The sequence below is a fragment of the Pedobacter sp. genome (assembly GCF_037719805.1).
GTDB lineage: Bacteria > Bacteroidota > Bacteroidia > Sphingobacteriales > Sphingobacteriaceae > Pedobacter.
Genome location: NZ_JBBJLZ010000005.1, coordinates 288,357 through 519,042, shown reverse-complemented (window position 1 = coordinate 519,042; position 230,686 = coordinate 288,357). Strand labels below are relative to the sequence as shown.

At 41.2% G+C, this 230,686-nt stretch carries 196 protein-coding genes, 4 tRNA genes and 2 pseudogenes (2 of these 202 only partly in view); 109 read left to right on the top strand and 93 right to left on the bottom strand.

Annotation, left to right across the window (positions count from 1 at the left end; translation table 11 throughout):
* On the bottom strand, positions 1 to 265 hold the 5' end (the start) of the coding sequence (gene der / locus WKF66_RS18705; RefSeq protein WP_489676011.1) for a ribosome biogenesis GTPase Der. 1,037 nt of this gene lie to the left of the window's left edge; 265 of the gene's 1,302 nt are visible here — the first part of the coding sequence; its start codon is at positions 263 to 265; its stop codon lies off the left edge, out of view.
* Between the two features lie 47 nt (positions 266 to 312).
* Positions 313 to 1,191, bottom strand: a complete 879-nt coding sequence (gene era, locus WKF66_RS18700; RefSeq protein ID WP_489676010.1) for a GTPase Era — start codon at positions 1,189 to 1,191, stop codon at positions 313 to 315.
* Between the two features lie 109 nt (positions 1,192 to 1,300).
* On the opposite strand from era, the gene WKF66_RS18695 reads away from it, so the two are divergent.
* The 3 genes from WKF66_RS18695 (at position 1,301) to WKF66_RS18685 (ending at position 2,119) form a co-directional block, all read left to right on the top strand.
* Positions 1,301 to 1,373 (top strand) — tRNA-Met (locus WKF66_RS18695).
* A gap of 46 nt (positions 1,374 to 1,419) precedes the next feature.
* Positions 1,420 to 1,491 (top strand) — tRNA-Glu (locus WKF66_RS18690).
* A 457-nt stretch (positions 1,492 to 1,948) separates the two neighbouring features.
* Complete coding sequence (locus tag WKF66_RS18685; RefSeq protein ID WP_489676009.1) at positions 1,949 to 2,119, top strand: quinol oxidase subunit 4; 171 nt, start codon at positions 1,949 to 1,951, stop codon at positions 2,117 to 2,119.
* Between the two features lie 85 nt (positions 2,120 to 2,204).
* On the opposite strand, the gene WKF66_RS18680 is transcribed toward WKF66_RS18685, so the two are convergent.
* Together WKF66_RS18680 and WKF66_RS18675 are read right to left on the bottom strand one after the other, a co-directional pair.
* Positions 2,205 to 2,717: a hypothetical protein gene (locus WKF66_RS18680; protein ID WP_489676008.1), complete on the bottom strand. Its 513-nt coding sequence runs from the start codon at positions 2,715 to 2,717 to the stop codon at positions 2,205 to 2,207.
* Between the two features lie 40 nt (positions 2,718 to 2,757).
* Complete coding sequence (locus WKF66_RS18675; RefSeq protein WP_489676007.1) at positions 2,758 to 3,555, bottom strand: DUF4382 domain-containing protein; 798 nt, start codon at positions 3,553 to 3,555, stop codon at positions 2,758 to 2,760.
* A gap of 145 nt (positions 3,556 to 3,700) precedes the next feature.
* On the opposite strand from WKF66_RS18675, the gene WKF66_RS18670 reads away from it, so the two are divergent.
* The 20 genes from WKF66_RS18670 (at position 3,701) to WKF66_RS18575 (ending at position 32,681) form a co-directional block, all read left to right on the top strand.
* Positions 3,701 to 4,075 carry a hypothetical protein gene (locus WKF66_RS18670; RefSeq protein WP_489676006.1) on the top strand — a complete coding sequence of 125 codons (375 nt, stop codon included), beginning with the start codon at positions 3,701 to 3,703 and terminating at the stop codon, positions 4,073 to 4,075.
* Positions 4,076 to 4,118: 43 nt separating this feature from the next.
* Positions 4,119 to 4,964: a hypothetical protein gene (locus WKF66_RS18665; RefSeq protein WP_489676005.1), complete on the top strand. Its 846-nt coding sequence runs from the start codon at positions 4,119 to 4,121 to the stop codon at positions 4,962 to 4,964.
* 5 nt (positions 4,965 to 4,969) lie between these two features.
* Positions 4,970 to 5,644 carry a response regulator transcription factor gene (locus WKF66_RS18660; RefSeq protein ID WP_489676004.1) on the top strand — a complete coding sequence of 225 codons (675 nt, stop codon included), beginning with the start codon at positions 4,970 to 4,972 and terminating at the stop codon, positions 5,642 to 5,644.
* Position 5,645: 1 nt separating this feature from the next.
* Positions 5,646 to 6,962 (top strand): sensor histidine kinase, encoded by a 1,317-nt coding sequence (locus WKF66_RS18655; protein ID WP_489676003.1) that lies wholly within the window; start codon positions 5,646 to 5,648, stop codon positions 6,960 to 6,962.
* 241 nt (positions 6,963 to 7,203) lie between these two features.
* Positions 7,204 to 7,761: a hypothetical protein gene (locus tag WKF66_RS18650; RefSeq protein ID WP_489676002.1), complete on the top strand. Its 558-nt coding sequence runs from the start codon at positions 7,204 to 7,206 to the stop codon at positions 7,759 to 7,761.
* A gap of 95 nt (positions 7,762 to 7,856) precedes the next feature.
* On the top strand, positions 7,857 to 8,171 hold the full coding sequence (locus WKF66_RS18645) for a DUF6660 family protein (protein WP_489676001.1): 315 nt from the start codon (positions 7,857 to 7,859) through the stop codon (positions 8,169 to 8,171).
* A 73-nt stretch (positions 8,172 to 8,244) separates the two neighbouring features.
* Positions 8,245 to 10,422, top strand: coding sequence for a TonB-dependent receptor (locus WKF66_RS18640; RefSeq protein ID WP_489676000.1), 2,178 nt, complete (start codon positions 8,245 to 8,247; stop codon positions 10,420 to 10,422).
* 120 nt (positions 10,423 to 10,542) lie between these two features.
* Positions 10,543 to 12,489: an alpha-1,4-glucan--maltose-1-phosphate maltosyltransferase gene (locus WKF66_RS18635; protein ID WP_489675999.1), complete on the top strand. Its 1,947-nt coding sequence runs from the start codon at positions 10,543 to 10,545 to the stop codon at positions 12,487 to 12,489.
* A 15-nt stretch (positions 12,490 to 12,504) separates the two neighbouring features.
* The gene (treS, locus tag WKF66_RS18630; RefSeq protein ID WP_489675998.1) at positions 12,505 to 15,846 is read left to right on the top strand and encodes a maltose alpha-D-glucosyltransferase; all 3,342 of its coding nucleotides are present in this window, start codon (positions 12,505 to 12,507) and stop codon (positions 15,844 to 15,846) included.
* A gap of 5 nt (positions 15,847 to 15,851) precedes the next feature.
* Positions 15,852 to 17,822 (top strand): 1,4-alpha-glucan branching protein GlgB, encoded by a 1,971-nt coding sequence (gene glgB, locus WKF66_RS18625; RefSeq protein WP_489675997.1) that lies wholly within the window; start codon positions 15,852 to 15,854, stop codon positions 17,820 to 17,822.
* 1 nt (position 17,823) lies between these two features.
* The gene (locus tag WKF66_RS18620; protein ID WP_489675996.1) at positions 17,824 to 19,206 is read left to right on the top strand and encodes a mercuric reductase; all 1,383 of its coding nucleotides are present in this window, start codon (positions 17,824 to 17,826) and stop codon (positions 19,204 to 19,206) included.
* Positions 19,207 to 20,175 (top strand): ABC transporter ATP-binding protein, encoded by a 969-nt coding sequence (locus WKF66_RS18615; RefSeq protein WP_489675995.1) that lies wholly within the window; start codon positions 19,207 to 19,209, stop codon positions 20,173 to 20,175.
* Positions 20,168 to 21,739, top strand: coding sequence for an ABC transporter permease/substrate-binding protein (locus WKF66_RS18610; RefSeq protein WP_489675994.1), 1,572 nt, complete (start codon positions 20,168 to 20,170; stop codon positions 21,737 to 21,739). Before WKF66_RS18615 ends, WKF66_RS18610 begins: the two co-directional genes overlap by 8 nt.
* Positions 21,739 to 22,890, top strand: coding sequence for an ergothioneine biosynthesis protein EgtB (egtB, locus tag WKF66_RS18605; protein ID WP_489675993.1), 1,152 nt, complete (start codon positions 21,739 to 21,741; stop codon positions 22,888 to 22,890). The genes WKF66_RS18610 and egtB overlap by 1 nt, the downstream gene beginning before the upstream one ends.
* A 7-nt stretch (positions 22,891 to 22,897) precedes the next feature.
* Entirely contained in the window at positions 22,898 to 23,878 is a 981-nt protein-coding gene (egtD, locus tag WKF66_RS18600; RefSeq protein ID WP_489675992.1) for an L-histidine N(alpha)-methyltransferase, read from the top strand.
* A 245-nt stretch (positions 23,879 to 24,123) separates the two neighbouring features.
* A complete protein-coding gene (locus WKF66_RS18595) occupies positions 24,124 to 27,249 on the top strand; it encodes a SusC/RagA family TonB-linked outer membrane protein (protein ID WP_489675991.1) in 3,126 nt (1,041 codons plus the stop codon).
* Positions 27,250 to 27,260: 11 nt separating this feature from the next.
* Positions 27,261 to 28,697, top strand: a complete 1,437-nt coding sequence (locus WKF66_RS18590) for a SusD/RagB family nutrient-binding outer membrane lipoprotein (protein ID WP_489675990.1) — start codon at positions 27,261 to 27,263, stop codon at positions 28,695 to 28,697.
* A gap of 9 nt (positions 28,698 to 28,706) precedes the next feature.
* Complete coding sequence (locus WKF66_RS18585) at positions 28,707 to 30,809, top strand: S9 family peptidase (protein ID WP_489675989.1); 2,103 nt, start codon at positions 28,707 to 28,709, stop codon at positions 30,807 to 30,809.
* A 99-nt stretch (positions 30,810 to 30,908) separates the two neighbouring features.
* Positions 30,909 to 31,628, top strand: a complete 720-nt coding sequence (locus tag WKF66_RS18580) for a 3-keto-disaccharide hydrolase (protein ID WP_489675988.1) — start codon at positions 30,909 to 30,911, stop codon at positions 31,626 to 31,628.
* Positions 31,629 to 31,880: 252 nt separating this feature from the next.
* On the top strand, positions 31,881 to 32,681 hold the full coding sequence (locus WKF66_RS18575) for a murein L,D-transpeptidase catalytic domain family protein (protein ID WP_489675987.1): 801 nt from the start codon (positions 31,881 to 31,883) through the stop codon (positions 32,679 to 32,681).
* 1 nt (position 32,682) lies between these two features.
* On the opposite strand, the gene WKF66_RS18570 is transcribed toward WKF66_RS18575, so the two are convergent.
* From WKF66_RS18570 to WKF66_RS18560, 3 genes are all read right to left on the bottom strand, one after another.
* Positions 32,683 to 34,233: a L,D-transpeptidase scaffold domain-containing protein gene (locus WKF66_RS18570; protein ID WP_489675986.1), complete on the bottom strand. Its 1,551-nt coding sequence runs from the start codon at positions 34,231 to 34,233 to the stop codon at positions 32,683 to 32,685.
* A gap of 28 nt (positions 34,234 to 34,261) precedes the next feature.
* Positions 34,262 to 35,578 carry a PQQ-dependent sugar dehydrogenase gene (locus tag WKF66_RS18565; protein WP_489675985.1) on the bottom strand — a complete coding sequence of 439 codons (1,317 nt, stop codon included), beginning with the start codon at positions 35,576 to 35,578 and terminating at the stop codon, positions 34,262 to 34,264.
* A 71-nt stretch (positions 35,579 to 35,649) separates the two neighbouring features.
* On the bottom strand, positions 35,650 to 36,333 hold the full coding sequence (locus tag WKF66_RS18560) for an arylesterase (protein ID WP_489675984.1): 684 nt from the start codon (positions 36,331 to 36,333) through the stop codon (positions 35,650 to 35,652).
* A gap of 89 nt (positions 36,334 to 36,422) precedes the next feature.
* Between WKF66_RS18560 and WKF66_RS18555 the strand changes: the two genes are divergently transcribed.
* Entirely contained in the window at positions 36,423 to 37,121 is a 699-nt protein-coding gene (locus tag WKF66_RS18555) for an ABC transporter ATP-binding protein (protein ID WP_489675983.1), read from the top strand.
* Positions 37,118 to 39,679 (top strand): ABC transporter permease, encoded by a 2,562-nt coding sequence (locus WKF66_RS18550; protein ID WP_489675982.1) that lies wholly within the window; start codon positions 37,118 to 37,120, stop codon positions 39,677 to 39,679. The genes WKF66_RS18555 and WKF66_RS18550 overlap by 4 nt, the downstream gene beginning before the upstream one ends.
* Positions 39,680 to 39,709: 30 nt before the next feature.
* On the opposite strand, the gene WKF66_RS18545 is transcribed toward WKF66_RS18550, so the two are convergent.
* Positions 39,710 to 39,901, bottom strand: coding sequence for a hypothetical protein (locus WKF66_RS18545; RefSeq protein ID WP_489675981.1), 192 nt, complete (start codon positions 39,899 to 39,901; stop codon positions 39,710 to 39,712).
* 255 nt (positions 39,902 to 40,156) lie between these two features.
* On the opposite strand from WKF66_RS18545, the gene WKF66_RS18540 reads away from it, so the two are divergent.
* Complete coding sequence (locus WKF66_RS18540; RefSeq protein ID WP_489675980.1) at positions 40,157 to 42,616, top strand: hybrid sensor histidine kinase/response regulator; 2,460 nt, start codon at positions 40,157 to 40,159, stop codon at positions 42,614 to 42,616.
* Here the strand turns inward: WKF66_RS18540 and WKF66_RS18535 are convergent.
* Positions 42,601 to 43,926 (bottom strand): sigma-54-dependent transcriptional regulator, encoded by a 1,326-nt coding sequence (locus WKF66_RS18535; RefSeq protein ID WP_489675979.1) that lies wholly within the window; start codon positions 43,924 to 43,926, stop codon positions 42,601 to 42,603. The two genes, WKF66_RS18540 and WKF66_RS18535, sit on opposite strands and share 16 nt — an antisense overlap.
* Positions 43,927 to 43,986: 60 nt before the next feature.
* Between WKF66_RS18535 and WKF66_RS18530 the strand changes: the two genes are divergently transcribed.
* A complete protein-coding gene (locus tag WKF66_RS18530) occupies positions 43,987 to 44,424 on the top strand; it encodes an RrF2 family transcriptional regulator (RefSeq protein WP_489675978.1) in 438 nt (145 codons plus the stop codon).
* A 78-nt stretch (positions 44,425 to 44,502) separates the two neighbouring features.
* Positions 44,503 to 45,294, top strand: a complete 792-nt coding sequence (cobA, locus tag WKF66_RS18525) for a uroporphyrinogen-III C-methyltransferase (protein ID WP_489675977.1) — start codon at positions 44,503 to 44,505, stop codon at positions 45,292 to 45,294.
* 28 nt (positions 45,295 to 45,322) lie between these two features.
* Here cobA and WKF66_RS18520 read toward each other — a convergent pair whose 3' ends face one another.
* Complete coding sequence (locus tag WKF66_RS18520) at positions 45,323 to 48,367, bottom strand: DUF8693 domain-containing protein (protein ID WP_489675976.1); 3,045 nt, start codon at positions 48,365 to 48,367, stop codon at positions 45,323 to 45,325.
* Positions 48,368 to 48,582: 215 nt separating this feature from the next.
* On the opposite strand from WKF66_RS18520, the gene WKF66_RS18515 reads away from it, so the two are divergent.
* Entirely contained in the window at positions 48,583 to 48,774 is a 192-nt protein-coding gene (locus WKF66_RS18515; RefSeq protein WP_489675975.1) for a PID-CTERM protein-sorting domain-containing protein, read from the top strand.
* Here WKF66_RS18515 and WKF66_RS18510 read toward each other — a convergent pair whose 3' ends face one another.
* Genes WKF66_RS18510 through WKF66_RS18495 form a run of 4 tightly spaced genes read right to left on the bottom strand, consistent with a single transcriptional unit; the run spans position 48,775 to position 55,187 of the window.
* Positions 48,775 to 49,632: an N-acetylglucosamine kinase gene (locus tag WKF66_RS18510; RefSeq protein WP_489675974.1), complete on the bottom strand. Its 858-nt coding sequence runs from the start codon at positions 49,630 to 49,632 to the stop codon at positions 48,775 to 48,777.
* A gap of 18 nt (positions 49,633 to 49,650) precedes the next feature.
* Positions 49,651 to 50,976, bottom strand: coding sequence for a TolC family protein (locus tag WKF66_RS18505; protein WP_489675973.1), 1,326 nt, complete (start codon positions 50,974 to 50,976; stop codon positions 49,651 to 49,653).
* A complete protein-coding gene (locus WKF66_RS18500; RefSeq protein ID WP_489675972.1) occupies positions 50,966 to 54,100 on the bottom strand; it encodes an efflux RND transporter permease subunit in 3,135 nt (1,044 codons plus the stop codon). The genes WKF66_RS18505 and WKF66_RS18500 overlap by 11 nt, the downstream gene beginning before the upstream one ends.
* Positions 54,101 to 54,104: 4 nt before the next feature.
* On the bottom strand, positions 54,105 to 55,187 hold the full coding sequence (locus tag WKF66_RS18495) for an efflux RND transporter periplasmic adaptor subunit (protein ID WP_489675971.1): 1,083 nt from the start codon (positions 55,185 to 55,187) through the stop codon (positions 54,105 to 54,107).
* A gap of 157 nt (positions 55,188 to 55,344) precedes the next feature.
* Here WKF66_RS18495 and WKF66_RS18490 point away from each other — a divergent pair, with 157 nt between their 5' ends.
* Positions 55,345 to 57,132 (top strand): M61 family metallopeptidase, encoded by a 1,788-nt coding sequence (locus WKF66_RS18490; RefSeq protein WP_489675970.1) that lies wholly within the window; start codon positions 55,345 to 55,347, stop codon positions 57,130 to 57,132.
* A 97-nt stretch (positions 57,133 to 57,229) separates the two neighbouring features.
* Here WKF66_RS18490 and WKF66_RS18485 read toward each other — a convergent pair whose 3' ends face one another.
* From WKF66_RS18485 to WKF66_RS18465, 5 genes are all read right to left on the bottom strand, one after another.
* Positions 57,230 to 58,474, bottom strand: coding sequence for a hypothetical protein (locus tag WKF66_RS18485; protein WP_489675969.1), 1,245 nt, complete (start codon positions 58,472 to 58,474; stop codon positions 57,230 to 57,232).
* A 72-nt stretch (positions 58,475 to 58,546) separates the two neighbouring features.
* A complete protein-coding gene (locus tag WKF66_RS18480) occupies positions 58,547 to 58,678 on the bottom strand; it encodes a hypothetical protein (protein ID WP_489675968.1) in 132 nt (43 codons plus the stop codon).
* A 115-nt stretch (positions 58,679 to 58,793) separates the two neighbouring features.
* Positions 58,794 to 59,858 (bottom strand): sensor histidine kinase, encoded by a 1,065-nt coding sequence (locus WKF66_RS18475; RefSeq protein ID WP_489675967.1) that lies wholly within the window; start codon positions 59,856 to 59,858, stop codon positions 58,794 to 58,796.
* A 56-nt stretch (positions 59,859 to 59,914) separates the two neighbouring features.
* Entirely contained in the window at positions 59,915 to 60,598 is a 684-nt protein-coding gene (locus tag WKF66_RS18470) for an SIR2 family NAD-dependent protein deacylase (RefSeq protein WP_489675966.1), read from the bottom strand.
* A gap of 325 nt (positions 60,599 to 60,923) precedes the next feature.
* The gene (locus tag WKF66_RS18465; RefSeq protein ID WP_489676158.1) at positions 60,924 to 61,232 is read right to left on the bottom strand and encodes a response regulator; all 309 of its coding nucleotides are present in this window, start codon (positions 61,230 to 61,232) and stop codon (positions 60,924 to 60,926) included.
* Positions 61,233 to 61,440: 208 nt separating this feature from the next.
* Between WKF66_RS18465 and WKF66_RS18460 the strand changes: the two genes are divergently transcribed.
* The 9 genes from WKF66_RS18460 (at position 61,441) to WKF66_RS18420 (ending at position 73,457) form a co-directional block, all read left to right on the top strand.
* The gene (locus tag WKF66_RS18460) at positions 61,441 to 62,574 is read left to right on the top strand and encodes a PQQ-dependent sugar dehydrogenase (RefSeq protein WP_489675965.1); all 1,134 of its coding nucleotides are present in this window, start codon (positions 61,441 to 61,443) and stop codon (positions 62,572 to 62,574) included.
* A 149-nt stretch (positions 62,575 to 62,723) separates the two neighbouring features.
* On the top strand, positions 62,724 to 64,496 hold the full coding sequence (locus WKF66_RS18455) for an AMP-dependent synthetase/ligase (RefSeq protein ID WP_489675964.1): 1,773 nt from the start codon (positions 62,724 to 62,726) through the stop codon (positions 64,494 to 64,496).
* Positions 64,497 to 64,621: 125 nt separating this feature from the next.
* On the top strand, positions 64,622 to 65,959 hold the full coding sequence (locus WKF66_RS18450; RefSeq protein ID WP_489675963.1) for a DUF6089 family protein: 1,338 nt from the start codon (positions 64,622 to 64,624) through the stop codon (positions 65,957 to 65,959).
* 128 nt (positions 65,960 to 66,087) lie between these two features.
* On the top strand, positions 66,088 to 66,543 hold the full coding sequence (locus tag WKF66_RS18445) for a MarR family winged helix-turn-helix transcriptional regulator (RefSeq protein WP_489675962.1): 456 nt from the start codon (positions 66,088 to 66,090) through the stop codon (positions 66,541 to 66,543).
* Entirely contained in the window at positions 66,524 to 68,884 is a 2,361-nt protein-coding gene (locus WKF66_RS18440) for a 3-hydroxyacyl-CoA dehydrogenase/enoyl-CoA hydratase family protein (RefSeq protein WP_489676157.1), read from the top strand. The genes WKF66_RS18445 and WKF66_RS18440 overlap by 20 nt, the downstream gene beginning before the upstream one ends.
* Position 68,885: 1 nt before the next feature.
* Complete coding sequence (locus WKF66_RS18435) at positions 68,886 to 70,064, top strand: acetyl-CoA C-acyltransferase (protein ID WP_489675961.1); 1,179 nt, start codon at positions 68,886 to 68,888, stop codon at positions 70,062 to 70,064.
* A gap of 18 nt (positions 70,065 to 70,082) precedes the next feature.
* Positions 70,083 to 71,873 carry an acyl-CoA dehydrogenase FadE gene (locus WKF66_RS18430; protein ID WP_489675960.1) on the top strand — a complete coding sequence of 597 codons (1,791 nt, stop codon included), beginning with the start codon at positions 70,083 to 70,085 and terminating at the stop codon, positions 71,871 to 71,873.
* Between the two features lie 130 nt (positions 71,874 to 72,003).
* On the top strand, positions 72,004 to 72,495 hold the full coding sequence (locus tag WKF66_RS18425; RefSeq protein WP_489675959.1) for an FKBP-type peptidyl-prolyl cis-trans isomerase: 492 nt from the start codon (positions 72,004 to 72,006) through the stop codon (positions 72,493 to 72,495).
* A 5-nt stretch (positions 72,496 to 72,500) separates the two neighbouring features.
* On the top strand, positions 72,501 to 73,457 hold the full coding sequence (locus WKF66_RS18420; protein WP_489675958.1) for an FKBP-type peptidyl-prolyl cis-trans isomerase: 957 nt from the start codon (positions 72,501 to 72,503) through the stop codon (positions 73,455 to 73,457).
* Here the strand turns inward: WKF66_RS18420 and WKF66_RS18415 are convergent, their stop codons facing one another.
* Together WKF66_RS18415 and WKF66_RS18410 are read right to left on the bottom strand one after the other, a co-directional pair.
* Positions 73,458 to 74,762, bottom strand: coding sequence for a cryptochrome/photolyase family protein (locus WKF66_RS18415; protein ID WP_489675957.1), 1,305 nt, complete (start codon positions 74,760 to 74,762; stop codon positions 73,458 to 73,460).
* Complete coding sequence (locus tag WKF66_RS18410) at positions 74,762 to 75,667, bottom strand: TIGR01777 family oxidoreductase (protein WP_489675956.1); 906 nt, start codon at positions 75,665 to 75,667, stop codon at positions 74,762 to 74,764. Before WKF66_RS18410 ends, WKF66_RS18415 begins: the two co-directional genes overlap by 1 nt.
* A gap of 154 nt (positions 75,668 to 75,821) precedes the next feature.
* Here WKF66_RS18410 and WKF66_RS18405 point away from each other — a divergent pair, with 154 nt between their 5' ends.
* The 4 genes from WKF66_RS18405 to odhB all read left to right on the top strand — a co-directional run bounded on the left by WKF66_RS18405 (position 75,822) and on the right by odhB (position 82,315).
* Entirely contained in the window at positions 75,822 to 77,102 is a 1,281-nt protein-coding gene (locus tag WKF66_RS18405; RefSeq protein ID WP_489675955.1) for a DASH family cryptochrome, read from the top strand.
* A 203-nt stretch (positions 77,103 to 77,305) separates the two neighbouring features.
* Positions 77,306 to 78,184 carry a MerR family transcriptional regulator gene (locus tag WKF66_RS18400; protein WP_489675954.1) on the top strand — a complete coding sequence of 293 codons (879 nt, stop codon included), beginning with the start codon at positions 77,306 to 77,308 and terminating at the stop codon, positions 78,182 to 78,184.
* 65 nt (positions 78,185 to 78,249) lie between these two features.
* The gene (locus WKF66_RS18395; RefSeq protein ID WP_489675953.1) at positions 78,250 to 81,045 is read left to right on the top strand and encodes a 2-oxoglutarate dehydrogenase E1 component; all 2,796 of its coding nucleotides are present in this window, start codon (positions 78,250 to 78,252) and stop codon (positions 81,043 to 81,045) included.
* Positions 81,046 to 81,061: 16 nt separating this feature from the next.
* Positions 81,062 to 82,315, top strand: coding sequence for a 2-oxoglutarate dehydrogenase complex dihydrolipoyllysine-residue succinyltransferase (gene odhB / locus WKF66_RS18390; protein WP_489675952.1), 1,254 nt, complete (start codon positions 81,062 to 81,064; stop codon positions 82,313 to 82,315).
* 56 nt (positions 82,316 to 82,371) lie between these two features.
* Here odhB and WKF66_RS18385 read toward each other — a convergent pair whose 3' ends face one another.
* The gene (locus WKF66_RS18385) at positions 82,372 to 84,039 is read right to left on the bottom strand and encodes a M1 family metallopeptidase (RefSeq protein ID WP_489675951.1); all 1,668 of its coding nucleotides are present in this window, start codon (positions 84,037 to 84,039) and stop codon (positions 82,372 to 82,374) included.
* Positions 84,040 to 85,911: pseudogene (locus WKF66_RS18380) on the bottom strand (CocE/NonD family hydrolase).
* A 135-nt stretch (positions 85,912 to 86,046) separates the two neighbouring features.
* Between WKF66_RS18380 and WKF66_RS18375 the strand changes: the two are divergent.
* Both WKF66_RS18375 and lpdA read left to right on the top strand, forming a co-directional pair.
* The gene (locus WKF66_RS18375) at positions 86,047 to 87,717 is read left to right on the top strand and encodes an ArnT family glycosyltransferase (RefSeq protein ID WP_489675950.1); all 1,671 of its coding nucleotides are present in this window, start codon (positions 86,047 to 86,049) and stop codon (positions 87,715 to 87,717) included.
* A 75-nt stretch (positions 87,718 to 87,792) separates the two neighbouring features.
* Positions 87,793 to 89,199, top strand: a complete 1,407-nt coding sequence (lpdA, locus tag WKF66_RS18370) for a dihydrolipoyl dehydrogenase (protein ID WP_489675949.1) — start codon at positions 87,793 to 87,795, stop codon at positions 89,197 to 89,199.
* 38 nt (positions 89,200 to 89,237) lie between these two features.
* Here the strand turns inward: lpdA and WKF66_RS18365 are convergent, their stop codons facing one another.
* From WKF66_RS18365 to WKF66_RS18340, 6 genes are all read right to left on the bottom strand, one after another.
* The gene (locus WKF66_RS18365) at positions 89,238 to 90,080 is read right to left on the bottom strand and encodes a hypothetical protein (RefSeq protein ID WP_489675948.1); all 843 of its coding nucleotides are present in this window, start codon (positions 90,078 to 90,080) and stop codon (positions 89,238 to 89,240) included.
* Positions 90,081 to 90,167: 87 nt separating this feature from the next.
* Positions 90,168 to 93,359 (bottom strand): efflux RND transporter permease subunit, encoded by a 3,192-nt coding sequence (locus WKF66_RS18360; protein ID WP_489675947.1) that lies wholly within the window; start codon positions 93,357 to 93,359, stop codon positions 90,168 to 90,170.
* 54 nt (positions 93,360 to 93,413) lie between these two features.
* A complete protein-coding gene (locus tag WKF66_RS18355) occupies positions 93,414 to 94,481 on the bottom strand; it encodes an efflux RND transporter periplasmic adaptor subunit (RefSeq protein WP_489675946.1) in 1,068 nt (355 codons plus the stop codon).
* Positions 94,478 to 95,821 carry a TolC family protein gene (locus WKF66_RS18350; protein ID WP_489675945.1) on the bottom strand — a complete coding sequence of 448 codons (1,344 nt, stop codon included), beginning with the start codon at positions 95,819 to 95,821 and terminating at the stop codon, positions 94,478 to 94,480. The genes WKF66_RS18355 and WKF66_RS18350 overlap by 4 nt, the downstream gene beginning before the upstream one ends.
* Positions 95,822 to 95,842: 21 nt before the next feature.
* Positions 95,843 to 96,439 (bottom strand): TetR/AcrR family transcriptional regulator, encoded by a 597-nt coding sequence (locus WKF66_RS18345; protein WP_489675944.1) that lies wholly within the window; start codon positions 96,437 to 96,439, stop codon positions 95,843 to 95,845.
* Between the two features lie 125 nt (positions 96,440 to 96,564).
* Positions 96,565 to 97,170 (bottom strand): TetR/AcrR family transcriptional regulator, encoded by a 606-nt coding sequence (locus tag WKF66_RS18340; RefSeq protein WP_489675943.1) that lies wholly within the window; start codon positions 97,168 to 97,170, stop codon positions 96,565 to 96,567.
* Between the two features lie 80 nt (positions 97,171 to 97,250).
* Here WKF66_RS18340 and murB point away from each other — a divergent pair, with 80 nt between their 5' ends.
* The 3 genes from murB to WKF66_RS18325 all read left to right on the top strand — a co-directional run bounded on the left by murB (position 97,251) and on the right by WKF66_RS18325 (position 99,322).
* Positions 97,251 to 98,264: a UDP-N-acetylmuramate dehydrogenase gene (murB, locus tag WKF66_RS18335; protein WP_489675942.1), complete on the top strand. Its 1,014-nt coding sequence runs from the start codon at positions 97,251 to 97,253 to the stop codon at positions 98,262 to 98,264.
* 167 nt (positions 98,265 to 98,431) lie between these two features.
* Positions 98,432 to 98,962 (top strand): RNA polymerase sigma factor, encoded by a 531-nt coding sequence (locus tag WKF66_RS18330; protein ID WP_489675941.1) that lies wholly within the window; start codon positions 98,432 to 98,434, stop codon positions 98,960 to 98,962.
* Between the two features lie 126 nt (positions 98,963 to 99,088).
* Positions 99,089 to 99,322 carry a cytochrome b5 domain-containing protein gene (locus WKF66_RS18325; RefSeq protein ID WP_489675940.1) on the top strand — a complete coding sequence of 78 codons (234 nt, stop codon included), beginning with the start codon at positions 99,089 to 99,091 and terminating at the stop codon, positions 99,320 to 99,322.
* Positions 99,323 to 99,370: 48 nt separating this feature from the next.
* Here WKF66_RS18325 and WKF66_RS18320 read toward each other — a convergent pair whose 3' ends face one another.
* Entirely contained in the window at positions 99,371 to 100,291 is a 921-nt protein-coding gene (locus WKF66_RS18320) for a PfkB family carbohydrate kinase (protein WP_489675939.1), read from the bottom strand.
* Positions 100,292 to 100,420: 129 nt separating this feature from the next.
* Between WKF66_RS18320 and WKF66_RS18315 the strand changes: the two genes are divergently transcribed.
* Positions 100,421 to 100,497, top strand: a tRNA-Asn gene (locus WKF66_RS18315).
* A gap of 227 nt (positions 100,498 to 100,724) precedes the next feature.
* Complete coding sequence (locus WKF66_RS18310; protein ID WP_489675938.1) at positions 100,725 to 102,326, top strand: glycoside hydrolase family 43 protein; 1,602 nt, start codon at positions 100,725 to 100,727, stop codon at positions 102,324 to 102,326.
* Between the two features lie 56 nt (positions 102,327 to 102,382).
* On the opposite strand, the gene WKF66_RS18305 is transcribed toward WKF66_RS18310, so the two are convergent.
* Positions 102,383 to 102,751, bottom strand: coding sequence for a hypothetical protein (locus tag WKF66_RS18305; RefSeq protein WP_489675937.1), 369 nt, complete (start codon positions 102,749 to 102,751; stop codon positions 102,383 to 102,385).
* Positions 102,752 to 103,139: 388 nt separating this feature from the next.
* Between WKF66_RS18305 and WKF66_RS18300 the strand changes: the two genes are divergently transcribed.
* The gene (locus WKF66_RS18300; RefSeq protein ID WP_489675936.1) at positions 103,140 to 103,676 is read left to right on the top strand and encodes a hypothetical protein; all 537 of its coding nucleotides are present in this window, start codon (positions 103,140 to 103,142) and stop codon (positions 103,674 to 103,676) included.
* A complete protein-coding gene (locus tag WKF66_RS18295) occupies positions 103,643 to 103,957 on the top strand; it encodes a hypothetical protein (protein WP_489675935.1) in 315 nt (104 codons plus the stop codon). The genes WKF66_RS18300 and WKF66_RS18295 overlap by 34 nt, the downstream gene beginning before the upstream one ends.
* 31 nt (positions 103,958 to 103,988) lie before the next feature.
* Here the strand turns inward: WKF66_RS18295 and WKF66_RS18290 are convergent, their stop codons facing one another.
* From WKF66_RS18290 to recJ, 5 genes are all read right to left on the bottom strand, one after another.
* Positions 103,989 to 104,843, bottom strand: coding sequence for an alpha/beta hydrolase (locus WKF66_RS18290; protein WP_489675934.1), 855 nt, complete (start codon positions 104,841 to 104,843; stop codon positions 103,989 to 103,991).
* 79 nt (positions 104,844 to 104,922) lie between these two features.
* Complete coding sequence (locus WKF66_RS18285) at positions 104,923 to 105,351, bottom strand: CBS domain-containing protein (RefSeq protein ID WP_489675933.1); 429 nt, start codon at positions 105,349 to 105,351, stop codon at positions 104,923 to 104,925.
* A 40-nt stretch (positions 105,352 to 105,391) separates the two neighbouring features.
* Positions 105,392 to 106,903, bottom strand: a complete 1,512-nt coding sequence (locus WKF66_RS18280; protein WP_489675932.1) for a GH3 auxin-responsive promoter family protein — start codon at positions 106,901 to 106,903, stop codon at positions 105,392 to 105,394.
* A 14-nt stretch (positions 106,904 to 106,917) separates the two neighbouring features.
* The gene (gene lptB / locus WKF66_RS18275; RefSeq protein WP_489675931.1) at positions 106,918 to 107,652 is read right to left on the bottom strand and encodes an LPS export ABC transporter ATP-binding protein; all 735 of its coding nucleotides are present in this window, start codon (positions 107,650 to 107,652) and stop codon (positions 106,918 to 106,920) included.
* 8 nt (positions 107,653 to 107,660) lie between these two features.
* Positions 107,661 to 109,364: a single-stranded-DNA-specific exonuclease RecJ gene (recJ, locus tag WKF66_RS18270; protein WP_489675930.1), complete on the bottom strand. Its 1,704-nt coding sequence runs from the start codon at positions 109,362 to 109,364 to the stop codon at positions 107,661 to 107,663.
* A 95-nt stretch (positions 109,365 to 109,459) separates the two neighbouring features.
* Here recJ and WKF66_RS18265 point away from each other — a divergent pair, with 95 nt between their 5' ends.
* The gene (locus tag WKF66_RS18265) at positions 109,460 to 110,224 is read left to right on the top strand and encodes an MBL fold metallo-hydrolase (RefSeq protein ID WP_489675929.1); all 765 of its coding nucleotides are present in this window, start codon (positions 109,460 to 109,462) and stop codon (positions 110,222 to 110,224) included.
* 1 nt (position 110,225) lies between these two features.
* Here the strand turns inward: WKF66_RS18265 and WKF66_RS18260 are convergent, their stop codons facing one another.
* The 6 genes from WKF66_RS18260 to WKF66_RS18235 form a co-directional block, all read right to left on the bottom strand.
* The gene (locus tag WKF66_RS18260; RefSeq protein WP_489675928.1) at positions 110,226 to 110,627 is read right to left on the bottom strand and encodes a response regulator; all 402 of its coding nucleotides are present in this window, start codon (positions 110,625 to 110,627) and stop codon (positions 110,226 to 110,228) included.
* 131 nt (positions 110,628 to 110,758) lie between these two features.
* Entirely contained in the window at positions 110,759 to 111,349 is a 591-nt protein-coding gene (locus tag WKF66_RS18255; RefSeq protein ID WP_489675927.1) for a YceI family protein, read from the bottom strand.
* Between the two features lie 31 nt (positions 111,350 to 111,380).
* A complete protein-coding gene (gene gcvP / locus WKF66_RS18250) occupies positions 111,381 to 114,263 on the bottom strand; it encodes an aminomethyl-transferring glycine dehydrogenase (RefSeq protein WP_489675926.1) in 2,883 nt (960 codons plus the stop codon).
* A gap of 94 nt (positions 114,264 to 114,357) precedes the next feature.
* Positions 114,358 to 115,077, bottom strand: coding sequence for a pyridoxine 5'-phosphate synthase (locus WKF66_RS18245; RefSeq protein ID WP_489675925.1), 720 nt, complete (start codon positions 115,075 to 115,077; stop codon positions 114,358 to 114,360).
* Between the two features lie 395 nt (positions 115,078 to 115,472).
* Positions 115,473 to 116,789, bottom strand: a complete 1,317-nt coding sequence (ahcY, locus tag WKF66_RS18240; RefSeq protein WP_489675924.1) for an adenosylhomocysteinase — start codon at positions 116,787 to 116,789, stop codon at positions 115,473 to 115,475.
* Between the two features lie 220 nt (positions 116,790 to 117,009).
* Complete coding sequence (locus WKF66_RS18235) at positions 117,010 to 118,131, bottom strand: Fic family protein (protein WP_489675923.1); 1,122 nt, start codon at positions 118,129 to 118,131, stop codon at positions 117,010 to 117,012.
* 327 nt (positions 118,132 to 118,458) lie between these two features.
* On the opposite strand from WKF66_RS18235, the gene WKF66_RS18230 reads away from it, so the two are divergent.
* From WKF66_RS18230 to WKF66_RS18220, 3 genes are all read left to right on the top strand, one after another.
* Positions 118,459 to 118,785 (top strand): DUF2752 domain-containing protein, encoded by a 327-nt coding sequence (locus WKF66_RS18230; RefSeq protein WP_489675922.1) that lies wholly within the window; start codon positions 118,459 to 118,461, stop codon positions 118,783 to 118,785.
* 3 nt (positions 118,786 to 118,788) lie between these two features.
* Positions 118,789 to 119,229 (top strand): CCC motif membrane protein, encoded by a 441-nt coding sequence (locus WKF66_RS18225; RefSeq protein ID WP_489675921.1) that lies wholly within the window; start codon positions 118,789 to 118,791, stop codon positions 119,227 to 119,229.
* Positions 119,230 to 119,355: 126 nt separating this feature from the next.
* Positions 119,356 to 119,766 (top strand): BrxA/BrxB family bacilliredoxin, encoded by a 411-nt coding sequence (locus tag WKF66_RS18220; protein ID WP_489675920.1) that lies wholly within the window; start codon positions 119,356 to 119,358, stop codon positions 119,764 to 119,766.
* 55 nt (positions 119,767 to 119,821) lie between these two features.
* On the opposite strand, the gene WKF66_RS18215 is transcribed toward WKF66_RS18220, so the two are convergent.
* Complete coding sequence (locus WKF66_RS18215; RefSeq protein WP_489675919.1) at positions 119,822 to 122,194, bottom strand: ATP-binding protein; 2,373 nt, start codon at positions 122,192 to 122,194, stop codon at positions 119,822 to 119,824.
* 205 nt (positions 122,195 to 122,399) lie between these two features.
* Between WKF66_RS18215 and WKF66_RS18210 the strand changes: the two genes are divergently transcribed.
* The 3 genes from WKF66_RS18210 (at position 122,400) to WKF66_RS18200 (ending at position 124,941) form a co-directional block, all read left to right on the top strand.
* Entirely contained in the window at positions 122,400 to 123,035 is a 636-nt protein-coding gene (locus WKF66_RS18210) for a DUF3575 domain-containing protein (RefSeq protein ID WP_489675918.1), read from the top strand.
* 326 nt (positions 123,036 to 123,361) lie between these two features.
* Entirely contained in the window at positions 123,362 to 124,105 is a 744-nt protein-coding gene (locus WKF66_RS18205; RefSeq protein WP_489675917.1) for a proteasome-type protease, read from the top strand.
* Complete coding sequence (locus tag WKF66_RS18200) at positions 124,102 to 124,941, top strand: transglutaminase-like domain-containing protein (protein WP_489675916.1); 840 nt, start codon at positions 124,102 to 124,104, stop codon at positions 124,939 to 124,941. The genes WKF66_RS18205 and WKF66_RS18200 overlap by 4 nt, the downstream gene beginning before the upstream one ends.
* Here WKF66_RS18200 and cdaA read toward each other — a convergent pair.
* Together cdaA and folP are read right to left on the bottom strand one after the other, a co-directional pair.
* Positions 124,938 to 125,729 carry a diadenylate cyclase CdaA gene (gene cdaA / locus WKF66_RS18195; RefSeq protein WP_489675915.1) on the bottom strand — a complete coding sequence of 264 codons (792 nt, stop codon included), beginning with the start codon at positions 125,727 to 125,729 and terminating at the stop codon, positions 124,938 to 124,940. The two genes, WKF66_RS18200 and cdaA, sit on opposite strands and share 4 nt — an antisense overlap.
* A gap of 16 nt (positions 125,730 to 125,745) precedes the next feature.
* Positions 125,746 to 126,615 (bottom strand): dihydropteroate synthase, encoded by an 870-nt coding sequence (gene folP / locus WKF66_RS18190; protein WP_489675914.1) that lies wholly within the window; start codon positions 126,613 to 126,615, stop codon positions 125,746 to 125,748.
* Between the two features lie 27 nt (positions 126,616 to 126,642).
* Between folP and WKF66_RS18185 the strand changes: the two genes are divergently transcribed.
* From WKF66_RS18185 to WKF66_RS18170, 4 genes are read left to right on the top strand one after another with little or no spacing between them, the layout of a single operon-like run.
* Positions 126,643 to 127,185: a DUF1599 domain-containing protein gene (locus WKF66_RS18185; protein WP_489675913.1), complete on the top strand. Its 543-nt coding sequence runs from the start codon at positions 126,643 to 126,645 to the stop codon at positions 127,183 to 127,185.
* Positions 127,186 to 127,189: 4 nt separating this feature from the next.
* Positions 127,190 to 128,341: a BT_3928 family protein gene (locus tag WKF66_RS18180; RefSeq protein WP_489675912.1), complete on the top strand. Its 1,152-nt coding sequence runs from the start codon at positions 127,190 to 127,192 to the stop codon at positions 128,339 to 128,341.
* Positions 128,342 to 128,343: 2 nt separating this feature from the next.
* Positions 128,344 to 129,399, top strand: a complete 1,056-nt coding sequence (locus WKF66_RS18175) for an ABC transporter permease (RefSeq protein WP_489675911.1) — start codon at positions 128,344 to 128,346, stop codon at positions 129,397 to 129,399.
* Between the two features lie 2 nt (positions 129,400 to 129,401).
* On the top strand, positions 129,402 to 129,908 hold the full coding sequence (locus WKF66_RS18170) for a shikimate kinase (RefSeq protein WP_489675910.1): 507 nt from the start codon (positions 129,402 to 129,404) through the stop codon (positions 129,906 to 129,908).
* Here WKF66_RS18170 and WKF66_RS18165 read toward each other — a convergent pair.
* From WKF66_RS18165 to WKF66_RS18105, 13 genes are all read right to left on the bottom strand, one after another.
* Positions 129,891 to 131,597 carry a M28 family peptidase gene (locus WKF66_RS18165; protein ID WP_489675909.1) on the bottom strand — a complete coding sequence of 569 codons (1,707 nt, stop codon included), beginning with the start codon at positions 131,595 to 131,597 and terminating at the stop codon, positions 129,891 to 129,893. The two genes, WKF66_RS18170 and WKF66_RS18165, sit on opposite strands and share 18 nt — an antisense overlap.
* Before the next feature lie 2 nt (positions 131,598 to 131,599).
* Positions 131,600 to 132,409: a tRNA pseudouridine synthase A gene (locus WKF66_RS18160; RefSeq protein WP_489675908.1), complete on the bottom strand. Its 810-nt coding sequence runs from the start codon at positions 132,407 to 132,409 to the stop codon at positions 131,600 to 131,602.
* 1 nt (position 132,410) lies between these two features.
* Complete coding sequence (locus WKF66_RS18155) at positions 132,411 to 134,372, bottom strand: beta-N-acetylhexosaminidase (RefSeq protein WP_489675907.1); 1,962 nt, start codon at positions 134,370 to 134,372, stop codon at positions 132,411 to 132,413.
* Between the two features lie 21 nt (positions 134,373 to 134,393).
* Complete coding sequence (dacB, locus tag WKF66_RS18150; protein WP_489675906.1) at positions 134,394 to 135,800, bottom strand: D-alanyl-D-alanine carboxypeptidase/D-alanyl-D-alanine endopeptidase; 1,407 nt, start codon at positions 135,798 to 135,800, stop codon at positions 134,394 to 134,396.
* 77 nt (positions 135,801 to 135,877) lie between these two features.
* On the bottom strand, positions 135,878 to 136,870 hold the full coding sequence (locus WKF66_RS18145) for an aspartate-semialdehyde dehydrogenase (protein ID WP_489675905.1): 993 nt from the start codon (positions 136,868 to 136,870) through the stop codon (positions 135,878 to 135,880).
* Between the two features lie 148 nt (positions 136,871 to 137,018).
* A complete protein-coding gene (locus WKF66_RS18140; RefSeq protein ID WP_489675904.1) occupies positions 137,019 to 137,894 on the bottom strand; it encodes a sugar phosphate isomerase/epimerase family protein in 876 nt (291 codons plus the stop codon).
* 4 nt (positions 137,895 to 137,898) lie between these two features.
* Positions 137,899 to 138,780: a hydroxypyruvate isomerase family protein gene (locus WKF66_RS18135; RefSeq protein WP_489675903.1), complete on the bottom strand. Its 882-nt coding sequence runs from the start codon at positions 138,778 to 138,780 to the stop codon at positions 137,899 to 137,901.
* 26 nt (positions 138,781 to 138,806) lie between these two features.
* Positions 138,807 to 140,048, bottom strand: a complete 1,242-nt coding sequence (locus WKF66_RS18130) for a nucleoside permease (RefSeq protein ID WP_489675902.1) — start codon at positions 140,046 to 140,048, stop codon at positions 138,807 to 138,809.
* 22 nt (positions 140,049 to 140,070) lie between these two features.
* Complete coding sequence (locus WKF66_RS18125; protein ID WP_489675901.1) at positions 140,071 to 140,769, bottom strand: 3-keto-disaccharide hydrolase; 699 nt, start codon at positions 140,767 to 140,769, stop codon at positions 140,071 to 140,073.
* Positions 140,770 to 140,797: 28 nt separating this feature from the next.
* Positions 140,798 to 142,219, bottom strand: a complete 1,422-nt coding sequence (locus WKF66_RS18120) for a Gfo/Idh/MocA family protein (protein ID WP_489675900.1) — start codon at positions 142,217 to 142,219, stop codon at positions 140,798 to 140,800.
* A gap of 25 nt (positions 142,220 to 142,244) precedes the next feature.
* Positions 142,245 to 142,844, bottom strand: coding sequence for a c-type cytochrome (locus WKF66_RS18115; RefSeq protein ID WP_489675899.1), 600 nt, complete (start codon positions 142,842 to 142,844; stop codon positions 142,245 to 142,247).
* A 16-nt stretch (positions 142,845 to 142,860) separates the two neighbouring features.
* Positions 142,861 to 143,916 carry a sugar phosphate isomerase/epimerase family protein gene (locus WKF66_RS18110; protein ID WP_489675898.1) on the bottom strand — a complete coding sequence of 352 codons (1,056 nt, stop codon included), beginning with the start codon at positions 143,914 to 143,916 and terminating at the stop codon, positions 142,861 to 142,863.
* Positions 143,917 to 143,923: 7 nt separating this feature from the next.
* Positions 143,924 to 145,084, bottom strand: coding sequence for a Gfo/Idh/MocA family protein (locus WKF66_RS18105; RefSeq protein ID WP_489675897.1), 1,161 nt, complete (start codon positions 145,082 to 145,084; stop codon positions 143,924 to 143,926).
* A gap of 684 nt (positions 145,085 to 145,768) precedes the next feature.
* Here WKF66_RS18105 and WKF66_RS18100 point away from each other — a divergent pair.
* On the top strand, positions 145,769 to 146,713 hold the full coding sequence (locus WKF66_RS18100; RefSeq protein ID WP_489675896.1) for an NAD-dependent epimerase/dehydratase family protein: 945 nt from the start codon (positions 145,769 to 145,771) through the stop codon (positions 146,711 to 146,713).
* A 118-nt stretch (positions 146,714 to 146,831) separates the two neighbouring features.
* Positions 146,832 to 147,557 (top strand): YebC/PmpR family DNA-binding transcriptional regulator, encoded by a 726-nt coding sequence (locus WKF66_RS18095; RefSeq protein ID WP_489675895.1) that lies wholly within the window; start codon positions 146,832 to 146,834, stop codon positions 147,555 to 147,557.
* 39 nt (positions 147,558 to 147,596) lie between these two features.
* Here WKF66_RS18095 and WKF66_RS18090 read toward each other — a convergent pair whose 3' ends face one another.
* The gene (locus WKF66_RS18090) at positions 147,597 to 148,223 is read right to left on the bottom strand and encodes a GDSL-type esterase/lipase family protein (protein WP_489675894.1); all 627 of its coding nucleotides are present in this window, start codon (positions 148,221 to 148,223) and stop codon (positions 147,597 to 147,599) included.
* A gap of 99 nt (positions 148,224 to 148,322) precedes the next feature.
* Positions 148,323 to 149,261, bottom strand: a complete 939-nt coding sequence (gene trhO, locus WKF66_RS18085) for an oxygen-dependent tRNA uridine(34) hydroxylase TrhO (RefSeq protein WP_489675893.1) — start codon at positions 149,259 to 149,261, stop codon at positions 148,323 to 148,325.
* A 98-nt stretch (positions 149,262 to 149,359) separates the two neighbouring features.
* Between trhO and WKF66_RS18080 the strand changes: the two genes are divergently transcribed.
* Complete coding sequence (locus WKF66_RS18080; RefSeq protein WP_489675892.1) at positions 149,360 to 150,421, top strand: glycoside hydrolase 5 family protein; 1,062 nt, start codon at positions 149,360 to 149,362, stop codon at positions 150,419 to 150,421.
* Positions 150,422 to 150,450: 29 nt separating this feature from the next.
* Here WKF66_RS18080 and WKF66_RS18075 read toward each other — a convergent pair whose 3' ends face one another.
* The 4 genes from WKF66_RS18075 to rlmH all read right to left on the bottom strand — a co-directional run bounded on the left by WKF66_RS18075 (position 150,451) and on the right by rlmH (position 153,355).
* Positions 150,451 to 151,572: a polysaccharide deacetylase family protein gene (locus WKF66_RS18075; RefSeq protein ID WP_489675891.1), complete on the bottom strand. Its 1,122-nt coding sequence runs from the start codon at positions 151,570 to 151,572 to the stop codon at positions 150,451 to 150,453.
* Between the two features lie 5 nt (positions 151,573 to 151,577).
* Positions 151,578 to 152,558, bottom strand: coding sequence for a glycosyltransferase family 4 protein (locus WKF66_RS18070; protein ID WP_489675890.1), 981 nt, complete (start codon positions 152,556 to 152,558; stop codon positions 151,578 to 151,580).
* Positions 152,559 to 152,710: 152 nt separating this feature from the next.
* Positions 152,711 to 152,839 carry a hypothetical protein gene (locus tag WKF66_RS18065; protein WP_489675889.1) on the bottom strand — a complete coding sequence of 43 codons (129 nt, stop codon included), beginning with the start codon at positions 152,837 to 152,839 and terminating at the stop codon, positions 152,711 to 152,713.
* 42 nt (positions 152,840 to 152,881) lie between these two features.
* Positions 152,882 to 153,355: a 23S rRNA (pseudouridine(1915)-N(3))-methyltransferase RlmH gene (gene rlmH / locus WKF66_RS18060; RefSeq protein WP_489675888.1), complete on the bottom strand. Its 474-nt coding sequence runs from the start codon at positions 153,353 to 153,355 to the stop codon at positions 152,882 to 152,884.
* Positions 153,356 to 153,450: 95 nt separating this feature from the next.
* Between rlmH and WKF66_RS18055 the strand changes: the two genes are divergently transcribed.
* From WKF66_RS18055 to WKF66_RS18045, 3 genes are all read left to right on the top strand, one after another.
* The gene (locus WKF66_RS18055; protein WP_489675887.1) at positions 153,451 to 155,265 is read left to right on the top strand and encodes a MutS-related protein; all 1,815 of its coding nucleotides are present in this window, start codon (positions 153,451 to 153,453) and stop codon (positions 155,263 to 155,265) included.
* Between the two features lie 80 nt (positions 155,266 to 155,345).
* Positions 155,346 to 156,659, top strand: a complete 1,314-nt coding sequence (locus WKF66_RS18050) for a glycoside hydrolase family 1 protein (protein WP_489675886.1) — start codon at positions 155,346 to 155,348, stop codon at positions 156,657 to 156,659.
* Positions 156,660 to 156,709: 50 nt separating this feature from the next.
* Positions 156,710 to 157,159: a putative signal transducing protein gene (locus WKF66_RS18045; protein ID WP_489675885.1), complete on the top strand. Its 450-nt coding sequence runs from the start codon at positions 156,710 to 156,712 to the stop codon at positions 157,157 to 157,159.
* A gap of 55 nt (positions 157,160 to 157,214) precedes the next feature.
* On the opposite strand, the gene WKF66_RS18040 is transcribed toward WKF66_RS18045, so the two are convergent.
* Positions 157,215 to 159,500: an aconitate hydratase gene (locus WKF66_RS18040; protein ID WP_489675884.1), complete on the bottom strand. Its 2,286-nt coding sequence runs from the start codon at positions 159,498 to 159,500 to the stop codon at positions 157,215 to 157,217.
* A 267-nt stretch (positions 159,501 to 159,767) separates the two neighbouring features.
* The gene (locus WKF66_RS18035) at positions 159,768 to 160,400 is read right to left on the bottom strand and encodes a polysaccharide deacetylase family protein (RefSeq protein ID WP_489675883.1); all 633 of its coding nucleotides are present in this window, start codon (positions 160,398 to 160,400) and stop codon (positions 159,768 to 159,770) included.
* 83 nt (positions 160,401 to 160,483) lie between these two features.
* On the opposite strand from WKF66_RS18035, the gene WKF66_RS18030 reads away from it, so the two are divergent.
* The 4 genes from WKF66_RS18030 (at position 160,484) to WKF66_RS18015 (ending at position 164,750) form a co-directional block, all read left to right on the top strand.
* Positions 160,484 to 161,902 carry a TolC family protein gene (locus WKF66_RS18030; protein WP_489675882.1) on the top strand — a complete coding sequence of 473 codons (1,419 nt, stop codon included), beginning with the start codon at positions 160,484 to 160,486 and terminating at the stop codon, positions 161,900 to 161,902.
* Between the two features lie 60 nt (positions 161,903 to 161,962).
* Positions 161,963 to 163,312 (top strand): efflux RND transporter periplasmic adaptor subunit, encoded by a 1,350-nt coding sequence (locus WKF66_RS18025; RefSeq protein WP_489675881.1) that lies wholly within the window; start codon positions 161,963 to 161,965, stop codon positions 163,310 to 163,312.
* Between the two features lie 78 nt (positions 163,313 to 163,390).
* Entirely contained in the window at positions 163,391 to 164,389 is a 999-nt protein-coding gene (locus WKF66_RS18020) for an NAD(P)H-dependent glycerol-3-phosphate dehydrogenase (RefSeq protein ID WP_489675880.1), read from the top strand.
* A 46-nt stretch (positions 164,390 to 164,435) separates the two neighbouring features.
* On the top strand, positions 164,436 to 164,750 hold the full coding sequence (locus WKF66_RS18015; protein WP_489675879.1) for a hypothetical protein: 315 nt from the start codon (positions 164,436 to 164,438) through the stop codon (positions 164,748 to 164,750).
* Between the two features lie 52 nt (positions 164,751 to 164,802).
* On the opposite strand, the gene WKF66_RS18010 is transcribed toward WKF66_RS18015, so the two are convergent.
* Both WKF66_RS18010 and WKF66_RS18005 read right to left on the bottom strand, forming a co-directional pair.
* Positions 164,803 to 166,728, bottom strand: a complete 1,926-nt coding sequence (locus WKF66_RS18010; protein ID WP_489675878.1) for a DEAD/DEAH box helicase — start codon at positions 166,726 to 166,728, stop codon at positions 164,803 to 164,805.
* Positions 166,729 to 166,812: 84 nt separating this feature from the next.
* Positions 166,813 to 167,271, bottom strand: a complete 459-nt coding sequence (locus tag WKF66_RS18005) for a DUF4293 domain-containing protein (RefSeq protein ID WP_489675877.1) — start codon at positions 167,269 to 167,271, stop codon at positions 166,813 to 166,815.
* Between the two features lie 85 nt (positions 167,272 to 167,356).
* On the opposite strand from WKF66_RS18005, the gene truA reads away from it, so the two are divergent.
* The 3 genes from truA (at position 167,357) to WKF66_RS17990 (ending at position 170,247) form a co-directional block, all read left to right on the top strand.
* The gene (truA, locus tag WKF66_RS18000; RefSeq protein WP_489675876.1) at positions 167,357 to 168,127 is read left to right on the top strand and encodes a tRNA pseudouridine(38-40) synthase TruA; all 771 of its coding nucleotides are present in this window, start codon (positions 167,357 to 167,359) and stop codon (positions 168,125 to 168,127) included.
* 3 nt (positions 168,128 to 168,130) lie between these two features.
* The gene (locus tag WKF66_RS17995) at positions 168,131 to 169,909 is read left to right on the top strand and encodes an ABC transporter ATP-binding protein (RefSeq protein WP_489675875.1); all 1,779 of its coding nucleotides are present in this window, start codon (positions 168,131 to 168,133) and stop codon (positions 169,907 to 169,909) included.
* A gap of 149 nt (positions 169,910 to 170,058) precedes the next feature.
* Positions 170,059 to 170,247 carry a hypothetical protein gene (locus tag WKF66_RS17990; RefSeq protein WP_489675874.1) on the top strand — a complete coding sequence of 63 codons (189 nt, stop codon included), beginning with the start codon at positions 170,059 to 170,061 and terminating at the stop codon, positions 170,245 to 170,247.
* A 37-nt stretch (positions 170,248 to 170,284) separates the two neighbouring features.
* Here WKF66_RS17990 and WKF66_RS17985 read toward each other — a convergent pair whose 3' ends face one another.
* The gene (locus WKF66_RS17985; RefSeq protein WP_489675873.1) at positions 170,285 to 173,431 is read right to left on the bottom strand and encodes a VCBS repeat-containing protein; all 3,147 of its coding nucleotides are present in this window, start codon (positions 173,429 to 173,431) and stop codon (positions 170,285 to 170,287) included.
* 483 nt (positions 173,432 to 173,914) lie between these two features.
* Between WKF66_RS17985 and dctA the strand changes: the two genes are divergently transcribed.
* Complete coding sequence (gene dctA / locus WKF66_RS17980) at positions 173,915 to 175,186, top strand: C4-dicarboxylate transporter DctA (RefSeq protein ID WP_489675872.1); 1,272 nt, start codon at positions 173,915 to 173,917, stop codon at positions 175,184 to 175,186.
* Entirely contained in the window at positions 175,183 to 175,992 is an 810-nt protein-coding gene (locus WKF66_RS17975; RefSeq protein WP_489675871.1) for a 3-keto-disaccharide hydrolase, read from the top strand. The genes dctA and WKF66_RS17975 overlap by 4 nt, the downstream gene beginning before the upstream one ends.
* 7 nt (positions 175,993 to 175,999) lie before the next feature.
* Here the strand turns inward: WKF66_RS17975 and WKF66_RS17970 are convergent, their stop codons facing one another.
* Entirely contained in the window at positions 176,000 to 176,230 is a 231-nt protein-coding gene (locus tag WKF66_RS17970) for a hypothetical protein (RefSeq protein WP_489675870.1), read from the bottom strand.
* 248 nt (positions 176,231 to 176,478) lie between these two features.
* Between WKF66_RS17970 and WKF66_RS17965 the strand changes: the two genes are divergently transcribed.
* From WKF66_RS17965 to WKF66_RS17915, 11 genes are all read left to right on the top strand, one after another.
* Positions 176,479 to 176,877 (top strand): response regulator, encoded by a 399-nt coding sequence (locus tag WKF66_RS17965; RefSeq protein WP_489675869.1) that lies wholly within the window; start codon positions 176,479 to 176,481, stop codon positions 176,875 to 176,877.
* 174 nt (positions 176,878 to 177,051) lie between these two features.
* On the top strand, positions 177,052 to 177,924 hold the full coding sequence (sucD, locus tag WKF66_RS17960) for a succinate--CoA ligase subunit alpha (RefSeq protein WP_489675868.1): 873 nt from the start codon (positions 177,052 to 177,054) through the stop codon (positions 177,922 to 177,924).
* Positions 177,925 to 178,060: 136 nt separating this feature from the next.
* Complete coding sequence (locus WKF66_RS17955) at positions 178,061 to 178,540, top strand: methionine-R-sulfoxide reductase (RefSeq protein WP_489675867.1); 480 nt, start codon at positions 178,061 to 178,063, stop codon at positions 178,538 to 178,540.
* A 107-nt stretch (positions 178,541 to 178,647) separates the two neighbouring features.
* Positions 178,648 to 179,097, top strand: a complete 450-nt coding sequence (locus tag WKF66_RS17950) for a septal ring lytic transglycosylase RlpA family protein (RefSeq protein ID WP_489675866.1) — start codon at positions 178,648 to 178,650, stop codon at positions 179,095 to 179,097.
* 366 nt (positions 179,098 to 179,463) lie between these two features.
* Positions 179,464 to 180,438, top strand: a complete 975-nt coding sequence (locus tag WKF66_RS17945; protein ID WP_489675865.1) for a ribonucleoside-diphosphate reductase small subunit — start codon at positions 179,464 to 179,466, stop codon at positions 180,436 to 180,438.
* 50 nt (positions 180,439 to 180,488) lie between these two features.
* Positions 180,489 to 182,867 carry a ribonucleoside-diphosphate reductase subunit alpha gene (locus tag WKF66_RS17940; protein ID WP_489675864.1) on the top strand — a complete coding sequence of 793 codons (2,379 nt, stop codon included), beginning with the start codon at positions 180,489 to 180,491 and terminating at the stop codon, positions 182,865 to 182,867.
* A gap of 127 nt (positions 182,868 to 182,994) precedes the next feature.
* Positions 182,995 to 183,204 (top strand): cysteine-rich CWC family protein, encoded by a 210-nt coding sequence (locus WKF66_RS17935; RefSeq protein ID WP_489675863.1) that lies wholly within the window; start codon positions 182,995 to 182,997, stop codon positions 183,202 to 183,204.
* Positions 183,205 to 183,285: 81 nt separating this feature from the next.
* Positions 183,286 to 184,161: a carbon-nitrogen hydrolase gene (locus WKF66_RS17930; RefSeq protein WP_489675862.1), complete on the top strand. Its 876-nt coding sequence runs from the start codon at positions 183,286 to 183,288 to the stop codon at positions 184,159 to 184,161.
* The gene (locus WKF66_RS17925; RefSeq protein ID WP_489675861.1) at positions 184,145 to 185,200 is read left to right on the top strand and encodes an agmatine deiminase family protein; all 1,056 of its coding nucleotides are present in this window, start codon (positions 184,145 to 184,147) and stop codon (positions 185,198 to 185,200) included. The genes WKF66_RS17930 and WKF66_RS17925 overlap by 17 nt, the downstream gene beginning before the upstream one ends.
* 29 nt (positions 185,201 to 185,229) lie before the next feature.
* Positions 185,230 to 185,973, top strand: a complete 744-nt coding sequence (gene fabG, locus WKF66_RS17920) for a 3-oxoacyl-[acyl-carrier-protein] reductase (RefSeq protein ID WP_489675860.1) — start codon at positions 185,230 to 185,232, stop codon at positions 185,971 to 185,973.
* Positions 185,974 to 186,051: 78 nt separating this feature from the next.
* Complete coding sequence (locus tag WKF66_RS17915) at positions 186,052 to 188,136, top strand: hypothetical protein (RefSeq protein ID WP_489675859.1); 2,085 nt, start codon at positions 186,052 to 186,054, stop codon at positions 188,134 to 188,136.
* Here WKF66_RS17915 and WKF66_RS17910 read toward each other — a convergent pair.
* The 7 genes from WKF66_RS17910 to carA form a co-directional block, all read right to left on the bottom strand.
* Entirely contained in the window at positions 188,133 to 188,432 is a 300-nt protein-coding gene (locus tag WKF66_RS17910) for an FtsB family cell division protein (RefSeq protein ID WP_489675858.1), read from the bottom strand. The two genes, WKF66_RS17915 and WKF66_RS17910, sit on opposite strands and share 4 nt — an antisense overlap.
* 46 nt (positions 188,433 to 188,478) lie before the next feature.
* Positions 188,479 to 190,455 carry a TlpA family protein disulfide reductase gene (locus tag WKF66_RS17905; protein WP_489675857.1) on the bottom strand — a complete coding sequence of 659 codons (1,977 nt, stop codon included), beginning with the start codon at positions 190,453 to 190,455 and terminating at the stop codon, positions 188,479 to 188,481.
* Positions 190,456 to 190,488: 33 nt separating this feature from the next.
* Positions 190,489 to 190,770 (bottom strand): hypothetical protein, encoded by a 282-nt coding sequence (locus tag WKF66_RS17900; protein ID WP_489675856.1) that lies wholly within the window; start codon positions 190,768 to 190,770, stop codon positions 190,489 to 190,491.
* A gap of 95 nt (positions 190,771 to 190,865) precedes the next feature.
* Positions 190,866 to 192,161 carry a phosphopyruvate hydratase gene (gene eno, locus WKF66_RS17895; protein ID WP_489675855.1) on the bottom strand — a complete coding sequence of 432 codons (1,296 nt, stop codon included), beginning with the start codon at positions 192,159 to 192,161 and terminating at the stop codon, positions 190,866 to 190,868.
* Between the two features lie 92 nt (positions 192,162 to 192,253).
* On the bottom strand, positions 192,254 to 193,345 hold the full coding sequence (locus WKF66_RS17890; RefSeq protein WP_489675854.1) for an ABC transporter permease: 1,092 nt from the start codon (positions 193,343 to 193,345) through the stop codon (positions 192,254 to 192,256).
* Between the two features lie 9 nt (positions 193,346 to 193,354).
* Complete coding sequence (locus tag WKF66_RS17885; RefSeq protein ID WP_489675853.1) at positions 193,355 to 194,125, bottom strand: ABC transporter ATP-binding protein; 771 nt, start codon at positions 194,123 to 194,125, stop codon at positions 193,355 to 193,357.
* Between the two features lie 57 nt (positions 194,126 to 194,182).
* Complete coding sequence (carA, locus tag WKF66_RS17880) at positions 194,183 to 195,295, bottom strand: glutamine-hydrolyzing carbamoyl-phosphate synthase small subunit (protein WP_489675852.1); 1,113 nt, start codon at positions 195,293 to 195,295, stop codon at positions 194,183 to 194,185.
* Between the two features lie 293 nt (positions 195,296 to 195,588).
* Between carA and panB the strand changes: the two genes are divergently transcribed.
* Both panB and WKF66_RS17870 read left to right on the top strand, forming a co-directional pair.
* Positions 195,589 to 196,404: a 3-methyl-2-oxobutanoate hydroxymethyltransferase gene (gene panB / locus WKF66_RS17875; protein ID WP_489675851.1), complete on the top strand. Its 816-nt coding sequence runs from the start codon at positions 195,589 to 195,591 to the stop codon at positions 196,402 to 196,404.
* Positions 196,404 to 197,090: an RluA family pseudouridine synthase gene (locus WKF66_RS17870; protein WP_489675850.1), complete on the top strand. Its 687-nt coding sequence runs from the start codon at positions 196,404 to 196,406 to the stop codon at positions 197,088 to 197,090. Before panB ends, WKF66_RS17870 begins: the two co-directional genes overlap by 1 nt.
* Before the next feature lies 1 nt (position 197,091).
* Here the strand turns inward: WKF66_RS17870 and WKF66_RS17865 are convergent, their stop codons facing one another.
* The 3 genes from WKF66_RS17865 to WKF66_RS17855 all read right to left on the bottom strand — a co-directional run bounded on the left by WKF66_RS17865 (position 197,092) and on the right by WKF66_RS17855 (position 200,680).
* Positions 197,092 to 197,577, bottom strand: coding sequence for a hypothetical protein (locus WKF66_RS17865; protein ID WP_489675849.1), 486 nt, complete (start codon positions 197,575 to 197,577; stop codon positions 197,092 to 197,094).
* A gap of 264 nt (positions 197,578 to 197,841) precedes the next feature.
* Positions 197,842 to 198,576: a ThuA domain-containing protein gene (locus WKF66_RS17860; RefSeq protein WP_489675848.1), complete on the bottom strand. Its 735-nt coding sequence runs from the start codon at positions 198,574 to 198,576 to the stop codon at positions 197,842 to 197,844.
* Positions 198,577 to 198,625: 49 nt separating this feature from the next.
* Positions 198,626 to 200,680 (bottom strand): TonB-dependent receptor, encoded by a 2,055-nt coding sequence (locus tag WKF66_RS17855; RefSeq protein WP_489675847.1) that lies wholly within the window; start codon positions 200,678 to 200,680, stop codon positions 198,626 to 198,628.
* Positions 200,681 to 200,876: 196 nt separating this feature from the next.
* On the opposite strand from WKF66_RS17855, the gene WKF66_RS17850 reads away from it, so the two are divergent.
* Together WKF66_RS17850 and WKF66_RS17845 are read left to right on the top strand one after the other, a co-directional pair.
* Entirely contained in the window at positions 200,877 to 203,096 is a 2,220-nt protein-coding gene (locus WKF66_RS17850) for an NADP-dependent isocitrate dehydrogenase (protein ID WP_489675846.1), read from the top strand.
* Positions 203,097 to 203,235: 139 nt separating this feature from the next.
* Positions 203,236 to 203,661 (top strand): hypothetical protein, encoded by a 426-nt coding sequence (locus WKF66_RS17845; RefSeq protein ID WP_489675845.1) that lies wholly within the window; start codon positions 203,236 to 203,238, stop codon positions 203,659 to 203,661.
* Positions 203,662 to 203,674: 13 nt separating this feature from the next.
* Here WKF66_RS17845 and WKF66_RS17840 read toward each other — a convergent pair whose 3' ends face one another.
* The gene (locus tag WKF66_RS17840) at positions 203,675 to 205,486 is read right to left on the bottom strand and encodes a DNA polymerase III subunit gamma/tau (protein ID WP_489675844.1); all 1,812 of its coding nucleotides are present in this window, start codon (positions 205,484 to 205,486) and stop codon (positions 203,675 to 203,677) included.
* 89 nt (positions 205,487 to 205,575) lie between these two features.
* On the opposite strand from WKF66_RS17840, the gene WKF66_RS17835 reads away from it, so the two are divergent.
* From WKF66_RS17835 to mtgA, 5 genes are all read left to right on the top strand, one after another.
* Positions 205,576 to 206,799 carry a hypothetical protein gene (locus WKF66_RS17835; RefSeq protein WP_489675843.1) on the top strand — a complete coding sequence of 408 codons (1,224 nt, stop codon included), beginning with the start codon at positions 205,576 to 205,578 and terminating at the stop codon, positions 206,797 to 206,799.
* A gap of 90 nt (positions 206,800 to 206,889) precedes the next feature.
* On the top strand, positions 206,890 to 207,249 hold the full coding sequence (gene rpsF, locus WKF66_RS17830; RefSeq protein WP_489675842.1) for a 30S ribosomal protein S6: 360 nt from the start codon (positions 206,890 to 206,892) through the stop codon (positions 207,247 to 207,249).
* Complete coding sequence (rpsR, locus tag WKF66_RS17825; RefSeq protein WP_489675841.1) at positions 207,249 to 207,512, top strand: 30S ribosomal protein S18; 264 nt, start codon at positions 207,249 to 207,251, stop codon at positions 207,510 to 207,512. Before rpsF ends, rpsR begins: the two co-directional genes overlap by 1 nt.
* A 10-nt stretch (positions 207,513 to 207,522) precedes the next feature.
* On the top strand, positions 207,523 to 207,966 hold the full coding sequence (rplI, locus tag WKF66_RS17820; protein ID WP_489675840.1) for a 50S ribosomal protein L9: 444 nt from the start codon (positions 207,523 to 207,525) through the stop codon (positions 207,964 to 207,966).
* A 229-nt stretch (positions 207,967 to 208,195) separates the two neighbouring features.
* Positions 208,196 to 208,918, top strand: a complete 723-nt coding sequence (mtgA, locus tag WKF66_RS17815) for a monofunctional biosynthetic peptidoglycan transglycosylase (protein WP_489675839.1) — start codon at positions 208,196 to 208,198, stop codon at positions 208,916 to 208,918.
* A gap of 5 nt (positions 208,919 to 208,923) precedes the next feature.
* Here the strand turns inward: mtgA and WKF66_RS17810 are convergent, their stop codons facing one another.
* Positions 208,924 to 209,403 (bottom strand): ABC transporter ATPase, encoded by a 480-nt coding sequence (locus tag WKF66_RS17810; RefSeq protein WP_489675838.1) that lies wholly within the window; start codon positions 209,401 to 209,403, stop codon positions 208,924 to 208,926.
* 50 nt (positions 209,404 to 209,453) lie between these two features.
* Between WKF66_RS17810 and WKF66_RS17805 the strand changes: the two genes are divergently transcribed.
* The gene (locus WKF66_RS17805; protein WP_489675837.1) at positions 209,454 to 209,933 is read left to right on the top strand and encodes a hypothetical protein; all 480 of its coding nucleotides are present in this window, start codon (positions 209,454 to 209,456) and stop codon (positions 209,931 to 209,933) included.
* Here the strand turns inward: WKF66_RS17805 and WKF66_RS17800 are convergent.
* The 3 genes from WKF66_RS17800 to WKF66_RS17790 are packed head-to-tail and all read right to left on the bottom strand — an operon-like array spanning position 209,899 to position 212,815.
* Positions 209,899 to 210,696: an MBL fold metallo-hydrolase gene (locus WKF66_RS17800; RefSeq protein ID WP_489675836.1), complete on the bottom strand. Its 798-nt coding sequence runs from the start codon at positions 210,694 to 210,696 to the stop codon at positions 209,899 to 209,901. The two genes, WKF66_RS17805 and WKF66_RS17800, sit on opposite strands and share 35 nt — an antisense overlap.
* Positions 210,686 to 211,486 carry a (Fe-S)-binding protein gene (locus WKF66_RS17795; RefSeq protein WP_489675835.1) on the bottom strand — a complete coding sequence of 267 codons (801 nt, stop codon included), beginning with the start codon at positions 211,484 to 211,486 and terminating at the stop codon, positions 210,686 to 210,688. The genes WKF66_RS17800 and WKF66_RS17795 overlap by 11 nt, the downstream gene beginning before the upstream one ends.
* A gap of 33 nt (positions 211,487 to 211,519) precedes the next feature.
* Positions 211,520 to 212,815: a 4Fe-4S dicluster domain-containing protein gene (locus WKF66_RS17790; protein WP_489675834.1), complete on the bottom strand. Its 1,296-nt coding sequence runs from the start codon at positions 212,813 to 212,815 to the stop codon at positions 211,520 to 211,522.
* A gap of 182 nt (positions 212,816 to 212,997) precedes the next feature.
* Between WKF66_RS17790 and WKF66_RS17785 the strand changes: the two genes are divergently transcribed.
* The 3 genes from WKF66_RS17785 to WKF66_RS17775 all read left to right on the top strand — a co-directional run bounded on the left by WKF66_RS17785 (position 212,998) and on the right by WKF66_RS17775 (position 213,784).
* Positions 212,998 to 213,070, top strand: a tRNA-Phe gene (locus tag WKF66_RS17785).
* A gap of 343 nt (positions 213,071 to 213,413) precedes the next feature.
* Positions 213,414 to 213,623, top strand: a complete 210-nt coding sequence (locus WKF66_RS17780; RefSeq protein WP_489675833.1) for a helix-turn-helix domain-containing protein — start codon at positions 213,414 to 213,416, stop codon at positions 213,621 to 213,623.
* Positions 213,623 to 213,784 carry a HipA N-terminal domain-containing protein gene (locus WKF66_RS17775; RefSeq protein WP_489675832.1) on the top strand — a complete coding sequence of 54 codons (162 nt, stop codon included), beginning with the start codon at positions 213,623 to 213,625 and terminating at the stop codon, positions 213,782 to 213,784. Before WKF66_RS17780 ends, WKF66_RS17775 begins: the two co-directional genes overlap by 1 nt.
* A 773-nt stretch (positions 213,785 to 214,557) precedes the next feature.
* Here WKF66_RS17775 and WKF66_RS17770 read toward each other — a convergent pair.
* The gene (locus WKF66_RS17770; RefSeq protein WP_489675831.1) at positions 214,558 to 217,761 is read right to left on the bottom strand and encodes a TonB-dependent receptor; all 3,204 of its coding nucleotides are present in this window, start codon (positions 217,759 to 217,761) and stop codon (positions 214,558 to 214,560) included.
* A 265-nt stretch (positions 217,762 to 218,026) separates the two neighbouring features.
* On the opposite strand from WKF66_RS17770, the gene WKF66_RS17765 reads away from it, so the two are divergent.
* Entirely contained in the window at positions 218,027 to 219,016 is a 990-nt protein-coding gene (locus WKF66_RS17765) for a glycerophosphodiester phosphodiesterase family protein (protein WP_489675830.1), read from the top strand.
* A 21-nt stretch (positions 219,017 to 219,037) separates the two neighbouring features.
* On the opposite strand, the gene WKF66_RS17760 is transcribed toward WKF66_RS17765, so the two are convergent.
* Together WKF66_RS17760 and WKF66_RS17755 are read right to left on the bottom strand one after the other, a co-directional pair.
* Positions 219,038 to 220,357, bottom strand: coding sequence for a paraquat-inducible protein A (locus tag WKF66_RS17760; protein ID WP_489675829.1), 1,320 nt, complete (start codon positions 220,355 to 220,357; stop codon positions 219,038 to 219,040).
* Positions 220,344 to 221,645: a paraquat-inducible protein A gene (locus WKF66_RS17755; RefSeq protein WP_489675828.1), complete on the bottom strand. Its 1,302-nt coding sequence runs from the start codon at positions 221,643 to 221,645 to the stop codon at positions 220,344 to 220,346. Before WKF66_RS17755 ends, WKF66_RS17760 begins: the two co-directional genes overlap by 14 nt.
* 299 nt (positions 221,646 to 221,944) lie before the next feature.
* Between WKF66_RS17755 and WKF66_RS17750 the strand changes: the two genes are divergently transcribed.
* Positions 221,945 to 223,297, top strand: coding sequence for a vanadium-dependent haloperoxidase (locus WKF66_RS17750; RefSeq protein WP_489675827.1), 1,353 nt, complete (start codon positions 221,945 to 221,947; stop codon positions 223,295 to 223,297).
* 15 nt (positions 223,298 to 223,312) lie between these two features.
* Here the strand turns inward: WKF66_RS17750 and WKF66_RS17745 are convergent, their stop codons facing one another.
* Genes WKF66_RS17745 through WKF66_RS17735 form a run of 3 tightly spaced genes read right to left on the bottom strand, consistent with a single transcriptional unit; the run spans position 223,313 to position 225,301 of the window.
* The gene (locus WKF66_RS17745; protein ID WP_489675826.1) at positions 223,313 to 224,008 is read right to left on the bottom strand and encodes a hypothetical protein; all 696 of its coding nucleotides are present in this window, start codon (positions 224,006 to 224,008) and stop codon (positions 223,313 to 223,315) included.
* Positions 224,005 to 224,754: an LVIVD repeat-containing protein gene (locus WKF66_RS17740; RefSeq protein ID WP_489675825.1), complete on the bottom strand. Its 750-nt coding sequence runs from the start codon at positions 224,752 to 224,754 to the stop codon at positions 224,005 to 224,007. The genes WKF66_RS17745 and WKF66_RS17740 overlap by 4 nt, the downstream gene beginning before the upstream one ends.
* 19 nt (positions 224,755 to 224,773) lie before the next feature.
* Positions 224,774 to 225,301 carry a hypothetical protein gene (locus WKF66_RS17735; RefSeq protein ID WP_489675824.1) on the bottom strand — a complete coding sequence of 176 codons (528 nt, stop codon included), beginning with the start codon at positions 225,299 to 225,301 and terminating at the stop codon, positions 224,774 to 224,776.
* An 86-nt stretch (positions 225,302 to 225,387) separates the two neighbouring features.
* Here WKF66_RS17735 and WKF66_RS17730 point away from each other — a divergent pair, with 86 nt between their 5' ends.
* The 3 genes and pseudogenes from WKF66_RS17730 (at position 225,388) to WKF66_RS17720 (ending at position 227,881) form a co-directional block, all read left to right on the top strand.
* On the top strand, positions 225,388 to 226,200 hold the full coding sequence (locus WKF66_RS17730; protein WP_489675823.1) for an endonuclease/exonuclease/phosphatase family protein: 813 nt from the start codon (positions 225,388 to 225,390) through the stop codon (positions 226,198 to 226,200).
* Positions 226,201 to 226,264: 64 nt separating this feature from the next.
* A pseudogene (locus tag WKF66_RS17725) lies at positions 226,265 to 226,687 on the top strand (hypothetical protein); the annotation flags it as partial.
* A 123-nt stretch (positions 226,688 to 226,810) separates the two neighbouring features.
* Complete coding sequence (locus tag WKF66_RS17720; RefSeq protein ID WP_489676156.1) at positions 226,811 to 227,881, top strand: CotH kinase family protein; 1,071 nt, start codon at positions 226,811 to 226,813, stop codon at positions 227,879 to 227,881.
* A gap of 3 nt (positions 227,882 to 227,884) precedes the next feature.
* Here WKF66_RS17720 and WKF66_RS17715 read toward each other — a convergent pair whose 3' ends face one another.
* On the bottom strand, positions 227,885 to 229,003 hold the full coding sequence (locus WKF66_RS17715) for a Gfo/Idh/MocA family protein (protein WP_489675822.1): 1,119 nt from the start codon (positions 229,001 to 229,003) through the stop codon (positions 227,885 to 227,887).
* A 143-nt stretch (positions 229,004 to 229,146) separates the two neighbouring features.
* Between WKF66_RS17715 and WKF66_RS17710 the strand changes: the two genes are divergently transcribed.
* Positions 229,147 to 229,521, top strand: a complete 375-nt coding sequence (locus WKF66_RS17710; RefSeq protein WP_489675821.1) for a hypothetical protein — start codon at positions 229,147 to 229,149, stop codon at positions 229,519 to 229,521.
* A gap of 132 nt (positions 229,522 to 229,653) precedes the next feature.
* The gene (locus tag WKF66_RS17705) at positions 229,654 to 230,181 is read left to right on the top strand and encodes a ferritin (RefSeq protein ID WP_489675820.1); all 528 of its coding nucleotides are present in this window, start codon (positions 229,654 to 229,656) and stop codon (positions 230,179 to 230,181) included.
* Between the two features lie 168 nt (positions 230,182 to 230,349).
* On the opposite strand, the gene WKF66_RS17700 is transcribed toward WKF66_RS17705, so the two are convergent.
* On the bottom strand, positions 230,350 to 230,686 hold the 3' portion of the coding sequence (locus tag WKF66_RS17700) for a thymidine kinase (RefSeq protein ID WP_489675819.1). The gene runs 236 nt beyond the window's last position; 337 of the gene's 573 nt are visible here — the last part of the coding sequence; its start codon lies off the right edge, out of view — the gene reads right to left on this strand; it ends in the stop codon at positions 230,350 to 230,352.

Genomic DNA, 230,686 nt, shown 5'->3' with positions numbered 1-230,686 from the left:
TAAACAGAAGCACGGTGGCTTCTTCAATAGCAATGATCACTTGTTCACGAATGGCTGCTTCAAAAACGTCTTCTGAATTTGCTACGTAACCACCGGTATCAATAACGGTAAATTGTTTATCAGTCCACTCGGCAGAGCCGTAGTGACGATCACGTGTAACGCCGCTGAAATCATCAACAATAGCTTTGCGACTTTCTGTTAAGCGGTTAAAAAGGGTAGATTTGCCTACGTTTGGTCTTCCGACAATTGCGATAATGTTACTCATGTATGTTGTTGAATTGTATTAGTTCTTAAGGGGTTGCAAAGGTAAGCTTAATTTTCGTACCCGAAACCTTTTAAATAGTTCTTTTTACTACGCCAATCTGGAATCACTTTTACGAATGTTTCGAGAAACACTTTTTGGTCTAAGAACTTCTCAATATCCTTGCGAGCTTCAGTACCTACTTTCTTAAGCATTGCGCCTCCTTTACCGATAAGAATGTTTTTCTGTGAATCACGCTCTACGATTATTTCGGCACTGATCCTTGTTATGTTTTCCTCTTCTTTAAACTCCTTAATCACGACTTCTGTGCTGTATGGAATTTCCTTTTGGTAGTTATTGAAGATTTTTTCTCTTATGATCTCAGAAACAAAGAAGCGTTGTGTACGATCGGTAAGATCTTCTTTGTCATAAAAAGGGGCATGCTCAGGAATATGATCCAATATCATTGTTAGGATGCCATCAAGATTATACTTGTGCAAGGCGGAGATGGCGAAGATATGTTTAGGATTAAGTTTCTCTTGCCAGAATGCCATTTTCTCTTCCACTTGTTCTTGAGTAGCATTATCAATCTTATTGATCAGCACGACCATTGGTATTGTGGTATTGATAATCTTCTCAAGTACATCATTTTCATCGTATTGCTCATTGATGTCCGTAACAAAAAGCAATAAGTCTGCATCGGTTAATGCGCCTTTCACAGAACTCATCATTGAATCTTGCAGTCCGTATCGTGGTTTTATGATGCCTGGAGTGTCCGAAAAAACAATTTGATAGTCTTCTTCATTAACAATTCCAAGAATACGATGACGGGTTGTTTGAGCTTTCGGAGTGATGATAGAAAGCTTTTCGCCCACCAGGGCATTCATGAGGGTTGATTTGCCAACATTAGGCTTACCGATGATACTTATAAATCCTGCTTTATGCGCCATGAAAATATTTTTTAAAATAAATTTGCACCGCAAAGAAACGAATTATATCTTTGCATTCCAATTCGGAACAAGCGTTACTAATAACAACCGGTTTTCAAATTGTATAAAGTGCGGGGTGGAGCAGTTGGTAGCTCGTCGGGCTCATAACCCGAAGGTCATCAGTTCGAGTCTGGTCCCCGCTACCTAACAAGGTTCGTAGTTTCAATTGAAACTAAGGCAATCTTAAATGGCCCGTTCGTCTAGGGGTGAGGACGCCAGATTTTCATTCTGGAAACAGGGGTTCGATTCCCCTACGGGCTACTTTTAGTAGTGTCAAAACTTAAAAAACCCTGCAACCTAATGTTTGCAGGGTTTTTTATTTTACAACAACATCAAAATCAGCAAAAATACCCAAAGAAAAGTGCGTAATTCGATGCGTCACTGACCACAGAAAAATGATGCGCTGGAGGTAGTTTAACTAATTGAAATATAGCTAGTTAGATATAAAGCCTTGAACTTATACCTAGAAGCCATTGAACGAAGATTTGATCTATTCACAATGAATTCGTACATCCTGGTGACCAATTAACCGCCGAAGCGATGGTTAACAAATATTTAGGTATTGCTTTCCAGTCCGATACTCGCCATTGGATGAAATCCCCTTAACGTCGAATAGAATGTTATTTATTGGACCAAACAAGCAGATTGAGGTCAAGGGAAGGTTAAGTAGCTAAGTTTATTATGGCATAGATTTAGTAGCTTATTTCAAAAAAAGATTATGAAGAATTTACAAATCATTGTTCTATTTTCAGTAATAATGATAGCCAGCTCGTGTTACACTGTCAGAACTGCTGGAAACAGCGGAAAAGTGTCCCCTGGACAAGCTAAGAAAGCAAGCGGTTCAAAATCTGCGAAACCGTACGCTCCTGGTCAACAGAAAAAGAATTAGAAAGCTGCTATATGAATTGTTAAAATGCGATAAGGCCTCCGAAAGAGGCCTTATCGCATTGAACCCTTAATGCTTCTCCCGACTTCTATCTTCCTTTACCTTTAGATTTTCCGTTGCCATTTCCTTTTGCTTTCATGTGTACTTTCGATTTGGCAGAAGAGTTCTTGATCACATTTTTCTTAACAGTAGCTTTGGGATGACCCTTTATCACAAAGTATTTAGGGTCATTACTCCTTGAAATCACCAATTGTGAACGGTTAGACTTATACTTTGCATATTTAACCTTCTGCTCATCGAACCGTAAATAAGGCTTAGGCGAATTGATAACTACTTTATACCCATTGTACAAGTTATAGTTGCTATACGCGGCAGGTTTTGCAGAGCTGAAAACCCACTTTCCGTTATTTGAATAGATAAATTCCCTAGTGGGAACGTAGTAATAACTTTCTATGTCCGGTATATAGTAATAATCAACGTGCTCGTAGCCAGTTGGTCCCCACAGTGGCTGTGAACCGATATTTATGTTAATCTGAGCAGATGAGCTCATCGGTATAACGCCCCCCAGGAACAGGATTAGAGAAACAATGATCTTTTTCATAATATTTATTTTAAGTGTATTGATTTAAATGGATAGTTTATTATTTGAGGACGATAGTGCCCAATGCTTTATTTTGACCAAGAGTAACTGAAACATTCGTTATCGTACTATCTCTGTAGCCGGCAATAGGAACAAATTTCACAGAATAAGAACCTCCCGCAAGTCCACCCACTGTGAATTTACCTGTTAAAGGATCAGCAAGTGTACCAACTGTGTCTGTTCCTGCAATAACCAGTACTTCGGGGTGACTCAATAACGGCAGCACAGTCCCTGAGATTAGGCCAGATGTAGCCGCTGTAATTCCCCTAACTACAGGTTTAAGTAAGTATCTCCCATTTCCAGCACTTACTATGGATTTCGCAGCATCAAAATCGAGCAACAACGAGTAGGTTACTCCTGCTTCCAACGAAGGATTTGCAGTTAATTTGACTTTAAAGCCAGATGACTGTCCACTTGGAGTAGTAAGGGCAGATTCTACACCGCCTACCACAATGGTATTACCAGAGTCATTCAATACTAGCCTGATTTCCGTAATGTCACCACTTGGCATTTCACCAGAGGCAACTAAAATATCTGGATTGCTACTGCCAATTCTAAAGTCCAAAATATTGAACTTGGCTGTAGTCGATGCAAACACATAAGGCTTTCCCGCCGAAACCAAGACTATTTCTTTTACACTCAGGTTAATCTTTTCAAAGTTCCCAGGCGCATCGGTCATTCTAATCTGAACTTTAGTGGTTCCAGAAGCACTGCTGTCATTCTCTTTCTTACATCCAGTAAAGGTGCCGATTCCACCAAGTACGGCGGCGATAGCCAGGTAAACAAATTTCTTTTTCATAGTTTTAGATTTAAGTATTGGTTTTATTTATTATTCAAAATTGCAGGGCGAACATGAAGCGTACATGAAATTGTAGATTTATTTAGGCCCGGAATTTCATCTGAATTTCATGTTGAGGGCTGAGATTTGTTTATATATTTATCCCATGCGCAGATCATTCATTTTTAGAACATGTTTATTTTTCCTGTTGTTCTCAGCGGTTTGCTTACCTCTATCGGCGAATTTGCTTCGCTTCGCTCCTAGTAACGTTCCAGTGTACCAACAAGACGATCAAAAGCAAGAGGATAAAAAGCAGGACCGCAAAAAGAAAGAGCAGAAAAAGCCTGAAAGCAAGAAATCAGACTTAAAAGACGTCGCCGAAAAACCGAATACTGATAAGTCAAACGTAGAAAATCTGGATAAACCAGACATTAAAGAAGTACCTAAATCAAGGAAACAATCCAGGCCAGCGGTAGTCTCCAAGCCAAATGTGAAAATAAAACCAATCAAAATCATGCGGCCTAAGATAAAAAAGCCTTAAATTATAACCATTAGCAGTTTGCTAATACACCTAACCATTATAAATGAGATCTAAATTGCTTTTCCTTTGTATGTGCCTCAGTACAACCAGGATCATGGCACAGGAAGAAGTTACTGAAAAAAAGACTACTATAACCGCTGCCGTACTATACAGCAGCAACATCAACTACTATGGCCAGTCAACAAATGAAAAGTTGCCTTATCTCCTTGCAAACGCGACATTGCGAATTCCCATAGGGATCTCTTTTTCTGCCGGCTCCTATAAACTGCTCAATTATGGTTCAGGATTGTCGGAAACCGACCTCGGACTGGGCTACGATTACGATCTCAATGAACACCTTTCCCTGGGGGCATCATACACGCATTCCTTTTTTCCAAGCAATTCGCCGCTTCTGCAGGCGTCAAATACCAATAATGTAAATTTGTACGCCAGCTATTCAATGCCAATCTTCAAAAGCGTATTCAATGCCGATTATGCATTCGGACAGCAGAACGACGTTTTTCTCAGCCTGACTAATTCAAAGGAAATCACTTTAGGCAATTTTTTTAGCGATAAGAATATTTTTTACATCGAGCCAGCAATAGAACTGGTAGCAGGTACAAGGCGTTTTTATGAAAGCTACGCAGTCAGCAAAGGAAAGCGTGATAAAACAAATGGTAAAGCGCCTCAGTTACCCGGTAATTCAGGGTCCGCCGCCACCAGCACAACTATCGTCGAGTCCAGCGGCTTCAATATATTATCCTATAATTTCAAGTTTCCCTTAAGCTTCAGCAGGGCAAATTATGTTGCTGAGCTGAACTATCAATTTTCTATATTGGGACCTAAGGCCGAAGAGGAGCTTGAAAAACAGCAGTCCTATTTTGGTATAGCATTTTACTACCAGTTCTAAATCCTATGAAAGTATTAATTGTTGAAGATGAGAAAACTTTGGCTTACGAGTTGGAAGCTTTTCTGAAAAAAAGCTTTTATGTGTGCGACCTAGCTCATTCTTTCAAATCAGGACTGGAGCAGCTGGAAATGAACAAATACGATTTCATCCTTATTGATTTAGGCCTGCCGGATGGCGATGGTTTAGATATTCTAAAGCATGCAAAAAAGACCAATCCAGATGCCGCCTATCTAATTCTCACTGCGAGGACAAACCTGAAAGACCGAATAAGCGGACTGGACCTGGGCGCTGATGATTACCTCGCAAAGCCTTTTTATTTAATGGAACTACAGTCGCGTATGCAAGCTATAGCCCGCCGGAAGTTCCACATCACCGAAGAATTGATTGCCGTTGGCGAATTTCATATTGACCTGCAAAAACGTCAGGTCATTTGTGCCGGGCAGTCCATTGAATTTTCGCGAAAGGAATTCGATCTCTTAAGCTATCTGCTCCTGCACAAGAACAGGGTGCTAACACGTGTACAGCTTAGTGAGCATATATGGGGTACGTTTGTAAATGACGATTACGATTCCAATTATATCGATGCCCACATCAAGAACATCCGTAAAAAACTCAATGCCTGTGCCAGTACCGAGTGGCTGGAGACTGTTAGAGGGGTAGGTTACAGGATTAAAAAATAACATGAAGCTTTCTACTAAACTCACTCTTTTCCTCACCGGCTCAAAGTTGGTCATAGTGCTGCTTTTTGTAGCAGCCTTACCAATCCTTGTAAAAGAAATCGCTTCCAGCTATACCAACTACACTCTGAAGCAGCAGCGCCAAAAGGTCTTATCCATTGTGAAGAAAAACGGACTCGACCATTATTTGCAGGGCGATGAAAATTATGGTAGCTATACCCTACTTAAAGAAGAGTTCATTGCATTTTCGCCTGTGGACCTGGGTATCAAATTAGATACCATTAAAAATGAACAGCGGGTTATAGAAGGTGACACCCTTAACTACCGTGAGCTGCTGTATACCTTTAAAGATAAGAACAAGAACTATCTGCTCGAAATCGCGAAAACGACTACGAGTATCAATCAATACAACAGACTTCTGCAGCGATTTGCCTTATATGTTCTGGTGTCACTTGTTGTTTTAACCGTGCTAATCGACCTTACCTTCATACGGGTTATCGTCAGACCCCTGGCCAGTATCATCAAGACCAGACTGATCAATAGGCAGTTTCCCTTCCGGGTTGAGGGCAAGCCCGTTCGGACCAGTACTACCGACTTTAAATATCTGGATGAATCGCTGGTACTTTTAATGGGCCAAATCAATGAAGCCTTTTACAAAGAGCGGGAATTTACGTCTAATGCGTCACATGAGCTGATGACACCGATCAGCATTTTACAAAACAAGATGGAGAACTTTCTGGCAGAAGAAGGGCTCAAAGAAGAACATGCCGTCGCGGTTGTAGAAATGATGAAAACCGTAGACAGACTAAAAAAGATCACCGGTTCTTTATTGCTGATATCCAGGATCGAAAATGAGCAGTATATAAGGAAAGAACAGGTGAAGGTACTTGACCTTCTTGAAGAAATCGCCGATGAGATCAGGCATCGGCTGGAAGAGAAAAATATCACTATATCCTTAAAAATCCGTGAAGGTTTCGTACTTGAAAATGTCAATAGGGACCTCATGTTTCAGCTATTCTTTAACCTGATTCATAACGCAATCAAATTTAACCGACAGGACGGAACTATTTCAGTAGTAGCGGACAGGGCTGAGAACGGCCACTACCAAATGCAAGTAAGCGATACAGGAATCGGTATCCCCGAAGCTGACCTCCCATTTATCTTTAACCGTTTCATGAAAACAAATTTGAATTCACAGGTGGGTTATGGACTAGGCTTGTCCATAGTCAAAAGCATAGCAGTTTACCACCGGGTTCAAATTTCAGTAACATCGGTACCAGGAGAGGGAACAACTTTTAAGTTGGTCTTTCCGAACTCTTAGCCCTCTCTGGTTACTTCCGTCTAAGTAGTAAGTATAGCTAAGCGGATGGTTAATCGATTAATTAGCTAAATAGACCCTCAGCGGTATGGTAATGCTGGACAGTATAGGTATTCCAAGATCATTGGGAAATCAAGTGACTAGCTTTTACGATTTATTTACAACATTTACATTTTTATTTACAATCTAAATCCCTCCATCCGGAAAGTATCAACCTAGATTCGCTGAACTAATTTGAAAGGATATGAAACAAATGAAAAAAGCCATCTATGTGCTGATTTTACCAATGATCGCGGTGAGCGGGCTAGTATTTGCTTATGGTGCAATTAAAAACGAAACTAAGGTTTCACTACGGCCATTGTCTATGGCTGATAAAAAAGCTCGTTTGGAAGGAAGGAAAAAATGGGAGGCCTCACCGGACGGTATAGCGTTCAAAAAATGGGAGGTTTCTCCTAAAGGTAAAACGGTGCATGCCAGTCATAATAAAATAAAGAGCTACATAAAGGCTTTCAAGAATATGGAAGCCACGGTTACCTCTGTCTCTTTTCAGCGCTCAAATGCGAAAATTTCAGGACCAAAATGGCTTATAGTTAGAATTAATGGCGAAGAATACATGATGCAATTCAATCTTGAAGAATTTCAACAGTTAAGTAGCCTGAAAGTTAATGACAAAATAATTGTAAGAAGCCACAGCGCAGGGTACTCGCCTAATCATCCATATTTGATTGTATCGGGCGACTATATTGAGCGAAACAATGAAGTGCTGTTTAAACGTGACTTTAGCAAAAATAACGGTTGCTGAGGGTAAGTGGATGGAGATTTGTGCATGCTTATTCATCTTGACTCAATCTATGCGAAGTCACTATGATATAAGTTGGGATTGCTATCTTTGCAAAGATGAAAGTAATCGCCATTTTCATGACTATACTATTATTCCTTTCAGGATTTGATCTCTGCAAGGATGATTTTGTTATGAATGTTGATTCCAAAGAAAAGACAGGACTTGGACAGACAGATGCAGATGGCAAGGGTAAACATGAGGTTTGCAGCCCTTTTTGCCAATGTGCCCATTGTCCTTTTTCGATTCTGGCTCCTCAAAAGCAGTTTGTTACTTTAGCTTATAGGGCGTTAAAGTTAAGCTTTCCGCACAGCATTTCAGGCAATCCAACCGGAATTAGTCATTCGGTGTGGCAACCACCAAAGGTTGCCTAGCATTTTTACTGACATTACTATCCGATTTCTTTGTCCATGCTTTTAAAGCAGGAATAACCTTAATTTATTTTCAATGAAAAGATACCTTTTTCTTTTTGTTGCAATGGCATTGTCGATGACTGCCATTGCGCAAAATAACATCACAATAATTCTAAAAGATGCTAAATCCAAGGACGCCCTTATAGGTGCAACTGTAACGATGATCGATATAAAAAAGGCATCATCAACAGATGCCAATGGTAAGGTGACATTTTCCGATATCCCTGACGGTCTTCATTTCATTGAATATCGATTTGTAGGCTATACTTCGAAAGTAGATAGCCTTAAATTCCCTTTAGCCAACAATAATCCTATTGTGATCTTATTACAAGCAGCAGATGGTGAAGACCTTGACGAGGTTGTCGTTTCCTCTACACGGAGCAGCCGCACAATTGCTAATATTCCTACCCGTGTTGAGGTAATAGCAGGTGAAGAGCTCGACGAAAAGGCAAACATGAAACCAGGCGACATCCGCATGGTGCTCAGTGAAAGTACAGGTATCCAAACCCAGCAAACTTCTGCAACAAGTGCCAATGCTTCTATACGCATTCAAGGACTTGATGGGCGTTATACTCAAATCCTTAAAGATGGCTTTCCCTTATTCTCGGGCGCAGCAAGCGGACTCGGGTTACTGCAAACTCCTCCTCTTGACTTAAAACAGGTAGAGGTAATTAAAGGATCATCGTCTACACTATATGGGGGCGGTGCTATTGCAGGTTTAGTGAACCTCATTAGTAAAACGCCGGGTGAAGAGAGGGAACTAAACATACACCTTAATGGTACTTCGGCAGGAGGGTTAGATCTTAACGGTTTTTACGGGCAAAGATTTGGAAAAGCAGGTCTAACCGTATTTGCTTCAAGAAATAGCAACGAAGCCTATGCCCCGGGGAAAGTAGACTTCACAGCGATTCCTGAGTTTACACGCTACACTTTCAATCCCAAGCTCTTTCTGTATTTCAATGATAAGACCACACTAAATTTCGGCATCAATAGCAGTTTTGAAAATCGAACCGGTGGTGCTCGGCTTTACTTTGAAGACGACGGGGATGCGGACAATAGTTTTTTTGAACAGAATAAGTCAGACAGGGTGTCAAGCCAGTTCTCTCTAAATCATAAAATAGGGGAAAACTCAGAGATAAACATTCGCAACAGCCTGAGTTATTTCAATCGGGAAATAGTCATTCCTGGTTATCTCTTTGATGGAAGTCAGTATGGAACCTTCTCCGAAGTCAACTTTTTGACCGGTAATGATAAGACAGAATGGGTTGCAGGATTAAACTTGTGGACTGACCAGTTCAAGGAAAATGAGCAGACAGCAGTACCATTAAGGAATTATAATCAAACTACTTTTGGTGCTTTTATTCAAAATAATCTTCATGTTGCCAAGTGGCTTGAACTGGAAGCAGGATTAAGAGGGGATTATATTGTGGATTATGGCTTTGCCGTGCTTCCCAGGGTTTCGGCTTTGTTTAAAATAAGCGAAAAAGTAAATTCACGGATTGGTGGAGGACTGGGATATAAAACGCCTACCATATTTACTGAAGAGAGTGAGCGAATCCAGTATCAACTTGTCCTTCCCATTTCCAGCACGGGAAACAAGTTAGAAAGAAGCTATGGGACGAATTGGGACATCACTTATCGGACAACCTTATTTGATGATCAGATTGGCTTTAGCATCAATCACCTGTTTTTCTATACTTTCCTTAATAACCCTTTAACGATGATGCAGGAGCCTTCAAATGAATATCGGTTTGTAAATTCACCCGGTCACATGGATAGTAAGGGCATGGAGACGAATGTCAAGTTAACGTACGAGGATTTTAAGCTTTTTATCGGATATAGCCTTACAGATGCAAAGTTCCATGTAGGAGATATCCTTTGGCAAAATCCCTTAACAGCTAAACACCGCTTGAATAACGTACTTATGTATGAAGTTGAGGATAAGTGGAAACTTGGCGCCGAAGCCTATTATTACAGCAAGCAAACGCTTAATGATAGTGCAACAGGTAAACCCTACTGGATTTTTGGATTTATGGCTGAAAAACTATGGGAGCGATTTTCTGTATATATCAACTTTGAAAACTTTACTGATACCAGGCAGACCCGTTTTGATAACATCTACACAGGAAGTATTTCAAATCCAGTATTCCGGGATATTTATGCACCCCTGGATGGTTTCGTTATTAATGGAGGCTTAAAAATAAGGCTTTAAAAATTATTAAAGGGCAACTTGTGTAAAGGATAAAACAACTATTGATTTCTTATTGATAAAACAACATGGTAGCACGACTGTTAATTAACTGTCAGTACATACCTAGTATATTATCACTATATGATCAATTTTAAGGGCAAACAAAGAGTTGTAATCAGTCATGTATCTCCCGAAATTGACAACGGTCAGTTTCCCGGGAAAACGGCAGTAAATGAGACCATCATTATTTCAGCCGATATTTATAGCGATGGCCACGATGAACTGTCGGCCAGCGTTTATATCAGAAAAGTAAGTCAGAAAAAGTGGACGGAGATCCCTCTGAAATTCATCAGCAATGACCATTGGACCATCAATCTAATACCTGATCAGGTTGGCATTTATGAATTTAGGATAGAAGCCTGGATTGATCATTATAAGACCTGGAAGCACGGATTAGTTAAGAAAAAGGGAGCAGGGCAGGATATTACGGTTGAATTGCAGATTGGAGCGCAGTTGATAAAAGATGCCGAGGTCAATTTGAAGCTACCGAAACTAGCACAATGGCATGCCAGCTTATTAGACTCAACTAAACAGGAGCAGGCTTATGACCTCGCGATCAGTGATGAAGTTGCAGAAATCATGTACAAGTACCGCATTTCTGAGCAAATCACCGTTTATCCGCGGACATTAAAGATAGAAGTAGAAAGAAAAAGAGCCGCATATAGTACTTGGTACGAATTGTTTCCACGCTCAACTGCACTTGAAGGCCGGGATCATGGTACGTTTAATGATGTTATACCAATATTGCCAAGGATAGCCAAACTGGGCTTTGATGTGTTGTATTTTCCACCTATACATCCTATTGGTGAAAAAAACCGCAAGGGAAAGAACAACAGTTTAACTGCTTTAGAGACCGATCCCGGTTCACCCTGGGCTATAGGAAACCGACTGGGCGGCCACAAAGCAATTCATCCCGCCTTGGGGACTTTAAAGGACTTTAAAAAGCTATTACAAGAAGCAAACAGGCATGGCATCGAAATAGCGATGGATATAGCCTATCAATGTGCCCCAGATCATCCATATGTGAAGGAGCATCCACAATGGTTTAAATGGCGTCCGGACGGTACAGTGCAGTACGCTGAAAATCCGCCTAAAAGATATGAAGATATATTGCCGTTTAACTTCGAGACGGATGACTGGGAAAACCTGTGGAAAGAACTTAAAAGTGTTATTGACTATTGGGTCGATGCCGGCGTTACCATCTTCAGGATAGATAACCCGCATACCAAAGCCTTCCGTTTCTGGGAATGGATGATCGCTGAAGTGAGAAAAGCCCACCCTGAAGTGTTGTTTTTGGCGGAAGCGTTTACTCGTCCGCGCATTATGGAAAGATTAGGGAAAGCCGGCTTTAACCAATCTTACACCTACTTTACCTGGCGCAACACCAAGAAGGAGTTGGAGGAATACATGACTCAGCTTACCAAAACTGATCAGCGCTACTATTTCCGACCTAACTTCTGGCCAAACACACCTGATATATTACCACCGGAACTTACTTTAGGTGGCGAAAATGCGCACATTATGCGCGTAATACTGGCGGCAACCCTTTCTTCTAATTATGGCATCTATGGTCCGGTTTATGAATTTGGTATCAATCAGCCTCATGGAGCTAAAGAAGAATATGTTGACAACGAGAAATACGAAATAAAACACTGGGACTGGGAAGCTACCACCCGGATCGGCGAAATCATCACACGCGTTAACCGCATACGTAAAGAGAATGCAGCGCTGCAAAGCACCTGGAACATCGAACTTGCCGAAAGCGATAACGACCAGATCATCTGCTACGCCAAGAAAGATCAGCAAACCAGTAATCTGCTGGTCATCGTTGTAAACCTGGATGTTTTCAATTCCCAAAGCGGACATGTCAGAATTCCTTTGGAACGCTTAAACCTGCCTTCGTTAACCAATTTCAAAGTGACTGATTTGCTCAGTGGCGAAACCTACGAATGGAATAGTGACTGGAACTATGTGCAATTAGATCCTCATCGCATGCCCGCTCACATTTTTAAAGTTGAACACTTATAAACTACTCCTAAACATATGCCCGAAAAAAAAGTAATTCTAGACGATAAGTTACACTGGTATAAAGATGCCATCATATACGAAGTTCACATTAAAGCTTTTAACGACAGCAATAGCGATGGTATTGGTGATTTTGAAGGCTTAATGCAAAAGCTGGACTATTTGCAGGACCTCGGCATCACGGCCATCTGGTTGCTGCCATTCTACCCTTCGCCACTCCGAGATGATGGTTATGATATCGCTGACTATTACAATATTAACCCGTCCTACGGGACAATTGCCCAGTTTCGTAAATTTTTAAAAGAGGCCCACCTACGTGGCTTGAAAGTAATTACAGAATTAGTAATCAACCATACTTCTGATCAGCATCCTTGGTTTCAACGTGCACGTAAAGCGCCTAAGGGCTCAGACATGCGGAACTATTATGTCTGGACTGATGATCCAGATGATTTTAAGGACGCCCGTATCATCTTTCAAGATTATGAAACCTCTAACTGGACTTGGGATCCAATAGCACAACAATATTACTGGCACCGCTTTTTTCATCACCAGCCAGATCTGAATTATGACAGTCCTTTAGTACAAGAGGAAGTATTTAAAATCATGGATTACTGGTGTAAAATGGGTGTTGATGGTTTCAGACTGGATGCTGTGCCTTATCTGTTTGAACGGAATGGTACCAACTGCGAGAACTTACCAGAAACGCACGACTATTTAAAAAAACTGCGGAAATATATTGATGACCGTTATCCTGGTACTTTGTTATTAGCTGAGGCCAATATGTGGCCAGAGGATTCGGCAGCATATTTTGGTGATGGCGATGAGTGCCAGATGAACTATCACTTCCCTGTAATGCCACGTATGTTTATGGCGTTGCAGATGGAGGACCGGTATCCTTTAACCGATATTTTCGACCAGACGCCTGAAATTCCAGAAACTTGTCAATGGGCCATTTTCTTACGTAACCATGATGAGTTGACGCTTGAAATGGTAACTGACGAAGAGCGCGATTATATGTATAAGGCATATGTGAAAGATCCTAAGGCACGTATCAACCTTGGTATCAGACACAGGCTAGCTCCGTTGTTGGAGAACAACCGTAAGAAAATAGAGTTACTAAACACGCTATTGTTTAGCCTTCCTGGTACTCCTGTATTATATTACGGGGACGAAATCGGCATGGGTGATAATTTTTATTTAGGTGATAGGGATGGTGTGCGTACGCCGATGCAATGGAGCTCTGACCGTAACGGTGGCTTCTCGCAGGCTAATCCGCAGCAGTTGTATCTGCCACTTATACTAGATCCACAATTCCATTTTGAATCTGTTAACGTAGAGCTGCAGTCGCGTAATACTTCATCCTTACTCTGGTGGATGAAACGAATGATTAGCACCCGCAAGAAGTATAAAGCTTTTGGTCGTGGCGATATGAAATTTATCCAGTCAGAAAATTCTAAAGTATTGTCGTTTACCCGTACCTACGAAGATGAGGTGATGTTGATCGTAGCTAATCTCTCCCGGTACACACAGGCTGCAGAGATCGATCTGGAAGCTTTTAAAGGGTATGTTCCGGTAGAATTAATAAGCCGCAACCGTTTCCCTGCTGTCAAAGAAGAAGTCCCTTATTTTTTCACGCTTGATGCTTATTCTTGTCAAACGTTTCTGTTAGAAAAAGTGGTTGCCGAAGTAGAGAGTGATCAGGTATTACAGACCGTCAACCTTAAAAAATGGGACGATATTGTGGCTCGGCCAAAATTAGAAATACTTGAAAATAAAGTACTTGCTAATTACATCATGCGTCTGCGTTGGTTTGGTGGCAAGGGTCGTGGTATGGAGAATATTCGTGTCGTAAGTCATGCAGTTATTCCTCTGGAAGAAAATAGCATTATCATTTTATTACTGGAGGTGTCTTACCGTGATGGCTTGCCTGATATGTATCAACTTCCTGTTGCTTATGCCAAAGGTGAAGTTGGAGCTAAGTTGAAGGAAAGCTGTGCACAATCGGTAATATCTTTGTTAGATGTTGATGGCGAAGAGGGTATATTATATGATGCCATCTATGGATTAGATTATCAACAGGCGATTATTGAGCATATGGCCAACAATCATCATGTAGAATTGCCGCATGGCGAACTGGTATTTACTGGGAACGAGGATCTAAAACAACATGTTGCCGAGCAGGAAAAGATCCGTCCAAAAGTACTAGCTGCAGAACAAAGCAATACTTCTATTACTTATGATAATGCTTTTTTCCTTAAAATTTATCGGAAGGTTGATCAAGCTATCAATCCGGACGTCGAGATTAACCAGTTTTTAACGCAGGATGGAAGATTTAAAAATATCCCTGCTTATATTGGTAATATTGAATGGCGCTTGCCTAACCGCGAACCAATGGTGTTGGGTATGATGCAAGAGATGGCAAAAAGCACCAGTGACGGATGGACTTATGTATTGGATCGTCTGGATAATTACAACGAGAAAGCTTTGTCGCACATACACTCTAGTTCGCTTGATACGGCCACAACCGGTGATTTAACCACGCCAATGGCTTATGAGGAGGTGCCAGATGAGATAAAAGGTCTGCTTGAAGGGACTGATGCGGAGTTAATACGCTTACTGGGTGTTCGCACGGGTGAACTGCACATAGCGCTTTCATCAGATAAGGATTCGGCCGCATTTAAGTCGGAAGATTATACCTTGCATTACCAGCGATCTCTATTTTCTTCATTGCAATCATTAGTGCGTGTAGCGTTTCAGAGCCTGACACGTAATATGAAGAACCTACCTGATAAGGTTAAAGCTGAAGCTCAGGAAGTGTTAGATATGAAAGATGAGATATTGCAAGTATTGAAGCAGATTTATGATCACAAAATTGAGGTGACGAAGATTCGGATCCATGGTGATTACCATTTGGGTCAGGTATTGTTTACAGGTAAAGACTTTTTAATCCTTGATTTTGAAGGAGAACCTGCACGCAGCTATAGTGAACGGAGATTGAAATATTCTGCATTGCGCGATGTTGCAGGAATGATCCGGTCATTTCATTATGCCGCTTATGGCAGCTTGTTTCTCGATAACCAGATTCGCGAAGAAGATGTTGATAAGCTGATCCCATATGTAGAACAGTGGTATCATTATATGAGTGGATTCTTTATGAAAGCATATTTAGATACCGTTGATGGTTTACCTTTTGTTCCTAAGGAAAGCGCAGATTTACAATTGATGATGCAGACCTTTCTTCTACAAAAAGCAGTTTATGAATTAAATTATGAATTGAACAACCGACCAGCTTGGGTAACTGTGCCATTGAGAGGGATTAAGTCAATTATAGAAGCAAGCAGACAAAACAAGGTACAATAACACTTATGGCAAAGAAAGAACAAACTTTAGCGGTTGTTACTGAAGAAGTTTCTCCCTGGTTCACTTTATTCACTGAGTTTGATATCGCGTTATTTAAAGCTGGTAAACACTATCAGTTATACAACAAATTAGGGTCCCACGTAGTTGAGCATTTGGGTACTCGCGGTGTGTACTTTGCCGTTTGGGCTCCTAACGCACAGAACGTTTCTGTGGTAGGAAATTTTAACGGTTGGAATGAACAGGCGAGCCCCATGCATGTGCGCTGGGACGAATCTGGTATTTGGGAACTATTTATTCCTGACATTGGGGCAGGGGAGTGTTACAAATATGCCATCGAATCGCAGTCTGGCTACCGGGTACAGAAAGGCGATCCCTATGCGTATCGATGGGAGACTCCGCCCAACACAGCAAGCATTACCTGGGAACTGGATCATACCTGGACAGACACCGATTGGCTGACCCAACGCAGCGCAAACAAACCGCTTAGTCGGCCGATCTCTATCTACGAGATGCATATTGGTTCATGGAAAAGAGTAGAAGAAGAGACGGAAAGCCGCTTTGTGACTTACCGGGAACTGGCTGCCGAACTACCTGCCTATTGTTCTGAGATGGGGTTTACCCATGTAGAAATGATGCCTGTGATGGAACATCCTTTTTATGGCTCCTGGGGCTACCAAATAACAGGATATTTTGCACCATCAGGAAGATTTGGTACGCCACAGGATTTTATGCACCTGGTGAACGAGCTGCATCTGGCAGGTATTGGTGTGATATTGGATTGGGTACCTTCGCACTTCCCTACTGATGAACATGGACTTGGCTATTTCGACGGGACCAATCTATACGAATACGCGGATCCAAGAAAAGGATTTCATCCGGATTGGAAAAGTTTTATATTCAACATGGACCGCAATGAAGTGAGGGCATTTCTTATCTCAAACGCCTTATACTGGCTTGATCTGTATCATATTGACGCTTTGCGAGTGGACGGCGTAGCCTCCATACTTTACCTGGACTACTCGCGTAACGCAGGGGAATGGATTCCAAATGAGTTTGGCGGACGTGAGAATTTAGAGGCAGTTTCTTTCTTAAAGGAATTTAATGACGCTGTACATAGCCACCATCCGGAAGTATTTACAGTGGCTGAAGAATCTACTTCCTGGCCCGGTGTAACGCATCCCACCAGCGAGAACGGCTTAGGGTTTGACCTGAAGTGGATGATGGGCTGGATGCATGATACATTAGATTACTTTCAACAGGATTCAGTATACCGGAAGCATCACCAGGGACTGCTAACCTTTGGATTGGTATATGCTTTCAGTGAAAAGTTTGTATTGCCATTATCGCATGATGAAGTCGTCTATGGTAAATATTCTCTCATCAACAAGATGCCGGGAGATGAATGGCAAAAATTTGCTAATCTACGATTGCTATATGCTTATATGTATGGGCACCCCGGTGCCAAGCTGGTATTTATGGGTGGCGAATTTGGCCAGCAACATGAATGGCAGCATGATTTCAGTTTAGATTGGCATGAAAACAATCATTTTAATACTGGTATTCAAAAAGTATTAGCTGATTTGAACAGAATTTATTTAATAGAACCTGCATTTAAAGGTTATGATTTTGATCCGAATGGATTTCAGTGGGTTTCCCTTGACGATGCTGAGAATTCAGTGATTAGTTGGTTACGTAAGGGTGCAGAGCCCGGCGATTCTTTGTTGTTTGTGGCCAACTTTACACCCTTGGTGCGTCAGAACTACCGGGTTGGTGTTCCGCAAGCAGGTTTTTATACAGAGATATTCAACAGCGACAATTTAAAATATAATGGTAGCAATGTGTTAAATCAAGAATTGCTTGACGCCTATCCAATCCCAATGCATGGCGGATCGCATTCGTTATGCTTAACGTTACCTCCTCTAGGGCTTTCCATATTGAAATTCGCAAAAGAGAGTCCACATAAAATCGGTAATTGATATGGAACACTATGATGTCATCATCATTGGCGCTGGGCAGGCTGGGATACCACTTGCTAAGAAACTTGCGTTAGCAGGAAAAAGAACAGCAGTAATTGAAAAAAGAATTGTTGGCGGTACGTGTATTAACGACGGTTGTACACCGACAAAGGCAATGATCGCTTCTGCTCAAGCTCTATACAGGGCCAAGAATGCAGGTGATCTTGGTGTTAACATTGGAAACATCGAAGTCGATTTCAAAAGGATCAAAGCCCGTAAAGATGAGATTGTTAAGTCATTCCAGCAATCCGCTCAAAAAGGTCTTGAGTCAACAGACGGCGTAGATCTTATTATGGGAGAAGCGACATTCTCTGGGGAAAAACAACTGACTGTCACAAACTTCCATGGAGAAGAACAAATAGTTACTGCAGATTTGATTTTTATTAATACTGGTACAAAGGCCAAGATTCCAGATATTAAAGGCCTGGAGACTATAGAATACCTGACCTCAACAACCATTCTTGATTTACAAGAAGTACCTGAACATCTTGTAATTGTTGGAGGAAATTACATCGGACTGGAGTTTGGGCAAATGTTTCAGCGCTTTGGTAGTCAGGTGACGATTTTGGAGAAGTCAGCCTCAATCATGGGAAGGGAAGACGATGATGTCTCTGAGGAGATCAATAAGATTCTAGAAGAAGAAGGACTAACTATCTTAACCGACACAAATGTTGAAAGTGTTGAAAAAAAGGATGGTTTGATTAGTCTTAATTTGTTGGTGGATGGTAATACCAGGACACTAACGGCAACTCATGTTTTAGTAGCAATTGGCAGAGCACCTCAGACAGCGGCACTCAACTTACAAGTTTCCGGCGTCAATACTGATGACAAAGGGAATATTATTGTAGATGATAAACTGCAAACGAATGTCAAAGATATTTATGCTTTAGGTGACGTAAAAGGTGGGCCTGCGTTTACCCACATCGCTTACAATGATTACACCATTGTATATAGGAATCTAATTGAACAAACTCAATTGTCAACCAACGGACGACCAGTTCCATACTGCATGTTTACTGATCCTCAACTAGGACGGATTGGGATTTCCGAAAAGGAGGCAAAGGAAAAAGGCTTGGATTATTTAGTTGCAAAAATTCCGATGGAGCAAGTTGCACGTGGAATCGAGACCGGTGAAACCCGTGGTTTCATGAAAGCGATAGTAGATAGAAAATCAAAAGAGATATTAGGCGCCTGTATCCTTGCGGCTGAAGGCGGAGAGATTGTGTCTGTTTTGCAAATGGCTATGCAGGGTGGGATCACTTATGAACAGATCCGATATGGCATTTTTGCTCATCCAACGTATTCAGAATCTTTAAATAATCTTTTCATGAAGTTGGAAGATTAGATGATTACTGTATCCGGAGTAAGTAAGAGTTATGGGAATACCAAAGCGGTGAGTGATATAACATTCACCGTCCTTGAAGGAGAGAATCTCGTGCTGCTTGGAACGAGTGGGTGCGGAAAAACCACTACATTGAAAATGATCAATCGCCTGATCGAGCCTGACTCTGGAAGCATAATACTTGATGGAGTTGATATTAGCAAGGGAAAACCTGAAGAATTGCGCCGGAAAATTGGTTATGTAATGCAGAATGTTGGATTATTTCCGCATTTTACTATTGCGGAGAATATTGCGGTAGTTCCAAGGTTATTACATTGGGCAGCCAAAAAGACCACACAACGAACAGTGGAATTAATAGCGAAGTTCCAATTGCCGGAAAGCTCTCTTCACCAGTTTCCGCATGAACTTAGTGGAGGCCAGCAGCAGCGGGTAGGACTGATTAGAGCGCTAATCACAGACCCGGCAATCTTATTAATGGACGAGCCGTTTGGAGCTTTAGATAATGTGACCAGATCTGGCATTCAGTCAGAATTTAAAGCGTTAGAAGAATTTAAAAGAAAGACCATCGTAATGGTCACTCATGATGTCCAGGAAGCCTTTGAATTGGCGGATCGTATTTGTTTGATGGATCAGGGGAAAATCGTTCAAATCGGTAGACCCAAGGAATTGTTATTTAGGCCGGCAAATGATTTTGTCACTAAGTTCTTGGAAAATCAGCGATTGGTGCTTGAATTTAAAACAATAACCGTTAAAGATCTCTGGGCCTTACTACCCGACTCCTCCATACAATCAAGTCCGGGCCATTTTAGTAATGCCTTTAGTATCTGGTCGGCAATGGAGCTGTTTAGTTCCGATAAGACGGTTGAAGCGCATACGTTCATCGATTTGAATACCCAGGTTTCAAAAAGGATTGCCTTATCTGAGCTGACTTCCGCATTCGGTAGCTATCAAAACCTGGAAATACATGACTGATCAACCGCAAACCGTATGGAGTTTCATGTATGAGCAGTCAGATAAGCTGCTCTCCCAAACGGCTCAGCACTTAGGTCTAACATTTATCTCATTGTTGCTAGCTATTGGTATCGGCCTTCCAATTGGTATTTTAATTGCCCGTAAAAGAGGTTTTGCTGGGACTGTACTCGGCCTAGCAGGTGTGCTTCAAACTATACCAAGTATTGCACTTTTAGGGTTTATGATCCCTTTATTAGGGATAGGACCAAAACCTGCAATAGTTGCGCTATTGATTTATGCTCTGCTTCCAATTATTCGAAATACTTACACAGGGATTATAGGCATCGATAAGCATGTTATAGAGGCAGCAAAAGCGCTGGGAATGAATACGCAACAAATCTTATTGCGTGTAGAACTTCCACTGGCTATGCCTGTATTATTAGCGGGCATCCGAACAGCTACCGTAATTAATGTGGGCGTTGCTACGCTTGCGTCCTATATTGCAGCGGGCGGTTTAGGTGAATTTATCTTCGGAGGTATTTCTTTGAACAACACCAATATGATCCTTGCGGGAGCTATTCCCGCGGCACTGCTTGCAGTCCTTTTAGACTTTCTATTGTCAAGACTTCAAAAATTTGATGTAAAGAGAATGGTGAAGGTTCTATACCTCATTCCGATTGTAATTCTGCTTTTAGGCGGTTTTTACGTCTTGCCTAAAAGTTATGGAACAAAGCTTAGTGCCGGTTTTACCCCTGAGTTCATGGGTAGGCAAGACGGTGACTTGGGACTTAAGTCAATTTATGGATTAAAAATTTATACCACTGTTATCAGTGATGCTGTGATGTATAAGGCAGCTTATGAAGGGGAGATAGACGTAATTAGCGGCTATTCAACAGATGGCAGGTTAAAAGCATTTAATCTCACCATTTTGAGAGATGACAAAGGCATCTTCCCGCCCTATTATGCAGCTCCCATTGTGCGCGAGTCGTCCTTGCAGAAATTCCCTGGTCTGGAGGAAGCTCTAAACCTGCTTGCAGGGAAGATCACCGATTCGGTGATGACTGACCTTAACTATCGGACTGATCAATTAAAACAAACTCCCGAGCGTGTGGCAAAAGACTTCTTAACTAGCAGTAATCTATTTAAAGAGCCAAGAGGTGGCAAAGCAGGTTCCGTTAGAATAGGCTCCAAAATCTTCGGTGAGCAGTATCTCCTGGCCGAAATGTATCGCATGCTAATTCAAGGAAACACTGAATACAGCGTAGATACCAAAACCGGCCTTGGAGGCACAAAGATCTGTTTCGATGCGCTGATGAACGATCAGATAGATTTTTACCCGGAATATACAGGCACCGGGCTATTAGTGTTGTTGCAGCCTGACTCTAAGATTGTAGACTTAGTTTCGCGCGACAAGCAGAAGACTTATGATTATGTTAAAGCAGCTTTTCACAAAGAGTATCAAATTAAATGGCTTAAGCCGATTGGCTTCAATAATTCGTATGCTTTAATGATGCGTAAAAAACAATCGCAATCGCTAAATGTTACTAGCATTACAGAACTTAAGAACTATATAGATCGAAATTGATGACGCTGTCACAACAATATACGCAGATTAGGAGCCATACTGAACTCATCTGCAAACCACTTCAAACGGAAGATTATGTTGTACAACCTGTCATCGATGTTAGTCCGCCCAAATGGCATCTAGGCCACAGCACCTGGTTCTTCGAAACCTTCATTTTACAGCCATTTTTTACTAATTATCAGGTTTTTAATGACACTTTCAATTACGTGTTCAACAGTTATTATGAAACAGTTGGCGCACGCGTGATCAGAACCGATAGAGGTAATCTTAGTCGTCCCAGCGTAAAGGAAGTGTATCAATATCGTACCTATGTTGATGAGGCCATGCTTACTTTTTTACACAATCCCTTGACTCCTGAAGTTGAAGAATTACTCATCCTTGGTTTTAATCATGAGCAACAGCATCAGGAGCTCCTGTTGACTGATATCAAATATATCCTTGGAAATAACCCACTTTTTCCAGCGTACAACAATGGTCCTACAAAATCGACGAATGAACCAAGTAGTCCAAAGCATATGATGGGCTTCAAAGAAGGTGTTTATGAGATCGGGCATATTGGGTCGTCGTTTTGTTTTGATAATGAGCTTAGCAGGCACAAGGTGTATGTACAAGATTTTTCTATCAGTTCTCTTTTAGTGAGCAATAGAGAATATCTAGCGTTTATTAATGATGGCGGGTATCGAGATTTCCGCCATTGGCATGCCGAGGGTTGGGATTGGGTAAACACTCATAAAATCACGGCTCCGTTGTATTGGCATCTGATAGAAGGAGCGTGGCATACGTACACTCTTGAGGGTTTACAACCATTAGATTTGAATGCCCCTCTAAGTCATGTCAGCTATTACGAAGCCTACGCATTTGCTGGGTGGTCAGGCTTGCGCCTCCCAACAGAGTTTGAGTGGGAAGTTGCGGCCACATTGTTCAACTGGGGGGAGCGATGGGAGTGGACTGAAAGTGCCTACCTTCCTTACCCTGGATTTAATAAGGCGCCTGGTGCAATAGGTGAATACAATGGAAAGTTTATGGTCAATCAGAAGGTGCTCCGTGGTGCATCTGAAGCAACCCCAAACGGACATAGCCGAATCACCTATAGGAATTTTTTCCATCCGCATTTACGCTGGCAGTTCACTGGTATCAGACTAGCTCAATAACCTTCCAATGAATACTCTTGAAACTATCCAAAAGCAGCCGGTAGTAGCTGTGCAATTTTTAACAGATACCCTGAAAGGGTTGAAGTCAACACCCAAATATTTGCATTCCAAGTATTTCTACGATGAACAGGGAGATCATATCTTCCAGCAGATAATGGAAATGGACGAGTATTACCTGACTAATTCGGAGATGGATATTCTCAGCAATCAGTCTGGAGAGTTGGCTCAGATTATTTCTGCAAAGCAAACTCCATTTGACCTGGTTGAGCTAGGTGCAGGTGATGCCACTAAATCAGTACATCTCTTAAAAAGTTTGTTAGACCTACAGTTAGATTTCAGTTATCTCCCTATTGATATTTCAGCACATGTAATTCACGATTTGGAGTTGAAACTTCCTGTGCAGTTTCCTTCGCTCCATGTTGAGGGACTAAATGGTGACTATCTCGATATGCTTAGAGAAGCAAACATGATGTCGGATCGTAGAAAGGTTGTATTGTTTATGGGCGCGAACATTGGAAACATGGATGCGGAAGAAGCGGCACAGTTTTGTGTTGATTTGAGAACGCTGCTTTCTAAAGATGATATTTTAATTATCGGATTTGACTTGAAAAAAAATCCTCGAAAGATACTAGCTGCGTATAATGACCCGGCGGGAGTAACAAGTGCTTTTAACCTTAATTTATTGACGCGCATCAACAGAGAGTTGGCAGCAAATTTTGATTTGGACAGTTTTGAGCATTATGCTAATTATAATCCGGAATCCGGGATGTGTAAGAGCTATCTGATAAGTTTGACAGATCAGCAGGTTCGTATCGGGGATGGGGAAACAATTAATTTTTCGAAAGATGAATACATCTTTATGGAGATCTCAAAGAAATATGCATTGCAGGAAATTGAGTCTCTAGCAGCCGAATCTGGATTTAAATTCAAAGAACATTTCTTTGATCAGCAAAAATACTTTGTAGACTCTGTTTGGCTCGTAGAATAATAAAGAAGGCCGGTTATTAAACCGGCCTTCTTTATTATAAGCGCTTTTCAGGCTAAGAATGACACCCCATCTCGCTTTATTCCATAAACTTCTTGTCAACTGTACTAAAAATTGTCCTTTACGCGGACTGTTTCAGCGCTTTCTTTGGATAGAAATTATTTACCGGCTTCTGTGAAGACTTTTTTTGCTAAATGACTATATTGGCATTAACAAAACCGAAATCAACTCAACTAAACCCGGAAATTATGAGAATAATCTTTACTCTACTTTTTCTTCCATTTCTTTTACTGACTAATTTTTCGTTACAAGCTCAAGTAAAAACGATCACTGGAAAAGTAACTGCCGCAGAGGATGGAATTCCTTTGCCTGGTGTTACGATCAAACTTAAGGGCTCCAGTGTCGGAACCTCGACCAACTCTAACGGTACTTTTACGGTAGGTATCTCTGGCTCAGATCCAGTTTTAGTATTCAGCTATATGGGATATGTTTCTAAAGAAGTTACCGTTGGAACTCAATCCAGTCTTTCTGTTACTTTAGAGACCGATGCGACACAATTACAAGAGGTTCAAGTTTCTACGGGATTAGGTATTACAAGGCAAAGGAGGTCGCTCGGGTATGCGGCTCAGGGAGTAACTTCAGAAGACCTGAATTTCAATCACCAGCCAAACATGCTCAATGCTTTACAAGGCAAGGTTGCCGGAGCGACTATTTCAAGTATGGGCGGTGGTCCAGGCCAGGGAGCTAACATCCGCATCAGAGGTGTAAATTCTGTGAATCCAAACATCTCCGGAGATCCGCTTTATGTGATCGATGGTGTACAAATTGATAATTCCACCTCAACATTAGGAGCCAATGCTGAAGGGAATGCCTATAGTGCAAGAGGAGTAAGTAATAGAGCCTCGGATATAAATCCCGATGATATCGAGACCATCAACATTTTAAAAGGTGGTGCTGCTACTGCGCTTTACGGATTGCGTGGTGCTAACGGTGTAGTTGTGATCACTACTAAAAGAGGGAAGCAAAATGGATTCAATGTGAGCTTCAACAGCACTTACGGATTCGATGAAGTTTTAAAAAGCCCTGATGTTCAAAAACAATACACCATGGGCGTGTTGGGTGTTTACACTAATCCACCCGGTGGGATTGGACCCGCATGGGGGCCAACTATTGAGGAGGCAAAGCTTATTGACCCGACCCACCCCGATGAACTGTTTGACAATTACGACCGTGCATTTAGAACTGGTCAGCAGGTTCGTAATTCTGTATCTGTAAATGGGGGAACAGAAGCCATAAAGTTCTTCTCATCCATCTCTCAGTTTTATCAGAAAGGGATGATGCCTAATACGGATTACAAAAATTATTCTGCACGACTAAATACAGACTTTACGATCAGCCCAAAGTTTAAGGCTGGTGTGAATATGAATTTTAGTAATGCTGGAGGTTACACATATAGTGCTGACAGATTTGGCGAAGCTTTAGCTTATTGGTCGCCACGCTTTGATGTTCGGGATGTATTTAATCCGAATGGTACTCAAAAATATCTAGGAACGAACAATCCAATATATGGTACTGAAACAAACAGATTAAAAGGAGATGTTAACCGTTTTATTGCAGGTGCAAACCTTGGGTATGATGTGACTTCGTGGTTAAATTTGTCTTACCGTTTTGGAGTAGACCAATACACTGATAACAGGTTTAGAACTGCCCCCGGACTTCTAGGCTTGACGGGAGAGCAAGTTTATGACAACGCAGAAGGTTTTGTCGGAGAGTATAATACACGTTTTAGAACACTCAATAGTACATTCATCGCTACATTAAGCCATAAATTAACAGAAGACATCACTGGGACATTAAGATTGGGGCAAGAACTTTATAACAGGAGTTCGAAGGATGTTGGTGTTTTAGGAAGTCAGTTGAGCATCTATAATTTCTTTACCCTTGGTAATGCTAAAGTTCTTACCCCTACACAGGACATTAGAAAAAAACGTTTAGTAGGATATTTCGGTGAGGCGACTTTTGATTACAAGAACTATTTGTTTTTAACTGTAACAGGTAGAAATGATATTACCTCCACCCTTGCGGCAGAAAACAGGTCATTCTTTTATCCGTCAGCAAGTTTAAGTTATGTCATTTCAGATCAATTTAAGTTGCCAGAATTCATCAGCCAGACTAGACTAAGATTGTCTTACGCTAAAATTGGTAAGGACGCTTTCGAATACGCCACCTCTTCTGGCTTTAGTCCCTACACTGGCCTGCCAACTGGTATCACTGGTTTAACCCTAGCAGGTAATCTTGGCAACAAAGATCTTCGTCCTGAATTTACGAATACTTACGAGGCTGGACTTGAAATGTCTTTCCTTAACAACAGACTTGGATTCGATGCAACTTATTATTATTCATTAAGTAAAGACCAGATCGTTGCTGCGCAGATCCCTTCTGCAACAGGCTATGTTTCTACATCCATTAATGCGGGTGATATCCGTAATAGAGGTATAGAGTTGGTTTTAAATGGTAAGCCGATTTTAACGGAGTCATTCAAATGGGATATAAATCTGAATTTTTCGGCAAATAGAAATAAGATCGTGCGCCTTCCTACAACTGTGATTTACGGATCAGCAAGAGGATATGGTAATGCTGGAGTCACTATGAAACTAGTGGAAGGAGAGTCTTTCGGTAATATTTACGGAAGTTATTTCAACAGATATTATGGAGGGCAAACAGAAACGGACTTCCTTGATCCGTCAACACCATTATTAATTAGTGCAGATGGTTTTCCTAGTATATCTGGCGGAAAACAAAAAATTCTTGGTAATTCACAGCCAGACTGGATTGCAGGTATTACTAACACTTTTACGTATAAAGGCTTTAGTTTAACCACGCTCTTTGACGCCAGAGTAGGTTTTGAAAAGTACAATTGGCTTGAGGATTTCTACTCAGCTTTCGGACTTCCTGACTACTCTGTTGACAGACGGTCATTTAGAACCTTTGAGGGCGTATTAGCAGACGGAAGTCCGAATACTAAACCCGTTTGGTTAGGACAACGTTTAGGTCCAGATGGTGTTGATTATGGAGAAGGCTATTACCGTCGTTTTTATAGAAATGTTTCAGAGCCATTTGTTACGGACGCTTCATGGGTCAGGTTAAGGTCTGCTAGTTTAGCGTATTCTATTCCTACAAAATGGCTTCCTAAGAAAGCCATCAGAAATGCTTCGGTGTCAGTTACCGGTAACAATCTCTGGCTTTGGACGAAATATTACGGTGTGGATCCTGAGTCCAGTTCTTATGATAGTGCTAGTAATAATGATGGTTCTGCAGGATTTACATACCCTACGGCACGTACGATTCTGTTTACTCTTAATTTAAGTTTTTAAAAGAAATTACGATGAAAAAATTAGGTAAATACATTATAATGTTTGCTTTAGCTACCTCAGTTGGGTTGCAAGGTTGCAGTGACAAATATTTTGACGATCTTGCTAACAATCCAAACCAGGTGAGTACGCCAACTTTGGCATCGCTGTTAGCAACCTCCACTTATAAAGCCGGGTTAAACAGCTACAATGCTGGAAGCGTTATTGTACCTTATGTACAATATACGGCTAATCCAGCTGCGGCTGGTGCGGCAGATACTTACCAGTCCATAGACTTTACTTCAACCTGGGATGCCCTTTATTTTGCGATGGCAGATGCCAACGAGATGAAAAAGTTGGCTGTAGCTACCGGATCAAGTGAGTATGTTGGGGTAGCTGATTTGTTGATTGCACATCACCTGATCATGGTTAATGACCTTTGGGGCAATGCGCCTTTCTCTGAGGCATTTAACCCCCAAAACGTTACGCCAAAATATGATAGTGCCGAAGACATTTACAAAGCGAGTATGGCATTAGTTGATGAAGCTATAACAGAATTGTCTAAAACCACTGCAACCATAAAATTAGCGCCAGCGAGTGATTTGATTTATGGTTCAACAGGGGCCGCGAATCAACGCATAAACTGGCTTAAATTCGCTTACGCATTAAAGGCAAGGTTATTAGTAAAGGTTAGCAAGACAACAGTTTATGATCCTAGGGCGGTTTTAGCCGCAATAGACAATTCTTTTACGGCAAATGCGCAAGATGCTGGAATGGCAACCTTTACTCTTCGTAATTTTTGGGCAGGAGTAGCTCTAAGCAATTCAACCCAATCGTTGGGAGGTTGGCTATCAGAACAATTTATTGACCATTTGAACGGTACAACGTATGGACTTGTTGATCCAAGGATCGCTAAGATCACGGATAAGACCGTCAATGGAACCTACATTGGAACTGTGAATGGTGCTGGAAACAGGTTGCCAGGAGCAAATACCACTAAAGATGAGAATTACATTTCTAGCAGTTCTCCATGGACAAGTAATACCTCTCCAATATTGATCGTTACCTATGCCGAGCTTAAGTTCATTGAGGCCGAGGCTGCGTTTACAACGGATAAGACCAGATCATATAACGCATACTTAGCCGGTATATCTGCAAACATGGATAAGCTCCAGGTGCCTGCTGCTGAAAAGGCGACATATCTTGCCAGTCCGATAGTTGCTGTCGGCGCCGCTGGGTTAACAAAGGCACTTATTTTCAAAGAAAAATATGTAGCTACTTACTTAAATCCTGAGGCTTGGAATGATGCACGTCGTTTTGACTACCAGTACAAAGATTTCACATTACCCGTAAATGCCACGTTAGACAAATATATTCGTCGGAACGATTATCCTCAGGGAGAGCGGAATAAGAATGGTGGCAGTGTGCCAGCCGAAGTGCCTCGTACGACCAGGTTATGGTGGGATTTGTAACCGATGTTAATGTTTAGAAGGACAACTTTTTTATTTCTATTGCTTTTAGCTGGCTTTGATGGTTTGGGCCAAAGTTTTTCATTGAAGGGTGTATTGAGTTACCCCTTTCCATCAGAGCTTACTGCCGCGGCAGCGGAAGATAAAATCGTGTGGGCAGTTAACGAACAAGGCCGGCGGAATATCTATGCTGCCACCGGGCCATTGTATAAGGCCAATAAGGTCACCAGTTATGATGCTGATGATGCGCAGGAACTCACCAGCTTGTCAATCTCGAAAGATGGGCAGTGGATAGTTTTCGTTCGTGGAGGAGACCATGGATCACGGGACGGAACAATTCCTGTCAACGCAGCTTCCTTGCCGGTAATACAGAAAGTTCAGGTCTGTAGTGTGCCTTTTGCCGGTGGAAAAGTAAATGAGCTCTCAGAGGGTGATAATCCTGTTATCAACCCTAACAGTGCTTCAGTGGTATTTATAAAGGCTGGTCAGGTAATGACCGCAAGTATAAACGGAGGTTCTGCTGCGAGCCAGATGTTTTATGCCAAAGGTGTCAGTAGCGGACTAATATGGTCGCCCGATGGTTCGAAACTAGCCTTTGTTTCTAGTAGAGGCGATCATTCTTTTATAGGAGTTTATACTACTCAAACGCTCCCGATTCAATGGATACTGCCCGGGTTCTCAAAGGATAGCTCCCCAAGATGGTCTCCAAATGGAGAAGAGCTTGTATTCATAAGAACTCCTGGAACAGGGTTGGGTGTAGATTCGATACTTTCGAGAAAGCAATTGCCCTGGGAGATTTGGAAAGCTAAGGCCAATGGCATAGGAGGCGCAAAACTGTGGACTGCGCCCAAAACCTTGAGGGGATCATTTCCTTCCATGGATGGAGCTGCGAATCTATTATGGGCAGATGGCAAGATAGTCTTCAGTTCATACGAAAGTGGTTGGCCGTTACTTTATGCCATGAATCCGGATGGCTCCCAGCGAATTATGCTCACGCCAGGAAATTTTGCAGTGGAGCATGTGAAGCTTAGCAGTAATAAGAAATGGCTCGTATTTGCTGCAAACACAGGAGGTACAAAGGAAGACATGGACAGACGGCACATCTATAAGGTTTCTATAGACAAAGCAGATATGGTTCCTCTAAGCTCAGGTGCCGGTCTAGAGACCTATCCTGTTATCACTAGTCTTTCATCTGAAATTATTGCGTTAACAGCCACTTCGAAGCGACCAATGTTGCCTGCATTGATCAAAAAAGATAAGAGTCTTAAGGTCTTAGCTAGCGAGTTGGTTCCCGGCGATTTTCCTGAAAGGTACCTGGTAACTCCTCAGCAGGTTACGTTTAAAGCTGCGGATGGCAATCTTGTATATGGTCAGCTTTTTAAGCCTGACGCATCCAATAAGAAGTCAGACGGGGTAACGAACAAGCCAGCAATCGTATATGTTCATGGCGGTCCACAAAGGCAGATGCTTTTAGGGTGGCATTATATGGATTACTATTCCATCGACTATGCGCTTAACCAGTATCTGGTTAGTTTGGGATTTACTGTGCTTTCGGTTAACTATAGACTGGGCACCGGTTATGGATATGAATTTCATAAACCCGCCGGCGCCGGATCTCAGGGTGCCTCAGAGTACCAGGATATCAAAGCGGCCGGTTTATGGCTTGCAAAGCAGGAAGGGGTTGACCCTAAAAGAATCGGTATCTATGGAGGCTCATATGGTGGATATCTTGTTGCCCTTGCCCTAGGTAAAGACTCAGAAATCTTTGCAGCGGGGGTTGATATTCACGGAGTAAACAACCGTTTCGGTAGTGCATCTACGGATGTAAAGGCTGAAGCCCCGGACGCCGCAGAGGCAGAGCGTTTGGCGGTTTTTTCATCGCCAATTACATATTTGGATTCCTGGAAATCACCTGTATTATTGATCCATGCAGATGACGATAGAAACGTAAACTTTAGTCAGACTGTCGATTTGGTAAAACGATTCCAGGAGAAAGGATTTTCATTTGAGTCACTTGCAATCCCAGACGATACTCATCATTGGATGAAGTTTGAGAACGCTTTAAAGGTAAGTGAGGCAACAGCGGAATTTTTAAAGAGGAAACTGATGCCATAGGCTCATTTAGTCGCTTGATTCGAGTTGACTGTAAAGATTTAGCGACTAAAATGATATATTATTATTTTGAACTACCTTAGTCTTCCTAAACACATGCACATGAAAAAGACCTTAACTACTGTTGTAGCGCTTGCCTTGATTTGTACTTCAGCTTTTGCTCAACAACCCAACACGCTATCTAAGAAAGAGAAAAAAGAAGGCTGGAAGCTTTTATTCGATGGTAAAACAACTAAAGGATGGCATACTTATTTGAAAGACACTGTAGGTTCGAAATGGCAAGTCGTAGATGGAGCGATCGTATTCGACGAAACCAAGCCTAGAAGCGGTGGCGGAGACATAGTTACAGATGAGGCGTACGAGAATTACGAGCTTAATCTGGAATGGAAAGTTAGAAAAGGAAGCAATAGTGGTATCATATTCGATATTCAGGAGGAGCCTAAATATACAGCCACTTATGCGACAGGTCCGGAAATGCAGGTGCTCGATAATATAGACGCGGAAGATAATAAAAAACCAAATCACTTGGCTGGTTGCCTGTATGACATGGCTGGAGACGCAACTGTTTCAAAACCAGTTCCCGTAGGAGAGTGGAACAAGGTTAGATTGATTCAGAACCAAGGGCACCTCACTTTCTATCTAAACGGAACAAAGACGTTTGAAGGCCAAATTGGTAGCGATGAATGGAATAAACTGATAGAAAATAGTAAGTTCAAAGATAAGTACTTCGCTAATTTTGCTAAAGTGGCAAAGGGAAAGATCGCATTACAGGAACATCCTGGATCTACTCAATGGAGAAACATTAAAATCAAGACGTTATAATAATCGTATCATATCTCTCCCTGTAAACTTTTCAATGCGGTTTACAGGGCTTTTTCGTTAATTTAAATGCCGGTGTCTTTAATCATTTTGGATAGTCATAACTACGTAAAACGGTGTAATTATACATCTCGTTCTGTAACATTTTCGTATCTTTGTTATAGTTAGAAACAACAAATCATAAACAAAACCCTTCTATTTGGCGCAAACTTACCTATTAAGTATAGATTACACAGAGTTACTAAATTAGATTCTATGAGAAAATACATTTTAGGCGGAGCAGGCTTTCTTTTAATTGCTTTTTCGCTTTTTACCTTAAGTTGGAAGTCTCCTGTTGAGTCTGGAGTAATTGTACGTACAGCTTCAGAAGATTCACTTTATCATAAATACGTTGACGATCTTTATGATACTACGCACCTTGCATTAGCAGGTATGAACAAAGCGGTCTTTGAAAAAGCTATCACTGGCTTCTATAATTTAAAAATGTCTGGCAAGCTATCTAATGTGAAATCCATCATTAGTATCGCTGATATGGAGCAGAACAGCACTGCGAAACGCTTATGGATCATTGATTTAGATAAGAAGGAATTGCTACTGAATACCTGGGTTGCTCACGGTAATGGAAGTGGTTCAGACAAGGCTACGAGGTTTTCAAACGTAAATGATTCGTTTCAAAGTAGCTTAGGCTTTTATGTCACAGGAGAGGTATATGCAGGAAAACATGGTAAATCATTAAGGCTTGATGGAATGGATGCTGGCTATAATGATAATGCCCGCAAACGTTCAATTGTCGTTCACGGGGCATCGTATGTTAGTCAGGGGACAATTAACGCTTTAGGTCGCCTTGGAAGGAGTCAGGGATGTCCTGCTGTTGCTCCCGAGCTTGCTAACTTGGTTATTGATACTATCGAAGGGCGTACGGTCTTGTTTATTAATGGCAACGACCAAAAATACACTTCAAAGTTTCTAAATCAGCATATGGCAGCCGATCTGGCCGTTCTTAAAAATGAGCCGGCTGGTTCAATGGACACCTCTGCAATTATGGTGAATAACTAAATTATTTTCCTGCACTTAATCTTTGCAGGTAACTATCAAGCACGATATCCAAGCCATAAACATCCTTTCTAAACTGCATTTTTCCAGCAGCATCAGACCAAACAGTATAGTAAGCTAAGTAAACAGGAACCTGCGGTTTAAGAACAATGTCTTTAGCTTCAGGTTCTTCGCTTTTCATCTGTGTGTCAATTGTATTAAATTTATCACCTTCTCCAAACAGCGCTTTTGCTAACTCAGCAGGCTTTTCAACGCGAACACAACCGTGACTTACCGCACGCATGGGAAGATTAAAAGCTGCTTTAGCAGGGGTATCATGTAGGTATACAGCCACATCATTCTTGAAAAGAAACTTGATCTTTCCCAAAGAGTTGTCATCTCCCGGACGTTGTTTAAATGCGTACTTTGAGCCAGCATCTGGAGCAGAGAAGTCAATCGTTTCCGGATCTTCTACCAGTTTGCCGTTTTGATAAACATCAATGTTTTTATTCGACAAGTAATACCTATCCTTCGCTGCATATTTAGAAATTTCGTTCGTGGCAATGCTTTCTGGAATGTTCCAAACAGGGTTAACCTGAACGCTATGAATCATACTATTCAATTGAGGCGTTTCTCTAGAAAACGGCCTGTCTTTACTTAAGCCTGCTTCATCGTATTCCTTCAACTCTGCTGTAAAGTCTTTATTACGTCCTTCGCCAACGCAAACCTTCATGTTAAGAATGGATTTACCATTCTCTATCACATCCAATTTAAAATCTGCAATGTTGACCAGAACATATTTATCCTGTGTGGGCTTATTTTTCCATCTTAAACGTTCCAGGTTGACATTAAGGATACGTTTAAATTCAGATTCGTTCATACCTGTACCAACTGTTCCTGATCGAAGTGCGGCTTGGAGGGCTTTGTATTGAGCATCTTTAGGCTGGATGCTATCTAAAAAAGATTTTATGTCCTTTACAGCAAAGACCCGAAGCATGGTGGAGCTATCAGGTCTTTTAGTTGTTGTATAGTAATTAGCATAAATCTTTCTAGGACTTAGTATGCCAAATTGCATTGCATTGTTGTAATTAATCAAAGAATTAGCCAATGCCATTTCTAGCTTTGCCAATTCAGAATAAGCTTCTTTCTGGTTAGCAATACCCTTCCGGTCATAGAATTTAGCGACCAACTCCTTTAACAGGTCCGCGTTGAATATCTTAGGATCTAGTCCATGCTCTGCTGAACGGCTTAGATACTCCGGTACTGCTTTAAGCTCACCTTTTGGTAAATGTTGTAACACAAGTACCGGCTCATAGTCTTTCGACTCATAGTAAGAGCTGATCAGCTTTGGGTTTGTCAATCCACCTTTCTGTTCAGTAAGCAACTGCTGAAAGACGAGCGCAAAAGTATCGGCATCCAGGTTCTTAAAAGCTTTGTTTTTAGTTTCGCTATATAAAACTTTTGAGATGTCAGAGCGCACTTTCTTTTTACAGGAAGGTAGTAATACGGAGAAACCTGCAAGGACAATCAATAAACAAAATATAATATTTCGCTTAGCTGAGGTGTTGTTTATCATGCAAAGCGATTACGAAAAATTATGCCAATTATTTCGCGGCCACTCTCCAGACTGTACTACTAACATCATCTGCGACTAACAGTGCTCCGTCTGGGGTAAATGCAACGCCAACTGGTCGGCCATATACCTCTCCTTTCTCTGAATCAGCGATAAACCCTGTAAGGAAATTCTGAAGCTTACCAGATGCTTTGCCGTTGCTTACAGGAACAAAGGCGACCTTATAACCCGAAAGCTCAGATCTGTTCCACGATCCATGTTGTCCGATAAATGCTCCACTATTGTAGGGCGCTGGGAACTTTTTACCTGTAGAAAATGCTAATCCAAGAGAGGCAGTATGTGCTCCGGTTGATACGTCTGGTACTATTGCCTTGGCAACAAGCTCAGGCTTCAATCCTTTTAACCGGGGATCTTCATTTTGTCCGTAGTAAGAGTAAGGCCATCCATAAAAGCCACCTGGTTTAACGCTTGTTATATAATCGGGTACTAAGTTGTCGCCCAAGCCATCACGTTCGTTCACTGCAACCCAAAGCGTTGATGTTCCCGGAGCCCATGCCATTCCTACTGGATTCCTTAAACCGCTGGCATATATTCTTTCGCCAGTACCATCGGGATTTATTTCCAGAATATTTGCTCTGCGAACTTCATTCTCCATTCCGTTCTCCCCGGCATTACTTCCAGATCCAACAGATATAAATACTTTGGAGTTATCTGCATTAGAAATTAGGTTACGGGTCCAATGGTTATTGTAACCACCTGCAGGTAACGACATAATTTGTTTCCCTGCAGCAGTAATTTTGGTATCTCCTGTTTTGTATGGATATCTGATTAAACCGTCGGTATTGGCTACATATACTGAGTTACCGATAATTAGAACACCATAAGGTTGGTCTAAGCCGGTAATAAAGTTAGACTTAAGTTCTGGAACTCCATCTTTATTTGCGTCGCGCAAGAGCACTACAGTATTCGCACTTTCACCTGCTACTTCTGATTTGGATTTGCCAGTTATTGCACCTACGACCTTATCCTTCGTTGAACGCTCTGAATTCGACAGCACTACCAGGATATCGCCGTTCGGCGCAACATAAATGTTTCTTGGACTTTTAAGTCCTGCTGCGAATTTAGAAACAGTAAATCCTGCAGGGGCTACAGGGGTTTTGCCTTCTGGCCATCCAATCACTTTGCTAAACTTTGTTTTCGCTGCATTGGTGTCAGGAGCGGGTAGGTCTAACTTCTGTGTGCTGTCAACGGTAGCCAAGCTATCTGCAGGCGAATTAGCGGTATTGCTATTAGAATTACAGGCTACTGCAAGCGGGGCGAGGACTACTAAATAAAAAAGCTTTTTCATAGGTAATAAAGGTTTTATTCGAGCTTATAACAAAACCTTTTACCAGATGTTTGATTAAAGAGGAAGGCAGGTCAAAGCAGTGGCTGCAATTTCTGCCAGACGTTTTTAGCCAGGATTTTCTGTCCTTGTGCTGTTGGATGGATGCCATCCTGTTGATTCAGTTTTGGAATGCCTGCAACGCCCTCTAAAAGGAAAGGGAGGAAGGTCATTTTGTTATTACTGGCAAGTGACTTAAACATATTTCTAAAATCAGATGCATATTTATCACCCATGTTTGGCGGAACTTCCATACCAGTGAGCATTAGCTTCGCTTCCGGATACTTTGCTCTTACTTTTTCAATGATCGCCTGAAGATTAGCCGTAGTCTCTTTTACAGGAATTCCCCTTAAACCATCATTAGCACCTAGTTCCAACACAAAAACAGACAACGGTTGCTTAAGTAACCAATCAATACGTGCCTTACCTGCAGCTGAGGTCTCTCCGCTCAGTCCGCCATTTATTGCCTTGTATGGAAGTTTTAAGGAGTCCAGCTGCTGCTGAATCAGTTCTGGGTATGCTTCCCCAGGATCGAGTCCATATCCAGCAGTCAAAGATGTGCCGAAAAATAAAATGTTCTTTGCAGGCCCGGTGTTTTGAATGCTGCTGGCTGAAGTATCGATGCCCGCATTGTCTTCGGTCTTCTTCTCTTTATTGTTACATGAAAACAAACCAATGCTAAGGGCTATTAATAAAATGTAGTGAAATCTGAACGACATAGGAGTGTAATATATTTCTAAAATTAGACTTTAAATTCAGTGTCTGCTATATTTAACAAACCATTGTGTATTAAGTTTATTAAGAATCCATGTCTCAAGAATCAATTTTAAGCGTTCAAAGCGTTAGTAAAACATACAAAAGTGGCGGTAAACCCCTTACCGTGCTTGAGGACATCACTTTTAATGTAGAGAAGGGATCGACGGTTTCCATTACCGGACCTTCCGGAAGCGGAAAGACCACCTTACTTGGACTTTGTGCTGGTCTGGATAATGCTACAGCTGGCTCTGTGGTTTTAAATGGAATCCAGTTGGATCATCTATCTGAAGATCAACGGGCCGCTGTCAGGAACCAAAACATCGGATTTATTTTCCAGAACTTTCAACTGATGCCTACACTTACTGCCTTGGAAAACGTAATGGTACCTATGGAATTGAGGGGCGACAAAAATGTTAAGGATATAGCGCTTGATCTACTGGAGAAAGTCGGTCTTGCCGATAGGTCACATCATTATCCCGTTCAGCTTTCGGGTGGCGAACAGCAAAGGGTTTCACTGGCCAGGGCCTTTTCAAGTAGGCCTGCAATTCTTTTTGCGGATGAGCCAACTGGAAATCTGGATGCGGAGACCAGCGAGAAAATAGAGAATTTAATGTTTGACTTGAATAGAGACGCTGGTACCACTTTAATTATTGTTACACACGATATGGACCTAGCATTGCGGACAGGAAGAACTATAAAGATTAAAGGAGGTAAAATTGTCTCCGATAGTACTAATGCGGTAGTGGTATGATGATGAATAAGAAAGGACCAGGTTTCTACTGGCTACTGACTATGGCCTGGCGCGACGCCCGTAACAACAAATCAAGGCTTTTCTTATTTGTATCTTCTATTATTCTTGGAATTGCGGCTTTAGTTGCAGTTTATTCCTTCAGAGATAACCTGCAAAAAGATATTGATGAGCAGGCTAAGCTGCTGACTGGTGCAGACTTAATCATTGAATCTAGAAGGCCGGTTAAGGCAAAAGCACAGCAAATGCTGGATACGCTTGGTGCAGAAAGAGCGTCCGAGAGGAGCTTCGCGTCTATGCTGTATTTCTTAAAGAATTCTGAGAGCAGGTTGGTTCAAGTTAAAGCACTGTCTGGAAATTACCCCTTTTATGGGGCTCTTGAAACCAGTCCAAAGACGGCAGCTGGCGTTTTCCAAAAAGATAGGGGAGCCCTGGTAGACAGAACCGTAATGCTTCAATACAATGCTAAGCCAGGAGACTCCATTAAAATCGGCGCCCTTACTTTCAAAATTGAAGGATCACTTGATAAAGCTCCGGGTCAATCTGGACTTTCTTCAACTGTTGCACCGATTGTTTACATCCCTTTACAATATCTGGAAGAGACTGGACTTACCAAGATAGGAAGCAGGATCCAGTACAAATATTTCTATAAGTTTGCTCCCACCGCTGATGTGAATTTAACGGTGAAGCAGTTACAGCCGGTTCTTGATAGGGAAGATCTGGATACTGAGACCGTTGAATCCAGAAAGGAGAGTACAGGAAGGTCATTTAAAGATGTCAATAGGTTTCTTGCCTTATCCGGCTTCATCTCTTTATTACTTGGCTGTATAGGGGTTGGAAGCTCTGTTCAGGTGTATATCAAAGAAAAGCTTGGCGCAATCGCAACCTTGAGATGTCTAGGAATGAAAGCAAGAGACACCTTTCTGATCTACCTTATTCAAATCGTGGTTATGGGATTGGTGGGTGCAGTAATTGGTGCTTTTCTTGGAACCTTACTTCAATTTGCACTGCCTATGGTATTGAAAGACTTCCTGCCCGTAGAACTTTCAATGGGAATTTCCTGGTCGGCAGTTGCACAAGGAATCCTTTTGGGAATGATCATCTCTATACTATTTGCATTACCATCATTATTGTCGGTAAGAAAGATATCACCATTAAACGCAATCAGGCAGTCCGTCCAAAACGGGGATAGTAAACCGGATCCATTAATTCTCATTACCTATGCATTAATGGCGGCATTTGTGCTAGTCTTTACGCGTTTGCAAATGAACAACTGGTTAGAGGCAGGAGCTTTTACGCTGAGTATAGCCACGGCTTTTCTAGCATTATTTGCCTTGTCGAATCTACTGGTTTGGCTTGTTAAAAGAACAATGCCAATCTCCCTGAGTTATTTATACAGGCAAGGTTTTGCTAATTTACACCGACCGAATAATCAGACCTTGATGCTTACCGTATCTATTGGACTTTCCACTGCTTTCATCTGTATCTTGTTTTTTGTTCAGGGAATGCTTGTCAAACGGGTAACGTTGGCATCGGGCAAGAATCAGGCTAATATGGTGTTATTTGATATCCAAAGCGCACAGAAAACAGCGGTAGCTAACTTAGCACGTGCTTTTAGATTGCCGGTGTTAAGCGAGGTACCGGTGATCACTGTACGGATTGAAAAGATCAATGGTGTATCCGCTTCAGATGTTGTGAAAGCAGATAGCTCTCTAAACCAAAAGGAAAGTAGCCGTTCATCAGATCGTGCATTTCGCGGTGAACTGAGAGTAACGTTTCAAGATTCGCTGACCTCTGCCGAGAAAGTCTCAAAGGGCGTATGGGTTGGAAATGTTGGTCAAGGGAAGGTTATACCGGTATCATTAGAAGAAGGGTATGCACGACGGATTAACGTAGACATAGGGGATACGATCGTATTTAATGTTCAGGGTTTATTGGTTCCGACGATTGTTGGAAGTTTTAGAGAAGTGAATTGGACCAGCATGCAAACGAACTTCCGAATCGTGTTTCCAAAAGGGATACTGGAAGATGCACCTCAATTTCATGTGCTGATGACCCGTGTTCCGGATAATAATATATCGGCTAAATTTCAAGGGTCTGTGGTAAGGAATTTCCCAAATGTTTCTGTCATTGACCTTGATTTGATCTTGAAGGTGTTGGAAGACTTGTTGTCTAAAATCAGTTTTGTGATCCAGTTTATGGCTGCGTTCAGCATGGGAACTGGATGGGTTGTCTTGATTTCAGCCATCAGAACAAGCAGAGGCCAGCGCTTAAAAGAAAACGTGCTGTTAAGGACACTGGGAGCAAGCAGAAGCCAAATCATAAAGATCACCGCGATAGAATATGCTTTTTTAGGTTCTCTAGCCGCTGGAGCAGGTATTGCTTTGGCCATGACTGGAAGCTGGGCTCTGGGAGCCTTCGTATTTGACACCTCGTTTATACCTCCTGTTAAGGCAATACTATTACTGTTTTTTTCAATAGTTCTAATTATTACTATTACCGGAGTGCTAAATAGCCGCAAAGCATTCGATGCACCGCCGCTGGCAGTATTAAAGAATTAAAATGAAGGCATAATAATATCCCTTAGATAGTTATTGCCTGTTGTGCTTGGAATGGAGCTGTGTCGATTTAGCCGATTTACTGTCAACTGTTGATGTACTGCCCCAGGAATGATCTATTCTAAAGTCATCATCCGGATGAAAATAGTGGGACAATTTTTTAAAGGAAGAACTTGAAGAGGGATAATTTGAAGATGTTTTTTGTTCGTTTTTTGAAGTTTTCATAACGATCAGTATTAGTTTAAACTTATCTTCTTTGTCTTAAATTAATAAGACTCAATGGTTTATAAACGCTAAAAAGCAACAATTGTTTTAAACGATTAGCACAGAATGTTTTCTGTAAGAAGCATTAGATACTAACCAGGCTTTTAGCAGAAGAATACGATATAAATCGTCTGATGGTACTAAACCCTGCAGTACTGACCAAAAGCACTTTAAAACACAATCGACATTAGTACGTTATTAATATAAATACCTGTAATGCCTCAGAAAGATCGATTAGTAAAAGCAACAAAAAGCAAAGTCATTCTCGCCTTGTTTTTGGCATGTTTTGCATTGTTTATTGCCTGGAGCATTAGTAAGATGGTTTTTCAAGAGATGCTCACAACTGTGAACGATGTGTCAGCACCTAGTCAGCGTCTAAAATTAGTGAACACGATCTCAAGGAAGATTAGCGGGCTTGACCAGCAACAGAAGAAGCAAGCAATTCAAAATGGGGGGAACTACGACAAACTCTTCAGTGAGTCGCTGCAACTCAGAAAGCTGCTTGATTCCCTTGCTCATCTTTACCCGGATGACTCTGTCCAGATGACCAGATTAAAAACGCTTAAAAAACTATTAATAGAGCGAGACAAGCAGTTTTTGGACTATCTAAAGGTTCGTGCAAGCCTTGTTAATAATCAGTTATTCTCTGACCAGGTTATGGAGTTGAATGCGTTCGTTTCTAAAGCTTCTACGGACGACAGCACTGTCTTAGCCACGGAGGAACGTATATCTACAACCACTTTTTCTCCACAAGAAACTAAGCCCCGGAGTTTTTTCGGAAAGTTATTTGGACGTAAAAAGGAGGTGCAGGATAAATCTTTCACCGTCGTTAGTGAAAATAAAGTAAAGCGCGATACCATCGCATTATCTCCAAAAGCCGGAATTTCAAAAAGCGTAGAAGCATCATTGAAGAACATTGAAAGGGAGCAGCGAAAGCGGAATAACATCTTCATCAATCGGGAGGCAAGGTTAGCAAATGCGAATGGTGTTCTTATTTTCCAAATGTTAGAAGTTCTCACTAAAGTCGAAAATGAGGTGGTAAATCAGATTGAGTCCAATGCCCTTCGAGCTAAACAGGTAGTGAATTCTGGAATCTCAAGAATAACAATGGTGATGGTCGTTTTCTTTGTTATTACTGTGATCTTACTCTGGTTAATACTCACAGATATCGCGAGAAGTAATCGATATAGACACGAGCTGGAGGTGGCTAAAGATGAAGCAGAATATCATGGTAAAGCTAAACAGCGCTTTTTAGCCAACATGAGCCATGAAATTCGTACTCCATTGCAGTCTATCATTGGGTATAGTGAATTGCTTGTGAAGGATCACGAATATGATGAACACCATGTGCGGGCGATTAGTCAGTCTTCCGAGCACTTGTTACAAATTGTAAATGAGGTACTTGACTACAATAGGATAATCTCTGGTAAGTTTACATTCGATGCCACGCCGTTTAATATGCATGAGTTGCTAATTGAAGTTATTTCAGCAATAAAGCCACAGGTTGCGGCAAAATCATTGGAGCTTGTTACTAGTTTTGATGTTAACAGGTCTGAACTCGTAGAGGGGGATAAATTCCGGCTTAAGCAAATCTTATTTAATTTGCTGGGAAACGCCGTTAAGTTTACGGAATCTGGGAAAATTGTTTTTTCAGCAGCCTATAAGGCAAGGGACAATCAAGCTTATTTCACATTTATTGTCAAGGACACAGGCGTTGGAATGTCGGAGGCTGATACCAGTGTTGTCTTTAATGAATTCGAACAATCTAAGCGTACGGATGAAACTGGTATCAATGATGGGGCCGGTCTGGGTTTGACGATTGTTAAGGCTCTTGTTGAAAATCAAAATGGTAGGATTTATCTAAAAAGCAAACTTGGCAAAGGAACTACATTCTCTGTGTTTCTGGATTTCAAGGTGCTTCGGAATATTGATGAGCTTCAAGACGAGATTATCCGGGTAAGGCGTCCTGCAGGTAGCGTTTGGATCATTGACGATGACCCATTGATTCTCAATTTATGTGAGATCATTTTGAACAGTCATAGCATTACCCACAAAACCTTCAGTTCTCCATTAAGTGTTCTTTTGGAACCTATCCCTAGTGACTTATCTCATATTTTGATGGATATGAGAATGCCTGAAATGGATGGCACCGAGCTCTGCAAACTTTTAAGAAACAAGATATCTACCCCTATAGAGATTATTGCGATGACCGCTCAGGTTCTGCCCTCAGAACAAGGCGAGCTATTAAAAGAAGGATTTGATTCCTTACTAATGAAGCCCTTCAAAGCGGAACATATATTGGAAGCTGTGACGGACCTGCTTGAAATCAATTTGGCGCAATTAAAGAAGATGACCTTAAACGATCCTCTGCTATTGGAAAATATTATTCATGGATTCTGTCAGGATTGTTCTGATGATGAAAAGACCATTTTGGAAGCGCTTCATCTGAAAGATTATAGCATGTTAACTTTGATCATTCATCGGCTGGCGGGGCGAACAGGTCAGATGGGAATTACGGAATTAGCTGCGGCTTTTAGAAAGACCGAATTAAAGTTACGTAGCAAAGATAGTGTGGATGAGCAGATGTCTAAGGAAATCTTAACTCTTTTAAGAGATTTAGCAATTGTTATTAAAAGATTCCAAGTGGAATGGCCAATCTCTTATTCAATTTCATAACGTTCTATCTTACTATAAAGCGTTTTTCTATCGATATTTAGTGCTTTTGCAGCTTTTGTTTTGTTGTATTTAACTTTGACCAAAGTCTCCTGAATAAGTGATTTCTCGTTCATCTCGTTAATCGCTTTCAGATCAGAACCACTTGGTTTTGGACCTCTACCTATTGAAAGTATCATTTCTTCGGGCAGTGATTGTTCTACTGCTATTTCATCAGCCGTGAGCAAAACCATTCTTTTAATCACATTTTTTAACTCTCTCAGGTTTCCCGGCCAATCATACTTTAAAAGAATCGATTTAGCCTCGGTAGAGATGCTGGTTACATGCCTTTCAAGTTCTTCGTTTGATTGTTTAATAAAGTGCTTGATGAATATTTCCAGGTCCTTGCCACGCTCTCTCAAAGGTGGAAGTTGAATCTTGAACTCGTTAAGTCGATGGTAAAGATCCTCCCTGAAACTCCCATTGCTAACGCTGTGTCGCAACTCGTCATTAGTAGCTGAAATGATTCTAACATCAACTTTTATGCTTTTAGTAGTTCCCAACGGTTGAATCACTTTTTCCTGCAGTGCTCGTAGCAGTTTTATTTGAACTTCATAGCTTAGATTTCCTACTTCATCTAGAAAAAGCGTGCCGCCTTGTGCTGCTTCGAATTGACCTTTCTTTTCATTTACCGCACCAGTAAAGGCCCCTTTTGCGTGCCCAAAGAGCTCACTTGCTGCCAGATCTTTGGATAGGGCACCGCAGTCTATCGCTACAAATGGCTTATCTTTTCGTTTGCTTTGCATATGCAGGGTGCGGGCAGCATATTCTTTACCGGTACCGCTTTCCCCTTGAATGATGACAGACATATCTGTTGGCGCCACTAACGCAATGTGTTCATATAGCTTATCTGCAGTCGCACTTTTGCCCTTAATTGCATCTGCATGCTCAATTGAATTAACCGCGGACAACTCAGGTTTTTTAAGGACATTGTTAAGCAGCATCAAAAGCTCATCAGGATTCACCGGCTTTGTGATGTAATCTGTAGCGCCCAATTGAATGGATTTAACAGCAGTCTTAACATCGTTGAAACTTGTCATGATGATAACTGGTGTTAGGATATTTCTTTCTCTAAGGTACGTAAGGACTTCAAATCCAATACCATCGGGCAGCCGGTAGTCAACTAAAAGGAGGTCGAAACTATGCGTTTCCAGTACTTGCAAGCTTTTAACAACACCATAGGTAAGGTATGGATCATGATGGTGTTTCTTTAAAAAGCCCTCCAATATTTGGGAAAATGTACGGTCGTCTTCGATAATCAGTATTCTTGCCATGCGGGGATTCTGTATCTAGAACGACAAAAATACCTAAATCTTTTCTTAGCTTTGTTATATATGCTATCTAAGAAAACGAAATATGCGATTAAAGCACTTGTAGCTCTTGGTAAAAATCTTGGCAATCCACCTATGCAAATTGTTAAGCTGGCAGAAATGGAGATGATTCCAAGGAAGTTCCTTGAGCAGATTCTACTTGACATGCGTAATGCCGGATACCTTTATAGTAAAAAGGGAGCGGGTGGTGGTTACAGCTTGAATAAAGATCCTAAAGACATTTTTCTCGCTGATATATTAAGAATTACCGATGGCCCAATTGCCATGGTTCCATGTGCAAGCTTAAAGTTTTACAGAAAGTGCGACGAGTGCCATGATGAGGTAACCTGTGGTATTCGGAAGACTTTTATTGACGTTAGAGATGCGACTTTAAATGTCCTCGCCCAGACTTCTATTGCCGACGTAATTGCTCGCGAACAAGACAAACTTCCCGCTTTTTAATCTTTACCCTACTATTTCTATAGAATTTCATATATTAGCGTTTCAAATATATTTATTTATAGAATCTAAGAGTAGAATATGATTTTAAGCAAGATAGATAACAAGTTAAAAACTCCTAAAATAACGTTAGTTGGCGCTGGTCCTGGCGATCCTGAATTGATCAGTCTTAAAGGACTAAAAGCAATTAATAATGCTGATGTCATTCTGTATGACGCCCAGGTGAATGAAGCACTTCTGAATCATGCACCAGCGCATGCCATCAAGATTTATGTTGGTAAGAAATCCAATGATGAGTCTTTCTCGCAGGATGCTGTGAATAAATTAATGATTGACTATGCGATTAATTTCGGTCATGTAGTGCGACTAAAAAGCGGCGATCCATTTGTTTTTGCGAGAGGTTTTGAGGAGGTAGACTTTGCAGAATCATATAGCATTGAAACAGAGATCATTCCAGGTATATCCAGTGCAATCGGAGTTCCGGGATTACACAAAATACCAATGACCTATAAGGATTTAAGCGAAAGCTTTTGGGTGATCACCGGAACCAACTCTTTCGGTGATATATCACCTGATCTATACGTTGCCGCCAAATCTAATGCAACGGTAGTAGTTTTAATGGGCGTAGAGCGGATCACAGAAATTGCTTCCATTTTTGAGGCTGAAGGTAAGCAGCGTCTTCCTGTTGCAGTTATTGAAAATGGATCTTCTGAACATGAGAATATTAAAATAGGCATTGTTGAGACTATCGCAGAGTTAGTGGTCGATCACGGTATATCATCACCAGCTATTCTAATATTTGGAGATGTGGTATCGCTACATCCATCTTTCGATCGGATTCGTGACTTTTATCATGTTTTAAGTGAACAATAGTGTTAACTTCAACATCTGATTGAAAGGATTAGATTTTAATCAGTTTTAACGTGGTTACTATAACCTTTGTCTTGTCGTTAATTAGCTGCAGCAAATAGAATCCTTTTGGGAAGGCTTGTGTATCTATTGGTACAAGGGTGGCGCCAATCTCAATGTGTCCTTTATTCACTACCTTACCAAGCATGTCAGTCATCACAATCTCAAGACCCTCTTTTAGGTCCTCTGCAATTTGTATGCTGATGTTATTGTTAAACGGATTTGGGTAAACTTTAATACCTGCTGACAGTAGGGTTGTCTTACTAATCTGTTCAATCAAAACCTTGAACCGAAGAGCCCCCATGCTTCCTGTGGCGGTTTTATCCATAGAAAAGGGGTAAGTATTGTCCGTAGCTTTGATTTGTTTTTCAGTTTGTAAGTACGTATCAACAAGCTTGATTTCATATTGCTTGCTAAGTGAAGTTTCAAAAAGAAGCGTATACGGTCCGGTTTCAGTTCCAGTAACATTTAGGTTGATTACTTGAGGCTCCTTTAACGGTTGCCTGTTGTCGATAGATAACTGTTCCTTATCTACCAAAGAGGAGATGCTGACGTGACCTTCACCTATTTTCAAAGCATCCATATCATTAATTCCATCATAACCCGATTCAGATAGCTTCAAGACATACGCTTGTCGGAAGTCACTTTTACTGAGGATTATTTTCAGACTACCAGTACTTTCTGTTATAGGATTGTTACTGCTTTTTAAAGATTGTAACACCGGCAGCGATGGAACTGGTGAAGTAAATTTAGAACTTTCAGAAAACGTTAGCTTTCCCGATTTCTCGCCCGCCGCAAGTCGTACAAAGAATCCCGTTCCCGATGGTATCACGACATTAGGAGAGTCATCTACGACGTAAGCAGCATTTAAGGGGTCGAATTGCCATATGAACCTTGTCGTTTTTTCAGTACCAATATCTCCCCATCTCAGACTCGAGGCATATGGATTACCTATAAGATTAAACCCATCGCCAATGCTTCCCATGTCTTTACTTGCCAGAGGAATACTCATTTCTCCTATAAAAAGTTTACCCACGTGTTTAATGGTATAGGCCTGTGGGTTTATAAACGGTTGCGTTTGGATCTGACTGATAAAGGCATTCGCAACATGTCGGCTTCCTCTTGAAAAGATATATACCCCTTTCCCAAATTCAATATGCTGTCCTATGCTTTTTATTCCAACATACTTCTGAGACAATGTACCCGGTAACGACTGATCATGTGTATAAATGGTAGCCCCGTTTGCGGGTGATATATCGAAGCCGTTTGTTACACCACCGTTTCCTGTTATAAATAATGCGTCCTTAAAGGAACGACTATCATAACTCTTCGTTCCAGATATGTCAGATGTATAGATCGGTGAACTGAGTAGCCGCCAGCCCCTTGCGGTAGCCGGAACAGGATAGGCACCTGAAATGTACTGCTCAACAATAACATCGCCTACAGCACTCGCTAACAAGGGGTCGATTGGCAATAAAGCAGCAGTCGCTGTTTGAGAGGCGGATTTCATGATCAACGTTTTATCCGACTGAAGAATGCCCTTTTTCAGGTTAATTAGACCGCTAACTTCCATAGGGGCGCTTAACAATAAGGTGTTCGAAGTGTTGAGCTGGTTGTTTTCTAGCACACTGATGTTTGCCAAACCAGTTCCATCATATTCTTGCCTGGCCACCAGGCCTTCAAAAATTACTTTTGCCGTTGTGCCTGACGAAATTATTTGTCCATTGTTTCTAATATCGCCTCCGAGTCTTAGTAAGGCTCCGTCAGTCACCTTGACTGTTCCGCCGCTGGCAATGTCTACCATACATGTAAACTTCAAGTCGCTACTTACTTCCAAAGTGCCACCTGACTGCACGATAAGACTCTTATAGTTGTTGGCGCTGCTAGATACGACTTTTTTTCCTTCGGGAATAAGGATGTTAGCGTTGGCTTGAGGAATGACGTTTCCATTCCAGTTACCTGCCACGTTCCATTGGGTATTCGTCCCTGTAAAACGGGAGAAGCCACCGGGGCTGTATTCCTCAGCGCCAATGGTATAAAAACCGCTTGGATCATTTTGATTTTCATAGCAGGTTGCCATCCATTCCTTAGTAACCATCGCCTTTAGAATCCTGACTTCATCGATTTCCCCGTTAAAGTACTGAGTATTTTGCTTGCTTGAACCAATGTTTATTGTGCCTCCTGGCCCTATACGTATTGCAGGGTTGGCACTTGAGGTGGTAGGAGCATTGTCAATATAAAGTTTAATGTCGCCGGTAGTTAGGGTACCCCACACATGATACCATCTTCCGGTTTCCCGTATCGTTATTATGCTTCCCGTTACTGTTACTGGTGGGCTCAAACTATTGAAAGTTTGTGCAACCAACCTGCCTGCGGCGTTAATCTTCAATTGAAAGCCACCCATACCTGAGCTGTCATTCGTTACTATCATCTGGTCCGTCCCCAAAGAATTCAGCTTAATCCAGGCAGAAACCGTGAAAGCATTATTGACCTCGTTGCCACCAGTATAATATTTAGATACGCCGTCAAAAGCAGCACTTTTCGCTATCTTCCCTTCAGTAAAAGTCGATCCGCTATTAGAAAGCGGCAAGTTCATCTGATGGATACCAGACTGAGTTGATACAGCATTCATGTGCCATACCTTAGTGTAATTACTGTTCCAGGTTTGCAAAGCGGTTGTTGATCTTGGGTTGTGTAGTACCGTGCCCCCGTAGTAAAAATAGATTTCTGTAGCAGCAGTGAGCGTTTTATCAGCTGATAAACTGCTTATCCTAACCCAGCAAGCTAATCTTCCTGTTACCGGATCGTATTCGTCAAGCTGAAAATTTAGTGGAACAGTTGGCGCAGTCGCCAGCGCAAAAGAAATGTCCCTCCCTTCGGCGTCCTGAAGTCTGTTTCCACAAGCTCCATTTTTAGAAATTAAATCCTTATCGATCACTACTATCAGTACTGGAACATCAATTTGATTACTATATATTGGAGGATTGGGAAAGGAAGCAGTGACCACAGGACTAACCTTACTTTTGTTAATAGTCATTTTTTTCCGATAGTTGAAACCAGTCAGCCAGGCTTGAGCCTTCACGGTTGTCGGGAGCAATAGCAAAAAGAAAAGTGCGAGTAGCTGATTTTTCAAAAGCATTCTAGGAGCGATAGTCCCAGCGAAGCTGCGCTAGATTTTAGTATAAAACCAACATCGCGACTAAATAATTTAATGACTTGTATTTTCCAGAATTAATGTGGGAGCTTGTCCTCATGAAAAAAGCAAGGTATTTTGTGGCGATGTTGTTGATCTTAAGCATAAGTAAGGCTCGAGCGGATGATCCCGGACTTCCAGGCGGTGATCCAGATGTACCTATTGATGGTGGCATAGTGCTCTTAATCCTGGCGGGAGCCTATTACGGCGTCAAGAGAATAAGAGGCACAAAGTCAGATCTTTCTGATTAACTAAGCAGTTAGAATACCTTCTTTTTTCAAAATGTAATTATAGATCCCTTCAATTGGCTTCTGAAAGATCTTACCAACTTTTACCTGATTTCTTTTGCAGACCTCTCTAAGTACGTCCTGATAATAATAGGCAATAGAACCGACGAAATGGCAATCCAGCTCCTTGTAATTAGGATAGTCTTTTACATTTGTATCAATGAATTCCTGAAAACCATCATTAAGTATACCCAGGATGAACGGATGAGCGGTGCGATCAGCCATAAAGCGGCTAATGGAAGCTAAAAATATGTTCGGTGCAGAATTCTGGTAAACGTTAGTTATCACTGTTTCCTTGTCTATCCCGAACATTTCTTTGAATTCAGCAGTTAAGTCTGCTGGCATCGTATGGTATAGATAACTTGTGATCAGCTTTCTCCCAAAATGTGTTCCTGAGCCTTCATCACCCAAAATATACCCGAGGCCATGTGCACCATTATGAACTTCTTTTCCATCATAGTAGGAGATATTTGATCCCGTACCCAAAATACATGTTAACCCTGGCTCATCGCCACAAGTAGCATAAGCAGAACCAATCAGATCATGTTCAACGGACACATATGCTTTTGTGAAATAAGAGGAAATGCCGTTAGATATCACTTCAATTTTATCGGGAGAAGAGCAGCCGGCACCAAAAAAGTAAATCTCTTTAACACGATCAGCCAAGGCAACAAGTTCTTTTTTCTTCGAAAAGATCTTGAAAATGTCATTGGCATTAAGAAAATATGGATTAATCCCCTGCGTGCTAAAAGTGATGTTTCCCTCTGGGCTGTAGCCCATCCAATCGGTCTTGGAAGAACCACTGTCTGCTACTAAAATCATTCGCTAAATTTAGCAATCTTATTGAACATTTAAAGTTCCACTGATCTCTTTTAAACTTATTTCTGTAAGCTTAGCCTGATATTGTGCTTCAAGATACCTGGCTACGGCATCGATGTAATTCCTTTGCGCTTCCCTAAGCTCCAACGGCGCAATACTCCCAAGTCTGTATTTTTCCAGCGTTATATCCAGACTTTGCTTTGCCACATCCACATTGTTTTTCTCAACTTTCAACAGATCGAGATTAGTGGTATAATTTTGATAAGCTCTCAAAAGCTCAGCACCGATATCTTGCCTGGTACGGTCCAGAGTCAGTTCGGATGAATTAATTAAAATCTTTGCATTGCGCTCATTCTGACGCTGCAAGAATCCATTAAAGATATTCAGATTAGCAGTAAGACCATAAGTTAAGCCATTGGCCCGTTGCTGCGTATTAAATCCTGTCGGACTTGAGCTCCTTTGAAATTCATAACCGCTATTAACTGCGATTACCGGATACCGTTGCCCCTTTACCAACTTTAAAGCTAATTCCGCTAATCTCGTACTTATGAAAGCACTCTGCAGATCAGGGTTCAGCTGTTCCATTTGGCCGGTAAGGGTAGGATAGTCCAGCGAGCTATCTATATTAAAAACAGTGTCCACAGTAAAAGTAATATTCAAATCTCTGGCAATCACCTGATTCAGAGTCACCTTTGAGTTTCTTAGCAGGTTTTGTTCCTGTAAGTATGCCGAGGTATCCGTGTTATAATCTACTGATGCCGTCAAGACGTCAAGTTTCGACCCCCTGCCAATCTCAAGTTTATTATTTGCAATCCGTAACCGGAGTTTAGAAACATCAAGTGCACTGTCCCTGGCAACAACAAGCTGTTGCTCTCTGGAAACATTGTAGTAGGCATTGACCACTGTGCTAATTGTGCTCAAAACTGTGGCCTTGGCATTTACTGCGCCTTGCTTTTCCAGCTCCTTCAGCCGATCTAAATTGGTGAACATTTGCAAGCCATCAAAAATAGTCCAGCCAAGGGCTACACCATAGCCCATATTCGTGTTGCGAACCCCGGTTAAAGTCTGCTCATTGCCATTGCTTTGTGTCCTGGTTGTATTTTGTAAACCTCCACCTTCACTAAATGTTCCATCGAGTCTGGGCAGCATTCCGGCGTTTCCAATGTTCGCGTTATTTTTCGCAATTTGAACATCATTGCTCACCAACTTTATATCGTAATTATTTTGCAGCGCAATCGTGATTGCTTCTTGCAAAGTAAGCTTTTCCTGTGCTTTTGCAGAGCCTATAACACCAATAAGTACGAACAGTAAAGGGAATACAATTCTCTTTTTAAAGTTAAACCTCATGTTCAATTCTTTTAGCATTTTCACGTGTGTCATTTTCAAAATTTGAATTCAGTGATTCTTCAAGATCCTTATTTACCTTATGTTCTTTTGACCAATAAGAATAGATTGCTGGGATGACAAACAAAGTCAACACAAGTGAAAACGTCGTTCCCCCAACAATTACCACTCCCATACCTATTCTACTTTTTGCTGCGGCTCCAAGTGCCATCGCAATAGGAAGTGCGCCAATGGCAATTGCCAAACTGGTCATCAGGATTGGTCTCAGCCTCGAAACAGCAGCTTCCCGAATAGCTTCTGGAATTGCCATCCCTTGCTCTTTCAACTGGTTCGCAAACTCCACGATCAGAATTCCATTTTTTGTTACCAATCCAATGAGCATAATCGTCCCGATCTGGCTAAAAATATTCCAGCTTTGTCCAAATAACCAAAGCGATAAGAACGCACCTGCAACTGCCATCGGTACAGTAATGATGATAATGATCGGATCTATAAAACTTTCAAACTGGGCGCTCAAGATCAGGTAGACTAGTAATAAAGCAAGTCCAAACGCAAATAAGGTGTTCGAGGAACTTTCCTGAAAATCCCGGGACTCCCCGCCAAGATCAGTGGAGAAAGTCTCGTCTAACACTTTTGCCGATATTCTATCCATCGCATCAATCCCCTCACCAATGCTTTTTCCAGGCGCTAAGCCAGCAGAAACAGTTGCCGCGGTAAACCGATTGTTTCTGTAAAGCTGAGGCGGACTGCTTTCTTCCTTCGCAGTAACCACATTATCAAGTTGTATCAATGCTCCTTTGTCATTCCTAACGTAAATAGAACTCAGATCAAGCGGGTCTTTTCTATCACCAACTTCAAATTGCCCGATAACCTGGTACTGCTTTCCATTCATGAAGAAATAAGAGAAGCGTTGACCGCTTAGGCCAAGCTGTAGTGCAGATCCAATATCAGCAGCAGATACACCTAGATTTTTCGCTTTATCCCGTTCAATGGTGAGATTGATCTCGGGTTTATTGAACTTAAGGTTTACATCTGAAGTTGTAAATGTGGGGTCCTTTGAAACCTCATCCATAAATAGAGGCACCTTTTCCCGAAGCTTTTCAAAATTTTGAGCCTGTATGATATAATTAACCGGCAGTCCACCCCTGCGACCAACTGAAATGGTTGGCTGTTGGGTTACAGTTACCTTTCCTTCTGAAAACTTTTTGGTCATGGAAGTAAGCTTAGCCGCAATTTCTGCCTGTGACTGTTCACGATCCCCCGGGTCTGATAAACCCATTCTCACGAAGCCGCTATTCGTTGATCCCGCGCCGCCAAAGCCTGGTGAAGTAATGGTAATGTTAACTTTCTTTTCAGGTATCGAATCCTGGATCATTTGATTGATCCGCATAATAAAACGGTCGGTATATGCAAAAGACGATCCCTCTGGCGTGCTTACATTCATGTTGATTGCACTCCTATCATCGTAAGGGGCGGTTTCTTTAGGAATGATGGTCCAGAATAAAGCAATCAAACCCAGACAGATAACTATGATTGGGAAAGCCAACCATTTCCTGGCTAAAAACTTGTTTAAGTTTTCAGCATAGCCTTCATTAAGTTTCACAAAATAAGGCTCTGTCATTTCATAGAACTTTGACTTTTTGTGACCTGTCTTTTTCATCAGGTATGCATTCAACATCGGTGTCAACGTCAGTGATACAAACGCAGAGATTAATACCGCAGCCCCAATGACGATCCCGAACTCTCGAAAGAGTCGCCCGACAAAACCTTCTAAAAATATAACTGGTAAAAACACTGCAGCCAGCGTGATCGAGATTGATATTACTGCGAAAAATATCTCATTTGAGCCCCTAATTGCGGCTTCAAACGGGGAATATCCTTCCTCCACCTTCTTGAAGATGTTTTCAGTAACCACGATCCCGTCATCCACAACTAAACCTGTCGCCAGTACGATAGCCAGTAGAGAAAGTACGTTTATCGAGAACCCGAATATGTACATGATAAAGAAAGTAAATATCAGTGATACTGGAATATCTATTAATGGCCTGATTGCAATTGCCCAGTCTCTAAAAAATAAATAGATAATCAGAATAACCAGTATCAACGACAAAATAATTGTTTCTGCCACCTCTGTTACCGAAGACTTGATGAATTTAGTCGTATCCAGAGAAATGTTTAGCTTAATGTCTTTCGGAATGTCCTTTTGAAGTTCTTCAAAACGTTTGTCGAACTCTTTGGAAATATCCAGATAATTCGCTCCTGGCTGTGGTATAAGGCCCACTGCTACCATTGGTTTGCCAGATTCCCTTAATACTGTTTCTTCGTTTTCAGAGCCAAGTTCAACAAAGCCAACGTCTCTCATTCGAACCAGGTTATTCGAATCCGTTTTTAAGATCAGGTTGTTAAATTCCTCTGCGTTGGTCAACTTTCCAAGCGTTTTAACAATAAGTTCGGTATTTGCTCCCGTGATCTTTCCAGAAGGAAGCTCCACGTTTTCACGGTCTAATGCAGCTACAATATCCTGAGAAGTCAGGCCATAGGCAGCCAACTTGTTTGGGTCAATTCGCACACGCATGGCATATTTTCGCTGTCCCTGGATTTGAACGCTACTTACTCCAGATATCGTTTGTAAGCGTTCAGCAATTACATTTTCAGCGTAATCGCTCAGCTGCATTACGTTCCGTTTATCACTTTGAACGGTCATCGTAATTACTGCGTCTGAGTTGGCATCAGCCTTGCTGACTACCGGATTCCCATCGATGTCTTTCGGTAGGCTCCTCGCAGCTTGAGAAACTTTATCCCGAACATCGTTGGCCGCATCATCAATGTTCTTGTCAAGATTAAACTCTATTGTGATATTGCTCGTTCCCTGATTACTTGATGAGGAAATATTCCTGATCCCGTCAATTCCATTAATGGATTTCTCTAGCGGCTCCGTTATCTGAGATTCAATGATATCTGAGTTAGCTCCAGGGTAGGAGGTGCGCACCGAAACAACTGTCGGGTCAATATTAGGAAACTCGCGAACACCAAGGAAATTGTAACCGATTACTCCAAACAGGAGAATCGCTAAATTCATCACAATTGCCAATACTGGCCGCTTTATGCTGGTGGTTGATATACTCATGGGGCTAATTTTTTACCACAGTGACTTTAACTGCCGCGTCAGGTTTAACAGACATGGCACCGGTAGTTAAGACGGTGTCACCAACTTTCAAACCGGATGTAATTACTATACTTTCTGCTGTTCTGGTACCGGCCACTACGGGAACTTGCTGTGCTTTCCCATTCTTACTGATGTAAACTGTTTTTCCCTTTAATACAGGTATTATAGCTTCGTTAGGAATCAGTATAGCATTTTTAGCTGTGCTTAAGGCAAGTTTTATTTTAGCGAATGAACCAGGTAAAAGCTCGTTGCTTTTATTTGGAACAAGTGCTTTAATTTGTAGCGTCCTGGTCTGGGTGTTTATCCCCGGCTCAAGAGCAAATACCTTTCCTGTAAAGGTTTTGGAATATCCGTCAGTCACGAACTTGACATCAGAACCTAATTTGATCTGTCCGACATACCTTTCAGGAACGGAAAAGCTTATTTTCAATGGATTCACGCTAGACAAATTGGCGATCATTGTAGCAGGGGTAAGGTACTCACCAACGGAGATGGAACGCAGTCCTATTCTACCACTAAAAGGAGCGTAAATAGAAGTCTTTGCGAGTTGAGCACGAATTAAAGACGTTTGTGATCTTAACGATTGTAGGTCAGCCAAAGAGGTATCGTATTCTTCCTGACTAATTGCGCCCTTTTCAAGCAGCTGCTTGGACCTGTTTTCGTTTGTGCCTGACAGTCTCTGTCTGGTTAGCGCTTCCTGCAATTGAGCCTGGATGTCGCGGTCATTTATTTTCACAAGTAAAGCCCCTTTACTCACTGTTGTTCCTTCTGTAAAATTAATACGGGTTACTAAGCCTGAAACTTCGCTGCGTAAGGAAACAGACTCATTTGCTTCAATTGTACCTGTAACCTCAAGATCGTTTGTGAAATCGCTTGCAGTTACTACAATTCCATCTACCTGAAGCCCTCTACCACCAGCGCTTCCTGGTCCTCCGGAAGCTCCACCTTTGCCTGCGCTCTCTATTTTTTTGTTTGAAGTAATTCTATGGTATATTAGCCAGGCAAGGCCGAGTGCGAGCAATATGTAGATGATATATCTTATTTTCATACAGGTGTTAAATCAATATTTGATTACAAAAATATTCAAATATGGTGCCCGAACGGGGTTGTATTAAGTATGTTACAGCTTTGAAAATGTTATTGCCAGGCAACGCTCATCTCAGCCTATTTCTTAATTTTGGAATTGTTGATTATAACGGAAATAGATGAAAAGATCATTAGCAACATTAATTGTGGTAGTATTATTAAGTATGACAGGTAAATCTCAGGTCAAAGTTAATTTTGAAATAAGCTTTATTGAGCCTCAGGCCCATTATGCTGAAGTAGAAATGAATATCTCCGGATTAATTAAAGACTATGTTGATGTCAAAATGCCTGTTTGGGCCCCAGGCTCATACCTCGTGCGTGAATTTGCTAAAAGTGTCGAAGGTTTTTCTGCAACCGCGGGGGGGAAGACAGTGAGATTTGAGAAAGTTAGGAAAAACGCCTGGAGAGTCTATTCGGGAAAGGCTTCAGCTATTAAGATAAAATACAGGGTCTATGCTTTTGAAACTTCGGTCCGTACGGCGTTTATAGACGAGTCACATGCATTTCTATCCAGCACCGGCATTTTTATGTATCCCGATGGATTGCTGAAAATCCCGAGCACGGTAACTGTAAAACCTTTCACAACGTGGAGCAAGGTGTCTACGGGACTTGAGCCGGTTGCCGGAAAGCCATTCACCTATACCGCAGCAAACTTTGATATTTTGTTTGATAGTCCAATCGAGGTAGGTAATCAGGATGTCTTTGAATTCACTGCTGCCGGCGTTAAGCACGAGGTTGCTATGTATGGTGAAGGTAATTACGATAAAGAAAGGCTTAAAGTTGATATGGCGAAGGTGGTTGAGCAAGCAACAGCTATTTACGGCGAGAATCCTAACAAACACTACACGTTCATCGTTCACAATTTTACTGCAGGTGGTGGTGGTCTGGAGCATTTGAATTCTACCGTACTAGGGGCCAGCAAAAATGCGTACAATACCGAAAAAGGGTATAAGGGTTTCCTGGAGCTTGTTGCCCATGAATACCATCACCTATGGAATGTCAAGAGGTTAAGACCTATTGCTTTAGGTCCATTTGATTATGATAATGAAAATTATACCACTAATCTTTGGGTAGCAGAGGGATTCACTTCTTACTTCGAAAATAAGTTTATGCTGCGTGCAGGCTTTAAGACGCCTTTAGAAACAGCGCAGGCACTGCTAACAAACATCGCTACAGTGAGCAATACTCCTGGATCAAAGGTCCAGTCGGCAGCGGAAGCCAGTTATGATGCCTGGATAAAGAACTACAGACCGAATGAGAATTCTGGCAATACCTCTATTTCGTACTACAGCAAAGGTGAAGTTATTGGTACTTTGATGGACCTGGAGATCGCTAATGCGACGAAAGGAACAAAGTCTTTAGACAACGTTATGCATGATATGTATGAAGCTTATTATAAGAAACTAGGCAGGGGATATACAGATGCAGAATTCAAAGCAATGGTTGAGAAGGTTAGCGGCATTAGTTTCACAGGCTTCTGGAAGAAATACGTTAATGGAACAGAGCCAGTAGAATACCAGAAGTACTTTGCTTATGCAGGAGTGGATGTGAAAGATGAGAACGCTGGTACGAACATTCCGTATCTTGGAATCGCATCAAAGAAAGTTGAAGGAAGAATGATGGTTAGTTCAGTATCCAGAAACTCTGCCGCCTGGGATGGCGGACTAAATTTCAATGATGTTTTGGTAAGTGTAGATGGACAAACGATTGATTCGCCCTTGGAAAGAATGCCAGTAGTAGAAAGTCATAAAATAGGCGATATCATTACGGTTACGGTACTTCGCGATGGTGTCAGCAAAGATTTAAAAATCACTTTGAAAGCCAGTCCGAATATTAAGCTCCTCGCAGAAATGAGTGAAAGCGCTACAGAAGCCCAGCTTCGGGTTAGAAAAGCAGTGTTTAATTAAGTGATGGTAAACACGTAATTATACCGTCATCCTGAATTCATTTCAGGACCTCGGCATAGCGATGCCACCCAATCCGAGGACGAGTGTAACCAACCATCTATAAATTTTCTTTTCTAAAGAAACTGGCATCTGCCAAATACTGCTCTATAGACTCAGGGTCTTTATCCTTTACATTGTTCAATGAAAACTCCTGCACATGACCCAGCTTTAACAGTGAACCACAACCGGCTTCCTGAAATAATTCACTCATCTTTTCATTTTTCTCAAAATGATACGCATTAAAGGTAGAGAGCTTGTCTATCATTAAGTATTCTTTGTCAGCTCGTTCAATAGCCGCAAGCTTATGTAGTTTTCTGCCTTCCGGAGTTCCGTCATTCGTCAGGAATAGAAAGGTGCGAATAACAAGTTTAGCGTCGTTCATCGTCACTACAAAGTAGCCCACCTTTTCATCAGACACCCGGTATTCAACCAGCGATTTGCCATTGGCGAAATGGTGCGGGATTGTATCCTGAACAAATATGAGAAATGCAATAGAGTGCATAATGCCTGGCGAGATATCAATCCGCTCTTGAAGCTTATTAATTGCGTGAGATTGTATGTAAATATCGAGTGGCATCTCCAATGAGCCTGCAGGGAAGCCAAGAACAGATGGCTTAACTTTGGGCCAAATCCACTCCAAATCGGAAGTAATCCAGCCAAGGCGGGTGGTGCTGTGATAATTTCCCTCAATCATAATACTTACATGCTGGGGCTTGAACTCATGGATGAAAATATCATTCTTCTTGGTTGATAGTTCAAAACAGGCGGTGTTCATACTGTCTGCCTTATATATGCTCCCGTTGAAGTCACTCAGTAAAACACAGGTGTCGGTCATCAATTCATCCATCACATTCTCTATCACAAGCTGACTTTCACTTTCCGGGAAGAAATCAACAAAGCCTTCCTTTAGCTTCTCGTTGCCAGTCGGATAATGTTCAACGAAAATATAGATAAAATTGATAAGTATTAATCCTTCGGCGAGATACAAGCTTAATGGCACTTTGTTGCCATTATCGATGGGCAAAAAATGTTCTTCCATCAACGTGTTCATCAATTTATTAAATTGAATAACCTTGGACTTTTTGATATCACTGCCAGGTGCAGCCTTGGCTTTTAACACAGGATATCGATTTATATACATCGATTCCATCGCGCCCGGTGGCAGTAATTTGAAATATTCTGGACCTGCAAGCAGGGTACAGAGTTCTTCTATACGTTCTTTAAATCGCTTGTGATGCCGGATTGATTGTAGTTTCGCATCGGCAGCACTACAATTGCCACTTTTCTTTTTACTCTTTGCCATGCAGTCGCCTGTACTTGCTAAGCTAATACATTTTTGCGAATCAAGTACTGCTATGCAAACATCTGGCTGTTTTTAAGACTGATCTATCTTGTCCATGGTCAAATTCCTAATCACAAGGAAAATAACAAATAGAAACAAGAATATCAATGCGACTTCTGCGAGACCAATCCGGACACCATTGATCATAAAGTTTAAATTTGTCATAAAATAATGGTCTTAATATAGTTGCGACGCCCAATAACGGTGCCAAGTCTGAAGGGCACTTTAAGTGATTGAATTGGGTTCTGGTATTAGAATAAAAGGCTTAATTCTCCTTCGATCAATAACCAGTATTTTTAGGTAAATTGATCGTGAAGGTAGTGCCAACTCCTTCCTCACTAGCACAAGTTATGGTTGCGTCATGCCAATCAATAACTTCCTTAACAATGGATAGTCCGAGCCCAGTTGTTGGTTCCCCATTTAAGCCTATTCGTTTGGATTCCGTAAAGCGATCGAAGATAGTGGGAAGCGACTGAGCTGGAATGCCAATCCCATTATCAGAAAATGTCACTTGTACATCGTCTTTCCGGTCATCAATCGATATAGCTATTGTGCTTTTGGGAGGAGTAAACTTTAACGCATTTGACAGCAAGTTATTTATGACCTGCATGAACTTTGCTTCGTCTACTTCTATGGGGATGACCCTGTCAGAAGCGGTGAGGCTAAAAGACCTTTCTGAAATAGAAGTAGATTTTTTGCATTCTTCTACATATTCAGTAAGTTTCTTTACAAGATCTATCCTTCTTTTAACTAGTGCGGCACCAGTGGTTTCTAGAAATTCCCGGTTGATTAGGTCAGCAATCAAATCGATTGCCTCTTGAATGATAGCAGAGATCGTTTTTGTTTTCTCGAGATTTTTTGGCTGATCCATGTCCTTTCCCAATACCGCTACTAACGCATTTGCCATTCCCAGTGGTCCCCTTAAATCGTGCGCAAGCATGTGAAGCACGGAGTTCTTCTTGTTAGCATATTTCGTAACGCTGTTTATAAGTTCGATTTCTCCTGTAATATCTATTATCTTTCCAAATATAGCCGGGTCCTCAGCGTCTAGTTCCAGAAACGGGGCTACACCTAGCCAGACTGCTTTTGACCCAACAAGGACGCGGAATTTAATAGTATCAATTGTCTCTCCATTTAAGAGCTTCTCATAAGCCATTCGAACAACTTCCAAATCTTCCTCATGAATCATCTCTTGCAGATCTGCTATATCCATTGCATTGGCAGGTGCTATCAACGACGTTACCTTGTCATCTAAATAAACAAAAGTCTTAGCATTCAGATTGAAAACAAAGTTAACGTTGCTAGCAAAGGGCAATCCACTTGTTAAATTAATCAGCTGTGACATAAAGTTTTTTAAATCAAATATTTAATGAAAGAGAATAGGAGCGGAATTGTTTTCCGCTAGTTGATTTTTAGAATTTCAGCTACCATTTCCGGAACGCCAATAGTGGCTTTTTTTTCAATCACTATGAGGCCCGAGTCCTGATAACTGACTTTTGGATCCACTACATATTTCGGAGTGTGGCTGGGCACATATTGTGTTAAGCTGGCAGCAGGGTAAACTTGCAAGCTGGTTCCAATTACAGCAAAAATATCTGCTACGGCGCAAAGAGAGGCAGCTTGATCCATATTTGGAACCTGTTCTCCAAACCAAACTACATGTGCTCGTAAAGGTTTGCCATGTTCACAAAGGTCTGTTTCTTTAATTTCCCAACCTTCAATCGGATAGGTTAAGTTTGAATCTACATCAGATTGAGACCTGGTAATTATTCCATGCAAATGAAGGACGTTGGTAGATCCAGCCCGTTCATGCAGATCGTCAATATTTTGAGTGATAATGTAGACATTATATTTTTGTTCCAATTCCACTAAAGCATAATGCGCTGCATTCGGACTAGACTCTAAAACTATCTTCCTACGCTCGTTATAAAATTGTTGTACAAGGTGCGGATCTTTCTTCCAGGCCGTGGGAGTTGCGACGTCTTCGACATTGTAGCCTTCCCAAAGGCCATCTGAATCCCTGAATGTTTTCAATCCGCTTTCGGCACTGATGCCAGCTCCAGTTAAAATGACGATATTTTGCATAACTCTTTTTTCAATATTGCACCAAATGAGGTGCCGGAAATCTTATACATCGATCTGAATAGATGCTTTAGGTTTTAGTTACTGTTACGGTTTTGTCTTGGTTTGGGTGATGCTGCATTGAAGGCGTAGCACTCGCACGGTATTTCCGCCTTTTCTCTAGGCAAAAGGCGGTCCCAACGCGGGAGCATGGCGGGTGCAAGGCGGGAGCAGTCAAAGCCAGACCAAAGCAAAACTAAGACTATCCTTAGGAAAAGCGAAGCAGTATTTCATGACAACGCTGACTTATCACCCCAGACACTTCGGTAAAAAAGATCGGAAGAAACAGTTAGGCGGCGCTACCGATTAAACGATTTATGTTAGCCAATAGAAAATCCAGATCAAAAGGTTTTGGGATGAAGATGTCTGCATGCGATTTTTCATACACAGTTGATGGGCTTTCGCCAGCAGACATCAGTATTACCGGTACTTCCGGATTATTTCCTTTCTTCAATTGGTTACATATGGTGATCCCATCGCCATCCGGTAACATGATGTCAAATAGGCAAAGGTCTGGCAACGTTGTGTTTAGTGCGAGTTGACAATCGTCGACACAAGAGAAAAGTTGGACATTAAACCCTTCCTCTGTGAGGAATATTGCAGAATAAGACCTATATCTGGATCGTCTTCAAGAATGTAGATGCGTCGGTTCATAAGTGTGGGGGTTTCAAATTGATAACGTTCTTCGTGTGATAAGGTTTTAAAGAAGTCAAAGTTTAGAATCTTTTAGGAATGTACGGAGGGTGTGCCTATTTCAGTTTTGCAAAGTGATATCATTTTGTATATTTATGGCTTTAGTGATTTTTATGAGAAAAATAGTTTTACCAATAGTTCTTCTTGCCGGCATAGTTTTTTCAAGCAGTTTAGCCGTTAAATCGGAGCTTAAGCTTTCTGTACCCGCTGATACTTCGAAACTCGAAGTTACGTCTCAGGTTTTGTATGATGGATTGACTAACCCCTGGGGAATAGTTTGGCTCTTTGATGGCAGGATGTTAATTACAGAGCGCTCTGGTGAGATTTTAGTCTTTAGGAATGATAAATTTACTGGTGAAAAACTTAGCGGCGTACCAACAGTAGTGGCTAAAGGTCAGGGCGGTTTAATGGAAATCAAACTGCATCCGGATTATAAAACTAATGGATGGATCTACATCACCTTTTCAAAACCGGTTGGAGAGCTTGCTTCAACAGCAGTCGTGAGATTCAAATTGAAAGGTAATCAGGTTGTTGAAAAGGAAGATATTTTTGAGGCTAAGCCGGCGTTAAACGCAGATTTCCACTTTGGGAGCAGAATCGTTTTTGATAAAGATAAATACCTATTCATCAGCGTTGGTGAACGTGGTACTCAACCTAAAGTTCAACTTTTGGATAATGATCATGGGAAAATACATCGGTTGTTTGCCGATGGTAAGATCCCGAAGGATAATCCGTTTGTGGGTCAGGAAGGCGCACATGGTTCCATCTGGACTTATGGTCACCGCAACCCGCAGGGTATGGTTTACGATGCCGCTACGAATCGCATCTGGGAAAATGAACATGGGCCTAAAGGTGGAGACGAGTTAAATCTGATCGAAAAGGGTAAAAATTACGGCTGGCCAAAAGCCTCTTATGGGATTAACTATGATGGTACAATACTGACTCCTGATAAGCAACTTTCAGGAGTTGAAGATCCCAAGCATTATTGGTTACCGTCTATTGGCCCATGTGGTATGACGATTGTCACGAGTTCGAAATATCCGGGTTGGAAGGGAAATCTGTTGATTGGTGCATTAGCCTTCAGGCATTTAAACCGTGTTACTCTCGATGGGACCAGCTATAAATCGGAGGATAGGCTGCTTCAGGATAAAGGTAGATTCAGATATGTAGCAGAGAGTCCAGATGGATTTATTTATGCAGTAACTGAAGGGCCAGGAACGCTTTTAAAGCTCATCCCGAAAAAGTAAGTCATACGCTACCTGTCATTGGTAATCGCTTTCGCGGTCCTTGCTTGGTTTACCTTGAATATTGGATATTGCATTTCCCCGAGAATTTCCAAAGGAATAATTGTTAGATTTAACAGCAACAACCAAATTCTTAATATAAACAGACAGGTATGGCCGTAAAGATTACACGAGTATTCGATTTATTGGAATACAACTTAGAAAATTTCCCTAAAAATGAATTTGTAAGTGGTAAGATTGCTGGCCAATGGAGACACTATAGTACAAAGGAATTTTGCGACTGTGTACATGCCTTGAGTCGGGGCTTGGTTGATATAGGTATTGAGAAAGGGTCCCGGGTGGCAGTGATGTCGCCGAACCGACCAGAATGGAACATTTCCGATTTTGCAATCATGCAACTAGGAGCTTATCAGGTTCCCTTGTACCCGACATTAGCGGAACATGATATCCAATACATTCTGGAAGATGCAGAAATTACGGTAGTGTTTGTTGCTGATGAAACGTTATATAGAAAACTGAAGCCTGTTTGCGAGGCATCAAAGAGAGAAATCCAGATTTATACTTTCGACAAAATAGCAGGCGCCGCCCATTGGGGAATGCTTACTTCAAAAGGAAAAAGCCTCGACAAGATTGACCTGGATCACTACCGTAAACAAGTTACTGCAGAGGACATACTGACGTTGATATATACATCTGGGACCACAGGAACTCCCAAGGGAGTAATGTTGACCCATAACAATCTGGTTAAGAATTTTGAGAACTCTTCTGTTTTATTGCCAAAAGGAATACAAAAAGGCCTAAGTTTTTTACCATTGTCGCACATTTTTGAGCGCATGGTGGTTTACCTGTATATGAATTGCGGTACTTCCGTGTATTATGCAGAAAGCATGGAGACCATTGTAGCAGACATCCAATTTATAAAGCCTAACGTATTCTCTACTGTTCCACGGCTGCTCGAAAAGGTGTATGAAAAGATCATGGAAAAAGGTAAGGCATTAACCGGAGCTAAAAAGGCGCTTTTCTATTGGTCAGTTGGTCTTGGAGAGGTTTATGACTTTGGAAAGGATTGGTGGTATAAAGCTAAGCTGGGTGTTGCCCGTAAGCTCATTTTTAAAAAATGGCAGGAGGCACTTGGTGGTAACATCGTGGTGATTATTTCAGGTGGTGCCGCACTAAACCCGAGGTTAGCGAGGATCTTTTGGGCTGCAGACATGCCTGTATTTGAAGGTTATGGATTAACAGAAACATCGCCTGTTATTACGGTGAATCATTTTGGAAATACGAAGTTTGGGACGGTTGGGCCAGTGATAGAAGGTATGGAGATCAAGATAGCTGAAGACGGTGAAGTCCTGGCGCGTGGTCATGCGATCATGAAAGGTTACTATCTTCGGGATGACCTCACAGCAGAGACCATTGATGCGGACGGCTGGTTTCACACTGGTGACATTGGCCAGTTAATCGATGGTAAGTTCCTGAAGATCACTGATCGTAAAAAAGAGATCTTTAAGACTGCGGGGGGTAAATATGTCGCTCCTCAGATGATAGAAAATAAGTTTAAGGAAACTATACTTGTGGAACAAGTAATGGTGTTGGGCGAAAACAGAAAATTCCCGTCGGCACTGATTGTACCTAATTTTGTCGCCTTAAGATCATGGGCTGAAAAGAAATCAATCTCCTATACCAACGATGCTGAAATGATTAAAGATGCTCAGGTCCTGGAGAAATTCCAGCAAATTGTTGAAGATACGTGCAAGGGATTTGGTAAGTGGGAGCAGGTCAAACGGTTCGCATTGCTTTCTGTGCAATGGAGCATTGATGGTGGGGAGCTTACGCCGAAGTTAAGTTTAAAAAGAAAAGTTGTTCTCGAGAAAAACTTTAGGGTCATCGAAAAGATATACGTGGATGCTGAAAGTTACAAAGGATAATTTTTTGTCTAGAATTAAGCACAGTAATTTTCTAAAAAGGTTGTTTAAGCGTCATTATATTAATGGCCTGAGTATTGAATAATCCAGGGTAATTAAAACCTCTTGTAAATTATTCAAACTCAATTATGAAACAAAAATTATTTAAATCCCTTGCTTTAGGCGCAGTTCTTCTTGGTGCTGGAAGTGTTCAGGCACAGGAAATGACTACGATGAGTAGTGGTACTGCTGCTCCATTGACGACCTGGTCAATAGGTGTTAACGGTGGCGTTCTAACTCCCATCTCGCCACTAGGGGGAAAAAACGATTTCTCAAACTGGAAATCGAACTTCGGATACGGTTTATATGTTAAAAAGCAATTTACGCCTTACTTTTCTCTTCGTCTAGACGGAGTAAGAGGAAAGTTGAGTGGAGACAATTCTGAGCCATTTGAAAGTGGAATAACCCCTTCAAGTGCGGTGAACGCTTTCGAAACAGACTTAACGTATTCGGGTAGTCTTAATGCGGTGTTGAATATGTTCAGTATTGACATGTTCAATAAGGAAAACAGTGTACAGCTTTATGTCTCAGCAGGTGCTGGATTAGCAGGATATCAGGTTAAGACATCTCCTACTGCAGGTGGTACTTTAGTTGATTATGCAGGTGATAAAACTATCAGTGAGTTGATTATTCCTGTAGGCCTTGGTGCAAAGTTCAAAGTTTCTGAGAAAATCAACCTTGATCTTGGATGGACAGTTAACTATGTAGATGGTGATAACCTGGATGGGGTATATCGCGAGGATCAAGACAAATATTCCTACGGATATGCTGGACTAGAATTTGCCTTGGGAACTGGCAAGCAAAAAGCCTGGCATAATCCTGTTGCTTTGACTTATGATGAAGCCTTGGCAGCTAAACAAACAGCTAATGCATTAAAAGGCGATTTGGACGCAGCTAAAGCAGACAATGCACGCTTAAGGTCTGAAATGAATGATCTGTTGAAGGATACAGACGGAGATGGTGTTGCTGATAAATTGGATAAATGTCCAGGCACACCAGCTGGAACGGTAGTAGATGGTGCAGGCTGTCCTCTAAAAGCTCCGGCTCCAGTTGTTCAGGAAAAGATCATTATCACAGAGGCTGATCGTAAAGTAGTAGCGGACGCAATCAAAAACCTTGAATTTGACTTAGGAAAAGCTACGATCAGAGCTAAATCTTATAGCACATTAAATAGAGTTGCTGCTTTATTGATTCAGAAAAACTTTAGTTTAAAACTTGCAGGACATACTGATAACACAGGTTCTGATGCTTTAAACATGGGTCTCTCTAAAGATAGGGCAGAAGCCATAAGGTCATACCTGGTATCGCAAGGTGCCAATGCTTCCAGAATCGAAGCGACTGGTTATGGTGAAGAACAACCAATTGCGAGTAACAAAACAGCATCTGGTCGCCAGAAAAATAGAAGGGTAGAATTTACTTTATTCTAGTCAGCGACCTTTCATACATTATTCAGCCACCCTCCAACAGGGTGGCTTTTTTTTGCTTGAAAATTTACGATGAATAGTTTGCATAAGAAATTTTTATTAGATAGCTTTGTTATGCAAGCATAGTAATAATGAAACAACAGGAGACTATTGATTACTTTTTAAAGGTTGTTTGGCAGAACATGGCCAATAGTTATAACCAGACTGCAGCTGGTTTCGGAATTACACAGGCCATTGGTTATGTGCTAATTAATATTGAGAAAGAAGGCACAGCAGTTTCCAAGTTAGCAGGTCTGCTGGGAGTTAAGGCAACCAGCCTATCCAGAATGTTGAATAACATGGAAGATCTGGATTTAATTTACCGTGAAACTGCCTCAGGTGATAAAAGATCTGTCAAGGTATTTCTAACAAACTTTGGGATTGAAAAACGACAACTTGCTAAGGGAGTAGTGATATCATTTAACGAATATCTGAATGAAAACCTTAGCACTCAGGAGAAAAGCAATCTCATAAGCACACTTCAAAAGTTAAATAAACTCACATTAGCGTATACAAATACAGTACATGATGAACAAAAAAATAAGTAAGGTTGCAGTTCTTGGTTCTGGTATTATGGGCTCACGTATTGCCTGTCATTTTGCAAATATCGGTGTTGAGGTATTATTATTAGATATAGTTGCTAAAGAGGGAACAAGGAATAGCATTGTAGATACGGCATTACAAACGGCTGTAAAAACGAATCCTTCCCCAATTTATTCAAAGAAGGTTTTAGGTAAGATCAGTACTGGGAACTTTGAAGATGATATGCCTAAGATATCGGCAGTAGACTGGATCATTGAAGTGGTGGTTGAGAATCTTGACATTAAGAAAAAGGTATTTGACCTGGTGGAACAGTTTCGTAAACCGGGAACTTTAGTCAGCTCTAATACCTCTGGTATACCAATTCATAAAATGGCAGAAGGTAGGACCGAAGATTTCCAGGCTAACTTTTGTGGTACTCACTTCTTTAATCCCCCACGATATTTAAGGTTGTTGGAGATCATTCCTACACCGCATACTAAACAGGAGCTGGTTGACTTTTTGATGCAGTATGGTGATCAGTTTTTGGGTAAAACTACCGTGCTGTGCAAAGACACCCCTGCGTTTATCGCAAACAGGGTCGGGGTCTATTCTATTCAGGCACTATTGCATTTGGTAGAAAAGATGGATCTGACAGTAGAGGAGGTTGATAAATTTACCGGGCCTGCTTTGGGAAGACCTAAGTCGGCCACCTTCCGTACTACCGATGTTGTAGGTCTGGACACGATGATCAAAGTTGCAAAAGGACTTTATGACAATTGTCCTGATGATAAATCTCATGACTTATTTAAACTCCCAGGATATGTGGAGAAGATGGAAGCCAGCAATTGGCTTGGTGACAAGACCGGGCAAGGCTTCTACAAAAAGACCAAAACGCCGGATGGAAAGACAGAAATCCTTGCGCTAGATCTGAAGACACTAGAATACAGGCCTCAGCAGAAAGTGAAATCTGCGACTCTTGACATGACGAAGCCAATTGAGAATGTAAAGGATAGGATGAAGGTCTTTGTAGCAGGTAAAGATAAAGCTGCAGAGCTATTCCGGGCATCATTCTTTGGTTTGTTTGAATATGTTTCAGATAGGATTCCAGAAATAGCAGACGAACTTTACAGGATCGACGACGCCATGCGTTCGGGATTTGGTTGGGACCTTGGTCCTTTTGAAGTTTGGGATGCGGTAGGTATAACTGATGCCATTGCGGGCATGAAGGGTTACGGACATGAGGCTGCGGGTTGGGTTCACGAAATGATTGCTGCCGGATTCACTTCTTTCTATAAAGTTGAGGACGGCGTTAAAAAATATTATGACATTCCTTCCAAAGCCTATAAGGCGGTACCTGGAACTGATGCCTTCCTAATTCTCGACAATTTAAGAGCGAATAAAGTAGTGTGGAAAAATTCCGGTGCCTCCATTATTGATCTTGGGGACGGAATTTTAAATGTGGAGTTTCATTCCAAAATGAATACGATTGGAGGTGACACACTGCAGGCCATCAATAAAGCCATTGATCTGGCAGAAAAAGAGTATAGAGGAGTTGTGATTGGCAATGATGGTGCTAACTTTTCTGCTGGGGCGAATGTGGGGATGATCTTCATGATGGCTGTAGAGCAGGAGTGGGAAGAGTTGAATCTTGCGATCCGAATGTTTCAGAATACTTCTATGAGAATCAGATATTCGTCTATTCCAGTAGTGGTGGCACCTCATAATTTAACCTTAGGGGGTGGATGCGAATTCAGCCTGCATGCGGATCACGTCCAGCTTAATGCAGAAACGTACATGGGATTGGTAGAATTCGGCGTAGGAGTGATTCCTGGAGGCGGAGGAACTAAAGAATTTGCATTGCGGGCGTCTGATGAATATAAGGAAGATCAGATTGTTCAGAACGCATTAAAAGACCGGTTCCTGACCATCGGAATGGCTAAAGTGTCCACTTCGGCAGTAGAGGCATTTGAATTGGGGTATTTGCAGAAAGATAAATACTCCATTAGTATGAACAGGAGCAGGCTGATAGCAGATGCAAAGGCGAAGGCAATTGAGTTAGCTGAGGCAGGATATACGAAACCGGTACCACGAAAAGACATAAAAGTTCTGGGTAAACAAGGTTTAGGGATTGTGTATGCTGGTGCCAACACGATGTATTCCGGGCACTATATATCAGAACATGATAAAAAGATCTCTGAGAAATTAGGGTATGTGATGTGCGGGGGAGACCTTTCTTCACCGACTGAAGTTACTGAGCAGTATTTGCTCGATCTGGAAAGAGAAGCGTTTTTGTCACTTTGTGGAGAGCGGAAGACTTTAGAGCGTATTCAAAGTATTGTAACTAAGGGTAAACCTTTAAGAAATTAAAATGCAGGAAGCATATATAATCGCAGGATATAGAACCGCCGTGGGCAAGGCTCCACGAGGCGTTTTTCGTTTCACAAGGGCTGATGATTTGGCAGCAGAAGTGATCAGACAACTGGTTGCCGCTGTTCCTAACCTAACCAAGGAAGAAATTGATGATGTTATTGTGGGGAATGCAACGCCCGAGGCGGAGCAGGGATTAAATATTGGTCGTATGATCTCATTAATGGGATTAGATACTGATAAAGTGCCCGGCGTTACCATAAATAGATATTGCGCTTCCGGTTTGGAAACTATTGCTACGGCGGTCGCCAAGATTAAAAGCGGCATGGCGGATTGCATTATTGCCGGTGGAGTGGAGGTGATGTCTGGGATGCCTTTTGGTGGTTGGAAGCTGGTTCCGAACGCGGATGTGGCTAAGAACAATCCAGATTGGTATTGGGGAATGGGCTTGACCGCAGAAGCGGTTGCAAAAGAGTATAATGTTAGTCGCGAAGATCAGGATCAATTTGCTTACCAATCCCATCAAAAAGCAATTGTGGCGATACAGAATGGTCACCTTAAGGCCGGTGTGCTACCAATTACCGTTAATGAGACTTATTTAGACGAAAATTTGAAGAAGAAGACCAGAAGTTATGTAGTCGATACCGACGAAGGTCCCCGCGCAGACACTTCAGTTGATAAGCTTGCAAAGCTAAAACCTGTGTTTGCCGTAGATGGTTGTGTGACGGCAGGCAACTCTTCTCAGACCTCTGATGGAGCGGCGTTCGTACTCGTTGTTTCGGAGAAAAAAATGAAAGAATTGGGAGTTGAACCTATTGCTAGGTTGGTGAGTTATAGCGTAGCCGGAGTGCCGCCACGAATTATGGGAATAGGTCCAATCTATGCAATTCCGAAAGCCTTAGCTCAGGCAGGTATGACATTGGATCAGATGGATCTCATCGAAATGAATGAGGCTTTTGCTTCTCAATCTCTAGCCATTATACGTGAGCTGGGCGTAAACACTGAACTGTTAAATGTCAACGGTGGTGCCATTGCGTTAGGACATCCCCTGGGATGTACCGGGGCTAAGCTTTCTGTGCAGTTGTTCAATGAGCTTAAACGGAGAGACCAGAAATATGGTATGGTAACGATGTGCGTGGGCACAGGGCAGGGTGCTGCAGGTATATTTGAAGTATTTTAAGATTTTTTCAGAATAGATATGGAAACTACAGACAAACAATCAATTAAAGGCGGAGCGTTTTTAATCACTGAAACCAGTTACCAGGATGTATTTATTCCTGAAGAATTTGATGAAGAACAGCAAATGATCGCTCAAACCTGCAGGGACTTTCTTTCAACGGAAATCTTCCCTCAGCTGGACAAGATTGATACACAAGAAGAAGGCCTGATGCCGTCGTTAATGAATAAAGCAGGAGAGCTTGGCATTTTAGGCGTATCAATCCCTGAAGTGTATGGCGGTTTCGGAAAAAATTTTAATACGTCAATGCTGGTTGCAGATGTTATCGGCGCCGGTCATTCTTTTGCGGTTGCGCTGTCTGCACATACTGGAATTGGCACATTGCCCATTTTATATTACGGTAATCAGGAACAAAAAGATAAATATATTCCGAAGCTCGGAACAGGGGAGTGGAAAGCGGCTTATTGTCTCACTGAACCAAACTCTGGATCCGATGCGAATTTTGGAAAAACGAAAGCTAAGCTAAGCGAAGACGGAAAGAATTATGTGATCAACGGTCAGAAAATGTGGATTACAAACGGAGGCTTTGCTGATGTATTCATTGTGTTTGCGAAGATTGATGATGATGCAAATTTGACAGCATTCATTGTAGAGCGTAATTTTGGAGGAATTACGATGAACCCGGAAGAGCATAAGATGGGGATCAAAGGTTCGTCAACGAGACAAGTGTTTTTTAACGATTGCCATGTGCCCGTTGAAAACATGCTTTCGGACCGCCAGAATGGTTTTAAGATTGCGGTGAACATTCTAAACATCGGACGAATCAAACTTGCCGCAGCTGCGATAGGGGCTTCGAAATCTGTCATCAGCACTGCTGTTAACTATGCTAATGAAAGAATTCAATTCGACAGACCTATTTCTAAGTACGGTGCGATACGTTTCAAGATCGCAGAGATGAGTGCGAAAGTGTATGCGGTGGAGTCGGCAAATTACCGTGCCGGGCAGAATATAGATGATGCCTATGACCAACTTGTCGCCGGTGGAATGGATGAAGGAAAGGCGAAGCTTAAATCTACCGAACAGTTTGCGGTGGAATGCGCAATTTTGAAAGTATGGGGTTCAGAAGTCCTGGACTACGTAGTAGATGAGGGCGTTCAGATCTATGGGGGCATGGGATTTTCTGCTGAGGCGCCTATGGATCGGGCATATCGCGATGCACGGATTAACCGGATATTTGAGGGGACGAATGAGATCAACAGGTTGTTAACCGTTGATATGATGTTAAAGAGAGCGATGAAAGGGGAACTTGATCTGATGACTCCTGCAACAGCTGTTGCTGCTGAGTTGATGTCTATTCCGGACTTTGGTGAGGAAGATGATACCCTTTTCGCTGCGGAGAAGAAGACTATAGCTAATCTCAAAAAAGCGACTTTAATGGTAGCCGGTGCGGCGGTTCAAAAACTAATGATGAGCTTGTCGAAAGAGCAGGAGATATTGATGAATATCGCAGACATGGCCAGCTACGTTTATGTGGCAGAATCAGCTATGCTTAGAACGGAGAAGTTGGTGAGTCTGAGAGGCGAAGTTGCTTGTGAAGGGCAGGTTAACCTGATGAAGATTTATTTTATGGAGGCGGTTGAAGGTGTCAATAAAGCTGGGAAAGAAGCTTTGTGGGCATTTGCCGAAGGGGATGAGCTTCGAATGATGATGGTAGGTCTGAGGCGGTTCACTAAACTTGAACCATTCAATGTGAAAGACATCAGGCAGAAAGTGGCGCAGCAAGTCATTGCTGCAAATAAATATTGCTATTAGATACAATTCATAATTAAACTGAGGCGCCCTTGAAATCCGAGGGCGTTTTTTTGTTAGAAAGCTCTCTGTTTGTATGTTAAAAATGGTTAAATATTGTGCTATCATTAATAAAAGAGTATTTTTGTGGAATATGTCAAAAAATGGGCTGTTATGGGTAGGGGTTTTGCTAGCGGGGGTTATTCTCTCCTGCGAAAAACCTGAACCTTATGATGAAGAAGCTCAATATTTGAAAGATGAGGCAATAATAAAACATTGGGCGGATACTTCAAAAGTAGCGCTTACCAAAGATCCGAGCGGCTTGTATTACACGATTATTAATCCGGGAACGGGTCTGAAATCACCAACTCAAACCGACACACTTTCAGTTTTATATTCGGGTAAACTCTTGACAGATACGGTAAGGGTCAGTAGCACAAGTGATGAAGTTACTTATAACTTCGTGCTGGCTAACAGCATTGAAGCCTGGAAGATAGGTCTGCCATTAATAAAAGAGGGTGGCATCATAAGGTTAGTAGTTCCTTCTAAAATGGCCTACAGAAATTTCGACGTTGTTGCGGGTGTCCCGAAAAATTCAGTCTTAGACTTCCAAATTACTTTAAAGAAAATAGCAAGTAAAAAATAAATAATATGTTAAAAAGAATATCATCGTATGCCTTTGTTTTAATGGGCTTGGTTCTCTTCAATTCTTGTAAGAAAGAGTATGAGTCAATACAGAGTATAGATGACCGCAAGCTTGAAGAATATTTTACTAAGAATAACATCACTGCCATTAAAGATCCGAAAGGGACAGGGTTCTATTATCAGATTACGAATCCAGGAACCGGTGATTTCTTTTTAAATACCGATTCTGTATTATATACTGTAGCATTGAAGTCGCTTTTCAATGGAACAACCTATTACACTACACCGGCCGCTGGAAACCTTGGAAACAAAGTTGGGTACACGAGCCAGTTACAAGTTGTGGCCCCTAGCATAAACAACCCTCAGGGTGTAAATGCAAGTTTATCACCGATTTCTACGGCGATAAGAGCTTTGAAGCCGGGAGGATCAGCCAGAGTATTTTTGCCATCTTATTTGGCCTTTGGCAAAAATGGCGAAGCAGGTATCGGTGTTCCATCGAACGACGTTATTGAGATTAATATCACTACACTTCCAGAGAAAAGTCAGGCTGCGTTAGACGAAAAGAGAATTCGTGAGTTTATGGCAAGCAAAGGAATTACAAATGCAGTGAGAGACGTTTCCGGCGTTTATTACGTGGTTTCTCAGGTAGGAACCGGAACGGAACCAATTGACTTAGCAAGCGTTCTTACCATCAATTTTACTGGAAGGCTATTGAACGGAACCGTATTTGATAGTACTACTGATGGAACTTTTGTTACAAATTTAATTAACGAAGTCACACCTACAGGGCAGAGGGGTGTAATAACTGGTTGGCAAGTACTGACCAAATTTAAAAAGGGCACTAAAGTAAGGTTAATTATACCCTCGACCAAGGCTTATGGGAACAATGTAACTAATAGTACTATCTGGGAGAACACTCCATTAGACTTTGATATTGAAATCGTTGAAGTAGTTAATAATTAATTACTCGCTTAACGCTTCCTTAAATACTCTTAAAACTCGTTCTCTTGCAAAAGCATGTTCAACTATAGGTTTGACATGATTTTGTTGTTTAAACTCTGGCAGCCATTTGTTGATGTACGTGAGTTTTGGGTCAAACCTTTTAGTCTGCAGCTCTGGGTTAAATACCCTAAAATAGGGTGCGGCATCGTTTCCGCAACCACAGGCCCATTGCCAGCCTCCGATGTTGCTGGCCATATCATAATCCAGCAGCTTTTCTGCAAAATAGACTTCACCCCATCGCCAGTCGATAAGAAGGTGTTTCGTTAGAAAACTAGCTGTCACCATTCGTACTCTGTTGTGCATGAAGCCAATTTCATTCATTTGACGCATACCTGCATCGACTAAAGGGTAGCCGGTTTCTCCCTTGCACCAAGCCGCAAATTCGTTTTCATCATTTCTCCATCTGATCTTATCATATGCTGGTTTGAAAGAAGATTTGCTCGTATGTGGGAAGTGCCAAAGTATCATCATATAAAACTCTCTCCAGACCAGTTCAGAGAGCCATTTGTTTGCTTTTTGAACCTTCGCTTCTGTAACCGCTTTACGAATGCTCACCGTACCAAATCGCAGATGCAATCCAATCCGGCTTGTTGCTTCCTCGCCTGGAAAGTCTCTTTTTAGCTCATACCCATCCAGCGCAGTCTCGAAGTTCATTGTTGGGAAAGTTTGTGTAGATTCAACGAAGCCCATCTGTGCTAAGGAGGGACTTGTTAAATGTTCAGTCTGCAACAGGTTTTTTGTGTACTTCTCTACCGGGTATGCTCTTATAAAAAAGTCATTAAGCATCTTTTCCCATTGTCTGAAATATGGTGTAAATACCGTGTAAGGTTTACCGTCTGACTTAACAATCTCCTCCTTTTCGAATATTACCTGATCTTTGAAGGTGCTAAAAGGAATACTTTCGGAAGCCAGGAATTCAGCGAGTGAACCATCCCTTTCCCGGGCATAGGGCTCATAATCATGGTTAGCAAAAACGTGTTTTACGTTATAATTTGCCAGTACTTCTTGCCATGCTTGTTCGGGAGTTCCATACGTTACCAGTATTGAAGATCCGTATTTCGAGAGTTCCTGATTTAAGTTTGTGATGGTTTGGTAAATGAATGTTACCCTCGCGTCGTCCTCCGCGCTTAGTTTATCCAGTATGGTCTTGTCGAAGATGAACAAAAGGAGCACTGGATCCGAACCTTTTAGCGCATGATATAACGCTGCATTGTCTGACAGTCTAAGGTCTCTTCTTAACCAGCAAATACTTATTTCTTGTTTCATTAGTTGTAAATGGCGTCTAATGCGTCTTCCAGCTGTACATACGTAAACTTGAATCCTTTGTCAAGTGTCTTTTGGGCAGATAAATTGGTGCTTGTTGTAACTACGACGCTCATTTTGCCAAGTATCATTTCCAGAACTTTTTCAGGAACGTTAATTGGCCATACCGGACGCTTAAGTTTTTTAGCAACCGCTTTTGTTAGCATTTCATTACTAACAGGGTACGGTGCACAGCCATTGTATGCGCCCTCATAGGAGTCATCTACAATAGCATCTCCGTACATCGCTACAATGTCGTCAATATGGATCCAGGGAACCCATTGCTTGCCCGTTCCAAGAGCAGCGCCTGCAAATAGGCTTATGGGTCTTGCTAAAGCTGTAAGGCCTCCACCTTTTTTACCTAATACAAAGCCTGTTCTGAACTTAACGATTCTTAATCCGAGGGCTTTGCCCTTATCAACCGCTTCTTCCCATAAGATGCAGCATTCTGCAAGAAAACCATCACCAGGAGCACTGCTCTCTAACAAAATCTCATCACTTCTATCGCCATAATACCCAGAGGCGGAAGAGGAAATGAAATTTTTAACAGGAGCGTTCATCTCTTGGATCGTTTTATAGATCAAAGCGGTGCTTTCGACACGACTATCTATGATTTGTTTCTTACGTTCTTTAGTCCACTTCTGATCGGCAATACCCGCCCCTGCAAGATGAACGATGGTATCCACTCCCTCCAGGCATGTTTTGTCAATTTCTCCGTTTTCTACATTCCAAAGAAATACCTGCACATCTTTTATCTTTATGGGTTTCCTGGTTAGGATGGAGACTTGGTGCCCCTGCAGCAAGAGCCGGGCGATCAGCTTTCTGCCAATCATCCCAGTGGCCCCTGTAATAAGAATGTGCTGTTTCATATTTCAATAACGACCTTTTGGTCCTTTAGTTTAAAAAAAATGACTGGAACAGAATTTTAATTGTTTTGTTATATAAATATTGCTTTGGGTTTACCCTTAAACCTAAATAATCGTATATTTTTGTAATCCACGTAAATTAAGTTGAGACAAGTTAATGAAGTTAAAGAAGATTTTGGTTTGGTTCAGAAATGACCTGCGCTTGCATGACAATGAAATGCTGGTGGAGGCAATCGCCAAGTCTGATTTTATTTTACCTGTCTATTTCATTGACCCAAGGCACTTCATGCCTACACCTTTCGGTACTTTAAAAACAGGCTTTAACCGGTCCAGGTTCTTGTTAGAAAGCATCTTAGCGCTTCGCACCACGTTCCAGAACCTTGGAGGCGATTTATTAATAGTAACAGGAAAACCAGAGGAGCAGATCTCTGAACTTGTCACCAGATTTGAAATTTCAGAAGTTTATCACCATAGAGAGGTTGGTCCTGAAGAGACGGGGATCTCGGCAATGGTTGAAGATGTGTTGTGGAAACAGAAGATAAATCTTAAACATTTTATTGGGCATACCCTCTATAATAAGGAAGATCTCCCTTTTCCTATTAAAGATATTCCAGATGTATTTGCGCAGTTTAAGAAAAAGACCGAGCGCGATGCGGTCGTAAAAGCTTGTTTTGAATCTCCGGCTACTGTATCCTTTGTTGAAAACGAAGATTGGGGATCGTTGCCTGGAATGCCGGACCTGGGATTTGATGTAAGCCAGGAACTACATCCAGAAGTCAAATGGGTAGGCGGAGAGGATTCCGGATTGCAACATATGGCTGATCTGTTAGCTGCAGATTCAGAAATTTACAGAAAGAGCAGTAGTAAAAACTCGGCCGATAAGTTTAATGCTAAACTTTCTCCATGGCTTGCGCTGGGTTGTTTATCTCCGAGGCAGGTATATTGGATGATCAAGGATGCTGAGCTGCGGTTTGGCAATAATCAGAACTTTAGTCAGATTCTTTTAGGCTTACTAATGCGTGATTATTATCGCTTCATGTTTAAAAAACATGGTATTAAGTTTTTCCAGGAACCAAATTTTGAAACGCTGATCCAGGCACCGGAGAAAGTTGACAGCTACTCAATGGAGCAATGGAAAAACGGAGAGACGGGCCATCTAATGGTGGATCGGTATATGAAAGAACTGGTAACCTCTGGTTATATAAATCATGCGGGAAGACTGCTGGCTGCGACCTATCTTGTTTATGTGTTGAAGATACACTGGACCAACGGCGCTGCCTATTTTGAAGAAAAGCTTATTGACAATTCGGTTGCTAGCAACTGGGGAAACTGGGCAAACGTTGCAGGAGCTGGTCTAGATTTGAAGACTAAAACAATGTTTGATCTTGATAAACAGATTAAAGCACTTGAAGTTGATCTGCCCGGAGTCTCTGTTTGACTAGCAATGAGAGGTAGCGTTTCACTATTACCGCTGTCGTAATGCCAGTGGATGCCGGTACCTCGGTGGTATTGCTATTCCGAGGTCCTGAAATAACTTCAGGAAGACGGGGCGTGTGACGGTGCATATAATTGTAATTACCAATAAAGTCATCACTACCGATTTTTAAACATATTTGTTAAACATTTGTTGTAATTTCTAATGTGAAGAACTTTTCAATAAGCGATATAGAATCTCTGGTAGGCGTAAAAGCCCATACCATTCGTGCCTGGGAAACGAGGTATAACCTGGTGCCCCCAAAAAGAACAGTCACAAATATTCGGTATTACGGAGAAGATGAACTCAAAATGCTGCTTAATGTTGTTGCCCTTAATGAAAATGGATATAAGATTAGCAAGATCGCTAAAATGAGCCATAGCCAGATCAATAATCTGGTTGCACAACTAAAAACCGATTGGAAAAACGATTCCGTACAAATGCTCCATTTGTCGAACGCTACGCTCGACTACGATGAGAAGCAATTCTCTGATACCTTGATTGGATGCATTGCAGAAATGGGCCTAATCCAGACCATGGATCTTGTTTTGTATCCTTTCATGAAGAAGGTAGGAATGCTTTGGCAGACTGGTACTATTGACCCTTCACATGAACACTTCGCTTCGAACCTGATCAGGGAGCGTCTAATTGTCGAGATCGACAAGTTAGACATCCCGGTAAAACGTGATGCTAAAAGATTTATTCTTTTTCTTCCCGAGGCGGAAATGCATGAAACAGGGTTACTCTTCACCAGGTTTTTACTCAAAAAATGTGGTCATGAAATGCTGTATTTGGGATCGGAGATTCCCTACCCTGACCTTAAAAAGGTGGTAGAATCATATAAGCCCGACTATGCCTTTATCACTCTCACCTCACTCAATCTGGGTAAGGATGTCAATAAAATCATAGGCAAGGTTATGGATAATCTGGATGTGCCCTTGTTAGTGGCAGGAAGTTTGATATCTGAATTTGATATTCTCGTAAAAGACCACTTGACCCCCCTCAAAAATGTTTGTGATATGGTGGATTTTCTTGAAGATTTATAGAGAAGTTTACCTGTTTATTACGGTAAAAAATCTAATTTTGCAGCACTTACAGCAATTTGAATATAATGGATAATTTATCTTATCTCAGTGGCGAGAACGCAGAATACATTGAATCACTATACCAATCTTATAAAGGCGATCCAAATTCAGTAGAGTTTGGCTGGCAGAAATTCTTCGAGGGCTTTGACTTTGGAAGAGGCTCTGCAACCGGGGCCGCTAGCGATGAAACGCCGGACCATTTTCTAAAAGAAATTAATGTTTTAAACCTGATCAATGGCTTTCGTCAGCGTGGTCACCTTTTTACTCAAACCAATCCGGTTAGAGAGAGAAGGCTACACCTGCCTACGCTTGTTATTGAGAACTTTGGTTTAACAGAAGCCGATTTAGATACTGTTTTCAATTCGGGTATTGAAATTGGAATTGGTGCTGCAAAATTGAGCGACATTGTTGCTTTTTTAAAGCAAACGTATTGCAAATCTATTGGAGCAGAGTATAAATATGTTCGTACTCCAGAGGTGCTAAACTGGATTGAAGGGAAAATGGAAAGTGTGAGAAACACGCCTAATTTCTCCATCGACGAAAAGAGAAGGATTCTTAAAAAGCTTAACGAAGCGGTTAGTTTCGAAAATTTCCTGGGTACCAAATTCCTTGGACAGAAGAGGTTTTCACTGGAAGGTGCTGAAGCACTGATACCAGCTTTAGATTCTGTAATTGAAAAAGGTTCAGAATTAGGTATTGAAGAATTTGTAATCGGCATGGCGCACCGGGGACGTTTGAACGTCCTGGCAAACATCATGCAGAAGACTTATAAAGATATTTTTGCAGAATTTGAAGGCAAAGGCTATAGTGCAGAGTCACCTTTTGGCGGCGATGTAAAATATCACCTGGGCTATTCAACCGATGTCACTACCAATAATGGTAAAAATGTTCACTTAAGCCTTTGCCCTAATCCATCCCACCTTGAAACCGTAAATGGTGTGGTGGAGGGAATGACCAGATCAAAAATTGATTTCAAATATGGCGGTGATAATGCGCGCATTGCACCGATTTTAATTCATGGAGATGCGTCAGTAGCGGGTCAGGGAATTGTTTATGAGGTGATTCAAATGGCGGGCCTAGATGGTTATAAAACTGGGGGAACGATTCACCTGGTCATAAATAATCAGATTGGTTTTACGACAAACTATAAAGACGGACGTACCAGTACCTATTGCACAGACATTGCTAAAGTGACGCTTTCCCCTGTATTTCACGTTAATGGAGATGACGTTGAAGCATTAGTTTATGCGATCAACCTGGCGATGGAATACCGTCAAAAATATAAAAATGATGTTTTCATAGACATCCTTTGCTATAGAAGGTTTGGGCATAACGAGGCCGATGAGCCTAAATTTACCCAGCCACTATTGTATAAAAGTATTGAGAAACATGCTAACCCACGCGACATCTATATTCAACAACTGATTGGTGAAGGTAAGATGGAAGCCAGTCTTGCTAAAGAGCTGGAAAAAGAATTCCGGGGTATCCTACAAGAACGTCTGAACGAAGCTAAAGAAATTAAGTCGACTTATCAGGATGTGAAGTTTGGTGGTGCCTGGTCGGACATGCGTATTGCGACTCCGAAAGATTTTGAAGTTTCTCCTAACACTTCAGTTAAAGAATCGAGTCTTTTAGAAATTGCAAAAAGAATAAGTACACTGCCATCGGATAAGAAGTTCTTTAAAAAAATAGAGAAATTATTTGAGGAGCGCAGCAGAATGGCGAACACTACCCATGTTTTTGATTGGGCAATGGGAGAGCAGCTTGCGTATGGAACTATATTAGCCGAAGGCAAGAGGGTTAGGTTAAGCGGACAGGACGTAGAGCGCGGAACGTTCTCTCACCGTCATGCAGTGTTGACATTGGAAGACTCGGAGGAAGAGTATATTCCATTAGCTAACATTTCCGATCAGCAGGCTCCATTTGATATTTATAATTCACACCTATCTGAATATGGCGTTCTTGGCTTTGAGTATGGATATGCGATGGCAAATCCCAATGCGCTTACTATATGGGAAGCTCAGTTTGGAGATTTCTTTAACGGTGCCCAGATCATAATTGATCAATATATCGCTAGTGCGGAGACAAAATGGCAAAGAGAGAATGGTTTAGTGATGCTTCTGCCTCACGGCTATGAAGGACAAGGACCGGAACACTCTTCTGCAAGGATTGAGCGTTTTATGGAACTGTGTGCGGATTACAATATGCAAGTGGTTAACTGTACAACGCCAGCTAACTTTTTTCATGCCTTGAGAAGACAGTTTAAACGTGATTTTAGAAAGCCATTGGTTGTCTTTACACCAAAAAGCCTTCTTCGTCACCCTATGTGTGTTTCGCCGTTAGCGGAGTTCACGGAAGGTAAATTCCAGGAAGTTATTGCGGATCCGAATCTGAAAGCTGAGTCGGTCACAAGGGTTGTGTATTGTAGCGGTAAGATCTATTACGAGTTGTTAGAAAAACAGCAAAAGGATCAGATTCAAAATGTGGCTATTGTTCGTGTGGAGCAGCTTTATCCAACTCCGCTTGTACAGATGGAGGAGGTTTTTCATACCTACACAAAGGCGACTGAGGCTGTTTGGGTTCAGGAAGAACCTGAAAATATGGGCGCATGGCCGTACCTTTTGCGTAAAGTTAGAAAGACTTTCTTCAAAGATATCGAAGTGATTTCAAGAAAAGAAAGCAGTAGTACTGCAACCGGTTTTGCCAAACAACATGCTGAACAACAAGCTTTCATATTGGCACGAGCGTTCGAAATGCCGGTAACGGAGGAAGAGGTAGATATCGCTAAGAAGTCTGTGAGTAAAGTATATAACGTAGATTAAAAATAATACACCTGTTATGAGTATAGAAATAAAAGTTCCACCTGTAGGTGAATCGATAACCGAAGTTGTTTTATCCCGTTGGGTGAAAAACGATGGTGATGCAGTAGAAATGGACGAAGTTATTGCGGAGTTAGAATCTGACAAAGCAACTTTTGAGTTAACTGCAGAACAGGCCGGAACTTTAAAAGTAGTAGCTGCTGAAGGAGATACCTTAGCGATTGGTGCTGTTGTTTGTACGATTGAGGAGGGCGGTGCTGCACCGGCCAAACCGAATCAAGATGCGCCTGCTGCTTCTGAAGAGAAAGCTGCTGTTGTCGAAGACAAATCTGCTGCTCCAGTTGCTGAAAGCACCGGAGACAGTTATGCTACTGGAACACCTTCACCATCGGCGGGTAAGATACTCGCGGAAAAGGGCGTTGATACAGGTGCTGTTAAAGGTACAGGTGTTGATGGAAGAATTACTAAAGAAGATGCTTTAAAGGCAGAGAAGTCTCAGCCTAAAGCTGCTCCGGCCCCTGCGAAAGCAGCACCGGCGCCTGCCACTCCTCCTGTTGCAGCCGTTGCTGGTTCAAGAAATGAGCGCAGACAAAAAATGTCTCCACTTAGAAAAACTGTTGCTAAGCGTTTAGTAGCTGTAAAAAATGAGACTGCGATGTTAACCACATTTAATGAGGTCAACATGAAACCAATTATGGATTTACGCAGTAAATACAAAGATCAGTTTAAAGAAAAACATGGTGTAGGTCTTGGCTTTATGAGCTTCTTTACTAAAGCAGTTTGTGAAGCATTAAAAGAATTTCCATCGGTTAACGCACGTATTGATGGTGAAGAAGTTGTTTTTAATGACTTTGCAGATATATCTATCGCGGTTTCGGCACCTAAAGGGTTGGTTGTTCCAATCATTAGAAATGCGGAAAGTATGAGCCTGGCTCAAATTGAAAAATCAGTAGTTGAATTGGCGACTAAGGCGCGCGATAGCAAATTGACTTTGGAAGAAATGACAGGTGGTACTTTTACCATCACCAATGGCGGTGTTTTTGGGTCAATGATGTCAACTCCGATTATTAATGCTCCACAATCTGCAATTCTTGGCATGCATAACATTATTGAGCGTCCAATTGCTGAAAAAGGGGAAGTGGTAGTTCGTCCAATGATGTATGTTGCTTTATCATACGACCATAGAATTATTGATGGAAGAGAATCGGTAGGTTTCCTTGTTAGAGTTAAACAATTGCTGGAAGATCCGGCAAGATTACTCTTAGGAATTTAAGATAAGATTTCAAGACAAAGGCCTCAGTGTTCAAAACGCTGAGGCCTTTGTTATATCTAGTACTTTTTAATGTTCACATAGAAGTTGGGCGCTACCGCAAACGTTTCGTTAGTTATTTTAGGGTCAACGTCTATTGTTTTCCATTGCTCACTGGCATAGATGCGCTGATAGCTACCTGGCTTAAGTGTTACTTCAACGGGCATATCAAAACGGGCAACGTCAGTTTTCCATCTGTAACTTAGTTTTCCAGGACTTTCAATTTTAAACTCCAACACCGGTATTGCCGTTTTTCTTAGATACTGATCAAAAAAGCCGGTTAGCTTTAAACCGGTCGCTTTTCTTACATACTGTTCGATCTCGTTCGTTGTCACTGTCTGATGGTAAAAGTCTCTATTCAAGCCTCTGAGCATGAGACGAAATTTTTCATCGTCATTGATCAGCGCCCGGATGGTATGAATAATATTGGCCCCTTTGTAATACATGTCTCCGGAACCTTCTCTATTGACCCCGTAAGACCCAATGATTGGGCTGTCGTTTTGAATGATTTTTCTACTACTGATTACATATTCCGACCCTGCCTGCTTTCCATAATAAGTAGTTAAAAACAAGGTTTCAGAATAGCTTGTGAAAGCTTCATGGATCCACATATCAGCAATGTCTTTCGATGTGATGTTGTTCCCAAACCATTCGTGACCACTTTCATGAACGGTCAGGTAATCGAACTTCAGTCCCCAGTTAGCGGCTGACCTCGAGTAATCTCTTCCCAGATACCCTTGCATAAATTTATTCCCATAAGCAACAGCACTTTGGTGCTCCATTCCTAAATGCGGAGCCTGGACCAGCTTATAGCCATCTTCATAGAAGGGGTAAGGCCCGAACCAGTGCTCAAAAGACTTCAACATACGTTTCACATCTGCGTCCCAGTGGGGCCTTGCTTTGGCACTATCTTCTTCGAGCGACCAGTAATCCAAAGAGAGTTTACCTTTCTCGCCTGCGTAGGTATCTTTCCAGTTGGCATACTTGCCAATGTAAAATGTCACATTGTAGTTGTTGATGGGATTGTTAACGAACCAGTTGAACTGATTGTAACCGTCTTTTTGATCGATAACACTGCGGAGGCGTCCATTAGAGATTTCATTCAATCCCTTTGGTATACTGACGCTGATCAACATGCTATCTACCTCATCACTTTGATGATCTTTTGTTGGCCACCATGAGCTGGCTCCAAAACCCTGGCAAGCAACAGACACCCAAGGGTTACCAGATTTATCCTTTTGAAATATAAAGCCTCCATCCCATGGCGGGTTCTTTGCTATAACAGGTTTTCCAGAATAAAATACGGTAAAGCTTTTGTGCTCGCCTTTACGGATATCGGTAGGAAAAGTAACGAATACCGCATTAAATTCTCTGTTAAAATGAAGTTCTGAGCCTTGGAAAACTACTTTGCTTACCTCAAGATTAGCGAACAGATCAAACTGTAGCGTCTTGAACGTTTTCGTTGCAGTGAATCGAAACTCGTTGCTGCCGGCTATAGATTTATCTTGGATGTTTATTTTAACATCGAGATGGTAGTAGTTCAGATCATAGCAATTGCGAAGAGCGGTAAATTGGCCCCTAAGGCTATCTGCTCTTTGATAAGGAGATTTTTCAGCCAATAGCTGAGCATCAACCGGGAGCCAACCCAGCAATGTCAGGATCAGGAATGTAAGTGACTTTGCTTTCATTTATCGCAAAACGTTGATAGTAATGGAAGAAGCATTGTTTACATCATGAAAAATACGATGGGTGGCTTTTTGAAAATCTGAAGGCTCTGCCTTATAAATGTCCATAAATTTCTGAGGGTTCCTGTCACCCAGAGGAAACCAGGAGTTCTGCACCTGAATCATGATCTTGTGTCCTTTTTTAAAGGTATGCGCTACATCCGGCAGGGCGTAGTTGACTTTGGTCACCATACCTGGAACCATCGCTTCTGGTTTCTCGAAACTGTTGCGGTATTTACCTCGCATAATTTCACCTCTTACTAGCATTTGGTAACCTCCCATTAGGATGTTTTTAGGATTAGGCACAGGTGACGCCGCGTCTTCAGGATAAACATCAATCAGTTTAACAACGTAATCAGCATCTGTTCCAGTAGTTGACACCGCTAGATTTGCGAGCACCGGACCAGTCAACGTAATGTCTTCGGTTAAGGCATCGGTTTGATACACTTTAACGTCTGGTCTACGCGCAGCAAAACGCTGATCATCGATCATGTATTCTCTGGTTCGCCTCGCTTGCACACCCTCCTGATAGGGAACAGGACTATTAGGATCACTCACATACTCATCCCAACTATCAGTTCTTTGAATCTTATCGAAGCCCAGCTTTCCATTAGGTTGCAAGTAAAGTGTTCTTTGTTCTGTGTCTTTCGGAGGCCAGTTTTTGAATTCTTTCCACTCGTTGCTACCTGTCACAAAGATATTGGCTTCCGCAGGTTGGAAATCACCAAGCCCTTTGAGATAATGTTTGAAGAATGGGAGTTCAAATCTTTCCTGATATTGAATGCTTGTAGGCTGACCGAACTCAATGTCGCCAAAGCTGGATCCAGTACTGCGAACCCATCCGCCATGATACCATGGGCCCATTACCAATATGTTATTAGATGAGGGGTTCTGTTTTTCAATGCTCTTTTAAGTAGCGAAACTCCCATAAGCATCCTCCGCATCAAAGAAACCTCCTACAACCATTACAGCGGGTTTGATATTCTTTAGATGCGGCTGTATGTTCCTTGCTGTCCAAAATGTATCAAGATCAGGATGTGCAAAAAGATTGTTCCAGAAGCGTATGCTGTCTGCTAAATATTTATCCTTTAAATTCTTAACTGAACCTGCTTCCAGATAGAACCTGTAATTGTCCAGAATCGGAAACTTTAAGGCTTTTGGGCCTAGATCTGGTGTGATCGGTTTTGGCCGTGGCACTCCAAAGGTGGTCATGAAGCTAAAAGCATCCATTAGAAAAAGAACACCATTGTGGTGGAAATCGTCTCCAATAAACCAATCTGTAACGGGTGCCTGAGGGGAAACGGCTTTCAAAGCAGGATGGGCTCCCGGTAGGGAAGCTGTGGAGTAAAAACCAGGATAGGATATTCCATAGATCCCTGCCTTGCCATTGTTGTTTTTAATATTTTTAACTAGCCAGTCGATTGTGTCGTAAGTATCTGAACTTTCGTCGATGTCTTTCTTTCCTTTCTTGTTGGCCATGTGCGGCCTGATGTCATCAAAGGTTCCTTCACTCATCCAACGGCCCCTCACATCCTGATAAACAAAAATAAAGCCTTCTCTCATCATTGCAGGGAAATTGCCTAAGCTTGTCTTAAACTTATCTGATCCATAAGGCGCCACCGTATATGGGGTCCTGTTAATTAAAAAAGGGTATTTAGAAGTTTGATCTTTAGGTAGATAAATGGCTGTGAAAAGCTTTACTCCGTCTCTCATTGGAATATTCCGCTCGATCTTCGTATAGTTCTCACGAACATAGACGGAATCGATATTTTGAGCGAATGTGTTCATTCCATACAAGAAAAGTATAGTTAACACAAGTAGTTTTAAACGCAGCATAGTTGTTTGGATTTATGTTTTAAACCTACAAAAAAATCAAAAGCTTTAGTTCTTATGTCTTTAAAAGTTTACAAGCCGCCCGTAAAAACTGTTTTTTAGTTACTTTTGTGACTGAACCTACTGCACCATCTTCAGATGTTAGATTTAGACGATCATAGTTCTCTTAAACGTATCAAAATACTTCATTTATTTATTGCGCTAGCCGTTCTTGTGAACTTCAGTGGTTTGTTTGTTACGATTATCGGTCCGGATGGTGCACTTTACGCATCCATAGCGAAAACAATGGTGGTAAAAGACAACTTTGCGGAACTGTTTGTTGATGGTCGGGACTGGCTTGATAAGCCGCATTTTCCTTTTTGGATGGCTGCTATATCATTTAAATTTTTTGGCTTCCAAACCTGGGCCTATAAACTTCCTGCCATACTCTTCAGTATGATGGCTGCTTTATATACCTATAAGCTAGCCAAAGTATTTCATTCCAAAGAAACCGGCCTTTGGGCGGCACTGATTTTACTTACTGCCCAGCATCTCATCATCTCTGATATGGATGTGAGAGCGGAGCCATACCTTACCGGTCTGATCATCGGGAGTGTGTACCATTTTTTCAAAGCCCAGGATAGGAACTGGTTTTGGCAGCTAGTGATTGGTGCGCTGTGGGCGGCCTGCGCAGTCATGACAAAAGGAATATTTGCTTTGATACCTGTCTTTGGAGCTATCGCAATCTCTTTAATGCTAATGAAGAACTGGAAAATGTTATTCAATTTCCGATGGCTTCTTGCCGTTTTGCTGGTACTGATCTTTATTACTCCGGAGCTGTGGTGTCTTTATATTCAATTTGACCGTCACCCTGAAAAGTTAGTCTTTGATCACACTAACGTTTCTGGCATTAGGTTCTTTTTCTGGGATAGTCAGTTTGGCCGGTTCTTTAATACCGGACCCTATAAAAAAGCTGGTGGTGACCCAAGTTTCTTTATTCATACTACCCTATGGGCTTTTCTTCCATGGTCTGTGTTGTTGTGTTTTGGCATCGTGGACTTCTTCCGGGATAAGTTGAAGCGCCTTAGACAGCAAGACTGGGTAGGTATTTGTGGCGCTGGTCTCGCTCTGCTGGTTCTTTCTGCTTCTCAATTCCAATTGCCGCATTATGTAGTGATCATTTTCCCCTTCTATGCCATTATAACAGCACACTACGTGGTTAGCCTGGAGCGTATAAAGGAAATGAAAGTCAGCAGAGCGATCCAGGTAGGAGTGTTGGTTTTACTCTTCGCACTAATCGTAGTCGTTCACATTCTATTCCGTCCAGAATTGCCTGTTTATGTTGTTGCATTACTGATGATTTTAGCGGGTTTAATAGCCATACTCCCAAGATATACCAGCGGAAAGTTCCGGATATACTTTATAACCTCCGCTGTAGTATTCCTTATTAATCTCTATTTTAATCTCAGCTATTATCCAATGCTAACAACTTACCAGGGAGATAGTCAGGCCGCATTTTGGCTTAACAAGAACAATCCTCAAAACATTCCTGTCGTCAAGGTGGTCAATAATTTCTCTTATGCGATAGACTTCTATTCAGAGAAAGTTGTTCAGGACTATTGGCCGGGAGAGGACCACAAACTTCCTGAGAAACCCTATTACCTATATGGAAATAAAGAAACTTTAGAAGCTATGGCTAAGGATGGTTTTGTAATGCAGCCAGTAAAAAGCTTCGAGACCTATCGGATAACCAGGATGAAGCTTAAATTCCTCAACTATAGAACCAGAAATGAAGCTGTTGAAACTGCTCAGATTGTATTGATAAAATAGAAGTTTTGCAATAAAGCCTTATGCCCTTGCCTATATTCTTTCGACGTTTGTTAACTTTGTAAAAAAAAGTTTCATATGCAATACGATGTAGTTATAATTGGCTCAGGACCGGGCGGATATGTAGGAGCAATCAGATGCGCTCAACTAGGCTTGAAAACAGCAGTTATAGAAAAATACCACACTTTTGGCGGAACCTGTTTAAATGTAGGATGTATTCCGTCTAAGGCTTTATTAGATTCATCAGAGCATTATCATGCTGCAGCGCAAAGTTTTAAAACTCACGGGATCTTGTTGAAAGACCTTGCTGTAGATATGCCTCAGATGATTGCGCGTAAGAACGACGTAGTTAATCAGAATACCGCAGGTATCCAGTACCTGTTTAAAAAGAATAAAATTGATTCCTTTGAAGGCATTGGATCATTCGTAGATAAGAATACGATTAAGATCACTAAAGAGGGCGGAGAATCAGAGACCATCACTGCTAAAAATGTGATCATTGCCTCTGGATCGAAACCTACTACGCTTCCTTTCTTACCTATCGACAAAAAAAGAATTATTACTTCAACTGAGGCGCTGAATATTCAGGAAGTGCCAAAACAGATGATTGTCATCGGTGGTGGCGTTATCGGTCTTGAGTTGGGCTCAGTTTATGCACGTTTGGGGACTAAGGTTTCGGTGATTGAATATTTGCCTTCCATCATTGCCACGATGGATGCCAGTTTGGGCAAAGAACTTCAGCGTGTCCTCAAAAAACATCTGGGTATGGAGTTTTACATGAACCATAAAGTTACTGGTGCCATTGTTGAAGGTGAAACGGTTACTGTGACTGCTGAAAATGCCAAAGGCGAACAGGTTCAACTAGAAGCGGACTATTGCATTGTTGCAGTTGGGCGGACGGCTTATACTGCGGGATTGAACCTTGAAGCTATTGGTATTACCACTGAAGATAGAGGGAACAAGATACCTGTTAACGAATATTTGGAAACTTCTGTTCCAGGAGTCTATGCTATTGGAGATGTAATCAAAGGTCCTATGCTTGCACATAAAGCAGAGGATGAAGGGGTTTTCGTGGCTGAGCGATTGGCTGGACAAAAGCCACATATTAATTACAACCTTATTCCTGGTGTTGTTTATACCTGGCCAGAGGTGGCTTCGGTAGGCTATACGGAAGAGCAATTAAAAGAAAAAGGCACCAAATACAAAGCTGGCTCTTTCCCTTTCAAAGCAAGTGGTAGGGCAAAAGCGAGTATGGATACGGATGGGTTTGTTAAAGTACTGGCAGATGCTGATACCGATGAGATCTTGGGCGTACATATGATTGGTCCCCGTGCTGCTGATGTGATCGCAGAAGCGGTTGTAGCGATGGAATTCCGTGCTTCTGCGGAAGATATTGCCAGGATTAGCCATGCGCATCCAACTTATACTGAAGCCCTTAGGGAAGCGGCGATGGCCGCTACTGAAAATAGAGCGATACATATATAAGCCCCTTGGGGGTACTAATAAAACAAAAGGCTGCAAATTTATTTTGCGGCCTTTTGTTTTATATCGGGATAGACTTCATGAAGCGCCTTAATTGCAATTTCAATCAACCTTAGGTTTTCATCTATATGACCATGTTGCACTTCAACATTCAGGTAAGGGATCTTATGATGCATGGCATATATGGAGAGCGATCCATCATCAGTAGCATTTTGCGATTGCAAAACAACATTTACGTTTGCTTCTTTTAACTTGTTGAATAGTTTTAACTCTGTAACCAATATCAGGTCGTCACCATCCATTTCAAAGTTAAGGTGTACCGAGTCGGCTGTCACTTCCAGTTCATAGCCTTTTAAATACGAAGAGATTCCAAAGCCACTATCTGCGTTATTATGTAATGTGAATATATAACCCAGTTTTCCGGGATTATAGGCATCTAAAATTGCTTTTCCGGCGCGCTCCAGATGTTTTACTACATCATCATCTACCGGTCCGAATTTAGATATACCCAATGGGATACCTTTTTTTGTGTAGATACTATTAGGATCCGTCTGAAATTCTTCAACTCCATTCATGAACTTGAAGTTTCTAACACCCCCATACTGAGAATCAGTAATTGAACCTCCGCTGAACCTTATATACTCGAAAGCGGCTTTAATGCCAGTATCTTCATCGTCATGTATTGCAAGCAGGCTTATTGTTGGTTTTCCGTAGCTATATCTTACCAGATTTATGGGAAAATCATTGATCTGTATTTTCGTAGTGTCGATCAGGATTCCATCAAAAAGCGGGGGATGTAGCTGAGCGGTTAAAGTAATAGGGTAACAGGAGATGATGCTAAACGCAAAAGCTGTTATTAAATTGACAAGGTTTTGTTTAGACATAACTTTTGTAACTACAGCAATGCAAAAGAAATTGTTTGCGTAACTAAAAAGGGATGCCAATTGGCATCCCTTTCAATAGAGACGAGCTTAGTGCTTTTCGTCTATTTCATATTCTAAGACATCCTTATGGTCATAAGGCTCAACCATCAATTCGTCTATTGTTTTGCCTTTTTTATTGAAGCCTAGTTTATCCAGCATAATATCAAAGATCAAATAAACAACTGGAACAACGATTAGCGTAAGGAACAACGAACTTGTTAATCCACCTACAATAACCCATGCCAGACCATTTTTCCATTCTGCACCTGCACCACTTGCCAATGCAATTGGAAGCATACCGAAGATCATAGCGATGGTCGTCATCAGGATCGGTCTCAAACGCGCATGGTTAGCTAAAACCAGTGCCTCGACTGTAGATTTACCTTCTGCTTTCATGTGGTTGGTAAAATCGACAAGGATAATTGCATTCTTCGCTACCAGACCCATTAGCATGATCAAACCAAGAATAGTAAAGATACCGATCGAGTTATTGGTCAATGCTAACGCAAGAAAAGCCCCGATAAACGCCAATGGAAGTGAGAACATTACTACCAGTGGATAGATGAAACTATCATATAGTGCAACCATAATCAGGTAAACCAGTAGAATTGAAGCCATCAATGCTATACCTAAGGTACCGAAACCTTCCGACTGATTTTCTTGGTCACCACCCCATTGATAGCTTACACCAACAGGAGCTTTCAGCTTTCCATTTGCCTGCATATCTTTCAGCTTTAGCTCCCATTCTGCTACTACAGTACCCGTTGGGCGACCAATAGATTGTGCTTTAACCGATACCGAAGTCGACTTATTTAAACGCTCTAGCTGACTAGGACCTGATCCTTCGGTAATCGTAGCGAATTGTGACAGCTTGATCAACGCTCCCGTTGAATTCACAAAGTTGAGGTTTTCAACATCAGAAATATTTTGTCTATTGAAAGACTGATATTGAATGTTGATGTCGTACTCGTATTCGCCTTTACGGTATTTACCATCTGTGTTACCGCTAAATGCAGTTTGCATAGTAGATCCAACCGTTTGTAATGTTAACCCAAGAGCCGACATTTTATCACGGTCTACCTGAACATTAATCTCAGGAGTCCCTTTCTCAACAGAAAGCTTTATTTCTGTGGCACCAGGAATAGTAGCTAATAGCTTTTGTGCGCCTTCAGCATATTTTAATGCGCTATCAAGGTCAGAACCCATTACAACCAACTGGATTGGTGCATTTTCAGCAATGCCCAAAATACTAATTGGTACCGTTTTAACTTTAGTTCCTACCAGCTCTTTAGCCAATGCACGGCTCATTCTCGTAGCGAAGATATCGGATGACTCACCTCGTTCTTTACGGTCAACCAATCGAACATTGATCTCAGATTTGTATGCAGTTGCCTGTGATCCTCCAAAATCACCTGTTGATTGTCCAACTGTAGTGATCAATTGGGTAATTTCAGGTTGCTTATCTAGGAAAGTCTCAGCACGCTGGGTAATAAAATTCGTTTGCTCCAGTGAAGCATCTTTAGGCAACTCAATCTGCACAAGAAATTCACCCTTGTCTGATTTTGGGAAGAACTCCGAGCCAATGAAACCACCTATAGCTAAATACATTGCTCCAGCGAATAAAACAACAACCGCCAGGATTGTACGTCTTTTGTGATTCAAAGACCAGGTTAAAATTCCTGTAATCCAAATCGTAAACTTCTTAAGCTGTTTTTCAAACCATAAGATGAAGCGACCGAATACGTTTTTACCTTCAATGTGTTCTAGCTTACCGTATCTCGAGAATAATAATGGTACGATAGTAAAGGAGGTAAGCAAGGAAAGTAGCGTTGCTATAATTACCACAACACAGAATTGGCGAAGGATGTTAGATACCAGTCCTGTACTAATTGCGATAGGGAAGAACACGACAACAATTACTAACGTGATGGAAACAACAGTGAAACCGATCTCTCTTGTCGCATCTGAAGCTGCACGAACTTTATTCTTACCCATCTCCATATGTCGCTGAATGTTTTCCAGTACCACGATGGCATCATCCACCAGGATACCAACCACGAGAGACAGACCTAGTAAAGACATCAGGTTTAAGGTAAATCCGAACAAATCAATACCAATGAATGTAGCGATTAATGAGGCTGGAATAGACACCATTACGATCAATGCATTTCTCAAACTGTGTAAAAAGAAAAGCATAACAAATGCTACCAGGATAACCGCCAGGATCAAATCATGTATAACGGCATCGGCAGATTGCAATGTAAAGATGGAACTATCGTTTACAATCTTAATGTCCAGCTTATTCTTGGCGTATTCAAATTCAAGCTTAGCAATAATTGCGTGAACACCCTCACTCACTTCTACAGCATTTGCATCACTTTGCTTGATGATCTGAATTGCGATTGAGGCCTTACGGTCAATTCGAGCGAGTTTTTCAGTTTCCTTTTGCGCATCTTGCACATCTGCAACATCTCCCAAACGAATCTGGGCACCTGCTGCTGAAGTAGAGATGACGAGATTTCTCATCTCCTCAATGCTTCTGTACTTACCTGACAAGCGGATCAAAACATCCTGATTCTGCGTTTTAACGCTTCCGGTAGGGAAGTCCAGGTTTGACGATAAGATCATTTGCTGCACTTGAGGAACAGACAAATTATATCCCTGAAGTTTAGCAGCATCCAATGAAACCTGAATTTCTCTTTCAGATCCACCTACCAGATTCACTTGCGCAATACCACTAACCCTTGAGATTACCGGCGCGATACGTTTATCAATTAGATCGTAAAAAGCAATGTCATCCATGTTTGCAGAGGCAGACATCGTAATTACCGGTAAATCATCCAGTGAAAACTTACTTAGGGATGGTGCCTTTACATCCTCAGGAAGATCTGCCAATACTGCATTGACTTTACGTTGCGCATCATTTAATGAGATGTCAATATTCGCTTTATCAGTCAGGGTGATTGTTACCGTAGATAAACTTTCGAAAGATACTGAGTTGATCTTTTTGATGTTTTCCATTGATGACACTGCGTCTTCAATTTTCTTGGTAACGGTATTTTCCACCTCAGCTGGTGATGCACCAGGGTATATGGTGGCGATAGAGACTACGTTGTTCGAGAATTTCGGAAGTAATTCATAGCCCAACGAAAAGTAACTTAAGAGCCCAAGCAGTGTCAGTGCGGTAAAAACCACAATCACAAGGGAAGGCCTTCTAATCGATATATCTGTTATTTTCATTTTGTTTCTTTATTGCTTTTAGCGCCTAACGCTAAAGGGTTTTTATTGCAATATTTATTGGACAATACTTACGGTTGTACCTTCCGCTAAATTGATCTGGCCACTGGTAATCACACTTTCGCCTTCTTTCAATCCATCCAGTATTTCCACATTGTCGCCTAAAATACGTCCGGCAACTACCTTTCTAAGTTTGGAAGTGTTATTTGATTTATCGAGTATAAAAACCTGGTTACTACTTACGCTACCAACAAATGAGGTACGAGGAATTAAAATACTTGGCGCTTGTTTTGGAGCTCTGAATATTGCTGTTCCATACATTCCTGCCTTTAAAGTGTTTTTGTTACTGTTGCTTACTTCAATCTCTACAGGAAAGTTTAATGTCCCATCTGCTTTTGCGGCTATGAAGGTTACTTTACCAGAAAACTTATCGTTTGCAAATACAGAAGATCTTATATCTATCTGATCACCGATCTTAAGGTTAGCAACTTGCGATTCATTAACATTTACCTTGAGCTTCAGCTTTGAGACATCAACAATTTCAAATAACTGCGTGCCTTGAGCAGTAACAAATGCACCAACTTCGATATATCTTCTGTTGATAATTCCACTTATCGGAGATTTGATGTTCGCATCACTAACTCTTCTTTGAGAAGCCTGCAAGCGAAGTTTAGCATTTTGAGTGGCTAGTCTCGCTTGATCTAATTGCTGTTGCGTAACTCCGCCAGTCTCAAATGAGCTCTGGTATCTAGCTTGATCTCTTACTGCATTTTGATAGGTCGCCTGAGCCGTTTCTCTATCTGTATTGATAATCTCTGCATCGATACGTGCTAAAGTCTGGCCTCTGCTTACACGAGCGCCTTCATCTACGAAAATAGCAGAAACACGACCAGCGTTCTCTGAAAGAAAGTTTAGCTCTTGTTTAGGAATAAAGACACCATTGACACTGTAGTCCTGGTCAACTGTTTTCCGCTCCACATTTGCTACACGTACCGCTACCGCACCACCACCTTCAGCAATGAAAGCAGTTTTTTCCGCGTTTTTCTTCTTATTGCTCGTTAAGATGAAGACAATACCTGCGCCAACAACAACGATTACCAGGACTGCGATTATAATTTTTTTCATTGTAAAAGTGATTTAATATTTCCGTTTGATTTTATTAATTGTATTTCGGCGATTTTATAGTTTAAGAGCGCCTGTGTGTAACTGTTTTGTGCTTGGGTAAGTGAATTTTCGGTATCCAATAGGTCTGTTAAGTTAGCAAGACCGTTGTTGTAATTGTTTTGTGTGCTTCTGTAAATTTCCTGTGCCAAATCCACATTTTTCTTTTGCGCAGTGATGGTATTCAAACTGTTTCGCAACTGAATTTTAGCGTTTTCGTATGCGAGGTTCAACGAGTTGGTTGTCTCTCTCCTGTCTTCTTTTGCTTTAAAAAGATCTACATCCGCCTGACGGATCCTTGAACGCGTTAAAAAGCCATTGAATATTGGAACCCTTAATGCTAAGCCTATAGCTGATGATCCGAAACCGATCGCATTTCTATTAGTGGTTAAAAAGTCGAAACCACCTGCCTGACTAGAGTAAGTATAGTTTCCTGATAAGGCTAAGGTTGGATAGTACTCTGCAACATAAGCTTTGCGCTGTAGTGTTAACAATTTATCCTGTACATCCAGAAGCCGAATTTCTGTACGTCCTGCTAGTGATAGCGAATCGCTGAATTGAGGAAGTTGTGTAACCTCAGTTAACTCTGATTTAGGAAGAACGATCTCGGTACTTACCGGCATGCCCATTGAGAACTTCAGTTGATTCTCTAATTGTCTTATAGCATTTAAAGTTTGCTCACGTTGTGTTTCCAGATTTGTCAGGTTCACAGTGATGCGGTCAACATCAATCCGCTTAGCCAGTCCGTTTTGAAATTGATTAGAGATGATTTTTTCTACAATTCTAACATTCTTAATGTTAGTGTCGATCACATTTAATTGTTGTCTGTTCACCAGTACCTGGTAGTAGTTGTTAGCTACAAACTCAATGACCTGCTCATCTGTTAATTGAGATGACAACTGATAATATTGTTCACTGGACTTTGCAGCTTGAAGGCCCGTGAAAACCTGTTGATTGAATATTTGCTGCGATAATTGAACACCTGCAGTGGAATTCCAGTTCTGTCCAAACTTCAACGTTTGTAATTCTCCGCCGAAATCTACTACCTGCTGACCAATGATCGGGTTGTAAGTAAGACCAGCGGTTCCTGCGATTTGAGGCAGTGCCTGTGCACGGATTTCCTGGGTTTTGTAACGGCCACGATCAATGTCGAGACGTGCCTTTCTAGCCTGGGTATTATTTTGAACTGCATAGTTCAAAGCGTCCTTTAAACTAAGGGTTTGCTGGGCGCTAACACTATTTGCGAATGCTAGTCCTAGCAGTAGCAGCGGTATGGCTTTTATTTGTTTGATAATTGCATTCATATATATGATAGGTTTTTATTCTTATTTAAGGCCTTTTACAAATATTCGGGATAAGCTATGTTGTTTTTCAAGTATGATCTTCATCTCTTTTTTACTTGGAAAAAGTTCCCTGTTTCCATGCATAATGCACTGTGAAATTATTCCCATCATGCTCTCCAGGTAAAGTTCCGCCGTTTTCTCCAAATCAACGGCTGCTATTTCACCTTTTTCAACAGACCGCCTTAAAATCTCTGCATACATGTCGTTGTTTTTCTTTTTCATAGACATGAAGGTCGCTTTGAGTGAATCTGAGTTCAACGTTATATCGGGTGTAACCCCAGCTAAATGTAACATGTAATACTTCTGAAAAAACTTGAATCTAATGTCTGTGAAAATAGCGAAGCGCTCCTCTAAAGAAATGTTAGTGAAAAGATCTTTGTCAACTGCCTCGAAATAATCTGAAAATATCTTTTCGATTACACCCTCGATTAGACTGCTTTTGTCGGGGTAATAGTAGTATAATGAAGGCTTAGATACCGCTAAGTCTTCTGCAATCTCGTTCATGGTTGTCTTCTGTATTCCAAAATGAATAAAACGCTTGATCGCCCCCTCTATAATCGCTTCTCTTTTTTTATCCATTACTAACATCTTACCTTTCTTCTTTCTGACTTTATTATTTCAATGGTCAAAAATACTACGATATTTTTAACTTGAGAAATTATTCTTTTAAAAGGAGCCATTATTACCTGATTTTGACTAAATAGCTACCTTGCAGCCAGACCAGCGAGGAAGATATCCGCGAATATTTTCTCTTTCTGAAAGATCTCCTTGAATTGCTCTTTTCCAGGAAAGATGCTTTTATCTTTCGCAAGAATGTTAAAGTGGATGCCAGAGATGGCATCAATGAAGATTTCTGTAGTAAGCTTTGGGTCATCCATGGAAAGTTCTTTGTTTGCAATGCCACGGGTTAACAACGAACTGATGATGATTTTTTCAAAAGCCTTTGCCTTAGCAAACTTATCGTAAAGGTCGTTCGGAAGGTCACTTCCTATAGTTAGACTTGATTCAAACAAGTTGTAATATTTCTGGATATAAGTTTGTCTTTTTTGTAGCAGTTTCAATACAGCCTCTGTAGACGTAGATGCTTTATCGATTGATTTTACCGTCTCCCTGCTAATTTTTTGCATCAGGTATTCCATAGTACTTACGTACAGACTGATCTTGTCAGGAAAGTAATAATACAAAAGGGCCTTTGATAAGGAGATGTCTTTCGCAATCTCAGACATTGTTGTTTTTGAGAGACCATAATGCGCAAATCTTTTTAGCGCAGCTTCAATAATGATAATTTTTTTCTTATCCTGGTTTTCCATAAAAAATCTAAGATACAAAGGGGCAATTAAAGTGCCTAACTATTTTTTTATGTTTGTATTTTAAAACACCGTAATCTATCATGGTAAGTATTCAGCAAAATAAATCCTTAAAACCCTACAATACTTTTGGAATATCTGCAACCGCAACCAGCTTTGTGGAAATCCTTTCTGAAGATGATTTAATGCAGTTGCTGACTGAAAACATGACCAGGCAGCCCTTTTTTGTTCTTGGGGGTGGAAGTAATATTTTGTTCACACGGGATTTTGAAGGCTTAATTATCAAAATCAGTATTCCGGGAATTAGCAGCGTTGTTAAAGATGATGTTATTGAAGTTACCGCCGGGGCAGGGGTGGCATGGAATGACTTGGTTATGTATTGTGTGAACAACGGTTTCGCCGGTATGGAGAATTTAAGTCTTATACCGGGTACAGTAGGGGCATCACCAGTTCAGAACATCGGTGCTTATGGCGTCGAGTTAAAAGACGTTTTCAAATCTTGTACAGCCTTTGAGATCGCTACTGGCGTTAAGCGGAACTTTACTTTTGATGATTGTTGTTTCGGTTATCGGGACAGTGTATTTAAAACGCAGTTGAAAGGGAAGTACATTATTACAGCCGTGGTCTTTAGGCTAACAAGGAAACCTGTGTTGAATATACAATATGGCGCCATTCAAGAGGAATTGAAAATAAGAAATATAGAAAGACCTACTATTAAAGACGTTTCCGATGTAGTTTCCAGCATTCGTGTTGGAAAACTTCCTGATCCTTCCACTATTGGAAATGCCGGCAGTTTCTTTAAGAATCCAACTATTAACGCAGATCAGTTTGCGATTGTCTATGAAAATTTCCCGGAGGTTGTTCATTATTCACTGGCAGATGGCATGGAAAAGCTCGCAGCAGGTTGGATGATTGAGCAATGTGGGTTTAAAGGGATCATTAAAGGACAAACTGGTACCTGGAAAGATCAGGCGCTTGTACTTGTCAACCATGGAAGCGCTACCGGTGAGGAAGTGTATAGTTTTTCAGAACAAATCATTGAGGCTGTGGATGCCAAATTTGGCGTTTTATTGGAAAGAGAAGTAAATATCCTGTGACCGTTCCTGATTTCAGTGTTAAAACAATAATTACATTTTCTTAACACCAGAAGGCTGTTTTTGGTATACCTATTGTATGGGTTTAAAGTATAAGAGTAGAAAAACACAGTGACGCCACACCATTCACAGTCTGTTTTTGCCTTTTGATAACTTAAACTATAGACATTATGACCAAAAATGAATTTAATCTTCAGCTTCATGACCACTCTGTTTCCCTGCAATCATTCGCTCTGAATTTCACTAAAGACGTTGAAGATGCTAACGACTTAGTACAGGATACAATGTTGAAAGCTGTCACTTACTATAGTAAATTCAAAGAAGGAACAAACTTAAAGGGCTGGTTGTTCACGATAATGAAAAATACCTTCATTAATAATTACAGACGATTGGTGAAAACCAACGCTTTGATTACCAAAACCGATGATATTTCATCCGCTAACTTGCATTACAGCGCTTCTACTAATAGCAGTGAAAGTAAGTTTGTGATTGGAGATATTAATAAAGCATTGGCTACTTTGCAGCCTGAATACTACATTCCTTTCATTAAATATTTCGAAGGCTTTAAATACCATGAGATTGCTGAAGAGCTTCAAATTCCGATTGGTACTGTAAAAACGAGGATCCACGTGGCTCGCCAGATTCTAAAGAAATACCTTAAAACGTATTCGAAAGAAATCCTGGGTGCAGACCTTGTCTAATATTTCCCATCCCTATGAAAGGCCTGTCTCAAATCTTGAGTCAGGCCTTTTTTTATGAGCCTGAAAACTGCCATCATCTGAACAGTGAATTCTATTTAATGTTAAATAGCTACTTTTAACCTGGCAATGGAACACAACCAGTATTCAAGACAGCAGTTAGCTTTGCGCAACGGACAAGATAAACCTCAGATCTGGGTTGCCTACAAAGGCTTTATTTATGATGTTACCGAGAGCCGGCTTTGGCGCAATGGGAAACATTACGAGCATTGGGCTGGTCAGGATTTGACTGATGAACTATCAGATGCACCCCATACAGACACCGTATTTGAAAAGTTCTTAGTGGTTGGGGTTTTAAAATAAATCACTCCTGTTCCCAACTAATGGACGTATGGAACAGGAGTGGTAAACTTATTTTTCGATGTTAAAAGCGCTAAGATTTACAAACTCCTGAACACGAGCAGCAATCTCTTCCTCTTTTAGGTTTAATATCTTTTCAGTTCCAAACTGTTCTACGCAGAACGAAGCCAGGGCAGAGCCATAAATGATTGCGTTTTTCATGTTTGTGAAACTGATCGTTCCAACTTTAGCCAGATAACCAATAAAACCACCTGCAAACGTATCACCAGCACCAGTCGGATCAAATACCTCTGCAAGTGGAAGGGCAGGTGCAGAAAAAATCTTGTCCTCATGGAACAGTAGGGCACCATGCTCACCTTTTTTAATGATCAAGTATTTAGGTCCCATTTCCAGGATCTTTTTCGCAGCTTTAACTAAAGAATATTCTCCTGATAGTTGACGGGCCTCCGCATCATTGATAGTTAAAACGTCTACTAGTTTGATCGTGTCTAACAAATCGGACATCATAATGTCCATCCAAAAGTTCATTGTATCTAATACAATCAGTTTTGGCCGGTTTTTTAAGCGCTTGATGACAGTTTGCTGTACGATAGGGGTAAGGTTCCCTAACATCAGGTATTCGCAATCCTGGTAGCTCTCAGGGATGATAGGATCGAAGTTTTCTAAAACATTCAACTCTGTGCTTAAAGTATCACGGCTGTTCATGTCGTTGTGGTATTTACCAGACCAGAAGAACGACTTCTCGCCTTCCTTAATCTGCAATCCTTCAGTGTCGATTCCGTGCTGTGTGAACTTGTCAATGTTCTCCTGCTGAAAGTCATCTCCGATCACTCCAACGATTTTCACTTTATTATAAAAGTAAGATGCAGCTAAACTTGCGTATGTTGCGGCGCCTCCAACGATCTTATCTGTCTTTCCGAAGGGAGTTTCAATAGCATCAAAAGCTACAGTTCCTATGATTATCAGGCTCATATATATTTTTTAATATTTTTTTGCTACAAATATTGCATAAATAATTTAAAAGCCCTAATATTGCATTCCCAAAACGAACGAAGCTTTCGTTCTTTATTGAATACAAAAGCGCGTTTTGGTAACCAGTACTCCTTCTTAGCTCAGCTGGTTAGAGCATCTGACTGTTAATCAGAGGGTCGCTGGTTCGAGCCCAGCAGAGGGAGCCAACAAATCGCAAGTCCGCGATAAATTAAAAGCCCGTTCCTGCAAAGGAAACGGGCTTTTTTTATGCAAGTGAAAACCTGATCCAAGAATAACATTATTTCCACAAATCTACACTCGCTGACCGCTAAGAAATACGCTTAATAATAAACGTTTCTTTGACGATTAATATTTGTTTACTACTTTTAGTGTCACCGGTAGGTTAATTATCACGGATTCAAAAAGCAATAATATGAAGCTCTTCAAAGAAAAATTTCCAGTATTTATTAAGAAAGTTATCATACTGATCTGTTTTGCGCTCTTGCCTAATCTATATGTGCTTGCTCAGGAAGCACGGAATCCAATCATCTATGCAGACGTTCCTGATATTTCAATGATAAGGGTAGGTGATAATTATTACATGAGTAGTACCACAATGCACATGAGCCCCGGTCTCCCGATAATGAAATCTAAAGACATGATTAACTGGCAAATTGCCGGATATGCCTACAATACGCTAGCTAGTAACGATGAACTGAATCTCAATAACGGCAAGAATGCCTACTCAAAAGGTACTTGGGCAAGTAGCCTGCGGTACTTTAAAGGAACATTTTATGTTTCAACCTTTTCCGCCACAACAGGAAAAACTTACATCTTTAGTACCAAGAGTATTGAAAAGGGTCCTTGGAAGTCCACTTCATTTAGCCCGGCACTACATGATCATTCTCTTTTCTTTGATGATAATGGCAAAGCGTATATGATTTATGGAGGAGGAAGGATCATGATTGCTGAATTAAATTCAGATTTGTCCGGCCTCAATCCCGATGTCAAGCCTCAGATATTAATAGAGAATGCCAGTCTTGTAGGCGGCTCCGCTCAAGGATTACCGGCGGAAGGATCGCAGCTATTTAAAATTAAAGGCAAGTACTATCTGTTCAACATATGCTGGCCAAGAGGAGGTATGCGTACTGTGCTGGTCCACCGCTCGGATAAGCTCCACGGACCATACGAGGGCCGGATTGGTTTGCAGGACAAGGGCGTTGCACAGGGTGGCCTTGTGGAAACATCAAAAGGAGCATGGTATGCCTACCTATTTCGGGATTTTGGAGCAGTTGGGCGGATCCCTTATCTGGTTCCGGTAAATTGGGCTAACGATTGGCCAGTTATCGGGGTTGCAGGGAAAGTGCCTGAAAAGATAGATCTTCCTGCAGCACGGGGAACGCTTTCGGGGATTGTCGCCTCTGATGAATTTAACAGACCGCACGCAAAAACTAAGCTTCCCTTGGTTTGGCAATGGAATCATAATCCGGATAACGAGATGTGGTCATTCTCGCAGCATCCAGGTCATTTGCGGCTAACTGGCGGCCATATGGCAACTAACTTGCTCGATGCCAGAAACACACTGACTCAGCGGACCTATGGCCCGACATGCTCCGCGGTGACTAAAATGGATGTTAGCGGAATGAAAGATGGTGATGCCGCAGGATTGGCATTACTACAAAAGAAATACGGATGGGTGGGTGTAAAAATGATCAAAGGATTAAAATATATCACTACCGAAGTTTCAGACGCTACCAGTGAACCTGTCAAAATTCCTGTGGGTCAGTCAACCATTTACCTGCGTGCTGAATGCAACTTCCGGGAGCGCCAAGACCTGGGAACATACTATTATAGCCTGGACGGCAAGCAATGGACTTCAATTGGATCTGTTTTACATATGCAATACACCATTCCGCATTTTATGGGCTACCGGTTCGCCTTATTTAATTATGCGACGGAGTCTACTGGAGGGTATGCCGACTTTGACTATTTCCGTGTGAGCACTGATCTTACCAGAGGCAACAATCCGGACTAGGTTTTTAACTACAGCGTATATAGGCTCAATTTACCGAGGTTAATTAAGCCTCGGATTTATAGCGCCTTCCTTTTACCAGTGATTACCAAGTCACCTTGAGGGGTTATAATTTTACCCGCAATGCTGTCTTTTACTTTAATGAATATGCCCTGGAAAACATGGGAACTTACTTTTAGATCATAAGTGATTGAATCGTTTGATACTTTTAAGCGATCCATCGGGAAAGTGCCATTGCCAGTTACCATTTCACCTCTCAACGTTCCATCTTTTTCACTGAATTCGATACTTCCTTCCTGATATCCTTCAGGAGCATCCTTCGCAGTAAAGTTCCAGATACCTGCCAGCTCATGCTGTGTATCGTAAATGAAAGAAAATAAGGTTGCCGCCAAACACAGGGCACAAAGGTTAAAGATGATTTTTTTCATTTTGAGCAGGATAAGTAGGTGAATAATATGCTCAAAAATACAGGACCAATACAACTATAAGTTTACCTTATTGTTAAGTGTTTCCTTTTTATTGGTGAGACTAGCAGCATTTTTCACAATGGAGAACTGCTTACAGCTTTGATGCCTTACTCTGGTCAATTTGCTCTTGAGTACAAGCTTTTAGGTTTGGTCGGGAAGTAGAATAAAAAAGTAAGTAGTTGATATGGGCTTTGTATGAGACCAATATGTGTCCAACTTGACACCAAGATAAGACCATGATTTCCGATCACAAGTTGGACTTATTACGTGTTATTGTTATATTCCTGTAGGTGGTATACTAAGCTCATATAAAGCGCTATGTTGCTGACTCAACCAAATATAAAAATGTATGGCAGGATTTGACGGTAAGCACTTTAAGGGCAAGATAGGTAACACAAGTTACAAACAATACAGAGGACAGCAAATAGTATCGGGCAAATCCACAAAGGCAAAATTCTCGCGTACGGAACCAATGGATAGATCTTCTAACCTTTTTGGAAGAGTAAGTACACTGAATAGTTGCATCAGGGCTTGTATGGCGCCGTTATATGATCAGTTCCATGATGGTGAAATGTTAGGCCGATTAAATAAAAGCACTAACCTAGCCATGAATTCTGTTTTTAACAAAGAGCAGCTCACTTTTTCTTTTACACCAGAAACCTTCAAGAGGCTTGCGGGATTTGAGTTTAATCAACAGTCACGCGTAGAGGATGTTTTTTCCGCATATCTTGCCGTAACTTATACTGAAGATAATGTGTCAATTCTCATTCCTGAACTTACTATTTCTAAGCATATTGAATTTCCGTCTGCTAGCAGAAAGTGCAGCATTGTTTTTTTACGAACACTTTTGATTTGGAAACTGGATATGAGCAAGAGTCAGAATTAAAGTACCTAACGGTCGTCAAGAATAACGAATTGGACTTGATCCCGCCTCAAACGGTAGAATTCACAACAGAACCCGGATGTCTTTGTGTAATTGGGATTGCATTTCATTTCTACAAAGCGTCTTTTATAGGTGAAGTCTTGACAAATAGCAAGGAATTTAATCCTGCAGCCATTTTAAGTGCTCATATGACTGAGGGTAGACATGTCTTACCTGTTGATGGAAATTGGTCTAAAATGAATAACAAGAAGGGCAAAATTGCCACATTTAAATCTTCGAAATAAGACCTTCAGCGGTGTAAATTAAACAGGTACTTTAATGAACTTTTAACTGTTGCACAATGTTCGAGATCACTTCTGCATCTGAGATAATCTTTGCATGACTGGTATGTTCGTTTTTTACTGGGATAACCTCTGGATACTGATGTAAAAATTCTTCAATATCAGTTATTGGACTCACTGTATCATTTTGCTCATATATCAGCATGTGCTTAATACTACCAGCAAAATCATACATTTCAGGAACATGAAAATTATTGATACTTTGCTGGTACAAGGTTTCAAAATCATCCAAAAACAACTGCTGACTTTCATCTGATAGACCTAAATTATCCATGCTTCCTTTGAAGTTGTCTTTCAAATTGATGAGTGGAGCTATCGTAATTAATAGCTCAGGGTATACCCTTGTTTCATGTAGCACCCTTACAGCCGCCATGCCTCCTAAAGAATGACCAATTATAGCATGTGGGACACCATAAAGTTTCTCTATCTCTTTTATCGCATCTACAAAAAGGAACAGATTACTTAAATGTCCCTCAGCGCTTCCATTTCCAGGAGCATCAAAAGCGATGACCTTCACATCTGGAAGGGATAATAGGCCTTGTATCAAATCATAGAAATCCAGGGCTTTTGATCCCCATCCATGAACCAGTAGGACAATTTTGATCCCTTCGCCCCAGATAAAGCAAGGGAAGTTTAGCTTCTTCTTGCTAAAATAGGTATCATCCGCTTTAAGTAGTATTTGCTCAGAAAGATTTATCAATTGCTGCTGATGCTGCCTTAAAGGCATCTTAGGAGAATAGCAAATTAGTTCCCAAATTAATTGCTGCAGTTCAGATGAAGACTCATCCTGCTGTTTTATACTTTGGATTACTTGCTTGAGATGCTTCATCCTCAAAAGTAACTATTATTCCAAGCATAACTTTGGCAGCATGGTTACTTCCATCATTTTTTAATACTATCTGCTATAACTAGCTGCTGATGTAACTTTCTAGTTGGGAAATCGTCTGTTTCTGGTCTTCAATAATAAACTTCACGACATCCCCAATGGAGACCATTCCAAGCAATTCGCCATCCGCCATGACAGGCAAATGCCTGATGTGCTTGTCTGTCATTATTTTCATACATAAATCAATGGAATCCTGAGGCGAGACTGTTATTGGATTCGCAGTCATTACTTCTTTAATAGTAGTCTCTGCAGAAGATTTACCATGAAGAATGATCTTTCTGGCGTAATCTCTTTCTGTAAAGATGCCGGTAAGTACTTCGTTCTCTACAATCAAAAGAGCGCTAATATTACCTTCCATCATATAGTGGAGGCCCGACAGGACTGATGAATCTCCAGTAACTGAAAATATTTGAGACGGCTTTGCGTCTAGCATTTGTTGTACTGTTTTCATAATGGTTAATATTTAGCTGATTGAATATAGCTAAATATTACTAGTCCAGCAATTCTAATATTTCTTCCACATACTTCCTATCGTTCGCCAGTCTTGGTACTTTGTGCTGTCCACCAAGCTTCCCCTTTCGCTTTAACCAGTTGTAAAATGTGTTGCAAGGTGCATTGTGAACCTTCGGTCGCCTAAGTGCGAGGTCTTTAAAACGCTTGGCTTCATAGTCAGAGTTGACGTCTTTTAAAGTTTGATCCAATACATCCACAAACTTTTCGAAGTCGTTTGGTTGCTGATCAAATTCAATAATCCATTCGTGACCACCAACATCTTCCCCTTTGAAATAGATAGGACAGGCCGTGTAATCTTTGAACACTGCGCCTGTTACGTCGCAGGCCTTGCAGATCGCCTGCTCTGCATTGTCTATAATTACTTCCTCCCCAAATGCGTTAATAAAATGCTTAGTTCTGCCTGTAATTCGTATTCTGAATGGTGATAAGCTGGTAAATTGTACTGTATCGCCTATCATATAGCGCCATAATCCACCATTTGTAGAGATGATAATAGCATAATTTTTATGAAGTTCTACCTGATCCAATGACAACGTATCGGGGTGTTCGTCTTCCAATTTTTCAATTGGCAAGAATTCGTAATAAATGCCATAATCAAGCATCAAAAGCATTTCATCAGAATCGACCTTGTCCTGAATACCAAAAAAGCCTTCAGAAGCATTGTATGTTTCCAGGTAATACATATCGTTGCATGGAATCAACTCTTTAAATTGCTCTCTGTAAGGTTTAAAGTTTACTGCGCCATGGATGTACAATTCAAGGTTAGGCCAAACTTCCAACAGGTTGCTTTTTCCGGTCATCTCCAATACTTTTTTCGCCAGAACAATGGTCCAGGTTGGGACGCCTGCGATGTTAGTTACGTTTTCCTTAATGGTGGCTTCGGCCATCTTTTCCATCTTAGTTTCGTAGTTGTCCATCAAAGCAATAGATATATTTGGGGTGCGATAATATTCAGCCCACATGGGAAGGTTCTTAATCAATACTGCTGAAAGGTCTCCATAAAAAGAGTCCTCATTCAATTGGTTGATTTGGTGACTACCACCGAGTACCAGTCCTTTTCCTGTTAAGATTTGATTATCTGGTCTGTTGTTGCAGAATATGGACAGCAGATCTTTCCCGCCTTTGAAATGGCACTCCTGAAGTGATTCTTCGGAGACCGGTATAAACTTGCTTCGGTCACTGGTCGTACCAGACGACTTTGCAAACCACTTGATCTCAGATGGCCAAAGGATATTTTGCTCTCCATTAAGCATGCGCTCAATGTATGGTTTTAGGGTATCGTAATTTTGTATAGGTACCCGTTCTTTAAACTGTCGTGGATGTTCAATGGTTTGGTAGTCGAATTTCTCCCCCCATTCCGTATCCTGAGCGCTGGAGATGAGCTTATGAAACCATTCCTCCTGAACATCATGGGGATATTTCATAAAAAGCTCGATCTGATGAACGCGCTTTTTCATATACCATGTAAAAATCGAATTTACAATTGCCATAAGGTTATTTCGAATTATAGTGTTTTAGTGCGCAATACAAAGTTTGATCCCAGGTACACGCGTCTCACCATCTCGTTTGCAGCTAAAACTTCAGGAGTTCCGGATTCAAGAATTTTACCTTCGAACAATAAGTAGGCTCTGTCAGTAATAGATAGCGTCTCTTGCACATTGTGGTCGGTAATCAAAATGCCTATATTTTTTTGTTTGAGTTTGTATACAATGGTCTGAATTTCTTCGACCGCAATTGGATCTACACCAGCAAAGGGCTCATCTAAAAGGATAAAGTTCGGACTAGCAGCTAAGGCTCTTGCAATTTCTGTTCTCCTTCTCTCACCGCCCGATAATAGATCACCCCGGTTTTTTCTCACTTTATGAAGACTAAACTCATTGATTAGCTCCTCCAGTTTTTCATGCCGTTCTTCCTTGCTCATCTTAGTCATCTCCAGAATAGCCATAATGTTATCCTCTACAGATAGCTTACGAAAAACGGAAGCTTCCTGAGCCAGATAGCCGATACCTTTTTTAGCTCTGCGGTACATTGGGTCTGTGGTGATGTCTTCATCATCAAGAAATATGGTGCCTTCATTAGGCTTAATCAAGCCCACAATCATATAGAACGAGGTCGTTTTACCAGCCCCATTCGGCCCAAGAAGCCCAACGATTTCTCCCTGACTAACAGAAAATGAAACGTCATTTACAACGGTTCGTTGCTTATATTTCTTAATCAGGTTCTCAGCTCTTAATATCATTTGGTGTATTAATTATCTACTTTAATTGCTTTGATGTTTAACTGTATGGTGCGCTGATCTTTCCAAACATTTTCTTCTATTGTATAACAAACAGAAAATGGGTGATTTGGTTGCAAAAGCTTTTCGTATTCCGCAAGGCCGAATCCAATGCATTCGAAATTATCTGAATTTAATTGCTTCACACTAAACTTAAGATGTTTTTCGCTGAGGACACGCGGACTCCCAACCAGTGAAACCTCATGAGTGATAAACACGGGGGCGTTATTGTGAGGTCCAAAAGGAGCCATTTGGCCAATAATGCGTTGAAATTTACCGTTGATCTGACTGAAGTTTATCTCCGCATCTATTTTCACCTCAGGACAAAGTAGATCTTCGGTTATAGTTGCTGATACAATATTCTCAAACCGCTCCATGAACATCCCGATGTTTTCAGGTTTCATTGTGAGTCCGGCAGCGAACTTGTGTCCGCCGAATTGTACCATTAGATCCTGACAGCCCAATAATGCCTCATATAGATCAAAACCAGCTACAGATCTTGCCGAGCCGGTTAATAAGCCATTGGATTCAGTTAGCACAACCGTAGGCCTATAATATTTTTCAGTCAGTCGCGAGGCAACGATACCTATCACTCCTTTATTCCAGCTTTGATTGTATACGACGGTCGTTTTCTTGCCAATCAATATTTCACATTCGTCAATAAGCGCTAATGCTTCAGCAGTAATTGTCTGATCAGTCGTTTTGCGGTCAGAGTTTTGTAGGTTGATAAACTCACTTTGTTCCAGAGCATCCGTGTCTTCGTCGCAAATCAACATTTTTACGGCTTGATTACCATGATCCATTCTCCCTGCAGCATTTATCCGTGGTGCCAGTGTAAATACAACATCAGTAAGTGTGTATGACTTCGGTCTGCCGGAGATGTCCATTAGCGCCTTCAAACCTTTGCAAGGCGATGAGTTTAGCTTAATCAGCCCATGGTAAGCAAGAATTCTATTTTCATCTTCAATAGGAACAATATCTGCAGCGATACTCACCATCACCAGGTCAATATACTGCTCGTATTCGGAAGCTGGTAAATTATGGCTTATACAGTATGCTTGTGCCAGCTTGAAGCCTATTCCGCATCCTGCAAGTTCTTTAAACGGGTAATCACAGTCCAGGCGTTTCGGATCTAAAACCGCAACTGCTGCAGGCAACTCGTCACCAGGTAAATGGTGATCACAAATGATAAAATCAACTCCGAGCGTATTTGCATAGGCGATTTTATCGACAGACTTTATGCCACAATCCAGTGCAATGATCAGACTGAAACCATTGGCATAAGCATAGTCAATTCCGGCTTGTGAGATTCCGTATCCCTCTTTATGCCTGTCAGGGATGTAATATTCTATGCTTTCTATATATTTTTTAAAGAAGCTATAGGCAAGCGCCACGGCGGTAGTCCCATCTACGTCATAGTCGCCATATATCAGCACCTTTTCCCCGCTAATGATAGCGTTATCTATTCTTACAATTGCTTTATCCATGTCCTTCATCAGAAATGGATCATGGAGCTTGCTAACTTGCGGACGGAAATAATCCTTAGCCTGATCAAATGTTTCAATACCTCTTTGAACTAAAACCTGCGCTAAACTCTTATCTATATTCAACTCCTGTGCAAGTAAAATCACAGCTTCATCGTCAGATTCTGCTGGATGCACCCATCTTTTCTTCATTATCATTTGGCCGTTTGTTCAAGCAGGATCTTTATCTTTGCATTGATCTCGTAAAGATATCATTTATTCTTTTTTTCTCACTAACAAGTACGCCATTGCAAGTTTTCACATTGTTTGAGGGTTCCTATTCTGTAGATGCGTCCAAGAAATTCGTTCCTTTTGATCCTGCTATACATAGCGCTAAAGACCGGCCCGCTTCTCTCTTTGTGCATGTTCAGCCTTTTTTAGTTGAGATGAATGGTTCGCTATTCCTTTTTGATACCGGACTAGGCTATAACAACGACAATGGCGATTTCATTCTGCATGAAAACATCAAAAAAGCGGGCTTTGACCCCGACGATATTGATATGGTACTGATGTCCCATCTTCACTTCGATCATTCAGGCGGAATGGTACGGTATGTCAATGAGAAAATGGAACTTAGCTTTCCTCATGCCACCTATGTGATCCAGCAAGGAGAGTGGGAAAGTGCCTTTACCAGCACCTCGTCTTCTTATAGAACTGAGATCTTTGATTTCCTGCAACGGAATGCACAATTGCACTTCATCGAGGGCTCAGGTCAGCTCACTCAAGAGATTAGCTATGAATTAACTGGCGCCCATACGCCTTTTCATCAGGTATTTCTTTTAAATGATGGGGCAGATAAAGTGTTTTTCGGTGGAGATGTGTTGCCTGAACCGGAAGAGTTGATTAAGAAGTTCATCGCCAAATATGATTTCGACGGGCGCAAAGCGATGGAACTAAGGGAAGTGTTTGGAACAAGGGCGGCCGACGAGCATTGGAATTGTTTATTTTACCATGGTAAAAGTAAAACAACAGGTTTAGTTGAATTGACAGATGGTCGCTTTAAAATTGTTTAGGTTAGGGGGTAATCAGCTTAAGCAATTCACTAAGCCTTTCAATAGATAGGGGCTTGGAGATAAAGCCCTTGATCTTCTTAAAGGTTTTCGCTTTCTCAATATCATTGTCATAGACCGACGAAGAAAGCATATACATGTCCGGCTGTTGTTTCGGACGTAGCTGATCATAGGCTTCTAGAAACTCCCAGCCATTTAAGATAGGCATGTTAATATCTATTAGCATTAAATGCGGGAATTGTTCCGGATTTTCATCCAACGTGGCCAAATAATTTATTGCAAGCTGACCGTTATTCTTTGCCACCATTTCTACGTTATATCCCGTCTTCGAAACGATCTTTTTGATAATGAATATGTTGATATCATCATCATCGATCACTAACAGGTTAATTTTTGAAGCCGTCATAACGTTATTAAAGGGTATTTTTATATCACCTAAGATAGAAAAATTCTCCTTATCTGGTTAAACTGATGGTTTATTTTTAACGAAAAAAAGGCCGCTATTATTAATGGCGGCCTTTAAGGTTGATTTTGGGATTACTTTTTAGCAATAAGTTTAATTCCCAGTTCAAATTCATCATAGATCATTTTGTCACCTACATCAGGAAACATGCCTTTTGATCTGAATTTAATCCCGTATTTAGTCCGGTCTACGATAATTTTCTCTGCCGTTGCCGTCACTGAACCATCTGAATTCCACACTACTGTAGCTGGAAACGATATGGCGTTCGTAATGCCTTTAATGGTTAAGTCACCTGCAACAGTTACATTATTACCCGTTCCTGGAGTAACTTTCTTAACCGCAAAAGTCGAAGTGGCAAATTTATCCACGCCAAAAAAGTCGTCAGCCTTTAAATGACCTTCCAGCCTGTCGCTTTTGTCAGCGTCTTTAATTGTAGCCATGTTGATAGCGAAGTTTCCGCCAATAAGTTTCTTGCCATTAAATGAGAGATTTCCAGACTGCAAACCAATACTGCCGGTATGGCTCCCTGTCAGTTTTTTACCTACCCAAGTTAACGTTGATTTTTCTACGTCAACTTTGTAAGTAATCGCTTTGAAGGGAACGATAAATGCTGATGAGACCACTACGAGAACAAGTAGCGCTACTGATGTTAATTTCGATTTCATTGATTTCTTTAAGTTATGAGTATGATAGTTGTTAAGCAAAAGTTTCGCTGTCTGCGTAGCTTTCAATCGGTGGACAAGCACAGATTAGTGATCTGTCTCCAAAAGAATCATTTACCCTGCCCACTGCTGGCCAGAATTTAAATGCAGCAACGTAAGATAGTGGGAAGGCAGCAGTCTTTCTGCTATAACCATGACTCCATTCGTCACCCGTAACTACTGCTGCAGTATGTGGAGCGTTCTTTAAAGGGTTGTCAACCTTATCTAAATCGCCGTTTTCCACCGCAGTGATCTCATTTCTAATTGCTATCAGTGCGTCACAGAAACGGTCCAGCTCATGTTTAGGTTCACTCTCTGTAGGTTCAACCATCAAAGTTCCTGCAACGGGGAAGGATACCGTTGGTGCATGGAAGCCATAATCCATTAAGCGTTTTGCGATATCAACTACCTCAATACCGTAGTTTTTAAAGGCACGACAATCTAAAATCATCTCATGAGCACAGCGTCCGTTGGCTCCGGAATAAAGTACCGGATAATGTACCTCTAAACGCGCCTTCATGTAGTTCGCATTTAATATTGAATATCTTGTAGCGTTCGTTAGCCCTTCGCCGCCCATCATTGCGATGTAAGCATGGGAAATGATCAAGATAGATGCAGAGCCCCATGGAGCAGATGATACCGCATGGATAGATTTTTCATTGTTAATGTCGACAACCGCGTGACCAGGAAGATACTGGACCAGGTGCTTTGCAACGCCAATAGGACCCATACCAGGTCCACCACCACCGTGAGGAATACAGAATGTTTTATGTAAATTAAGGTGACAAACGTCAGCGCCAATGTTTGCAGGACTGGTTAAGCCAACCTGTGCATTCATATTTGCGCCATCCATATACACCTGTCCGCCGTTCTCATGAATGATCGTACAAATGTCGATGATACTCTCTTCAAAAACCCCATGTGTGGAAGGGTAGGTCACCATCAGACAAGACAGATTCTCAGAATGAAGTTCTGCTTTAGCTTTCAGATCATCTACATCAATGTTTCCATTTTCCAATGATTTAACAACAACAATTTTCATTCCTGCCATTGCTGCTGAAGCCGGATTTGTTCCGTGAGCAGAGGATGGGATTAAAGCGATATTACGGTGATAGTCTCCGCGATCCTGGTGGTAAGCTCTGATTACCATTAGGCCTGCGTATTCACCTTGGGCACCCGCATTCGGTTGTAAGCTCATGGCCGCAAAGCCTGTAATCTCACTTAACCACTTATCAAGTTCATTGAAAACGGTGTAATAGCCAGAAACCTGATCAGCTGGAGCAAATGGATGGATCTTTCCAAACTCAGGCCAGGTTACCGGAATCATTTCTGTTGTTGCATTAAGTTTCATTGTGCATGAACCCAGAGCAATCATCGAATGGCAAAGAGAAAGATCTTTAGCTTCCAATGATTTGATGTAACGCAACATTTCATGTTCAGAATGATGGGTATTGAATACCGGATGCGTTAAATATTCTGAAGTACGTTGTAGTGATACAGGAATCACAGTTTCAATGTTTCCTTCTGCAACTTCAGCTGAATTTGCAGCAATCGCTTTAACTTTAGCAAAGATCTTTGTTAGTAATACCACATCATCGTAAGAAGTAGTCTCATCTAAAGCAATGGTTACGATCGGACCATTATAATGCAAGTTGATTTCGTTATCAACACATTCCCGGTGGATAGAATCAACCAGGTCATGCAGATCCAACTGAATGGTATCAAAGTAAACTTTACTCAATATATTATAGCCTGCGTTTTTCAACGATTCTGCTAGGGTAATAGTGAGTCCGTGTGTACGTTCAGCAATCAGTTTCAAGCCTTTTGGGCCATGATAAACGGCATAAAAGCCAGCCATAATTGCCAATAGTGCTTGTGCAGTACAGATGTTAGAGGTTGCCTTATCTCTGCGGATGTGCTGCTCCCTGGTCTGTAACGCCATGCGTAAGGCGTAATTGTTATGACTATCAATAGTTACGCCGATGATCCGGCCTGGAATGGAACGCTTGTACTCATCTTTAGTAGCGAAATAAGCAGCGTGCGGTCCGCCAAAACCCATTGGAACTCCAAAGCGCTGACTTGTTCCTACCACGATATCTGCTCCCCATTCTCCCGGAGGCGTCAAGAGTGTCAAGCTTAGAAGGTCTGCAATCACAGTGATTTTCACATTCTTCTCATGTGCTTGTTCAGCGAAAGTGGAATAATCATACACTTCGCCATTGCCTGCAGGGTACTGAACAATGGCTCCGAAGAACTCATCATGCAGGCCGAAAGTAAGGTGATCTCCAATTACAAGTTCAATTCCAAAAGGATTTGCTCTGGTTTTAAGGATATCTATAGTTTGTGGAAATAATAATCTGGAAACGAAGAACTTCTTAGCAGACTGGTTTTTACGCAGACTGTATTGCATAAACATAGCTTCAGCGGCTGCTGTACCTTCGTCTAATAAAGAGGCGTTCGCAATTTCCATACCGGTCAAATCGATCACTGCGGTCTGGAAATTCAATAATGCTTGTAAGCGGCCCTGGGCTATTTCTGCCTGATAAGGAGTATATTGGGTATACCATCCCGGGTTTTCCATGACGTTACGAAGAATAACTCCAGGAGTTAGCGTATCATAATAACCTTGTCCGATGTAAGATTTAAACACCTTATTTAAGGACGCAGTCTGCTTAAGTGCGGTTAAATAATCCTTCTCAGATTTCGCTGCTGGCAAATTTAATGGCTGTTTCAGTCTGATTTTCTGAGGAACAGTTTGGTCAATCAATTCGTCAACAGAACTAACGCCAAGTGTAGTCAGCATAGCCTCGGTATCTTCCGCGTTTGGCGCGATGTGGCGGTCTTTGAAGTCTTCCTGGTAATGAATGTTTAAGCTCATGAATTCTTAGAATAAAAGTTGCGCAAAGTTAATAAAAATACGCCTCTTTATGGTCAAGAATCCCATGTTTCAACAACATGTTTCGTGTAAAATTTTAGTGCTTCAATTGTCTCAGATACATTTGAATCGTATTCTCTAAGCCAATGTAAAGTGCATCAGAGATTAGAGCGTGCCCGATGCTTACTTCGAGTAATCCAGGAATACTTTCAGAAAAGTATTTTAAGTTGTGTAGATCCAAATCATGACCTGCGTTTATACCAAGGCCTACGTTTATCGCCTTGTGCGCGGCTGCCACATAAGGGACGATTGCCTTTTCTCTATTGTCGTAGTAATTGTGAGCGTATGCTTCTGTATATAGTTCTATTCTATCGGTACCACTTTCTGCAGCAGCAGCTATCATATCCACTACAGGATCTACAAAGATGGAAACTCTGATCCCCTCAGACTGAAACAAGGAAACCATTTCTTTTAGATAAGCCGCATGCTTGATGGTATCCCAACCATGATTGGAGGTGATCTGACCTTCTGCATCCGGAACTAAGGTTACCTGTGCTGGTCTGTTTGCAAGAACCAGCTCAATAAACTTCTGTTCCCTACAATTTCCTTCAATGTTAAACTCTGTAGCAATAGCAGCTTTTAAGTCGTAAGCATCCTGATACCTGATATGACGTTCATCAGGCCTTGGATGAACTGTAATACCTTCTGCACCGAAGCGTTCACAATCTAGCGCTACTTTAACCAGGTCAGGGTTATTTCCCCCGCGACTATTACGAAGGGTTGCAATTTTGTTAATGTTTACGGAAAGCTTTGCCATAGCACAAATATAAGATTTGTTTAACACCATCCATTCAGTATTATACGCCCGTCTATATGCCCGTCTTCCTGAATTTATTTCAGGACCTCGGCATAGCAATGCCACCCAGTCCGAGGTTGCGGCCTACGCGGTAAGGACGGGGGGTAGGATAACCTGTCATTGGTAACTTGTTTCAGAACCCCGGAGGAGCAGGGCCAAGGTACAGGCATCCGCCGGCAAGACGGTGGGGCTCACAAGTAAGATTGTTTAAGACCAAAAAAGGATGATGCGGTTAGCATCATCCTTTTAGTGGGTATTTCCCCGTCATTCCGAACTTGTGTCAGAACCTCGTGTTAGCAGTGCCGAGGTACCGCTTTCCGCCGGCAAGACGATGGGGCAAATAACAGGAACTATACCTAGTACCTATATGCTTCCGGCTTAAATGGACCTTCTACGGGTACACCGATATAATCAGCTTGATGCTGATCTAGTACATCCAGTTCAACACCTATCTTGGCAAGGTGTAAACGAGCAACTTTCTCATCCAGATATTTAGGAAGAACATAAACTTTGTTCTCATATTTACCTGGATTCATCCAAAGCTCTAGCTGTGCTAAAGTCTGGTTAGTGAAAGAGGCAGACATTACAAAACTTGGGTGACCAGTTGCGCAACCTAAGTTTACTAAACGGCCTTCTGCCAATAATAGAATGTCTTTTCCATCAATCGTGTATTTATCAACCTGAGGTTTGATCTCTACTTTTGTATCACCATAGTTTGAATTCAACCAGGCAACATCAATCTCGTTATCGAAGTGACCAATGTTACAAACGATAGCTTTATCTTTCATCACTTTGAAATGTTCCGCACGAACAATATTACAGTTACCAGTTGTAGTAACGATGATATCTGCTTCTAAAACCGCTTTAGCAAATTTTTTAACCTCGTAACCTTCCATTGCAGCTTGCAATGCACAGATCGGGTCAATCTCAGATATAATCACACGTACACCTTGTGAGCTTAACGATTCCGCAGAACCTTTACCTACATCACCGTAACCTGCAACCACCGCAACTTTACCAGCCATCATGATGTCTGTAGCACGACGGATCGCATCTACCAGTGACTCACGGCAACCGTATTTGTTGTCAAATTTTGATTTAGTGACAGAATCATTCACGTTGATTGCAGGTAAATGCAATGTTCCGTTTTTCATGCGCTCATACAAACGGTGAACACCTGTAGTAGTCTCTTCAGAAAGACCTTTGATGTTAGCGATCAATTCAGGGAACTTATCGAAAACCATGTTGGTTAAATCACCACCATCATCTAAGATCATATTCAATGGCTGTTGATCTGCTCCGAAGTGCAACGTTTGCTCGATACACCAGTCAAAGCTCTCTTCGTCTAAACCTTTCCAGGCGTAAACCTGAATACCTGCAGCAGCAATAGCAGCAGCAGCGTGATCTTGAGTGGAGAAGATGTTACAGGAAGACCAGGTAACTTCTGCCCCTAATGCGACCAAAGTTTCAATTAAAACTGCAGTTTGGATAGTCATGTGAAGGCAACCAGCAATGCGGGCACCTTTTAATGGCTGTGACGGACCGAATTCTTCGCGAAGTGACATTAAGCCTGGCATTTCTGCCTCAGCTAAACCAATCTCTTTGCGGCCCCATTCTGCCAGTGAAATGTCCTTAACTTTATAAGGAACGAATGTTGTCTCTACTGATGACATATTGAATTGTTTTAAGTTGCTAAAATATAGGTAGTTATAATCTGTTAAATTTTGGTTGACCAGTGTTCGACTACCTCTAATCAACCTTAGTTAATATTCAGACAAAAGTAGCTAATAGTTTAACCAATTTCAAGGGCATAACTGGGATGCCCATTTGTCTGGATTATATTTGACATATTATTGTTTTTCTAATTGATGCTGTGCAAAAAGAACTTTATAATCAAACCCGAACAAGTTTCATTAAAGGTTCAAAGGAATATAATGCAGGTCTCCGACCGGAAGCCTCCTGTTTTGTTAAGATTAAACCTCTATCTAATAGCTTTCGGGTAAATTTAGCTGCGGTCGGCGCTGGTATTCCGCTATTAGAAGTAAATTTACTATTTCTGAAAACAGGATTCGTAAAGATATAATCCAATGCATTTACACTCCATTTAGATGATAGTAGTTCTGAAAATATAATCTTCATTTCAGCATATAAACTTTGGATACTTTCTGCTATTGCTAAATTTTTAATAGCTTGTTTTTCAACAGCAGTTAAAAAGAACTTACACCAAGATTCCCAGTCCCCGTTTTGGGAAACATTTCTCATAGTATCAATGTATAGATCTTTATTCTCTTCGAAATATCCACTTATATAAAAGTGAGGTTCAGAGATCACCTTTGTTGACCATAAAAATAACGTGATTAACATCCGACCAATTCTACCATTACCATCTTGAAATGGATGTAGTGCCTCAAATTCCAGGTGCATAAGTGCTGTCTTTATTAGCGTTGTATGATCACTATTCTTTAGGTATTCAAATAATAGATCTAATCCATCGGTTAGTTTTTCCGGACTTATAGGAATAAATAATATATTTTTCTTCAACCTATCCGCAAGATAGTTTTGTTCATGTTTGAACTGGCCTGGAGATTTACTAGCTCCCCTCCCAAAATATAATAACTGTTGGTGAACCTGCTTTATGAAGCTTGTAGATAATTCATAACCATCAACCATACCTTTTTGTGCATTTTTTAGTGCTCGCTGGTATAATATAGTCTCGAAAACATCCGTGCGATAATTACTTAGTTCCGGGTTTTCGCCATCATCTTCTGCCTCATACTGCAAAATTTCATCCATGGTACTGACAGTACCTTCCATTCTGGAAGAGATAACCGCTTCTTGATTCCTTAAAGGAGCTAATAAGATTTCGCTGTTATGTAAGTTCTTAAGCATTTGGTCATATCTGGCAATTGCAGATGTTGCCCCAATTAACTCATTTATGAATAGCTCATAATTTAATGTCTTTGGCGGGAATAGGTCATAATGGTATTTGGTAGCCTTATCGAAATTTAAGTCCATAATTAATGGGTCTATTATCTGTGTAGAGATAATTTGTTTATCTCAAAATTACGAAATTTGTTAACAAATAGTTTTGTTCACGCTTTTTAATGATTTCTGATATACAAATTCTTTTATGCGCTCAAATAGTACGACAAATCATTTTGTCTATCACTTATCCTGAAAATCGATATACAAACGTTTTTGTCTATCATTTAGAAAGAACAAACTATGTTGTTAATCAAAAATCCTTTACAACGATTAACAAATCGACAATAAATCCTGGCACGTATTTTAATTGTCAAGTAATTGTATAATTTAGTGACAATTATAAAAACGCAACTTCTCATGCCTCTTTTGTTAGTATTTCTGAACGTTATAAATTGGCTGGAAGCGAACTTACTTGCTTGTCCGTTTAAGAATCATACTGGTCTGGATTGTCCGGGTTGTGGCTTGCAGCGTTCTATCCTTGCATTGGCTAAAGGCGAGGTTAGCACTTCCTTTCAGCTTTATCCGGCGGCGATGCCAATGATTGCTCTGGTTCTTTTTCTTCCCGCACACTTGAAATTCGATTTCAAGCACGGAGCATTGCTCATTAAAGTCACCTACAGCCTCATAGCAGCTATAATCTTACTGAACTATATCTATAAAATCTATACTCATCAATTAAATTAATTTATGTCAGAAAATCAAGTGCCTGGTCAAGAACCAGACTTCACGCCTAACCCAAAACCTTCAGACTTTTCACAGCAAGTTCCTCCTGGAGCACCATACGGTCAGTTCGGTCAAATCTCATTACCCAACAGCACCCCGGTTCTTATTTTAGGTATCCTGGCAATATTAGCGTGCTGCTGCTACGGGGTACCAGGACTTATTTTGGGTATCATCGGATTGGTACTGGGCAATAAGGATTTGGCCTTATACAAAAGCAATCCAAATGCCTATACCGAAAGCTCCTATAAAAACTCCAAAGCAGGAAGAATTTGTTCCATCATCGCTTTGATATTAAGCGCACTCTATATGTTGTTAATGTTAGCTTTTATTATATTCTTTGGATTTGCAGCGCTGCAAGATCCACAGCGCATGAAAGAAGTTCTTGAAGGAATGGGCAACCAATAAAACGTTCAGTTTTCTGGTCATCGTAATTTTAAGGTAAAAACAGCATCAAGGCATGTATAATGCTTTGATGCTGTTATTTAGCGCTGTACATTTGTACACTCAAAAAGATAATTAAACTTAAAAGATATGTATCCAGAATACTTGGTTGAACCCATGCGTGCCGAATTAACGAAAGTTGGTTTTGAAGAAATGAAATCTGCTGCTGATGTTGACAATGCGATTGGTACAGAAGGAACCGTTTTTGTTGTTGTAAATTCAGTATGTGGTTGTGCAGCGGCTAATGCTCGTCCTGCAGCAAGACTTGCAGCAGCTAATGAGAAACATCCTGACAGATTGATCACTGTTTTTGCCGGCATGGAAAAAGAAGCAGTTGACAGAGCAAGAGGATATATGATGCCTTTTCCACCGTCATCACCAGCAATGGCGCTTTTCAAGGATGGTAAGCTTGTTCATATGATCGAGCGTCATCAAATCGAAGGTCGCCCGGCTCAAATGATTGCAGATAGTTTAGTTGGTGCTTTTGATCAGTACTGCTAATTAGATATTATTCTTAAAAACACCGCTGATGAGTATTTATCAGCGGTGTTTTTTTTTATCGCTGATTTCTTTTGGTGGTGTAGTGCAGTATTTTCCTATAGAGTTCATCCGGCAGAAAAGGCTTTACTACAAAATCATCAATGCCAGCGTCTTTCACCTGCTCCGCAATTTCGTTAGGGAGGTTAGCCGTTAGGGCAATAATCGGAATGTTAATTCCTCTAGCGCGCATATTGCGGGTTGCTTCGTACCCATCCATAACAGGCATATGCAAATCAATCAGTACCAATCTGTGGATCTTCGGATCGACCATGTTTAGTCCCTCAAGTCCGTTAAGCGCCACATCAATAGTTGCTCCCCATCTCTCCAGGTACTTTTGCGCTACTAAAACATTCATCAAGTTGTCTTCCACCAGTAAGATATGAACGCCGGTTAGTGGCTTGTCCGCCTCGTCGGGGAGTACTTCAGCAAGCTGCATACCCACTTCCTTTATGCTTTTTTCAAATACCTGAATGAAGTAGAATGTTGAGCCTTTGCCTTCCTGGCTAATCAACTTAAGAGATGATTTCTGCAACTCTAATATCCTCTTTGAAATTGCCAAACCTAAGCCGGTTCCCCCAAAACCACGTGAGGTGGAAGAATCTGCCTGAGTGAACCGCTCAAAAATGATCTTTTGCTTATCTTCAGAAATGCCAATTCCTGTATCTTTTACATAGATATTGAGGGTCGCTGTTCCTTCATTCTGATTCGCAACTTCAATACCTACCTCGACTTTACCTTTCTGAGTAAACTTGATGGCGTTATGTACAAGATTAGTGATCACCTGAGTAGTTCTGGTGGGGTCACCCAGCAGTTTATTTTTCAGGGCATCGTCCACAATAAGACTCAAACTGATTCCTTTGTCGGTCGCAGAAACCTGAAGTCCACTAACAATGTTCCGTGCAATAGAGGCGATATCCATTTCAATATGCTCGAAGGTAATCTTACCCGCTTCAATTTTAGTGTAATCCAATATGTCGTTCACAATAGATAGCAGGTTGTTTGCTGAAAACAGCATGACATCCAAATGCTCTATCTGGTCTTCCCTTGGATTGTTTTTCAAGAGCAGATGACTCATTCCTATTACCGCATTAAGCGGAGTTCTGATTTCATGGCTCATGGTGCTCAAAAACTCACCTTTTACCAGCAGCCCTTCTTCAGCCTGCCTCGTTGCCAGCTTCAGGGCAAATGATACCCGGTGAGACAGCGCCAGAGATTGCATGAAAAAGAAGATCATGTAACAGAAGAACGTCAACAACTGGTAATCACCAATAATTAGCCAATAGCGAAGCAGTGTAAGCAAAAAAGCGACCATTAAAGCAAGGGAGCTTAGCAAGGTGTACATTGACCCCGGTCGCTTTCTAAGGAACGCAGTGATATAAATATAAGGCATGTAACCGATACAAAAAACGGTAACAATTAGAAAAGGGTTAATAAGCTGCGTGAAATATACCGGCGCTATGCAAAGCGTTGCAAAGGCAAAGGTGAAGGAAATAATGCTAATCATGTCTATCACCTTTTTGAAGATATCCAGCGGGTAAAGGAATTTGGTGTATAGTGCAAATACGCCGATGCTTAAGAACAAACTGATGTATTCCAGTCGGGCAGTTATGTACCAGTTTAGGTCAGGGAAAATGGTATGCAGCACGTAATTGTCTGATCCGATAATGCGGTAGCTGTACATGAAAGAATAAAGGGCAAACATTGCAATTGCTTTATCCCGGCTACCGAGTAGGTAAAGGCCGCTAAAGAACATTCCAGCCATCACAAGGCAACCGAAAAGCACATAGTCTATCGCTTCAGCGCTACGGCGTTGAACTTCAATGCTCTCTTTTTTGCCAATCACCGGAGATTTCAAAATTCCGCCTTTACTGTGAACAAAGTTGGCTACTTGCAGTACTACCTCCAGTTTTTCTGTGCTTTGTGGAATATCGACCGCTTGATACTGCCAGTGCGGAACGAAGCCCGCTGCGGAGGTACTAACCCGGCCATTGGTTGCGACCAGTTGGCCGTTGGAAAACAAGGAATAAGCAGAATAGGCTTCCGGCATCGCAAGTTTAAGTGGCTCCCTGTTTCTGGGAAGTAAAAGGGTGATTTTATAAGAGGCAAAGCCAAATGATGAAAGTTTTTTTCCAGCAATCTTAAATTCTGTCCATTGATTAGGAAACTGCACATACTGCTGCGGCTGAGTAACAGAATCATTTGGCGCAACAAGCCTGTTCCAGAAAAATGCCCATGGGCCTTTTATGCTGTAATTGTTTTCAAAGGAAGCATTTCGCAAGTCGACAATACCATGGACATCTGTTTGTGAAGCAGGATTTCCTTGCGCAAAGCTGGTGCTAACTATTAAGATCAAAGTTAGCAGTAAGGCGTTAAAAGTTTTAAAGATCATTAGTGGTGGTGCATACCTGGGCTCAAATCGTTCACAAAATATGAAATAATATATCATCTGAAAAATCGATTGCGGAGATTCGTTTCTGCGGAAGAAAGATTTATAGATCTAGTCTCTATTAAATAGAAAAAACTAAAAAATATCTTTTCTCAAGGCTTGGTTTTTTTCGGATTAAGAAACTATATTGCTGACTAAAACACACAAAATGAAAAAACAATTTCTTACTGCAGCGGCTGTATTTCTGTCCGTCTATTCTTACTCCCAAACTAAGGGAACAAGTGCGCTCAATTTCGGCGTCTCCTCATTTACCAGCGAATCCAAGAATGTTTCGCCTAACTCTAATCAAAGCTATGAAAACAAAGGCGCTAACTTTGATTTAGGGTATGGATTATTTGTGACTGACAATAATAAGGTCGGCATAGAATTACTGTACAATAAATCAACAACGGAATATCAAGGATTTGAGAGTTCTCGAAAAGAGAAAGGAGTCGGGATAGGACTCAATTTTCAGCATTATTTCCCACTTCTAAAAACTTTTTATGCTTATGCTGGCGCATACGGGCAATACGTGCAGACCGATGGCGAAGAGCGCTTCGAAGGTGGTCAAATTCGTGACATCGATGGATATACAGCTTCGTTAAGTGCGGTCGGCGGTCTTACCTGGTTTATCTCCAGGCGATGGGCGCTGGAAACCAATTTGATTTCAGCAGGTGCAGCTTATAGCGAGACAAAAGACGACCAATCAGGGACTAATGACTACTCAAATAAGCGGACAAACTTTGGTCTTTCATCCGATGGATTGATTAATAATCTTGGCTTCAGAGTCTACCTGATGTTTTAATTAGTCAATTTAATATTGCTAAGCTATGAGGTTAGAGATGCTAAAACGAGTATCTCTAACCTTATCGAACCATTAAACCAGATAGAAACTTCATATCTGGAACATTTCAGTCAAAGGCTGGCCTCGATAATTATTACCTTCTTGATTCAAATCCAATCCAGAGTGCAACCCTCTAGTCGCATCTCGAATCATGATTACTCAACTTTGCCCGCATCATTGTTCATTCATCTATTATTACTATTTAAAACAACAGATGATTCAGCATATAAGGGCTTGTTTTTAACGCATGCTGTGTTTTCATCGTAAATAATTATGTAGTTTTGAGTATGACATATTGTTTAGCGATTAAGGTTAAAGATGGCCTGGTAGCAATAGCAGATACACGGATAACCTCCGGTACAGATACCACCCAGAAAAAGAAGGTTTATATTGAACAACGTGATCGGTATTCTCTATTTATCATGACCAGTGGGTTGCGTTCTGTACGTGATAAAGCAGTACAATATTTCAAGGAGCTCCTCGAAGAAGGTGATACACACAATAAACTATATAAGGCCGTTAACGCTTTTGGTGCACAGGTAAAGCGTGTAGCACAAGAAGATCGCGAAGCCCTCGAGAAAAGTGGACTGAAATTCAATTTGCATACAATTATCGGCGGCCAACTTAAAGATGATGATGAACATAAGCTGTTTTTGTTATATCCTGAGGGAAACTGGGTAGAACTTGGAGAAGGCGCACCTTTTGTAGTCATCGGGAACTCCGGCCATGGTAAGGCGATTCTCAATAGAACATTAACCAGCGAATCGAGTATGCATCTAGCTTTGAAGACTGGATTTCTGTCGTTCGACTCTACCAGGGCCAGCGCAAACGACGTAGATTTTCCAATAGATGTGGTGCTTTACCAGAACAATACCTTCGGTATGGTAGAACACCGATATGTTAAAAAAGACCTGGAGAACATTTCAGACCAATGGGCAGAAGAACTTAAGATAGCCTTAAATAACATCCCTGAGGAATGGATGGATACCGTTTTCAATAAATTACCTTTACCTAACGAAAGTGGCCTATGAAGTTTGAGGTATTTACCGAACTAAAATACGAATCAATCATCCCATCAACCCTGATCTTAAACATCCAGCCATTTAAAACCGTTGGCCAACAGGTCTTACAAGAAGACTTTAGCTGCAACCTTGACTTGAAAAGCTATGAGTGGTACGCAAATGCAGGTGAAAAAAGGTTTAAAGTTTTAGAGGTTCCAGTCGCTAAGGAGGTGGTTTTTACCTATTCTGCGACCGTTGAGAACCAGGTTAAAACTATTCCAGCTAGACGGTTAGACGATGTGCAAATTAGTTTCATGCCGGTTTCCGTACTTCCTTACCTTAACCCAAGCCGGTATTGTGAGTCCGACAAGCTTTATAAGTTTGCCTTCGACAAGTTTGGCGCTATTGAAAGCACCTTCGAAAAGGTGATGGCCATTAGAGACTGGATCTACGACAATGTGGAGTACAAAGGGGGAGTGTCTTCTACCCACACTTCAGCATACGATACGGTCAATGAGCAAATCGGCGTTTGTCGTGACTTTGCTCATTTAGGTGTTGCATTGTGTAGAGCACTAACTATTCCTGCAAGATATTATACCGGTTATGGTTATCAATTGGTGCCACAAGACTTTCACGCCTGTTTCGAAGTATTTCTTGGCGGTTATTGGGTGATTTTTGATGCCACCAAGATGGTGCCTATTAATGGCCTGATTAAGATCGCTACAGGCTTTGATGCAACCGACTGCGCGCTTGCCAGTAGCTTTGGTAACCTGAACTTTACGAGCATGGAGGTGAGGACCTCTTGTTTAGAAGAAGACTTCCAGGCATTAGACAGGGATAGCTTAGCGCAAGGGTACGTTTACTAGAAATCTTTGTTCAATAATTTTTCCAGTTCTCCAAAAGAAACGTTCATTCGTACTCTTCCTTGCTTTGCGTAAGCAATTTCACCCGTTTCTTCTGAAACGATCACGGCTACCGCATCAGTAGTTTCTGATACACCAATACCAGCCCGGTGACGTAATCCAAACTGCGGCGGCAATTGATCGTTGTCAGTTAAGGGCAAAATGCAGCTGGCACTCTTGATTTTGTTTTCGGAGATCACTACCGCACCGTCATGAAGCGGACTGTACTTCTGAAATATACTTTCCAGCAGCCTCTTGGATATTTTGGAGTCAATCACTTCACAGCTATTCGCAAAAAGCTGGTCGTCGTAGAATTTCACAAACACGATCAGTGCTCCGGTACGTGATTTCTTCATGCTTTTGCAGGCATCAATGACCGGTTTAATGCGAACTAAATTATCTCTTTCAATGCCTTTGGTGCCGAAAAGATAACCCCACCAGGCCTTATTACGTTGTAAAAAAGTGTTCTTGCCAATCATCAGCAGGAACCTCCGGATTTCAGGCTGGAATATAACGATAAGGGCAATTAAACCTACACTGATAAACTTGTTGATTATGGTCGACAATAACTCCATGTCAAAGGCGTCAACCACAAACTTCATGATGAGAATGATAACCATTCCCAGCAACAGATTAACTGCGAGCGTATTCTTGATCAGACTATAGATGTAATAAATTAACATCGCAACAAGAACGATATCAATAATCGCTGTTGGCGTAATTTTTAGAAAATCGAAGTCCAGACTTTTCATTACTGCAATGTAGGAATTATTTCAGAGGATATTGTTGCTGCATCTTTTGTACAAGAGCGATGCACTCTGAAGCTTCTTTCACATCATGTACTCTTAAGATGTTTGCGCCTTTAAGCAAGGCAATGGTGTTTACTACGCTGGTTCCGTTAAGTGCTGCGGAAGCTGTTGTTTTCAGAAATTTATGGATCATACCTTTTCTGGATACACCCACCAGAATAGGCAGACCAAAGATATGGAGATCCTGAAGGTTCTGCAGCAGTTCATAGTTATGATCTATAGTTTTTGAAAACCCAAAGCCAGGGTCGATAATGACGTCTTTCACCCCCAGGGCTTTAAGCTTTGCAACTTTAGCGCTAAAATAGTTCGATACCTCAATGCTGATGTTTTTGTAATCGGCAAAGTCCTGCATGTTTTGAGGAGTTCCTTTCATGTGCATCATGATGTATGGAACATGTAGGGCCGCGACGGTCTCAAACATGGCCTCATCAAGGTTACCTGCACTGATGTCGTTGATCATATGCGCTCCCGCCTGAATACCTGCTTTTGCCACTGTTGCACGGAATGTATCTACTGATAAAATAGCCTCTGGAAATTTCCTGCTGATGGCTTCAACAAAGGGGATGAGTCGGTGAAGTTCTTCGTCAACTGTAATGTCGGTTGCGCCTGGTCTGGAAGAATATGCGCCTAGATCTATGAACTTAGCACCTTGGTTTAGAAAGTCTTCCACCCGGAAAAGCGCGTCGTCAATAGTAGCAACTCTACTGACCTTAAAGAAGGAATTGGGTGTGATATTAAGGATCCCCATGACCGAAGGAACCACTAATTCTACTAGTTTTCCCTGCAGGTTGAGTGTGCTCTTTCGGTATAAAAATGTATCTTTAGCCATTGTTTAATGCTGCAAACTTAGATAAAATTGGTAACAAATACTTCAGAGGAATACGATTCAGTAATAGCGGTTTGCAAATCGCTTTTTGTAAAGAAGACAAGCGACTATGGTACTGCCTGGCGCGTTCTGAGACCAACATCCATCACCGATCAAATCTTTATAAAAGCACAACGGATCCGTACTCTTGAAGAGAAGAAAGTATCAATGGTTGGCGAAGACATCACCTCAGAATATATCGGGATCATTAATTACTGCGTCATTGCAATGGTACAGCTCGATCTGGATGCTTCAGAATCTAATGATCTGGATGTGACTAGGGTAGAGGCGCTATATGATAAAGAGGTGTCTGAAACAAAAGAGCTCATGTTTGCTAAGAACCATGATTATGGAGAGGCCTGGAGAGACATGAGGATAAGTTCCTTAACAGATCTTATTTTAATGAAGATATTAAGGGTCAAGCAAATTGAAGATCATCTTGGACATACATTGGCATCGGAAGGCGTTAGTGCCAACTATCAGGACATGCTTAACTACTCCGTATTCGCGTTAATCAAACTGGGGGTAAAATAGAATTATGAAAAGATCACTTGTAAACTTTTTCAGGATATTCGTTGGTATACTGTTCATCTTTTCCGGATTGATCAAGGCCAATGACCCAACCGGCTTTGGCTATAAGCTTGAGGAATATTTTGAAGTATTTCACATGACGTTTTTAATTGGATATGCAACTGGCATCGCGATGTTCCTTTGTATTCTTGAGATCGTATTGGGCGCATTGCTACTGTTTGGATTTTGGCGTAAGCAGGTCACAACGGGACTCCTGGCTATTATTATATTTTTTACATTCCTCACTTTTGTATCGGCCTTCTTTAAAGTTGTAACTTCTTGCGGATGTTTCGGTGACGCGATTCCTCTAACCCCATGGCAATCGTTTTCGAAGGATCTGGTCTTGTTGGTGATGATCGTCTATCTATTTAGGTTCAAAGAGGAGATCAGGCCTGTTACCACGCATCCCGGATGGCAAAGCGGCTTGTTTACTATAGCATTTGTTTTTTCTTTGCTGTTTACACAATTCACTTATAATACACTTCCTATTCTTGATTTTCTGCCCTATAAGGTCGGTTCAAATATCCCTCAGATGATGAGCATCCCACTGGGTGCAATTCCTGATGAATACCAGATCATGTATAACATGACCAACAAGAAAACTGGTGAGAAGAAGGTGTTGAGTGACAAGGATTACCTAAAAACGGAGATCTGGAAAGATGACAATTGGGAAATCGTTGGCGACCCGGAAAGCAAGCTTATAAAAGCCGGTTATCAGCCAAAGATCCGCGACCTTAAAATCACTGATGCCGGAGGAACGGACTACACCAAGGAAATTACGGAGAACCCTTATTACAACATTGTTATCGTGGCCTGGAATTTACACGAGACAGATGAGGGTGGGATGTCCAAACTTAACGCCCTGGCTTTAAACTCAACAGAGCAATTCAACATCAGAACGGTGATGCTCACGGCAAATTCTGCTCAGGATGCAGATGCTTTCAGTAAAAGGATGAAGTTGTTCATGGAGGTATTCTATGCGGATGCGGTTCCATTAAAAAGCATGGTTCGTGCTAACCCAGGCGTGTTATTGCTTAAGAACGGCGAAATTGTAGGCAAGTGGCATTACAGTGCGGTGCCTTCGTTCGACGAGCTTTCTAAAACCTATTTCGCAAAATAGCCATGCTTCATTACGCCCTTAGAAAGCTCTTATACGGATTCGCTGTAATGGCAGGGGTAATTGTTGTAGTTTTTTTGCTGTTCAATGTTTTGCCCGGAGATCCGGCGAGAATGACAATGGGGCAAAGATCTGATGTGCAGTCGCTGGAGGCGGTTAGAAAAGAGTTTGGATTGGATCGTTCAAGACCAGTGCAATTCTTTCTTTACTTAAATGACCTTTCCCCAATTGGGATACATGATAATGATGCAGAATCCCGCGAAAAGTACCGTTACGTAAAACTGTTCTCGGTTGGTAATGACGTGATCGCGTTGAAGTGGCCGTACCTGCGCAGATCTTATCAGACCAAAAGAGATGTTACTACTATTTTAAGAGAAACGGTGCCCAACACCTTTATCCTTGCATTAACTGCAATGATATTTGCCACCATCATTGGTGTTTTCTTAGGAGTAGTTTCGGCAGTCAACAAAGACACCTGGATAGATAAGGCAGCCAATTCCTTTGCGATTCTTGGAATATCGGCTCCTTCATTCTTTGCGGGGATCATCATCGCCTGGCTTTTTGGATTTGTGTTAAGTGACTACACCGGCTTAAGTATGTCTGGAAGCTTATACAGTTACGATCCTTTCCAGGGGGAGATCATGACCTGGAAGAACCTCTGGCTACCAATGGTAACTTTGGGTTTAAGACCTTTGGCCATCATCGTTCAGCTCACACGTAGCGCCATGCTTGACGTGTTGGCTCAGGATTATATCAGGACCGCCCGTGCGAAAGGGCTAAGCCGCAATGCGATCATTTACAAGCATGCGCTGAGGAATGCAATGAACCCGGTGATTACCGCCATTTCAGGCTGGTTCGCATCGTTACTTGCAGGCTCGTTTTTTGTGGAATACATCTTTGGCTATAACGGGTTGGGTAGAACAGCCGTTACCGCTTTGGAAATGTCCGATTTCCCGGTTATCATGGGATCGATTTTGTTTATAGCTTTTGTGTTTGTGATCATTAACATTTTAGTAGATATTTTATATGCCTTTGTTGATCCAAGGGTCAAATTAGCCTAGTTATGAGAATATTTTTAATAGGTTTTATGGGTTGCGGCAAGACCACTTTGGGTAGGAAGCTTGCTCAAAAGATGAACTACAGTTTTAAAGATCTTGATCATGAACTGGAAGCAGCAGCTGGCATGTCGGTGAGCGATTACTTTTCGGCGAATGGTGAGGAAGCCTTTAGACTTTTAGAAAAGGAGACACTACAAAATCGCGATTTTCCTACAAACTGCGTTATCTCAACGGGAGGAGGAACCCCCTGCTTTTTTGATAACATGGAATTTATGAACCGCAGTGGCATCACTATTTATTTAGATATGCCTCCCGCAGCACTTGCCAAAAGACTCGAACACAGTAAGCACAAACGTCCGCTCATTGCCAACAAGGATGAAGAACAAATTGTTGCCTTCATAAAAGAAAAAATAGAGGAACGAAATGCCTATTACAAGCGTAGTTTTTTGACAGTGAATGGCATCAACATTACAGCCGATCAAGTTAGAAACGAACTATTTCAACTCTACTAAATATCTTTCTGTCTCACTTTGGATTAACGCAACTGCGACCTTAATTGCCGCTGCAACTTTAGCAGATCCCGCCTTGACGGGTAAGCTACTAGTCGTTCCTACTGCGGCAATGTAGTAATTGCCCCAAGTCTCTAAAATGTGCTTTTCTTCAGTTAATGGTTTTCGAGAAGAAAGGGCTGCTTTACTTAAGTCAAATTCAACCTTCAAACGCTTTAAAGCAGCATCACGAACTTCATTAAGGGCAAACAAGGCTGTGTTTTCATCTCCATTAATCAAGGTGTAAGCCGCTGTCAATGCACTAACACCCACGTTCTCCATCGTCGTGGCAGAAACCTTATCTAACCGGTCATTGTCTGTATGATAGAAGACATCGGTAAAATGCCACATTAACAATCCTGGAATCTTGTTCTGAAGAAAGGGTGTGTGGTCGCTACCTCCTTCAAATGGATTGAAGTTCACTGTCCATTGCGCATACTTACCTTGATCATTACAAATCTTCATGATCAAGTCGTTGTAATAATGTGGAAATAGGTCTTTTTCCTGAACATCTCCCGAACCCCATTCACTATGTTTATCTGTTCCCCGCGTCCAGATGGCGGAGGGGTCGGGCATTTTCTCTATTAAAAATGAGCCGCCGGTTTTTTGTGTGTCTTCGCCTACCATGTCCAGACTCATTCCCCAAACAATTCCTTTTGCTCTTTCTACATCCTCTTTAATGTAGCGTTGAGTGGAAACAATCTCATCGCCCCAAAGGAAGGTTAATGTGCGCTGCGGTTTTAGTTTGTTGCTTTTCACGAGGCTGGCAGTCACCCTGGCCATTTCTACCAATGTACCTACACCTGTGGCATTATCGTTTGCGCCTGGTTCTTGCACGTGGGCACTAAAAACAAAACGCTGGTTAGGAGCAGCTAATCCTTTCACATTTGCTACTATGGTCAGTTCTTCGGAAGGAAAAAAGTTTGCCTGTATGTTTACTTTCAACTTTACAGGTCCTTTTGCCAATTCTTTCTTTAGCGTTTCTTTTGCCTGGTAAGAGAGGTTAACTGCCCAACCCTTATTATCAGGATTGTTTATACCAGAGAACTGAATAGATGTTGGGTTCTTTTCAGGCTGTGTGTAATCTGGCATCGCATAGCCTAGTACACCTAATGCGCCGGCATTAATTGCGATGTTAAATAATCTTGCGGAACTGGTCTCTGCAAATACAATTTTACCTTTCAGATCTTTATCACTTGCTTTAATTATTGCCGCGGCATCCAGGTAAACAAGCTCTGCAATCTGGCCTTCAGCAGGGGTAGACGTGGAGCCAATAGCGATCATATTTCTATTCGTTTGAAACGCCAGGAAAGGTTCTTGTTGCCCGTCTATCGTTAGACTAGCATTAATTGGATCCCAGGCATTTTTCTTCATCGGACGCTTTTCTAACCGGTAGGTAAGCGGCCCTTCCTGTTCGTTGTCTTTTTGCAGTACAAAACCGGCTTTCTTTAGGATCTCTTCCACATGGTAAATGCTTTCATTGAAGCCCTTGTTTCCAGGAAGTCGCCACCTTCGTTCTACAAACGCAGTTGTCTCATACGCGTTTGCCTTGTTAAAAGCCTTCCTTGTAAGATTGAAATAAGCAGGAGTAGGGTCCTGGGAGTACGCAGAAGAAGCACCCAAAAGCAGTAGAATAGTAAGCAGTTTTTTCATGACTATAGGTTTGTCCAGGTTTCATCAGCCTGCTTTTGTAGTATGGAAGAGAATTCGGTTCTCGGTGGCAAATTCAGGAAGGGATAGGTGACTTTAGAGAGGTACAAGCCCTGCGGATGTGCCGGAGTGATTAGAGGAGGGGTAGTGAGGGTGATTAAATAACTTTCAAATTCATCCACTGATAATGTACCTCTGCCAATCTTAAGCAGTTGGCCCATGATGATTCTGATCATCTTGCCTAAAAAGCGGTTGGACGAGATTTGAAACCTTAACCTGTCGCCTTTTGGATCAACGCTCAACTTCGCCTCCATCACATGACAAATGGTATGCTCGTATTTATCCGGACTTGTGCAGAAGGGCTTGAAATCCCGGTACTTGGGTAACACAGCCGCAGCTATTTTCATTTTATCAAAATCCAGATTCTCTAATAGGTAAAAAGAACTTAAGCCATTAAGAAAAGGATCTTTATAAGTGTGAAGAAAATAGTCGTAAGCCCTATACACCGCATCAAATCGTGCATGAGGCTGCCCTTCCATAGGTATGATGTCGAATACGGCGATATTAGCCGGTAGCGCTTTGTTGAGCCGAAAAAGCAGATCGAAATCCCATTCTCGTTCGATATCAACATGAAAAAAGAACTGGCTTGCGTGCACATGTGCATCCGTACGACCGCATCCGTTGATGAACAACTGGGTTTTAAGAATGCTGCTGAGTGTCTTTTCTATTACACCCTGAACATTAAGCACCCCCGGTTGCTTTTGCCAGCCATTGTATTGCAGACCATTGTAGCCAATGTGGATGAAATACCTCACGTTACCGTCTTCCTGCCCGTCTGTTTAATTCTTCAACTGGCATGTTCATCATTCTGCCAACCTGTTCTTTTCCTTTATAAGTGATGACTTTAAGCATTGTTGCGTCTTTAGGAGGCATTAGCTTTTCAGTGTATTTTGGGTAAAAGCGATCCGGAAATGAATTGTCGAAGCTGTAGTAGATATCCAGTCCTTCCACTTCTGTAGAAAGCTCAATCATTAACTGCTTATCCGCTGATCTGCTCACGCTAAAGATAGGGTCATATACACTTGGGGCGTACTTGGTTTCTGCAATGTCCAGTCTTTTAAAATGCTGTTCGACCTTCGGAAAGAACGTCTTCCAGTTCTTTTTCTCCAGGGGAGACCATAAAGATTCAGAAATTGCAAGACCTCTTGGCCAAGTCATATATTCCGCCTGTCTGATGGTATATACCTGCTCTGTCCAAAGGTTGGCCTGCCCTCCTTTGATATATTTTGCATCCGCTCCTGGAGGAATGGGGTCGAATTCATACGACTTACTTAGCCTTAATGAAGCGTAGACTTTTGGCTCTGTAATCACATCTGCCTGCATGTAATCAATGTAAGCGTAGGTAGAAGGACTCATCACCACTTCATGCTTTCTCTTACTAGCATCCACTCCGTTCTTTACGCTTCTCCAACTCATCACAGCAGCGCTAGGAGGCATATCGCCATTTAGGATTTCATCCCAACCCATAAACTTCTTGCCTTTCGACTCCACAATTTTCTGAACACGTTTTTCAAAGTAGCCTTGAACCTGATGCATGTCTTTAAGATTTTCACGCTTCATCAGGTCTTTGATGCTTTCGCTCTTTTGCCAGAAATTTATTGGCGCTTCATCACCGCCCATATGGATGTATTCAAAAGGGAAGAGTTGAGCGATCTGAGTGATAACGGTATCTAAAAATCCATAAACCCTCTCGTTCGCCGGACAAAGTGTGTTGTCGATCAAAGCAATAGGAGGGGCACCTTTGGACCAGTCCATGATACGCTCGCCGGATCTTACCCTATAGTTCTCTGCACCTGGGGTACAAGACAATTCGGGATAAGAAGCAATAATTGCCAGACTGTGTCCAGGTACGTCGACCTCAGGTAATATATTTACAAAGCGTTCTTTAGCATACTGGACAATTTCTTTGATGTCTTCCTGAGTATAGAAACCACCGTAGGTACGTGGTTCGTCTGTTGCGGGAGGGGCGAAGAAGCCGAACTCGCCAACTTTCTTCACATTCCAGGCACCAACTTCCGTAAGTTTTGGCATGCCCTTTATCTCAATTCTCCAGCCTTCGTCGTCGGTAAGATGCCAATGCAGCAGATTGTACTTGTACCTGACCATTGCATCGATATACTGCTTTACTTCAGCTTTAGTAAAAAAGTGACGTGCGCAATCAAACATCAGTCCTCGCCAGCCGACCCTTGGGTAGTCTGTTACCTCAACACATGGCACAGCCCATTCTACATTTTCCACCAATTCCTTGGATTCAATCTCCTTAGGAAATAGTTGAATCAAACTTTGGGCGCCATAGAACAAGCCAGCCGCTTTGTTCGCTTTTATCGTAATCAAAGCGGGAGTGACTGTGAGGGTATAACCTTCGTCACCTATAGCAGCGTTAGCTTTTTCGTTTAAGATCAATTTGATGGTCGCTGCCCCTTTCGAATCAGATATGTTGGAGACGAAGCTGCCAGTAGGAATAGAAAGCCTTTCCTGTAAAAAGGAAACGACCTGTTTAAGATCAGATGTTGCAGCAGAATGGATCACTACATTGCTGGGAAGTATAAAGTGTCCTTCAGTCTTTACCAATGATACTGGTTCAGGAATGATAGCAATCTCTGCAGTATGGTTGAATTTACCAGAAATTTCGGAGTTAATGATTTCTGAGACTACTGTCTGACTAAAAACCGGTAGTGATAGGATAAATAAGAGTATTAAAAGGGTCGTTCTTTCCATAAGCAATGCAATTTAACCAAATTATTTTAGGGCATCTAAAACGCGAAACAACTTTCTGTTGATGCCTGAGCCTGAATAGTTGTTGATATTAATGACAATGATGTATTTGCTGCCATTTCCAGCGGTATAATAGCCTGCAAAAGCTGAAACGTCATTAATGGTTCCACTCTTTAGTTTCATTCCATTATTTTCTGGGAGCGACTTAAAGTAGTCTGCAAACCAGTTCTCCTTTTGCGCCTGAAACAGCACGCTTGCCATTGCATTAGTGGTCACCCGTGTTCCCGGAGAGAGCCCGCTACCGTCGAGGATGTTTAACGCATTTTTGTCAATTCCCTTTTGTCCCCAATAATTTATAACTGCGGTGGCACCGTTCTTTGTGGTAGGTGTTTTGCCGGATTTCCAGGCTATAGTTTTTATAAGATGCTCACCATACAGGTTTACGCTCTTTCGATTGAACCAATAGATGATTTCGCTTAGCGAAGGAGAGGAGATGGTGCTCAATTTCTGAGAAACCGCAGGTACGGGTTTTTTGTCAGCAATCAGTATTCTGCTCGTAGTTGGTTCTGCTGAAACCGTTATGCCAAGTCGCTGAAGTGTATCCTGTAAACGAAATGCGGCGTCAAATGCTGGATCTGGCAGGGCAGCTGAGATACCGGATTTTGATATTCCTAATCCCCATGTTCCGCGTAAGTATGCGATATTAGTTAACGCAGGTAAATAGGCATAAACGTTATCTCCGGTGCCTTCGGCACCAGCCTTAAGTTCATTCACAATTTTAAGGTATGGCATCGCAGGTACAGCTTTTAATACCGATACGGAGTTGTCAGACCGGTTTGCACGTAAGTGCAAATCAAATTGATTCTCTCTCCAGCTCAGTCCGGAAGCTCCGGCTCCGTAGTAATTTCCTACATCTTGCCATACCCAGCCATCAGGGGTGGTTTGCGTGCCCCAGATGCTTTCATCTCCGATCACCCTACCTTCGATTTTCTTGATGCCTGCGTCCCTGATCGCTTTAACCCATGTATTTAAGACAATTCCTTCTTTTGTACTTTCGTACCTCCAGGAGCCAAGCGTTGGATCGCCGCCGCCAACGATGATCAGGTTGCCCACGAGTTTTCCATCGGCCGCGATGCTCCCATTATAGCCAAGTGTGGTTTGGTACTTAAAGTCTTTTCCTAAAACGCCAAATGCCGTTGCGGACGTAATGGTTTTTAAGGTTGAAGCCGTCGATACGCCCAGATTTTCGTTCCTTGCAAAAAGAGTCTTTCCAGAATTTGCATCTAAGACACAGAGCGAGACGGTAGCATATTTTGTTTGGGGATCTGTTAAAAAAGTATTATAAGCTTGTTCAAGCTTTTGAATCGGCGATTGTGCATGCGTCAGGCCGGTAATTAGCAACAGCGCGAGTGTATTCAGTTTTCTAAGCATAGTATAAAAAAAACGTGATGTAAAAATAACAGCTCTGGTTATTCCTACATCACGTCAAACGTATTATTCTCGATAAACTATATCAGTTCTTTTCTTACCAGATACTCTGCAATCTGAACGGCATTTGTCGCGGCACCTTTACGAAGGTTATCTGCAACTATCCACATGTTCAGTGTATTAGGTAGAGACTCATCCCTTCTGATCCTGCCAACAAACACTTCATCCTTTTCATGAGCATCTTTAGGCATCGGATATTTAGCGTTTGCTGGATCATCAACAACGATAATTCCCTCGGTCTTCGCTAAGATCTCTCTTACTTCAGCAACATCAAACTCGTTTTCAAACTCAATATTTACTGATTCTGAGTGACCACCCATTACAGGAATTCTAACCGTAGTTGCCGTAACTCTGATGGTGTCGTCGCCCATAATTTTGCGGGTTTCGAGGATCATTTTCATTTCTTCCTTCGTGTAACCATTGTCGGTGAACACATCAATTTGGGGAATTACATTAAGGTCTATAGGATAGGCGTAAGCCATAGGGCCATCTGTGATACCTTTACGCTCATTCATCAATTGTTCAACAGCTTTAACTCCAGTTCCTGTTACGGACTGATAGGTTGAAACAACCACACGTTTAATTCTGTATTTATCGTGCAATGGTTTTAAAGCCACTACCATCTGAATCGTTGAACAGTTGGGATTAGCGATGATCTTATCATCAATTGACAAAGTATTGGCATTAACCTCCGGAACGATTAGTTTCTTTGAAGGGTCCATTCTCCAGGCAGAAGAATTGTCTATCACGGTGGTTCCTGCTTCGGCGAAACGTGGCGCATTCTCTAAAGAAGTGCTTCCTCCCGCAGAAAATAACGCAATATCAGGGCGCATTCCGATCGCAGTATCCATGTTTACAACAGCGAACTTCTTACCCTTAAAGGTGATTTCCTTTCCAACACTCTTTTCAGAGGCTACGGGGATCAATTCAGTTAAGGGGAAATTACGCTCTTCTAATACTTTCAACATTACGGTACCTACCAATCCGGTGGCACCTACTACTGCAATTTTCATGTTTTGTCTAATTTGTTATTTGTGCTCTTCTAATTATTAACTGTTCTTTACGATTTAATAAGTCCGCAAATATGTGGATTATTTACGTAAAAAAGGGAAGTGGCTCTTTTTAAACCACTTCCCTTATCTATTTGAAAGACATTATGTCTTAAACAAGCTCGTGGTTTACGTAATCAAAGCTCTTCTTAATGCTTTCAAAAGGATCAATTGAAAAGTTCTCTTGTTCAACGATCAAGTGCTCCAATCCAGCCTCTTTCGATTCTTTATAAATGCTTTTGAAGTCAATAGTGCCTGTACCAACCTCGGTGTTTATGGTTGGGTTTGCCTTATCCATATCTTTTATGTGCCACATAGGGAATCTACCGGGATGCCTTTTGAAGAGATCTAATGGATCGTTGCCTGATCTTACGACCCAGTATATATCCATTTCAAACTTCACGTTGTCTTTATCTGTATTTGAAAGCAAGGTTTCGTAGCCTGTATCGTTACCATACTTTGTGAACTCAAAATCGTGGTTATGGTAAGCAAGCTTTAACCCTGAGGCCTTAGCCAAACCTGAGGCCGTGTTCAACCTGTCTGCAAGTGTTTTGAAATCGTCAATACTTGTTCTAAGGGTAGGGTTCAACCAAGGGCAGGTAAAATAGCTCATGCCAACTGCCGCAGCTCCTTCGATTAACGGTTTTAGTTCTTCTACGTTTCCTGTTTTAATGAAACCGTCCATTGAAAAGTGACCACTAGGTGTAGTTAAGCCATTTTCATTTAATAGTTGTTTAAAATCCTTTGCTTTTAAACCCCAGAAACCCGTCTCTGCCGTATAGCCAAAAGTTTCCACCTCTTTGTAACCTGCATTGGCTACTTTAGCAATTACGCCCTTAACATCTTTAGGTAATTCCTCCCTGAGCGTGTATAATTGAATACCAACTGTTTTTGCTGCCGCAGAGGCTGTACAATAAAAGTTCGGTAGAATCGCTACACCCGCTGCAGCGATACTTGCCTGTTTTAGAAAAGTTCTTCTTGAATTCATAGGTTTATACATCGCAGATGGTAACTGCTTCATTTAGTGATTGAAATGCATCTTTTTTTCTGGGTAAAAACTCCTGTGCAAGATAGCCCTTGAAGCCAGTAGACACAATTGCTTTAATGATTGCAGGATAGTATAATTCCTGGTTGTCATCTAACTCATGGCGACCCGGTACACCTGCGGTATGGTAATGTGATATGTATTTAAAGTTATTCTTAATCGTACTAATGACATTGCCTTCATCGATCTGCATGTGGTAGATGTCATAAAGCAGTTTGAAGTTCTCTGAACCCAGGCGTTTACATAACTCCACGCCCCAGGGCGTATTGTCGCACTGATAATCCTTGTGATCAACTTTACTGTTCAACAGTTCCATCACCAATACTACTTTATGCTTCTCTGCAATCGGAGTAATTTGTTTCAGACCTTCTACACAGTTCTTCCAACCAGTTTCACTGTCTTTTCCACGCTTCGCTCCGCTAAAGCAGATCAGTTGTTTATACCCTGCTTCTGCTACCTTAGGAATCATTTCTGTGTAGCGTTTAATTAGCTCCGCATGAAATTTCGGTTCATTCCAACCGTCATCAATGCCGAGCTCAGCACCATTACATAAGGAGGAATCCAGTCCATGCTTTTTCAGCGTTGCCCAATCTCCCGGGCCAACAAGATCAATAGCTTTAATGCCAATTTTCTTTGCTTCAACACATAATGTGTCGAGGTCGACGCCACCAAAGCACCAACGACAAACCGAGTGATTTACATTTCCTTTCAAGGCTGTATTTTTGTAATCTGCCAGAGCGAAAGCAGGGATTGTTGCCGAGACGCCTAAAGCGGCTGTTCCGGCAACAATATTTTTAAGTGCAGATCGTCTGCTTAGTTCTGATTTCATTAGTTCTGCTTAAGTATTCTTGAAGACTAGATATTTACCGCACCTTCAGCTACCTTCTTTTTGTCGGAGAAGAATAACGCGAAAAGTAAGAACACCGCAAGTGCGATTCCTGCAGGAATAATCCAGATCGTTTTCCAGTCAAAACCGCCGTCTGCCAACTTGTAGGTATCAGTGATCATACCTGCAACTTCAAATCCGATCAACATACCCACGCCATAAGTGGCAAGAGTGATTAATCCCTGAGCAGCACTTTTGTATTTTTCACCAGCAGCAGCATTCGTATAGATCTGACCAGCAACAAAGAAGAAATCATAACAAACACCGTGTAATGCAATACCAATAATGAGCATAAAGCTTAAATCACTGGCGTTACCATAAGCAAATAAGGCATAACGAACGGCCCATGCCAACATACCTATCAAAATGGTTTTCTTAAATCCAAATCGGGTAAAGAATACGGGAAGTAACAAAAGAAATAACACCTCTGAAACCTGTCCGATAGTCATTTTCCCCGTTGGGTTGTCTATGCCTACGTTAGATAAGAACGGGTGCGCATTTTGATAATAGAACGCTAATGGGATACAGATCAGGATGGATGAAACAAAGAATACCGCGAAGTTCTTATCCTTCAAAAGCTTCAAGGCATCAAGACCAAGAATTTCTGAAACCTTAACCTTTTCACCAGTTGATACTTTAGGTGGTGTTTTTGGTAGTACAAAGCTATATAAACCAAGTATTACGGAAACAATCCCGCCCATAGCGAAAGTATTTCTAAGCATGCCCGCAGAGGTAGCTTCTGCAGTATCCCAGTGGAAAAGATAGCTGATAGCTAATCCCGCTGCAATCCAACCAATTGTTCCAAATACTCTAATGGTAGAGAATTCTTTTTCAGGATCTTTCATTTGATTGAAAGAAATTGAGTTCACGAGTGCTAAAGTAGGCATGAACAAAATCATATATCCTAAAACATATGGGTAGAAGGTACTGATATCTGTTGAATTGTACATTTGGTACATCAAAACTGCTCCCACAAGGTGTAAAACACCTAATATGCGCTCTGCATTAAAGTATCTGTCAGCAATCAACCCAATGATAAAAGGCGCAATAATGGCACCCCAGGATTGTGTTGAAAACACAGATCCGGATTGGGCACCTGTGGCACTTAGGTTACTTCCAAGGAAAGTTCCCAATGTTACAAACCATGATCCCCAGATAAAAAACTCCAGGAACATCATGATTGATAATTTTACTCGGTTAGTTGAATTCATTTTTTGAGTTTGTATAGTTAATTTACAGTTCTTTAATCATTACGTTGCGGTACCAAACGTCGCCTCCGTGGTCTTGAAGTGCTATTTTACCTGTTTTAAAAGTAGCAAAGTCTTTCCAGTCCGCAAACTTGCTCTTGTTAAGCAAAGAAGTCCAGTTTGCATCCCACAGTGTGGTGGTCACAATCTTAACTCCATTTAACCTCAATTCAAGGCTTCCGTTCTTAGTAATGATCTCCGCAGTATTCCATTGTCCAACTGGTTTCACTGGTTCTGAACTGCTCTTAATGATATCATACAAATCTCCAGCTCTGTGTTTCTCGATTTTCCCATCGTCATGACCTTCATTATCTATCACCTGCATTTCCAAACCAGTACTGTAGGTCGCGCCATATTTGGCTTTATCTTCATTTACAAAGAAGATAATTCCACTGTTTGAACCAGGGGCAACTTTCCAGTCTAGTTTCAAATGATAGTTAGTGTATTCCTTATCGGTCACAAGATCGCCACCACCGTCGCCGGTGGTCTTAGCGTCAAGAAATAAAGCGCCATCCTGAACTTTCCAATGGTTGCCTACTGTCGATTGACCATAAGTATGCCATCCACTGGTTGTTTTGCCGTCGAAAAGCTTTGTAAATCCTTTCGAAGCGCCAGTTTGGCTCTTTGTGCTGCCGCAGCCTAGCGTTACCGCAACGATCAGTGCAGAGAAAATGTATTGTCTCATTTAATAATCTTTATGTTTTATTTAGTTGTTATAGCGTCCAACCTTCACGGTAGTTACGTTTAACGTACTGGTTTACCTCGTCAAAGTTCGTTACTTTCATGTTCGCATTATCCCAAAGCAACTTTTTGTTTCCGCCTTTAAGGTCATAGCCACGTACCGCAAGGTTAGCCATTAATAAAGCTTCTGTTAAAGGACCAGCAATTTCAAAGGGTGAGCTTAATTCAGTTTTGCCATAACCTGCAATACATCCGTCCACCCATTGTTTGTAATGACCATTAGAACCTTCTGGCACCCGCGTCCATTTCTGTTTAGCTTTCGCATCTTTCGTGCGTGATTTTGGAAGCAAGGTTGCGCCGTCAGAATACGTACTTGAATACATTTTTCCTTTTGTACCTATGAACAACGTACCGTTTCCTTCTTCGCCACCCCATTTCTCATCTGGTAGAAGCTCGATTGGTCTTTCAGGTTGAATACCTCCATCCATCCAGTGCATGGTAACATCACCTTTAGTCTTTGCAGTTTTAGGGAAAGTCAATGTAATGTGACTCGATGGAGGGCAGCTCTCAGGGAATACACCTTTTTTGAACTCATCCACATATACCGAACCTACGCTCGCTTGTACATCTTTTGCATAACGAATATCAAGAACTCTGAATGGAGCTTCCATTAGGTGACATCCCATATCGCCAAGTGCACCAGTTCCATAGTCCCACCATCCACGCCAGTTAAATGGCACTAGTTTATTTACATAATCTTTTTGAGGAGCCGTGCCCAACCAAAGATTCCAGTCTAATTCTTTAGGAACATCTGCTTTTGTAGTTGGCCACGCAATTCCCTGAGGCCAAACTGGCCTGTTGGTCCAGCAATAAACCGTATGGACATCACCAATGAGGTCTGCATCATACCACTCAGACAGTAAACGGGTACCATCATTGGAAGCACCCTGGTTACCCATTTGTGTAACTACTTTATATTTTTTTGCAGCATCAGTAAGCAAGCGGGCTTCGTAAATATCATGTGTCAGTGGTTTCTGCACATACACATGTTTACCCAGTTGCATCGCGTGATAAGTGATGATCGCATGATTATGATCTGGTGTAGATACTGAAACCGCATCGAAGTTTTTCGACTCTTTATCATACATCTCTCTCCAGTCTTTATAGAATTTAGCTTTCGGGAAATTCTTGCGTGAGGTTGCTGCTCTTCTCTCATCGACATCGCAAAGGAAACCAATATCAGCTTTGCCGCTTTTAGCGAACATCGCAATGTCAGATTCACCTTTACCACCTGCACCGATACCTGCGACAATTAATCTATCGCTGGGAGCTAAAAATCCTTTTCCTCCAAGAACATGACGTGGAACGATCATGAATGCGGTAGCTGCAATTGCCGAAGTTTTTAGAAAATTACGTCTTGAGGCAGCCTCCGGGGTTTTTTTAATTTCTTCCATGTTTTATTTGGTTATTTGTGTGTTATTATTTTAGAGATAATATGTATCTAACCATGTCCTTAGCATCACCTTTGCTGATGGTTGGGTGTGGACTCATCGGAACCTCGCCCCATGAACCAGCTCCTCCAGCGATGATCTTGTTCGCTAACTTATCTATGTTTTCTGGAGTAGCGGGGTATTTTGCAGCCACAGCTGCGTATGCAGGACCAACAATTTTAACCTTAGCGTTGTGACAAGCCAGACAGTCAGACTTTTTAATTAATGCTTCTCCCGGACCGGCAGTTTTTGGCGCTTCTGCCTTCGCAGTTTTCTCCGCTGCTGGAGCCGCAGCAGCAGGAGCAGGGGTTGCAGTTGAAGCAGAGGCACCTGCTGCCGGACTTGCTGTTGCACCAGCACTTTCAGTAGTTGGAGTTCCCGCAGGAGCAGCTCCGCCACCTTCCGCTTTCTTAGTCGCGGAGCCTTCCATTTGATTTGAATCTAAAGTGCCAGCACTCATAGAAGCGGTTGGATCGGTCTTGTTGGTGTCAATAGGGTTGTTCTTTTTAACAGCTCTTTCTTCCGGACTAGCGCAGGATGCAAACGTCAGTGCTAAAAGTCCTAAAACAAACAGATTGGATGTTTTCATATGTGTGTAATTCTAATTATAAACCTAATATTTTATTGTTGAAATCTGCGTCACCGCCACCTGCACTTGCAAAATCGTCAAATGCTCTGTCGGTTACTTTAATAATATGTTTTTTGATGAACTCAGCACCTTCTTTAGCGCCAACTTGTGCATCTTTTATCGAGCATTCCCACTCCATAACAGCCCAGCCTTTAAAATCATATTGTGCAAGTTTGCTAAATATGGTTCCGAAGTCTACCTGGCCATCACCGGGAGAACGATACCTTCCCGCACGGTTAGCCCAGCTTTGATAACCACCAAAAGTTCCTTGCTTACCTGTAGGATTAAATTCTGAATCTTTTACATGGAATGCTTTGATGCGCTCATGGTAAAAGTCAATATATTGAATGTAATCCAGCTGCTGTAATACAAAATGTGATGGATCATATAGTAAACACGCTCGGGGGTGATTGTTTACTTTCTCCAGAAACATTTCATAAGTAATGCCATCGAAAAGATCTTCTCCCGGATGAATCTCATAGCAAACATCGACACCGCAGGTGTCAAATTCGTTAAGAATTGGCAACCATCTTTTACCAAGCTCTGTGAAGCCGGCATCCACTAATCCTTCAGGACGCTGTGGCCAAGGATGGAACATGTGCCACAATAATGAACCACTAAAAGTTGCATGGGCATTTAGTCCTAAGTTTTGAGAAGCCCTTGCCGCATATTTTAGTTGCTGCACCGCCCACTCTTGTCTGGCTTTAGGATTGTTCTTGTATTGCTCAGGTGCGAAAGCATCGAAAGCTAGATCATAAGCAGGGTTTACCGCTACAAGCTGTCCTTGCAAATGCGTAGACAGTTCTGTGATCTCTAGTCCGTAGGAAGCGACTTTTCCTACAAGCTCATCTGCATAAGTTTTACTTTCTGCTGCTTTTTGCAGATCAATGAATCGCAAGTCATTGGTTGGAACCTGGATTCCTTTAAAACCTAATCCTGCTGCCCATTCGCAAATTGCATCTAATGAATTAAACGGTGCTTCATCGCCTATAAATTGGGCTAAGAATACCGCTGGTCCTTTAATTGTTGTCATGCTGTTCTTATGAATTAAAATCAAACCATTTTTGGTCAGACTGGCTTGATGCCACTACGCTATCGATAAATGTCATTCCTCTAACGCCGTCTTCCACTCTTGGAAAGTCTAACATCGCATCAGTAGGAGTTGTTCCATGTATTTTTGCAGATAATGTTAATGTGAAGTTTCTGTAGATGTTTGCAAAAGCTTCCAGGTAGCCCTCAGGGTGTCCTCCGGGAACACGAGTGTTGTGTTTTGCCGCATCAGAAAGATAGGCCTGACCAGCACGGTAAACTTGTGCAGGCTCTGTTAGCCATTTAACCATTAAAGTATTTGGCTCCATTTGATTCCATTCCAGTCCACCTTTTTCACCATAGACTCTTATTTTCAAAGCGTTTTCTTCTCCTGCCGCTACTTGTGACGCAGAAAGAACGCCACTGGCGCCGTTATCGAATTTCAACAATACGTTGCCATCATCGTCAAGGCCTCTTCCTTCTACTACAATGTTCAGGTCTGCACACAGTTTAGTGATCTTTAACCCTGAAATATATTCTGCAAGTTGAGCTGCGTGAGTACCAATATCACCCATGCAACCACTTTTACCACTCTTTTTGGGATCTGTACGCCATGCAGCACCAGCGTTTCCTTCACGCTCAGTAAGGGTGCTTAACCATCCCTGAGGATACTCCACCATTACTTTTCTGATTTTTCCAAAGGCGCCATCTTTTACCATTTGTTTGGCTTGCTTCACCATTGGGTATCCGGAATAAGTATGGGTCAGGCATAATAACAAGCCTGTTTCTTCTACTTTTTGTTGTAATTGTAGAGCCTCATCTAATGAAAGTGCGATCGGTTTCTCGATTACTACGTTAAATCCATGATCTAAAGCCATCATGGCCGGACCGAAATGTGCAAAGTTGGGCGTAACAATAGTTACAAAGTCAATGCGTTTGTCTTCAGGAAGTTGACTTTCCTTCTCGATCATTTCTTCGTAATTCAGGTAAATCCGGTCTTCAGGTAGAAAAAGCATTTCACCAGATTCACGTGCTACTTCGGGATTAATACTCAACGCTCCGCAGCAGAATTCTACCTGACCGTCCATGTTTGCAGCTATACGGTGAACGGCTCCGATGAATGCATCTTTACCCCCGCCTACCATGCCCATTCTAATTTTTCTCGTTTTCATTAAATTAAGGTTACCTATTTTGATGGTTTGAACCCAACCAATGCAACCGCCTCGACCTGCTTAAATGAACGTAATTATTACGCAAGCGTCTTGGATTTGGCAATTCATATTTGGTGGTTTCGTTAACTTAGTTGTATGCTAAATAGCTTTCGTTTTGTAATATTAAGAAAAAATAAATAGTTAGTGTTCTAAATACACATTTTAAGTAAAAATATAATGTTTTTGTTACTTAGGCGTTTTTTAACACCCTGAAGGGGGTACCGAGTGATCTTTAAAACTTGTTTGACGCTATTGATCAACATTGACCCTGCTAGTTTTGTAAGTCAGGCACCATCAGTACTGACTTTCTATAACCCTGTTTTATTGCAGCTAATTTTATGCAGTAAGTGATCCCCCTTAGGTAGTCTTTATTGTGCCTACGATTGTAGCATTTGTTCGTCATACGGTATTTGTTACGCCGCTGTTGATAGGGCATTGAGCCCGCGTTGCTTCGGCTATAGCGGTACCAACGCGGTACCAACGGGGAATCAATGCGGTACCAACGCGGAATCAACCCAATCGCAATGTAGCAGTGTCCTATACTAAAAGTATTGTTACTACTCTGTGTTTACTGTCCAAATAAATTGTTGCTGACGTAAGCGTGTTTGTGGCATTTTTATAACTTTGCCGCATTCAATAAAAAACATGACTGAAAAGATAATTGTTCTTGGTTCAAACGGACAAATTGGAACAGAACTGGTGACTGCCTTGCGAAAAGCATATGGTGAAGACAATGTAATTGCGTGCGACATCAGAAGACCGGATTATGATATTAAGAATTCAGGTCCTTTCGAATTTGTGAACGTTCTTGAGAAGGACACGCTGAATAGCATCTTTCAAAAGTACAAGCCAACTCACGTATATCTTTTAGCCGCATTGCTTTCTGCTACCGGTGAACAAAATCCAAAGTTAGCGTGGGACTTAAACATGAATGGATTGCTGAACATTCTAGACCTTGCGATAACTTACAAAACGGCCAAAGTGTATTGGCCCAGTTCAATAGCAGTGTTCGGACCAAATTCACCGAAGGACAATACGCCGCAGTTTTGCGTAATGGATCCAAACACAGTTTACGGAATTAGTAAGTTGGCCGGTGAACGCTGGTGCGAATACTATAACCAGAAGTTTGGACTTGATGTCAGAAGCATCCGATACCCTGGTTTGATCAGTTGGAAAGCGGCTCCAGGCGGCGGAACAACAGATTATGCGATTCACATATTTCATGATGCCTTAAAAAAGGGGAGCTACGCGTCGTTTTTAAATGCGAATACAGAGTTGCCAATGATGTATATGGACGATGCAATTCGCGGTACGATCGAACTAATGAACGCTCCGACGGATACCATAGCCATAAGGTCAAGCTATAATTTTACGGGAGTAAGTTTCACGCCCGAAGTCCTGGCCGTAGAAATCAGGAAGCATATACCTGACTTCACATTGACTTATACCGATAATGATCCAAGGCAACTGATTGCTGACAGCTGGCCACGGTCCATTGATGACAACTTCGCGAGAACTGACTGGGGTTGGAAACCGGAGTTTGACCTCAGTAAAATGACCGCAGACATGTTGAAAAATTTACAGAAATAGCGTTTAGTCGATATTGGAAAAACCTCCGGGTTGCGATTTATTTCAGGACCTCGTAAGAAGTAATAAAAACTGTCCGTAACTTGGAAACCCAAGATCCGGACCAAAACATAAATAACCAATGGGAAGAGCATTCGAATTCAGAAAAGAACGTAAATTTAAGCGCTGGGCCAAGATGGCAGTTCAGTTTACCAGGATTGGTAAAGAGATTGTAATGGCCGTTAAAGATAACGGGCCTAATCCGGATACCAACTCTCGACTTCGTACAGCCATTCAGAATTCGAAGGCTGTAAATATGCCAAAGCATACAGTAGATGCAGCTATTAAACGTGCCTCAAATAAGGATGAGAACGGTTATGAAGAACATGTCTACGAGGGATACGCTTTGCACGGTGTAGCCATTCTTATCGAAACTGCGACAGATAATACGAATAGAACGGTAGCAAACGTACGTAGCTATTTCAACAAAACCGGTGGTGCACTGGGTAAAACCGGCTCACTGGATTTTATCTTCAGCAGAAAATCTGTTTTTAGATTCATGCCCGGAGACAAAGATCTTGAGGAGTTAGAATTTGAACTGATCGACGCCGGGTTGGAGGAACTATATCTGGAAGCTGACGAAGATGGTACAGATATCGCCGTGGTTCAAACTGCTTTTGAAGACTTCGGTAAAATGCAAAAAGCGTTAGAAGACCTTGGTGTCGAGATGAAAAGTGCAAAATTAGAAAGGATCTCGCTTTCCACAACACCTATTACAGAAGAACAAGCTGTTGACGTCTTCAAGCTAATCGATAAACTGGAAGAAGATGATGATGTGCAGGCTGTTTACCACAATATGGCGGAATAAGTAAGACTAATAATCCGCTACTGGTATAGGCAAGCAATGCTATTTCCTTTTCAAATGGGGCGTAATTTCTTTCGTCCAGACTACATAGCCTGCGGGTTTCATGTGAAGCATGTCGTCTTGAAAAAGTTCAGGTCTTGAAGCGCCACTACTGCTGAGCATTTTCGAGATAATATCAATGTAATCGGCATTCTTTTGCTTGGAAATGTAGCCTTTAATCATTGAATTGGCGTTTAATATCACGTCCGAAAACTTGGCTCTAGAAGGACTTAACTTCATAGATATGTACGTTATAGTCGCTTTTGGAAGGTGTGTACGAAGGTTTGTATAAAAGGTAACAAAGCGTTTGAATGTTTCTTCTGCTGATGCGCCTGAGGCTACATCATTCTCACCGCTATAAATGACTACTTGCCTGGGATTATACTTCAAAACTAGTTCCTGGATATAGTCGTTCGCGTGTATAAGTTCTGAACCGCCGAAACCCCTGTTTATAGCATTATAGCTTTTAAAAGTAGACTCGAGGTCTTGCCACATTCTTAAGGAAGAGCTTCCGACAAAGACAATACCATGGCTTTGTGGCATTGAAGCACTATCAGACTTTTGAAATTCAAGTAATTCATTCCAAAAAGGTTTTTCTTGTGCAACAGCAGTGGTAGATATCAAAGACATTATAATAAGAGATTTTAAGTATTTAAACATAGCGTAAAATTAAAGTTAATTTATGGTTAACCGTTGATCTATGTTCAGTTTGGCAATTGCGCTAATTAACTATGATTCAGCAGTAGCTTTAACAGGCTGCGGCACCTTTACATAGTATCCTGTACCGTCATATGTACGTTTGCGTGGATTGGTGGTGCAGACAACAGAACAACAGCCATGGAGTGCATCTCCGCAATCATCACATTGAGTGACATGTTCATTGCATTCCGGATTGGCGCAATTGATCAATTTAGGAGTAATATTTCCGCAATTATAGCAAGTTGATACCACAGATGGATTGACGGTATTTACGTCTACCGCGATACGATTGTCAAACACGTAACATTTACCTTCGAAATCTTCTCCGCCGGCCTCTTTCCCGTATTTAATAATGCCTCCATGCAATTGGTAAACGTCACTAAAGCCGTGATGAAGCAACAATGCAGATGCTTTTTCGCATTTGATGCCCCCTGTGCAGTAGGTTAGCACTTTTTTATCTTTGTACTTAGCAAGTTCGTTGATTTTTTCAGGGAAGTCCCTAAAGTTCTCCATATCCAGCGTTACAGCATTCTTAAATCTTCCAAGGTTGTGCTCATAATTAGACCGGACATCTAATATAATTACGTCATCCTGATCGATCATCTTTTGAAATTCTGCTGGTTCCAGGTGTTTCCCGGTTTGCTTGTTGGGATCTATAATATTGGGATCTCTTAATCCCGAGTGTACGATCTCGGACTTATACCTGCAATGCATTTTAATGAAGGATGGAGCAGCAACATCGTCGACTTTGAAGTCGGTCTTGCTAAAGCGCTCATCAGCTTTGGTTGCTGCCATGTAGGCATCACAGGCTTCCTTTGTTCCTGAAACTGTACCATTGAGCCCTTCATCGGCGACAATAATACGACCTACAAGGTTTAGTGATTTACAAAAAGTAAGGTGGTCTGCAGCGAATTGTTCTGCATCTGCTATATGGCTATAGCAGTAATAAAGTAAGGTTTGATATGTCATAGTTTCATTGATACCGGTGCAAATGGCGTTTAATGCTGGACAAAGATAGGAAATTGGAGTTAATTAATTATCTTCATCGCATCTTTAGCCAAATTAATATGAGAAAATTCGGTACGTTTTTAGTTACCCTTGCCATTTTAATCTCCAGTTTCACAGCATCTGCACAACATGTAAAATGGACAGAGAATAAAGCAAATGACTGGTATAAAAAGCTTCCCTGGATGGCTGGTGCGAATTATACGCCTGCTTATGCCATCAATCAGCTTGAATTTTGGCAATCTGCCACTTTTGACCCGGTGGCGATTGATAAGGAGTTGGGCTGGGCGGAAGGAATCGGACTAAAAACGTTACGCGTTTATCTGCACGATCTGGCATGGAAGCAAGATGCTAAGGGATTTAAAAAGAACATTAACACTTTTTTAGCTATCGCAGAGAAACATAAAATAAAGCCTTTACTTGTTTTTTTTGATGATTGTTGGAACGCAAGCGGTGCTATTGGCGTTCAACCCGCACCGAAGCCAGGAGTTCACAATTCAGGGTGGTTAAGGAGTCCGCTTCAGGTAGTCCACGACGACCCAAATCAATGGGGATATTTGAAAGTTTATGTTCAGGATATCTTAAAGACCTTTGCTAATGACAAACGAATTCTTCTCTGGGATCTATACAATGAACCTGGTAATTCTGGTTATGGAAGCAAGTCTTTGCCCTTGTTACAAGCGGTTTTTAGTTGGGCGAGAGAGATTAACCCCTCGCAACCACTTTCGGCTGGCGTGTGGGATGATAAATTGAAAGATTTAAATGCTTTTCAGGTCGAAAATAGTGATGTGATCACTTACCATAGTTATGATAAATCACCGGTACATCAGAAAAGAATTGATGAACTAAGGGCGTCTAATCGACCGCTCATTTGTACGGAGTATATGGCCAGAAGAAATGGAAGTACTTTTGAAACTATAATGCCCTTACTGAAAGATCAGAAAATCATTGCAATCAACTGGGGATTGGTAGATGGCAAAACGAATACAAAGTATGCCTGGGATGAACCTTTGAAGGACGGTGGAGAGCCGAAGCTTTGGTTCCATGAGATATTTAAAGCGGATGGCAGTCCTTATAAAACGGAAGAGACGGAATTGATTAAATCTTTAACACTGAAAAAGTAGCTTGGTGGGTAAGATACCGCCTATAAGCGTTAGCTGAAAATCTTGGACTTGATAAAGAGTAAGCCCTTCTTAAATATTGATAGCCTTTCCCTTAAGCTCATTTTCGTATTTGCCTCAACATGTAGAGGGGTATACCTAAAAACGGTTGCTAGTCTCATAAACGGCGCGGTGGCTGAGAGCTCTTTATTTTTATTAATTGTGAGGAAATTCCCTGAAAAAGATCTTAACATGAAACGATTGTTCCGCACCGGAACATAATCAAACCTGGCGGCAAGAGCCCGATCTGTTGTTGTGCACAGAAGTTTTTCATCTGTAATCATAAGATACTTATCTTGGTTAAGGAGAGAAAATTGGCCCTTGCCCATCCTTTCTGCGGTAAATAAGGAGCCTGACTTCGCGAGTATCAAGGTCCCATTTGACGAGAACCGGAGGGATTTATCTTTACTAACATTTAATTCAAAAAGTAGCTTGTGTTTACTAGCTTCCTTTAAGCTTTCGATGCTCTGTATACTAACAAAAGTATAACCCAACGCTTTAAGTTTTGGAACAAGCTGCTGTAAAAGCTCCAAAGTCTTATTGGCGGGTTTCAGAAAATCCATATCCGCAATCTCATCATGAAAGACAACAATTCCTTTGCCCGCTTCCTCAATGCTCAAGATATAAGCATCCAGCGCATATTCAACAGATTTTCCATTTAACCAATACCAGCAATCTACACCACCGACGTCCCAATGTACCGGACCGACATAATTTAAGGTGGAAAGTAAATTCGCATTAAGGTCGGCAGCCACTTCCGGCGACCATTTTCCATAAGGAGCACGAAAGAAAATATTATTGTCTGTATAAGACTGAATTACTGTGTCTGTACGTATAATCTGATCTTGCAAGTTTCCGTTGACAGATACATAGTAAGGTAGGTCAGGATGATCAAAAGTGTGATTTCCAATTGTATGGTTCCAATTTACAAGTGTTCTTAAAATCTCGGGCTCATGTATTGCATACTTGCCAACAACAAAAAATGTTGCTGGTATATCTTGTTCATACAAGAATTTCGCTATGGCAAGTGTGTTTTCTCCAGGGCCATCATCGAATGTGAAGCAAAGTGTTTTTGGTGGAAGACTGCTGCCAGTATAAGAATGGGAGGTGAACATTTTATTTAAATGAATGCTTGAAGATAATTGTCTGCCACACTTTGTCTATGGTGCAGTTTTAAATATGCCAAAAGATCCTCCGTAATAGGAGCCGGCTTCTCGTTTAATGACGCTGAAAGCAGTTTTGTTAGTTCATCAATGTCGCTCATTTCAAACATCTTTCCAAAACCGTTCACAGCATCAGAGAGTCCACCTGCATTGGCCGCTATGACATTGCAACCGCAGGCCATACCTTCGAGAGCAACCATGCCGAAGCCTTCTTCTTTAACAGATGGAATAATGATGACTTTATGTCTATTAAGCATTCTAGCCAAGTTTTCCTCGGTTAGAAGGCCATGAAAAATTATTTGTTCAGCTATACCGAGATCCTTTGCAAGCGCTTCTAACCTTACTTGTTCAGCTCCAATTCCAATAATACTTAAGCGAAAGGGTCTGTTAAGTCGGCTACATGCTTTTATCAGTAAATCACAACCTTTTTGCGAAACTAGTCTTCCCAAAAACACGAAGTCATACGCTCGTACCTCGTCTGAATAGATTCTGAAAATAGATTCATTATAACAGTTTGGTATAATAAGGGATGGTGTCTTAAGATGATTCGCTATACTTTTACTAACGGCAATGTTCCTTGTTGCAAATTTTATCGCGAAGGATTTTGATCTGGCTATCCAGCCTATATTATGAAAAAAATGGTAATCGTTATGGGAGATAACCCAATGTTTTTTAGGGTTCAATAGTAACAGCCACATTCCTTTTAGTGAAATATTAGGCATGTAAATGATTTCGCACCACCGAAATGCTTTTAAAAAATGATGGTAATTAGGGGAATAGTAAATGTCTATATGAGGTAAGGTGACTTTTTGCTTCTGAAAGGTGATTACTTTGACTTTATGGCCTTTTTTTACAAATTCGTTAATTAATAATAATGTTTGATTTTCAATACCTCCGATAGCAGGAAAAAAAACAGCGCTAAAAATTAAAATATTCATATTTGAGAGAACTCTAGGTAAGGGGGCTCAGTACTTATGACACGTCAATTATTGATTTAGGCCCTCTAATATTAGATTAAAGGCGCCATTCAAATATAATATCTTAAACTTAGGAAAAAATTTTGTTAAACTGCTTATGCTTATATTATTATCTAACCAAAATACCAGAAAAGAAGCAAAGCAATTGCAGAGATCACTATGGCGATAATATAACCTATCCGGTCTCCTTTTCTATTGCTTTTGAACTGGTATTTCCTTTTAAAATCGGCTGGTGTGCGCATAGTTAATTTATTTATGACCAATAATCAGGTTGTCTGACGCTACTACTCATGGTGGTAAGGCTCGCCTTTTAAAATACTGAAGGCCCGGTAAAGTTGCTCGGCAAAAAATAGACGCACCATTTGATGAGAAAACGTCATGTCGGATAAAGATATTTTACTGTTCGCCCGATCATAAATTGTCTGATCAAAACCGTATGGCCCACCAATTACGAATATCAGGTGCTGAACACTTCCTATCATCTGTTTGTTTAAATAATCTGAAAACTGCACCGAAGAGTACTTTTTGCCTTTCTCATCCATTAATAGTACCAGATCCGTATTGTTAATGTGTTTAAGAATATGCTCAGCCTCTTTAGTTTTTTGCTGTGCCTCAGTTAAGTTCTTTGTGTTTTTAATATCAGGAATTACAAGCATGTTGAACCCGATGTAATGTTTAAGCCTTCCCAGGTATTTGTCAATCCCATCAATCAGGTACTTATCTTCAGTCTTCCCAACAACAAGTAAAGTTATCTTCATTCATTACAGTTTTTAATGCGTTATGACTCTATCTTTATAGAGTCAACCCTGCCAGTTTCAGTTAGCTAGCATTTAATTAATCCGAGTCAAATATAATGGTTAATACAAGAGAAAGTATTTTAGCTTCCTATCAAAAGAAGATCGCTGTTCAGGAAACAGCAATCGCCAAGTTAAAGAGTGACTTAAATAACGTTTCACTTTCTCGTCTGGGCGCCTTTATTGCGGAAATCCTGCTAGTCGCATTAATTATAAGCGAGGGATATCACTGGATATTAGGTGGGCTGTTAATTTTGCCGGTTGCTTTCTTTTTGGGGCTGGTTAAACGACAAACACTTCTTCAAGGAGATCTTAATTATGCCCAGAAGCTTCATTTTGTTTACGATAATGAAGTACAAGTTCTAACCACCGGTAAACAAGCCTATAATGAGGGGGTTGCTTTTGCCTCAGAGAGCCATCCTTACTCTTCAGATCTTGATATTTATGGTCCAGGCTCTCTATATGCATTACTTAACCGTTCTAATACTTCACGGGGTATGAATTTATTAGCGGCAAAACTGAGTTCCTCTTCTTCCTCGTCAGAAATATTGGAGCGGCAGGAAGCAATCAAGGAATTTGTGACACACATTGAGGAGACCTATCATTTCCGGGCTGGATTGCAAAACCATGAGCCTCAACAATTAGAGACGCTTAAATATAAAGTGGCTAAGGAGATGCCAGGGCAATTGGCTTTTATTCAGAACAAAGCTCTACGTGTTTATACACAAGTAGCGCCATTTATAGCGGTTGCTTTACTAGTTGCCGCAGTGGTTTATGGAGGAATACTATGGCAAATCTTCGGTTTATGTTTTCTCCTAAATTTGTCCATGGTGTTCTTTTTTCGTAAAGGAGTATTTGGGATCTACAAAGGCTTTGGCAAAAGTGCAAATATGTTTAATTCGCTTGCGGACACGGTTAAGTGGACTAGAAGCGTTAAGTGGAAAAGTAGTTATACCAACAGGCTCTTCGGTACTGAAGTGGACAATTTATCCCTTAGCGTTGAAATAAAAGAGCTGTCAAAGATTATCGACGCTATGGATGCGGGATTAAATTTCCTGCTTGCACCCGTGTTACGCGGATTTTTACTTTGGGATTTTCGTTGTGCCATCCGTTTGGACAAATGGCATAAAAAATCTGCCAGTAGCCTGGTTAACGCATTGGAAACAATCAGCCATTTTGAAGAACTAATTTCTTTTGCTACGCTTGCTCACAACGAACCAGCATGGACTTTTCCTTTGATTAAAGAACAATTTTCGTTAGAGACTGAAGCGATGGGACATCCACTGATACCAGAACGCTTAAGGGTGGCAAATGACTTTGAACTTGGCGCTGCTCCGACCACAGATATCGTAACAGGGTCAAACATGGCTGGTAAGAGTACTTTCTTACGTACGGTGGGAATCAATATGGTATTGGCTTTCGCGGGAGGTCCGGTTTGTGCCCAAAGGTTATCGCTTTCCATCTTTAGCCTGGTATCATACATGCGAATTAAAGACTCTTTAAATGATCAGACATCCACATTTAAAGCGGAGCTAAACCGGTTAAAGATGATATTAGATCTTACTGCTAGCGACCCCAGGTCTTTCGTACTCATTGATGAGATGCTCAGAGGAACAAATAGTAAGGACAAGTATCTTGGATCGAAAGTGTTTATAGAAAAGTTGATTAGTCAGCGAACACCAGCTTTGTTCGCTACCCATGATCTTCAACTTTCAGAAATGGAAGTTGATCACGCCGCACAGGTACGAAATTATCACTTTGATATACAGCTTTCTGAAGGTCAGATGAATTTCGACTACAAATTAAAACACGGCCCGTGTAAAACCTTTAACGCTGCTTTACTGCTGAAAGAAATAGGATTGGCGCTTAATTAAATCCTGCTTGTCTGATTTATAGGTTAAGGTTAACGTTATGTTAATATGAGAACCTCATATTGCGGTTTAAGAGTTTATGAATGATTAAAGCATCAGATTTTGGCAGTGATTTTTTATGGGGGGTAGCGGTTGCCGCTGCGCAGATAGAAGGTGCTTCTGATAAATATGGTAAAGGGCCATCCATTTGGGATACTTTTTCTAAGAAACCAGGTAAGGCCTGTGACTTTTACCACCGCTTTAGGGAGGACCTGGCATTGGTCAAGTTACTAAACTTTAGTGTGTTTCGTTTTTCTATCTCCTGGCCGAGACTACTGCCTTATGGCTCCGGACTGGTAAATCAAGAAGGTATAAAGTTTTATCATGAGGTAATAGATGAATGCTTGTCGCTCGGAATCACACCATACATTACCCTTTACCATTGGGATCTGCCTGAGGCCCTGGAGCAGGAGGGTGGTTGGGCGTCTTTTAGCGTAAACGGGGCCTTTAACAGTTTCGTAGAACTTTGCGGCCGGGAGTACGGTGATAAAGTTAAAAACTGGATTGTAATGAATGAGCCTTTTGGCTTTACTTCTTTAGGTTATATGCTCGGAATTCATGCGCCGGGACAGACAGGACTCAGGAATTTCTTTTCAGCTGTACATCATGCTGCTATTGCTCAGGCAGACGGAGGCAGAATTCTACGTGCAGAAGTTAGTCATGCCCATATTGGTACTACTTTTTCTTGTTCGGAAATCATTCCAATGACTGACAGTGATGCTGATCATCTTGCTGCGAAACGAATGGATAGCCTTGTAAACCGGCTCTTTATTGAGCCATTGCTCGGGATGGGGTATCCGACTGCAGAATGGGAGCTCTTGGAAAGATTCGCAATCAAACACTCAACCTGGAGGCACACTGCACGTTTGACATTTGATTATGATTACATTGGATTGCAAAATTATTTCCCTTTGACTGTTCGATATAATGCATTTGTTCCCGTTTTACAAGCTTGGGAAGTGAAAGCAAAGACGCGTAAAAAGCCCTTCACGGCAATGGGCTGGGAGGTGAATGCAGACAGTTTTTATAACATTATTAAACAGTTTGCGGCTTATCCGCAGATCAAAAAGTTGATGATTACTGAGGGTGGTGCTGCTTATAAAGATACCGTTGGGACTGACGGTCGGATTCATGACCAGGAACGAATAGCATATTTTGAAAAATATCTCGAGGCCTTATTGCGCATTAAGAATGAAGGTGTAAACGTTACTGGCTATATGGCATGGACTTTAATGGACAACTTCGAATGGGCAGAGGGTTTCGATAAGCGATTTGGCTTAGTCTATACAGACTTTAAAACCCAGAAGCGAACTGTGAAAGATTCTGGTTACTGGTTTAAGGATTTTCTATCCAGCTAGGTAAGTTCCGCAACATTTTATTATATTTCAAAATACCAGATGTTGATGCTATGGATAAAATTGTTGTTTTTGAGACTTATTATAACCCTATAGAAGCTAATATTGTTAAGGAGCGACTAATTGATAGTGGCATTCAGTGCTTTCTTACTGACGAAAATACCATCACCATTAATCCCCTTTACACTCAAGCTATTGGAGGTGTAAAACTGCATATGTTTGAGTATGATGTGTCTGCGGCAAAAGCCTTGCTACTAGATCAAGACGTTCAAGCGACGTTAGCGGATGAAGTTGCAGATTTTGATACGGATTCTGATTCAATATCCGAGGAGATGAGAACTGATGAGATTTGCCCAAAATGTGGCTCTGATCATGTAGGCTATGTTCAAGCTACGAAGAAGCGTTTCAGCGTGATCACAACGCTTTTTTCGCTACTGTTAATGGTTTACCCCTTTAATGCTAAGAAAACACATCATTGCTTTAATTGTGGAAACGAATTCTAAAACATAAAAAAGCCCCCGCTTTGACGGGAGCTCTATTCTATTTTAGAATTGAAACTTAAGCGTTAGCAGCTGCTTTAGCTGCGGCTTCTCTCCTGATAATATTTAGTGCACCACCCGCTTTAAACCACTCAATCTGTTGAGCGTTGTAGCTATGGTTAACTGAGATATCTTCTTTGGTGCCATCTGCATGGTTTAACACCAATGTAAGAGGAATACCCGGTGTAAAGGTTGTTAAACCAATAATGTCAACTACATCGTCCTCAAGAATTTTGTCATAATCGTCTTTATCAACGAAGGTAAGACCAAGCATACCTTGTTTTTTAAGATTTGTTTCGTGGATCCGTGCAAACGATTTCACCAATACGGCACGTACACCTAGATGACGAGGTTCCATCGCAGCATGCTCACGACTAGATCCTTCTCCATAGTTTTCATCTCCAACTACGATTGAACCTAAGTTCTCCGCTTTGTATGCGCGCTGAGTTGCTGGTACGGGACCATATTCGCCAGTTAATACATTTTTAACCGAGTCAGTTGAGTCATTAAAGTAATTTACCGCGCCGATCAACATATTGTTTGAGATGTTGTCCAAGTGACCACGGAACTTTAACCATGGACCGGCCATTGAAATATGGTCAGTAGTACATTTACCTTTTGCTTTAATCAGTAACTTAAGACCTTTGAGGTCGGTACCTTCCCATGCTTCAAAAGGGGCAAGCAGTTGTAGCCTATGAGAAGTAGGGGACACCAACACCTGGACTCCGCTACCATCTTCAGCTGGTTTCTGATAACCTGCGTCATCGACTGCAAAGCCTCTTGGAGGAAGTTCATATCCTGATGGTTCATCAAGCATGACTTGCTCGCCTTTATCATTTGTAAGGGTATCTGTAAGCGGATTGAAACTTAGATCACCAGCAATGGCCAATGCAGTTACCAATTCAGGTGAACCAACGAATGCAAAGGTATTTGGATTGCCATCCGCACGCTTTGCAAAGTTTCTGTTGAAAGAGTGAACAATCGTGTTTTTCTCTTGCTTTTCAGCACCAACTCTGTCCCACATACCGATACAAGGGCCACAAGCATTGGTAAATACTTTCGCTCCGATTCCGTTGAATACGTCAAGGAAGCCATCGCGGGCTATCGTATATCTGATTTGTTCTGAACCTGGGTTGATACAATATTCAGCTTTAGCAGTCAAACCTTTTGAAGATACTTGCTTAGCGATACTTACCGCACGTGAAATGTCTTCATAAGAAGAGTTTGTGCAGGAGCCGATCAGACCTACATCTATTTTCATTGGCCATCCGTTCGCGGCTGCAACCTCTTTCATTTTAGAGATAGGAGTAGCTAAGTCTGGAGTGAAAGGGCCGTTCAGATAAGGCTCAAGTTCATCAAGATTAATCTCAATAATCTGTTCAAAATATTGCTCTGGTGATTCATAAACTTCAGGATCACCTGTTAAATGTTCTTTTATTTCATTGGCTGCATCAGCAACGTCGGCTCTATTTGTAGCGCGTAAATAACGTTCCATGCTTTCATCATAACCAAAGGTAGAAGTTGTTGCTCCTACTTCAGCACCCATGTTGCAGATGGTACCTTTACCAGTACAGCTCATACTTGTTGCACCGTCACCAAAGTACTCAACGATCGCACCTGTTCCACCTTTAACGGTAAGCACGCCGGCGACTTTAAGAATCACATCTTTAGCAGAGGTCCAGCCATTCAGTTTTCCTGTAAGTTTTACACCAATTAGTTTTGGGAATTTAAGCTCCCATGGAAGGCCGGCCATTACATCACAGGCATCAGCACCACCGACACCGATAGCGATCATGCCCAAGCCACCTGCATTTACGGTATGTGAGTCAGTTCCGATCATCATTCCACCGGGGAAAGCATAGTTCTCAAGTACAACCTGGTGAATGATACCTGCGCCTGGTTTCCAGAAGCCGATACCATATTTATTTGAAACAGAAGCAAGGAAATCAAAAACTTCTTTACTTTCTGTATTTGCTGCTGGAAGATCTATTTCAGCACCATTTTTTGCGGTAATCAAGTGATCGCAGTGCACCGTTGAAGGTACAGCAACCTGAGGTCTGCCAGCTTGCATAAATTGCAAAAGAGCCATTTGTGCAGTTGCATCTTGCATAGCCACGCGGTCAGGAGCAAAATCAACATAATCAGTACCTCTAACAAAAGAAGTGTTGGGATTTCCAGCCCAGAGATGGGAATAAAGAATCTTTTCTGAAAGTGTTAAAGGTCTGCCTACTAATTTACGTGCCGCCTCAACGCGGGGGCCAAAATTTGCATACACCTTTTTGATCATTTCAATATCGAAAGCCATTGATAGTATGTTAAAAGGGTAAGTATTATATTATTTGTAGCGAAATTACGAAAAAAAGTAGTGGAGGGCCATCATCTACTTATCATTATATTATTTATATAAGTTCTAAATAAACGTTACTCCGTCTTAAGTTGTCACTATATCGAACAGAACCGTCCGCTTTTGAACAGTAGTAGATTTTATCAACAGGTTCTAATGCGCTTTGTTTCAGTATATAAGACACATCGACATCTTTGGCCTTCAATTAGAGGTCTTAATGAAACGAAATTACTGGGACAGGGTAGGAAGGCGTTCGAACCGGTATCCCAGGTGGGAAAAATGTTCAAGTATAAGAGGAAGCGTGTAATACAATCGTTCAGAAGCTTTTATGCTGTCATGAAACACAATTATGGAGCCATTTCGTGCGTATTTAAGTACGTTGTGGAGGCAGCTTTGAGGACTTAGACCCGTGTCAAAGTCGCCACTAAGAGTGTCCCACATTACGATTTCCATTGAAGGAAATTGCGCTTTGATCTGTGAGATCTGCGATTTCTTGATTCTACCATATGGCGGACGAAACAAGTTGGTGCCGGTTAGCAACTGGCATTTTTGAAAGTTTTTAAAGTAAACGTCATCGGGGGTATCCCACCCTTTTAGGTGATTAAAGGTGTGGTTACCGATACTGTGCTTAGCGTTCTTTATATTTTCGAATATTTTAGGATGCTTTAAAACATTATCTCCTATGCAAAAGAAGGTGGCTTTAGCATTATAGTCATTTAAAGTATTTAGCACGAAGTCTGTAACATCAGGTATAGGTCCATCGTCAAAGGTTAAATAAATGACTTTGTGGTCCCGTGTTTTGTTCCAGGTAAGCTGAGGATAATACCATTTTAATAGCAACGGAGATCGGACCAGGTACATGCTCAAAGATAGGAAACTGCAGTTGTACCTGAAAATTTACAAAATCAAATAGTTGTTTATCTTATTATTGTGAAACTTAAATTATGAAGAAGCTTACCATAGCCTTATCTATTGTTCTCTCAGCAGGGTTCGTTACAAAATCCTTTGCACAAGAAGTCATTACCATTCAACAGGCAGTGGAGCGTACTTTGCAGAATAACCTGCAGATTAAGCAGTCCAGATTAAACGAATCATTAAGCGAAGAAAATTTAAGACAGTCAAGAAATGACGTCTTGCCTACCCTAAATGGAAACGGAAGCTTAAATAAAAACTTCGGAAGAAGTCTTGACCCTTCAACTTACCAATTTATCAGTCAGCAATTTACAAGTTTTAATGGCAATATAAATGTCGGCTTTGACCTATTTGCCGGTTTTCAAAAAATGAATCAAATCAAGCAAAATAGAATCCTTCTGTATGCTGATCAGACGGCGACGGAAAAAGTAAAGAATGATCTGATTTTGCAGGTGGTAACTTCTTACATGCAGATTCTTTATAACCGTGACTTGTTGGCGGCCTCTATACAGCAGCAGGATGTAGCGCGATTAACTGCAAACCAACAACAATTATTGCTGGATGCTGGTAACAAAACCTTGGCAGATGTTTCTGAAGCGAAGTCTCAGGTTGCAACAGCAGAGCTGAATGTAACAAATGCTCAGAATGCTCTTACCATCTCGAACTTGACACTGGCTCAGTTAATGGAAATGGCACCTAATACCACTTTTGAAGTTCAAGCACCGCTTGTGAATAGTTTTAGTGACAATGGAACAGAGGCTAATATTCAGCAGATCTATGAAAGTGCATTAAATACTTTTCCAGATATTAAACTAGCTACTTTAAGATCAGAAGCATCACAAAGAGCAATAGACATTGCAAGAGGCAGCTATCTTCCACGTTTATCTCTTGGTGGAAGTATTGGTACTAACTATTCTAGTGGCAGGGAAACTGTGGTCTCCAGAACTTCCGGACAAGTTTTGTTCGGTGAAACAGCTAGTGGAGAGCAGGTCTTCACAACAGGAACCACTACACTATCCGCTCCACAATCATTCGGATCACAGTTTACAGACAACTTTAACCAATCAGCAGGCCTTAGTTTATCAATACCTATTTTTAATGGCTACCTGACCCGTTCGAATGTTCGTCGTGCCAGAATCAACTACCAGGGTAATCTTCTGCAGGAGCAAACGGCAAAAAACAACCTTAACAAAGTGATATCGCAATCTGTTGCTGACCTTCAGGCGGCAAGGGCACGGTATGTATCTACAGAAAATGCTTTTGCAGCACAAAAAGATGCTTTCTTTGTAATTGAGCAGCGATATAACGTTGGACTAGTTAACTCGCTAGATTACAACACTTCCCGAACCAACAGAAATCGGGCTGAGACCGATTTTATACAGGCAAAGTACGATCTGCTGTTCCGGGCTAAAGTAATTGATTACTATCTAGGAAGACAAATCGTATTTTAGTACACCATTGACCACATTATTTCACCGAGAAAAAGCACAACAAACGATAATAAAGTAAAGATGAAATTAAAACCAATTTTAATAGCAGTAGGCGTAATCATAGCTTTACTGGTAATTGCGAAACTTACCGGCCTCATCGGAGGCAAAAAAGCAGAGAAAGTTACTGTTGAGAAAGCTGCTGAAAGGAAAGTCATTGAAACCGTTACGGCAAGTGGTAAAATACAACCCGAAACGGAAGTAAAGTTAAGCTCTGAAGTTTCCGGTGAGGTTACCGAACTTTTAGTAAAAGAAGGTGACATTGTAAAGAAAGGCCAATTACTTTGTAAAGTCAGACCGGATGTATTGAAGTCTGGTTATGACCGTGCAAATGCATCTTATAGTTCACAAAAAGCAAGTGTAGCCTCCTCTCAGCAAATGTTAAGTCAAAGTCAGGGTAATATGGTTAATGCCGAAGCGACTTATAAGCGTAATGTGGAGTTGTTTAACAAGAAAGTTATTTCTGCTTCTGAGTTTGATGCCGCTAAGGCAGCTTATTTAACGGCAAAAACGAATCTTGGAAGAGCCAAAGCCGACCTGACAGCAGCGAGATTTATGCTAGAGCAATCTGGTGCTACGGTTCAGGAGGCAGGTGCAAACCTTGCAAAGGCAACGATATTTGCGCCAGTAGATGGTGTAATTTCTAAGTTATCCGTGGAACTTGGAGATAGGATTTTAGGTACTGCTCAAATGGCTGGAACTGAAATCATGCGGATCTCTAATCTTTCATCCATGGAAGTTAATGTGGATGTCAATGAAAACGACATTAACCGGGTAAATGTTGGGGATAGTGCCGTGATCGAAGTTGATGCGTTTGCAGATAAGAAGTTCAAGGGCATAGTTACGGAGATTGCGAGTTCTTCAAAAGATGTTGGTACCACCACGAGTGTAGATCAGGTTACCAACTTTAATGTTAAGGTTCGTATTGTTGCTGATTCTTATACTAATGTAAAAGGCGGTGCAAAAGATTTGCCATCTCCATTCAGACCAGGTCTTTCAGCAACTGTAGATATTGAAAGTCAGTCTCTAAAAGGGCTTGCAGTTCCCATCCAATGTGTATTTACTGAGGATGCAAGTAAGACCAAAAAAGAGGGCGAAGCACCATCTACAGATGCCAACTCTGATAAGCAAAAAAGCAAGTTGACAGATAAAACAATTAAACAGTATGTTTATTTATACGCCGCAACTGGAACTGTAAAAAGAGCAGAAGTTACTACTGGTATACAAAATGATCAATATATTATTATTAAGTCAGGCTTGAAAACTGGTCAGGAAGTGGTGACAGGACCCTACTCAGCCATTCAAAATAAACTTAAAGACGGCATGGCTGTAGAAAAGACGACTAAAGATCAGCTCTTTGCCTCTCCTAAATAAAATCAGCGGTTACAATCGCTATAAATAAGTAAATTGCCCCGGTCTATAACATGAGACCGGGGTTTTTATTTATACGCTATGATACCTAAAGTTGCAATGATTGGTGGTGGTAGCTGGGCTACAGCGATCATCAAAATGCTTTCTGATAATACACTACCAAAAGAGATTTATTGGTGGATGAGAAACCCAGCGGCTATAGCCCATCTCCAAAATTACCGTCACAACCCTAATTACCTCAGCTCTGTGGAAATCCGTATTCCGGCCGAGAACATTTCAAATGACATCTCCAAGATCATTGAAAGTGCTGATTTTATTGTTTTAAACGTTCCGGCAGCCTTCTTGAAAGAGACGCTTGTTGGGATCACCTCTGAACAGCTAAGGGGTAAGAAGTTCATATCTGCAATCAAAGGTGTAGTACCAGATGAGAACCTCATTATAGGTGAATTTCTTCATAACAGGTATCTTATTCCTCTTGAAGATATTGTAGTTATAAGTGGACCTTGTCACGCCGAGGAAGTCGCGCTTGAAAAACTATCTTACCTTACACTGGCTTCAGTGGATGTTCAGCTTGCTGCTTGTCTGGCCGGTCTGTTAAAAACGCGTTATATCAAGACGAATATATCTGATGATATTTTTGGAACTGAATATGCTGCTGTGCTTAAAAACATTTATGCCGTAGCTAGTGGAATTTGTCATGGTGTGGGTTATGGTGATAACTTTCAGGCGGTATTGATATCGAATGCAATTAGAGAAATTAAGCGTTTTGTCGATGCAGTCCATCCAATAAGTAGAGATATTATGGAATCAGCATACCTCGGAGATTTGTTAGTTACTGCCTATTCTCAATTTAGTAGAAACAGAACATTTGGCAATATGATAGGGAAGGGTTACACCGTTACCTCCGCGCAGCTAGAAATGAACATGATTGCCGAAGGATACTATGCCGTTAAGTGCATGCACCACGTGAATAAGAAATATAAAGTTGACATGCCTATATGCCGTGCTGTTTATGCCATTTTATATGAGAAACACTCGCCAAACGTCCAAATGGCTCAACTTACTGAGCAATTGAACTAGCAAACAATAGGAGGGGTGCTTTGTTTCTAATATAAATCACACTACCATGAAAACAAATTATATTAAAGGGCTTTTAATGATAGCCTTAAGTACAGCAACTGTTTTTGGCAGTACTGCTCAGGAAAAGAAAAGGACTGTTGGACAAACTATTGATAGAACAGCGACTAAAGTAGGGAATAAGACCGCTGAAGTTGCTGTAAAAGGAAGTGCAAAGGTAGCCGATAAGACCTGGAAAGGTATGATGGCGCCAGATGGTACTAACGTTTATATTGATGGAAGCAATAAGAAGTACTTCGTCAATAAAAAGGGAGCAAGAGTTTATCTCAAAGCTTCTGAGATTAAACCAAGACCAAAAAGTTAATTGCATAAAAAATGCCGGAATGTAGTTCCGGCATTTTTTATATTGCATGTAGTTAAGATCTACGTTTTCTATCACTGCTTCCGCCTTCACGTCTTGGGCCGCCAGTGCTTCCACCACGGTCATCACGACTTCTTCCAGAGAAATCTTTGAATCCAGTACCTGCGCTGCTTCCACCGCCTGTGCTGCTTCCGCCTTCACGTCTTCCGCCGCCACTGCTTCTGCGATCTCCGCTTCCACCTTCACGTCTTCCTGCGCTGTAGCTTCCGCCACCTCCACTTCTTCTTTCACCACCGCCGAAACCACGACCACCGCCGCCACTTCTGCGTTCAGCACCACCGCCACCGTCGCCGTCAGCAGTTTTTTCTATTCTTACACCGCGGTTGTTAAATTCAACTGCTTTGAAGTTAGAGAATAAAGATTCAACAGTATCGTTCTCAACTTCGAAGAATGAATAAACACCTTTCAAGTCAATTTTGCCAATGCTTTTTCCACTGATTTTACCGTTGTTACAAACAAAAGATAACAAATCACCTCTTGTAAAGTCGTCAACAGATCCAAGATTTATAAACAGACGGGTATAACCTTCGCTGCTTCTTGAACCTCTTTCTCCGCGCTCACCACGTTCTCCACGCTCACCACGATCATCTGCTGACGAGTTTAAGTCAGGCGCATTCTTGTAGTAATCTAAAAAACGGTTAAACTCGAGGGATGCAAAACGTTTGATCACATCATCTTTAGAAAGCTCTTTAAACTCGTCCATAATGCGTGGCATGTACTGCTCAATTTGAGACTCATTAACCTCTACATTGTGAACTTTATGAACCAGACCAAACAATTGTTTTTCACAAACGTCAAATCCTGTAGGAAGTTCTGCTTTAGTGAATTGTTTGCCAATGATTCTTTCAATCTGACGAATTTTACCAATCTCTTTCGAGTTGATAATACAGATAGAAATACCTGTTTTACCAGCACGACCGGTACGGCCGCTACGGTGGGTATAACTTTCAATCTCATCAGGTAAGGAGTAATTAATTACATGTGTAACGTTGTTTACGTCGATACCACGGGCTGCAACGTCAGTAGCGATAAGCAGCTGCATGTTGCGATCGCGGAAACGTTGCATTACTTTGTCACGTTGTTGTTGAGAAAGATCTCCGTGTAAAGCGTCTGCATTGTAACCATCTTTTATCAAATGCTCTGCAACGTCCTGGGTATCCAGTTTAGTTTTACAAAACACTACAGCAAAGATTTCAGGGTTAAAATCTACGATACGTTTTAATGCAGCGTATTTATCTCTCGCACGTACAATGTAGTACTCATGCTCGATGTTTACATTACCTGCGTTCTTGGTACCCATGGTTAACTCTACTGGAGAGTCCATGTAGTTTTTTGCTATTCTTCTAACCTCAGGAGGCATAGTAGCAGAAAACAACCATGTTTTTTTGTCGTCAGGAGTCGTCGACAAGATGTCGTTGATGTCTTCCTGGAAACCCATGTTTAACATTTCGTCAGCCTCATCTAAAACTACAAATTTCACGTTACTGAAATCGATAGCCTTACGGCCAATAATGTCTAACATACGGCCCGGTGTAGCCACTACAATTTGTACACCGATTCTAATTTCACGCAACTGTTGCATAATGTTAGCGCCACCGTAAACGGCAACTACATTTGCTCCAGAGATGTTTTTTGAGAAATTCTTGATGTCACTGGTAATCTGTAAGCAAAGCTCTCTGGTAGGGCATAAAATCAATGCCTGCGGCTTATTGCTTTTAAAGTCTATCAATTCCAACAGCGGCAAACCAAATGCGGCTGTTTTTCCTGTTCCTGTTTGGGCCAAACCAACAAAATCGTTATTGCCCTCTAACAGTACAGGAATACTTTGTTCCTGAATAGGTGTTGGATTTTCGAAACCTAAATCCTTTACAGCATTAACAACGTCATCACTTATCCCCAATTTACTAAATGGGTTTATCATGTATTATAATTTATTAAGCCGCAAAGGTACAGTTAATAGTTGATATTACAATAAGGGGTAACTAAATAAAAATGAGGGTTTTAATTATCGTAGTCTGTCGGCCGATCTTAGCAATTGCTCGTCTTTCGTAATACCACGGATAGCAAGCGCACAAAATACAATTGCTAAAACTGGTAAAGCTACGCCGGGGTTAAAAGAAGTGTTAGACGATCCACCAGGGATTTGTTGAATATAGTTGAATATCCAGAAAGATAAGGATACTACCATAACCATCAAAGCAAGGCACAGTCTCTTCTGAACTGTCCTTTTTTTATAACTGAAGATGATAGCGATACACATCACTCCCACAGCAATTACACTGATCGTTAAAGGCGTAAAAGAAGTCAACTTCGTCGTTGCACCATTTTCACTTTGATACAATCCTGTTGCCTTTATCCAAAATTCCTTTCCTGCTTCATTGCTACTAGCAACAGGAATTATAAACAATAAGAAGATAGTGATTGAAGCTAGTAACAGCCAGATAGATTGGATTCTCTGTATCATATCAATTCCATAATTTTGACAAAGATATTAATTCACCCAAACTAAGCAATCTAAAAATAGATTTAGAAGCCGTAGATTTGCAGCCTTGAAGACAAAACGGTATTTCATAGAACTTGCATATAGTGGTACAGAGTATCATGGCTGGCAAATGCAGCCTAACGCAATGACCGTACAAGAATGTCTGGATAAGGCCCTTAGTACTTATTTCAGGCAGCAAATCAGTACATTGGGTTGCGGTAGAACTGATGCTGGTGTGCATGCCATACAGTTTTATGCCCACTTTGATCTTCAGCTGGTAAATGAAATGCCATTCTACACTGACGCTGATTTAGAAAAGAAAATTACCGGTATCAATTCTTTGCTTCCTTACGATGTTGCCATCAAAAGAATTTTTGCTGTTCGCGAGGACGCACACGCGAGGTTTGATGCGACCGAACGTGCCTACAAGTACCTCATTCATTTTCACAAAGACCCTTTTAAACTCGATCGCTCCTGGCTAATCAAAGGAGAATTAGATGTGGAATTAATGAATGCTGCTGCAGCACTGTTATTAAGTTATACCGACTTTTCCTGCTTTAGCAAATCACATACACAAACCTTTACTAATAATTGTAAAATCACCGAAGCTTTCTTTGAGTTTGAAGAAGATAGTCTTAAATTCTCAATTGCTGCAGACAGGTTCCTTCGAAACATGGTGCGTGCGATTGTTGGCACCCTCATAAGAATCGGTAGAAATGAAATTAGCCTGCTCGACTTTACAGATATTATTGAAAGTAAAAATAGAAGCAAAGCCGGACAATCTGTTCCAGCCTGCGGACTTTACCTCTGTAGAATCAATTATCCTTACTTTAAATAAGCTATGCCAAAGATAACTGGAGATGTAATTAACGTTAACCTACTGAAACGAGTTTTCCAGTATGTAAAGCCCTACAAAAGGACTTTTTTATGGGCGGTAGTGCTAACAATCCTTTTGGCAGTTGTCGCACCTTTGCGTCCGATCATTATTGGTTATACGTTAGACCAGTATATTTTTACCGGAAATTATCCTGGATTGTTAAATATGACCCTGCTCATGCTTTTCTTATTAGTGCTGCAAACAGGCCTCCAGTATAGCCATACCTTGCTGACTAATACGTTAGGCCAGTCTGCAGTTAAAGATCTTCGGATAAATGTCTTCAATCACATTACTAAACTCCGTTTAAAGTATTTTGACAATACCCCGATCGGTCAGCTGATTACCAGAACCGTTTCAGATATGGAAACGATTGCGGAGATTTTCTCAGAAGGTTTGATCATGATCATCGGAGATGTCTTAATGGTGATTGTGATTGTAGGTGTAATGGTGGCCCGAGATTGGATGCTCACTATTGTAGTATTACTCCCGGTTCCTTTATTAATCATAGCTACGTCGGTTTTTCAAAAGGCTATTAAGTCTGCTTTCCAAGAGATCAGAACCGAAGTATCTAACCTGAACACCTACTTGCAAGAACATATCACCGGAATATCGATTATCCAATACTTTGCGCGAGAGGATCAGGAATATAAAAAGTTTCTAAAGATTAATGGCCGTTATCGCGATGCGAATATCAGGTCAAATTGGTACTATTCCATCTTCTTCCCAGTCGTAGAAGTAATATCTGCAATCTCAATGGGGCTTTTGATCTGGTATGGCTCAAAAACTATTTTGGCACATCCCTTAAGTATCAAACCAGGCATCATCACGGAGTTTATCATGTATCTCGGAATGCTTTTCCGTCCGATAAGGGAACTTGCGGATAAATTCAACACACTTCAGATGGGGATGGTTGGAGCAGAGCGGGTGTTTAAGGTTTTAGACAATACCGAAGTAACAGAAAACAAGGGTACACTTGCTCCTAATAAACTCAAAGGCGAGATCTTTTTCGACCATGTATGGTTTGGGTATAATAATGACAATTATGTCCTAAAGGATCTTTGTTTTCATGTTGAGGCAGGAAAGACCATTGCCTTAGTAGGTGCTACTGGAGCTGGTAAATCCTCGACCATAAATATTCTTAATAGGTTTTATGAAATTCAAAAGGGGGAGATTCGGGTTGACGGTGTGAAAATCCAGGACTATGAGCTTAATTATTTACGAAGCAACATTGCCACTGTATTGCAGGATGTTTTTCTTTTCTCGGACACAATTTTCAATAACATTACACTAAATAATCCAAATATTTCAATGGAAGAAGTGGTGGATGCCGCTAAAAAAGTGGGTGCGCATGAATTTATTGAACGTCTACCAGGAGGATATCAATACAATGTTATGGAAAGAGGAGCAACACTCTCTGCGGGACAGGCGCAACTGATTTCCTTTATACGTGCCTTAGTTTATGATCCATCAATCCTTGTCTTAGATGAAGCCACTTCATCAGTTGACACGGAAACCGAAATGCTTATTCAACAGGCAATTGAAAACCTTATGCAGGGCAGGACGTCAATCGTTATTGCTCACCGACTGTCTACCATCCAAAAAGCAGATCAGATATTGGTGCTCGATAATGGTGAAATTAAAGAAATCGGAACCCATCAAGAGCTTCTGAAGTTAGACGGATATTACAAGAAGCTGTATGATTTACAGTTTAACTCTGTCGGTATTAAGTCACCTCTTAATTAGCTAAACACAAGAGCACCAGCCAACCCATAATTTATATGTACCTTTGCACCTTAAGTAATAGGAATATGAGTGATTACAGTGATTTGATTTTGAACGACAAAAATTCCGGCAAAATACAAGATTTATAAAGTGCCCTTGATGGGGTTGAGGTGACTTATGCACTTTGGCTTAACAATAGGAAGAACACACAGACGGGAGAAACTCCAGATAAACTTGCTAATTATTTCCGTTACTTCTATAATGAGAAGGGAATGCAGTTTTATGTAAAAGATGAGCTTCCAAGAGAAATTAAGAATGCCTGTTGGTCCGCTTACCGTGCCATCTTTAGCAACTCGTAAATTGAGGGGCTCAAATTAACGTTTGAGCCCGCCTCATTTACATCGCCTGATAAGCCTTTATCCCTTGCTGATTAATTCCAAACAGCACTCTATCCTTTAAAGTCACTGCACTTCTGACATCTCCCTTGATATGAAAACCAGACTGCGGCTGAGGAATATAGGTAAATCTCCCTTTTCCATCTCCTTTCAATAAGATACCAGAGCCAGCATCGTTGCGGCCAAATTTTAACTTTGTCCGGCTTATATTTCCACACAATAACAAGTCTTTGTTCCCGTCATGGTTATAATCCATTGAAGTTATTGTAAAAATAGGTGTAAACTGCGCTTGTATAGGCATTTCGATCGCAGTAAATTTATCGCCTTGATTTAAAAAAATCATTGTTTTCAGCACATTAGCCTTGAGTATTGAAACGTTTGTTAATTCCTCCGCTGTGAAAATGTCTTTAATTCCCGCATCGGAGTAACTTTTGTAATTTGAAAACCTAGTTCGCATGATGCTCATTTGATCCAGCAATTCGTCTCTGGTAACGTATGGATGATTCTTGCCTTGAATATAAAAACAAAGTATGGGATCAACAGAGCCATTGTCATCAAAGTCTTTATAATATAATTGTGCAGGTTCCTTGTCGCTTACTTTACATTGCGTATTTAAGCCCATATTGCCAACAATTAAGTCAGGTTTTCCATCTTTATTTAAGTCCTCAATCAGAATTCTGTTCCACCAGCCCGACAGTTCCTTGCCGAAATATGCATTGGTCTTGTCGACAAGTTTCCCTGACTCATTTATCATGGCGGTGATTGGCATCCATTCCCCAGCCAATACGAGATCAGGCCTTCCATCAGCATTCAAATCGGTGAAGGCGGCGTCTGAAACCATTCCAATACGCTGTAATTTTGGTGATAGCGTAGCTATCTCATCCCTGAAGTTCCCCTTTCCATCATTAATCAATAAATAACTGAGCGGAGCTTCGGGATAGCGGCCAGGAATAACCCTACCACCGATGAAGAGATCAGGATGCCCATCTCCATTCACATCCGCGCTCTTCACGCAACTTTTGCTAGTAAGCATTTTGGGAAGTGCAGCTATTGCTTTACTAAAGTTTCCTTGTCCGTCACCGAAATATAATCTGTCTTGTAAATCTGGGTCTTCAGGCAAATAACTTCCGTACCCACCACTAGCCACATACAAGTCTGTTTTACCATCGCCATTCGCATCAAAGAATAGAGCATCTGCATCTTCAGATTTCTCATCAAACTGGAATGCTCTATTAAGCTTTTTGCTGAATGACCCGTTCTTATTTTGAAGAAAGATAGCGCCCGACTGATTCACTTGGCCACCTACATAAATGTCTTCCAAACCATCTTTATTAACATCGCCTTTTACTATACATGGTCCGTTAAATGAAAGTGGGTTAGTCAACAATGGCTGACGCTTATAATCATTTACTTCGGTTGACGCTGACTTGTAATCAACAGGAGATTTTATCTCTTCAAATATTCCTTTGCTCTTTTCAGGAACGATATATCGCCCTCTAGCCTCCACTTCTTTTAATAGCAGTGTTTGATTTGGTGTGACATTGAATAGCGTCTGGTTGCTGCCCGTTGTCCAAACGATCCTTAAAGAATCGATAGGCTTACCAATTCCCAACCCGAAATGCAAAATAGGACTTACACTTGACTGGTAACCTCTGGATGGGTTTTGTTCTACATATTGAACGGTCCCTTTCGAGTACAACCAAAGCTTAGCACCAATGCCCTGCGTATTCCCTTTCACACCTGCAAGTTTCACCTTCAAATGTCTGTTACTGCCTAGGTCCGCAGTATTGTTTTGATAAATCGAAGCAGCTAAATTAACGTTGTTTACGATAAGATCCAGGTCACCGTCATTATCAAGATCTGAATAGGCGGCTCCGTTGCTATTAGAAGCAAGATCGACTCCCCAGGTATCTCTCTCGTTAGTAAAGGTCAGGTTGCCATTGTTTTTAAACACGTAGTTTTTCACATTTGAAGATGGAATCTTATTAACTATTTCCAATAAATTTGACTTGACTACTGCAGGATCTGTATCCCGGAGAAAATCTCCCTGGAACTTAAGGAAATCCATATCTGTATAGTCACGGAGATATCCATTAGTGACGAATAAATCCTTAAACCCATCATTGTCCAAATCTGCAAAAAGTGGAGCCCAACTCCAGTCTGTATTTGAGATTCCAGCGAGCTGCCCGATTTCACTAAAAGTTCCGTTTCCATTGTTAAGGTGGAGCATATTACGCATCTCCTGTTGATGGAAGCCTAGTTTTAAACGAAGGTTGTTGTACTCGTAATTGTCCGGAGCGAATAATTGCTTTTGTCTATGGTTGTCTTCCGGAAGCATATCAAGCGTAAGGATGTCAGGCAAGCCGTCATTGTTTATATCGGCAATGTCGTTGCCCATCGAATATAACGAGGTGTGGCCAATCTGATTCGCTAATTGATCAACAAACTTACCCTTTCCATCATTTATATATAGGTAGTCAGGCGAGGAGTAGTCATTAGATATATAGATATCTGCCCATCCATCAGCATTTAAATCTGCAATCCCGGCGCCTAGCCCATAAGTAAAAGACGTATTGATAAGACCTGCGGCATCCGAGACATCCGTAAATTTATTTCCATCATTGCGATAAAGCTTTACCCTGATATCTGGTGCAGGTGCTTTTAAGACTGTCATAGGAGAATGGTCATCCAACGTTGTAAAAACTTTAGGATTATGATTTAGCAGGAACATATCCAAATCTTGATCATGATCATAGTCGAAAAACACAGATTGAGTACTATAGGAGGCGTCATTTAAACCAAAAGTGCCGGCCTCATCCTTAAATAAAGGAAATCCGTTAAGATCATTCCCCTGATTGATATAAAGTTTATTCTGCCGGTTAAGAGCAGGCAGACCACCGGAAAAGCATTGATAGATATCAAGTTTGCCATCTCCGTTTACGTCAGCCATTGTTACCCCTGTTTTCCAGGATAGCTCGATCTCAGTGATGCCACTTTTTGATGTAATGTCTTCAAACTCCATGTTCCCTTTATTTAGGTAAAGTTTCGCCGGAGTCATGTTGCCAGACAAATAGATGTCATCAAGGCCATCATTGTTCAGATCACCTACCGAAACACCGCCGCCATTGTAGAAGTACTGGTACGACATTACATTAGCGCGCGGACTTTCCTCAATGGTGTTATTAAAATCTATATGTGTTTTTTCGGATGATAGAAGTGTAAACCGTTTAGCCTGTGGTTGATCGTGAGATGAGCTACGGCATGACGAAAATGATACTATAGCGCAAAGCCATAGTGCTTGAATACATTTATAATGCAGGTACATTTGGTTAGTTGATTTATCTCTTTTGAAGATAGGAATTTATTCTAAAGCAACTCTAAACAAAATGTTAATTTGTTGACAAAATTCCTTTTAAAGCTCACTTTATTGTCCTAAATTGTTGTCAGTATAATTCAATATCCAACAGCGAAAAAAAAGTCCTGTGAGCGGGTAATCCGTGAAGGGCAGGCAAAACATAAAAGCTCTCGATTTCGGGGGCTTTATTTATTTAAGGAAACATTCCTTCCATCTCTTTACCGGGCTTGATCTCTTAAGCTAGCTTTTTGCTTGAGATTGCTGTATATTAGTTTAATGAAGTCCATTCTCTCGAATTTAACATTTCAGGTTATATTGGCAATTTCTGTTGGTGTAATCATTGGAGCTTTGTTTCCAGGTTTTGCGCCTCATGCAAAACTAATTAGTCAAAGTTTTATCAACATGATTAGCATGTTGATTGCACCGATCATTTTTCTAACGATTGTTCTGGGTATCGCACACATGGGCGACATGAAAAAGGTGGGAAGGGTAGGCGGAAAGGCTTTGTTATACTTTGAGTTGGCGAGTACGCTTGCAATTGTCATTGGACTTGTTGTTGCCAATATATTGAAGCCTGGCATTGGGATTAAAGTAGCGTCCGGTGACGTTGATAAAATCAAAAGTTATACAGAGCAGGCTAATGGTATCAACTGGCTCGAATTTCTGGCTCATATTATACCTGCAAATATATTTGAAGCTTTTTCAAAGGGTGAAATTTTGCAAATCCTATTTTTTGCAATCCTCTTTGGATATGGATTAAACAAGATGGGAGAGGCAGGTCAATCACTCTTAGTGACTTTTGATAAGATCTCCAAAGTGCTTTTTAACATCATGAAAGTGGTAATGAGAATTGCACCTGTCGGAGCGTTTGGAGGGATGGCTTACAGCGTTGGAACATATGGCCTGGCTACTTTATTGCCGATGGCAAAACTTATGGGAGCCGTTTATTTAACTTGTTTTTTATTTATTTTTGTCGTTCTCAACGCCATATGCCGAGTATATAACTTTAGTCTATGGCACTATTTAAAGTACATTAGGCAGGAGATACTCATTGTTCTTGGTACTTCGTCGTCGGAGTCTGTATTGCCTAGTATGATGCAGAAGATGGAAGCTATTGGCTGTAAGAAATCTATCGTTGGCCTTGTTATTCCCACTGGTTATTCCTTTAATCTTGACGGAACCGCAATCTATCTCTCTATGGCGGTTATATTCTTGTGTCAGGTATTTAATATAGATTTATCCATTGGTCAGCAAATCAGTATTATGGCAGTGCTTATGGTAACGTCGAAGGGAGCAGCGGGAGTAACAGGAAGTGGATTTATCGTACTTGCTTCCACGTTAACAGCGTTAAAGATAATGCCTGTTGAACACATTGCGATATTGCTTGGCGTTGATCGTTTTATGTCGGAAGCCCGTGCCATCACTAACATGATAGGGAATGGCATTGCTGCTATAGTTATTGCCAAAAGCGAAAATGAGTTCGATGAAGAGAAATATCTGCGGGCGATTCAGCCATCCGCTATTGTAAAGAACGAAGAAAGTATATGATTTATAAGAGACTATTCGCATTTTTATACGGCGCCTTATTACTGTTAAGTTGTGGAGGTGTTAAGCAAGGCGCTACTGGTAGCAACTCAGATCAAGGCTTCACGTCCTTATTTAATGGAAAGGATATCAGTAACTGGTTTGTAAAGATCTACCATCATGAAGTTGGTGTGAACTTTGGCAACACCTTTCGTGTATCGGATGGGGTGATCCAGATTAGATATGACCAATATCAAGATTTCAACGATCAATTTGGGCATCTCTACTATAAGGTGCCATTTTCTTATTATCACCTAAAGTTTGAGTACCGTTTCGTAGGTAAACAACAAAAGGGTGCGCCAGACTATACCCTGCTTAACAGCGGAGTGATGTTTCATTCGCAAGACCCAAGGACAATGCTCAAAGAACAAGACTGGCCCATTTCTGTAGAAATGCAACTATTAGGAGGTCTGGGCGACGGTCGTCCAAGGCCAACCGGCAACATGTGTTCGCCGGGTACGGATGTCATTTATAAAGGAAAAATATCGGCTGACCATTGCATAAACTCTAGTTCAAAGACGTATGACGGTGATCAATGGGTTAGTGGGGAGCTAATTGTAATGGGCGACTCTATCATTAAACATATCATTAATGGAGATACTGTCCTTCAATACTCAAAGCCTCAAGTAGGTGGCGGTGTTGCCAATGGCTTTGATCCTAAATACAAACAAGACGGAAAATTACTAAGCAGCGGTTTTATCGCATTACAAAGTGAGGGGCAGCCAGTAGACTTTAAGAATATTAGAATAAAGCAACTGCATCATAAGTAAAGGGGTATTATAAGCGGTATCTTAATCCGACAGCTCTGGCAATTGCCTTTTTGAGCCCTGCATAATCACTTATGGAAGGTTCTAATACGTCCCATTCGCCTTTTATATTTTTAGCAATGGTAAGCTCTTCATTATTTAGAAGTATTTTGATTTCAGGAGAATCTTTATTTATAGCCTTAGTTAGGATGGTATAAGTATAATCCTCTCCTTCATAGGTAATTCTTAAAGGTAGACTCATCGTTGCAAATATAGCCTTTATACATTAATATGTATGGTTTTGTTTAAAGTATCATTCGTTTGATCTGATAGTCAACGTCAAAGAACTGTGAAAATTTGGGAATAAATGAGAAATAACGTGCACTAAAACAATTTTGTTCTAAATTTACAGCACCTACGGAGCTGGCACCCTTTGTTACTACAGGCCTACTTAATAATGATAGTGGTGTTCAAATTTGTTTTGGTTCCATTAATAGAAATCACTTGCTTATGAATGCGACCACCTTAATATCTGTTTTATACTTAGATGATGAAGTGCATAACTTAACTGCGTTTAAGGCGAGTTTTAGGAGAGTATATAATATCTATACCGCAGAATCGGCTATCGAAGCACGTCAAATTCTTGACAGTACGGAGATTGACGTAATTATTACTGATCAGCGGATGCCTGTAACTACTGGTATAGAGTTTCTAAAGTCTATTATTCCCTTATACCCAAAACCCAGCAGGATTTTGTTAACTGGTTATACAGATACAAATACAATTAACGATGCAATCGAGAAGGGTTATGTTCAGAAATGTATTTTAAAACCCTGGTCGGAAGATGAACTTCATGCTGAGATTGAAAAAGCTATAAATTTTTACTCGGGAGAAAAAAATGATTTGTAACGAATTTACCAAAGATTATTAATTTGATAAAGCCCTAATGTTATCACCTGAGTTGGTCAGCCTTTGACCGGCATTAGTGAGCCTCGTCAAGGTCAAAAGTTCTTTCAAACGGCCCCAGGATAATATTGTTTATCATAACAATTTTATATAAGTTTGCATCAAAATTAAAGATACATGAGTGTTTTAGTAAATAAAGATTCAAAAGTTATAGTTCAGGGATTTACAGGAACCGAGGGTAGTTATCACGCTGCTCAGATGATTGAGTATGGAACCAATGTTGTTGGTGGTGTTACCCCTGGCAAAGGTGGTCAGGTCCACTTGGACAGGCCTGTATTTAATACAGTTAAGGATGCGGTAGATCAAGCTGGCGCCAATGTATCAATCATTTTTGTTCCACCCGCTTTTGCTGCAGATGCCATCATGGAAGCTGCTGAAGCTGGTATTAAAGTTATAGTTTGTATAACTGAAGGTATTCCTACCAAGGATATGATTCAGGTAAAAGAATATATTTCCGATAAAGATTGTCGTCTAATCGGTCCCAATTGTCCGGGAGTAATCACAGCTGATGAGGCTAAAATCGGTATCATGCCGGGTTTTATCTTTAAAAAAGGCACTGTAGGTGTTGTTTCAAAATCAGGAACATTGACTTACGAAGCGGTTGACCAGGTAGTAAAGGCTGGTTTAGGTATTACAACTGCAATCGGTATAGGTGGAGATCCAATCATTGGAACAACAACTAAGGAGGCCGTTGAATTGTTAATGAATGATCCTGAAACTGAAGGTATCATCATGATTGGCGAGATTGGTGGTGGGATGGAAGCTGAAGCTGCCTATTGGATAAAAGAACATGGTACTAAACCTGTTGTTGGCTTTATCGCCGGACAGACTGCTCCTGCTGGTCGTAGAATGGGTCACGCTGGTGCTATCGTTGGCGGTGCTGATGACACTGCTGCTGCAAAAATGAAGATTATGGCAGAATGTGGAATCACTGTTGTTGAAAGCCCTGCTGAAATTGGTGAAGCTATGGTTGCCTTGTTAAAAAAATAATAAGATTTTCGCATAAGTTGAAGGGCTCTGGTGATCTAATCATCAGGGCCTTTTTATTTGCTGACAATTGCATGGCAGTGCTTTAAAACTCTATAGAAACGTTATCCGTATATTAGAGCGACTAATTAGCGTACACATGAGCACATCAATCAATCAATTATTATTAGTAGTCGGCTTGTTTTTGATAACAGCCTTTACAGCCTGTGCACAGAGCCCGAAAAAACAAGACCCTAAAAAAACAACCAAGACTATGGAGTGGAATAAATTAACCAAAGAAGAAGAAGATGTAATTGTACGTAAAGGGACAGAGTATCCTGGCACAGGAACATTGTTAAATAACACGGAGAAAGGAACTTACACTTGCAGGAGATGTAACGCAGCTTTGTATCGTTCGGAGTCTAAATTTGATGGGCATTGTGGATGGCCGAGTTTTGACGACGAGATTAAGGGGGCTGTTGTTAGAGTGCCGGATGCAGATGGTTCGCGTACTGAAATCGTTTGTGCTAATTGTAAAGCGCATTTAGGTCATGTCTTTATTGGTGAAGGGTTCACTGCTAAGAATACTAGGAACTGTGTAAACTCTGTCTCTATGAGTTTTGTTCCTGACAAGAAATAAATTTAAATCTCTTGAAATTTGCATGATGCCCGGGAAGAACTTCCCGGGCATTTTCTTTATAAGTACTTATGTTTGTTATGTTTGCCAGCTCACCAACCATAATAAATATGAAGTATTGTTTATTTTTATGCGTTATGCTTATTTCTTCTTTGGGTTTAGCTCAGAACTCCACAGAAGAACTTGTATCAAATATCTCGGCTGCAAGCACCGTTTCAACTCCTGAACCAGCAGTCACAACGAACTCTAAAATTTCTCTTAAGACAGGTCTCGCTACTTATTATGCCAGAAAATTTGAGGGTAGAAGGACAACGAGTGGAACCAGATACCGTGCTAAAAAATTAACAGCTGCTCACCTCACACTTCCCTTCGGTACCGTCGTTACCGTTACTAACTTAAATAATGGCAAATCCGTTGATGTAACAGTCAATGATCGCGGTCCTCACTCTAGAAAGTATATGATTGATCTTTCTGAATCTGCAGCTAAAGAGTTGGGTTTCTTTAAAAAAGGACAGTCCCGTGTAGAGATTAGCTATCAATCACCAGAGGGCGAATCCTAACTAACTTGACGACTTAGTCAGTTATTTAAAATTATTAACAATTTAAACGTTTCTCTAATCCCTTAAAAAGAAATAATTAGCTTTTTTGAAGCTTGATTATGACTAAAATCTGATCTTTTAAACACAGAATTGGAAGGGGTTGTTAACAACTTTGTTCCAGATAAAAGGCCTCATAGTCTATATTTGTTTTAGTAAGGTTCTTTAATAAATACACACAAATTTTTAGTTAAGTGTTTAGTATTTAATTGCTTAAGGTTAACGAGGTTTCAAGCCTTTAAGGTCTTCATCAATAAATATGGTTTCATGGGCTACTGTAATTATTAAAGGACGAAGCTAACATCATTTACTATTTAAACTCTGTGGCTAATGCAAGAAGAAGAAGTACTTTTAAAAGAAAACAAGGACAGGTTTGTCCTTCTACCGATTAAATATCCAGCCATTTGGGAGATGTACAAGAAGAGCGAAGCTAGCTTCTGGACTGCGGAAGAAATAGATCTTTCTGATGACCAGAAACACTGGGACGGATTAAATAGCGGAGAACGCCATTTCATCTCCCATATTCTAGCTTTCTTTTCAGCGAGTGACGGTATTGTTAATGAAAACCTTGCTGTCAACTTCATGAGTGAAGTACAGTTGCCTGAAGCACGTTGCTTCTATGGCTTCCAGATTATGATGGAGAATATCCATGCGGAAACGTATGCACTGCTGATCGATACTTACATTAAAGATCCTGAAGAAAAAGATAGGTTATTCCACGCCATAGACACCGTTCCTTGCGTTAAGAAAAAAGCAGAATGGGCACTAAGGTGGATTGAAGGTGGGAACTTTGCTGAGCGCCTTGTTGCTTTTGCAGCAGTAGAAGGTATCTTTTTTAGTGGAAGCTTCTGCTCTATATTCTGGCTTAAAAAGCGTGGCTTGATGCCAGGTCTAACATTCAGCAATGAGTTGATCTCGAGAGACGAAGGTATGCACTGCGAGTTTGCCTGCTTGCTATATAGCATGTTAGAAAACAAGCTGACAGAAGAAGCCGTTCATGCAATTATAAAAGACGCTGTAGAGATTGAAAAAGAATTCATTACAGATGCATTGCCAGTTGCATTGATCGGTATGAATGCAAAACTAATGTCGCAATACATCGAATTCGTAGCTGATAGGTGGGTAGGGGAATTAGGTTATACGAAAATTTATAACGCAAGCAATCCCTTCGACTTCATGGAAATGATTTCTCTGCAAGGAAAAACAAACTTCTTTGAGAAGCGTGTTGGAGATTATCAGAAAAGTGGTGTATTAACTTCAACTGAAGACAAGGCTTCGGCATTCTCTTTAGATGATGATTTCTAAACCCTGCATCCTATAATTAACAAGTTTACATAAGAAAATACCCTGAAAATATGTTTGTATTAAAAAGAGATGGCCGCAAGGAAGCGGTAAGGTTTGACAAGATAACTGCTCGTATTGAGAAGCTATGTTACGGTTTTAACGCTGAGCTTGTAGACCCTATCGATGTTGCTAAGAAAGTAATCGAAGGCCTTTACGATGGTGTTACCACTTCAGAGCTTGATAATCTGGCAGCCGAAACTGCTGCCTCTCTAACTACAAAGCATCCGGATTACGCCTTACTTGCTTCTCGGATTGCGGTATCTAACTTACATAAAAATACCATAAAGTCTTTCTCCAAAACTATGGAGATGCTTTATAACTATATCGATGAAAAAACCGGTAAGCCTTCTTCATTAATTGCAGACGATGTTTGGAAAGTAATTAAGGAGCATGCTGACCTGTTAGACAGTACAATCATTTATGACAGAGACTTTGGATTCGACTATTTCGGTTTCAAAACTCTTGAGAAATCATATTTATTGAAAGTTGACGGTCAAATTGTTGAGCGTCCGCAACATTTGTTTATGCGTGTATCTGTTGGTATTCATAAAGAAGATATCGAGAGTGCAATTGCTACTTACAACCTAATGAGTGAGCGTTGGTTTACCCATGCAACTCCGACGTTGTTCAATGCTGCAACCCCTAAACCTCAGATGTCTTCCTGCTTTTTGTTAACCATGCAGGATGACAGTATTGAAGGAATATATGATACATTAAAACAGACTGCGAAAATCTCTCAGAGCGCAGGTGGTATCGGTTTAAGTATTCACAACATTCGCGCTACAGGGGCTTACATTGGGGGCACCAATGGAACAAGTAATGGCATTGTTCCCATGCTAAAGGTATTTAATGATACTGCTCGTTATGTAGATCAGGGTGGAGGTAAACGTAAAGGTGCTTTTGCCATTTATCTTGAGCCTTGGCATGCTGATGTGTTTAGCTTCCTTGATCTCCGCAAAAACCATGGTAAAGAAGAACTTCGTGCCCGTGATTTGTTTTACGCGCTTTGGGTGTGTGACCTATTCATGAGAAGGGTGGAAGAAAATGGCGATTGGAGTCTATTCTCACCAGATGAGGCACCAGGCCTATCAGATTGCCATAGTGCAGAATTCGATGCTTTATATGAGCGTTATGAAAGAGAAGGAAGAGCACGTAAAACTATTAAAGCACAAGAACTTTGGTTCGCTATTTTGGATTCACAAATAGAGACCGGAACACCATACCTATTGTATAAGGATGCTGCCAATAGCAAATCCAATCAACAAAATCTTGGAACCATCAAAAGTTCCAACTTATGTACAGAAATCATCGAATATACCTCTAAAGATGAGGTTGCTGTTTGTAATTTAGCATCTCTTGCTTTACCTCGATACGTAGTGAACGGGGAGTTTGACCACCAGAGATTATATGACGTGACTTACCAGGCCACTTTGAACCTGAACAAAATCATCGATCATAATTATTACCCAATAGAAGAGGCCAGAAACTCCAACATGCGTCACAGACCAGTAGGTCTAGGTGTGCAAGGACTAGCTGATGCGTTCATATTAATGCGCTTGCCCTTTGAAAGTGAAGGTGCTAAAATCCTTAACAAAGAGATCTTTGAAACGATCTACTTTGCAGCGATGACTGCTTCACACGATTTAGCGGTTAAGAACGGTCATTATCAAACGTTTAAAGGATCTCCATTGTCGGAAGGTAAATTCCAGTTCGACCTTTGGAACGTTACTCCTGATAGTAACCGTTGGGATTGGGAAACATTGCGTGAAAAAGTGGTAAAAGATGGAGTATATAACTCGTTATTGGTTGCTCCCATGCCAACCGCTTCGACTTCGCAAATTCTTGGTAACAATGAATGTTTTGAGCCATATACCTCAAATATCTATACAAGAAGGGTGTTGAGTGGTGAGTTCATTGTAGTAAATAAACATTTGTTAAAAGACCTTGTGGCCTTAGGCCTCTGGACTCCACAAATGAAAGATCGGATTATATTAGCTAACGGTTCGATCCAGGACATTGCTGAGATTCCTGACTACATCAAAGAATTATATAAAACAGTTTGGGAGATCAAAATGAGAAGCATCATTGATATGGCTGCTGATAGGGGAGCCTATATTTGTCAATCTCAATCACTAAACTTGTTTATCAATGCACCAAATACTTCAAAGCTTACCTCTATGCATTTCTATGCCTGGAAGAAAGGGTTGAAAACAGGAATGTACTACTTGCGTACTCAAGCCGCTTCTCAAGCAGTTAAATTTACAGTAGAAAATCAAGCTGGTAAAAATCTAGAGCCCGTAATTCCGGCACACATCGAGCAAAGCGCTGAAGAGATCGTTGAAGGTCCGGTTTGTTCAATGGAAGATGGTTGTATCAGCTGTTCAGGATAACCTTTCTAGCCAAATATAATGTTAAGGCTGGCCAAGATGTATATCAGGCCAGCCTTTTTTAATGATAGTGTAATAAAGTATTGCTTCAAAGAAGATGCTGGCCCGGTATTGTATCTTTGTATAAGAGATGACAAAACATGAGATAATCCCTTGTGAACGCTGCGGTTCAGCGATTGAGTGTAAGGCAAATTCTTACACCAAGTGCCAGTGTAGTGTGGTTCAGTTAACACTCAACGAAATGCAGTATATAAGTGAACAGCATGATGGGTGTCTTTGCGCACTGTGTTTATTCCAGTTGCAAGTTGAGTATCAGCAGTTATTCGCCATTGAGCCATAAATTCATTCATTCCCCTTCTAACCATCCATGCCAGTTTAGTTTTTTTGGCTAACTTTACCACAAAATATTTGTTGACAAACAATGGCTAAAGTACAAGTTGGATTGGTGCAGATGAGTTGTACCAATAATAAACAGGAAAACCTTGATAAGGCAATCGTTAAGATCAGGGAAATTGCAGCGCTCGGAGCACAGGTAGTCTGTCTGCAAGAATTGTTTACCTCTCTTTACTTTTGTGATGAAGAGAATTACGACAATTTCAAGTTAGCTGAAACCATTCCAGGACCTTCAACCGACGCATTATCTATCGTGGCTGCGGAACTGAATATAGTAATTGTAGCTTCTCTGTTCGAAAAGCGGGCTGAGGGTCTTTACCATAATACAACCGCAGTCATAGATGCGGATGGAACCTACCTTGGAAAGTACCGTAAAATGCATATTCCAGATGATCCTGGCTTTTATGAGAAATTCTACTTTACACCCGGAGATCTTGGTTATAAAGTTTTTAAAACGAAATATGCTAAGATAGGAGTACTGATTTGCTGGGATCAATGGTATCCGGAAGCGGCAAGACTAACCGCGCTTATGGGCGCCGATTTCTTAGTATACCCGACCGCTATAGGATGGGCTATGAGCCAGGATCTTCCTACAAATACTGAACAATACAATGCATGGCAAACCATTCAGCGCTCACATGCTATAGCTAATGGCATACCTGTCGTTAGTATTAACCGTGTTGGCGAAGAGGCTGGAGTAGAATTTTGGGGAGGATCATTCGTTTCCAATCCTTTCGGAACTATTCTATACCAGGCCTCACACAATGAAGAAGAACTTAAGGTTGTTGAACTTGATATGTCTAAATCTGACAGCTACAGGACACATTGGCCTTTTTTAAGAGATAGACGTATAGATAGTTATGCACAAATCACCAAAAGATATATAGATGACGAATCTATTTGATCATTCGCCTAAGAAGGCAGGATATCGGTTTCCAGCGGAATGGGCTAAGCACGACGCTACCTGGTTAACGTGGCCGCATAAGGAAGAGTCATGGCCAGGGAAAATAGACACGATTTATACACCGTATTGTCAGTTTATTAAAGCCGTTTCGGAAGGTGAAAAGGTGAGAATAAATATAAATGATGAGGAAACTAAATCATTTGCCATTAGTAAACTTAAGGAACAGGATGTCGACCTGAATCAGATCGAATTCTATTTCAACCCAAGCAATGATGCATGGTGCCGGGATCATGGCCCTGCTTTTTTAATAAACCCATCCGCAGAATCGAAAAAAGTGATTGTTGATTGGGGATACAATGCCTGGGGAGGTAAGTATCCGCCCTTTGAACAGGATGATATCATTCCAACGCTCATCGCAGATCATCTCGATATCCCGGTGTTTAATCCTGGAATTGTTATGGAAGGCGGCTCTGTAGAGTTCAATGGCGCCGGAACGATCTTAACAACCACTGCATGCCTCTTAAATAAGAATAGAAACCCACACTTATCTAAAGAACAAATTGAAGAATACCTGATGGAGTGTTACGGTGCTGTACAAGTACTCTGGCTAGGTGACGGCATTGTTGGGGATGATACGGATGGCCACATTGATGACATCACGCGTTTTGTAAATGAAGACACCGTACTCACCGTTGTAGAAAGCAACCCTTTAGATGATAACTATATTCTCCTTCATGAGAATCTTGCAGCGTTAAGGGAAATGCGCTTGCCAAATGGTAAGCCTTTAAATATCATTACGCTACCAATGCCTTCTCCGGTTATCCATGAAGATACACGTCTACCTGCATCCTACGCAAATTTTTACATTTCGAATGCTGCAGTAATAGTACCTACTTTTAGAGACGTAAACGATAACCAGGCACTGGAAATCATAAGAAGTGTCTTTCCTGATCGCAAAGTCGTTGGCATTGACTCAACAGATATCATCTGGGGATTGGGAAGCTTCCATTGCCTAAGTCAGCAGGAGCCAGGAGTTTAATAAAGTATTCAACCAAGTAATAGATATAAATGAAGTTATTAGAAGGAAAAACAGCACTGATCACTGGTGCGTCAAAAGGAATTGGACGAAAGATTGCAGAGAAATTTGCTGAACATGGAGCTAATGTGGCGTTCACTTACCTTTCATCGGTTGAAAAAGGCGAAACATTGGTGACTGAACTGGAAGCTTTTGGTACCCAAATTAAAGGCTATCGCTCTGATGCTTCAAAGTTTGAAGATGCAGAAGTGTTGATCAATAACATCGTCGCCGATTTTGGTGCCTTAGATATTATTGTTAACAACGCAGGTATAACAAAAGACGGCCTTTTGATGCGCATGAGCGAGGAGCAATGGGATGACGTTATCAATGTTAATCTGAAGTCGGTATTTAATGTTTGTAAGGCTGCTTCAAAAGTCATGATGAAAGCGCGTAAAGGTTCTATAATAAACATGAGCTCAGTTGTCGGTATAACTGGAAACGCGGGTCAAGCAAACTATGCCGCATCAAAGGCAGGTATCATCGGCTTTTCCAAATCACTGGCCAAAGAATTAGGCTCAAGAAATATCCGGACCAACGTAGTGGCTCCTGGCTTTATCAGAACAGAAATGACTGAGGTATTGGATCCTAAGGTAGTTAAAGGCTGGGAAGATGGTATTCCTCTGAAAAGAGCTGGGGAGACAGAAGATGTTGCTAATGTATGCGTTTTCTTAGCTTCAGATATGAGCGCTTACGTGACTGGACAAGTTCTGTCGGTATGCGGTGGTATGCTTTAGCAGTATATCTATTCTGTAAAAGTTTTAAGAAGCGCTGGACATTTTCAGCGCTTTTTTAGCATCTTTACTTTCAGACATATGAGCGATTCCCTAACAGTATATACCGTATTGGCCTTGTTTGGTTGTTTGCTTGTAGGGCTTTCATTAGGCTGGCTGCTTTATAGAAACACGGAACATCTTAACAAGAATACGCGTTATGGGTTGGCGGCGACACGTGCGTTGATTATTACAACAATAGCTTTTCTACTGTTCTTCCCTCTCTTGCGAAGCATTTCTTATGAGCTTGAGAAGCCGGTCATAATCATCGGACAAGACAACTCTATATCAGTAGGCGCCATTAAACCTCCCGGCTTTGACCAAGCCCGATATGAAAATGATTTGAAGGCTTTATCCGACGAGCTGAGCAGTAAGTTTGAGGTGAAGATCTACAATTTTGCTGACACTGTGCGGTCTGGGTTCGATTTCAAATATACAGGTAAGATGAGCAATGCTGCAAGCTTCATTGCGAAACTAAATGACGAGCATTTGAACAGAAACGTGGGTGCGGTTATCCTAGCAAGCGACGGGATATTCAACCGGGGAGGTAGCCCTTTGTATGACCTGAACAAATTAAAGGCACCGGTCTATACCATTGCATTAGGGGACACTATCCCTAAGAAGGATTTGGTGATCGCAAATGTGAATAGCAATGACATTGTCTATTTGGACAATGAGTTTACGGCTGAGGTTCAGGTTCAGGCGTTCGAAAGCAAAGGTTCACAGGCGGTGTTGAAAGTAGCACAGAATGGAAAGGACCTGCAAACACAAACAGTCTCTATTAATGCTAACCCGTTTGTAAAAACTTTGGCGGTGAAGATTAAGGCTTCAAAATTAGGGCTTCAAAAGTATACGATCACTCTTAATCCGCTGCCTAACGAAATTTCGGTCAAAAATAATAGTCAGCATCTTTTTGTGGATGTCATCGATGCAAAACAGAAGGTATTGATTGCCGCTGCTGCGCCTCATCCTGATATTTCAGTGTTTAAGCAGGCCATTGCCAGCAACGATCGTTATGAAGTCAAAGTGGCTTTTGCTGAGGACTTGAATGCCTTGAACCCTAAAGACTACGGTTTGATCATACTGTATCAGTTGCCTGCGGCCTCCAATGTTGGGCTAGCCTTTTTAAATAGACTTAAGGAGGGCAATACCTCCACCTGGTACGTCTTAGGCGCTCAAAGTAATTTAACAGCTTTTAATCAGTTTCAAAAGGGTGTCACTTATAGCGGGAACGCAAGCGCATTACAAGAAACCTTTGCAACACCCAACCCTGACTTTACCGCATTCAATATTAGTGAAACCGAGGTGAAAAATATAGCAAGTTTTGATCCGCTATTGGCTCCATTTGGTACGGTCACGGTTAATGAAGAAGCCTCCATTGTACTAACTCAAAGGATTGGGAGGGTAAAAACACAATATCCTCAGATGCTATTTAGCGCCGATAAAGGGAAAAAGGCAGCGTATATGATTGGAGAGGGGATTTATAAATGGAAGCTTGGAGAGGCGCTAAATGGGGCGATTGAATCCGTAACCAATAGCTTGATTTTGAAATCCGTTCAATATCTTTCCGTAAAGGACGACAAAAGAAAGTTTAAAGCGTACACTGTAAAAAATACATATGATGAGAACGAGAGTATCAACATCAATGCTGTATTGTACAATGACAGCTACGTTGCAGTGAATAGGCCGGATGTGAATATTCAGATGAAGAACGAGAGTGGTAAAGCATACAAATTTCTGTTTTCAAGAACCGAAGCTGCTTATCAGTTAGATGCCGGAACGTTGCCTCCAGGAAATTATACCTACTCAGCGGCTACTAACTTTGGTGGTAAGCCATTTCAAGCGTCGGGTATGTTTTATGTAAACAATATCGTGGCAGAATACCAACAGACAATTGCCAACCACCAGCTGCTTGGTACCATGGCTTCTACCTCTAATGGTAAAATGTACATGCCTGGAGACCTATCGAAGATAGCTCGTGATATTGAAAGTAATGAGCAGATTAAGACACTTAGCTATGAAAATAGGAAGTATGAAGAGTTGATCAATTACAAATGGTTGTTCGCGATGATCATATCGCTGTTAACCCTGGAATGGTTCTTTAGAAAAAGAAATGGAGAGGTTTAATCCGCCTTTACTTCCTTTACAATAACAAAAACATCTTCATTGTCTTTCTTCATAAAGTACTTCTCGCGAGCAAACTTCTCAGCAGTGTTAAGATTGGTATTCAGCTCGTTTAAGTCTTTCTTAACCGTCTCAATCTCTTTTACATAGAAATCTTTTTCTTCCTGTAGTTTGTTAACCTGCGACTTGAATTCATATTGCGCAATGATGTCGTTCTTGTCGAAGAATAACATCCATACCACGAACGCCCCTACACTTAGGAAATACTCATTGCGAAAAAGTTCTAGTAGGCGATTCATAGAAACAAATATATAATGATATATTGATATAAAGATATCTTTAGCGCTAAAGCGTGCTGAAGCTTTTTATGATGGCTTGCCAATCTTTGCCAAAACCGACATTAATCATTTTACCTTGCGGGGAAATGATAATTTTTGAGGGATAGCCGGTTATTTCATACTTTCTTTCTATTTGGCCGTCAGACATTGCTGCTGTCATAGTAAACTTGTTTTCCGCCAGATATGCTTTGACCTTCGATTCAGTGTCACTACAGGCTACGCTTAAAAACGAAACATTTGGATGTTTGCCTTCGGCTACGTCTACACCAAACTTATTTACAATAGGCATCTCTTCTCTGCATGGGCTACACCAGGTTCCCCAAAAGTCAATAACCAGCCATTTATCCTTGTAGTCTCCAAGCTTGTATTCTTTGCCGTCGACTCCTTTTACCACAAAAGAAGGTGCGGTAACCCAAGTATTGACTATCTCTTCGTTGAAGAATGGTTTAAAACCTTTATCCGGAAACTTCTGCTTAAAAAGTTTTTGCATTTCTCCAATATTTTCTGGCATGGCATTGATGCTTTCGATAAACATTTTAAGGCCTTCCTTTTCATTACCAGAGCTCAGCATCTTTTCCATGTATTCTTCCTTATAGCTTTCTTTGGTCTTTAAAAACACACGATCGTAGAAGCTAGAATGTGCTTTTTCTTTGGGACTTGTGGGTGAGTACTTTGCCGCCTTTGCAAGATAGGCTACATGTTCGGGATCCCCGGATGCGCTAGCAGTGACAGACTTTAAATAATAAGCACCTGCAAGCATATTTTGATGGGCATAACGATCCTTATTTAAGGTGTCAGATGTATAACGCTCTAGCTTTTGGATCGTCGCATCCAAGAGTATTGAGGCTTCAGTATTTTGCTTAGCCGCTAGCAGCCTTTGGCATATCAATAGAGAATACCTCCCGCCATTCCCGGCTTTCATGTTGTCATCACTCATCTGGAGGAAGGAATTCCCTGCTGTAATTATTCCAAGGGTATCTGCAGGATTTCGTAGTACATTGGCCCAGAGATAAAGCGGAGTGGTCATCTGCTGGTACTTCGCTCCTTTGTTTCCTTTAAACAGATCTAAGAGTTTAAAACTTTTTGTTAAACGCTCACTTTTCTCATTGATATCGTCCTGAGAAACATTAAAAGCTTGAGAGAAGGAATGTTGTATCCACTGGTCAAATGCATCTGTTTCAATTGCGTATTTGCTCACTTCGTATGCAGAATCAGGTCCTAATTTTTCAAGAGAGGTACCCAATTTATTGTGCAAGTGACTATAATCACCTTTTAAAATTGCATTGGGTGTTAAGATTAATAAACTATCATAAATTTTATAAGAGTGATCGCTACGTAGACCTTGAACGGCATTTAAACGGCGGATTGCAAAATAACGGTCGCTGAAAATTCCATGGTCCTTAACTTTTAACAACTGATAGACTTTAGCCGAATCGTACTCTGCTCCCTTTTTATAAGCATCGCTCCAGTAACTAAGCTTTACCGCATAATTGATCCATGCAGTATCTATAGCTTTTCGCCGCTGACCAACTCCCAGCGACTGTTTTCTGCTAGATGATATATCCACTTTCTTCGCTGCTAAAGGTAGCGGACTATTCTCAACAACACTTTCGGTTGTCGTAAGACCATTATTAATAAGCCCGCTGTTTAGCTCTATAACATATTTTGTGTGCTCTTTTGACTGCTCTGTAACTTTGGACGCCTGCATAGTCACCGTTGATGTATTTTTATTGGTCAATGTAAAAGGAGCATCTGTATTTTGAGGTTTCTGTTCTGCGGAAATAGAAGATTTATTGGCATCTGCCTTATAAAACAAACCTGCAATTGTTTGATCGAAGCTTTTGGCGTTGTCAAAGATGGTTTGTTGAATGTCTGGCTTGATTACCCAGTTTTTCAACTCGCTGCTTAGTATTTCCGTTACCCCCTCAACAGCAATTAACTTACCCTGTGGACTTACTATCACTTTGAATGGTTTATTTAGCATGGCTAGTGGAAATAGCGGGCCTGTGGAGTTAAGCTATGTCTTTCTAACAGAATCAGTGTTCAGTTGTCGCTCTTGGGTTTGAGAATCATGAATCTGAGATTTTACTATTCGCGTTTCTAGTATGAAGTTACCATTCGCATCTTTACCCTGTGATCTAAAGGAATAGGTGTTTAGTTCGTTGCTTTTGTAAGTCCCTTTGTCAGTAATATGGGTGGTGATCTCGAAAACTTTTCCTTTTGGAAGGTTCAACAATTGGGAAAATCCACTTCCAGCCGTTAACGACAGCAGAAGTAGCGAGAGCATTATTTTCTTCATATCTGGTTAATTATGAGGGAAGATACAAAAAAAGAACAAACAAAAAAAACCCGAAGCGCTTAGCTCCGGGGTTTTACATAATGACCTAAGTAGATCTATTTTTTGAAGTATTTGAAGTCTTTACCGATGAAACGCGCAGTTGTGCCAAGTTCCTCTTCAATACGTAGCAATTGATTGTATTTTGCTATCCTGTCAGAACGTGAAGCAGAACCAGTTTTGATCTGACCACAATTCAACGCAACGGCTAAATCAGCAATCGTAGTATCTTCAGTTTCTCCAGAACGATGACTCATTACAGATGTAAAACCATTCGACTGAGCCAAACTAACTGCATTGATAGTCTCTGTTAAAGTACCAATTTGATTAACTTTAACAAGTATAGAATTGGCGATTTTTTTATCGATACCTGATTGTAAACGTGTTACATTTGTAACAAATAAATCATCACCTACCAACTGAATTTTGTCTCCAATTCTATCAGTCAAAAGTTTCCAGCCATCCCAATCGTTCTCATCCATACCATCCTCAATAGAGATGATCGGGTATTTCTCAGCAAGTTGAGCAAGATATTCTGCTTGTTCAGCGCTGGTACGGATTGCACCTTTATCGCCTTCAAACTTAGTATAATCGTATTTTCCGTCTTTGTAAAACTCAGAAGCTGCACAGTCGAATGCAATAAAAATCTGCTCTCCTGCCTTATAACCCGCTTTTTCAATTGCTTGAATAATCGTTTCTACTGCATCTTCAGTGCTGTCGAAAGTTGGTGCAAAACCACCTTCATCACCTACAGCCGTTGAAAGGCCTCTACCGTGAAGAATCGCTTTTAAGGTATGGAAAACTTCAGTTCCCCATCTTAAAGCTTCAGAGAATGATGATGCGCCAACTGGCATGATCATAAACTCCTGGAACGCGATAGGTGCATCAGAGTGAGATCCACCATTAACGATGTTCATCATCGGAATAGGAAGAATGTTAGCATTAACACCGCCAATGTAGCGGTATAAAGGCTGACGGCTTTCCTGAGCAGCAGCTTTAGCTACAGCCAAAGAAACACCTAAGATTGCGTTTGCACCAAGGTTTCCTTTGTTCTCAGTACCGTCTAATTTAAGCATCAGGCTATCAATGGCGTTTTGCTCAAATACATCCATCCCTTTTAGCTCATCGGCAATCTTATCGTTTACGTTAGCAACGGCTTTTAAGACGCCTTTACCCATATACACAGATTTATCATTGTCACGAAGCTCAACTGCTTCATGCATACCTGTTGAAGCACCAGAAGGTACTGCAGCACGACCAAGGATACCATTTTCTGTAATTACATCTACTTCGATTGTAGGATTGCCGCGGGAATCCAGTATTTGGCGCGCACGAACATCAATTATTAAACTCATTTTTCTCTATATTTTGTTTGTAAAAAGCCTTAGTGTAAAATGTACAATTACCAGGGCAATACTCAAAGTTATAATAAATTTTAAAAAGGGGACTATTCCCACTTAAAAACTTTTACCGCTATAGCATATATCCCTATGCCCCAAATAATCAGGATCATTACCTGAAATTTAACGTCCCATAAACCTGCTCCTTCAAAAGCCACCTTTCGCATGGCGTCATTAAGGTAAGTGAGGGGTAGAGCCCGACTAATTGGCTGTAGCCAGGTAGGAAAGTTGTCAATGGAAAAAAAGGTACCCGATAGCAAAAACTGAGGTAACGTTATAATGTTTGAGATAGGTGGGATGGTGCTTTCACTCTTCGCCATTCCGGAGACCACGAATCCGAATCCCATGAATACCACCAGGCCAATGAAGGCAAGAACAAGCATATTCAAAACGGTTACCACTCCATGTATTAACGTGAACTTAAAGAAGAAATGTCCGACAACAATAATGAAGATTGCTCCTAGAAGCGCAAATCCGATTCTTGCTATACCCTCACCAAAGACAATACTTGATTTCTTTACTGGCGTGGCAAAGAACCGCTTAATCACCAGATTCTGACGCAAACTAAAAAATACAAAGGCCGTCCCGAACACTCCGGTACTTAACAAAGAGAATCCAAGTTGACCTGGTAAAATAAAATCGATCGTTCTATAGGTTCGCCCTTTTAAAGTACTTTCTCTTAAAGCCGCAATAGAAGGAGTAACTCCCTTAGCGTTCAGGCTGTAAAGTTCGTTGTTCAACACTGATTTCAGGATGTTCCCCTTATCCATGGAAGCCGAGGTATACTGCACATTGACAAGATAAGCAGGTGTGCCAGCCGCATTTTTTTGTACGTCTATTACGGCAGCATAGTTGCCCTTTTCCAAAGCTTCTCTTATTTCCGCAGCATCTTTACCCGTAATCAGGTGGATGACGCTTGTCTTCCTTAGCGCTTTGATCACAGGATTTTGCAGATCAGATGTGGACGAAACTGCAAGGTCTACCTTTATACCTCCACCACCAAGAAAGCCAAAAACCAGGATAAATATCAGTGGAAATGCTAGGGTAAATACAACAGCCGAGGGGCTGCGCATGATGGAACGGAAACTTGCTTTAGCAAGTGCCAGCGTCGCGTTTATATTACTATAAGGCTTGGTCATTATTCTTGTTTAATTATCTGCTCTCCACTCTTTGCCAGTCATGTGGATAAAAACATCCTCCAGATTGGCTTTCTTCACTTCTTTCTTACGCTCAAATCCACTGTTCACGAGGTTGTCAATCAAAGCGTCTGGGGTATCCAAAACTATAATCTCACCACGCTCCACAAAGGCCACCCGGTCACAAAGTTGCTCTGCTTCATCCATGTAGTGCGTAGTAAGGACTACCGTAGTGCCTGCTGCTCTGATCTCAATGATCAGGTCCCACAGATTACGGCGCGCCTGAGGATCCAAACCTGTGGTAGGCTCATCTAGAAATATAATTTTAGGAGAATTGATGAGCGTAGTAGCGATGGAGAAGCGCTGCTTTTGCCCGCCCGACAGCGCCTTATACTTTGCTTTCGCTTTATCCTGTAGGTTTACCTTTGCCAACATTTCCATCGGTGAGATCTTCACATCGTATAAGCCGGAGAAAAGTTCTAACAATTCGACCAGGTTCAAATTAGGATAATATCCAGCGGCCTGCAATTGCACACCAATGATCCTTTTAATCTTATTGGCATCATGGTCAACCGAAAAGCCATTAACAGTGATTTCACCAGAGGTCTTCTCTCTCAGTGTTTCAATGATTTCCAGCGTCGTTGTTTTACCAGCGCCATTTGGACCAAGTAAACCAAAGATCTCATTCTCATAAACATCGAAAGTGATGCCCTTAACGGCTGTAAAATCACCATACTTCTTTACAAGGTTTTTGACGCTGATGATCGCCTCTTTTCTCTCCATGATTTGAATGTGATTAGGTTTAAACAAAAAGAAGTAACCTAAGTTACTTCTTTTTAATTACCAGGCTAGGTCGCCCTTTATTACGTCGATGAAGTCATCAAACAGATATCTTGAGTCGTGCGGACCAGGAGAAGACTCCGGGTGATACTGCACTGAAAAAGCTTTTTTACCTTTAACACGGATCCCTTCTATAGATTGGTCGTTCAGGTTAAGGTGAGTGATCTCAACTTTATCAGAGTTTATTACCTCGTCTTGCACCACGCCGAAGCCATGGTTTTGTGAAGTAACTTCGCAATGATTCTTGATAATGTTTTTTACCGGGTGGTTTAAGCCTCTATGGCCATTAAACATTTTCATAGTTCCTATTCCATTTGCTTCAGCCAGAAGTTGGTGACCTAAACAGATGCCAAACATTGGTTTATCAGCAGCTAAAACTTCTTTAACGGTGTCAATCGCATAAGGCATAGCCGACGGATCACCCGGGCCGTTAGATATGAAGTAACCGTCAGCACCCCAATCATTCATCTCTTCAAAAGTGGTTTTAGCAGGGAATACTTTAACGTAAATATCTCTGTTATCGAAGTTCCTTAAGATGTTCTTCTTGATACCAAGGTCAAGGGCAGCAATCTTGTATTTTGCTTCCGGAGAGCCGTAATAATAGGCTTCTTTAGTAGATACCTGAGATGACAGTTCTAAGCCATCCATTGAAGGTACTTCTGATAGCTTTGCTTTCAGTTCATCTAGATCAGTAATTTCAGAGGAGATAATACCGTTCATAGCGCCCTTATTTCTGATGTGACGAACTAAAGAACGGGTGTCTATGTCAGAGATACCTACAATGTTTTCATTCTGAAAGTAGTCCTGAATCGATTCAGAAGCTTCCTTGCGACTGAATCCAATATTATAATTTTTACAAACCAACCCTGCAATTTTAATGCTTTCAGACTCGGTTTCATCAGTATGGATGCCATAATTACCGATGTGTGCATTTGTGGTAACCATGATCTGACCGAAATAGGAAGGATCCGTAAAGATCTCCTGATAACCGGTCATCCCAGTATTAAAACAAATTTCACCGGTCGTTGTACCGATCTTTCCAGCAGCTTTGCCATAATATACCGTGCCATCGGCAAGTAACAAGATCGCAGGTAACTTTGTGTAGTTAGTCATGGAAGTTGGGATAAAAGAAAATAATTGTTAAGAAAAAAGAGAGAAATGGGTATGGATATGCGACGTGGATGCCGCCGATGTTGTTAACAAATATGCTGTTAAATAACCCCTTCATTTCGGAGTACAAAGATACACGTTCTAAAGATCAAAACAAATGCTTTTTTAACTATTAAAGCCCGGATGAACTGGTAACCAGATCAAGCTTCAATACGTCGTGATTATTGCAAAATTAATAGCCAATGGCTGAATATCGAATTGTAACTACTAAGTTTGCTCACACAAAACGAAATGCCATGTCTGTTAATAAAGAAGTAAAACGCATAACAACCCATATTCTTCAGGAGATGAAGCATAAAGGGGAAAAGATCGCTATGCTTACCGCCTATGATTTTTCAATGGCCAGCGTGCTTGACGATGCAGGTTTGGATGTGTTACTTGTTGGGGATTCTGCCTCAAATGTCATGGCAGGACATGAAACCACTTTACCTATCACTCTTGACCAGATGATCTATCATGCTCAGGGAGTAGTAAGAGGTGCGACAAGAGCATTCGTTGTAGTTGATCTACCTTTCGGTTCCTATCAGGGCAATTCTAAGGAGGCTTTAAATTCTGCAATCCGGATCATGAAAGAATCCGGTGCACATGGCGTTAAGTTGGAAGGAGGAACTGAAATCGCAGAATCGGTTTCCAGAATCATCACTGCGGGTATACCAGTCATGGGGCACCTTGGCCTTACTCCCCAATCAATTTATAAATTTGGCACCTATACAGTAAGAGCAAAGGACGAAGCGGAAGCGGAAAAATTAAAATTAGATGCATTGGCTCTTCAAGAGTTGGGGTGTTTCAGTGTGGTATTGGAAAAAATTCCCGCCAAGCTTGCAAAAGAGGTCTCCGCTAGCCTGAATATTCCGACAATTGGCATTGGAGCTGGTCCAGACTGCGATGGTCAGGTGCTTGTCGTTAATGATATGATCGGTTTAACCAAAGGATTTAAACCACGCTTCTTACGTCAGTATCTTAACTTATACGACGGGATTCTTGGTGCCGCAAAATCTTATATTAACGATGTAAAAGGTAAAGATTTTCCTAACGAGAAAGAACAATACTAATGCCTGTAACCGATAAAGACGTCCTTTACGAAGACAATCACCTGATCGCAATCAACAAGAAGGCGGGTGATATTGTACAGGTGGATGAGACGGGTGATGAGCCTCTTGACGAACAAGTAAAGAAGTATCTTGCAATTAAATATAATAAGCCTAATAGCGCCTTTTTAGGGGTGGTACATCGATTAGACCGTCCTGTTAGTGGGGTTATACTTTTTGCAAAAACAAGTAAGGCTTTAGAGCGCATGAATGCGATCTTTAAAAACAGAGAAGTTAAAAAGACGTATTGGGCGGTGGTAAGAAACAAACCCGAAAACATATCTGGAACCCTTGTACACTGGTTGGTCAAAAACCCTCAGAAGAATGTAGTTACACCGCACAAAGCAGAAGTAGAAGGAAGTCAGCGTGCTGAGTTAAGTTACCGTTTGATAACCGAGCTAGGTGGGTATTATCTTATAGAGGTGGATCCGCTTACTGGTAGATCTCACCAGATCAGGGTTCAGTTGTCAACACTCGGAACTCCAATAGTAGGCGATAATAAATACGGCTATCCTCGAGGCTCGCGGAAGGGCAGCATATGCTTACATGCCCGGAGATTACAATTTATTCATCCCGTAAAGAAAGAACCCGTCAACATTTTCGCAAAATTGCCTGTCGACGGATTCTGGGAGAGGTTTGAAAACTGTTAGTCTATTTACAGTCTGCCGCGTCAAATACTAAACCTCCATTAAACTTTAAGGAAGCCCTGTTCTTATAAACGGTTTTAGTTCCTTTCGTTTCCACATCGCCGAATCCTTCGTAAAGCTTTCCATCTTTTTTCAGGAAGACTAGCTCCCGAATAGACCGTGCACCTTCTGAATAAAAGTCATATTCAGCAATAATTGTATCGCCTTTGATTTCGCCGGCTATGGTTCCTTTGTTGCTGTCCTTTTCGTATAACTTGTAATTAAGATCACCAGTAATTTCTTCGCCGGCAACCTTTAAAGTTAACGAAGCGGTATCTCTGTTTTTTATGTAAGTGTAGCACCCGTCACTGAAAGCCTGCGCTGTTTGAACACTATTGGTATCAACTGCAGCGGCGACTGAACTGTCCGTTGTTTCAGAAGTTTTTTCCTCACTATTACAGGCAGCCAGAAGCGACGATGCCGCTAGTAATGTTAAGACTAATTTTCTCATGATTTTAGTGGTTTTTAATTTTAAATGTCAACTAAATCAGGCAATTGCCCGGCCAAATAATGGGTTGTTTTTTATCGGTTCTTAGCTGGTTTAAAAGAGGGTTTCAGGTGGCTCAATGGTAGCACGGAAATAACAGGGAGGTAACAGGGAATTCAAAGGGAGTTTGTCCCTGTTAAGTCCCTGTTACCTCCCTGTTACGTCCCTGTTAGGTCCTTGTAATTTGCGACCCTATTAGGGGCCTATAATGAGCGAAATAAAACTAAATTACAAAGTCATTTTGGCACCTAAGGCATACTTGATCCCGCCTAGTAAATGTGACAGAAACAAAGGGTCTGAGTAAGATTCTTCCACGTGCCCAAGTTCCGTGTAAAAGGAACGACCACCATCAAATTCATGGTACCATGCCATTGGGTGTTTGTCTTTATTAATGCCACCTTTGTAACTGGTCTCATCAATAGTGATCAATACCTTTATGTCAGGATTTATTTCCTTAAAATTATACCATTCATCTTTACGTTTCCAAACTTCAGGAAGGTGTTTAGTAGCGATAGTTTTTCTGTCAACCACATTCAATGTTGCCATCTGCTGTTCCGGATGACTAACAAAATAGGCGCCAACCAGTTTGCCATACCATGGCCATCCATACTCTGTGTCAGTAGCGGAATGCACACCTACAAATCCCTTACCTGAATTGATGAACTGCTCAAAAGTCTTTTGTTGTTCATCATTCAATGCGTCACCTGTTGTATTCATAAAGATAACTGCGCCATACTTTTCTAAATTTTGAGTTGTAAATAAGGCAGAGTTCGTGGTTGTGTCTACTTCAAACTTGTTTTCAGTGCCCAGCTTTTGAATCGCGGCAACTCCGACAGCTATGGAAGAATGTTTAAAGCCCGCAGTTTTCGAAAATACAAGTACCCTTTTTTTCTGTGCGGAAACAGTGTTAGTTAAGAGGAATAAGGCTAATATAAGTAAGCCGAAAAGATTTCTATTGTTCATGTTCATGTGTTTATAGAGAATAAATATAGGAGAAATCCTTTATAATGGATTATATTTTTACAGCAATTCCGCCGTAAAAGCTTCTCGTTGCTGCTGCATTAAAGTATCGGTTTCCAACAGCGTTTAAATCGTTACCTAAACTATATTTCTGATTTAGAATATTATCTGCACCCCCATATACTTCAAAGGGAATCTTGCCAATCATAAGCTGTTTTATGCCAACTTTGCCTTGTATGAGGTGGTATTTTCGTGCATAAGCCGTGTTTGCGTCGTTTAATGGAATACTACTGGTATAGTTGTGCTGAACAAATAAGTACACGCCTTTCGGTAATTGAACATCCGCACTGCTCACCACTACTGCCTTCGGAACACCTATTAATTCATTTCCTGAGAAGTCTGTATTGGTTGCGATATAATCAACAAATTTAAAGCGACTCAGTGTATAAGCATTTCTGATTTGAACAGCTCTTATTAAACCAGAAGTTTTGTAAGAGAGTAGCCAGTACGAGAGGGAGGTTTCTAATCCCCACTGTTTAGTGCCGCCGGCATTAACAAAGAATTCTGCCATGTTTTCGTCTACACGCCTTACAATAGCACTTTTAAGATTATAATAGAATCCGGTTGCATCAAGGAATAATTTCTTCTGCAGTACCTGTAGTCGGAAACCGGTTTCATAGTTCCATCCAAACTCAGGCTCCAGGGTAAGATTAATTACATTGTTTGATGGCCTCACCTCACTTGTTGTTGGTGCCGAGTAGCCTTTGCTGATAGATCCTCTTAATGTTAGATCTGAAGTTGCAAGGTAGGAGAGGGCGAATCTAGGTAAGATCTGATTATCAAAGGTTCTGGTGCTTTCTGGTATCGGTGTAGGTTGTAAAGTTTCATAATCGTACTTATTTAGATTTGCGCTGGCAGAGAGTTCCACAAGAAGCTTGTCGAGTACATCGAAACTAAGTTGGGCGAAGGCGAAACTTGACTTTGCTGTTAAGTCGTCAATTGCCTGGACTGCTCCCGGAACACCAAAATTATTGTCGTAGTTTTCAAAGTCTGTGCCTGTTCGTGTACTTTCCACACCCACATTAAGTTTGATATTGGATGACTTTACTTTCGTGTTGTATTCAAAGTACGACCTGAGACCAAGTGTCTTTTCATCGCGCTTTTCATAATTGGTTATGAATGGGTTTTCAAAATCCGTATGTGTTGCGTATATAGAGATGACATGTTTAAAGTGATTGCTGATGTCCCATGTGTTGGAGATGCCCCCGTATAACGTTTTGCTATATATTCCCGCGTTTTGCTCAATAGCACTTTTGGTAAAAGCAGTTGCCAGTCTTGATAGCCGGGGGTTTTCCTGGAATTGTGCGGCCGTTAAACCACCCGGGGTATTGTAACTCAGATCTGAAAAGAATAGGAGTGCTTTCACATTTGCATTCTTAGTGTAATTCAGCTTCTGAAGCAATTGAAAATATTTGCGGTCCATATTGCTGTGCTCCCGATACCCATCACTTCGCTGGTAAGCCTGGGTTAGACTGATCGAGTATTTGTTGAACTGCTGGGCGATATTTGCATTTTCATGAAAGGATCCGAAGGCTCCACCCTCAAGCCTCAAGCTCGCCTGCGTGGTATCTGTAGGATATTGTGGATTCACTAAAATCACGCCACCTGAGTTTGCACCATAGATACTTCCGTGCGGACCTTTCAGGATCTGAAGTTGTCCGGCTGCGGCAATGTCTAAGGAATTTAAATAGGTATTTCCACCTGCATCAGTTAAAGGAAAATCATCAAAGTAAATCTTCACATTGCGGACGCCGAATGGAGATCTTAACAAACTTCCCCGGATAGATAGGCGGTAGCTACCGGGCGAACGTTCTTCCATGCGAACCCCGGCGACCGTATTTACTGAAGCCACTAGCGAGCTTGACAATTGTCTGTCCAGCACCGTCTGGTCAATTAAACCTATACTCCCTGTTGCACGCATCAGCGGCTGTTCACTGAAATAAGGTTTGATCACTACTTCTTTGAGACGTTTCGTAGTATCGGCTTTATTTTGGGCTAAAAGTTGAACGCTCGCTAGCGTTAGGGCAAATAGTAAGCGTTTTTTCATGTTTTTTAAGGATGCTTATTAATAGTTAACATCCATGCCCTACAGTACATTTTGCATTATCAATTGTTTGGATCAGTATAAGGTTTCTGACACTTTAATACCTAGATTTATCTATCTTTAGGCTTTTAACGAAAGTATGTTTTTTGATAAACAATCTGCTTTCATATTTCATTTACATAATCATATTTATATTAATATGTCGAACAAAGCAACAATTATCTATACCAAAACAGACGAAGCGCCGATGCTGGCAACCTACTCGCTTTTACCAATTGTACAAGCTTTTACTGCCTCTGCAGGAATTAACGTAGAGACTAGGGATATCTCATTAGCCGGAAGAATTTTATCGAATTTTCCTGAGTATCTGCAAGATGACCAAAAAGTTGAAGACGCATTGGCAGAGCTAGGCCAATTGGCAACAACGCCAGAAGCAAACATCATTAAGTTACCGAATATATCGGCTTCTATTCCGCAGTTGGCAGACGCAATAGCGGAACTGCAGGCACAGGGTTTTGCAATCCCGAATTATCCGGACAATGCACAAACGGACGAGGAAAAAGCGATTAAAGCGAAGTATGCAAGGGTTTTAGGGTCCGCTGTAAACCCGGTATTACGTGAAGGTAATTCTGACCGAAGAGCGCCTAAGGCAGTAAAAAACTATGCTAAAGCAAATCCGCATTCGATGGGTGCCTGGTCTTCGGAATCTAAGACCAAGGTGCTAAGCATGAATGAGGGTGACTTTTACGGATCTGAGAAATCGGTTACTGTTTCAGATGCAACACAATTTAAGATTGAATTCGCTGCTGCTGATGGTACAGTTACTGAGCCAAAGGGCTTATCTCCATTGAAAGCTGGTGAAGTAATTGATAGTTCGACATTAAGTCTATCGGCATTGAAATCTTTCGTCGAGCTAGCGATAACAGAAGCAAAAGAAGCTGGCGTATTGTTATCAGCTCATTTAAAGGCAACGATGATGAAGGTTTCTGATCCTATCATTTTTGGAGCGATCGTAGAAGTTTATTTTGCGGACGTATTTCACAAATACGCTGATTTGTTTAAAGAGATCAATGTAGATACCAGAAATGGTTTAGGAGATGTTTATGCGAAGATTGCTGGAAACGCAAAAGAAGCAGAAGTGAAAGCTGATATTGAAGCAGCAATCGCGAATGGGCCGGCTATTGCAATGGTCAACTCCGACAAAGGTATTACCAACCTTCATGTTCCTTCTGATGTCATTGTTGACGCTTCAATGCCAGCAATGATTCGTACATCTGGCCAGATGTGGAATAAAGATAACAAACAACAAGATACAATTGCCCTTATCCCTGACCGTTCATATGCAGGTGTATATACCGCAACAATTGACGATTGCAAAGCCAACGGCGCCTTCAATGTAACCACCATGGGCTCAGTTCCTAACGTTGGTTTGATGGCGCAAAAAGCAGAAGAATATGGTTCGCACGATAAGACATTTCAAGCAACAGCGAACGGAAGTATTCGGGTAACTGATGCAGAAGGAACTGTCTTTTTCAACCAGAAAGTAGAGAAGGGAGATATCTTCAGGATGTGTCAGACTAAAGACGCTCCAATACAGGACTGGGTAAAATTAGCGGTGAACAGGGCTCGATTATCGGCAACTCCGGCAGTGTTCTGGCTGGATGAAAATAGAGCACATGATAGGCAGATCATTGAAAAAGTAAAGAAATATTTAGCGGAGCATGATACTGCTGGCTTAGATATTCGCATCCTGTCGCCTGTAGAGGCAACAAAATTTACATTAGAAAGAATCCGCAAAGGCGAAGACACGATCTCTGTAACGGGTAACGTTTTGCGTGATTATTTGACCGATCTATTCCCAATTCTGGAACTAGGAACGTCTGCCAAGATGTTGTCTATCGTACCGTTGATGAATGGAGGCGGTCTATTTGAAACAGGAGCAGGTGGTTCTGCACCAAAGCATATAGAGCAGTTTCTTCAGGAAGGCTATCTGCGTTGGGATTCGCTAGGAGAATTCCTTGCATTAGCGGTTTCCTTGGAGCACTTGGGTCAGACTCAAAACAACGCTAAAGCGCTAGTGCTTGCAGAAACTTTGGATCTAGCTACGGAGAAATTCTTAGCTAATGATAAATCGCCGGCACGTAAGGTTGGTCAGATTGACAATAGGGGATCACACTTCTACCTGGCGCTATATTGGGCTGAAGGTTTAGCAGAACAAAATAAAGACGCAGAGCTAAAAGCAAGGTTTACTCCGTTGGCTAAGGCTTTGTCCGATAATGAGTCACAAATTGTTAAAGAGCTTATTGACGCACAAGGTAAGCCGGAAAACATTGGTGGGTATTACCATCCCAATGATGATCTGGCCTTTAGCGCAATGCGTCCAAGCGCGACATTGAATAATGCATTAGCAAGTCTATAAAAGACATCTTACCTCATTTAAACGCCCTTTTGCAGCTTGCAGAAGGGCGTTTTTGTTGGGACAAAATGCTTGGCCCTTTCCATTAATTTAAAAACAAATAAAGATCAGTCAGCGTTATACTGTCATAAAATAAATGATCATGGAAATCAACGAAGATAACAACAGAGACATTACAGGTTCATCTGATAAATTGCACAATTCAGATTTGGGCGAGACGAAAGATTTTAACAACTTAACTTTTAATGAAGAGAAGAACACTTTTGAAGTTGACGTTAAAGGTGAAGACAAGGAATATGATCATCCATTTCCTTACGAAACTCCCTCTGCCAATGGCGCTGACTTCAATTCAGACTATGACGAAGCCAATCCTTATATAGGTGATGAGTATGCGTCTAAGGAAAGTGTTGCTGAAGGAGGGCTGGACGATTTAGGAATGCATATCGATAACGGAGAAAGTATTGAGCTTGATCCGGAGGATGAATTGCTGGCACGTACTCCAGAGGATGAGCGGACTGATTTAGATGAAGAAGGATATCCAATTAACGATAGTCCTGTGCAGCCTTAAACTTCAATAATAATTAACTGCTAATATCCAGATTAAACCTTCTTCTCATTTCTTCGAGTTTAGGGTTTTTTTCCAACAAATACTGGTACTTTTCGGTACTCGTATATAATCTATTAACTGCGATACGCTCCACTTGCCTGGTTTTGATACTGATATTGAAATTCCTAAGCTTGGGGCGTATTGTGTTTAATAAATCTATCATTTCGTCTTGAATAAGACTTTCTTGCAGCTTATGTTCAATATGGACAATGATGACATCCTGATCTTCAAGTTTTGGGTCGGCGCTTGTAAGTAATGTATAAACATTAATCTTTCCTTCCTCCTTTGCTTTTGTGGCATATTGATTCCAGCATTCGATGAGTTGTTCCTGACTGAACGATTCCTTCGCATCACCTGTAATATATTTTGGCTCTTTATCTTCATTACCTGTCGCGATCCTCTCCAAATCCGTTAACGATGGTATTAAGCTTGCAAACTTTTGATTGCTGCGGGTGCTAGTTAAAGCAATTTTCCCTGATGGTACAGCAATCGGTAGCGCTTGTGCTGGAGCCTCTGCTTTAGTAATTGGAGCTAAGACTGGCTCTTCTTTATCGATCACAGGAGCTTCCGCAGCCTTGGGTTCGGCAGTATCAGCCAATTCACGCTGGGGACTAGAGACTAGATTAGTTTTTTTTTTAATCTGATCTTCGTCAGTTAAGGTATTGCCTTTCGGTAGTTGCGCCAGCTGAAGCACTGATGGGATGTGGCACATCTTTATGAGCGACAGCTCGACTTGCAGGCGTTGATTCTTACTGTTTTTATAGTTTAGATCACATTGGTTAGCCAGGTTCAAGGCGGTAAGAATGAAAGATACTGCTGTTTGCTGACTTTGCTGGAGATACTTTTGTTTGATATTCTCACTTACTTCAAGTAACCTGGTGGTCTGAGGATCTTTTGCTACCAGCAGATTTCTCAGATGACTTGACAGTCCGTTTATGAAATTATTTCCATCAAATCCGTTGTTCAGGATCTCATCAAAAAGAATAAGCGCCTGACTAACATTAGCACTTGTCAGGTATTCAGTTAGCTTGAAATAGTAATCGTAATCTAAGATGTTCAGATTGTCAATGACAGACTTATAAGTAACGTTCTTGTTTGTGTAGCTAACAATTTGATCGAACATTGACAGGGCATCTCTCAGGCCACCGTCTGCTTTTTGAGCGATGATATGCAGTCCGTCAGCTTCAGTCGCAATATTTTCACGTCCAGCAATCTTTAACAGTAAAGCTGAAATGTCGTCGACCTGAATTCTGTTAAAATCGAATATCTGGCATCTTGAAAGTATTGTAGGAAGGATCTTATGCTTTTCTGTGGTTGCGAGAATGAAAATCGCATAAGAAGGTGGTTCTTCGAGTGTCTTTAAAAACGCATTAAATGCGTTCGCAGACAACATGTGAACCTCATCAATGATATATATCTTATACTTACCTGCCTGGGGCGGAATTCTTACTTGTTCTATCAGGCTTCTGATATCGTCTACAGAATTGTTTGAGGCAGCATCAAGTTCGTGAAAATTGAACGAGTGACCAGTTTGAAAAGAGACGCAAGAGTCGCAAGTGCCGCATGCTTCTTGCTCTGCCGTGAGGTTAGTGCAGTTAATTGTTTTGGCCAGAATACGTGCGCAGGTCGTTTTACCCACACCTCTTGGGCCACAAAAAAGAAAAGCTTGAGCGAGTTGATTGTTTTTGATGGCGTTTTTCAACGTACCTGTAATGTGCTGCTGGCCTACAACGGTTTCAAACGTTGATGGACGGTACTTACGGGCTGAAACTATAAAGTTTTCCATTCGGGAACGAAATTAGAAATTTTTTATAGATGGATAAGGGTTTGTTGGGAAATAAAACTATTTTCGAGACACCAAACAAACAAATCTTTATGAAACGCTCAATCACAGGCTTATTGCTAGCCCTTCCTATGCTCTGCATGGGGCAATCAAACTATCAAAAAGGCTATATTGTAAATCTTGCGATGGATACCTTGAAGGGTTACATAGACTACAAGCCGAAAGTCAATACTGTACCATCCATTAGCTTCCGAACAGAACCGAACTCCCAGGCCCAAGCCTTTACTCCAAATAGTGTAAAAGGGTATGGCATCAATGGGGCAGCGTCTTTCGAATCTTTCCTGGTTCGCATTAGCAATGGCACAACAAAAACGGAAGGTTTGAAGGTAGGTATTGATACCTCCTCCAGACGAGCTTTTGTGTTTTTAAAAGTCTTGCAACGTGGTCCCAATATTACAATGTATTCGTTTACGGACGAGATTAAGGAACGGTTCTATATTAAGGGGAACGCGAGTACAACTCCTTATGAACTGATACGAACGCGTTTTTTGGAGGCAAACAATAGCAGCAAAGTCGTAGGTGCAGACAGATATAAAGGGCAGCTGTTGTTTGAAATGAGAAGTTACAATGCTGGCACTGAATTTTTTGAGGGCGACTTTGATGATTTAGCCTATTCGGAAACAGAAATGACCAAAGTTGCTGCCATTATTAACAGAATGCAGGTTCGTGTGGCCAAAAAGGGTTTCCGATTCTTTGTCGGAGCTGGAGTAGGTGGTACCGGTATAAAGTACACGGGACAGAATCCTCTAGCCAATGCGGAAGCTGTTGCCACAACTTCCTATTCTCCATCTTTTAATGTTGGTATAGATATGGCTGCGAAAACCTTAGCTGAAAGACTGATTTATAGAGCAGAGTTGTCTTTGTTTATGGGGAAAGACACCAAGGTTACTTATGGTCAGTATATTCATTCCTTTGATCACACCACGCTTTATCTAAGTCCCAAACTTTTGTACAACGTATATAATACCACGATGCTAAAAGTTTATGGCGGTTTAGGAGCGGGAGTCAGCTACAGCAGTTACAACAATGTTAGATCTGGCAAGACAGTTCCTGTCGCAATGAGCCCGGACGAGTTTGATGAAACGTTAGTTGAACTGAAGTCAACAGGATTTTCTTATAATCTAAATGTGGGAATTGCAATTAAAAAGATTGAGCTTACGGTGATGTATACACCACATTACAAAGTTAGCGACTATGCTGGGTTTAACGTGTTAATGGGAATTATGCATGCCGGAATTAAATATCGTTTCGACTGATAGTCAAACCTTTTGAATATTTAAATATAATTCTTAGATTTGCAGCCCCGTAATAAAGTTGCGGGATTAAATTATAAACATATTATAACAATGAATCAGTACGAAACTGTTATCGTTCTAACCCCGTTGTTGTCAGAAGAGATTGCTAAAGAGGCATTAGCCAAATTCAGCAAGATCCTTACTGACAGCGGAGCCGAAATTGTTCAAGAGGACAATTGGGGTTTGAGAAAATTAGCGTATCCGATTGAAAAGAAAGCAAGCGGATTTTTTCACCTTACAGAATATAGATCTTCTGGAGAAGTGATTAGTAAATTGGAATTGGAGCTTAAGCGTGATGAGCGCGTATTGCGTTTCCTTACCATTAGACTTGACCGTCATGCGGTTGCGTACAATGAGAAAAAACGTAGTGGAGCTTTTAACAAAAAACCTAAACAGGAGGCTGCAGTATAATGGCAAAAGATCAGATACAATATGTTACCGCTCCAAAAGTGGACGATAACAGGAAGAAATATTGCCGTTTTAAGAAAAATGGTATTAAATACATTGATTACAAAGACGCAAACTTTTTGTTAAAATTCATCAATGATCAAGGTAAATTATTACCACGCCGTTTAACCGGTACTTCATTGAAATTCCAACGTAAAGTGGCTCAGGCGGTAAAACGTTCACGTCACATTGGTTTGTTACCGTTCGTTGCTGACCAATTAAAATAGGAACTGAGAGATGGAAATCATTTTAAAACAAGATATCAAATCCCTAGGGGAAAAAGATGATATCGTAAAAGTAAAGCCAGGATACGGTCGTAACTATCTGATCCCACAAGGATTTGGTCAGTTGGCAACTGTTTCTGCTAAAAAAGTTCTTGCTGAGAACTTGAAGCAAGCGGCTTTCAAACAAGATAAAATTAAGAAAGATGCTGAAGGTATTGCTGAGCGTTTAGCTACTGTTAAACTTTCCATCGGTGCTAAAGCAGGTGAGTCAGGTAAGATCTTTGGTGCAGTTAATACCATTATGATCGCTGATGCGTTGAAACAACAAGGTTTTGATGTGGATCGTCGCCGTATCACTTTTGAAACGGAGCCTAAATTTGTTGGTGAGTTTATCGCCAACTTAAACTTGCACAAAGAAGTGAAAGTTAAAGTTCCTTTTGAAGTTGTAGCTGAGTAATTTTCGTTAGATATTTAAAAAGCGTTCAGGTCTCCTGAGCGCTTTTTTTGTTTCATGACGGGGCGTATAACCCGTCATCTCTGAGAAAGTGAAAATGAACACGTCCTCCCGGTGAAGACCGGGACCTTGGATTGGGTGGCATCGCTATGCCGAGGTCCTGAAATAAATTCAGGAAGACGCTGCATACGTCAACACTTAAACATTTACCTCTTTTTATTATCTTTGGCCAATGGCAAAATCCAAGCGCTCTGCAACTAATTCTAAGCATTCCTTGTTAAAGAAGATAAGCTCGATACTCTCTAGAGTATTGCTCTGGTTCTTGATGGTCACAGTACTTTGGGTGCTTGTTTATAAATTCGTAAATCCTCCTATTACCCTGCTGATGGTGCAAAGAAATATGGAGCGAAGCAGTGATGACAGACCGTCTAAAATGAAGAAGGACTGGGTGGACTTTGAAGAGATTTCAAACAACATGAAGCGTGCAGCAGTATCAGCTGAAGATCAGCTGTTCTTAAAACACGTCGGCTTTGACGTCAAAGCGATTGAAAATGCCTTTGCAACGAATAAAAAGGGTAAGAAGATAAAAGGCGGTAGTACAATTTCTCAGCAAACTTCAAAGAATGTTTTTCTTTGGCCGGGTAGATCCTGGGTACGTAAAGGCTTTGAAGCATATTTTACCCTTTTGATTGAGATCCTCTGGAGTAAAGAACGTATTTTGGAAGTATATCTTAACGTTATAGAGATGGGCGATGGTGTTTACGGGGCCGAAGCTGCGGCTCAGGAATACTTCGGAAAGTCCTGTCGTAAATTAACCAAGTCGCAATCGGCGTTAATTGCAGCTTGCTTTCCTAATCCGAGACGCTGGACGCCTAGAAAGCCAACACAATACATTAAGCACCGACAATACTTAATCCTTCGGAACATGCGGAGGTTAGGTCCCCTGGACTTCTAAAAAGGCTACAGGAGATGCGCAAACACTTGCTTGTGCCAGCTTTCTTCGAACGGAACCTGCCACTTATTCTGAAAGTCTGCGAGCGTTTGAACCATGTTATTGAAAACAATGGTCTTTGGTCCGACCGCCTTGATATTTATTAAGGTCTCAAAATCTTCTTTGCTGGCAACGACGACTTTGTTATCTACCAAATAGGCCATGTTAAACCTGTTGAACAAATCAACATTATACTGCTGTTCCAGTTCCTTGACCACCCTTACAGAAGCATCAATCGAGCAACCAGTAGCGTTAGCAGAAGCTTCATCCACCGTGAATATCAGGAAAAAGTTATGCAATACCTGAGCTTTTGCCTGTAACTGATGGCCATGTGCTTTCCATTGTGAAGTAAACTCAGATAACTTTTGTTCGATAGCAACAACCTCTTCTGTTGTGAATGCCCGGTTACTTTGATAGATCCAAACCTTAGATTGTGGAGAAAAACTCATAGTCAAAAATACATTTTTTTTTAACTTAAGTGATTCAAATCATTTCCCTGATGAAAAAGTTTACAATCACGTTGAAAACGGGTCTATTAGGGCTTCCCTGTTTATTATTAACGGCTTTTTCTATCCCTTCTGATCTCTCCGAAGAAACAGTATTTGTACAGAAAATGCTTAAGGATCATTATAACGAGTTCGCAATTAAACCTGCCTTAAAGCGGTATGAACTGAATGTTACCAACAGTGGCTTTTGCAGATACAAGCGTTTTTATACCAGTGGAAAGGTGGAGTATTTTTCTTTCAATCTTATTAAGTTCAAAGACATTGATTACTTTGGAACGGATAAAGCTGGTCAGCTGTTATTAAGAACATCGGGAGATGATGTAATTGTGCAGACCTATAACGACCGGCAGGGGGACGTTGATAGTATGGCCAGTTATATGGCAATTCCTATAAAGAATGTGGAAGCAGAAGAGCTTTCTGTGTTAGCGGAACGCCTGGCTAGAGTGAATGCACATCTACTGGCTCAAAAATAGTGTAAACAGCACTTTCTTCGTTCCTTGAGGCAACAATGATCTGGGTGTCTCCAGCCTGTTCGGTAAATAAATTCTGTACCAACTGCGGGCAATTGTTATCCTTAGATAGATGTGCCAGTAATAGATGAGTCATGTATTCCGGTTTATGAACCACAAAGAGATCCAGTGCCTGTTTGTTAGACAAGTGACCTCTGCCACCAGAGATGCGGCGTTTTAAGAAATAAGGATAGGCGCTATTATTCAGCAGTTCATCGTCATAGTTTGCTTCCAAAAAAGCCGCAGAGCACTGCTTGAAGTAGAAAGTTAGTTGTTCACAGGCCGCACCCAGGTCCGTAAAAACTCCCACCCTTGTGGCCCCACAAGAAATGATGAAACTGAATGGCTCTGAGGCATCATGAAGTTTAGGGAAACCGATTACCTGGAGGTTGCCTATATACGTAACTATATTTCCCGAAATGTAATGTATGAGGTCTTGTCGGAGGCTGAATCTGCAGCCCATCAAAGTGCCAGGAGTGATATAAATTGGTAAATTATATTTTGAAGCCAAATTACATAGGCCCTTAATATGATCCGTATGCTCATGCGAAATGAAAATTGCCTTTACCTTGTTCATGGAAAGACCTAAACGGAGCATCCGTTTTTCAGTCTCCCGGCAAGATAAGCCTGCGTCCACCAGCACTGCTTCCGTTTCATTGCCTACATAATAGCAATTGCCGTTACTGCCCGAGTTGAGGGATGCGATTTGCAGATCGTTACAAGCCATTTGCCCTTACCGTGATTTCCGCAATGTCCAGTACCTGAACATTTTGATCCTGATCTTTAAATTTAACGCCATCACTTAGCATGGTCATGCAAAATGGACAACTTGCGGCAATAATTTGAGGCTTCAACTCTAACGCTTCTTCTACTCTTTCAACATTGATGTCTTTGTTGCCTTTCTCGGGTTCTTTAAACATCTGCGCGCCGCCGGCACCACAGCATAAGCCGCCTGATTTACACCTTTTCATTTCCACCAATTGTGCGTCAAGAATCTCGAGTGCAGCGCGGGGAGCCTCATAAATTCCATTAGCCCGACCAAGATAACAAGGGTCGTGGTAGGTAATCTTCTTGCCTTTAAAACTTTCACCACCTTCTGCTTTCAATTTCCCCTCGTCGATCAATTGTTGGATCAGTTGCGTATGGTGGATCACTTCATAGCTGCCACCTAATCCCGGGTATTCATTTTTAATGGTGTTAAAACAATGTGGACAACCAGTTACAATCTTTTTAACATTATAAGCGTTGAGCACCTCAATGTTCGTCATCGCCTGCATTTGAAAAAGAAATTCATTTCCAGCACGTTTTGCTGGATCGCCTGTACAACTTTCTTCGGTACCAAGTACCGCATACTTAATGCCTACGTGATGAAGGATTTTACAGATGTCGCGTGTCGTTTTCTGCGCCCGCTCATCATAGCTACCTGCGCAGCCTACCCAAAACAATATCTCGGGTTCCTCACCCTTTGCTACCATTTCTGCCATTGTTGGCACTTCAAAAGTTAATTGCTCGCTCATTCTTAACGCTATCTTAAGCTCTGGATAATTTAATTAGTTTTCTTTCGCCCAATTTAAACGATCGGCGGGTGAATATTTCCATGGGGCTCCATTGTTTTCAATGTTCCCCAACATGGTACCAATACTGGAAGGAGATTTTGATTCTTCCATCACAGCATATCTCCTAAGATCGGTAATGATGGCCAAAGGGTCAATGTTAACCGGACAAGCGTGTGTACAAGCGTTACAGCTCGTACAAGCCCATATCTCTTCTCTACTGATGTAATCGTCAATTAATGACTTACCGTCGTCAAATCCGTTCCCTGTCTTTTCGATATTCTTTCCTACCTCTTCCATCCGATCACGGGTATCCATCATGATCTTTCTTGGTGAAAGTAATTTTCCTGTGATGTTAGCTGGGCAAACATCAGTGCATCTTCCGCACTCGGTACAAGTATAGGCATTCAGCAGATTTACCCAGGTCAGATCATTCACATCTTTTGCACCGAAACGTCCAGCTTCAGCTTCCTCGGGCGTAAACGACGGATCAAGCATTGCTTTAACCTCATTGGTTACGCTCTTCATATTGTTAAATTCACCCTTCGGCTCCAGGTTAGAAAAGTAGGTGTTGGGAAAAGCAAGCATGATGTGCAAGTGCTTGGAGTATGGCAGATAGTTCAGAAACGCAAATATGCCAATGATGTGAAACCACCAGCAACCTCTTTCAATTGCAATCAAGCTACTCTCTGTATCAGGTAATAATCCTTGAAGATATTGGCTTATAGGAAAACTACCTGCCACGATATAATGACCTGAACCTATTGCCTGAAGTTTAGCATCCGCAGCATTCATGAGTAAGAATGCTGACATCAACAAGATCTCTGTGATCAAAATATAACTGGCATCTGATTTTGGCCAGTTCGTCATCTCCACGCCTGAGAAGCGTCTAAGCTTGATAATATTTCTCCTAATCAGGAAGATCACGCAGGCCAACCATACACCGAATGCCAGGATCTCGAAAGAGCCAATCAGTCCGTTGTACAATCCGCCGAGTCCACCGAAGATTCTATGTGTGCCGAATATCCCGTCGATCATGATCTCTAACACTTCGAGGTTGATAATGATGAAACCGGCGTAGACTACAAAGTGTAAAAGGGCAGGAACAGGGCGGAAAAACATCTTAGTCTGTCCGAACGCTACTTTTACCACCGTCATCAGTCGTTTTTGAGGCTGATCAGTTCTATCTGCTGCCTTACCGATCTTGATGTTTCTAACGATCTTTTTAAGGTTGTAACTAAATAAGGCGATTGCCGCTATCGCGATTGCTATAAATATGATTTGTGACACCATTTTTGATATATCTCTATAGTGAACGCTAAGTTAAAATATTTAGCGCAATTCAAATTATTATGCATGCATAAAAGTTGATATTTGGGTGTTATTCAAATTTGAGGCCTGTTTTTGAATTATTTTCAATTATTATTTTGCCATTCAAAAAAAGAAACTACATTTGCAATCCCAAACGGGAAGTAGGTACGGTAGCTCAGTCGGTAGAGCAATGGACTGAAAATCCATGTGTCGCCGGTTCGATCCCGGCCCATACCACACTTAAAAAGGCCTTTTTCATTACGAGAAAGGCCTTTTTGTTTGGAATAGACCTACATTTGTCTATTCTTTCAATAAAAGCTAAGTCAGCCAGAGCACAGAAAAACCCGGTTTTAGGTTTAAGTGAGCCGAAATGTTTTACAAAGCACCATGGATTATCGCCAGGACTGACAAGACTAGCCATGCCTGATAATACTAGATTAGAATAGGTATTATAGTGCTCAATCGATTTCATTTAGATGGCTTTGCACCTATTTTATACCTAATAAGAACTATAGTTCTTATTTAAGGAATAATTCACAATATTTCATTAATTTTGATTCCAATAAGAATTATAATTCGCATGGAATTGTCTGAAATTGGTAATTTTGTTCGTGAACGACGGATTGAACTGCGTTTGCGCCAGGAGGATTTGTCTGAAATGGCTCAAGTCAACATGAAAACAATACAGCAAATCGAAATGGGAACCGGCAACCCAGGTTTTCAGACTTTTGCGAAATTATTTGAAATACTAGGTTTGACCTTCTCAGTTGAAATCAATAAACCGAAATAATGCAAAAGGGCGCCGTATACTACAATGATCAATTGGCTGGCCATTTGGAAAAGCATGGTCCTGAGGAATACATCTTCAAATATGATGATGGCTATTTCGCAGATATGGCAACAAAGGCGATAAGTTTAACGCTACCTATTGAGGTTATAACAACGATCTGAATATCAATTTTTTATCATACGAATAGCTAAAGTTATTGTTGCCACAGAATTGTGTCGATATTATCCGTAATGCCGATGTCGGTATCTAGTACCGTGGTCTGCACAAGTTCGGGACTCACAGCTATATAACAGCGAACTCATTGGGAAAAGGCATGCCTTTTCCCAATGAGTTCGCACTGATATACCTAGGAGTTCCCTAGTTGTCCTGTTCACTGTGGTATTTAATCGGTAGTAAAGATGCAAAAGGTCCATAACTCGTTTCGAGCTCAAAACGCCTACATTTTCAATAAAAATTAAAGTATTAAAAAATACATTATTTAATAAGTGAAATAATTTGTTATATCTATTAAATATTCGTACCTTGCATTTACAAGATACTAATGTCCGGAATGTGCTTTGTTAATTGGATTTTCAACGCCCTCCGCATTAAATAGAAGCTGATAATATCGTTGTTAAACACAGCATAACAAGTTTTACAAATGAGCCTGTAACATAGAGTAAAAAAACCAGATCTGGGCAAATCTGTAATTATCAGCTTCTGCTGACAACACAACGTTCCTATCTTCATCATTTACAAATTCATTTTCTTTTCAGAACCATCGCTAGCGCTGGTTCTTCATCTCCAATTGCACCGTGATTGATCAACATGGGAATTCTGGTAGTTCGCTGTGAAGCGTGCAGAATTGTTCCTTGACGTATTATTATAAACAAACCTTAACAACAAAAGGGTCGCTCCATATAATGAAGCGACCCTTTCCCTGGTAAAAAGTTCTTTAGAACCCGTATCTCAAACCAAACTGAAACTGGTAAGGGTTTCCTGAAGGAACAACGATACCGGCGTTATTAACGCGGTAGTTGAAGCTTTGTGTATTGGCATCATAGTTAGGAACTGCCGCAACAGCAGGTGTAGTAGCTGTTGCCGCCACCGCTGCTTTACCGTTCAAAGCATATAACGCCTGAGAACCTAAACTTTCGTTCACTCCCCACTTTTTATTTAATAAGTTAGCGAAGTTGAAAATGTCTCCAGAGAACTCTAGAGTCTGTGATTTATAAATCTTGATCTTCTTCGCTACCCTGATGTCAACAATTCCAAAGAAATCGTTAATACCACCATTACGCTGTGCAATCTGACCAGAGTATTCATTGATATAATCTTTCAAGCTTTGGCTTGCCTCAGGATTGTCGAATATCGTCTGCAATCCAGTGCGTACATTTTGTGGAACACTCGTATTGTTTCTGTCAAAGATGTAAGCTAAGTCGTTAGTTGCTACAAAGTCACCATTGTTGTTGGTTCCTGATAACAAACTATAACGTGTACCGCCGATTCCCGAATAACGAACACCAATAGTCACACCATAGAAAGTAGGAAGTGTTCCGTAGATCACAACTTTATTTCTAAAATGGTTATCAGAGTAAGTCATATTACTCAGGTTTCTTGGATCATCTTTTACTGGAAGAGAAAGGGTAGCAGAGTTGGCTACGTTACCATTATAAGAAGTGTTGTCTCTTGCATCATTCACAGTATAACTTGCGAAAAGCTGCCCGTCTTTGAAGTAGTTCCAGGTAGCATCCAAGACTACTGCAAATTGATTCACTTTCCCTTTACTGTTTAATTCCAGAACCCTTCCGAAGCTGTTGCTTATGCGGCCAGTCTTCCAGTCAGGTGCGCCATTACTTGGCATCGCCGGTACAAAAACACCGCGATTGTCTTCGTTAGGGAGTGTAAAAAATGGATTTGCAACCATATTTCTGTCTACATACATGTAGTTATTACGGCCCAATGAGGCGTAACCAGTGATACCTACCTTCAACCTGTCTGTTATAAACCTGCTGTAAGATAAATTCGCTTTATAGACAACCGGGATTTTTGCGTCTTCCGCGTAGGTGTTAATCGTAGGTAACTGAGAAGCAACTAAAGAAGGTGTTGCAACTGAGCCATCTCTATATCCAGGGAAGTTTGGCGTCGGTACAGCAGCACCAAAAACGTCTACTGTAGCCAGATGCTTACCATCAAATGTTAAGTTGTTAATAGTTACATAATTGTTTACGTCAGACCCAAATATACCGGCTCCAAAACGTACAAAGTCAGTTCTGTTTTCATTGATGTCCCAGTCAAATTGAATTCTTGGCTGAACAAGGAATTGTTTTAATTTGTGATCCGTTCTCACGCCAACCGCATCAAGCAATTGTTGGTTAAGTGGTGATGTTGGATAAGCACTGTAATCTATCCGCAAACCTCCAACAAAGTCTAAGCCTTTAGCAAGCTTCGTTTGCATCTGACCATAAACCGCTGTATTCCAGATTCCTGCATTAACCGTTAAATCATCCACCAACGGTACCTCACGGTAAAATCTATTAGGTACAAGGTTATTAAAATTGGTTAGTGATGAAGCAGTGGTAGAGTTTGTATACTCAAATCTTCCGTTAACCTCACTACCATACAATGATTTAGCACGAGTATACATTACGTCTAATCCAAATGTATATTTGATCTTATCTGTGTTGTAATAAAGGTTGTCAACCAATTGAAAAACGTTATTGGTGAATCCTTCCTGCCCAAAACGGTGACCGCCAATCTGAATCGCTGTAGCTGCCGATGAACCATCTGATAATATCGATTGAACGTTACCAACAACTGCTCTTGGAATCGCGAAGCCAAGCTGGTCATTTTGGGTACTGGCCTGAAACGTATATAAATGCTGAACTTTTAGCTCATTGGTAACTTTACTGTTTACTGTTGAACGCAAAGTTGCAAGTAAGCTATTGTCCACGTTTTTGTCATTACCAAAGCTTTCGTAAAAGTTTATTGCAGTGTTGTCTTGTAAACCAAGTGGATTTCTGTCGTTGGTATAATTATCGCGGACGGTCAGCAAGTTCATGTCGTTAATCTGCCAGTCAATCCGGGCGAATGCGGCATCGCTACCACGTTTCTTATCAAAGCTTCCGTATTGAGGAGTATTAGCAACTCCGTATTTCGTTCTTGCAATGTTTAAGAATTTTGCCAGCGTATCATTGGTGATTCTAAATCTAGCTTCATCAGCTGCACCGTTTATGTCGGCAATGATGAGGGGACGAGAATCTTTTTGATGATCTAAGCCAACGAAGTAATGCAATTTATCTTTGATGATCGGTCCACCCAATGTGAATCCATATTGATAGGTTGAAAAGTCGTTATCTCTTTTGATACCTCTGATGTCATACGGACTTGCTAACCAGTCAGCTCTTCCATACATGAAAGCGCTACCACTAACAGTGTTTGTTCCAGATTTAGTTACTGCAGTTACAGAACCTCCACCAGATCTTCCAAACGTCACATCATATTGATTGGTAACTACCTTGAACTCCCGTACTGCTTCAATGGAAATAGAGTACGGCGCACCGCTACGGCTTGTTGTACTACCAGAAGAGGTTGGGTTTTTAGCACTCATACCGTCGATGGTATAGTTTGTAGAGGAAGCCAGTTGGCCTGCAATACCACTACCGCGACTCAATGGAGAAAGATCCATCAGGTTGGTAAAGTTACGGCCGTTTACAGGTAACTGGTTCATCGTCTTGGTGCTGATTTCTGTAGACGCTCCAAAGTTTTGAACCTTATTTTTTAAACCTGAACCATTAACTTCAACGCCTTGAAGACTTTGTGATGCTTCCTGCATTCCGACGTTAACTTTTACTACGTCACCAAAATTTAGCATATAGCCGCTCCTGGTTTGATCACCGTATCCTACAAAAGCAACTTTCACAGAATATGGACCACCTAATGGAAGCTCTTTAAATAAATAGCCACCTTTAGAATCTGTGGATGTTCTTGTCGTAAAACCAGTTGAATTGTTTCTCACTTGAACTGAAGCGCCAGGAATTGGCTTCTTAGTTTCATCCGAAACAGTACCGACAATCGATGCTTGTGTTGTCTGTGCATGAACAGTGTTTCCAACGCAAAAGCAGAGTAGAAGGACTGCAAATAGTAAATTTTTGACCATAATGTGTGATTGATTTTTATGGTACGAAGGTGTCGTTCTCGTATTAACTTTATTATAATTTCCTATTAAGAATAAGTTGTTTAATGTTCTAAAAAGGCGCTTAGTGTTAAGATAATGGTCAAAATATAGCCTCTGCTACTATAGTGTTATATTAATGTTTAAGCCCTCTTTAACGCTGTAATGAGGCATTTTAATGGCTCGCCTCATTACAAAACTTAATCGTTTATTAACGTTAAGAATAAAGTCGACAAAGTACTTTTGTCGTGTGAAAAAGAAACTTACAATTATATTCCTGACGGGGATTTTACTTTCGAATACTGCTTTCGGACAACAGAAAATGGACGTACAAGGTCACCGTGGTGGTATGGCTTTGATGCCAGAAAATACAATTGCTGCTATGATCAATGGTGTCAAGATAGGTGTTAAAACGCTGGAGCTTGATGTAGTGATCTCCAGCGATGGAAAAGTAGTGGTGTCACATGACGCCTATATGTCTTCAGATTTTATGCGCAAGCCTAATGGGTCGGACATTACCAAGGAAGAGGAGCGGGGAATGAGCCTATACAAGATGACTTATGACAGCATAAGTAAATTTGATGCAGGTAGCAAGCCGCATCCACGTTTCCCTAACCAGGCTAAGATGAAAACATATAGACCCTTGCTAAGCAATTTAATCGATAGCGTCGAAGCCTATGTGAAAGCAAATAAATTAAAGCCTGTATATTATAATATCGAAACAAAGATTTCGCCCGCAGGGGATGGGGTCTATAACCCAACTCCGGATGTGTTTGTAAAAACAATGATGGACGTGATCAATAAGAAAGCGATTAAAAGCCGCGTGATTATTCAGTCATTTGATGTAAGAACACTACAGATTCTGCATAAAACTGAGCCGAAACTTAAGCTCGCTATGTTGGCTTTTGGCAAGGCCAACGTCTTAGATAAATTGAAAACCCAGGGACTTTCTGCGGAAGATGAAAAGAAACTTAAACAGTCACCTCTTTTTAACGGTACTGGTGGCTTTGAAGAGGATATTAAAAAGCTAGGATTTGTACCTTCTATTTATAGTCCATATTACACTTCGGTAGATGCGGAGATGGTCGCCAAGGTACATGCTAAAAAGATGTTGATCTTGCCATGGACGGTAGATGAAGAGAAAGACATGACTGCATTAGGCCAATTAGGTGTAGATGGTATTATTACAAATAGTCCGGATAAATTAGTCAAGCTTTTTGGAAGCTACCAGGAAAAATAACCTGCTTACGGAAGCATTTGTTTACTTGGCAATAATTCGTTTCAGAATTAGCGACAATATCCCGGCATACACAACATATCCTACGAAGATAAAGTAGCCTGGTTGTAGCGAGGTGTTGTTTTGTGTGACGGTAGTTAATAGTTCTTCCTTGATATTTAAATTGGATAGTTGGCTTTGAAGAATGCCATTTAGTCCGATGTAAGTCATGGCAATACCTACTACCATGACATCAGCCATATCCCACTTACCCAATTCAAAAGCCATATATTTAATGATCTTGTTATCAGCGTATTTGTCTCTTCCCCAAATATGGATTCCTTTGCCGATCATTCTAACCAATGGAAGGATGATCACGAATAGCAGCATGAGCACACCTACCAAAACTGCATCTGGCTTTGGTTGTTGAATCAGGGATTGAATAATGCCTATAATGCTCTTGCTTTGAAAAAACAAAACTTGATTAGTGAAGGCTAGCTTCTCGCCAAGAAGGGTGAAATTTAGCGACTGCATTCTTGCATCAACTTCTATAATCGTAGCGGTTACACCAACTAGTAAGAGCACTAGCGCAAATAAGAGGGAGAGTATAAAAAGTGGAGCATGTAACTGGACTTGCTTTCTCATTGCCAGCCACAAACATAGCGCTAGCAGCACACACCCAAGCATGGCATAAGCATACTTAAAGGTCAAGGACCTTATATTTGTTAATTGCGTTATAATCGTTTTCTCAAATGCCCGCGCGTTATCGACTTTATATTTACGGTAAATATGTGCAGTTACAGTAGAGCTGGCTACCTGACTATTATCGTAAGTTGCGTTTTCTAATTGATCGATTTTACTGGCAGCAATGCTTTTAAGTCTTTTTCTGCTTTCCGGACTGTTCACAGTAGTGATTATGGTCTTTGCAAATTCTGGAACGTATGCTCTAATTTCTTCAGGGTCGACAAATGTATTGAACGCTAGTTTTTTAAGCTTTGCGCCGAGACCCTTTTGGGGCTTGTTGATATCCGCAAACGTTTTGGTGATTAAACCGTTTAGCTGTTTCTCGACAGATTTCTGCAGATTTCTTTTTTGTGCTGCAGTCATTTTGAAGTCGCTCACTTTGCCATCCATAACTGCAGCTATCTTCTCGCGCCATTGATCTACAGAAAACACCCCAAAAGTAATGCTGTGTTCAACACTGTAGTCCTCTTTAATTCGTTCTTGTTGGTGAGACAGAATCGATACTTGGTATCCAAAATAACCTTCTGCACCTAGTAGGATCGTCAATCCAACAATAAGTAAGATATTGGCTAACGTAGTTTTTTTTGCGGGTTCGGCGGGAGTTTGGCTAGTGGGAGTCATGAGGAGTGATAGATTTTAATATAGTAGATAGCACAAGTCCGTACAAAACAAAACTGATAAATATGATAAACCCAGGCTGCAAAGCAGTGTTATTCGTAGTAATTACGGTTAAGAAATCGCTCTTTATATTCAAGCTTTTTAGTTGGCTCTCTAACAAACCATTCAAGCCAATATAAACCATCAAAATCGCGATCACTATCACATCTGCCATACTCCATTTACCCGATTGGAAAGCGAAGTACTTGATGACTCCGTTTTCTGCAATTCTTTTATTGCCCAATAAATGAATTCCTGTACAACTCAATTTAAATACCGGGAAGAGAATGCTAAATACCAGGATTAGCGCACCAACGGCTACTGAATCAACAGCGGATTGCGACATCAATACTCTAACCACATCAAGAATGCTTTTACTTTGAAAAAATAGCACCTGGTTTTCGAAGATCACATGCTCACCCAGAAGCACAAAGTCTAATGATTTAATTCTTGCGTCTACTTCTATCATTGAAGCCGTTAAACCTATTGCCAGAAGAACGAAGGCAAATAATAATGACATAATAAATAGGGTGGCATGTAGGTCTTTTCGCTTTCTTAACGCCCACCAAAGCACCAACACAAATAGTATACATCCAAGCATAATAAAAGAATAGTTATACATTGATGTTCTAATAACTGCGAGGGATGAAGTAAGTTTTTGGTTCAGTTCATCTCGGGAAGACACTTTATATTTGTTATATACTTTATTAGTAGCAGCCAGGGTAATAGCTAACGTGCTGTCTACATATTCAGTATGTTCTAAGTCGTCAAACTTAGACATGGCCATCTTGCTCGCCTCTTTTTTGTTGCTGGAGTTGTCAACTTTTGCAAGTATCATTGTGGCAAATTCTGGCACTCTGGCTTTAATCTTATCTGTCTTTACAAATGTCTTAATTGCAAATTTTTTGATCTTTCCACCTACAGTTTTTTTAGGCTTATTCACAAGTGCCTCTGCCTTGTTTATCAATGCCATTACTACTTGCTCTACTTCCGCACGCAATTCCTTTTTTTGTTTTCGTGTTAAAGTAAAATCGCGAACCTGGTGCTTAACAATTCCTGAAACCTTATCTCTCCATTGGTCGACAGAGAATAAACCAAACATTATGTTATTGACATTTGAGTAATCGTGCTTGATCTCTTCCTGCTGGTCTGAGAGCTTATACAGTTGATAACCAAAATATCCTTCTACACCTAGAAGTAGTGTAAGTCCAACGATCAGCAATAGCCTTGGAACAAGCGATCTCTTTTCCAAAGCGGGGGTTTCTAGTGTTGTCAAGCGCTTCTGATTATTAATTTATTTTCTTTACGTGTGGTTTTAACCTAAGTAATAAATCACACTACAGTTGTATTGCCATTAAGTTTTAGGAATAGAGCTGCGGACTTAGAAATCCGATTAAAATAAGCCCCATTGTGAATAAAAAAGTTCTGTGCTCAATTATATAACACGAGTAAATGACTGACTTATTAGTACAGGAATGAAGAAAAGCTATATATTTATTTCTGGGATCTCAATGTCACCGAAAACCCTCAAAGTGATAACCAAATAAAACAATGAACCAGTATACTGCTCGAATTATACAACTTCCAATATTTGCCATACTGCTGCTCTTTATAACTGGCTGTTCACGAACCGGGACTGATCCAAAATTAACCAATAAGGATCTGGAGAAGGTGTTAGAGCAGATGACCCAATTGATGATTCAGGATGTATCTAACCCTCCTTTAGCAGCGAGGTTTTACTCCTACGCCTGCATTTCCGGCTACACCGTGATCGCCTTGAATGATTCCACTGTTGTACCATTAAAAGGTGTTTTTAACGAGTATCCTGATATTGTAAAACCTCTTGATTCCGGCCATTATTCCTACCAACTTAGCGCGATACTGGCAATGACAGGTACCGCTAAAAAGATGCAGCCATCAGGGAAACAATTCAATGAGTTCGAAAGTAAGTTCTTAGACTCTTGCCGGAAGCTTGGTTTTTCTGAGGAGACCATCTCACATTCCCAGTCGTATGCGAACCAAATCATTAAGCAGATTATGCCTTATGCGAAGAAGGACCGTTATAACAGGATTAGCAATTATCCCCGGTATACCCCACTTAATACGGAAGGAAGTTGGTACCCAACTCCTCCAGCGTTCTTCGCACCTGTTGAGCCTTATTTTAATACCGTGCGTCCGTTTTTGATCGACTCAGCCGGGGCATTTAAGTCGGTCCCACCGATACCTTACTCAAAAGATAAAAACTCTCCGTTCTTCAAATTACTTTCTGGAAATCACATTGATGGGGGTAGGGGTTTAACTGCTGAACACAGAGAAATAGCAGCTTTTTGGGACTGCAATCCCTTTGCATTAAAAAGCGAAGGTCATTTATTGATAGGATTGAAAAAGATTTCTCCTGGTGCGCACTGGGTTGGCATTACGGGCATTGCTTGTCAGAAAGCGAAGGCTGACTTCTCCAAGACCCTTCAGGTCTACACAATAGTGGCTGCGGGATTAACCGATAGTTTTATTAGCTGCTGGGATGAGAAATATAGGAGCAACAGGATCCGTCCGGAAACTGCAATAAGGAACCTCATTGACCCCAATTGGAAGCCGTTGCTGCAAACTCCACCATTTCCTGAATACATGAGCGGGCACTCGCATATCTCTTCAACGACAGCCACCATTCTCACTTATTTCTTCGGTGATAAGTTCAGTTATACCGATGATGTGGAGAATAAGTACGGATTGAAGTCAAGGAAATTTACTTCATTCAATCAAGCTGCAGAAGAAGCAGCAATAAGCAGATATTGGGGCGGTATTCACTTCAAAGACGGTATTGAGAATGGCGTCAAAGTTGGTGTTAAAATTGGCCAGCACATTGTAAATGAACTTCAGGCAAACAATATTAAGCCGCTCAAGTAGTTATCGTTGCTTGTATTACTGGAACTGGTAACCAAGTTTGAAACCCACTAACATCCCAAATCCTTTATAAGCAATAGACGTAATACCCTGCTCATACCTCCTGTAACCTCCAAACTTGGTATCGTTAAGAGGTAGTTTATAGCCAAACCCGAAGTATAGGTCGTAAACAACATTACGGGATACCTTTTGATAGCCGAGGGTAGCGCTGAACAGTATCGCATCGTTAATTAATCTTTTCTTAATGTCGCCATAGTCGTAATACATCAACCCATCTTTTTCGGTCGAGTAGAATCCTTCCGTTTCTATAGCGACCTCCTGATGCCTGAAGGTAACACCATATGCCAAATAGGGGCTTGAAAGTTGGTTTTTAAACTTGTATTTCTGGAGGATACCAAGACCGAAGCCATTGATCTGATCCTCCGGGAATCGCGACGTATAACTGAAGTCATCATCATCTAGCATTGGTCCGTCGTAAAGCTCTGCAGTGATCACATAGTTAAACTTTCGTCCAATCGGCTGTATTTCAAGATCTGCTTTTAGGGTGTTATTGACCAAAAAGAAGGGCTGGAGGGAAACGCTAATGGCTGTTTTGGTTCTCAATACGGAATCTCCATGTTTATCTTGTGATTTAGCGAGGAAGGTGAACAGCGACAATGAAACGAATAGGATGGTTTTGGTTAACCCTGAATGGAATGGATTGCTTATGATCATAACGTTGTCGGGATTCGGCTTATTAGTTTAATTTCTCCCGTATTGTAGCTGTACTGCGACAATCCCCCTGTTCCTATTACCATTAAGATGTTGTTGTGCACGATGAGATCGGTAGCGTTCGTTATAAAGGTTCCTTTACTTACAAGGTTCTGTGGGTCACTTACATCATACCATTTCAGTACATTATCACAAATAAAAAGATTTGTCCCCTCAAGCGCCAGGCCTTGCGGTTTAATCATTGTATATGACTTTACTAATATTGGTTTTAGTAGGTCAGAAACATCAAGGATCTGCAGTTCGTTAAGGCCGCGGGTGCAAAAATTATCAGTTCGTAAGGTGATATAAGCATATTTCTGGTTTGCTACTACTGGATCGCAGCTCCGGATATGCTGAAAACTAGATAGCAATACCGGATCCGTCGGCTGATCTACATTAAGAATCTGCATGCCAGTTTGTGTCCCAATAAATAAGTTATCTCCGTAAGGAAAGATCGTCTCTACTCCAAAACCAATCTCCTTTTTGCTTTTCAGCGTTGGATTGTTAGCCTGAGTGATGTCATAAACAGATAGTTGCCTATCGGAGACGGTAAAAAGGTGATCGTTTACAATTGTGAACCGTGCCAACGACCCGCCTATTCCTGTAGTTCCCGAGTCCTTAAACGCGTCGGGAGAAGAGTTGCTTTTAGAGCAGGAACCAGCAATTAATGAGACGACTATAAATAGAGTTAATATGTGGAGCGCTTTCATTTTCGAGGGTGTAATTTTTTTACTTGGACCAGTTTACAATTACAGTATTTTTCGGCCTGTTGGCAGCACTGTACTTATACGGTATTGAAAGACCGTCCGGAGGTATCAGTTCTGGAAACGTCTCCTTAACGCGCTTTTTAACTTCAATTTTTCCGTTTGCGATCTGACTGATGTCAATGGCAACAAGATCAACTGCATTGTCAACATACAAAGTATTGTCTTTCATCGCCATATCCACGCAACCTGGCACGCTGATATATCCTTTCATCACTGGTATCTTAGGATCAGTATTATCAACGAGATGTACGCCAAGATAGCGCTCGCTTATTAAAATGTAATTGTCCTTAAAATAAATCTTTCCAGGTGTTTTAATACCGGTCGCAGGTTTCCATAAGATGGAACGTTCCAATGAGGATCTGTCCATAAGAACAGGCTTATAGACTGTCGTAGGGAATGGCTGCTCGTTAAAGCCGTCACAAGAGGATAAAAAGGATAATCCGCAAGCGAAAAGGAGAAGAGAGAGACGTTTCATAGTACTAATATACATGCTATTTTGTTAACTTAATATTAATTCTCAGGATACATTGAAAAAACAAAGCTGGTATATTTGCATTTCGTTAATAAGCATACCTTATGTATAGATTTTCATTAGCCTTCCTCTTAATCAGTGTTTTAACTGCCTGCGCTCCGAAGATAAGTAGCCAGGATACCAAAACGAACGCCAAGCGTATACGCGTCCTGACTTACAATATTCACCATGCGAATCCTCCCTCGAAGAGTAAGGAGGGAACAATAGATATAGATGCAATTGCAAGGGTGATAGAAAAACAACATCCAGACCTTGTTGCACTTCAGGAGGTCGATGTAAATACAAACAGATCAGGCCACATCAACGAGGCTGTGCTTTTAGCGCAAAAGCTAAAGATGAACTTTTACTTTGGCAAAGCGATCGATCATGATGGTGGCGACTATGGTGTGGCGATTTTATCGCGCTACCCACTTACAGATCAGGAAACCTACAAATTGCCAAAAAACGCTGATCTTAAAGCCGAGCAAAGAGTTCTGTCAATAGTCACAGTGGAAATTAAAAAGAATGTGTTTGTACGATTCGCTTCAACGCATTTGGATGCCCAGAGAGCAGAAGAGAACAGGATTTTGCAGGTCTCGGAGATAAACAAGATTACGCAAAAGGAACAATTACCTTTCATTTTGGCAGGAGACTTAAATGCCGCGCCTGGTTCTGAGACCATCAAGATTTTTGATTTAATGTTCATGCGCACATGTAGTGATTGCGGATTTACCATCCCTGTTATCAAGCCCACTAAGACCATTGATCATATTGGATTTAAAAACCGCAATAGCTTCAAAGTGATTGCTCATGAGGTGATACCGGAAACTTATGCTTCAGATCACCTTCCTGTTTTATCTATCTTGGAATTGAGGTAGTTAAGTAATCCGCTTAGCTTAAGGAGTGAGAGGAATTCGTATATTGTAGTTCCAAATATAATTTATGAACGTATTAGATCGCTTCACTCTGAAGTTGTTATCCGAAAACTCAACTCGTTTCCGGGCCGTTTACATTGGTATTTTTATATCGGCATTCATGAGTTTTTCGGGCTGTAAAAAAGAAGATAAACCGGGGGAGACTATACCCGAGCCTGTTCTTTCTTCTGAGAAAGCTATGAAAACGTTCTATTTCCGGGCAGAGAAGAACCCTGTGCTCGTCAATAGTGTAAACGCCGAAATCATTGGAGACACCATCTATGCAGTAGCTTTCGCTGGTACGGATATCTCTAAGCTTATTCCAGAATTCACGTTCGACGGTACCAATGTTACTATAGAGGAAACAGTACAAGCCAGTGGGGGCACAGCTACTGATTTTACTACTCTTGTTAAGTATAATGTGGTTGCTGAAGATAAGAGTCAGAAAACTTATGTTGTAAAATTCACAGATAATGGAATAGCAGCGTTGTACCTAAATACCAATGGCACCGCCATTACAAGCAAAGACGTTTATGTAACGGGAACTTTGAAGTTGGTAGGGAATTTCAAGGATGTGTTGTTCGACGGAAAAACGGAGGTTAAGGGTAGAAGTAATTCCACATGGGATATGCCAAAGAAGCCCTATCGCATTAAGCTTGATAAGAAAGCAAGTTTGTTGGGAATGCCAGAAAATAAGAACTGGGTGCTTCTGGCAAATTATGCCGACAAATCTTTGATTCGCTCTGAGCTTGCATTCTCACTCAGCAGGAGCATTGGACGTCCTTTTACGGTAGACTCCAGGTATGTTGAGCTTTATCTCAATGGGAGTTATCTTGGAAGCTACCAATTGACGCAGCAAGTAAAGGAAGGTCCTGGCCTTGTTGATATTGAGGAGCAACCGGATGGTACTACTACGCTTCCAAACCTTTCTGGCGGCTATCTGATTGAGCAGGATTTATTTGCGACTGGCGAACCGGTATACTTTTACACCGCAAAGAAGATGCCCTTTGTAATAAAGTACCCTGATGAAGATAAAGTTAGCCAGCAGCAAAAGGATTACATCAAAAACCATTTTCAGAAGGTTGAAGACGCACTTTATGCAAACAACTTTACAGATCCGGTAAACGGTTACAGGAAGTATTTCGATGTCAATAGTTATATCGATTACTATATAGTGAACGAGGTGATCGGAAATCCCGACGCCTTTAGAAGTACTTATCTGTTTAAAAAGAGAAACGACGATAAGATTTATACTGGTCCAGTTTGGGATTTCGATAAAGCAGCTAATAATGATAATCGCCTGGGCGACCAGGTGAATGGTTTAATGGCTAACTCTGCCTTCGAACCTAAGATTTGGTTCAAAAGGTTTATGATGGACCAGTCGTTCAGGCAGCGCATACGAAACCGGTGGAATGAACTGAAACCGAAGATTCAAGCACTGCCCGGGATGATCGCACCATTACAAAAGAAGCTGGCCGTTTCGCAGGTTCGTAATTTTACGAGATGGGACATTCTTAAGAAACAGGCCTACCTTGAAATGTACGTTTCCGGTTCCTATGAAGGAGAAATCACCTATCTGAAGAACTTTTTGACTAATCACATTACCTGGCTGGATACGAAGTTCAACAGCGCAGAATACCAGTAAATGCTATTGTTTGAACATCACTTTTTTACCTTCTTTGGCAGATTGTTTAGCAGCTTCCAAAATCCTGACAACGATTAGATTATTTTCAAGGGATGATAGATCCTTTCCGGGCTTAACTCCATCCTTTAAAACCGCTGCAAGGTAGTCTAGATGGCTACTGTATGCTTTTGGCAATGGCTTGGCGGTAATTAGGCTATAGTTGTTGCCATTATTAGCTCTAATGCGTAGCGTGTTGGAATTAACGGCCTGGATATAACCGGTCTGACCAAAAAGTTCCATGTCTTTTATATTGAAAGGCCAGTTCCATGAGGCCTCAATAATTCCAGTTGCATTTGGGTATTCTACAAGGATTGTAGCGTCATCATCTACCTTCGGATAAATGTTTGGTTTGATTCTCTTAGTAACGGCTGTGACGGAAATTGGCATCACCCCATCCATTAGTAAGGTCATCATATTCGCACCATAGCAACCAAAATCAATGATGGCACCCCCTCCATTTTTCTTTGGATCTGTAAGCCAGCTGAGGAACTCTTTACTAACACCAATCTCCTTAGGTCCCTGATGACCGTCGTGGAATACCATTTTTCGCATGTCGCCAATTGCTTTATCATTTTTGACGCGCGTGAACGCCTCCTGGTTGCTGTCGTACCAGGTGGTTTCATAATTTGTAAGCAATTGGATGTTGTATTGTCTCGCCAATAGAGCCATGCGTTCGGCGTGTTTAACAGATACTGCCAACGGTTTCTCTACCATAACAGAAATGCCTAACGGTGCGGCTACCTCAACCACTGCAAGATGGTCCTCAATGGCATTGAAAGCAAGCACGACGTCTGGTTTTCTAATCTTTAATAAATCAGTCAGGTTGTTGAAGAAAACAGAATCAGGTAGTTTTGCCTGTTTCTTAAAACGTTTCACCAGATCCTGATTCTCTTCAGCGATGCCAATGATGTTCACTTCTCCCTTCATGTAGCTATTTATAATGTTGTTCACATGGTCATGACTGAGACCTGCCAGTGCTACATTTAGTTTCGTTTGTGCGTTGGTATTGAAAGATATTCCGAGCGTAACAATGGCAGTAATAGCGACTGAACGGAGTAGTCTGGAAGGGTTAATATATTGCATTTGGCTAATTTAAAAGTTCATACTTGATTCAGCAATTTAGTTATTCAAACGCTAAAAATGGGCTAATGGCTGTTTTATAAATTCTCGAAAAGGATTTGGATTCAATCTAAATAATAACAATCTTTGCATACAACGTTAGGTAAATGCAAAAAACTCAGTCACAAATTTCCTTACCAAAAGCCAGCTTTGATGAAGTGTTTAGCACAGTAAAAGGTGCTATTTATCAGTCAGACAGTGAAAGTTGCTGGTATGTAGATTTTGCGGGCAAGCTTGCAAAGTTTGATTACCGAAACCTTTTAAAACTTCAAAAGGCAGTTTATCTGATAGATATTGAAAACCTTCTACTTAGTAGCACTAAGTCTCCAGATCTTGAAATTATCTTTATTTGTGCCTGTGATCATTGCTATGTACTGTCTTTAATTGAGATCATTGCCTTAAAAGAATTGCTACAAGGCACCTTTGTCATGCTTGAACTTAACCACATCGTTTACGACCGGTTACATCGTTTAGTTGGCTGATTAACTTAGAATTAGAATCTTTCCATATTGCACTAATATTATCCTTTACTATTTTATTGCACTATTTTTGAACTGTATTTAAAACAGTGTGCCTCGTTATATGCTTACACTGCTTATATTAAATCAAGTATTATGAAAGATATCATTCGCGCGAAGTGCCTAATTTCCTCAGATATTGAGGTACTCTTGAACCAACAAATAAAGAAAGAAGCTCATTCTTCAGCAATTTATTTAGCGATGGCTTCCTGGTGTAACCAGAATGGTTTTGATTATTCTTCTGATTACTTTTTCAAGCAAGCGGAAGAAGAGAGGTTACATCAATTAAAGTTCTACAAATATGTATTGGATATGGGGGGTTCAGCAATCTCACCAGATATCAATAATATAAAACAAGAATATAATTCCTTCCGCGAAGTGTTTGAAGATGCATTGGACCAGGAGATCAGTGTTACGCAGTCTATTAAGAATATCGCATCCCGCTGCTACAAAGAGCAGGACTTTGTAACTCTCGAGTTTCTAAATTGGTTCTTTAAAGAGCAAAGAGAAGAAGAATATAAGGCCCGCCGTGCGCTGGAACTCTTCGATGTTATTGGAGAAGAAGGCACAGGAAGATGGGAGATTGATAAACACGTAAATAAGATATCTTACGAAGAAGCTTAAATCATACTAAACCAGACTGAAGGTACATGCTGGCAAACAGTGTGTACCTTTTTTTGTTATATTGACACAATGTCGAAGAAAGATAAGGATAAGAAGGATAAGGAAAAGAAGACAAAAAAGAAGTGTTGCGAGAAGTACCTTAAAGGGAAGAGATGCAAGAATTGTCCCTTAGCCTAAGCTATAGCACCTTCTGCATCTTGGTTCGTAGCTATCTTTTTCTCCTAGTAAAATCTTAGCTTCACTTGCTACCTTTCTGAAGGAATAGGTGGCAGGACTCCCGCACCGCATACACACTGCATTTACCTTAGTTACCAGTTCGGCAATTGCCATAAGTGACGGAATTGGTCCAAATGGCTTTCCAAGGAAATCCATGTCTAAGCCTGCAACAATCACTCTTATCCCTTTTTGCGCAAGTTTATTACAAACCTCCGGCAAACCCTCATCAAAGAATTGAGCTTCGTCAATTCCGACTACCTGCGTGTCTGCCTTCAAAAGTAGGATAGCT

What these genes read in the sequence shown, in the direction of transcription:
- era (WP_489676010.1), bottom strand. Translation starts at nt 1,191, where the DNA reads ATGGCGCATAAAGCAGGATTTATAAGTATCATCGGTAAGCCTAATGTT.
- WKF66_RS18685 (WP_489676009.1), top strand. Translation starts at nt 1,949, where the DNA reads ATGAAGAATTTACAAATCATTGTTCTATTTTCAGTAATAATGATAGCC.
- WKF66_RS18680 (WP_489676008.1), bottom strand. Translation starts at nt 2,717, where the DNA reads ATGAAAAAGATCATTGTTTCTCTAATCCTGTTCCTGGGGGGCGTTATA.
- WKF66_RS18675 (WP_489676007.1), bottom strand. Translation starts at nt 3,555, where the DNA reads ATGAAAAAGAAATTTGTTTACCTGGCTATCGCCGCCGTACTTGGTGGA.
- WKF66_RS18670 (WP_489676006.1), top strand. Translation starts at nt 3,701, where the DNA reads ATGCGCAGATCATTCATTTTTAGAACATGTTTATTTTTCCTGTTGTTC.
- WKF66_RS18665 (WP_489676005.1), top strand. Translation starts at nt 4,119, where the DNA reads ATGAGATCTAAATTGCTTTTCCTTTGTATGTGCCTCAGTACAACCAGG.
- WKF66_RS18660 (WP_489676004.1), top strand. Translation starts at nt 4,970, where the DNA reads ATGAAAGTATTAATTGTTGAAGATGAGAAAACTTTGGCTTACGAGTTG.
- WKF66_RS18655 (WP_489676003.1), top strand. Translation starts at nt 5,646, where the DNA reads ATGAAGCTTTCTACTAAACTCACTCTTTTCCTCACCGGCTCAAAGTTG.
- WKF66_RS18650 (WP_489676002.1), top strand. Translation starts at nt 7,204, where the DNA reads ATGAAACAAATGAAAAAAGCCATCTATGTGCTGATTTTACCAATGATC.
- WKF66_RS18645 (WP_489676001.1), top strand. Translation starts at nt 7,857, where the DNA reads ATGAAAGTAATCGCCATTTTCATGACTATACTATTATTCCTTTCAGGA.
- WKF66_RS18640 (WP_489676000.1), top strand. Translation starts at nt 8,245, where the DNA reads ATGAAAAGATACCTTTTTCTTTTTGTTGCAATGGCATTGTCGATGACT.
- WKF66_RS18635 (WP_489675999.1), top strand. Translation starts at nt 10,543, where the DNA reads ATGATCAATTTTAAGGGCAAACAAAGAGTTGTAATCAGTCATGTATCT.
- treS (WP_489675998.1), top strand. Translation starts at nt 12,505, where the DNA reads ATGCCCGAAAAAAAAGTAATTCTAGACGATAAGTTACACTGGTATAAA.
- glgB (WP_489675997.1), top strand. Translation starts at nt 15,852, where the DNA reads ATGGCAAAGAAAGAACAAACTTTAGCGGTTGTTACTGAAGAAGTTTCT.
- WKF66_RS18620 (WP_489675996.1), top strand. Translation starts at nt 17,824, where the DNA reads ATGGAACACTATGATGTCATCATCATTGGCGCTGGGCAGGCTGGGATA.
- WKF66_RS18615 (WP_489675995.1), top strand. Translation starts at nt 19,207, where the DNA reads ATGATTACTGTATCCGGAGTAAGTAAGAGTTATGGGAATACCAAAGCG.
- WKF66_RS18610 (WP_489675994.1), top strand. Translation starts at nt 20,168, where the DNA reads ATGACTGATCAACCGCAAACCGTATGGAGTTTCATGTATGAGCAGTCA.
- egtB (WP_489675993.1), top strand. Translation starts at nt 21,739, where the DNA reads ATGACGCTGTCACAACAATATACGCAGATTAGGAGCCATACTGAACTC.
- egtD (WP_489675992.1), top strand. Translation starts at nt 22,898, where the DNA reads ATGAATACTCTTGAAACTATCCAAAAGCAGCCGGTAGTAGCTGTGCAA.
- WKF66_RS18595 (WP_489675991.1), top strand. Translation starts at nt 24,124, where the DNA reads ATGAGAATAATCTTTACTCTACTTTTTCTTCCATTTCTTTTACTGACT.
- WKF66_RS18590 (WP_489675990.1), top strand. Translation starts at nt 27,261, where the DNA reads ATGAAAAAATTAGGTAAATACATTATAATGTTTGCTTTAGCTACCTCA.
- WKF66_RS18585 (WP_489675989.1), top strand. Translation starts at nt 28,707, where the DNA reads ATGTTTAGAAGGACAACTTTTTTATTTCTATTGCTTTTAGCTGGCTTT.
- WKF66_RS18580 (WP_489675988.1), top strand. Translation starts at nt 30,909, where the DNA reads ATGAAAAAGACCTTAACTACTGTTGTAGCGCTTGCCTTGATTTGTACT.
- WKF66_RS18575 (WP_489675987.1), top strand. Translation starts at nt 31,881, where the DNA reads ATGAGAAAATACATTTTAGGCGGAGCAGGCTTTCTTTTAATTGCTTTT.
- WKF66_RS18570 (WP_489675986.1), bottom strand. Translation starts at nt 34,233, where the DNA reads ATGATAAACAACACCTCAGCTAAGCGAAATATTATATTTTGTTTATTG.
- WKF66_RS18565 (WP_489675985.1), bottom strand. Translation starts at nt 35,578, where the DNA reads ATGAAAAAGCTTTTTTATTTAGTAGTCCTCGCCCCGCTTGCAGTAGCC.
- WKF66_RS18560 (WP_489675984.1), bottom strand. Translation starts at nt 36,333, where the DNA reads ATGTCGTTCAGATTTCACTACATTTTATTAATAGCCCTTAGCATTGGT.
- WKF66_RS18555 (WP_489675983.1), top strand. Translation starts at nt 36,423, where the DNA reads ATGTCTCAAGAATCAATTTTAAGCGTTCAAAGCGTTAGTAAAACATAC.
- WKF66_RS18550 (WP_489675982.1), top strand. Translation starts at nt 37,118, where the DNA reads ATGATGATGAATAAGAAAGGACCAGGTTTCTACTGGCTACTGACTATG.
- WKF66_RS18545 (WP_489675981.1), bottom strand. Translation starts at nt 39,901, where the DNA reads ATGAAAACTTCAAAAAACGAACAAAAAACATCTTCAAATTATCCCTCT.
- WKF66_RS18540 (WP_489675980.1), top strand. Translation starts at nt 40,157, where the DNA reads ATGCCTCAGAAAGATCGATTAGTAAAAGCAACAAAAAGCAAAGTCATT.
- WKF66_RS18535 (WP_489675979.1), bottom strand. Translation starts at nt 43,926, where the DNA reads ATGGCAAGAATACTGATTATCGAAGACGACCGTACATTTTCCCAAATA.
- WKF66_RS18530 (WP_489675978.1), top strand. Translation starts at nt 43,987, where the DNA reads ATGCTATCTAAGAAAACGAAATATGCGATTAAAGCACTTGTAGCTCTT.
- cobA (WP_489675977.1), top strand. Translation starts at nt 44,503, where the DNA reads ATGATTTTAAGCAAGATAGATAACAAGTTAAAAACTCCTAAAATAACG.
- WKF66_RS18520 (WP_489675976.1), bottom strand. Translation starts at nt 48,367, where the DNA reads ATGACTATTAACAAAAGTAAGGTTAGTCCTGTGGTCACTGCTTCCTTT.
- WKF66_RS18515 (WP_489675975.1), top strand. Translation starts at nt 48,583, where the DNA reads ATGAAAAAAGCAAGGTATTTTGTGGCGATGTTGTTGATCTTAAGCATA.
- WKF66_RS18510 (WP_489675974.1), bottom strand. Translation starts at nt 49,632, where the DNA reads ATGATTTTAGTAGCAGACAGTGGTTCTTCCAAGACCGATTGGATGGGC.
- WKF66_RS18505 (WP_489675973.1), bottom strand. Translation starts at nt 50,976, where the DNA reads ATGAGGTTTAACTTTAAAAAGAGAATTGTATTCCCTTTACTGTTCGTA.
- WKF66_RS18500 (WP_489675972.1), bottom strand. Translation starts at nt 54,100, where the DNA reads ATGAGTATATCAACCACCAGCATAAAGCGGCCAGTATTGGCAATTGTG.
- WKF66_RS18495 (WP_489675971.1), bottom strand. Translation starts at nt 55,187, where the DNA reads ATGAAAATAAGATATATCATCTACATATTGCTCGCACTCGGCCTTGCC.
- WKF66_RS18490 (WP_489675970.1), top strand. Translation starts at nt 55,345, where the DNA reads ATGAAAAGATCATTAGCAACATTAATTGTGGTAGTATTATTAAGTATG.
- WKF66_RS18485 (WP_489675969.1), bottom strand. Translation starts at nt 58,474, where the DNA reads ATGGCAAAGAGTAAAAAGAAAAGTGGCAATTGTAGTGCTGCCGATGCG.
- WKF66_RS18480 (WP_489675968.1), bottom strand. Translation starts at nt 58,678, where the DNA reads ATGACAAATTTAAACTTTATGATCAATGGTGTCCGGATTGGTCTCGCA.
- WKF66_RS18475 (WP_489675967.1), bottom strand. Translation starts at nt 59,858, where the DNA reads ATGTCACAGCTGATTAATTTAACAAGTGGATTGCCCTTTGCTAGCAAC.
- WKF66_RS18470 (WP_489675966.1), bottom strand. Translation starts at nt 60,598, where the DNA reads ATGCAAAATATCGTCATTTTAACTGGAGCTGGCATCAGTGCCGAAAGC.
- WKF66_RS18460 (WP_489675965.1), top strand. Translation starts at nt 61,441, where the DNA reads ATGAGAAAAATAGTTTTACCAATAGTTCTTCTTGCCGGCATAGTTTTT.
- WKF66_RS18455 (WP_489675964.1), top strand. Translation starts at nt 62,724, where the DNA reads ATGGCCGTAAAGATTACACGAGTATTCGATTTATTGGAATACAACTTA.
- WKF66_RS18450 (WP_489675963.1), top strand. Translation starts at nt 64,622, where the DNA reads ATGAAACAAAAATTATTTAAATCCCTTGCTTTAGGCGCAGTTCTTCTT.
- WKF66_RS18445 (WP_489675962.1), top strand. Translation starts at nt 66,088, where the DNA reads ATGAAACAACAGGAGACTATTGATTACTTTTTAAAGGTTGTTTGGCAG.
- WKF66_RS18440 (WP_489676157.1), top strand. Translation starts at nt 66,524, where the DNA reads ATGAACAAAAAAATAAGTAAGGTTGCAGTTCTTGGTTCTGGTATTATG.
- WKF66_RS18435 (WP_489675961.1), top strand. Translation starts at nt 68,886, where the DNA reads ATGCAGGAAGCATATATAATCGCAGGATATAGAACCGCCGTGGGCAAG.
- WKF66_RS18430 (WP_489675960.1), top strand. Translation starts at nt 70,083, where the DNA reads ATGGAAACTACAGACAAACAATCAATTAAAGGCGGAGCGTTTTTAATC.
- WKF66_RS18425 (WP_489675959.1), top strand. Translation starts at nt 72,004, where the DNA reads ATGTCAAAAAATGGGCTGTTATGGGTAGGGGTTTTGCTAGCGGGGGTT.
- WKF66_RS18420 (WP_489675958.1), top strand. Translation starts at nt 72,501, where the DNA reads ATGTTAAAAAGAATATCATCGTATGCCTTTGTTTTAATGGGCTTGGTT.
- WKF66_RS18415 (WP_489675957.1), bottom strand. Translation starts at nt 74,762, where the DNA reads ATGAAACAAGAAATAAGTATTTGCTGGTTAAGAAGAGACCTTAGACTG.
- WKF66_RS18410 (WP_489675956.1), bottom strand. Translation starts at nt 75,667, where the DNA reads ATGAAACAGCACATTCTTATTACAGGGGCCACTGGGATGATTGGCAGA.
- WKF66_RS18405 (WP_489675955.1), top strand. Translation starts at nt 75,822, where the DNA reads ATGAAGTTAAAGAAGATTTTGGTTTGGTTCAGAAATGACCTGCGCTTG.
- WKF66_RS18395 (WP_489675953.1), top strand. Translation starts at nt 78,250, where the DNA reads ATGGATAATTTATCTTATCTCAGTGGCGAGAACGCAGAATACATTGAA.
- odhB (WP_489675952.1), top strand. Translation starts at nt 81,062, where the DNA reads ATGAGTATAGAAATAAAAGTTCCACCTGTAGGTGAATCGATAACCGAA.
- WKF66_RS18385 (WP_489675951.1), bottom strand. Translation starts at nt 84,039, where the DNA reads ATGAAAGCAAAGTCACTTACATTCCTGATCCTGACATTGCTGGGTTGG.
- WKF66_RS18375 (WP_489675950.1), top strand. Translation starts at nt 86,047, where the DNA reads ATGTTAGATTTAGACGATCATAGTTCTCTTAAACGTATCAAAATACTT.
- lpdA (WP_489675949.1), top strand. Translation starts at nt 87,793, where the DNA reads ATGCAATACGATGTAGTTATAATTGGCTCAGGACCGGGCGGATATGTA.
- WKF66_RS18365 (WP_489675948.1), bottom strand. Translation starts at nt 90,080, where the DNA reads ATGTCTAAACAAAACCTTGTCAATTTAATAACAGCTTTTGCGTTTAGC.
- WKF66_RS18360 (WP_489675947.1), bottom strand. Translation starts at nt 93,359, where the DNA reads ATGAAAATAACAGATATATCGATTAGAAGGCCTTCCCTTGTGATTGTG.
- WKF66_RS18355 (WP_489675946.1), bottom strand. Translation starts at nt 94,481, where the DNA reads ATGAAAAAAATTATAATCGCAGTCCTGGTAATCGTTGTTGTTGGCGCA.
- WKF66_RS18350 (WP_489675945.1), bottom strand. Translation starts at nt 95,821, where the DNA reads ATGAATGCAATTATCAAACAAATAAAAGCCATACCGCTGCTACTGCTA.
- WKF66_RS18345 (WP_489675944.1), bottom strand. Translation starts at nt 96,439, where the DNA reads ATGGATAAAAAAAGAGAAGCGATTATAGAGGGGGCGATCAAGCGTTTT.
- WKF66_RS18340 (WP_489675943.1), bottom strand. Translation starts at nt 97,170, where the DNA reads ATGGAAAACCAGGATAAGAAAAAAATTATCATTATTGAAGCTGCGCTA.
- murB (WP_489675942.1), top strand. Translation starts at nt 97,251, where the DNA reads ATGGTAAGTATTCAGCAAAATAAATCCTTAAAACCCTACAATACTTTT.
- WKF66_RS18330 (WP_489675941.1), top strand. Translation starts at nt 98,432, where the DNA reads ATGACCAAAAATGAATTTAATCTTCAGCTTCATGACCACTCTGTTTCC.
- WKF66_RS18325 (WP_489675940.1), top strand. Translation starts at nt 99,089, where the DNA reads ATGGAACACAACCAGTATTCAAGACAGCAGTTAGCTTTGCGCAACGGA.
- WKF66_RS18320 (WP_489675939.1), bottom strand. Translation starts at nt 100,291, where the DNA reads ATGAGCCTGATAATCATAGGAACTGTAGCTTTTGATGCTATTGAAACT.
- WKF66_RS18310 (WP_489675938.1), top strand. Translation starts at nt 100,725, where the DNA reads ATGAAGCTCTTCAAAGAAAAATTTCCAGTATTTATTAAGAAAGTTATC.
- WKF66_RS18305 (WP_489675937.1), bottom strand. Translation starts at nt 102,751, where the DNA reads ATGAAAAAAATCATCTTTAACCTTTGTGCCCTGTGTTTGGCGGCAACC.
- WKF66_RS18300 (WP_489675936.1), top strand. Translation starts at nt 103,140, where the DNA reads ATGGCAGGATTTGACGGTAAGCACTTTAAGGGCAAGATAGGTAACACA.
- WKF66_RS18290 (WP_489675934.1), bottom strand. Translation starts at nt 104,843, where the DNA reads ATGAAGCATCTCAAGCAAGTAATCCAAAGTATAAAACAGCAGGATGAG.
- WKF66_RS18285 (WP_489675933.1), bottom strand. Translation starts at nt 105,351, where the DNA reads ATGAAAACAGTACAACAAATGCTAGACGCAAAGCCGTCTCAAATATTT.
- WKF66_RS18280 (WP_489675932.1), bottom strand. Translation starts at nt 106,903, where the DNA reads ATGGCAATTGTAAATTCGATTTTTACATGGTATATGAAAAAGCGCGTT.
- lptB (WP_489675931.1), bottom strand. Translation starts at nt 107,652, where the DNA reads ATGATATTAAGAGCTGAGAACCTGATTAAGAAATATAAGCAACGAACC.
- recJ (WP_489675930.1), bottom strand. Translation starts at nt 109,364, where the DNA reads ATGAAGAAAAGATGGGTGCATCCAGCAGAATCTGACGATGAAGCTGTG.
- WKF66_RS18260 (WP_489675928.1), bottom strand. Translation starts at nt 110,627, where the DNA reads ATGACGGCTTCAAAAATTAACCTGTTAGTGATCGATGATGATGATATC.
- WKF66_RS18255 (WP_489675927.1), bottom strand. Translation starts at nt 111,349, where the DNA reads ATGAAATCGAAATTAACATCAGTAGCGCTACTTGTTCTCGTAGTGGTC.
- gcvP (WP_489675926.1), bottom strand. Translation starts at nt 114,263, where the DNA reads ATGAGCTTAAACATTCATTACCAGGAAGACTTCAAAGACCGCCACATC.
- WKF66_RS18245 (WP_489675925.1), bottom strand. Translation starts at nt 115,077, where the DNA reads ATGGCAAAGCTTTCCGTAAACATTAACAAAATTGCAACCCTTCGTAAT.
- ahcY (WP_489675924.1), bottom strand. Translation starts at nt 116,789, where the DNA reads ATGTCATCAGTAGAGACAACATTCGTTCCTTATAAAGTTAAGGACATT.
- WKF66_RS18235 (WP_489675923.1), bottom strand. Translation starts at nt 118,131, where the DNA reads ATGGACTTAAATTTCGATAAGGCTACCAAATACCATTATGACCTATTC.
- WKF66_RS18230 (WP_489675922.1), top strand. Translation starts at nt 118,459, where the DNA reads ATGCCTCTTTTGTTAGTATTTCTGAACGTTATAAATTGGCTGGAAGCG.
- WKF66_RS18225 (WP_489675921.1), top strand. Translation starts at nt 118,789, where the DNA reads ATGTCAGAAAATCAAGTGCCTGGTCAAGAACCAGACTTCACGCCTAAC.
- WKF66_RS18220 (WP_489675920.1), top strand. Translation starts at nt 119,356, where the DNA reads ATGTATCCAGAATACTTGGTTGAACCCATGCGTGCCGAATTAACGAAA.
- WKF66_RS18215 (WP_489675919.1), bottom strand. Translation starts at nt 122,194, where the DNA reads ATGATCTTTAAAACTTTTAACGCCTTACTGCTAACTTTGATCTTAATA.
- WKF66_RS18210 (WP_489675918.1), top strand. Translation starts at nt 122,400, where the DNA reads ATGAAAAAACAATTTCTTACTGCAGCGGCTGTATTTCTGTCCGTCTAT.
- WKF66_RS18205 (WP_489675917.1), top strand. Translation starts at nt 123,362, where the DNA reads ATGACATATTGTTTAGCGATTAAGGTTAAAGATGGCCTGGTAGCAATA.
- WKF66_RS18200 (WP_489675916.1), top strand. Translation starts at nt 124,102, where the DNA reads ATGAAGTTTGAGGTATTTACCGAACTAAAATACGAATCAATCATCCCA.
- cdaA (WP_489675915.1), bottom strand. Translation starts at nt 125,729, where the DNA reads ATGAAAAGTCTGGACTTCGATTTTCTAAAAATTACGCCAACAGCGATT.
- folP (WP_489675914.1), bottom strand. Translation starts at nt 126,615, where the DNA reads ATGGCTAAAGATACATTTTTATACCGAAAGAGCACACTCAACCTGCAG.
- WKF66_RS18180 (WP_489675912.1), top strand. Translation starts at nt 127,190, where the DNA reads ATGAAAAGATCACTTGTAAACTTTTTCAGGATATTCGTTGGTATACTG.
- WKF66_RS18175 (WP_489675911.1), top strand. Translation starts at nt 128,344, where the DNA reads ATGCTTCATTACGCCCTTAGAAAGCTCTTATACGGATTCGCTGTAATG.
- WKF66_RS18170 (WP_489675910.1), top strand. Translation starts at nt 129,402, where the DNA reads ATGAGAATATTTTTAATAGGTTTTATGGGTTGCGGCAAGACCACTTTG.
- WKF66_RS18165 (WP_489675909.1), bottom strand. Translation starts at nt 131,597, where the DNA reads ATGAAAAAACTGCTTACTATTCTACTGCTTTTGGGTGCTTCTTCTGCG.
- WKF66_RS18155 (WP_489675907.1), bottom strand. Translation starts at nt 134,372, where the DNA reads ATGGAAAGAACGACCCTTTTAATACTCTTATTTATCCTATCACTACCG.
- dacB (WP_489675906.1), bottom strand. Translation starts at nt 135,800, where the DNA reads ATGCTTAGAAAACTGAATACACTCGCGCTGTTGCTAATTACCGGCCTG.
- WKF66_RS18145 (WP_489675905.1), bottom strand. Translation starts at nt 136,870, where the DNA reads ATGAAAATTGCAGTAGTAGGTGCCACCGGATTGGTAGGTACCGTAATG.
- WKF66_RS18140 (WP_489675904.1), bottom strand. Translation starts at nt 137,894, where the DNA reads ATGAATTCAAGAAGAACTTTTCTAAAACAGGCAAGTATCGCTGCAGCG.
- WKF66_RS18135 (WP_489675903.1), bottom strand. Translation starts at nt 138,780, where the DNA reads ATGAAATCAGAACTAAGCAGACGATCTGCACTTAAAAATATTGTTGCC.
- WKF66_RS18130 (WP_489675902.1), bottom strand. Translation starts at nt 140,048, where the DNA reads ATGAATTCAACTAACCGAGTAAAATTATCAATCATGATGTTCCTGGAG.
- WKF66_RS18125 (WP_489675901.1), bottom strand. Translation starts at nt 140,769, where the DNA reads ATGAGACAATACATTTTCTCTGCACTGATCGTTGCGGTAACGCTAGGC.
- WKF66_RS18120 (WP_489675900.1), bottom strand. Translation starts at nt 142,219, where the DNA reads ATGGAAGAAATTAAAAAAACCCCGGAGGCTGCCTCAAGACGTAATTTT.
- WKF66_RS18115 (WP_489675899.1), bottom strand. Translation starts at nt 142,844, where the DNA reads ATGAAAACATCCAATCTGTTTGTTTTAGGACTTTTAGCACTGACGTTT.
- WKF66_RS18110 (WP_489675898.1), bottom strand. Translation starts at nt 143,916, where the DNA reads ATGACAACAATTAAAGGACCAGCGGTATTCTTAGCCCAATTTATAGGC.
- WKF66_RS18105 (WP_489675897.1), bottom strand. Translation starts at nt 145,084, where the DNA reads ATGAAAACGAGAAAAATTAGAATGGGCATGGTAGGCGGGGGTAAAGAT.
- WKF66_RS18100 (WP_489675896.1), top strand. Translation starts at nt 145,769, where the DNA reads ATGACTGAAAAGATAATTGTTCTTGGTTCAAACGGACAAATTGGAACA.
- WKF66_RS18095 (WP_489675895.1), top strand. Translation starts at nt 146,832, where the DNA reads ATGGGAAGAGCATTCGAATTCAGAAAAGAACGTAAATTTAAGCGCTGG.
- WKF66_RS18090 (WP_489675894.1), bottom strand. Translation starts at nt 148,223, where the DNA reads ATGTCTTTGATATCTACCACTGCTGTTGCACAAGAAAAACCTTTTTGG.
- trhO (WP_489675893.1), bottom strand. Translation starts at nt 149,261, where the DNA reads ATGACATATCAAACCTTACTTTATTACTGCTATAGCCATATAGCAGAT.
- WKF66_RS18080 (WP_489675892.1), top strand. Translation starts at nt 149,360, where the DNA reads ATGAGAAAATTCGGTACGTTTTTAGTTACCCTTGCCATTTTAATCTCC.
- WKF66_RS18075 (WP_489675891.1), bottom strand. Translation starts at nt 151,572, where the DNA reads ATGTTCACCTCCCATTCTTATACTGGCAGCAGTCTTCCACCAAAAACA.
- WKF66_RS18070 (WP_489675890.1), bottom strand. Translation starts at nt 152,558, where the DNA reads ATGAATATTTTAATTTTTAGCGCTGTTTTTTTTCCTGCTATCGGAGGT.
- WKF66_RS18065 (WP_489675889.1), bottom strand. Translation starts at nt 152,839, where the DNA reads ATGCGCACACCAGCCGATTTTAAAAGGAAATACCAGTTCAAAAGCAAT.
- rlmH (WP_489675888.1), bottom strand. Translation starts at nt 153,355, where the DNA reads ATGAAGATAACTTTACTTGTTGTTGGGAAGACTGAAGATAAGTACCTG.
- WKF66_RS18055 (WP_489675887.1), top strand. Translation starts at nt 153,451, where the DNA reads ATGGTTAATACAAGAGAAAGTATTTTAGCTTCCTATCAAAAGAAGATC.
- WKF66_RS18050 (WP_489675886.1), top strand. Translation starts at nt 155,346, where the DNA reads ATGATTAAAGCATCAGATTTTGGCAGTGATTTTTTATGGGGGGTAGCG.
- WKF66_RS18045 (WP_489675885.1), top strand. Translation starts at nt 156,710, where the DNA reads ATGGATAAAATTGTTGTTTTTGAGACTTATTATAACCCTATAGAAGCT.
- WKF66_RS18040 (WP_489675884.1), bottom strand. Translation starts at nt 159,500, where the DNA reads ATGGCTTTCGATATTGAAATGATCAAAAAGGTGTATGCAAATTTTGGC.
- WKF66_RS18035 (WP_489675883.1), bottom strand. Translation starts at nt 160,400, where the DNA reads ATGTACCTGGTCCGATCTCCGTTGCTATTAAAATGGTATTATCCTCAG.
- WKF66_RS18030 (WP_489675882.1), top strand. Translation starts at nt 160,484, where the DNA reads ATGAAGAAGCTTACCATAGCCTTATCTATTGTTCTCTCAGCAGGGTTC.
- WKF66_RS18025 (WP_489675881.1), top strand. Translation starts at nt 161,963, where the DNA reads ATGAAATTAAAACCAATTTTAATAGCAGTAGGCGTAATCATAGCTTTA.
- WKF66_RS18020 (WP_489675880.1), top strand. Translation starts at nt 163,391, where the DNA reads ATGATACCTAAAGTTGCAATGATTGGTGGTGGTAGCTGGGCTACAGCG.
- WKF66_RS18015 (WP_489675879.1), top strand. Translation starts at nt 164,436, where the DNA reads ATGAAAACAAATTATATTAAAGGGCTTTTAATGATAGCCTTAAGTACA.
- WKF66_RS18010 (WP_489675878.1), bottom strand. Translation starts at nt 166,728, where the DNA reads ATGATAAACCCATTTAGTAAATTGGGGATAAGTGATGACGTTGTTAAT.
- WKF66_RS18005 (WP_489675877.1), bottom strand. Translation starts at nt 167,271, where the DNA reads ATGATACAGAGAATCCAATCTATCTGGCTGTTACTAGCTTCAATCACT.
- WKF66_RS17995 (WP_489675875.1), top strand. Translation starts at nt 168,131, where the DNA reads ATGCCAAAGATAACTGGAGATGTAATTAACGTTAACCTACTGAAACGA.
- WKF66_RS17985 (WP_489675873.1), bottom strand. Translation starts at nt 173,431, where the DNA reads ATGTCGTACCAGTACTTCTACAATGGCGGCGGTGTTTCGGTAGGTGAT.
- dctA (WP_489675872.1), top strand. Translation starts at nt 173,915, where the DNA reads ATGAAGTCCATTCTCTCGAATTTAACATTTCAGGTTATATTGGCAATT.
- WKF66_RS17975 (WP_489675871.1), top strand. Translation starts at nt 175,183, where the DNA reads ATGATTTATAAGAGACTATTCGCATTTTTATACGGCGCCTTATTACTG.
- WKF66_RS17970 (WP_489675870.1), bottom strand. Translation starts at nt 176,230, where the DNA reads ATGAGTCTACCTTTAAGAATTACCTATGAAGGAGAGGATTATACTTAT.
- WKF66_RS17965 (WP_489675869.1), top strand. Translation starts at nt 176,479, where the DNA reads ATGAATGCGACCACCTTAATATCTGTTTTATACTTAGATGATGAAGTG.
- sucD (WP_489675868.1), top strand. Translation starts at nt 177,052, where the DNA reads ATGAGTGTTTTAGTAAATAAAGATTCAAAAGTTATAGTTCAGGGATTT.
- WKF66_RS17955 (WP_489675867.1), top strand. Translation starts at nt 178,061, where the DNA reads ATGAGCACATCAATCAATCAATTATTATTAGTAGTCGGCTTGTTTTTG.
- WKF66_RS17950 (WP_489675866.1), top strand. Translation starts at nt 178,648, where the DNA reads ATGAAGTATTGTTTATTTTTATGCGTTATGCTTATTTCTTCTTTGGGT.
- WKF66_RS17945 (WP_489675865.1), top strand. Translation starts at nt 179,464, where the DNA reads ATGCAAGAAGAAGAAGTACTTTTAAAAGAAAACAAGGACAGGTTTGTC.
- WKF66_RS17940 (WP_489675864.1), top strand. Translation starts at nt 180,489, where the DNA reads ATGTTTGTATTAAAAAGAGATGGCCGCAAGGAAGCGGTAAGGTTTGAC.
- WKF66_RS17935 (WP_489675863.1), top strand. Translation starts at nt 182,995, where the DNA reads ATGACAAAACATGAGATAATCCCTTGTGAACGCTGCGGTTCAGCGATT.
- WKF66_RS17930 (WP_489675862.1), top strand. Translation starts at nt 183,286, where the DNA reads ATGGCTAAAGTACAAGTTGGATTGGTGCAGATGAGTTGTACCAATAAT.
- WKF66_RS17925 (WP_489675861.1), top strand. Translation starts at nt 184,145, where the DNA reads ATGACGAATCTATTTGATCATTCGCCTAAGAAGGCAGGATATCGGTTT.
- fabG (WP_489675860.1), top strand. Translation starts at nt 185,230, where the DNA reads ATGAAGTTATTAGAAGGAAAAACAGCACTGATCACTGGTGCGTCAAAA.
- WKF66_RS17915 (WP_489675859.1), top strand. Translation starts at nt 186,052, where the DNA reads ATGAGCGATTCCCTAACAGTATATACCGTATTGGCCTTGTTTGGTTGT.
- WKF66_RS17910 (WP_489675858.1), bottom strand. Translation starts at nt 188,432, where the DNA reads ATGAATCGCCTACTAGAACTTTTTCGCAATGAGTATTTCCTAAGTGTA.
- WKF66_RS17905 (WP_489675857.1), bottom strand. Translation starts at nt 190,455, where the DNA reads ATGCTAAATAAACCATTCAAAGTGATAGTAAGTCCACAGGGTAAGTTA.
- WKF66_RS17900 (WP_489675856.1), bottom strand. Translation starts at nt 190,770, where the DNA reads ATGAAGAAAATAATGCTCTCGCTACTTCTGCTGTCGTTAACGGCTGGA.
- eno (WP_489675855.1), bottom strand. Translation starts at nt 192,161, where the DNA reads ATGAGTTTAATAATTGATGTTCGTGCGCGCCAAATACTGGATTCCCGC.
- WKF66_RS17890 (WP_489675854.1), bottom strand. Translation starts at nt 193,345, where the DNA reads ATGACCAAGCCTTATAGTAATATAAACGCGACGCTGGCACTTGCTAAA.
- WKF66_RS17885 (WP_489675853.1), bottom strand. Translation starts at nt 194,125, where the DNA reads ATGGAGAGAAAAGAGGCGATCATCAGCGTCAAAAACCTTGTAAAGAAG.
- carA (WP_489675852.1), bottom strand. Translation starts at nt 195,295, where the DNA reads ATGACTAACTACACAAAGTTACCTGCGATCTTGTTACTTGCCGATGGC.
- panB (WP_489675851.1), top strand. Translation starts at nt 195,589, where the DNA reads ATGTCTGTTAATAAAGAAGTAAAACGCATAACAACCCATATTCTTCAG.
- WKF66_RS17870 (WP_489675850.1), top strand. Translation starts at nt 196,404, where the DNA reads ATGCCTGTAACCGATAAAGACGTCCTTTACGAAGACAATCACCTGATC.
- WKF66_RS17865 (WP_489675849.1), bottom strand. Translation starts at nt 197,577, where the DNA reads ATGAGAAAATTAGTCTTAACATTACTAGCGGCATCGTCGCTTCTGGCT.
- WKF66_RS17860 (WP_489675848.1), bottom strand. Translation starts at nt 198,576, where the DNA reads ATGAACAATAGAAATCTTTTCGGCTTACTTATATTAGCCTTATTCCTC.
- WKF66_RS17855 (WP_489675847.1), bottom strand. Translation starts at nt 200,680, where the DNA reads ATGAAAAAACGCTTACTATTTGCCCTAACGCTAGCGAGCGTTCAACTT.
- WKF66_RS17850 (WP_489675846.1), top strand. Translation starts at nt 200,877, where the DNA reads ATGTCGAACAAAGCAACAATTATCTATACCAAAACAGACGAAGCGCCG.
- WKF66_RS17845 (WP_489675845.1), top strand. Translation starts at nt 203,236, where the DNA reads ATGGAAATCAACGAAGATAACAACAGAGACATTACAGGTTCATCTGAT.
- WKF66_RS17840 (WP_489675844.1), bottom strand. Translation starts at nt 205,486, where the DNA reads ATGGAAAACTTTATAGTTTCAGCCCGTAAGTACCGTCCATCAACGTTT.
- WKF66_RS17835 (WP_489675843.1), top strand. Translation starts at nt 205,576, where the DNA reads ATGAAACGCTCAATCACAGGCTTATTGCTAGCCCTTCCTATGCTCTGC.
- rpsF (WP_489675842.1), top strand. Translation starts at nt 206,890, where the DNA reads ATGAATCAGTACGAAACTGTTATCGTTCTAACCCCGTTGTTGTCAGAA.
- rpsR (WP_489675841.1), top strand. Translation starts at nt 207,249, where the DNA reads ATGGCAAAAGATCAGATACAATATGTTACCGCTCCAAAAGTGGACGAT.
- rplI (WP_489675840.1), top strand. Translation starts at nt 207,523, where the DNA reads ATGGAAATCATTTTAAAACAAGATATCAAATCCCTAGGGGAAAAAGAT.
- mtgA (WP_489675839.1), top strand. Translation starts at nt 208,196, where the DNA reads ATGGCAAAATCCAAGCGCTCTGCAACTAATTCTAAGCATTCCTTGTTA.
- WKF66_RS17810 (WP_489675838.1), bottom strand. Translation starts at nt 209,403, where the DNA reads ATGAGTTTTTCTCCACAATCTAAGGTTTGGATCTATCAAAGTAACCGG.
- WKF66_RS17805 (WP_489675837.1), top strand. Translation starts at nt 209,454, where the DNA reads ATGAAAAAGTTTACAATCACGTTGAAAACGGGTCTATTAGGGCTTCCC.
- WKF66_RS17800 (WP_489675836.1), bottom strand. Translation starts at nt 210,696, where the DNA reads ATGGCTTGTAACGATCTGCAAATCGCATCCCTCAACTCGGGCAGTAAC.
- WKF66_RS17795 (WP_489675835.1), bottom strand. Translation starts at nt 211,486, where the DNA reads ATGAGCGAGCAATTAACTTTTGAAGTGCCAACAATGGCAGAAATGGTA.
- WKF66_RS17790 (WP_489675834.1), bottom strand. Translation starts at nt 212,815, where the DNA reads ATGGTGTCACAAATCATATTTATAGCAATCGCGATAGCGGCAATCGCC.
- WKF66_RS17780 (WP_489675833.1), top strand. Translation starts at nt 213,414, where the DNA reads ATGGAATTGTCTGAAATTGGTAATTTTGTTCGTGAACGACGGATTGAA.
- WKF66_RS17775 (WP_489675832.1), top strand. Translation starts at nt 213,623, where the DNA reads ATGCAAAAGGGCGCCGTATACTACAATGATCAATTGGCTGGCCATTTG.
- WKF66_RS17770 (WP_489675831.1), bottom strand. Translation starts at nt 217,761, where the DNA reads ATGGTCAAAAATTTACTATTTGCAGTCCTTCTACTCTGCTTTTGCGTT.
- WKF66_RS17760 (WP_489675829.1), bottom strand. Translation starts at nt 220,357, where the DNA reads ATGACTCCCACTAGCCAAACTCCCGCCGAACCCGCAAAAAAAACTACG.
- WKF66_RS17750 (WP_489675827.1), top strand. Translation starts at nt 221,945, where the DNA reads ATGAACCAGTATACTGCTCGAATTATACAACTTCCAATATTTGCCATA.
- WKF66_RS17745 (WP_489675826.1), bottom strand. Translation starts at nt 224,008, where the DNA reads ATGATCATAAGCAATCCATTCCATTCAGGGTTAACCAAAACCATCCTA.
- WKF66_RS17740 (WP_489675825.1), bottom strand. Translation starts at nt 224,754, where the DNA reads ATGAAAGCGCTCCACATATTAACTCTATTTATAGTCGTCTCATTAATT.
- WKF66_RS17735 (WP_489675824.1), bottom strand. Translation starts at nt 225,301, where the DNA reads ATGTATATTAGTACTATGAAACGTCTCTCTCTTCTCCTTTTCGCTTGC.
- WKF66_RS17730 (WP_489675823.1), top strand. Translation starts at nt 225,388, where the DNA reads ATGTATAGATTTTCATTAGCCTTCCTCTTAATCAGTGTTTTAACTGCC.
- WKF66_RS17715 (WP_489675822.1), bottom strand. Translation starts at nt 229,003, where the DNA reads ATGCAATATATTAACCCTTCCAGACTACTCCGTTCAGTCGCTATTACT.
- WKF66_RS17710 (WP_489675821.1), top strand. Translation starts at nt 229,147, where the DNA reads ATGCAAAAAACTCAGTCACAAATTTCCTTACCAAAAGCCAGCTTTGAT.
- WKF66_RS17705 (WP_489675820.1), top strand. Translation starts at nt 229,654, where the DNA reads ATGAAAGATATCATTCGCGCGAAGTGCCTAATTTCCTCAGATATTGAG.